Source organism: Nocardia sp. NPDC004654 (assembly GCF_040609595.1).
Taxonomy (GTDB): domain Bacteria; phylum Actinomycetota; class Actinomycetes; order Mycobacteriales; family Mycobacteriaceae; genus Nocardia.
In genome coordinates this window covers 381,676-607,804 of sequence record NZ_JBEXKI010000002.1, presented here as the reverse complement: position 1 = coordinate 607,804, position 226,129 = coordinate 381,676, and the positions used below count along the sequence as shown (strand labels likewise).

Sequence of the window (226,129 nt, the reverse complement as noted above, 5' to 3'; positions counted from 1 at the left end):
CAGCAGCGCCTGCACGTACATCATCGAGCCGCCGACGATGACCGGCGTGCGGCCGCGAGCCAGGATGTCCTCGACGTCGGCGGAGGCCGCGCGCTGATAGGTGGCCACGCTCGCGGTCTCGGTCACCTCGAGCACGTCGAGCTGGTGGTGCGGGATGCCGCGGCGTTCGGCGACGGGCAGCTTGGCGGTGCCGATGTCCATGCCGCGGTAGAGCTGCATGGCGTCGATGTTCACGATCTCGCCGTCGAGGCGGGCCGCGAGATCCAAGCCCAGATCGGACTTGCCGGTGGCGGTGGGGCCGACCACCGCGATCGGCACTCTCATCACACCTCCCGTTCCGGTCGCCAGACGCTCACGTGATAGCCAACTCCGAAAGGCGCGGCCCGGTAATGGGTTTCGACGGAAGGATCGGACGGATCCACGGCGAACAGACCGCCCAGAACTTGATAGGCGGCGCGCCCCGACACGGCCAGCTCCGCGCACAGCGCCGGATCGAGCGCGCGCAGCGCCGCCCGGTCCCCCGCGCTCAACGCCCGGTCGAGCTCGGCTTGCAGCGGGACCGCGCGCTCATCGAGATATCCGGGCGACTTGACGGTCAAGGTGGCGGCGCCGTCGGCGACGACCAGGACGCCGCGCGGCTCGTCGTCCGCGTCGAGCTCGGCACGTAGCTCGGCGCCCAGTTCCAGGCACCGCGCCGCCGAAGTGTCGGCCGCGGTCAGGCGCGCGGTGGCGCGGGCGTCCGGCGCGACCCGTCCCCGCAACCATCCGGCGATCAAGACGGGCAGCGGCAGCCGCGGATCGGCGGCAAACCCGGGCGCGGTGGCCGAATCGGCCAGCGCGACACGGAGATCCACGCCGAAACCTTCGAAGGTTCCGGCGGATTCGGGTCCGAACACATCGTCGGCGGATCCGACGCCGAGCACCGTCCACCGCCGCGTCACCGCCGCGAGCGCCCGGGCCGCGTCGAGCGCGGCGGTGCGCAGTACCGCGGGTGGGTCGTCCGGATCCGCCCCGCTGCCCATCGCCGCGGCGCCGCCTAGTTCGGGCACCAGGATCGGCGGCGACGGGACCAGGGCCGCAATACTGAACACGCGGTAAACCGTATCTGTTCGGGCAGCGGGGCCGGCGCACGGCGGTACCGAGACGCACGCCGGTCGGCTTCGAGTGTCTGTAGCGTCAATTCGCCACGAGATTGATAGTGTCGACATGCGACAACCCAGGTCACCACGGGTTGCCGGTCCCGGGTCCCAGCCCGGGAAGAGCGTAGATCAGATGGTCTCGAGGGCTCGGACCGGGTTCAATGGGATGAGCTAGGGCGTAACCAGGCAGCCGTGACGCGCGGCAGGGACGGAGAACAATGACCGACAGCAACGGAACCGCGAAGGCCAATCCCGGCACGACACCGCGCCCCTCCGGTGCCCCGAAGCCCGGTGGCCCGTCAGCCCATCCCAAGCCGCACGCGGTCAAGCCCGCCCCGGGCCCGGCCGCCCAGCAGCACCCGCATCCGGTGGTCGTACCGACCGTCACCGACCCCAGCCGCTGGGGCCGGGTCGACGAGGACGGCACCGCCTGGGTGAAGACGGCCGAGGGCGAGCGGATCGTCGGCTCCTGGCAGGCGGGCGACGCCGCCGAGGGCCTCGCGCACTTCGGCCGCCGCTTCGACGACCTCGCCACCGAGGTCGCGCTGCTGGAAGCGCGGCTCGCCGCGGGCGCCGACGCGCGCAAGACCAAGGCCGCCGCGCTCGCGCTGGCCGAATCGCTGCCCACGGCCGCCGTCATCGGCGACATCGACGAGCTGGCCAAGCGACTGCAGGCGATCACCGAGCACTCCGAGGAAGCGGCCGCGCACGCCAAGGAGGAGAAGGAGCGCGCCCGCCACGAGCACACCGAGCGCAAGGAAGCGCTGTGCGCCGAGGCCGAGCAGATCGCCGCCGAATCCACCCAGTGGAAGGCCGCGGGCGATCGGCTGCGCGAGATCCTCGACGAGTGGAAGTCGATCCGCGGCGTGGACCGCAAGGTCGACGACGCGCTGTGGAAGCGCTACTCCAAGGCCCGCGAATCCTTCAACCGCCGCCGCGGCGCGCACTTCGCCGAACTCGACCGCGAGCGGGCCGCCGCCAAGGCGCGCAAGGAAGAACTCTGCGTGCGGGCCGAGGAGCTGTCCGGCTCCACCGACTGGGTCGGCACCGCGGCCGTCTTCCGCGATTTGCTGACCGAGTGGAAGGCCGCGGGTCGCGCCCCGCGCGAGGCCGACGAGGCGCTGTGGCGGCGCTTCAAGAGCGCGCAGGACGTGTTCTTCGCGGCGCGCAACGCCGCGGTTTCCGAGCGCGACGCCGAGTTCGAGTCGAACGCCGCCGCCAAGGAAGACCTGCTGCACCACTACGAGCACATCGACCCCGCGGGCGGTCTGGACACCGCGCGGGCGCAGCTGCGCGAGTTGCAGGACAAGTGGGACGCCATCGGCAAGGTCCCGCGCGAACGCATCCAGGAGCTCGAGGGCAAGCTGCGGACCATCGAGAAGCGGGTCCGCGACGCGGTGGACGCCCAGTGGCGCCGCACCGACCCGGAGGCCGTGGCGCGCGCCGCCCAGTTCCGCGAGAAGGTCGCCCAGTTCGAGGAGCAGGCGGCCAAGGCGCAGGCGGCGGGCAAGCAGCGCGACGCCGAGAAGGCGCTCGAGCAGGCCAAGCAGTGGCGCGAGTGGGCCGAGGCCGCCGAAGGCGCTGTCAGCAACCGCTGATTTCGCTGGCGGCCAAGGTTTTTCGGCCGCTCCGGTAGCGTCGGCCTGGTGCGACAGGTGTGGGATGCGTGGGGCCACGTATTGACCGTGTGGGCCTGCGCGGCGCCCGCGGTGCTCGCGGCGATCTGGTGGACGACGCGCTGGCGGCTGCGGCGCGGGTGGGACCGGAATCTCGCGTTGCGGTACACGGTGGCCGAGGTCGGTCTGGTCGCGGGCACGCTGCCGTGGATCTGGATGATCTTGACTCCGGTCGACGGCGTCGGCTCGATCAGCGCGGTGCCGCTGCGGGATCTCGTCGCGACGCTGACCGACTCGTCGTCGAGCGCGGTCGTTCAGGTCGGGGCGAACACGCTGCTATTCGTACCGCTTGGTTTCTTTCTTCCGCTGCGCCTGCCTCGGTTCGCGGGCGTGGCCCGGATGGTGTTGGTGGGCGCGGCGGTATCCGCGACGTTGGAAATCGCCCAGTACGTGTTCGACCTGGGCCGCGTCTCGTCCGTGGACGACGTGCTCATGAACGCGGCGGGGGCGGGCTTGGGCGCGCTGCTCGCGCGGACGCATGTCACACGCCGCGAGACCGGCCGCTCACAGAGCGAGCGAATGTTGCTTCGCCTCGGCTGGAGCACCTGACAGCGCACATCGTGTAGATCGACGCGCGCACGGGGCGGGATCATCGCGTCGAAGGCGCACGATCGCCGCGACGACAATCGCCTCACGCACGGCGCGGGATCATCGCGTCGAGGGCGGACAATCGCCTCGAGGCAATCGCCTCGCGGGGCGGATTCAGTCGCCGAGCAAACGGCGGCGGTCGCGTTCCTCGGCGGCGGCCGCGGCGTTGCGGCGCTGCTCCTCGGCGGCCAGTTGCATGGCCGTGCGGCTCCACACCACGCGGATCCAGTGGAAGGTGAGCACCATGACGGCCAGCGTGCCGAGGATCAGGCCGATACCGGGACCCGCGCCGATGTAGTTGCCGAGGCCCGGGGTCTGGCGGTGCCAGATGGCGAAGACGCCGAACACGCTGGCGATGGCCGAACCAGCGACCGCGATCCAGGCCAGCACCCACCGCCTGGTCATCAGCGCCAGCAGCGAGAAGCCGATGCCGAACACCACGACGAACCAGACGAAGATGCGCGAGGGCAACCCGATGTGCTCGATGCGGGTGGTGTCGGTGCTGAGCAGCACGTCGAAACCGCGCGCGCTGCCCGCGTGCGAGAGCACCAGCGAGAACAGCAGCAGGAACACCGCACCGGCCACCACCATCGCGCGCACGCCGGGATCGATCTCCCCGGCGATGCGTCGCTCGACGGCGTCGAGGTCGTCGCGGAACTGCTCGAAGTCCCCGCTGCTCTCGACCGAGCTCACAGCACTGTTGTCTCCTTCGCGCACGGCGCTGTCGTCTCCTTCGACTGGATGATCGTGCTTGTCCGGGTCCACTGTGCCAGCACCGTCGGTCGCCGCGTCGGCCGACCCACTACGCGCGGTAGTACCGGATTCCGATTCGGGCGTCGCGCCTTGCGCGGAGTCCGCGCCCCGCGCGGAATCGTCGGAGCCCTTGCGCGGGTTCTCGTCGTCTCCCGCGCCGGGGCGCGTGCTCATGCGTCGCAGCCTGTCGCGCAGCCGGAGGCGACCGGCGCGAGGACCGGCGCGCCGATCCTCGGCAGTCCGAGGCCGACGCCGATCGGTTCGGTCTTCGGCGTGACGCCGCGCTCGTGTGCGTCGCCCGCGCGGGTGCGGCGGTGGGTCTTGATCGGCGCGTCCGCGATCAGGTGGTGCGGCGCGGCCTCGGTGATGTCGACGGTGATCACGTCTCCGGGGCGGACCGTCTCGGCGGTGCCGCCGGGCCGGAAGTGCACCAGCCTGCCGTCGCGGGCGCGCCCGCTCATCCGCGCGGTCGCGGCGTTCTTCTTGCCCGCGCCCTCCGCGACGAGCAACTCCACTTCGGTGCCGATCAGCGCGCGGTTGGCCTCGAGCGAGACCTCCTCCTGCAGCGCGATGAGCCGGTCGTAGCGCTCCTGAACCACCTGCTTGGGCAGCTGGTCGGGCATGTCGGCGGCGGGAGTGCCGGGCCGCTTCGAGTACTGGAAGGTGAACGCGCTGGTGAACCGGGCCTGCCGCACCACGTCCAGGGTCTCCTGGAAGTCCTCCTCGGTCTCGCCGGGGAAGCCGACGATGATGTCGGTGGTGATGGCGGCGTGCGGCATGGCCGCGCGGACCTTCTCGATGATGCCCAGGTAGCGGGCCTTGCGGTAGGAGCGCCGCATGGCCTTGAGCACCCGGTCCGAGCCGGACTGCAGCGGCATGTGCAGCTGCGGGCAGATGTTCGGCGTCTCGGCCATCGCCTCGATCACGTCGTCGGTGAACTCGGCCGGATGCGGCGAGGTGAAGCGGACGCGCTCGAGACCGTCGATGTCGCCGCAGGCGCGCAGCAGTCTCGCGAACGCGCTGCGGTCGCGCGGCTCGGTCGGGTCGACGAAGTTGACGCCGTAGGAATTGACGTTCTGACCCAGCAGAGTCACCTCGAGCACGCCCTGGTCGACCAGCGCCTGCACCTCGGCGAGCACGTCGCCGGGACGGCGGTCGACCTCCTTGCCGCGCAGCGACGGCACGATGCAGAAGGTGCAGGTGTTGTTGCAGCCCACCGAGATCGAGACCCAACCGGCGTAGGCGGATTCGCGCTTGGCGGGCAGGGTGGAGGGGAACGCCTCCAGCGATTCCAGGATCTCGACCTGGGCCTCTTCGTTGTGCCGCGCGCGCTCGAGCAACACCGGCAGCGAGCCGATGTTGTGCGTGCCGAACACCACGTCCACCCACGGCGCCTTGCGCACGACGGTGTCACGGTCCTTCTGCGCCAGGCAGCCGCCGACCGCGATCTGCATGCCCGGTCTGCCCGCCTTGATCGGGGCGAGGTGGCCGAGCGTGCCGTAGAGCTTGTTGTCGGCGTTCTCGCGGACAGCGCAAGTGTTGAAGACCACGAGGTCCGCCGTATCCCCCGGCGCGGCCTTCACGTAGCCCGCGTCCTCCAGCAGGCCGGACAAGCGTTCGGAGTCGTGCACGTTCATCTGGCAACCGAAGGTGCGGACCTCGTAACTGCGTACTCCCGCCACAACCTGTTCGATCGAATCCACCCATTAAGGGTACGGGGGCCCGTCGAGCGGGTTTCCAGCGCATCGCCGCAGGCTCCGGGCCTCGCCGCGGTCGGAGCGCGGAAGCCGCCGCTAGGTTACAGAGCTGTGACGACGCGGTGTGGCGTCACGGTGTGTCGCGGAAACCGGGGCAAATTCGGTTTTTCCCCTTAAGGTCGAGAACCATGACCGACGCCGCCGCCGCGCCCGACACGACCGGGGACGCCACGAGCTTGGACAAGGGCCCCGCCACCAGCGCGCCGCCGATGATCTCGATGCGCAACGTTGACAAGCATTTCGGTGACCTGCACGTGTTGCGCGATATCAACCTCGAGGTCCCCAAGGGACAGGTCGTCATCGTCCTCGGCCCTTCGGGTTCCGGGAAATCGACCCTGTGCCGCACCATCAACCGGCTCGAGCCGATCGACTCCGGCGACATCGCCATCGACGGCGTGCCGCTGCCCGCGGAGGGCAAGGCGCTCGCCGCGCTGCGCGCCGATGTCGGCATGGTGTTCCAGTCGTTCAATCTGTTCGCGCACAAGACCATCGTCGAGAACGTGATCCTCGCGCCGCTCAAGGTGCGCAAAGTCAAGAAGGACCAGGCACGAAGCCGCGCCATGGAGTTGCTCGAGCGCGTCGGCATCGCCAACCAGGCCGAGAAGTACCCGGCCCAGCTCTCCGGCGGGCAGCAGCAGCGCGTGGCCATCGCCCGCGCGCTGGCGATGAACCCGAAGGTGATGCTGTTCGACGAGCCGACCTCGGCGCTGGACCCGGAGATGGTCAACGAGGTGCTCGAGGTGATGGTCTCGCTGGCCAAGGAGGGCATGACCATGCTGGTGGTCACCCACGAGATGGGCTTCGCGCGCCGCGCGGGCAACCGGGTGCTGTTCATGGCCGACGGTCAGGTGGTCGAGGACACCGAGCCCGAAACGTTCTTCACCGCGCCGAAGTCCGAGCGCGCCAAGGACTTCCTGGGCAAGATTCTCAGCCACTGACGCGCCCGGCACAGACGACGGCATCGAAACACAAGGAGTTAGGAACTCGATGAGGATCAACCGTGCACTTCGACTCGGTGTCGGGGCGATCGCCCTGGCTTTGGCCGCTACCGCCTGCGGCGGCGGTGACGAGGGCAGCGCCCTCGATCACGCCAAGGAAGGCAAACTGACCGTCGGCATCAAGTTCGACCAGCCGGGTCTCGGTCTGCGCAACAAGGACGGCTCCTACAGCGGCTTCGACGTCGAGGTCGCCAAGTACGTCGCCGGGAAGCTCGGCGTGCAGCCGGATGCCATCACCTTCAAGGAAGCGCCGACGCCGCAGCGCGAGACGCTGATCGAGAACGGCCAGGTCGATTTCATCGTCGCCACCTACTCGATCAGCGACAAGCGCAAGGAGAAGGTCGATTTCGCGGGCCCGTACTACGTGGCGGGCCAGTCGCTGCTGGTGAAGGCCGACAACACCGACATCACCGGCGTCGAATCCCTCACCGGCAACAAGAAGCTCTGCTCGGTGAAGGGCTCGACGCCCGCGCAGAACGTCAAGGAGAAGTACGCCAAGGACGTTCAGCTGCAGGAGTTCGACACCTACTCACTGTGCGTGGAGGCGCTGCGCAACGGCTCGGTCGACGCGGTGACCACCGACGACATCATCCTCGCGGGTTTCGCCGCGCAGTCGCCGGGCCAGCTGAAGGTGGTCGGTAAGCCTTTCACCACCGAGAACTACGGCATCGGCCTGAAGAAGGGCGACCAGGAGACTCGCGACAAGATCAACGATGCCATCGAGGCGATGATCGCCGACGGCTCCTGGGCCAAGGCGATCCAGCAGACGGTCGGCGGCGCGAGCTTCACGCCCTCGCCCGCTCCGCAGGTCAACCGCTACTAGAGATTCCACACACGGGTGGTCCGGGGCGATCCTCCGGACCACCCGCTCGGCTCACCACCGATGAACCACACCGCACCGATGGGAGGGACGCGCCCGCCGTGTTCGATCTGATCTCGGAATACGACACCAAGATCCTGGAAGCCTTCTGGGTCACGATCAAATTGACCGCGTTCTCCGCGGTCGGGGCGCTGATACTCGGCACGATCGTCGCCGCGATGCGCGTGTCCCCCGTACCGGTCGCCCGCTGGGTGGGCACCGCCTACGTCACGATCTTCCGCAACACCCCGCTGACGTTGATCATCGTCTTCTGCTCGCTCGGCCTGTACTCCGCGCTCGGCTGGAAGCTGGCGGGAGATTCCATCGAGGACAACAACTATCGCTGGGCGATCGTCGGCCTCAGCGTCTACACCGCCGCGTTCGTCTGCGAGTCGCTGCGCTCGGGCATCAACACGGTGCCGCTCGGCCAGTCCGAGGCGGGCCGGTCGCTGGGCTTCAGCTTCACGCAGAACCTGCGGCTGGTGGTACTCCCCCAGGCCTTCCGTTCCGTGATCGCGCCGCTGGGCAGTGTGCTGATCGCGTTGACCAAGAACTCCACCATCGCCGCCGCGATCGGTGTCGCCGAAGCCGCCAAGCTCATGGCGGAGATGATCGAGGTGGAGGCCGCGCTGCTGGCCATCGGCGCGATCTTCGCCCTCGGCTTCGTCATCATCACCCTGCCGACGGGCCTGCTGTTCGGCTGGCTCGCCAAGCGATACGAGGTCGCCCGATGACCAGCGCTTCCGTTCTCTTCGACGCGCCGGGCCCGAAGGCACGGCTGCGCAACAACCTCTACACGGCGGTGGTCATCGTCGCCGTGCTGGCGGCCGGGTACTTCCTGTTCCGCGCCTTCGAGCAGAAAGGCCAGTTCGAGGCCGAGAAGTGGAAGCCGTTCCTGGAGGGCGACGTCTGGTCGACCTACCTGTGGCCGGGCCTGAAGGGCACCGTCGTCGCGGCGCTGATCTCGATCGTCTTCGCGCTGGTGATCGGCATGGTCTTCGGCATACTGCGCCTCTCGGAGCACCGCTCGGTGCGGCTGATCGCGGGCGCCGTCGTCGAGTTCGCCAGGGCCATCCCCGTGCTGATCCTGATGATCTTCCTGTTCGCCCTCTACAGCGAATACGACCTGTTCAAGTCCGACGACCTCGCGCTCGCCGCTGTGGTGACGGCGCTGACGATCTACAACGGCTCGGTCATCGCCGAGATCGTGCGCGCGGGTATCCGCTCGCTGCCCAAGGGCCAGACCGAGGCCGCGGTCGCGCTCGGCATGCGCAAGAACCAGCTGATGCGGCTGATCCTGCTGCCGCAGGCCATTACCGCCATGCTGCCCGCGCTGATCTCGCAAATGGTTGTGGCGCTGAAGGATACGGCGCTGGGTTACCAGATCACCTACATCGAGATCGTCCGCTCGGGCCAGCAGCTCGGCGCGGCGGAGCGGAACACTATTCCGGCGCTGATCGTCGTCGCGATCATCATGATCGCGCTGAACAGCACGCTGACGCTGGTGGCGACCAAGTTGGAGCGACGGCTTCGGGCCCGCAAGCGCGGTAAGGGCGGGACCGTCCTGGCGGCGGATTCGATCATCACCGACGCCGCGCCGGGTGTCGACGTGGTGAAGAAGCCGTAAGGCGTCAGCGACAAGGAAGTTCGGGAGAGAAGTGGTGGCTCGCCGTGGTGGGTTACCACTTCTCTCCCGTCGTTTTTCCGGGATGGGCGCTAGTACCGGTAGAACCCTTCGCCGGTCGCGATACCGAGCTTGCCCTTGTCGATGTAGTTGTCCTTGAGCCAGGACGCCAGGCGCTGCGCGTCCTCGTCGCCGTGCACGAGGATGTTGTAGGGGGTGGTGAGGCCGATGACGTCGAGGATCTGGAACGGGCCCATCGGCGCGCCCGTGGCGATCCGCCAGGTCTTGTCGACCGCCTCCGGGTCGGCGTAGCCGCCCGCGCCGAGCGCCATGGCCGAGTTCAGGAACGGCACGAGCAGCGAGTTGAGTACGTAACCCGCCTTCTCTTTGTGCACTTCGATCGGGACCATGCCGATCGCCTCGGCGAAGTCGACGAGGGCGCGGAACACCGCGGGATCGGTCTCGGGCGTGCCCATGATCTCGGCGGTGTTGAACTTCCACACCATGTTCGCGAAGTGCAGCGCCAGAAACTTGTCGGGACGACCGGTGGAGTCCTTGATGTCGCTGGGCAGCAGGGTCGAGGAGTTCGTCGCGAAGATGGTCCGTTCGGGGGCGACCTCGCCGAGGTGGCGATAGAGCTCCTGCTTGAGGGTCAGCACCTCCGGCACCGCCTCGATCACCAGATCGGCGTCCTTCACCGCGCCCGCGAGATCGGTGGTGAGCGCGAGGCTCGATGCCGTCTGCTCCGCCTTGCCGCCCTCGGCGCCCGCCACCTCGGCCACGTAGATCGCCGCGAGCTTGGCGAAACGCTCCCGCGCGGCCTCCAGCGCGGGTTCGTCGATGTCGTAGGCCGTGACGTCGAAGCCGCGGAACGCGGTCTGAAACGCGATCTGTGAACCCAGCACCCCGGTCCCCAGGACCGTCACCTTACGAATATCGATGGCCATACTCGTTCTCCTCCCTTGTCGCGGGGCACGAACCACCCCGACATGTGCACGGCAGCGAGACGGACCCCACGATCACCGGAGCCACGGCGCGGACTTCGCGCGACACGACCCCACTTTCCGTGGACTCCATAACCTCATCATCGTCGCGCGCACCCCGTCCCGCCGCCGAACGACCGCCCGGTATCGGACATAAGCGACAGGCTCGAGTAACAATGCGGCAAACCGCCCGCCGCCCACCGGGCGAGGGAGATCAGTCCGGTGGGTCGTCCGGCTCGTCGAGCGGTTCGGAGGCCCAGTCGGCTTGGGCGAGTTCGGCTTTCACCACGGTGAAGGCGGTGGATTGGCCGTAGCCGCGGCGGGCGAGCATGCCGACGAGGCGGCGGATGGCCTTGTCACGATCGAGGTCGCGGGGCAGGGTCCGGAGTTTGCGGCGGACCAGTTCGATGGCGCGGGCTTGTTCGTCGTCGGAGCTGATCGCTTCCAGTGCGGGCGCGGCGTCAGCGGGGGCGACGCCCTTGCGGCGCAACTCCTGGGCGAGGGCCTGTTTGCCCTTGCCGGAGAAGGCATGCCGGGAGTGCACCCACTGTTCGGCGAAGGCGGCGTCATCGATGAGACCGACCTCGACGAGGCGGTCGAGCGCGTGCTCGGCGACCTCGGCGGTGTATCCCTTGGCGGCCAAGCGCTGCGCCAGTTCGGCGCGGCTGCGGGCGCGGACGGCGAGCAGACGAAGACACGCCTCCTTCGCCTGCTCGACCGTCCCGCCTTCGGGGGTGCGTTCCGACGTCGACCGGCTGGCGCCCGCCTCCGTCTCCCGCGCATCCCCTTCGGATCCGGCCGCCACCGGATCCACCCGTCGGCCGGTGTTTCGACCAGTATCGACCGATCGGGAGTCGTTGCGGCGGTAGGTGTTCCGCCGTTCGCGCCGGGACTGGTGCGGGGCCCCGGTCGAGCCCGCCCGCTGCGGATCGGGCGAGCTCGACCGGGCTCCCAGGATGTCCGAATCGGCCGAACCACCATCGGCCGACCGGACCGGTCCCGGCTCCCGTCCGACGGGGCGGGGTCCGCGGCTTTCCACGGATCGCCCCTCGGCGGACAGGAGTTCGTGCAGTCGGCGCCGCATGTCGTGCACCGGATCGGGCCGCTCGGTGGCGGCTCGATCGGTACGGCGTGGCGGCCGACCGGAGGCGGACTCAGAAATCGGCGGGCACCTCGCCCGCGGCGTCCGCGGTCACGTCGGCGCCGATACCGAGCTTCTCCTTGATCTTCTTCTCGATCTCGTCGCGCACGTCGGTGTTCTCCAGCAGGAACTTGCGGGCGTTCTCCTTGCCCTGGCCCAGCTGGTCGCCCTCGTAGGTGTACCAGGAGCCCGACTTGCGGATGAAGCCGTGCTCGACGCCCATGTCGATGAGCGAGCCCTCCTTGGAGATGCCGTGTCCGTACAGGATGTCGAACTCGGCCTGCTTGAACGGCGGCGAGACCTTGTTCTTGACGACCTTGACGCGGGTGCGGTTGCCGACCGCGTCGCTGCCGTCCTTGAGGGTCTCGATGCGGCGCACGTCCAGACGCACCGAGGCGTAGAACTTCAGCGCCTTACCACCGGTGGTGGTCTCGGGCGAGCCGAACATGACGCCGATCTTCTCGCGCAGCTGGTTGATGAAGATGGCCGTGGTGCCGGAGTTGTTCAGCGCGCTGGTCATCTTGCGCAGCGCCTGGCTCATCAGGCGGGCCTGCAGACCCACGTGGCTGTCGCCCATCTCGCCCTCGATCTCGGCGCGCGGCACCAGCGCGGCGACCGAGTCGATGACGATGATGTCGATGGCGCCGGAGCGGACCAGCATGTCGGCGATCTCCAGCGCCTGCTCACCGGTGTCGGGCTGGGAGACGAGCAGCGCGTCGGTGTCGACGCCGAGCTTGCGCGCGTAGTCCGGGTCGAGAGCGTGCTCGGCGTCGATGAACGCCGCGACGCCGCCAGCCGCCTGCGCGTTGGCCACCGCGTGCAGCGCGACGGTGGTCTTACCCGAGGACTCCGGGCCGTAGATCTCGACGACGCGGCCCCGCGGCAGACCGCCGATGCCGAGGGCGACGTCCAGCGCGATGGATCCGGTCGGAATCACCGAGATGGGCTGACGGGCCTCCTCGCCCAGCCGCATCACCGCGCCCTTGCCGAAGCTCTTCTCCACCTGGGCGAGCGCGAGCTCGAGCGCCTTGTCGCGGTCGTACGCCTGTGGTGCCATGTCCTTGGTCCCCTTTTCGACGGGTAAGTCTCTCGATCTGTGGTTGGCGCCCACATTAGAGGGCGGCACCGACAAGTTCTGGGGACAAGACTAGACGAACAGGTGTTCGAGTCAAGCGACGCGCCCGGCGACACGCGCCGCGCGTTCCGCGAGCAGCAATTTCCGCGCAATCCGGCGGCGGGCACCCGGCGAATCCACCCGCCGCCCAGGCTTTCGCCTACCGCTGCGGCAGTACGGCGTCCGCCTCCTCCGGCGCGCGCGGACCGAAGATGCGGCGCTCCGATTGCTCGATGCGCACGTCGTCGATGCTGGCCTCGCGCCGCGCCATCCGTCCGTCGGGCGCGAATTCCCACTGCTCGTTGCCGTAGCTGCGCCACCACCGGCCGGATTCGTCGTGCCATTCGTACTGGAAGCGCACGGCGATGCGGTTCCCGTCGAACGCCCACAGGTCCTTGCGCAGCGCGTACCCGTTCTCCTTCGCCCACTTCCGGGTGAGGAACTCGACGATGGCGGCGCGCCCGGTGAAGAACTCGTCGCGATTGCGCCACACCGAATCCTCGGTATAGGCGGCGGCGACGCGTTCGGGATCGCGGGTGTTCCAGGCGTCTTCGGCGGCGCGCACCTTCACCTCGGCGGATGCGCGGTCGAACGGCGGCAATGGGGGTCTCATGAGTCGACCTTTCGGGGATCAGGGGTTGAGAGGGGACAGTTCCGGCGGGCTCCAGCGCAGGGGGCCCGCGGCCCGCCACACCACTTCGGTGATGGCGAAGTCGATCGAGCACTGCGCACCGGCGGCGAACGTGCTCGAGTCCCAGTTCAGTTCGGCCGTGCCGGTGAGCTGGAGCGCTCCGCCGGTCCGCCAATGCGGGATCAGCAGTCCGCAGTGCGGGCGCACCGCCAGATTGCCGAGCGTCATGAACATCGAGTTGCCGCGATAGTCCGGCCAGCGCAGCCGCGTCGGCGAGAGGACGCGCAGCACGCCGGGATTCCCGCCGCGATGCGAGGCGTCGGCGTGCCCTTCGGCGTCGGCACTGGCCACGAAGAAGGTGTCGGCCGCCGCGACGATCCGCCGTTGCCGGGCGTCGAGCGCGGGCCCGCGCCGTGCGTCGCTCGGCGCGGCCCCGGGGTCGTAGGCCGTCACCCACCGGCGTGCGATGTACTTGGGGCAGTTCGAATACACCTGGTCGGTGGCTATCCGCAGCCCGTCGTCGTGCGGGCGCGCGACCCCGTTGACCCGCATGCGCCTGCGCCGTCCCGGCTCCAGCGCGATCATGCCGACCCGCCCCGGCCGGGTCAGCGCCTCGGCCAGCGGGTCGCCCGCGTCGGGCCGCGCGTCGACGGCGATCTCGGCGTCCACGGCGCGGACGAACCCGGGCCTGCCGACGAGCGAGCTCGCCCACAGCCGCCCGGCGAGGTCGGCGGCGGCGAGCACCACCATCGGCTGTGCGGCGAGGAAATCCGCGGCGACCGAGGGGATGTCGCGCCGGATCATGCGACCGACCTTCGCCGCGACATCCGCCTGCCCCATGCGCCGCTGCACGGCCAGTTCGCCCGGGTGGTAGAGCGCCATCTCGAAACCGCTCGTCTCAGAAGAATCCGCACGTGGGTGCGGCGCCGCTCGGCGCGGGCGCGGATTCCGCCCCGGCGGGTGCGTACACCTCGAGCCGGATGCCGTCCGGATCGGTGAAGAAGATGCCGCCGGAGGCCACTCCTTCGCCGTGCGCGACCACACCGTCGTGCACGAAGCGCACAGACAACTCGCGCAGCGCGGATTCCACCGCGCGCACCTGCTCGATGTCTTCGACCTGGAACGAAAGATGGTGCAGCCCTGGCGTTTCCGTGGAGAAGACGCCGTCGGACTGCTCCCACAGGGTGATCACCAGCTTCCCGTCCGCACCGAGAAACGCCCACCTACGCCCGGCCGCGTCGCCCGCGGCGAGTTGTTCGAAACCGAGCGCGCGCCGGTAGAAGTCCACCGAGCGGTCGAGATCCGAGACGTTCAGTCCGATGTGCCCGGTCGCGAGAACAGGTGCGGTCACCGCGGTCATGATGTGTCCTCCTGGAATTGTCAACCACTGTTCATTGTTTCAACGGTTAGAAGATAATCCGGCGTGACCCGTTCGGTCAACCCTTCATTTATGTTTTATCGGTTAGAACGGTGGTGGTCGACCTGACTCCCCGAGACGGCTCGTTACCCTCAGTCATGCTCGATCCACGCCCCCACCTCGGTGAACCGCTGGCGCTCGACCTGCTGAACACGCGGTGGATGGAGGACGGCCCGCAGGATCTGCTCACCGATGTCGACGGCCTGCGCGTCTGGCTGAGCTCGGCGGGCTTGGCGGACAAGGCGCCCGCCGACGAACGGACTCTTGCCGCGCTACTCGCCGCGCGCAGCGCGATCTACGAAGTCGTGCGGCACGGTACGCACGCGGCGCTCAACGACGTGCTCGAACACGGCAGGATCAAGCGCCGCCTCACCGACGACGGACCGGACGACCTACCCGAAGTGACCGACCCGGCCTGGCTGCCCGGCTGGCTCGCCGCCGAGAATCTGCTGCACCTGATCGCCAAGGCCCCGGACCGAATCCGCCAGTGCGCGCACCCGGAATGCGTGCTGTTCTTCTACGACACGTCCAAGAACGGCACCCGCCGCTGGCACTCGATGGCGACCTGCGGCAACCGCACCAAGGCCGCCAGGCACTACGCCAAGAAGACCTGAGGCTCAGAACAGCTCGTCGAGCAGACGGTAGTAGTCCAACCGCGCCCGATCCGGCGCGTCGAGGCCGTAGGCGGCGAAGAAGGCGCGGACCTCGTCGTCGCCGAAATCCTCGCGCAGGTCGCGTTCGGCAAGGGCCAGATCGCGGTAGCGGTCCGCGACGCCGAGACCGCCGACATCCAGCAGGATCCCGTTCTCGAGCACGTTGGGCGGCGTGAAATCGCCGTGCGCCACCACGAGGTCCTCGGTCCGCGGACGCTCGGCGAGCAACCGATCGAGGACCTGTTCGGGGGCGAGGTCGCTGTTGTCGTCGTCGAAATCGTCCGGATCCACCAGGCCTTCGAGCACGTGCCTGCGGGCCTGCGCCAGCACGGTGTCGAGCCTGCCGTCGAACGGGCATTCCGCGATGGGCAGCGCGTGCAACCGCCGCAGCAGCTCACCCATGATCGTGCCGATCGAGGGCGACGCGGTCCGGCCGTCCGACTCACGTGCGGCGAGGCTCGGCGCGCCCGCGTCGGCGAGCACGAGCACGTCCTCGGCGAACGCGGCCACCTCCGGCACCCGGATTCCCCTGGCGCGCAACCAGTCCAACCGATCGTGCTCGGCGGTCGCGCGCGGTCCGCGCTTCACCCAGTAGGCGCCGTTCACCAAGGCGACGCCGCCGCTGAGACCCTCGTGCTCGCTCGAGAACTCCGGGTCCGCACCGACCACCGCCAGCACGGCGGGCGGCAGCGGAATACGCAACTCCGCGAGTCCCTCCAGCGCGGTGCGACTGGATTCGATCAACTCGGCGTCACCCTCCGCGACCCGCAACTTCAGCGCCTCGGTCAGTAGTTCGCGAGCCTCGGCGAGGCAGCCCTGTTCGGCCAGCGCCTTGCCGAGGTGCTGGGCGGCGAAGGAGAGCGCCTCGGCGTCGGTGCCGCGGGCGGCCTCGACGGCGCGCCGGTAGAGGATCTCGGCGGTCGGCGCGTCGCCGCGATACCGGTACACGTCGGCCAGGTTGATCCAGACCGAGATGCGCTGGCGCGGCGTGCCCGCCAGTTCGAGCGCCCGGTCCAGGTGATCGAGCGCCTCGTCGTGGCGGCCGAGCAGCATCAATTCGAGGCCGGTCTGCCGGAAACTCGGGAAATCGTCCGGGTGCGCCTGCGCCACGCGTGCGGCCAGCCCCTCCGGGTCGACGGGGACCATCCGCAGTCGCTCGTCGAATCGGTACGGCCTGCGCTCGGCCACCGGGTCGGGGGCGGTCACCAGCGCACCTTCGGTACGTCGAAGTCGGCGCACAGCGCGCGCCACACATCCCGCGGATCCACCCCGGCCTCGATGGCGGCGGCGCCGGTCCGGCCGCCGAGGGAGGGAATCACGTGGTCGGTCAGCAGCGCGTCACCGCGCGCCACTCCGAATTCGGTATGCAACAGTTCCTGGAACTCAGTCAACCGCACCGTATTCAAGATACTCCGGTCCCCGCGATTGACATCAAACGGTTGTCCGACGGCGCTCTCGCGGCGGTAGACCCGCGTGCTGTCGGTACTGCGACCGGCCGCCGAAGCCGTTCCGGAGTAGACGGGCGCATCGTTACCGTATACGATACGGCACGTGTCGTATCCAAAAAGCGCTTCCGCGACAGAACCGCGACAGACCCGACGCGGAGGACGTCCACGAAACGACGAACGCGAGAGTGAGATCCTCCGGGTAGTAACCGCGTTGCTGACCGAACGCGGCTACGACGGTGTCACCTTCGAGGAGGTGGCGCGCCGGGCTGGTGCGTCGAAACCCACCCTCTACCGACGCTGGAAGTCCAAGCGAGACATGGTCATCGCCGCGTTGAAGGCAGGCCCTGCCGGTCGAGAAGGACCGGACGACATCGACACGGGCAGCCTGCGCGGTGACCTGATCGCCTTGTGCCGACGACTCGTCACGACGATGCGATCGACAGACGGACAGACCGCGCTGCTGCTGCTTCAGGCGGGTCTGGAAGACCCCGAGCTCTGCGAGGAGATCGAACGCGCGGTCGGCCCGACCGGCGCACGGCTACCCACCTCGGTCGTGGACGCCGCCATCCGTCGCGGAGAGCTACCCGCGACCACGGATCCGTTCGCCTTCGAGGAAGTGGCCGGGGCCGTGCTGCTGCTGCGGCGGCTCAACGGCCTCGATACCGGCGACGCCTATCTCGAAGCACTCGTCGATTCGATCCTCATCCCCGCGTTGCGGGCCGAAACGACCCGCCCGACACAGCTACCCGCCGGGATCTTCTCCGGACGCCCGTCCGCGCATTCGACCACAACCAGTGAAGGACGCCCATGACCACACCGACCATCGACGGATTCCGCTACCAGACCCTGCCCGGCGCGGGAGGCGTCGAACTCAACGTCGCGGTCGCTGGCGCCGGACCGGCTGTTGTTCTGCTGCACGGCTTTCCGCAAACCCACTACATGTGGCGCGACGTCGCGGCAGACCTCGCCGAGGATCACACGGTCATCGTCCCGGACCTTCGGGGCTACGGCGCGAGCGGCAAACCGCCGGAGAACGGTCCCCACACCTACTCCAAGCGCACCATGGCCGAAGACATCGTTCAGGTCGCCGACCGGCTCGGGCACGAGCGCTTCGGACTGATCGGCCACGATCGCGGCGCCCTGGTCGGCGTCCGGGCGGGCCTCGACCACCCCGACAGGATTCGGTACCTCGGGGTGCTCGACGTCCTGCCCACTCTCGACACCTGGGAAGTGCTGCACGGGGTCGACGCGAAAGTCGCCTGGCACCTGTATCTCATGGCGCAACCAGCCGGGCTGCCGGAAAAGATGATCGCGGCCGTGGCAGACGAGTTCTTCGCTTCCTTCCTCGACGCCTGGGACACCGACGGTTCCACCTTCGCACCGGAAGTACGGCAGCACTACATCGACAGCTCGGTCGGAGCCGTCGACTCGATCGTCGCCGACTACCGCGCCAGCGCGAGCATCGACCTGACCATGGACCGGGAGGACCGCCAAGCTGGCCTGACGCTCACCATGCCGGTCGGTGTGATCTCTCAGGACTGGGGCGCCCGGCTGGGCTTCGACGCGGCCGCGCTGTGGCGGGCGTGGGCGCCGGACCTGACCTACGAACCGATCAGCGCCGGGCACTTCATGGCCGAGGAGCAACCGGGCGAGATCGCGCGCTTCGTTCGCGAACTCGCGACCAGGTGCACAATCTGATCTTTGCCAACCGACCGTGCGCGCGCAGCACTACGACGCGCGCACGCCCTCGCGCACCCGGTGGCACAGTTCGACCGGGTCGGCGACGTCCGCGATGCTCATGGCCGCTTCCTCGGCCGCGGCGGTATAGCGAGGATGGTCCAGCACCGCGAGCACGGCGGCACGCACGGACTCCACGGTGAGCGGTCGCACCACGATCGAACTGCCCTGGCGGGCGGCGCGATTGGCCAGTTCCCACTGGTCGCCGCCGCCCGGAACGGTGACGATCGGCACCCCTGCGAGCAGCGATTTGGCGAGCAGCCCGTGCCCGCCGCCGCCGACCACGACGGCCGCGTGCCCGAGCAGTTCGTCCTGGCGGCCCAGGCCCGCGGTGGCCCAGGACGGGAGCCCGGTCGGCGGAGTGTCGATCATGGAGACGGCGACGCGGACGCCCGCACCGTCGAGAGCCTCGAGCACCGTCTCGACCATGCCCGTGACGCCGGTGTGAGCGGTGGACGGCGCGACCACGACCAGCGGATCGTCGCCGGGCGGCGGCGTGAGGATGTCGTCTGTGGGCTCCCACAGCAGCGGGCCGACGACGTGGGCGTTGTCGGGCCAGTCGGGGCGCGGCACCTCGAGAGCGGGCAGCGTGGCCAGCAGACGGGCGGCCGGACCCGGATCGACGGCGGGCAGCCCGACGCTCTCGCGAGCCCTCGCGCGCTGCTTCGAGCCGTTGTGGATCGCGCGCGAGGACATGGTGCGCAGCACGTGGTCGCGCAGCCTGCCGAGCAGATCCTCCCCTGGCGCGAGCCCGCTGCCGATCGGCGGCAAACCCTTCGACGGCAGGTAGAGCGGATGCGGCGAGAGCTCCACCCACGGCACACCGAGTCGCTCGGCGGCCATTCCCCCGCCTGCGGTGAGCACGTCGGAGACGACGAGTTCCGGCAGCATCGCGCTCAGGTCCGGCAGGATCTCGGTCGAGATGTGCGCGGCGCGCTGGTGGATACGCTGGCCCGCGTCACCGTCGTCGTCGACCGCGCGCGGCGCGAGGCCCTTGAGCCTGCGCACCGCGATACCCGCGTTCTTGGCGGCGTCGAACCAGCGGGGTCCGGTGAACAGCACCGGCTCGTCCCCCGCGGCCAGGAAGCGCTCGCACAGCGCCAACGCCGGAAAGGCATGCCCCGGATCGGGACCGGCTACGACGGCAACACGCATCCGCCCAGCCTGCCACACCGCCCCGACGAACCGACGGCACCCGCCTTGAGATGCCCATCCGCTCCCGCGTGCACCGCGCCGCCATCCCGGCGCAACGCCGTAGATCGACGCCGAAGACATTCTGGCGCAGATCATTCCGGCAGGGACAGTCCTGGTGCGCCGTGCTCGAGCGTGGCAGCCGAAACCGTTCAGCCGAAGTAGTACAGCTCGAAACCCACGGCGCGCTCGGCGGGGAACCCCTCCTTCGGCCCGGTGGCCATGTCGACGATGGCCTCGACCTGAGCGGCGACCGGCTCGGAGCTGAGCACCTCCAGGTACCGGCGGTGTTCGGTCAGGGAAGCGGCGGCCCGCTCGACGGTGGCGGTGACGTCGACGGCGTGCGTCGCGACCGGGCCGACGACCGCGGCCCAGCGCGGCGACCAGGGCGGCAGATCGGACAGCTCCGGGAAGATCCACTCGTTGCCCGCGTCGGAGACGGCGTCGAGTCCGGCCCGGCCGACGGCGCGGTGGTCGGCGCTGTTGGCGTAGCCGGGCGCCCAGGTGTCGCCGAAGTTGAACAGCACCAACATCTCCGGGCGGTGCCTGCGGATCGCGGCCGCCAGATCGCGGCGCAGCTCCAGGCTCTCCTGCACCCGGCCGTCCGGATAGCCCAGGAACTCCACCTGCTCGACACCGACCACCTTCGCCGACGCGATCTCCTCGGCCTGGCGCAGCGGACCGGCCTCCGCCGGCGGCATTCCGGCGATCCCCGCCTCGCCGCTGGTGACGAGCACGTAGCGAATGTCCTTGCCCTGCCCTGTCCAGCGCGCGACGGCCGCGGCCGCGCCGTATTCGATGTCGTCGGGATGCGCGACGATCACCAGGCCGCGCTGCCAGTCCTCGGGAACCTGCTCCATGGCCCTATTGAAACACCCAAAACAGCCACGCGGCGGGTCCGGTTGCCCGCCCGAATCGGTGCTGCTGTAGACAGTGTGGCCATGACGAAGATCACACGCGCCGCCGCTGTCCTCGGTCTCGCGCTCATCGCACTGTTCAGCCCCGGTCCGCTGACCGCGGCGCCCGCCAAGGCCGACCCGCTGCCCCGGGTGTTCTTCGATGTGTCGGTGGCGGGCATCCCCACCGGCCGCATCGTGATCGAGCTGCGCTCGGACGTGGTGCCCGAGACCGCGGAGAACTTCCGCGCGCTGGCCACCGGCGAGCAGGGCTTCGGCTACAAGGGTTCGGTGTTCCACCGCGTGATCCCCGGCTTCATGGCTCAGGGCGGCGATTTCACCAACGCCGACGGCACCGGCGGCAAGAGCATCTACGGCCCGACCTTCGCCGATGAGAACTTCGAGCTGACCCACGCCGTTCCCGGCACGGTCAGCATGGCCAACCGCGGGCCCGGCACCAACGGCTCGCAGTTCTTCATCACCATGAAGGACACCCCGTGGCTGGACGGCAAGCACGTGGTGTTCGGCACCGTGGTCGAGGGGATGCACGTGGTGCACGCCATCGAGCAGGTGGGCTCGCCCTCCGGAGCGCCGGGACGCCCGATCGTCATCGACAACAGCGGTCAGCTCTGACCCGAGAACACCACGGGCCGTGCGTCATCCCTTCCGGATGACGCACGGCCCGTTCGCTTTTCGACGCTGCCGCCCCTAGCCGCGCACGGCCGCAACGGAGGTACGCACTTCGCGCTACAGCTTGCTGACGGTGGAGTTGTCCGAGCCCGACACCGCCTTGTACAGCAGGTACAGGCCGAACACCACGGCGCTGATCACCAGGATCGGGAACAGCCCCTTGATCAGCGCGCCGATGATGGCGAGCGCGATCCATACGACCGCGACGACACCGATGATCTTCCACAGCATTTCCAGCCTCCTGGACGTTTCTCCCGAACCGCCCGTCCGGCGATCCGATATCTCCATGCTGGCAGCCGCGAGACCGGAAATCACCAGGTCAGCAGCGATATCCGGGTGTAAATCAGGGTTCACCCCGACACCGCGCGAACGCGGGACGCTCAGTTCGGCAGTCCGTGAGGCGGCGGGGAGACGGTGAGAGTGGGGCGATCGGCGATCTCGGTGAGCGCCTGCGCCCAGCCGTCCAAGCGGTCCGCGGCGTGCCGCAGCTCCGCGACGATGCCGTCGAATTGGTGTGCGACGACAGTGGTTTCGGGCACCGCGAGCACACCGCTGGCCGCGGCGACGACCTGCTCGTATTCGGCGATACCGGATTCCAGCCTGGTCATCGCGAACCGCACGTTGCCGGTGAGCGCGGCGGTGGCCTCCGGATTGGTCCGGCCGACCACGGCGGCGGCGCGCTCCATCTGGACGATGTCGGCCGCGAGCGCGTGCAACGCGGCGGCGCCGGAGGCGGCCGTCTCGATCATCTCGGCGAGTTCTTCGTGGGGCAGCCTGCGCGAGGCGGCGATCTGCGCGGTGAGCCCGTGCAGCGCCCGTTCGGCCTGCATCAGGCGCGCGATCGGGGCGCGGGCGGCCGAGCGCAACGGCGGCTGCTTGCGCGGCAGGAAAGCGGCCTGCGGCAACGGAGTTCGGCGCAGCCGCAGGTAGCGCCGCGCGCTGAGCGCGGCCCCGGTGACGAACGCGACCGCGCCGCCGCCGAGGACGACCACCGCCCAAGCAGGCGCCGAGACGACGACCAGACCGACGGCGCCCGCGGTGGTCAGCCCGGAGACGGTGCCGAGCTGATAGCTGCGCCGCCGGGCGCGGCGGCGTTTACGGAGTTCCCGCTCGCGGGGGTCGGCCCAGCGGCGCACCGCGACGAGCGCGTGTTCGCCCATGTCGCGCAACGTGTCCGGGAGCGGGCCCTGCGGCATCCCGAACGTCGGCTGCGCCGGTACCGCCGGAACACCGGTCCTCGGGGGGATTCGCTTGCGAATCATGCGCTTTCCTCACACCGTTCGAGCCGGATCGCAGTCCGGACCGGCCGACGACGCGGCGCACGCGTCGCGGCCGCGGGGCGTGACGAGGGCGCCCCTCGGCGATGCGCCGATATCGCGCTGCCCGCGTCCTGCACCCCACTTGTCCTTGCCTGTATCGAGCTGTTACTGCTGGGCGGCCTGGCCCTTGTTCATCTGCGGCTGCGCTGGATTCGCCTGCGTCTGAGCGGGATTGATGGCGGACTGGCCGCCGCCCGCGGGCAATGCCTCGCCGCGCATCGAGGCGCGGATCTGCTCCAGCTTGCTGTGACCGGCCATCTGGATGCTGGCCTGCTGCACCTCGAGCATGCGGCCCTGCACCGAGTTCTGCGCGAGCTCGGCGGCGCCGAGCGCGTTGGCGTAGCGGCGCTCGATCTTCTCACGCACCGCGTCCAGGCTCGGGGTGGTGCCGGGCGCCGACAGTGTCGAGTCCATCTGCTGCAGCGACGCGGAGACCTGCTCCTGCATCTTGGCCTGCTCCAGCTGGCTGAGCAGCTTGGTGCGCTCGGCGACCTTCTGCTGCAACAGCATCGCGTTCTGCTCGACGGCCTTCTTGGCCTGGGCGGCGGCCTGCAGCGACTGGTCGTGCAGCACCTTCAGGTCCTCGACGGACTGCTCGGCGGTGACCAGCTGGGCGGCGAACGCCTCGGCGGCGTTGGTGTACTGGATCGCCTTCTCGGTGTCGCCCGCCGCGGTGGCCTGGTCGGCGAGCATGACGGCCTGGCGCGCGTTGGCGTTGAGCTTTTCGACCTCGTCGAGCTGGCGGTTCAGCTTCATCTCCAGCTGACGCTGGTTGCCGATGACCGACGCGGCCTGCTGGGAGAGGGCCTGGTGCTGGCGCTGAGCTTCCTCGATAGCCTGCTGAATCTGCACCTTCGGATCCGCGTGCTCTTCGATCTTGGCATCGAAGAGGGCCATCATGTATTTCCAGGCCTTGACGAACGGATTAGCCATCGATTGATCCCGCCTCCATCTGATGTACCGCTTGACGCGGCCCGGGTACACGACCCTCGCGCACCCGCTTGTGCCTATCCTCCACCATGCGGCACGTGGACCGGGGCGACCCGGCCCAACCGACGCCTACTTACAGAATCTATCCGTTTTCGGCGTCGGCCCGCAGCGTTGCCGGCGGCTGGGCGTCCGGCGTTCTGTTGTCAGTTGTTCCTCACCAGGACCAGCATGTCGGCCTTCGGCGCCGGGATGACGATCCGGGTGTCCTCGGCGATCTGCGGCGGGGCGGCCGACATGGAGGCGGACGCCGGAGCCAGCGCGGGCGCGGCCTCGGCGGATTCCGCCGCGGCGGTCGTCTGCTCGGCTTCCGCGGCGGGTGTCGCGGCGGCCTCCGCGGGCTCGCCGACCGGTAGCCCGTCGACGCCCGCCATGATCGTGCTCACATCCCATAAGACCCGAGACAACGGCACGTCCAGTGCGGCGCAGATCGCGGCGAGCAGTTCGCTCGACGCCTCCTTGCGACCCCGCTCGACCTCCGACAGATATCCGAGGCTCACGCGCGCCGAAGTGGACACCTCGCGCAGGGTCCGGTGCTGGGCGAGACGAGCACGCCGCAGACTGTCCCCGATCGCCTCTCGCAGCAGCGTCATCTCGATCTCCTTCGCTCCGAACACCGGGCGCCGCGTGGCGCAGTCGCCTGGCGAGCACCGTTCTTTCTGGCACAACGTCCGGGGGCGCCCGGTTGGTTCCCGGCGGGCGAACTCGTCACGCGAATCCACGCGCCACGCGCTCAGCCGCCCTGAACGCACCGAAGCAGTTCCCGCACCGCGCTCTCGGTCGCGGTGAGTCTGATGGTCCACCGGTCGCCGGACAGTTGCAACCGCATCACCTCGGTATGCCACGGACTGGACAGCCCGAGGAAGACGGTGCCGACGGCGTGACCATCCTGGTCGTCGGGTCCGGCGACGCCCGTCAGGCCGATTCCCCAGTCGGCGGCGCAGCGGGTACGCGCGCCGACGGCCAGCTGTTCGGCGGTGCTCGCCGCCACCGGGCCCTCGGCGGCGAGCAGATCCGCGCTGACACCGGCCAGGCTGCTCTTGAGATCGGTCGCGTACACCACGAGTCCGCCGCGTAGCACCTTGCTCGCGCCGGGCACTCCGGCGATGGTCGCGGCCACCAGCCCGGCGGTGAGGGATTCGGCGGTGGCCACGGTTCGGCCCACCGAGCCGAGGGCGCGCACCAGTTCCGCGGCGGGAACGGACGCGGTCAGCGGATCCGTCATGCCCCGCGCGCCCGGCCTCCCGCGAACCACACTCGCGCGGCCTGCCCGACGTAGTCCAGACCGGTGACGACCGTCAGCAGCACCGCCAGGTACATCAGCGCCATGCCCGCGGTCTCGAAGCCGCCGGACAACGGCAGCAGCAACACCGCGATGGCCAGCGACTGCACCAGCGTCTTCAGCTTGCCGCCTCGTCCCGCGGGAATCACCCCCCGCCGCACCACGAGCAGCCGCAGCAGCGTGACGCCGACCTCGCGCCCGCAGATCACCAGGGTGATCCACCAGGCCAGATCGCCGAGCACGGACAGTCCGATCAGCGCCGCGCCGATCAGTGCCTTGTCGGCGATCGGGTCCGCCAGCTTGCCGAAATCGGTGACCAAGCCGTATTTGCGCGCCAGCTGTCCGTCGAAGCGATCGGTGATGGCGGCGAGCCCGAACAGCGCCGCCGCGGCGATCCGCCACGCGGTCTCGTGTCCACCGCCCGCGAAGAGCGCGGCGACGAACAGCGGAACGATCGCGATGCGCGCCATGGTCAGCACGTTCGCGATGTTCATCAGCGGCACGGCGGTGTCGGCCGGAGTGGCCGCCAAGCCACCGGAACGCTCGGCTCCCTGACGCAGGACACCCGCGTCGGGCCAGCGACGATCGATCTCTTCCGGTTGCACGCTCATGCCCTCGCCTCGAGGGCGCGCGATCCGAGGACGGCCACGTCTCCATCCGGTTGCGCTACCCCGGCGCGATGCGGTGAGCGGAACGACAGGATGTGCGGCACATGTTCAGACTATCGGTAAGGGTGCCGACTACTGTGCACCCCATGACCTCTCGGGGACCACTAGGTGGTTCGACCAGCGACGCGAATACCAGCGCGGCCTCCGCCGTGCCCGGCTCCGGCCCGGTTGTGCGACGCGCCCGAACCTCGGACGTCCCCGAGATCAAACGCCTCGTCGACGTCTACGCGGGCCGCATCCTGCTGGAGAAGAACCTGGTCACCCTCTACGAGTCGGTCCAGGAGTTCTGGGTGGCCGAGGTGGACGGGCGCGTCGTCGGCTGCGGCGCCCTGCATGTGCTGTGGGCCGATCTCGGCGAGGTGCGCACCGTCGCGGTGCATCCCGACGCCAAAGGCACCGGGGTGGGCAAGCTCATCGTGCAGCGGCTCGTCGCGGTCGCCAGGGAACTGGAACTGCGCAGGCTGTTCGTGCTGACCTTCGAGGTGGAGTTCTTCGGCAGGCACGGCTTCGTCGAGATCGACGGAACGCCGGTGACCGCCGAGGTGTACGCCGAGATGTGCCGGTCCTACGACACCGGTGTCGCCGAGTTCCTCGACCTGAGTTATGTGAAGCCGAACACGCTCGGCAACACCCGCATGCTGCTGACCCTCTGAAGCGCCGACCGAGAAAGCGACACGCCGTGCCGATCTTCGCCGTCCACTACACCTACTCCGAGGCCACCGTTCCTGGCCGCGACACCCACCGTCCCGAGCACCGCGCCTGGTTGTCCGGGCTGGTCGAGGCGGGCACGCTGCTGTCGAGCGGGCCGTACCCGGACGGGTCGGGCGCGTTGCTGATCTTCCGAGCCGCGGACGAGGCGGCGCTGAAGGACCTGCTCGCGCAGGACCCCTTCGCGCGGGAGGCGCTCGTCGACTCGGTGCGCGCCGTGGAGTGGTCGCCCGTCATGGGCGCTTTCGCCGACTGATCGCACGACGCCGACCGATCGCACGACAGAGCCCCGCACCCGTGTCGAGGGTGCGGGGCTCTTCGCGGTCTACTCGGCGTCTTGGCGCGCCGCGCCCCGCGTCTTGACGAGGCTGGCGACGGTGGCCACGACCAGCACGCCGATGATCACGCCCAGCGAGACCGGGGTGGAGATCTCCGGCACGCTGACGTGTTCACCGCCGTTGACGAACGGCAGCGTGTTCTCGTGCAGCGCGTGCAGCACGAGCTTGATGCCGATGAACGCGAGGATCGCGGCAAGGCCGTAAGACAGGTACACCAACCGGTCCAGCAGGCCGCCGATCAGGAAGTACAGCTGGCGCAGGCCCATCAGCGCGAACGCGTTCGCGGTGAAGACCAGGTACGGCTCCTCGGTGAGGCCGTAGATCGCGGGGATGGAATCCAGCGCGAACAGCAGGTCGGCGAAGCCGATCGCGAGCAGCGCGAGCAGCAGCGGGGTGACCGCCCTGCGGCCGTCGACCCGGGTGACGAGCTTGTCGCCGTCGTACTCGTCGGTGGTCGGCAGCACCCGCTTCGCCAGCGCGACGATGCGGCTGTCGCGCTTCTCCTCGGCCTCCACCTCGTGCCCGCTCTCGCGCAGCAGCTTGACGGCTGTGTAGATCAGGAACGCGCCGAACAGGTAGAACACCCAGCTGAACGCGCTGATCGCGGCCGCGCCGACGGCGATGAACGCACCGCGCATGACCAGCGCGAGCACGATGCCGATGAGCAGCACCTTCTGCTGGTAGATCCGCGGCACGGCGAAGGTGGTCATGATGATCAGGAAGACGAACAGGTTGTCCACCGAGAGCGCCTTCTCGGTGACGAAACCGGCGAAGTACTCCCCGCCGAAGGTCGAGCCCCATCGCCAGGCGACGAAGCCGCCGAAGGCCAGGGCGAGACTGATGTAGACCGTCGACCAGAAGGCCGACTCGCGGAAGGTCGGTTCGTGCGGCGTGCGCACGTGAGCGAAGAAGTCGAAGACGAACAAGCCGAGGATCACCGCGATGGTGATCCCCCATTCCAGTGCGGTCACCTGCATGCTGCGGCCCGATCGGAGGCGGTAGTCATGACGGCCATCATGCCCGATTTGTCCGTTCTTGTCGGCTAGCGGGTCGGTTGCTGACCATCCTGTCACACTCCCGCGGCAGCCTCGGGCGCGCATAAGACGTGCGTCCAGCGCACCGGACACCGCGTCACAACGATTGCGAGCGCGTTGCGGCACCCTCCGAAATAATTCGCCCGACCAGTCTCGAAAAATCGGTTTCCCCAGGCGGATCGGGGTGTTAGCGTCGAAGACGACGAAGAACCGCTCCCGAAAACCCGAGAGGCACAGGCGATGACAGCGCGAACCCGGCAACAGCGACAGTGGTCGCTCGGCGCCGCGCGCCCGAACGCCGCCCTGCGCCTACTCGACGCCCACTGGATGCGCGTCCGGAGCGGTCCCTGAGTTCTCGACACCCGAGAACCTTTTCGAGGGGCCATTCCGCGGCGATCCGCCGGGAACGGCCCCTTTTCGTATGCGGGGGTAGCTCAACTGGTAGAGCACCGGTCTCCAAAACCGAAGGTCGGGGGTTCGACTCCCTCCCTCCGCGCCGTCCAACTTCATAGTGAACGGCAGCACACGCGAGCCGACTAACGATCTGCTCGCGCACTCGAAACTCCTGCTGCCACATGAGTTTCGGCCTCCGGGCCGCACTCCCTCGTAGCCCAACTGGTAGAGGCACCGGCATTAGGAGCCGGGAGTTGCGAGTTCGAATCTCGCCGGGGGAACTGGTTCGCATACCAGCGAACAAGCGTTTGTAGCTCAGCTGGAAAGAGCGCCTGCCTACGAAGCAGGAGGTCGGAGGTTCGAGTCCTCCCAAGCGCGCTGATGGGGCGTGGTGTAACCCGGCAGCACGGCGGACTCTGATTCCGTTGGTTCAGGTTCGAATCCTGGCGCCCCAGCATCGATGGAGTGTGGTGTAAGGGCAAGCATGGCGGATTTTGGTTCCACCGGTTCAGGTTCGAATCCTGGCACTCCAGTCCCGGCTCACGCAGGCTGGCCGCTGGGCTCTCATAAGGCCCGGTCGCGTTGGTTCGATTCCACGGTGAGCTACAGACGCGCTCGCGCGATCAGCGAAGAGGAAACCGGTTCGACGCCGACATAAGGGTCGGACAGTGCGGAAATCGTTGACCGGACTGATCGTCCGGCCCGGCGGGATCGCGCGGCACCGCATACCGCCGTGAAGCTGCTCGAGCAGCAGGATCCGGCCGAGGCGAACAACTTCCGCGACACCGTTCTCGTCGCCGTCGAAGCGGCCGCCCATAGCCAGCCCAGCCCGGCCGTGGCCGCGATGACCCGCAAGATCACCGCGGCCCTCGACGCCGCGTAACGGGTAAGCCCGACCATGCAGCTCGCGACGGGGTCCCGCCGGGACCCCGCCCGGGGTACGGCGTTCACCGAGACGAAGTCGAGGCCGTCGATGCCCCACCGAAGCATCGCGGGCTTTGGTTGCACCGATTCGGGGGTCGAAATATTCGGGTGCGGCGGGGCCGGTGGCCGTGCGACAGTCGGTGACTATGGCCGACGACTATCGCACCCTGAACAGGGCGAACTGGGATGAGCGGGCGCCGATGCATGCCGCGTCGCCGGACTATCGGGTGGCGCGGTTCGTGGCGGAGCCGGAGTTTCTCAGTGCGGTGGTGCGTTTCGATATGCCACTGCTCGGTGACGTGCGCGGGTTGCGCGGCGTGCACCTGCAATGTCACATCGGCACGGACACGATCTCGTTGGCTCGACTCGGCGCTCGGATGACCGGTCTCGACTTCAGCCCGGCGTCGCTGGCGCAGGCTCGCGAACTCGCGGAGCGAACAGGGGCCGACGTCGATTTCGTCGAAGCCGATGTCTACGAAGCGGTCTCGGCGCTCGGCAAGGAGCGATTCGATCTGGTGTTCACCGGTATCGGCGCGCTGTGCTGGCTGCCGAGCATCGAAAGGTGGGCGCGGACCGTGGCCGGGTTGCTGCGACCGGGCGGTCGCCTGTTCCTGCGTGAAGGCCATCCGATGCTGTGGACCGTCGACGAGTCCGTCACCGACCGATTGACCCTCGGCTACCCGTATTTCGAGACGCCCGAGCCGATGGTGTTCGCCGACGACAACCTACGTGGAGACCGACGGTCGCCTCGAGCAGACCACTACCCACGAGTGGAACCACGGCATCGGCGAGATCGTCTCGGCGCTGCTGGCCAACGGCCTCACACTCACCGGACTCACCGAACATCGCAGCGTCCCGTGGAATGCCCTGCCCGGCCGGATGACCTGCGACGAGCACGACGAGTGGCGGCTGATCGAGCATCCCGAGCGCGTCCCGCTCAGCTACACCTTGCGGGCGCGCAAGAGCTGAGACCCACAATCTGAGGGCGGACCCACGCCGCGAGGCCGATCGGGGCCACCAGATCCTCGCGTATGTTCGGTGTGGTCATGGTGACTCTGCTCTTGGCGCTGACCGGCTTCGCCTTCCTCGATTCGCTCGATCTGCTGCTCGTCGGCGTCACGGTGGCGATCGTGTACGACAGCAAGCTCGCGCGCCGGTCCCCGCTGCCGGGCGGACTGAGTTTCGTCGCGGGCGTGTTCGCGATGACCACCACGTTCGGGATCTGCGCCGTCCTCGGCATCACCTGGCTCACCTCGCTGCTCGGCTTCGAACTGACGCCGACCATCCGCTACTGGGGCGAACTGGTGGTGGGCGTGGTGCTGCTCGTGCTCGCCGTGCTGCCGTCCGGCGCCCGCCGCGACCCGCCCGCGTGGGCGACGAAAGCCCGGCGACGGCCCTGGGTGCTCGCACTGGTGGGCATCGCCATCGGATTCGCTCAGGCGCCGACGGCGGTGCCGTATCTCGCGGGCCTGGCCATGCTGTCCGCGCACGACCCGCTGCCGCCGCTGTGGCCCGCGATCATCGTCGCCTACTGCGCGGTCGCGCTACTGCCGCCCCTGCTGATCCTCGCCCTGTCCATGCGCGGCACCCCGCGGGCCCGCCGGGTGTATCGCGCGATCGTCCGCGTTCTGACCGAGTACGGACCGCTCTCGGTGCGAATCATCTTCGGCCTGTTGGGCGCCGCGCTGATCACCGACGCGCTCGTCCACCACGCCCATCTGTGGTGAGGGATCCCTACTCCTCGTCCTCGCCCGACTCCGCACCCCCGCCGCGAATCGACCACAGCAACCCCTCCAGCTCGTCCGGCTTGACGAGCACATCCCGCGCCTTGGACCCTTCGCTGGGACCGACCACCCCGCGGGTCTCCATGAGATCCATCAGGCGGCCCGCCTTGGCGAAGCCGACGCGCAGCTTGCGTTGCAGCATGGAGGTGGAACCGAATTGTGAGGTGACGACCAGTTCGATGGCCTGGAGCAGCACGTCGAGGTCGTCGCCGATGTCGGGGTCGACGTCCTTCTTCTCCCCGGCCTTCGCGGCGGTGACGCCCTCTTGGTACTCGGGCTCGGCCTGGTTCTTGGTGTAGTCGACGACGGCGTGGATTTCCTCGTCGCTGATGAACGCGCCTTGCAGGCGGGTGGGTTTGTTCGCGCCCATGGGCAGGAACAGTCCGTCGCCCATGCCGATCAGCTTCTCGGCGCCCGGCTGGTCCAGGATGACCCGGGAATCGGTGAGCGAGGACGTCGCGAACGCCAGGCGGGATGGCACGTTGGTCTTGATCAGACCGGTGACCACGTCCACCGACGGCCGCTGGGTCGCCAGCACCAGGTGGATGCCCGCGGCGCGCGCCTTCTGGGTGATGCGGACGATCGCGTCCTCTACGTCGCGCGGCGCGGTCATCATGAGGTCGGCGAGTTCGTCGACGATGGCGAGGATGTAGGGGTAGGGCCGATAGACCCGCTCGCTGCCCAGCGGCGCGGTGATCGCTCCCGACTTCACCTTCTTGTTGAAGTCGTCGATGTGGCGCACCTTGTTGGCCTGCATGTCCTGGTAGCGCTGCTCCATCTCCTCCACCAGCCAGGCCAGCGCGGCGGCGGCCTTCTTCGGCTGGGTGATGATGGGCGTGATCAGGTGCGGAATGCCCTCGTACGGGGTGAGTTCGACCATCTTGGGGTCGATCAGGATCATCCGCACCTCGTCGGGGGTGGCGCGCTGCAGCAGCGAGACCAGCATCGAGTTGACGAAGCTGGACTTACCCGATCCGGTGGAACCCGCGACAAGCAGATGCGGCATCTTCGCCAAATTGGCAGAGACGAATTCGCCCTCGATGTTCTTGCCCAGACCGATCACCAACGGGTGGTGGTCGTTTCGGGTGAACGGCGCTTTCAGCACGTCGGCCAGCCGCACCAGTTCGCGGTCGGAGTTGGGCACCTCGATGCCGACGGCGGACTTGCCGGGGATCGGCGCGAGCAGCCGAACATTCTCGGTGGCGACGGCGTAGGCGATGTTGCGGGCCAGCGCGGTGATCTTCTCGACCTTCACGCCCGGGCCGAGCTCCACCTCGTAGCGGGTGACCGTCGGGCCGCGCACGAATCCGGTAACCGCCGCGTCGATCTTGAACTGCACCAGCACCTCGGTGATCGCCTCGATCATCGATTCGTTGGCGGCGCTGCGCTTCTTGGGCGGGTCGCCGTCGGTGAGCAGGGTCAGCGGCGGCAGCGTGTAGTCGCCCTCGATCACTCGGTCCGCGACGAACTCGGGTTCCTTGGGCGGCGGCGGGGTCTGGTCCTGCACCTTCGGCGCCGCGCGCTTCTTCGGCTTGGGCGGTTCCGGCGGCGGTTCGGTGGCGATCGGCTTGGCATCGCGCAGCGGCGGCTCGCCCAGCGATTCGGTGACCGCGTCGGATCCGGCGAATTCGTCGGGTGGATAGTTCTCGACCGGGGTGCGGCCGCGGCGCCGAGACGCGGTGCGGTGCGCGGGGAAACCGTCGGCGTCGTACTCGGCGGGGTCGTAGTCGCGTCGCGGCTCGAAGTCGCCGTACTCGTCGCCGCCAGCGGCGGTGCCGAAGTATTCGCGCAGCCGCTGTGGCACCTCGCGGACCGTGGTCCCGGTGAGCAGCAGCACGCCGAAGACGATGGCGAGCAACAGGATCGGCACGGCCAGCCACGCGGTGAGCCCGCCGGCCAGCGGGCCGCCGATCACGTAGCCGACGAAGCCCGCGGCGCGGGAACGACCGTGCGCGTCGGTGGGCGCGCCCGCGGCGAGATGCCAGATACCGAGCAGCGGCAGGCCGACCAGCAGACCGCCGAGCACCAGCCGCGGCCGGATCTCGGGATGCGGTTCCGTGCGCATGAGGACGATCGCGATGCCGGTCGCGACGAACGGCAATGCGGCCGAGGCGGAACCGGACACGGCCCGGATCGCTTCTTCGACCCAGTGCCCGATCGGACCGCCCGCCGAGAGCCATACCGCGGCCGCGATGACGCCGCTCAGCGCGATCAGCGCGAGCGCGATGCCGTCGCGCCGGTGTCCGTGTTCGATCTCGCCCGCCCTGCTGAGCGTGCGGGTGGTGGCGCCGAGACCGCGGGCGAGCATGTTCCAGCCACTGGTGATGCCGCGGCCGAAGACGGCCAACGGCGCGGTGTCGGACTTGCGGCGAACGGGTCTGCGGGCCGGTGTGGCGCGCCCGCGCGGTGCGGAACCACCCCGGGGTGTGGTGGAACGAGACCGCGCCGTGGTGGTCCTCCCCCGGGCCGATCCCGCCCGCGCACGAGGTGTCGTGGTGCTGCGGGACTTACCTGCCATGGACCCAGGCTAGCCGCAAACGCCCCATCCAGACCATCCGCAACACCCGCATCGCGTGCCTCGAGCGCCCCGAAGCACTATCGGATGCCCCGCTCGAGCACCGGTTCAGACCGACCGGTCGAGTTTCAGCACGGCTTGCACGGCGTCCGGTTCGCCCGCGGTCTCGAGGCGCACCTTGTCGCGGCCGAACGCGTGCAGCACCAGCTCGGAGGGTTTGCCGGTGAGCGTCACCGCGGCGCCGTCGGCCGACTTCACTTCCGCCCTGCGCCCGTCGGGCGTCGCGAGCACCACCGGCACCGGGGATTTGCGATAGGCCATCTTGCCGACCCGGCGCGCCAGGTCCCACAGCTTGGACTCGTCGGCGTCGGCGAGTTCGCGTGGCTCCCAGTCCGATCCGGCGCGGCGCACGTCCTCGTGGTGGACGAACATCTCGCTCAGATTGATCGTCGCGTCCACCGGTTTCAGCGGCGACCACCAGGGCGGTCCGGTCCGCACGAGCTCGAGCAGCTCAGGAAACGGTTTGCGCGCCACGCGCTCCTGCACGGACTCGAGGTAGCCCGCGAACGGCTTCAACAGGATGCCGGGTGCGGCGTCGGGGCGGCGTTCCCGAACGATCAAGTGCGCCGCCAGATCTCGCACCGTCCACGTGCCGCAGAGGGTCGGCGCGTCCGGACCGGCGGCCGACATCGCGACGACCAGCGCCTGACGTTCCCGTTGTGCCATGCTCACGTGCCGACCTTATCCGACACCAGGACTGGCTTCCCGGATGGTTGCTAGGTAGCTTGTCACTGGTCCATAAGGGTCGTGGACTCTCAGTTCGAAGGGATTCACCTTGAAGAAGTTCTTCACCGCTGCCGCGGTCATCGTGGCAACGGTCGGTTCGATGCTGGCCACTACAGCACCGGCGCAGGCCGCGTACGGGTACTACGGCGCGATCGCCGTGTCGAGCGACGGCGCCTACGGCATCGCCAACAACTACGGAAGTTACAGCGCCGCAGAGGATGCCGCGGTCGAGGTCTGCGGGTACGGCTGCTCCACCCTGGTCTCCTGGACCAACGGCTGCGGCGTGCTCGCCAGCTCCAACACGCGCTGGAGCGCGTCGGCGCGGCCCAGCTACTCCGAGGCCCGCGCGGCGGCGATGTCGCGCCTGTCCGGCGGCTGGGTCGTCGACTGGCGTTGCACCGCGGGCTACTCGCTGTAAATCCGACACGTCGCGTCGTCCGCTTCGAGACCGCGACACCACTTCACCAGGGGAATATCGTGAAACACCGCTCCATTCGGGCCGCGGTCGCCGTCCTGCTGACCGCTTCGGCGTTCGCACTCGGCGCGTGCAGCTCCAGCAGTGACTCCTCCAGCACGGGCACGAGCACCTCGCCCGCGGGCAAGTTCGAGGAGGGCAAGAACGAGGACAAAGCGGTCGAGGGCAAGGCGCCCGCGACCACCACGGCGCCGAACCTGCCCAAGCCGGCCGCCTCGCTGCTCAACGAGCGCATCAACCGCGCGTTCGATCCGTCGGTGAGCTCCGAGGAGAAGATCAGCTGGATTCAGGACGCCGAGCGCGATCCGCAGCTGGTCGACAAGCTGGTCGACGCGGCCAAGCGCAACAAGGTGACCGTCGAGATCACCAATGTGCAGGACCCCAAGGACGGCAAGCTCAAGGCCGACGCGAAGGTCACCATCGACGGGCAGCCGGTGGAGAACGCGTTCGTCGAGTTCGTCGCCGAGGGTAGCGACTGGAAGGTCTCCCACCAGTTCACCTGCAACATCGTGCGCTCGGCGAAGCTGGACTCGGCGGCCTGCCAGGCTCAGTAGACCGGAAACGAAAAGCGCCGGAAGACAATGTCTTCCGGCGCTTTCGCGTTTCGGGATCAGACGGCGATGACGGTGGGCACGATCATCGGACGACGGCGGTAGGCCTCGGCGACCCAGCGCCCGACCACCCGGCGCACGCCCTGGGCGATGCGGTGGGTGTCGGTGACGCCCTCGCCCGCCAGCCGCAGCAGCTCGGCCTCGACGAGTTCCGCGGCGGCGGCCAGCGCGGTCGGGTCGTCGGAGAAGCCGCGACCGCTCAGCTCCGGCGTGCTCACGGCCTTGCCGGTGGTCTCGTCGATGGCGACGGTGATGCTGATGAAACCGCCCTCGCCGAGCACCAGACGATCCGACAGCGTGGACTCGCCGACGTCGCCGACCGACAGGCCGTCGACGTAGACGTGGCCGACCGGCACCCGGCCGACGATGGACGCGATGCCGTCCACCAGATCGACCACCACACCGTCCTCGGCGAGCACCACCCGGTCCTCGGGGACGCCGGTGGCCACCGCGAGCGCGGCGTTGGCTCGCAGGTGCCGCCATTCGCCGTGCACCGGCATGGCGTTGGTGGGCCGGACGGCGTTGTACAGGTACAGCAGCTCGCCCGCGGAGGCGTGTCCGGAGACGTGCACCTTGGCGTTCTGCTGGGTGATGACCGTCGCGCCCAGCCTCGACAGCCCGTTGACCACGGCGAACACCGAGTTCTCGTTGCCGGGGATCAGCGAGGAGGCCAGCACCACCAGATCGTCGGCGCGGATGTGGATCTGCCGGTGATCGCCGCGCGCCATCCGGGACAGCGCCGAGAGCGGTTCGCCCTGCGAGCCGGTGGAGATGAGCACCAGCCGGTCGCCGGGCAGGGTCGCGGCCACGTCGAGGTCGACGACCACGCCGTCGGGCACCGTGAGGTAGCCGAGGTCCTGGGCGATCTGCATGTTGCGGACCATCGAGCGACCGACGAAACAGATTCGGCGACCGTACTTCTGGGCCACGTCGACGACCTGCTGGATGCGGTGCACGTGACTGGCGAAGGACGCCACGATCACGCGGTTGCGCGCCTTGCCGATCACGTTGTCCAGCACGCCGCCGATCTCGCGTTCGGGCGTGACGAAACCGGGCACCTCGGCGTTGGTGGAGTCGACCAGGAACAGGTCCACTCCCTCGTCGCCGAGCCGGGAGAAACCGGCCAGGTCGGTGAGCCGTCCGTCCAGCGGCAGCTGGTCCAGCTTGATGTCGCCGGTGTGCAGCGCGACGCCCGCCGGGGTGCGGATGGCGACCGCGATCGCGTCCGGAATCGAGTGGTTGACCGCGAAGTACTCGCACTCGAACGGACCGTGGATGGTGGTCTCGCCCTCGACGACCTCCATGAGCTTGGGGTGCAGCCGGTGCTCGCGGCACTTCGCGGCCACCAGCGCGAGGGTGAACTTGGCGCCGATGACCGGGATGTCGCCGCGCATGCGCAGCAGGAACGGCACCGCGCCGATGTGGTCCTCGTGACCGTGGGTGAGCACGATCGCGACGACGTCGTCCATCCGGTCCTCGATGGGACGGAAGTCGGGCAGGATCAAGTCGACGCCGGGCTGTTGATCCTCGGGGAAGAGCACGCCGCAGTCGACGATGAGCAGCTTGCCGCCGTACTCGAAAACGGTCATGTTGCGGCCGATCTCGCCGATACCGCCGAGCGCGAAGACGCGCAGACCGTTCTTGGGCAGCTTCGGCGGAGTGCCGAGCCGGTCCTGCGCCGCCACCACGGGCGTCGGGGCGGGCGGCTGTTCGCCGCGGCGGCCCTGGCGACCGCGGCCGGATCTGCGGCTCTGGCCGTTCTGCCGTGCTTGCTCCGGCTGCCGTTCCTGCGGGGCCTGCGATCTCTTGGCCTTGTCGGACCTTCTGCCCGACTCCGCACGCGGGGATTCGGCGGGCTCGGGCCGCTGTGGGGTTTCGGCCCGGCGCTGGGCGGCGGTCTCCGGCTGCGCGGCGACTTCAGGTTGCGTGGAGACCTCGGGCTGCGCCGGGGTCTGCGGCTGCGCTGCGGTCTCGGGCTGCGCGGCGGTCTCGGGCTGCGCTGCGGTCTCGGGCTGCGCGGCCACCGGTTCGGCGGCGGGTCTTTCGGTGCGTTCCCGTTCGACGGGAGCGGGTTCGGGCGCGCCCGCGGGGCGGGACGCGGTGCGACGGGGGCGGCGCGGAGTCGTCATGCCGACACCTCCTGTGCTGCGGCGGATTGGTCCCGTAGGTCGTTCATGCCAGCACTCCCGCGGTCTGCAGGTCCGCGGCGAGGCGGTCCAGGGCGTCGGTATTCGGCATCAGCTGCGGCAGTCGCGGCTCGCCCACGTCGACGCCGAGCAGGCGCAGCCCGCCCTTGGTCATCGCGACGCCGCCGAGGCGCGCCATCGCGTGGTTCAGCGGGACGAGTCGCGCGTTGATGTCGCGGGCCCGCGCCACATCGCCCGCCTGGTAGGCGTCGACGAGTTCACGCAGCCGTTCGGGCACCAGATGGCCGATGACGCTGATGAATCCAACGGCGCCGATGGACAGCCACGGCAGGTTCAGGCAGTCGTCGCCGGAGTACCAGGCCAGACCGGTGCTCGCGATCAGCTCGGCGCCCGCGTTCAAGTCGCCCTTGGCGTCCTTGACCGCGACGATGCGGGGATGCTCGGCGAGCGTGCGGATCGTGTCCGGACCTATGGGGATGATGGAGCGCGGCGGAATGTCGTAGAGGGTGACCGGCAGGTCGGTGGCGTCGGCGACCGCGGTGAAGTGCGCGATCAGGCCCTCCTGCGAAGGGCGCGAGTAGTACGGCGTCACCACGAGCAGACCGTGTGCGCCCGCCCGCTGCGCGTTGCGGGCGAGTTCGATGGAGTGGGCGGTGTCGTAGGTGCCCGCTCCCGCGATCACGGTGGCGCGATCGCCAACGGCGTCGACGACGGCGCGCAGGAGGTCGTACTTCTCCGACTCGGTCGTGGTCGGCGATTCACCGGTGGTTCCGGAGATCGCGAGCAGATCGACACCGCGGTCGACGAGACGGGCCGCCAGCGCGACCCCGGCATCGACATCCAGCTTGCCGTCGGCACTGAAGGGGGTCACCATCGCGACACCTACTGTGCCGGACGCGCGCAGCTCCGCTGGCGTCGATTCACCGTTCGTCATGGTCAGAAAGGCTACCCGGTCCACAGGGCACCCTCGACACCCTGACCGGCGATCCGGCTGCCCGCGCGGGTGATTCACCTCCCACCGACGCCGCCGAGACATCAATCTTTCCTTGAATGATGTCATTTTTGACGCCACACTGATGTCATGGATCTGAACAAGTACACCGCGCAGCTGCGCGAGAACCTGGTGGCGGCCGCGGCGCTCGGCGACGAGAAGACCCAGGCCACCGCCGCCGCGCTGGCCTCGGCGACCGAGGCGTCGGCCCGGCTCGTGCTGCTCGCGGCGCTGTCCGAGCTGGCGGGCGAGGTCAGCTCGGCGCTGGAGGACCGCACCGTGCACGTCTCGGTGGATGGCACCGACGCCACGGTCGACGTCCGCAAGAACGCCACCGCCGAGGAGCATCCGACCTTCGAGGAGATGACCGGTGACATCAGCCGCGTCACGTTGCGCTTGGTCGAGCAGATGAAGGCGAAGGCGGAGGAGGCGGCCGCGGCGAGCGGGGTCTCGCTGAACTCGTGGCTGTCCAACGCGGTGCACGGCGCGTTGCGCGACCAGATGCGAGGCTACGGACCCAAGCGCGACTTCTGATCTACAGCAGCGCGGCCAGCTCTCCGCGCTCGCCGATCACCACCTCGTCCAGCTCGAGCCAGTCCGCCATCTCGCGCAGGGCCGTGCGCAGCGCCGCCGCGGTCTCCGCGTTGGCGCGGCCGGGCTCGGCGAACGCGCCCGGCACGAGCAATCGTCCGCTCGCACGTTCGGCGCGCAGGTCGACGCGGCCGACCAGCTCCCCGTCCAGCAAGAAGGGGAAGACGTAGTAGCCGTGCACCCGCTTGTGCTCGGGGGTGTAGATCTCGATGCGGTAGTGGAAGTCGAAGATCCGCTCGGTGCGCGGCCGGAAGAAGATCAGCGGGTCGAACGGGCACAGCAGCGCGGCCCCCTCGACGCGGCGCGGCGTGGCGGCACCGGACCGCAGGTAGGCGGTCTTGCCCCAGCCCGCGACCTCGACCTCTTCCAGTTCGCCCGCGTCGACCAGCGCCGCGATCGCCGGTTCGGTCTGCGAGCGGTGCAGGCGGTAGTAGTCGCGCAGGTCGGTCTCGGTGCCGATGCCCAGCGCGGTGGCGGCTCTGCGGACGAGTTCCACGACGGCGTCGGCCTCCGAAACGTCGCGTGCCAACACCTCCGGGGGTAGCACCCGCTCGGCGAGATCGTAGTGCCGGGTGAAGCCGACGCGCTTGTCGACGGAGAGCTCACCCGCGGCGAAGAGTTGTTCGCAGATCATCTTGGTGTCGCTGAGATTCCACCAGGATCCCTTGGGCCGCGGCTTGTCCAGCTCCAGATGCCGCTCCACCTCACCGGCGGTGGCGGCGCCGACATCCCGGATCACGTCCAGGATGTCCTTGCCCAGCGTCGGATTGCGGTCCAGCACCTTGCGCATCCCCGACCAACGGCCGTGCTGGTACTGCACCATCCGCCAGCGCATCAGCGGCCAGTCCTCGACCGGAATGAGGGCGGCCTCGTGCGCCCAGTACTCGACCAGCCGCCGCGGCCGCTTGGCGCTGTGGCTCCAGGCCGCCTCGTCGAGCAGCGCGCGGTCGTAGCCGCCGATCCGGCTGAACACCGGGGCGTAGTGCGCGCGGACCACCGCCGACACCGAATCGATTTGCAACAGCTGGGTTCTGGCGAGCACGTCGGCCATCGTCCGGCGCGTGACGGCGGCCGGGCGCCGCCTGCCGAACCCCTGCGCGGCCAAGGCCGTTCGCCGCGCGGCCGCCACACTCATCTTCCGCATATCCGAAGGATGCCATGGGGGTCCGACATTGTTCGGTCGGCGCATTTCTACCCCGAATCCTTCGATGAGGCGCGATGTGTCGAGCGTCACATGTCGCGCGGTCACAGTCTGCACGGTCGCTGTGTCGAAACGGGTGCAAGCAGCTGAAAGGAGCTTTCCCGTGGCCACCATCGACGTTCTCGATTCCTTCATTTCCTACACCGACACCGGCTCGGGGTCCGTGCCCGTGGTGTTCCTGCACGGCAACCCGACCTCGTCCTATCTGTGGCGCAAGGTGATTCCGCACGTCACCGACCAGACCAGGGCGCTCGCTCCCGATCTGATCGGCATGGGCGACTCGGGCAAGCCCGACATCGGCTACCGGTTCGTCGATCACGCGCGCTACCTGGACGCCTGGTTCGACGGCCTCGGGTTGGACGAGGTGGTCATCGTCGGCCACGACTGGGGCGGCGCACTCGGCATGGACTGGGCCGCGCGCCATCCCGGCCGGGTGCGCGGCATCGCGCTGATCGAGACCTTCCTGCGGCCGATGGAGTGGTCCGAGATGCCGCCGCTCGGCGCCGAGCTGTTCCGCAAGTTCCGGACCGCCGAGGGCGAGCGAATGGTGTTGGAGGAGAACATGTTCATCGAATTCAATCTGCCGAGGGGTGTGACGAATCTGTCGCAGGAGGTCCACGACGTCTACCGCGCCCCCTACCCGACCCCGGCCACACGCAAGCCGCTGCTGATGTGGCCCAGGGAGATTCCGCTCGGCGGCGAGCCCGCCGACGTGGTGGACATCGTGCGGAACTACGGCCGGTACCTCGCCGAGACACCCGAGATCGCGACGCTGATCATGGTGTTGGAGAACGGCGTCGGTCTCGGCTCGGCGGAGTCGGCGCGGTGGGCGGCAACCACTTTCGCCAGCGCGGAGGTGGTCTCCATTCCGCCCGCCGGGCACCACGCACCGGAGGATCGGCCGCACGAGATCGGCTCGGCGGTCGCCGAGTGGTTGCGCGAGCACGCGCTGGTCTCGGCGGTCGCGCGATCTTGAATCCGCCCGCGCGGTCCACGACGCCCCGGACACTCGTGGGGCGCACCACGGTCATCGCAGGTGCGCCCAGGTCCACGCGGAAACGATCTGATGGAGCTGCACGGCTCCGCGCACGGAAGGGGGTTCACGTACCCGACATTCACGCCGAAAGCCAGAGTCACAGCGGGCTTGCGGGACCGCGGCAGGCTACCGAAGATGACCCGATGAGCAGTGCAGACGTCGCGGCGGGCGACGATCCGGTCGACGACACCGCGACAACCGAGGAAGTCCGGCGCGCGGAAGCGGAATTGGTCGCCCGCGCGGTGGACGGCGATCGGGACGCGGTCTCCGCGATCATCCGGATGCTCCAGGACCCGATCTACCGGCTGGCCCTGCGGATGGTGTGGCGTCCCGCCGAGGCGGAGGACGCCACCCAGGAGATCCTGATCCGCGCGGTCACCCGCCTCGCCACCTTCCGCGGCGAGGCGAAACTGCTCACCTGGGCGTACCGCATCGGCGTCAACTACCTGATCAATCTGCGCACGCGGACGCCGCAGGAGGAGCGCCAGCTCAGCTTGGAGGAGTTCGGCGCCGGTCTCACCGACGGCTTGGCAGCGGAGGACTATCAAGGGCCACAGGCGGCGTTGCTGTCGAGCGAGGTCCGGCTCACCTGTAGCCAGGGCATGCTGCAATGCCTCGCTCGTGCGGAACGCGTCGCGTTCGTGCTCGGCCAAGTCTTCGAACTGAGCTCGCCGGACGCGGCGTGGATCCTCGACATCACTCCCGCCGCGTACCGAAAACGACTGGAGCGAGCCAAGAAACGTCTCGGCGCGTTTCTCGGCTCCTCGTGCGGCCTGGCCGACCCGCGGGCGGCGTGCCGCTGTTCGAGACGGGTCGAGAAAGCGGTGCGGCTCGGCCGCATCGATACGGCGGCGCCGCAATTCGCCACCCACCCGGTCAGCCCCGGCGGGCGGACGGTGCTCGAAGCCGAGGAACAAATGATCCGCTTGCACGATGTCGCCGCGGTGCTGCGCGGGCACCCGGATTACGCCGCGCCACGGGAACGGATGGACGCCATCGCCGGGCTGTTGCGGTCGGGGCACTTCCCGCTGCTGACCTGAGCGGGCCAGCCGGACGCTGGGACGAACTGCCGCAGGGCTCGGCCGACATCTTCCGCACCTTCCGCTCGACGGCGAACCCGCCGACGTCGCGCAGCGGGTCCGTGACTATGGACGATGGATGGCGGAGAGCGCGGAGGTGCCCAAGCTACTGATGCGCGTCGAGCCCGGAGTCGGCCTCGGGTCGCCCGAGGTGATCGCCTGGGCGGCAAAGACTTTCGCCGCCGTCGAGGTCGAATCGGTGGGGCCGGGCGCGCACCACAGCCCGGAAGACCAGCCCGACGCCATCGGACAGGCGGTCGCGAGCTGGCTGCGCAGGCACGCATTGGTCGCGCGGCCCGTCACGGTGTGACAGACGCGGCCCGCCGCGGTGTGAGCAGAGAGGAAGAAGAACGATGCACGAGGCGCGCGAGCCGATCGACCGGCCCGGCGAGAGCACGATCGGGGGCGCGCCATCGGGCACCACGACGGATGCGGCTCGGCGCGCCCTGCGGCGCCCAGCGCGCGGCGTCCATGGCTGTGCCGCCTCGCCGGACACGATCGGCTTGCCCGATGAACTCGCCGACGTCGCGACCGACGACAGTGCGACCGGCCCGGACCAGGAAGAACTGCGGCTCGTCGCGCTGGCCGTCGACGGTGACACGGCCGCGCTGCGCGAGGTGATCGGCCGCTTGCAGGATCCGCTGTACCGGCTGGCGCTGCGCATGGTCGGGCGGCCCGCCGATGCCGAGGACGCCGTGCAGGAGATTCTGCTGCGCATAGTCACTCGGCTGTCCACTTGGCGCGGCGAGGCGAAACTGCTGACGTGGGCCTACCGGGTCGGCGTCAACTACTTGCTGAACCTGCGCAGGCGATCACCGCAGGAACACGCCGAGATCGGCCTGGACGACTTCCGCGACGACCTCGCCGACGGTCTCGCCGCCGCCGACTACCGGGGACCGGAGGCCGCCCTGCTGGCCGAGGAGACGCGACTGAGCTGCACGCAGGCGATGCTGCAATGCCTCGGCCGCGAGGAGCGCGTCGTCTTCGTCCTCGGCGAGATCTTCGAGCTGACCGCCGCCGAGTCCGCCTGGATCCTCGACATCACCCCGGCGGCCTGCCAGAAACGGCTGGAACGGGCCAAGCAGCGCCTCGGCGCGTTCCTGCGTTCCACCTGCGGACTGGCCGAGCCGAAGGCGTTCTGCCGCTGCTCGCGCCGCGTCGACAAGGCTCGCGCCCTGGGCCGTGTCGACCCCGGCAAGCTCGCCTTCGCCACCCACCGAATCAGCCCGGGCGGCCGCGATGTCGCCGAAGCCGCCACCCAGCTGCACCGGCTCCGCGACGCCGCGGGCGTGCTCCGCGCCCACCCGGATTACGCCGCGCCGCAAGCGAAGATCGACGCCATCACCGGCTTGCTCACCTCGGGTCGTTTTCCGCTGCTCGAATGAGCGGACTCAAGTGGTGACGGTGACCTCGCCCGCCGCGTCGATCTCGGTGCGGCGGGCGGTGGCGGGGGCGTTGGCGAGGACCGTCGCCAGGATGCGGCGGCCCATCGGAAGCACGCGGACGGTGACCGTGCCCGCGTTCGCCGCGTCCAATTCCTTGATCGCGGCGTCGATCACCCGTTGCCGCACCCAGCGCGGCACACCGGCGAAACCACCGTCGTCCAGCAGCACCACCTCCACGCCGCGGGACCGCGCGCCGCGGGCGGCGCTGCTGAGTTCGTCCGTGACCAGCTGGGGCGCGCGCAGGCCGTCGCGCAGTTCGGCTTCCAGCAGTCGGCACTGTTCGCGCTCGGCGGCGGTGAGCTCGACGCCGTCGGCGATGCGCTCCAGAATCGGCCGCGCCACCTTGTCCAGCCTGGCCAGCTGCCGATCGCGTTCGCCGTTCTCCGCGGCCATGGTGGCCTCGGCCGCCGCGCGCATGGTCGCTTCCTCGCGCAGCAGACGCAGTGAGCGCTGGGTTGGTCGCATGATCGCGGCGCACACCGAGACTCCGGCGACCGTCGCGATCGGCACGACGGTCCCGGCGATGAACCCGCCGCGCAGCCCGGCCGTTGCGCCGACGGCAGCGACCACAACGGCCACGCCCGCGACACCGAGCCACGCGGCGCCGAGCCTGCCGCGCAACACGAGCACCGCGAGCACGTACGAGGAGGCGAACGCCGACCAGACCGGCTTCGACCAGCCCTGCTCGATGTGCGTGGTGGTCAACGCGGTCGCCACCGGCCCGGACGCGGCCACGAAAACCGTTGCGGGCCATGGCAAGGGATCCACGGGGATGACCAGCACCAAAAGGCCCGCCACCGCGAGCAGGATCAGCCCCGTGACGGCGGCGAACGGCGACGCGTCGGAGAAGTTGCGGACCATGTACAGGACGATGGTCACCTCGAGGATGAGCAGGAACAGCCAGGCCGCCGCGTCGCGCAGACCGAGCAGATCACGCACCCCTAGGTTGGAATCGGCGTCAACCATCGCTACCCCACACCAGCGTCACCGACGTGCCCTCTCCCGGCTGCGATTCGACGAACGCCGCGCCGCCGGGCAGCTGCCGCATGCGACCCAGGATGCTCACCGAGATGCCGAGCCGGTCCGCGGGCACCCTGCCCGGGTCGAAACCCGCGCCGTCGTCGCGAAAGACCACCCGGATGCCGCCCGCGCTCACCGTGACCGTGACGGTGCGCTGCACCGTGCGCCCTGGCACCGTGCCGTGCCGCAGACTGTTGCGCATCGCCTCGGCCAGCGCGGCGGCGATCGTTCCCGCCGCGTCCACCGGCAGCCGCAGGTCGTCCACTCCCGACCAGCGCCGCGCGCTGAACCCGATGCCCGGATTGACCTCGTGCACCGCCGCGCGCAGGAAACCGACCGCGCCCTGCGCGTTCAGCCGGTCGGGTTCGGTCTCGCCGCCGCGCAATTGGTCGAGCTGGGCGAGTGTGCGCTCGGCTTGCTTGCGCAGCACCGGCGAATCGGTGCCGGTGCGCGAGGCGTCCAGCAACGTCGAGAGCACCGCGTCGTGGATCAGCGCCGCGAAACGGGCCCGCTCCCGGTCTCGCGCCGCGGCGCCCGCCACGGCGGCGGCCCGGCTGCTCGCGATCGCCGACTCCCGGTCGACTCGGGCGGCCGCCGCCCTGGCATAGACCGCGCACCACAGGAACAGCGCGCACAACCCGACCGATCGCGCGAAATCACCGAGCAGCGCGAAGGTCGATCCGTCCGGCACCACGTACTTGTTGGCGACAGCCGCCACCGCGCCGCCGACGATCAGATAGCCCACCGCGACCAGCGGCCGCCACGCCAGCGCCGCCGCGAGCACGCCGAGCGCGAACACCCGGTACAGCCACACCGAGGTGGCGTCGGTCGCCGGCTGGCGGTAAGCGAACGGGATCAGCGCCATCGCGACGACGTAGCCGATCGCCGCTGCGCCCGCGACGGACTGGATGACGTACCTGCTCATGCCGACCGACACCACGGCGAGCACCGGGAACAGCCCGAAGGCCAGCACGAACGCGAGCACGGTCCAGCCGAACGGTGCGAAGCGACTCTGATCGGCGATCTCCGGCAGCTCGACCACCGCGGCGATCATCCCCGCGATGCCGAAGGTCAGTCCGAGCCTGCGCAGGATCCGGTCCGAGGCGGCCTCGTCGATGTCGCTTCCGCCCACCACACGCAGCAGTCGACGCCACCGGCACGCCGACGTCGAGTCGGGTCCGGGTTCGAGTGCGGTCGATGCGGTGTCCAGCGCGCTGGACGGGATCATCCGCGCGGATGCCGCTCGGGAACCGGTAGCCATCCGTCCTCCACGGCGCGCTTGTAGAGGTCGGTCTTGGTCGGGGCGGGACGACCCGCGTCGGCGTACTTCTGGCGGATGCGGCCGAGGTAGTCGTTGACGGTCTGCTCGGACAGACCGGTCAGGCGCGCCACGCGGGAGGCCTTCTCACCCGAGGCGTACAGGGTGAGCACTTCCTCCTGGCGCGGGCTCAGACCGACATCGGAGAGTTGCGGGTCGCCGTCGATGGCGGCGGCCCAGTCGGTGGTGACGACCTGCTGACCCGAGGCGGCGCGCCGCACGGCCGCCACGACCGTCGGGACGTCCTCGGATTTGCGCACCACCCCGAGTACACCGGCGCGGGCCGCGGAACGGACCAGGAAGGCGTTGTCGGCGCCCGTGAACACCAGCACCTCGATGCCGCGTTCGCGCAGCGCGCGCACGTTGTCCTCCGGCGCGGAGCCGTCGGCGAGGCGCAGATCCAGCACCACCAGGTCCAACGCCGGAGCCGGTCCGGCCGCCGCGAGCAGCTCCGGCACCGTTCCGGCCGTACACACCAGATCGAGGTCAGGCTCCGGCGCAAGCATCGCGGCGAGACCGATCGCGACCGATTCGTGGTCTTCGACCAGCCCGATCCGTCGCACCGCTCTCTCGCCGCCGTCGGCCCACGTCACCCTCGACACTCCCATCCCGAGCAAATCGCCCACAGTCCCCCCGCTACAACGTCACCACGCAGTATGACCGCCGCGGGCGCCCGGTGGTCAGACACCAAAAATCGGGGCCGACAGGTCCGTGGTCACCCACGTCAGCCCATCAGCTGCGCCGCGACGGTCGCCCCCAGCTCCCAGCAGCGCTCGATGTCCTCCTTCGACGGCGGCCCCGAAACCACCACCGGCGCAACCACCTTCACCCAGCCGAGGCCGGTGGTCACCCGGTCGACCCCGCGCTCGGCGCCCTCGGTGCCCTCGTTGCCGTGCAGGTACAGGCCGAACGGGCGGCCCTTCGTGGAATCCAGGCACGGGTAGTAGAACGTGTCGAACGCGTGCTTGAGCGCACCCGACATGTAGCCGAGGTTGGCGGGGCTGCCGAGCAGGTAGCCGTCGGCCTCGAGCACGTCGGGCGCGGTGACGGCCAGTGCGGCGCGGCGCACCACCTCGACGCCCTCGATCTCCGGGTCGGTCGCGCCGGACACCACCGCCTCGAACATCGCTTGCATGTGCGGGGACGGGGTGTGGTGAATGATCAACAGTCGGGCCACGTTTCGCTACCCTTCGCGCTGCTCGCGTTCCAGTTTCTCCAGCGCCACCGCGCGGCGCATGGTCTCGCGGGCCCTGGTGCGGTCGCCCGCGTAGTCGTAGGCGCGGGCCAAGCGGTAGGAGACCCGCCAGTTGTCCGGGTCGGCCTCCCATTCCCGCTTCACCTGCTCGAACAGTTCATCGGCCGCGCCGCGCTCGATGCGACCGGACGGTCGCCGCGCCAGCGTGGAGGTGTCCAGTTCCAGACCCTCCTCGTGGATGCGTCGGGCCAGGTGCTGGTGGGCCAGTGCGGCACGCACGGTGGCGGCCGTGACCCACACGCCGAGAATCGGCAGCAGCAGCACGCCGACGCCCATCGCGATTCCGGCCGCCTCGCCGGAACCGATCAGCGCGAACGCGATTCGGCCGAGCAGCAGGAAATAGAACCCCAGCGCGAACACCAGCGCCGCGATGAGACCCACGACGCGGAAGATCTCACCTCGGCCGGCATTGGCCTGCTGTTCGGCGTTCACGGGCATGCCTTCGGCTGTTCGGCGTTCACAGGTCCAGGAACGGATCGAGCCCCACGGTCAGGCCCGGCCGACCGCCGATCTCCCGGACACCGAGCAGCACGCCCGGGGCGAAGGAGGAGCGGTCGATCGAGTCGTGCCGGATGGTCAGCGTCTCGCCCTGGGTGCCGAAGAGCACCTCTTGGTGCGCGACGAGTCCGGCCAGCCGCACCGAGTGCACCCGCACGCCGTCGACGTCGGCGCCGCGCGCGCCCTCCAGTTCGGTGGTGGTCGCGTCGGGGCTGCGGCCCACGCCCGCGCGCTCCCTGGCCTCGGCGATCAGGCCCGCGGTCCGGTAGGCGGTGCCGGACGGCGCGTCGGCCTTGTTCGGGTGGTGCAACTCGATGACCTCGACGGATTCGAAGAACCGCGCGGCCTGCTCGGCGAAGCGCATGGACAGCACCGCGCCGATGGCGAAGTTGGGGGCGATCAGCACGCCGGTCTCGGGACGCTCGGCCAGCCAGCCGCGCACCTCGGCGAGCCGCGCGTCGTCGAAGCCGGTGGTGCCGACGACAGCGTGAATGCCGTGCTCCACCAGGAACTTCAGGTTGCCCATCACCACGTCGGGGTGGGTGAAGTCGACGACGACCTGGGTGCCGCTCTCGGTGAACGTCTCCAGCGCGTCGCCCTTGTCGACCTCCGCGACCAGTTCCAGATCGTCCGCCGCCTGCACCGCCGCGCAGATCGCCTGACCGACTTTCCCGCGTGCTCCGAGCACTCCGACCCGAATGGTCACCGCACCTCCTCGTTCCGCTGGTGTTGCGGCAAGCCTATCGAGGGGTGTGTGGACCGCACCGCCCCGGGTTTCCACCCGCTCGCGCCAGCCGCGTGGCAAGGTGCGGCGGCGCTGTCGTCCAGCCGCCGATGTGCCATACGGGTCGATCCATCAATTGATGCGCATAGCCCCATATGGCTATGTCCAGGGCCTCCCGCTTCGGATAGCAAGTCCACTCCCTTGCGGATCCCCCCCTAGCTTGCGACGGCCAGATTTCCGATCATCCGTTCCAAGACCCGCAGGGTGGTCGCGAATTGATCGGGTCCGATTCCCCGCGCCATCGCGCGGCGGCGATCGCCGATGCGGAGGAAGGTGGCGTCGTGGATCGCCCGGCCTGCGACAGTCAGGGCAAGCGCATCGGCGTCCGCGGCGACCAGGCCAGCCGACGACAAGGCGCGGATCTCGATGGCCCACTCCCCCTGGGCTTTCCAGAAAGGAGCCAGCGCCTCGCGCAACTCCGCCGCCGAGCGCGGCCCCTCGGACAGCGAATGCAGCAACTGCCAGTGCCGTCGGCTCAGCCCGCCCACCGCGAGGTCGTCGTCGAACCGCGCTTCGATCAGGCGGTCGAGTTCCTTCAGCAGGTATCCGATTCTGCGCTCGGCCATCGGGCCCTCCATATACATGTAGAATTACATCTATATGTAGTCTGACATGGAGATGAGTTCGATGGAAGAGCGCGATGCGTGCACCGAGGCGGTCGCGGCCGCAATGGTCCGAATCCGGCGCAGGCAGACGCGCGGCGCGCTGGCGGGCGAGAGTCGGGTTCCCCCTGCGGTTTTCCGCGTCCTCGACGCCGTGTCGTCCCTCGAAGACGCCACCGTCGGAGCGCTGGCCCCGGCCCTCGGCGTGGACCAGCCACGCGCGAGCCGGCTTGTCGCCCAGGCAGTTTCGGAGGGCTGGCTGGAGCGGGTCGCCGACCAGCACGACGGCCGCCGGGCGGTGCTGCGGCCGACCGCGCTCGGCGACCGGATTCTCAGCGAAGCCCACCGGCGTCGCGCGACGGCGACCGCAGCCGCGATGGCCGACTGGACCGAGCGCGAACGCGCCGAATTCACCAGGCTGCTAAGCCGTTTCGTGGACGCGATGGATACCGCGGAAGCTACGCCGCCGGGGTCTTGAGCACCTCGATCAGCGCTGTCACGCTGTGTTCGCGGTGCCCGCGCGCGATCGCGCGGCGCAGCAGTTCCGCCATCGGCGCGTGCCACGACATGTCGACGCCCGCTTCGACACCGATCCGCACGTCGCTGTCGATGGTGTCGTGGAACAGCCCGACCGAGGAACCGAGCTTCGTGTAGTCGCCGGTGTCGATCTCCTCGGCAAGCAGCGGCAGCAGCGACTCGATCATCCGCAGCCACTTGGTGGAGTACGGCACCATCGCGCGGGCTTCGATACCGCGCGAGGCGAGCACCGCGGCGCCCTCGAAGAACCCGAGCAGGGTCGGCAACAGCGTCGCGCCGACGGCCGCCTCGTACAGCGCGGCGAGATCGGGTTCGGCACCCAGGTGGACGTTCTCGCCGCCGAGAACGCCCAGGACGGAACGGTATTCGTCGTACACGCCGCGGTCGCCGCCGTAGTACAGCAGCGTGTCGGCGGCGCCGACGGCCGCGGGCACGTTCTTGATCGCGCCGCCGAGGAACCGCGCACCGTGCGCGTCGGCCCATGCGGCGACATCCCGCGCGCCCGCCGGTGTGCCGCTGTTCAGCGTGATCAGGGCGCGTCCGGCCAGCGCCGCACCCGCCGGGGCGAGCGCGTCCAGGGTGGCCTCGAATCCGGTGAGCACCGAGACGATCAACGGGCTCGCCGCGACCGCCTCGTCGATCGTCGCCGCGTGCGTCGCGCCCAGTGCCACCAGCGGCGCGGCCTTGCCAGAGGTGCGATTCCACACGGTGGTCGGGTGCCCGGCCGCGACGAACGCCGCGGCCACCGCGCTGCCCATCGAACCGAGACCCAGCACGGTCACGGGCCCGCGTGTCTCGTCGGTCATCTTGCCTCCCAAGCTGTTTCGTCCCTTGCGAAGGCGAGTCTGCGCGGGGCCGCGGGTGGCCGACAAGTTCCTACTTTTCGGTCGAATACGCACGTCCGGGTAAGGAACGAGCTACCGGCGACGAGGTGGTGACGACCGTCACCGGTCAGTCGAAGACGATCACCTGCCGCAGCGCGTGTCCGGCCGCGAGTTCGTCCATGGCCCGGTTGATCTCGTCCAACCCGATGTGCGCCGACACCAGCCGCTCCACCGGAAGCCGACCCTCCCGCCACATCCGCACGTACTCGGGGATGTCCCGCGAGGGCACCGCGGAGCCGAGGTAGCTGCCGACGATCGAGCGCCCCTGCGCCACCAACGCCAACGGGGAGATGCTCGCGCGGGCGTCGGGGGCGGGCAGACCGACGGTGACGGTGGTGCCGCCCGCCGCGGTCGCCGCTACCGCGGTCTCGAACGCGCGCACGTTGCCCGCGGCCTCGATCACCACCTCGGCCTGCACGCCCTGCTCGGCGACCTCCGCGGGGGTGTAGGCGGCAGTGGCGCCGAGATCCTTTGCCAGCGCCAATTTTTCGGGGACGGTGTCGACGGCGATCACGTCCTTCGCCCCCAGCGAGACCGCCACGAGCACCGCGGCCATGCCCACCCCGCCGAGACCGACCACCATGATCCGGTCCGCGGGCCCCGGACGCGCCGAATTCAGCAGTGCGCCACCGCCGGTGAGCACCGCGCAACCGAGCACGGCCGCGACCTCCGGCGGCACGTCGTCGTCGACCGGGACCACCGAGCGACGGTCCACCACGGCGTGCGTCGCGAACGCGGAGACACCGAGGTGGTGATGCACCTCCGCGCCCGCGCGCCGCAGCCGCCGTCCGCCGTTGAGCAGCTCTCCGGCGTTGTTGGCCGCGCTGCCTGGCACGCACGGTGTGCGGCCCTCGCTCGCGCAGCCCGCGCACTCGCCGCAGCGCGGCAGGAAGGTCATCACCACGCGCTGTCCGATCGCGATGTCGCCGTCGCCGGGGCCGACCGCCTCGACGCGGCCCGCGGCCTCGTGGCCGAGCAGCATGGGCACTGGCCGCACCCGGTTGCCGTCCACGACCGAGAGGTCGGAATGACACAGCCCAGCAGCCTCGATCCGCACCAGCAGTTCGCCCGGACCGGGTTCGCCGAGCTCCAGCTCACAGACATTGATCGGCGCCGACTCGGCGAACGGTACCGGCGCCGCGATCCGCTCCAGGACCGCCCCACGAATCTTCATGGCTGCGACGCTACCGGGCACGGCCCCGAGCGGAGCCAGCACCGCCGAAACTCGGTCGGGCGCGAACAGCCCCGGTAACCGGGGGTTGGCGAGACCGGGAATCGACCGCTATCGTCGATCGACGTGACGGTGCTCCTGTAGGCCGCCTTGTACCGAGCCCAGGGTCGGGACCGTCACGATTCGAGGAGAAATCCACTGTCCATTCAGTTCAATCACACCATCGTCGGCTGCCGCGACAATCGAGTTTCGGCGGAATTCTGGGCCGACATCCTGGGCCTGGAAGTAGGCAAGGAGTGGGGTCCGTTCATCGAGCTCCGGATGAGCCACGGCGTCGGTTTCGACTTCGCGGTCGTGCCGGGCGAGGACCCCGAGATCCAACCCCAGCACTACGCCTTCCTGGTCTCCGAGGCCGAGTTCGACGCGGCCTACGCCAAGATCCAGCGCTACGGGCTGGCGCACTGGGCCGATCCGCGCCAGCAGGCGCCCGGCGAGATCAACCACAACGACGGCGGGCGCGGGGTGTACTTCCTCGACCCGAGTGGTCACTTCATGGAGTTGATCACCGTTCCGTACGGCGGTTGGCCGGAGTAGCGGCCTGAAGCCGAGTGCACAGCGTGGGGCGTAACCTGGCGGCGTCCGTCGATCGACGCGGCGTTCGCCGCTGGGTTACGGCCGCAGTACGCTCCAGCGGCGGGTGGAATTCCTCGGAGAGGCCACCCGCACGTCATGCGCTCGGCGTGGGTGCGGATTCCGGGACCGGCGGCCACGGATTCGGCTTGACGGAAGTCGGTTTGCCGGTGGGATTGTCGTCCCAATCGAAACGCACGCCCACCCACGCCTTCGGCCGGTCGAAATCGGTTTCGCCCGCGGTGAAGCGGGTCGCGGCGAAGGAGATCTCGCCGAAGAAATCGCCCTCGCGGAAATCGGCGGCGCGTCCGGCGATGGTGCTGCGGGCGAAGCTCACCGCGCCGTGGAATTCCGCTCCGACGAAATCGATCTCTCGAGTGCCGCGGCCACGCAGGCGCGGGGCGGCGCCCAGCTTGGCTTCCTCGAAGCTGACGGTCGTGGCGTAGAGCTGTGTCGCGGTGAACGCGAGGTGTTGGCCGGAGAAGACCGCCTCCTCGAAGGAGACGTGCTCGCCGTCCAGGGTCGCCTGCGCGAAGGAGGTCCGCTCGGCCTGGAAAGCGGCTGCCCGCCAGGATGATCGGGCACCGAGGAAACGGGTTCCGATGAAGCCGGTGCGCGGGCCCGCGAAGGTCGCTTCGTCGAAACGGGTCTGCGGGCTCTTGAATGTCGCTCCGTCGAAGGTGGTTCGCGCCGTACGGAACTCGGCGCTACCGAAGTGTGCGATCGGAACGGTGAAGAGGGCGTCGCGGAAAGTCACGTGCTGGCCGGTGAAGCGGGCCCGGTTGAAATCGGCCGAGCGGTCGCCGACGAATCGCACACCGGTGAAAGTGGTCCGACGCCCCGCGAATTCGGTCGCCTCGAAGTCGGCGTTCTCCAGAACCGCGCCGGTGAAGTCGAAATCGCAGCGCGACCAGGATGCTTCGCCGTACGGCCGCAGGTGTGCGGCGATCACGCGGACGATGGTGCCGCGCACCTCACGATCGTTGTGCCGCACCCGGTAGACGCGCTCGATCTCGCGACCCGATTCCTGCGCGGTCTCGGCGCGCGAGATCAGATGGTTGGCTCCGTCGTCCGGTTCGTAGGGCAGGCGCAGGTACCCGCACAGCACGTCGACGCACTGCTGCCGTCGCACGGGTGCCGAGAACTCGTCCGCCACACCGGCCATCGCGTAGACACCGGCGAGCCGCACGGCCGGATCCTCGTCGCCCAACTGCCGCGCCGCCGCCCCGAACAGTTCGGCGAACCGGCCGCGCTCCAGATCCCGCTGCCGCCGGTATGCCACGACCAACGCCACCGCGCCGCCGACGCCCGCCGTCACCGACAGCGCGATCTTGGTGAGATCCACCTGATTCGGCGTCTCGGCCTCGGCGCCGAGCCCCAACCACAACAACCACCAGGTCAACCCGGCGACGGCCAATCCACCGAGCACCGCGGCGAGCACCGCGAACAGCAACGCCGCACGGTGCAACCGGCGCCCCAACCTCCCCCACCATCGCATGAGCTGCATGGTAGCCCGATTGCGGTACGCCGCGCAGCCGGTGGGCTGCCGCGCGGCATGTGAAGCGCGGCAGCGGCTTTCGTATGATGCGGAAGTGGACGTCAAGGACTCGATCGACTCACTGCACGCCGACCTCGCCGCTTGGCTGGGGTCGCCCGCACCGTTCGAGGTCTTCGAACGGTTCGCCGCGGCGCAGCATGAGCAGTTCTCCATGGTCAGCGTTTCCGGCGCGCTCCTCGAGCGCGATGCACTGCTGGCTGGGTTGCGGGAAGCGCGAAATGCGCGGCCCGGATTGCGGATCGAGATTTCCGAGGTCACCGAGCTCGCCCGCTTCGGCGAGCACGTGCTGGTGCGATTCTTGGAGCAGCACCTCACCGACGACGACAAGTCCTCACGTCGAGTGACAGCGGTGCTGCGCACGCCGGACGACACCACCGGTGCATACCAATGGCTGACGGTACACGAGACCCCCGTGGAAATACCTGACCGAACCGCCACACCCTGACGCGCCGGGTCCCCACCGCCGCACCTGCTCCCACACACCCGGTGTACGCGTCACATAGCCAGCGCCTGTGTGAGGAGTGCGAACCCTGTGTGGGATGACCCACTTGTGCGGGATTTGGGGAGGGCCGGGTGACTGTAGGGTCTGGTTCGGAGTTACACCGGCTCGATCGCTTTCTCGCGGCTTCCGCGCAGGCCCAGCGCCGCTGCTACCAGGCACGCCATCGCGACCACTCCCACGAACCACGGGAACACCGTCTTCAGGCCCCAGGTTGTCGCGGCCCAGCCTGCCAGGATCGTCGGCAACGCCATCGCCGAATACGCCAGCAGGTAGTACGCCGACATCGTCTCCCCGCGCTTGTGGGGTGGCACGACGTTGGACAGATGCCGTAGCGATCCGCCGAAGCCGAGGCCGAAGGTGGCGCCGAGGGCAACGCCGGCGCCGAGCACCGCGACCCAGCTGTGGGTGGCCAGTGCGGGCACCGTGAGCAGCAGGGCCAGCGCCATGCCGGTGTCGCCGAGGATGGCGGCCCTGCGGGCCGGGATGCCGGTCGCGAACAGCTGGGCGGTCGCGCCGGAGAGGGCGGTCGATGCGACGACCGCGCCGCCGAAGACCAGGTTGTGGATGCCGGTCTGCTGCGCGGCCAGCGACGGGTACAGCGAGAGCAGCACGCCGAGCACCGACCAGGCGGCCATCACGCCGATCGCGGAGAACCAGAAGTCCGCGCGGATCTCGTGGGGCACAGCGGGTTTCGCGATGCGGATGCGTCCGGCCTGCCTGGCGCCGTGCGGTTCGCGCAGGGCGAGCACGCCCGCGGCGATCGCCAAGCAGACGACCGTGATGACGACGTAGGGCGTGCGCAAGGGATGCGGCGCGTATTGAGCGAGCAGCGCCGAACCCAGAATCGCCACGGCCATACCGACATTGAAGGCGACGCCGCTGAGCTGCCCCGACCGCGCGCCACGATGCGGACGCAGGTCGAGCAGCGCGGCGGCGCCCGCCACGACGGTGGAGCCGACGGCCATCCCGTGCAATGCCCTGGCCAGCAACAACATCGGGACCGAGTCGGCGAGCACGAACACCACCAGGCCGGCGATCATGGTGGCGAAAGCGCCGAGCAGCACCGGCTTTCGGCCCACCACATCGGAGATGCGACCGGAGACCAGCACCGCGCCGAGCGCGGCGACGCCGTACACGGCGAAGACGATGGTGGTGGTCAGCGGCGTGAAGTGCCACTGCGTTTCGTAGATCCCGTACAACGGCGCGGGCACGCCCGACACGCCGAGCGCCACGCCGCTGGCGACCAGTACCAGCCCGTAGGCCCAGCGTTGCGTGGTCTGTTCGTCGGCGGCCACTGCCATCGGCGCTGCCATCGATAACCCCGATCAGGTAAGTTTGATATTGATCGAACTCCATCGACCATACAACCCGGTTCGATGATCATCAAACCCCCGAGTGAGGTAGATCATGACCGACGCCACCGAAGCCGCTCCGCCCATCGCACCGCTGCCCACCGTGCTCGGCGCCTTGCAGGATCCGGTTCGCCTGGAGATGGTGCGCCGACTGCGGAACGCCGGTACCGCGGTGCGCTGCGGCGCCCTATACGACGTGATCAACAAATCCACCGCGACCCACCATTTCAAGATCCTGCGTGAGGCGGGCGTCATCGAGCGCCTCCTCATCGATGGCCAGACCTGTCAGCGGCTGCGCACCGAAGACCTCGACGCCGCGCTCCCCGGACTACTCGACGTGGTGGTCGACGCCGCCAATCGCGCCCACGACAGCGCGACAGCCGCGGTGCATCGCTGACGGGCTCGATCGCCCCCGGAGACCAGTACACACGCGGCAGCCCACACGCACCTCTGACGGCTCGGTCGCCCCGCCGAGCAGCAAGGGCGCGACGGCCGAGGCTCCCCGACCACGCCGGACCGTCGGGTCAATCCGATCCGGTGAACGTCTCGGACGCCATCCACAGAAAACTCCACCGGGTCCCCAGCACGGCGAGGGCCAGTAAGGTCAGCAGCACGGTGCAATAGGCCACCGGCCGTCGCCAGTCCCTCGGCCCCGTCAGGAAGACGATCAGCGACTCCGCCAGCAACGTCACCACCACGATGCCGAGTAGCCCCGCGAGGACCGGATAGGCCTCCGGCGCGCGCGCCCACGACCGCAGCACCCCGAGCACGCCGAGCACCACGAAGCCGAAGCCGACCACCGCGATGACGGTGAACAGGGCATAGCTGTCCGCGGCGTCGCGGTCGGTCTCGTCGCGGAAGCGGCGCAGCCACCCCGCGAACAGCATCAGATGCGCCAGACTCGCCCCGAGCACCCCGACGATCAGCAGCGCGTAGCCCACGCCCGCCACCACCCGCAACGCCACCGCGCCGAGATCCGCCAGCAGGCTCGCGAAGAACAACACGCACAGGCCGAGCAGCGCTTCGGGGCGGCGCAGCAACCGTTCTCGCAGATAACGCGGCGGCAGCTGCCTACGCAGGTGGCGGAACACCCGGAACCAGGCGACGAGCACGATGACGAACAGCACCGGGGTCACCACTCGCAGTACGCCGGGACCAGCCCACATCGCGAGCGCGGCGACCGCGCACGCGAAGAACCACACCCAGACCGCCAGCCGCAGCAGCGCCCGCCACATGATCTCGGCGAGGAGCCGCCGCGCGGGTGCGTGGTTCGGGCTGGCGCCGAGCAGGCCGCGTAGCGTCGCCACCGCCTTGTCTCTGGTGGAGAAGTCCGCGAACTCCAGCCGGGCGCGCAGTGCGAGCAAGCCGATGTGCGCCGGGTCCTCGGCGAGGCCCCGCTCCACGTGGCGGCGCGCCTCGGCCGAATCCGGCAGGTTTCGATAGCTTTCGGCGGCGTGGGCGAGGACGTCCGCGTTCTGCGGCGCGTAACCACACGCGCTCTCCAACGCCGTGCGAGCCTCGGCGCGCATCGCGTCCGTCATCGGCCCACCGACGATGACCCGGGCGAGGACGAGCAGCGCGCCGACGTCGTGCGGCGCGCGCCCCACCCCGGCGCGCGCGTATCGCAACGCCTCGTCTCGCTCGTCTTCGTAGTGGTGAACGAGAGCGGCCGTCAGGTAGGGATCGACCCGGTCCGGATTCGCCGCGATCGCCGCTCGCGCATGACGCAGCGCCGCGGCGTGATCGTCCAGCCGATACTCGACATCGGCAAGTTCCGCGAGCACCACCGGATCCTCCGGCGCCGCCGCCAGCGCCTCCCCGAGAATTCGCCGCGCCTCCGGCAACCGATCCAGTTCGCGCGCGGCCCGCGCCCGCGTCACCGCCTCCCATGCCGTGCGCATCGACTCCCCCTCCGCAGCATTCGTCGACCGCACGCTACCCCCTCGACTTCAGTACAAGCACGCCGATATCCGAGAAGGCGCCTGCCGCACCACCGCCGCCTCACGAGTTCCGAGCCGCCAATCGGCGATACACACGAGAACCAGCGCCGAGACCAGCACGAGCCGCGCGACGCCGACACCGCCACGGAGCCGCTGCCGCGGCGGTAGCATCAGCGCCACGCGGGACTCGAGCTCGAAGGCGATCGCCACTCCGCAGCCGAGCACGACGAGGCGCAGCACACCTGGCCCGGCCCATGCCGAGACCACCGTGACGACGGCCGAGTACACCCATACACACGCGGCCAGACGCAGCAACGCCTGCCACACGAGTTGCTCCAGCAGCACCAGGGCCTCACTCGAACCGGGCCGATCGTCGAGGAGGCCGCGCACGACACGGAAGGCGGTCCGGCGCTGGTGGCGCAGAGTACTCATCCGCGCCTGTGCCAGCAGTAGTCGGGTGTCCTGCGGCGCGAGCGCCAGACCGGCCTCGACCCACGGCCGCGCCATCGGGTAATCGCCAAGGCGCAGGGCGGTTTCCGCGGCGTGGCCGTAGACCCACGGATCGTCGGGTGACCACGCCACCGCAGCCTCGAGCAGGTCCCGCGCCTCGGCGCGGGACAGCCGGTCGGCTCCGCTGTCGGCGATCGCCCGCGCGAGCATCAGCGGGCCGCGCTCGTCGTACGGATCCAGCGTGGCCGCCCGCCTGGCGTGAAAACGAGCCTGATCGTGGTCGCCGATCATTCCGTACAACTCGGCGGCGGTCAGATGAGCGTCCACCCACTCCGGCGCGGCGGCCAGCATCGCGCCCGCGTGGTCCTGGCTCTCGGCCGACCGCGCGACAGCTTACGCGGACGCGGCGGTCAGTGATCGACCAGGCGGCGTACCGCGGCGGGGAGGTCACGGGTGCGGCGGTAGGGTCCGGCGACCGAGGCTCCGAACGGCCGGGCTAGCAGGGTACGGGCGATGGCGGTGACCTCTTCGGTGGTGACCGCGTCGATCCGGGCCAGCGTCTCCGAGACGCTGCGGTGATTGCCGTAGCTCAGTTCGCTGCGCCCGATCCGGTTCATCCGCGACGCCGAATCCTCCAGTCCCAGAACCAATCCGCCGCGCAGCGAGCCCTTGGCCCTGGCGCATTCGGCGTCGGTGATGCCGTGCTCGGCGACCTCCTCGAGCACACCGCGCGCCAAACCGGCGACCTTGCCGAGGTTTTCGGGCTGGCAGCCGATGTACACCGAGAACGCGCCGGTGTCGGCGAAGGTGTCCACGCTGGAGTACACCGAGTACGCCAGGCCGCGCTCCTCCCGGATCGCTTGGAACAGACGGGAACTCAGCCCGCCGCCGACGACGGTGTTGAGCACCGACAGCGGCCATCGGCGATCACCCTCGTGGCGGCCGAACGCGCGAACGCCGAATGCGAGGTGTGCCTGTTCGCTGTCGCGGTGGTTCCACTGCAATTCCGGGTCGCCGTGCGGCCGAAACCTGCCCTCCCTGCGCGGCGCCGGTTGCGCCTCCGGATCCAAGCGGCTCTCGAACGCACGGTGCACCAGCTCCACCGTGTGGTCGTGCTCGACATTGCCCGCGACCGCGACGACCATCCGATCCGGCCGGTACCTGCGAACGTGGAAACCCCGCAGCTGACCGGCCTGCATGGCCTCGATGGACTCCACGGAACCGATCACCGGGCGGCCGATCGGATGGTCGCCGAACAGCGCGGTGAGGAAGGCGTCGCCGACCAGGTCCTCGGGATCGTCGTCGCGCATGGCGATCTCCTCGAGCACCACCTGCCGCTCGACGTCCACGTCCACCGAACGGCACAACCCGTTGAGCACGACGTCGGAGACCATATCGACCGCCAGCGGCAGATCCTCGTCGAGCACGTGCGCGTAGTAGCAGGTCTGCTCCTTGGCGGTGAAAGCGTTCAGCTCACCTCCGACCGCGTCCATGGCCTGCGCGATGTCCAACGCGCTGCGGGTCGGAGTCGCCTTGAACAGCAAGTGCTCCAGGAAATGCGCCGCGCCCGCGACCGTGCGCCCTTCGTCGCGCGAACCGACGCCCACCCAGACGCCGATCGAGGCCGACCGAACACCCGGCACGTGCTCGGTGACCACCCGCAGTCCACCCGGTAGCACCGTGCGCCGCACGCCGGTATCCGCCATCCGCGCCTCGTCCACCCGCCGCTGTAGTGACGAACCCCCCTGCCCGGTCGGGAGCAGGGGGGTTGCCGTCTTCTTCTTCGTCACACCGACAAGTACTACTCGTTTTCGGCGTCGACGGCATCCGTGGCGGCGGACTCCTCGGCGCTCTCGTCGACCGGGATCAGCGAGATCTTGCCGCGGTTGTCGATGTCGGCGATCTCCACGCGCAGCTTGTCACCGACGTTCACCACGTCCTCGACCTTGGCGACCCGCTTGCCGTTGCCCAGCTTCGAGATGTGCACCAGACCGTCGCGGCCCGGCAGCAACGAGACGAACGCGCCGAAGGCAGTGGTCTTGACGACCGTGCCGAGGAAGCGCTCGCCGACCTTCGGCAGCTGCGGGTTGGCGATGGCGTTGATCGCGTCGATCGCGGCCTGCGCCGACGGGCCGTCGGTCGCGCCGACGAACACGGTGCCGTCGTCCTCGATGGAGATGTTGGCGCCGGTGTCCTCGGTGATCTGGTTGATGACCTTGCCCTTGGGGCCGATCACCTCGCCGATCTTGTCGACCGGGATCTTGATCGCGGTGACGCGCGGCGCGTACGGGCTCATCTCGTCCGGGGTGGCGATGGCCTCGGCCATCACGTCCAGGATCGTGGTGCGAGCGTCGTGCGCCTGGCTCAGCGCACCGGCGAGCACCTGCGAGGGGATGCCGTCCAGCTTGGTGTCGAGCTGCAGCGCGGTGACGAACTCGCGGGTGCCCGCGACCTTGAAGTCCATGTCGCCGAACGCGTCCTCGGCGCCGAGGATGTCGGTCAGCGCGACGTAGCGGACCTCGTCCTCGCCCTTGTCGTTGGTGACGGTGTCGGAGACCAGACCCATCGCGATACCGGCGACCGGGGCCTTCAGCGGCACACCGGCGTTCAGCAGCGCCAGGGTGGAGGCGCACACCGAGCCCATCGAGGTGGAACCGTTGGAGCCCAACGCCTCCGAGACCTGACGGATCGCGTACGGGAACTCCTCCTGGCTGGGCAGCACGGGGATCAGCGCCCGCTCGGCCAGCGCGCCGTGGCCGATCTCGCGACGCTTCGGCGAACCGACGCGACCGGTCTCACCGGTGGAGAACGGCGGGAAGTTGTAGTGGTGCATGTAGCGCTTGGAGGTCTCCGGGCCGAGCGAGTCGACCTGCTGCGCCATCTTCACCATGTCCAGCGTGGTGACGCCCAGGATCTGGGTCTCACCGCGCTCGAACAGCGCCGAACCGTGCGCGCGCGGCACCACGGCGACCTCCGCGGACAGCGCGCGGATATCGGCGAGGCCACGGCCGTCGATACGGAAACCGTCGGTCAGGATGCGCTGGCGCACCAGCTTCTTGGTGACCGAGCGAAAGGCGGCGCCCAGCTCCTTCTCGCGACCCGCGAAGTCGTCGCCGAGGCGCGAGAGCACGTCGAGCTTGATCTCGTCGATCTTCGCCTCGCGCTCCTGCTTGTCGGCGATGCTCAGCGCCTCGTTCAGCTCGCGCTTGGCGGTGCCCTCCACGGCCTCGAACACGTCGGCCTCGTAGGGCGGGAACAGCGGGAACTCGCCGGTGGGCTTGGCGGCCAGCTCGGCGAGGTCGGCCTGCGCGCGGCACAGGCGGGCGATGAACGGCTTGGCGGCCTCCAGGCCCTCGGCGACGACGGCCTCGGTCGGCGCCTGCGCGCCGCCCTCGATCAGCTCGATGACCTTGTCGGTCGCCTCGGCCTCGACCATCATGATCGCGACGTCACCGGACTCGACGACACGACCCGCGACCACCATGTCGAACACGGCGCTCTCGAGCTGCTCCACGGTCGGGAACGCGACCCACTGGCCCTCGATCAGGGCGACGCGCACGCCGCCGACCGGGCCGGAGAACGGCAGGCCCGCGATCTGGGTGGACGCGGACGCGGCGTTGATCGCCACCACGTCGTACAGGTCCTTCGGGTCCAGGCTCATTACGGTGACCACGACCTGGATCTCGTTCCGCAGGCCGTCGACGAACGACGGACGCAGCGGGCGGTCGATCAGGCGGCAGGTCAGGATCGCGTCGGTGGACGGACGGCCCTCGCGACGGAAGAACGAGCCGGGAATGCGGCCCGCGGCGTACATGCGCTCTTCGACGTCGACCGTCAGCGGGAAGAAGTCGAACTGATCCTTCGGCGACTTGCTCGCGGTGGTCGCCGACAGCAGCATGGTCTCGTCGTCCAGGTAGGCGACGACCGAACCGGCGGCCTGGCGGGCCAGCCGACCGGTTTCGAAACGCACGGTGCGGGTGCCGAAGGAACCGTTGTCGATCAGCGCGACGGATTCGAACACACCCGGCTCGACCTCTACGGCCGAGGACTTGCGTTCAGTTGTTTCGGACATTCTCTTCTCTCAACCTCTCGTCTCGCCGGCTCGAGCGCGCGGTGGCGCGAACCGGCTGTCGTCAGCCGTACCCGGGTACGGACGCGCGGCAACCCTCCTGGCTGCGACGCGCACACCCGGCCGAATCCCCTTGGACGCGGCGACGCGGAGGCGGTCATCGATCGAAGCCCGCCGGCGACGCCGGGAGGCCACTACCGAAGACCGACGCCACGCGGGCGGGTGCATACGGCTGTCCATGTTGTCGTACGACGGGATGCTCTCCACCCCTCATACACAAATAGCCAACGGGGAGATTGTACGTCTCGCCGTTGGCGATGTGACCACCGCCTCTGGTAGGCAGCGTGTCGCCGGGACCCACCGCCTCGCTCGAGGCCGTCGAACCCCGGCTCATCCCCGCGGGCGCGGGGAGCACAGCGCGATCCGGGAGATGGAATCCCGCGGCATTCGCGGTCCGCGCCCCGCGGTCGTTGGACCGCGGGGCGCGGAAGCCGGGAATTACGCCGCGCCGTGGGCGCGGCGGGAGATCACCTGCGCAGACCCAGGCGCTCGATCAGCGAGCGGTAGCGCTCGATGTCGTTGTCCTGCAGGTACTTCGAGAGGCGCTTGCGACGACCGATCAGCGCCATCAGGCCGTGGCGGGTGTGGTGGTCGTGCTTGTGCTTCTTCAGGTGCTCGGTGATGTCGGCGATCCGCTTGGACAGCAGCGCGATCTGCGCCTCCGGCGAACCGGTGTCCTTCTCGTGCAGGCCGTACTCGGCGAGAATCGCCGACTTCTGCTCGGTGGTCAGCGCCACGTGGCATCCACTCCTGTTTCTCAGTTCCGCGTTCGAAGGTTCCGGTTACCCGGGGCGGGCGCCACCGCGGACCGCAGCAAACCCGAGGATCCACCCTACCGGAGCGTCTCGCGCGAACCCAATCGCGGTGCGGGCGCCGGATCGACGTGTTGCAATCGAGCCATGGACCCCGCCGTGCGCGACGTGTTGGACACCCTTGCCCGCGAGGACTACGCGGCGTTACGCCCGCTGCTGCACCCGTATCTGCGGTGGACCGACGGCCCGGACACGATCCGCGGGCGCACCAGGGTCCTCGCGCACATCGCGGCGAATCCGACCAGCGCGCCGCCGGTCTCCTACGAACTGCGCGACGGTCAGATCTACCGCTGGACGGTGCCCACCGAGGAACCCTCCGCCACGTCCGACGGCGCTCAGGACACAGCGCTCGACTGAACTCGGGCGACCGACCTAGGACTCGGTGCCTGACGGGGCTTCCGCGTCGACGGCGGTGAGCACCTTGCGCGCGTTCTCGACGTCGCGGCCCATCGCCTCGATCAGGTCGTGCATCGTGTCGAACTTGCGCATGCCGCGCAGGTGCTCGACGAAGTCGACCGCGACGTGCTGGCCGTAGAGGTCGGCCTCGCCGTCGATGACGTACGCCTCGACGGTGCGGGCGCGGCCGGAGAAGGTGGGATTGGTGCCGACCGAGATGGCGGCCATCGCCCGCTCACCGGGAGTGACCGTGCCGATCGTCGGCCCGGGGCCGAGCACCGTGAACCAGCCCGCGTAGACGCCGTCGGCCGGAATCGCGGCGTGCATGGGCGGGGCGACGTTGGCGGTGGGGAAGCCGAGCTCGCGGCCGCGCCCGTCGCCGTGCACCACCACGCCCTCGACGCGGTGCGGTCGGCCGAGCGCCTCGGCGGCCGCGGCCATGTCGCCCGCGTCGACACAGGCCCTGATGTAGGTGGAGGAGAACGTCACCGCGTGCTCGGCGAGCAGCTTGACGCCGTCGACCTCGAAACCGAAGCGCTCGCCGAGTTCGCGCATGGTCTCGACGGTGCCCGCCGCCTTCTTGCCGAAGGTGAAGTTGTCACCGACCACGACCTCGGTGACGTGCAGCCGCTCGACCAGCAGGTCGTGCACATAGCGGCCGGGGGTGAGCTTCATGAATTCCTGGGTGAACGGCATCACGCAGAACACGTCGACGCCCAGTTCCTCGACCAGTTCCGCGCGCCGGGTCAAGGTGGTCAGCTGCGCGGGGTGCGAACCAGGCCGCACCACCTCCATGGGGTGCGGGTCGAAGGTCATCAACACCGAGGGGACACCGCGCGCGGCCGCGGACTTCACCGCTCGGCTGATCAACTGCGCGTGACCGCGATGCACTCCGTCGAACACGCCGATCGTGAGCACGCACCGTCCCCAGTCCGCGGGCACCTCGTCGAGACTTCGCCATCTCTGCACGTTCGCAGCCTACGCAAGTCGAGGTCCGAACAGTATTCGGGCGTACCAGATGTCACAGAACGCTTGCCCGCCGTCCACCGGGGCCATGTCCGATTCCCTCGATACTTTCGCGCGCGGCCTGCGATCGAATGGTTCTCGACGCGCCTCCGCCGCGCGCCGTCCATGCGTCTTCGCGCTCGAGCACGGGTCGCCGCGCGGCGCGAGTCGCGCGGCGGCTTGCGCACGACGCGCTCGTCGACGTAGCCGCCGAGGACGGCTCGAATCGGCCGAGGGCGCATGAACTTCCACTGAATTCTGTCGCGCTCCGCACCGTCGGATGGCATCGACGACCGCGTCCGCGACCTGCGATTCCACGCTCGAAATGGCAGCGAGATGGCCGGTCCGCGACGGGCGGAACACGAGTGGCGAACGAGTTCGCCGCATCCCGGCGTCCGACTGTGTGAATCGCGACGGAAATGCATAAGCTCGGGTATGTGCCCGGTAAACGAGATATCGCCACCCGCCGCGAGCTGACCGACAGCTCCGCGCCGGGCGAGCCGCACGGCAGCACCGCCACGCTGGCGCCGGAGCTGACCTCGGTCGCCCAGGACTACCTGAAGGTCATCTGGACCGCACAGGAGTGGTCGCAGGAGAAGGTCTCGACGAAGCTGCTCGCCGAGCGCATCGGCGTCTCGGCCTCCACCGTCTCCGAAGCCGTGCGCAAACTCGCCGACCAGGGCTTGGTCGAACACGCACGCTACGGATCGATCACCCTCACCGAGCACGGTCGCCGCGCCGCGGTCGCCATGGTGCGCAGGCACCGGCTGATCGAGACGTTCCTGGTCAACGAGCTCGGCTACGGCTGGGACGAGGTACACGACGAGGCCGAGGTGCTCGAGCACGCGGTCTCCGAACTGCTCATGGCCCGCATCGACGCCAAGCTCGGCTATCCGGACCGCGACCCGCACGGCGACCCCATCCCGTCGGTGGACGGCGCGGTGCCGACACCGCCCGCGCGCCAGCTCAGCGATTTCGAAGCGGGCCAGGCCGGGCGCGTCGCCCGCATCTCCGACTCCGACCCGGACATGCTGCGCTACTTCGACTCCGTCGGCATCGCCTTGGACACCGCCATCGCCGTCGTCGAACGCCGCGATTTCGCGGGCACCATCGCCATCCGCATCGGCGACGGCGACGCCACGACCGACCTCGGTCGCCCCGCCGCGGAAGCCATCTGGCTCACGACCTGAAATCTTGTACGCCTCGCAAGAGGCCAGGCCCTGTAGGCGGCCGTGCCCAGCCGTGGCGCGGGTAACTGGTTCGGAGAAGGTTCAGCAGGGCTGGAAGTAGGACTCGAGCCGGGCGGGGACGCCGTCGGCGGCGGCCGTGGACCAGCAGACGTCGTGCGGGAAGGCGACGTAGGTGCGCCAGCCGTCGGCTGTGCGGTGGACGATGCGCTGGCTGTCGCCGGGGACGTCCCAGACGATCACCGCCCAGGTGCCGTCACATTCGCTGACCGTCGCCCCGTCGGCGGTCAGGTCGCCCACGTCGTCCAGCTCGTCGACGATGGTCTCGGCGGCACACGCGGCGGGGGCCGGATCGTTGAAGCGCAGCTGACCGGTCACGACCTGACCGGCCGCCGTGACGAACAACGAGTGCATGCCCTCGGGCACCGGATCGGTGCCGAGCGGTGGATCCATCCGGAACCGGAAGCAGCCGACCGGAACCACGAACATCGCGCGCCCTTCGGCATCGGTGACCGCGTCCCAGCCCGCGATCTCGGTGGCGCCCAACGGAATATCGAGCTGGGCCATATCGCACGGCCGCATCTGACGCACGCTGACCGGAACGTCGGGCACCGCGACGCCGCCGAGCGTTACCGTCTCGATGATCGCGGTGCCGAGCACCGGTGAGGTGGGCGGTCGCGGTGCGGGAGCGGGCGCCGGCGGCGCGGGTCGGGGTTGCGGTGCTTTGGTAGCGGCGGGCGCCTCGGCGATCTCGGGTGTGCGATCGACGGTCGTCTCGCCCATGGTGACGCTCGCCCGCGGACGCTCCGCTTCGTCGGCCTCCCCACCGCACCCCACAACGAGCGCGCAGACCGCGCACACCACCCCGACGATTCCCACCGCACGCATCGCCAAGCCTCCGAGTCGAGCCACTTTACCCGGGTATCGACCGGGATGAAAGCGCGTTAACGCAGGTCAACAGGGCTGTACGGGGTGTTGTGCCTACGTGTTCCACCCGTAACCAGACCGTGCTCGTGCGGGGCACGTCCGCCGACGCGGAATCAACTCCGCGTCGAGCAGACAGACGATGATGCGGCAGCCGGATGCATCCGTGGCTCAGATCGCCGCGCAAGGCGGAGGAGGAGCCGATACCGGAGTGGTATCGGTGGCGACGACAACGCGGCCAGGCGGCGATCTGAGCCGCGGCGCCGGATGGGACTTCGAGACAGTGCCTAGCTCGCCGCGTCGAGGACGCGCACGGTGGTGGGGGCGGCGAGGGGTTCACGGTGTTCGGTGAAGAGTTTGGCGACCAGTTCGCCGCGGCTGGTGACGCCGGCTTTGTCGAAGATCGACTTGAGGTGGTCGCGCACGGTGTGCGGGGAGAGGAAGAGGCGGGCGGCGATGTCGGCGGTCGGCAGGCCGCGGGCGACGAGTTCGGTCACCTCCAGTTCCCTCGGCGTGAGCTCGTAGGCGGCGGCGATCAATTCGGCCACCTCGGCGGGTTTCGCGGGTTCGATGACGAGAGCCGTTGTGCCGGTGCGGCCTTCGGCGTCGCGCAGGCAGGTCGCGTGGCATACCAGCCAGCGCCCTGCGGTCGTGCGGACCCGGATCCGCGAGGCCGCGCCGGTGAGCCGGGCGCGGCCCGCCGTGTTCAGAATCCAGACCGGCAGCGGTAGATCGATGCCCAGCGGCGTCGGCGCGGCGGGACCGGGCGGCATCTCGGCTAGCAGGTCGCGGGCCTCGTCGTTGAGCGACAGCAGTTCGCCGCCCGCGCCGAACAGCAGCAGGCCGGGGGCAGTGGCGGCGGACGGTGGCGTCACCGCTGGAAGCCCGAAGGCTCGCAGCCGCTGCGCCATCGGCGTGCAGAGCGCCTGGACCACGGCGATGTCCGCGGCGCGGAACGGCGGCCGTCCGCGCTCACGGAACAGGCTCAGCTGTCCCCACGGCTGGCCGTCCACCCGGAACACGGCGCGAAGTTCGTCGTCGAACCCGCGCGGACGCATGAAACCGCGGTACAGCGGGCTCAGTGTGGGCCGGTCGCCCGTCACCTCCCGCAGCCCGGCGACCGGGACCTTCGCCACCGCCAGATCCCGGAACAGATTCACGTGTTCGGCGAAAAGCTCCGATTCCCAATAGGTTCCGCAACCGCCCTCGTGCAGGTTCTCCACCCGGACGGGAGCCGTGGTGAGGCCGTTGACCGGATCGGTCGCCACCCACACCGCGGCGTCGAACGGCGTGATCCGCCGCAGGCGAGCCGAGGTGTCGGCGAACAGCGCGTGCGCGTCGGGCGCGGCGGTGATGCTCGCGAGCAGTGCGTCGAGGGCGGGCGTACCGGTCATGGGTGCCATCGTCCGCTGTCCGTCGCGTGTCCGCCATCCCGCAGATGAGGGGGTGCGCGTCCAGCGAAATTCCGGCACCGCGAACCCCTCGATCGCGGGATGTTCCGCACCGCCGATTCCCGCGACGCTGGGCTTTCCCGATCACGAAATCGAAGGAGCCCCATGCACATCGGAATCATCGGAGCGGGCGCGGCCGCCGTCGCGCTGCTCGACGCGCTCGCCGCGGCCGACGACGAACCCAGTGGCGTCACCGTGTTCGACGGCGCGCCCGTGCCGTGGCGGGGTCGTCCGTATCAGCCGGATCTCGACGCGGTTCGAGTGAACGCGCCTCCGCCGATCATGTCGGTGCGGGCGGGCGATCCGGGGCACTACCAGCGCTGGCTGGAGGGACGCGATGTAGCGGGCTACCTCGACGAAGGGCTGGGTCAGCCGCTCGTTCCCCGGGCGGTCTACGGCGAGTACCTCGAGGACACCGCGCGCGAGGCGATCGCACGACTGAGCCGGGCGGGCTGCCCGGTTCGAGTCGTGCGCTCGGCCGTCACCGGATTCTCCCGTGACGGACGCCCGGTGCTGCACACCGCGAGCGGCGAGCGAGTCTCGGTGGACCGTGCTGTCCTGGCGGTCGGCGGCGGAGGTCCGCGCGACCACTACGGGCTCACCGGCGCACCCGGTTACGTGAACGAGCCCTATCCGCTCGCCCGCACCCTTGCCGAACTCCCCGCGGACCGGCACGTCGCCGTGATCGGCAGCGGACTGACCGCGGTGGATATCGCCGTCGCCCTGACCGCCAACGGTCACACCGGTCCGATCTGCTTGCTCTCGCGCGGCGGTCGGCTCCCGTTCGTCCAACAGCGCCCGGTCCGGATGGATGCGGTGCACCTGACACCCGCGGTGGTGCGCGAGCATGCTGCGCACGGCGAACTCCGCTTCGCCCAGCTGGTTTCGCTCATGCAGTCCGAACTCGCCGCGCTGGGACAGGATTTCGACACGCTAGCCGCCGAGATCACCGACGACGAGGATTCGGTCCTTCGGCTGCGCCGCCAGCTGGAGGGCGTCGACGCAGCGCACCTCGGGCGACGCCTGCTCGCCATGGTCATCCGCACAGTTGGCCCGACCGCCTGGCCGCTGCTCGCGGAGCGTGATCGAGAGATGCTGCGCTCCAGACATTTCCGCACGATCAACAGCCTGAGCTCGCCGATGGTCCCGCACAACGCGCGTATCGTGCTGCGGCTGCTGGATTCCGGTCAACTGCGGTTGTGCGCGGGTGTCACCAAGATCGAGGCGCGCTCCGGCGGCGGTTTCACCGTGCACGACGGGCGGAGCTGGACCGCGGACACCGTGTTCAACGCGGTCAACCCGCCCGCCTACACGACGCCCACGGAAACCCAGTCGCTGATCAGCGCGTTGCTCGCGGCGGGCGCGGCCGAAACGCATCCGGCGGGCGGTCTGCGCGCCGAACCCGGTTCCCGTCGGCTACTGGTCGGCGGCACACCGGATCCGAGCTGGCACGTACTCGGCAATCTCGCGGCCGACTCGATGTTCATCGCCACGAACCCACCGGGGCTGGCGGCCGAGGCGTCGGGACTGGCCCGGGCGCTGCTCGGTGGTCGATCGATCCCGGCTCAGCGGGCGAGTTCGTCCAGCAGGGCGCGAAATTCGGCCGGGGAGAGATAGCCGTCCGCGTCTCGGTCGGCGGCGGCGAGCAGGTCGGCCGCGGGGATGTCGACGAGGCCCGCGCCGACGTGGCGGATGAGGGATTCGAGTTCCTCGACCGAGATCCGCCCGTCGCCGTTGGTGTCGAACACGCGGAAGGCGGCGTCCGCGTCGGTCACCTCGAGGCGTCCGGTCACCAGTGCCGCGTCGAATTCGGCCTTGGAGACCAGGAAGTCGCCGTTGGTATCGGCCGCGGCGACCAGGCGCTCGATCGCGTCGGCGTCGACTTCCAGCCCGAGCGCGCGGATTCCGTCGGTGATGTCCTCGACGGAGACGAGTCCGTCACCGTCGCGGTCCCACAGCTCGAACGTGTCGACCGATTGTTCACTCATGCCACTGCCTTCCCACGGCCGCCGGCGATTTCGGACGGCGAACCCACGACCACTGTACGGTTCCGTTGTCGGCGTGGGCGTACCTCCGCATCCGCTCCGGCCGTCCGTGGTCTGTCGACGGACTCCGTCCGGCAGCGCCTGCCGTGTTCGGTATTCGCCGCTAGGGAACGGCGACCCGCTCGGCCGCCACCCGCTTCTCATCGGCATCGGCCAGCCAGAAATACACCGGAGGGAAGGCGAATTCGATGACGGTGAGCACGATCTGGAACCAGTGCGGCCACCCGTACACGGCGACGGACAACACCCGCCCGACCGCACCGAGCAGGAAGATACCCGCCAGCCACCGCACCGCCAGCGCCGGAATCGGCGTGCGGCGCGCGGTCCAGATCCACGCCACTCCGTACCCGACGAAAATGGCGCCGAAGAAGCGACTCTGGCTGTCGGCGGTGACACCGGAGGAACCCATGTCGGGCACCGAGTCGATGCCGAGCGCCAGGTGGAGGAAGCCGATCGCGACGCACGCTACGCCCATCGTCATCGCCAGGATCTTCAGCAGCTTCGCCATGGCTTCCCTCCAGAAAACATAACCCCTTGCCGCACAACGGTCTTGACCTGGAAAATCGCGCCGATGTGCGACTACTACAAGCGATAGTAGGGCCAGGGCAGACCTGCGTCAACATCCGGAAACCGGACGAGCCGCGCGGCCTGTCCGATGACCGTCGGCGGCCGGAGTGCCGTCAGTCCACGAGTCCGCGCGGGCGGATGACGAAGACCGGCGAGGAGCGCTTGCCCTTCTCCTCGAGCAGCGCGATGGCGGTGCCGTCGGCGGTCAGCGCGGCATGCACGCCCGCGATGCCGATCGGATCCAACCACCGTCCGTCGCGCAGGGATTCGGCTTCGCGGTCATCGATCGTGCGGTGCGGGAACGCGATGCGGACCGCCTCGTCGATGCCGAGGTTCAGCGTGGGATCCTCGGCGAGCCGATCCAGCGTTCGCGCGTGTTCCAGGGTGAAGGGGCCGACCCTGGTGCGGCGCAAAGCGGTCAGGTGACCGCCGACGCCCAGCGCGGCGCCGAGGTCGCGGGCCAGCGCACGCACGTAGGTGCCGGAGGAGCACTCCACCACGACGTCCAGATCGACGAAGCCGTCCGAAACATCGTGCCGGGCAAGCACATCGAAGCGTGACACGGTCACCGGACGGGCGGTGAGGCGCACTTCCTCACCCGCGCGGTGGCGGGCGTAGGCGCGTTCGCCGTTCACCTTGATGGCGCTGACGGTGGCTGGCACCTGCTCGATGTCACCGGTCAGTTCCGCGATTCGCGTGGCGATGTCCGCGTCGGTGAGGTGCAGCGCGGAGACGGTCGCCAGGGTCTCGCCCTCGGCATCGTCGGTGGTGGTGGACTGGCCGAGCCGGATGGTGGCGGTGTAGGCCTTCGTGGTGAGCGTCAGCAGGCCGAGCAGCTTGGTGGCCCGTTCGACGCCGAGCACCAGCACCCCGGTCGCCATCGGGTCGAGCGTGCCCGCGTGCCCGACCTTCTTGGTACGCAACAACTTCCGGCACTTGGCCACCACGTCGTGGCTGGTCCAGCCCCCGTCCTTGTCCACGATCAACAGGCCGCCGAGCACGTCGGGGCGCTGCGCCTGGGTGGTCGGCTCGGTCATCAGCCGTGCGCGATCGCGGTCAGGATCAGCCCGTCGGCGATCAGCCAGCGTCCGTCGAACGAGGTGAGCGGCAGCCCGCCGTCGTTGGTCTGGCCCGGCACCAGCAGCTGGCTGCGGAAAGTGCCCGAACCGGTGCCGTCGGCGTTCTCCTCGACGGTGAAGGTGATGTGCGCCTCCTCGAAACCGAGCCAGCGGGTGGTCAACGGGAACCACGCCTTGTAGGTGGCCTCCTTGGCGCAGAACAACAGCCGATCCAGGTGCAGGCGAGAATCGATGTCGCGCAACCACTCCCGCTCGGCGGGCAGACTCACCGAGTCGAGCACGCCGTCCGGCAGCGCGCCGTGCGGTTCGGCGTCGATGCCGATCGAGCGGAAGCGCATCTTGTGCGCCAGCGCCGCGGCGCGGTAGCCGTCGCAGTGCGTGAGGCTGCCCGTGATGCCGCGCGGGAACATCGGCATGCCCCGCTCGCCCTTGCCGATCGCGACCGGCGGCTCACCGAGTTCCTCCAAGCACAGCCGCGCGCAGTGGCGCGCGCCGATGAAATCGCGACGCCGCTTCTCCACCGACTGCGCGATGAGATGCTCTTCGGCCGGATGCGGCTTCAGATCCTCCGGGTACGCCAACAGTTCGGCCGAGGCGACGCCATTGGGCAGAATGTTCTCGATCATCGGCTCCGAGCCTAGTCGAGGCGAACCTCCGCATGCGCTGCGGTCGTTCGCGGGCCGACGAAGGACTTCATCCGGCTGTCCGGTCGGGCGCACCTCCGCATGCGCGACGAACTCGGTCCGACAGCGCCTGTCAGGGCCGGATCAAACGCCGCGCCTGCGCTGGGCGCGGCTGCGCATCTCGGCCGCGGCCGCCTCCATCTCGGGGGTGACCTTGAAATGACCGCCCCACTTGTTCAGCGTGCCCGGCGGATACTCCGGGGCAGGCAGGATCTGGCGCAGCAGCTTGTCGGGCAGGCCGCGGCGCTGCCATTCGCGCGGGTAGCCGAGCGAGACCTCTTCGAAGCGGACGCCGTCGTAGTAGGAGGTGCGCGGAATGTGCAGGTGCCCGTACACCGAACACACCACGTTGTAGCTGGTGTGCCAGTCGGCGGTCAGGTCGGTGCCGCACCACAGCGCGAACTCGGGATAGAACAGGACGTCGGTGGGCTGGCGGACCAGCGGGAAGTGGTTGATCAGCACCAGCGGCGTCTCCGGCGGGAGCGCGTCCAGCTTGCGCTTGGTGACCTGCACCCGGGCATGACACCAGGCGTCCCTGGTCAGATACGGCTCCGAGGAGAGCAGGAACTCGTCGGTGGCGACCACGTTGCGCTCGCGGGCGATGGCCAGGCCCTCGGCCTTGGTCTTCGCGCCCTCGGGGAGGAACGAGTAGTCGTAGAGCAGGAACATCGGGGCCAGCGTCACCGCGCCGCCATGTGCCTCGGCGCCGGCCCCGCGCCACACCGGGAACGGATCCTCGGGTGTGACGACGTCCAGGTCGCGGCATATCGACACCAGGTACTCGTAGCGGGCGACGCCGTGCATCTGCACGGGATCCTTCGCCGTGGTCCACAGCTCGTGGTTGCCGGGCACCCAGATCACCTTGGCGAAGCGCTGGCGCAGCAGTTCCAGCGCCCAGCGGATGTCCTCGGTCTTCTCCCCCACGTCACCGGCGACGATCAGCCAGTCCTCCGGCGAGTCCGGCTGGATCTGCTCCACGATCGGCCGATTCCCCTGATGCCCGACGTGTACGTCGCTCACCGCCATCAACTTGGGTATCACCACACCCACCTTGTCACATCCGAGACGACCAGCCGCCGCCCGCCTCCGCCAACACGATTCATCCCCGATCGGAACGCGGTGAACGCGGGCGGCATTCCGCAGTGCCCCGAGGCTCGGCGCGGTGATCAGTGGATCCGAGCGCCCGGCGCGAAGCCCGCCGCCACGGTCGATTTGCCGTTGGGCTCGCGGCGGCACGACGCCACGGCGAGTGACACGGACGCGGTAGACCCGGGCGGAACCCGGACGCCGCCGTCGACTACGCGTGCGTCCAGTGGATCCGGGCGCCCGGCGCGAAACCCGCCGCCACGGTCAATTTGCCGCTGGGCTCGCGGCGGCACGACGCCACGGCGATGTGGCAGGGGCGCGGCAGGTCCGGCGGAACCCGGACGCCTCCGTCGAGCTCGTATCGCATGTTGGTGACCTTCCACGCGCGTGCTTCCGGCTCGTCCGGTGCGAGGGGCGGACGGTCGGGACGCGCCACCACCATCACTTCGGTGATCCCCGTCGGCCACACGAAGGTCAACAGACCCGCACGCTCGGCAAGATCGGTGACCACCGGGATGCCGCTCGGCATGGGATCGTCCGGCACCACTGGCGCGGTGGGCTCGATGCCGGAGCCGGTCGCGGTCTCCGCCTCGAACTCGGCAGACTCACCGGACCCCGCCGACCGCGCGACCGGGCTGGACTGAGCCGAATCCGGCGACCACCCCTGCTCGGTCGAACCGGACCAAGGAACTCCGCTGGAATCGGCTGTCTCGCCCGACTCGATCGCCGAGCCGGGCAGACCGTCGGCATCCTGCCGAACCGTGGGTTCGTGTGTCGGAGAGCCGGACCGATCGACAACCTCGTGCGGCATCGCCTGCGAATGCCCGCCGGTCGAGTCGGGCCGCCTCATCGGGGCGGGATCACCGGCAGCATCGGCGTCGGCTGCTCCATCGTGCCCGTCCACCGGCGCGGACTGGCTCGTGGTGGCCGGTTGGAGCACCGAGCTCGGCGGCACCGGCGTGGAAGCGGCTGGGGCGGCCGAACCAGACCGGTCCGGCGAATCGGGCTGGCCCGCGTGTTCGCCGTCGGCACGCGCGCCCGGCACCATCGTCGCGCTGGGCTCAGCCGTCGAACCCACGTCGGCAGCCCGACCGTGCCCATCCACCGGCGCGTGCTGACTCGGGGCCGAGCCGGTTCGCTCCAGCAACTCCGCTTGGGCCGAGTTTTCGCCGTCGGCACGCCCGCCCGGCACCATAGTCGTGCCAGGAGGAACCGCGGGAGTGGCCTGGTCGTGGCTGCCCACCGGAGCGGACTGGCTGGCCGAGGCCGGTTGGACGACCGAACTCGGTGGCATGCCGGAACCGCCTGAGTCGGCCGACCCGGAGCGGTCTACCGAGGCGTGCCCCGACACCGGAAGTGGTTGCGCGGCTCGGCCGTGCGTGTCCGTCGAGGCGGTCGGCAACGACCGCGGATCGGGACCGGCGTCCGAACGTGTGGCTTCGGAGTAACTCCCCGATATAGCGGCGGCGACGGCGTACACCGGCACTTCGCCGGGCGGAGCGCCTCCGTCTTCGAGTTCGGTGCCTCCGGTGCGGCCGACCACGCGCCAGGAGCCGTCCGGCTGGAGGCGGGTGACGCGGTAGGCCACGTCGTCGGCCGGAGCGGGCGTCCAGACCACCTGCACGGAGCCGTTCGTCATGCGGGTGGCCGTCACGCGGCCGGGGGCGGGCACGGGGGTGGCGGCCAGCGCCTCGCTCGCGCCCGGGTGGTCGACGCAGGCGGCTTGGGCAGCGCGCAGGGTGCGGGAGCGTTCGGCGGACGGCCCCGCGGCCGCGGCCGCGACCAAGCGGTCGGCCTCGGCGACGGCCCGTTCCGCCTCGGCGAGCAGTTCGTCCAGGCCAGCGGCCGATCCGGTGGGCGGCGGCACGTCGGCGGCGACGCGTCGCAGCTGCCGAAGGTGTTCGAGCGCCTCCACGTAGCGTGTCGCCGCGCGGGCCGCGAGGGCGACCCGCCAGAGCCGGGCCGCGTCGGCGAGCACCCGTTCGACGTCGTCGGACACCGAGCGGATCGGTGTGGTGCCCTCGTTGTGCGGATCGAGGCCCCTGGCCTCGGCGATGTGGCGCGCGGCCTCCTGCGGACGACCGCTTCGCAACGCCGCCCGCGCGGCCTTGAGCGGCTCCTCCCACTGCCGCCGCGGCGGAGCGGGCGCGACGGGTGCCGCCGATCGGCCCGTGCTCGACGCGGAAGGCGCGGGCGTCGGCCGCGCGGATCCGACTGCGCGCGAACCCAATTCGACGGCCAGGTCTTCGAGCAGTCGTCCCGCGGCGTGCGGGTCCATGCCGAGCGCGATCGCCTCGTCGAGCAGGAACTCGTAGTCCTCCCCCACCAACTCGTCCTCGACCAGCACGGCGGCCCGCACCTTGGGCCGCAGCTCCGCGGTGACGTCCTCGACGATCGAGGCGACGTACTCGGCCACCTCGGGGCCACCGGGCTCCAGCAGGTCCTGCACGTGCACGAGCAGTTCGTCGAGCACCACGCGCATCCGTCCGGGCGGCAGCTCGCGGGACCGGGCGCGCAACGCGTCGGCGCGCAGCCGGATCTCGCCGGTGTGCGTGGCGCGGCTCGGATCCAGCCCGAGCAGCCCGAGCAACGTCGGCGCGGGCGGACCGTCCACCAGGCGCCCCCATTCGGCGAGCAGCCCGCGAATCTGTTGACGCCGTTGGTCGGTGAGTGTGCTGGCGGACGCGGTGGGCCGCGGCGCGTCCTGGATGATCCGGTGGCGGCGCAAACGGGTGGCGACCTCGGCGGCGGACAGCCCGCCCATCGCCCCGATCTCCTCCAGCCCCGGCACCTTCGCGGCGGGCACCCCGCCGTGGCGCTGCACCAGCCGGGAGATCGCGGTGTCCAGCATCTCGTAGCGTTCGGCGTCGCGCTGTTCGCGCTCCTGCCGGATCCGGATCGCTTCGGCCCGCCGCGTCGACGCGTCGAGCAGCAGATAGGACAGGTGGTCGTGGCTTTCCACCAGCAATCCGACGAGCACGCGGTACTTCGGATGGTCGCGCTGGCGCTGCCAGAAGCCCCACACCTCGCTCACCCGAGCGGAAACCTCCGCGTCGCTGAGGGTCTCGGCCTCGTCGAGCGGAATGTCGTAGAGCTCGAACGGGTCCGACTGGTCGATGCCGCCGCGGCGCTCGACCGCGGCGAGCACCCGCTTGCGGTAGTCGTTGGGGTCGAAAGCGTGCATGGCGGCTCAGCTGTCGCGACGCCGGGAACGCTGCACCTGGTCGAGCTCGCGCGCGACATCGGCCTGGGACAGGGTTGCTCCGGTCTGCGCCGACAACGTCAGCGGCATGTCGGCGTCGACGTGGTGCGCTGTCACGTGCAGCACGCCGTCGAAGCCCATCTCGAAGGTGACGCGCACCTCGCTGCCCGCGGGGTAGCCCGGGGGAATGCCGCGAATCCGGCCCTCCACAAGCACTTTGGTGTCCTCGGGACGCATCGAGGCGGCCTGTCCCTGCTGTTCCACGATGGTCAGCTCGATCTGATCCTGGTCCTCGCGCACCGTGCCGAACGACCGACGCACCCGAACCGGCAGCGTCTGGTTGCGGTGCACCAGCCAGGCGGCCGCCAACCCGTAGTGCGAATCCAGTGCGAGCACACCGAATCCGCGCGAGACCACCGTGTCGACCTGGATCTCCAGCATCCGCCGCACCAGGCTCACCGGCTGGCCGAACGACTCCGCGACCCGCGCGACCGACTGCTCGAGATCCGCGGGCGCCGCCTCGTTCAGACCGGAGCCGTCGCGCAGCCGACCGCGGGTGACGAGATCGGCAACGATCAACCGCTCCATCTCGAGCTTCTCGCCGTAGAGCGCCGCGCCGCGCGCCACCGACAGATCCGGGTCGCGCAACTCGCCGATCAGGCCGAGTTCCTTCTCCAGCTCACGGGCGACCATCGGCATCCGGGAGGAGCCGCCGACCAGCAGCAGCCGGTCGACCGACGCCACGCCGCGCTTGCCCGCCGCGGCCAGACAATCCCTGGTGAGATCGAGCGTGCGGCGCATCAGCGAGGCCGTCATCGACTCGAGTTCGTCCCTGGTCAGCGTGATGACGGCGCGGGCGCCGTCGTGCGCGACGACGACCTCCGTGCTCTCCTGGACACTGAGCTCGCGCTTGGCACGCTCGGCGGCCAACACCAGCGTCTGCGAACCCGCCGAATCGTCCAGTGGGTCTTCGGCATCGGGATTGGCCGCGCAGAACCGCTGGGACAGATACAGGGCGATCCGCTCGTCCCAGTCGGCGCCGCCGAGCTGGTGATCGCCTTCCACGGCGAGCACTGAGATGCGGCGATCGGCCAGCTCGATGACGGTGGCGTCGAAGGTGCCGCCGCCGAGGTCGTAGACGAGCACGGTCTCGCGCGCACCGGTTTTGCCGATGTCGACGCCGCCGTCGAGCCTGCCGAAACCGTAGGAGAACGCCGCGGCGATCGGCTCGGACAGCACGCCAGCGACATCGAAGCCCGCGTAGGTCCCCGCCTGAATGGTGGCGCGCCGCTCCTCGTCGCCGAAGTACGCGGGCACCGTGATCACGGCCCGGCGCACCGGCTCACCGCCGCCGAATTCCGCGTCGGCGGCGAGACTCTTCAGGATCAGCGCGGAAACGGCGGGCGCGGACCAGGTCTCGCCGTGCGCGGCGAAACGCCACTCCGCGTCGCCCATTCGACGCTTCACCAGCGAGCACACGTGCTCGGGATCCAGCCGGGCCTGCCGTCGGGCGCCCTCGCCCACCAGATGATCGAACGCGGACGCGAACAGCACGACGGAGGGAACCGTCGGTTCCCCGTTCATGCCGATCATTACTTCGGGCCGACCGTCGGCGTCGATCCGCGCGATCGCCGAGTTCGTTGTGCCCAGGTCGATGCCGTAGACCCCCATGGCAGGCGATGGTATCAGCCACCGCCGACAGTGGCGCAGCGACCGATGGGCGAATCCGGCTGACGCTCAAAACAATCGACTCGCGTCCGGGCTATGGTGCGAGCATGACGGAACCAGTCGCGGAATCGCTCGCCCAACTCGTCGAACGCGTCGAGGACCTGTCCCGGATCGTCGCCCGCCAGGCCGCCACCATCGAGCGCCTCGCCGACGAAGCGAAGGCCCGCGCCCGCCAGGACCGCGCTGGCGCCGATCTTCCGCTGGTCGTCGAGCTGTTCGCCCTGCACAACGACACCGCCGCCTGCGCGGCCACCGCCGAATCGCTTAGAGAGCGGGCGGCGTTCGAGGTCATCGGCGCACGCGTCGAACGGCTGCTCACCGGTCGCGGGGCGGCGATCGTCATGCCGCGTCCCGACGACCCCTTCGACTCGCTCACGATGGAGGCCGCCGACGTCACCGCCACCACCGACCCGGACGCCGACCGCACCGTCGACGGGCTCGTGCACCCCGGGCTCACCGTGGCGGGCCGGTCGGTCCGTCCCGCGGGTGTCGTCGTCCGCCGCTATCGCGCGGTCGAAGAATCCGCGTGAGTCAGCGGCCCCGCTCGTAGGAGTGGTCGGGCCGTTCGACGCGGTGGTACTCGCGGACGACGAGCGTCGGGATCGAGTCGCGGTCGCGGCGCGCGCTGCCCGGTTCCACTACGCCGCGCACCTCGAGCCAGGTGTCCTCGTCGAGCGGCTCCTCGATGCCGGACAGGTGCAGCCGAATGTAACGGGCATCGGCCACACAGCAAGTGATCACCACGCGACCGAGGTCGATGCCGTAGCCGCGCATGCGGCGCAGCACGAAACCGCTGACGGTGATCTCCCGGCCGTCCAGCGACCGGGTGGAGTCGAGCGTCGCACGGTTCACCACCTCGGAGATCGAGAGGAAAGGAGCGGGCTCGTCGGGCAACGGCGGGTAGGCGATCAACTCCGGTTGCGCGACAACGGTATCCGGCGGACGAATCGCCGAGCTGGTCACCGCCGCCCCCGCGCCGAGTGCGGGCGGCGCGACCAGCAGCAGGGTGGCGACCGGCGCGAGCAGCAGCCACTGCACGCGCCCATGCCCGTGCTCGTGTCCGTGCTCGTGCTGATGGCGATGGTTGCTGCCGCGCGACGACCCGCGATACAGGTCGCCGATGACCGCCGCGGTGCCGAGCGCGATGATGCCGATCCCGCTGACCAGCAGGAACGGAAAGAGACCCGGCTTCACGTAGCGCAGGTAGGTGCCGTCGAAGGTGATGCGCAGCACCGCGATTCCGATCAGCAGCAACAGCAGGTTCTGCGTTTCCCGCCTCATCGCGCACCCCCGAGGAAAACGTAACCCGCCACCGTCGCGCAGACGATCGCGACCGCGAAGGTCGACGGCGCGAACCACAGCGCGAACCGCCGCCCGAACGCGCCCGCCTGCATCGCGAACAGCTTGACGTCCACGGCGGGCCCAACGACCAGGAACACCAACCGCGGCAACAACGGCAGCGTCGACATGCTCGCCGCGACGAACGCGTCGGCCTCCGAACACAACGCGAGCACCACCGCCAGCACCGCGAGCACCACGATGGCCAGCAGCATCCGGGTGGCCAGGTGCTCGAACCAGCGCGGCGGAACCAGGACGTGCAGCGCCGCAGCGGTCGCCGCGCCCAGCACCAGGAACGCCCCTGCTTGGAGCAGATCGTGGCGGGCCGCCTCGGCGAAGACCTCGGCCCGGGTGCGGCCGGTCACGCAGTGGTCCGGTCCGCCGCGCGGCAGCATCCAGGCGGGGCTGCCGAACCGCGACCACAGCAACCCCATGACGAGGGCGGTGGCCAGCGAGCCGGCGAACCGCGCCGCCACCATTCCCGGTTCGCCGGGAAACGCGACCGCGGTGGCGATCAACACCACCGGGTTGATCGCGGGCGCCGACAGCAGAAAGGCCAGCGCCACCGAACTCGGCGCGCCCTGATCGATCAGCCTGCGCGCGACCGGAACGACGCCGCATTCGCAGCCGGGCAGCGCGAGCCCCGCCAGCCCGCCGACACCGATCGCGGCGGTCTCATTGCGCGGCAACACCTTCCGCAGCAGCGCGGGCGAGACGAACGCGGCGATGGCGCCGCTGACCACCACACCGAGCACGAGAAAGGGAATGGCCTGCACGAAGACTCCGACGAACATCGTCAGCGCGGTCTGGAGCCGCAGCCGCGCGTCGATCGCCGAGGCGAGCTGGGCCTGCCAGACGATTCCCGCCACCAGCAACCCGGCGAGAACGTAGGTCGACGACACCCGGATTCGCGTGCGGCGCGCTGGCAGCTGCTCGAGCATTCCCCCATCTTGCCAGGAATGAATATCGTTTTCGAAATAGCGAACCGGACGGTCAGCCGCTGCCGCGCGGGATCTCCGCGCCCACCTGCGCCCAGCGACCCGTCAGCGTCCGCCAGACCACCGCCGCGAGCCGCAGCACCATGAAAGCGACCAGACCGGACCAGATGCCCGCGATTCCCCAGTCCAAGACGAGCGAGAGCCAGATGGCGGGCAGGAAGCCGATCAACGCGGCACCGAGCGTCGCGGTCCGCAGAAACGCGGCGTCACCGGCGCCGAGCAGCACGCCGTCGAGCGCGAACACCACACCGGCGACCGGAATGATGCCCACGAAGAACCACCACACCACGTGAGTGCGATCCAGCACCGCAGGGTCGTCGGTGAACAGCGGCGGGACGACCGCGTACCCCGCGGCGAACGCACCGGCCAACGCGAGCGCGAAGACCTCCGACCACCGCGTGACGCGCCACGCGAGCCGCCGCGCACCCACGGCGTTTCCACCGCCGAGCGCCGCACCCACCAGAGTCTGGGCGGCGATAGCCAGCGAATCCAGCGTCAGCGCAAGGAAGTTCCACAGTTGGAGGACCAGCTGGTGCGCCGCGACGGACGCCGCACCGAACCGCGACGCCACGGCCGCCGCCGACACGAAACATGCCTGAAAGGCCAAGCTGCGCATGATCAGGTCGCGGCCGAGCACCAGTTGGGCGCGCATCACCGCCCACTGCGGAACCAGCGAAACGCGTTCGCGCACCAAGGCTCCCAGGAACAGCGCGGCCGTCACGGTCTGCCCGGCGACATTCGCCACCGCCGAGCCGGGCAACCCGAGTGTGGGCGCGCCGAGCAAGCCATGCACCAGCACCGGGCACAGCACGGCCGAAAGCACAAGACCGGCAACCACATACAGCAGCGGACGGCGGGTCTCTTGAACACCGCGGAACCACCCGTTGCCCGCCATCGCGATCAGAATGAGCGGCACGCCGAACAGCGCGATCCGCACCCAGGGCAGCGCCTCGGCGGCGATGTCCCCGCCGCCCGCGATGGCGCTGGTCAGCGGAACGGCGAACGCCTGCACCGTGATCAGGATCAGCAGGCCGACCAGCACCGCGAGCCAAGTGGCCTGCACGCCCTCGGCCACCGCGCCGCGCTCGTCGCCCGCGCCGTGCCTGCGCGCGGCCCGCGCGGTCGTTCCGTAGGACAGGAAGGTCAGTTGGGTGCTCACCTGCGCGAGGATCAAGCCGCCGACGGCCAGTCCGGCCAGCGCCAGCGCGCCGAGCCTGCCGACCACCGCGAGATCGAACAGCAGGTAGATCGGTTCGGCGACCAAGACGCCCAGCGTGGGTAGCGCGAGGCCGAGAATGCGCCTCGGCCCGGCCTCGGCGGGATCGGCATCGCTCTCGGCACTGACGCCCGCGATATCCCGCGTGCTCATCCGAGCGCCGCGAGCAGGGCCCGCACCACGTCCTCCGGGCGTCCGTCGGTGGTGTACCCGGCCGCGTAACGGTGCCCGCCGCCGCCGAGCGCGGTCGCCACCTCCGCAACGTCGACACCGTCCTGCGCGCCGGGCCCGGAATCGCGGGACCGCAGCGACACGGTCCAGCGGCCGTCGACCGTGCGCGACTCCTTGAACACCGCGGCCACCCCGGCTTCGGCCGTGGTGCGAACGATATCGATGACGCTCTCGACCTCCTCCGACCGCACGCCGGTGACGTCGTCGCGGCGCACGAACGCGTACGCCAACCCGGTGCCGCTCCGCGCGCCGGGCTCCAGCCGGGCCGTGCCGAGCACCCGTGACAGCATCGGCAGCCAGTCGAACGGATGGGTGTCCAGCAGCGTGCGCGCGATCTCGGCGCCGTCGATCCCGGTGGCGAGCAGCCGTTCGGCCAGCTGGTGGGTTCCGGGCCGCACCCAGCGGAACGAGCCGGTGTCGGTGACCAGGCCCGCGTACAGGCAGTGCGCGACCTCGGCATCGATCGGCACGCCCCAGGCGTCGAGCAACCGGGCGATCAGGCTGGTCGTCGATTCCGCGCCCGAGTCCACCACGTTGATCGCACCGAAGCGGGTGTTCGAGCGGTGATGGTCGAGCACCAGCGTCGTCACCGCGCCGGACAGCCGGTCAGCCAGCGCGCCGAGCCGCCCCGCGCTGCCGCAGTCCACCGCGACGAGCAGGTCCACTGCGCGCGGCACCTCCGCGGGCCGGACCAGATGCTCGATCCCGGGCAGCGAGCGCATGGAAGCGGGCAGTTCGGCGGGCTCGGCGAACGACACCCACACCGGGATCCCGCGCCGATGCAGCACGAGCGCCAGCGCCAGACCGCTGCCGATGGTGTCGGCGTCGGGTTGCACATGGCACAGGATGGTGACCGATCCGGCGGCGTTCAGCGCCGCGACGGCCGCGTCGAGTTCGGCCTTGTTACCGCTCGTCGTCATCCGTGTCGCGCGTCACTCGGCGCTGTCGCGCTCGACCTTGTACGGATCGGCCTCGCCCGCGGGCCGCGCGTTGGCGGCCGTCCTGGCCACCGCGTCGTCGGCGGCCCTGGCGCGGGCCAGCAGCTCCTCCATCTCGCGCGCGGCGTCGGGCACCTTGTCCAGCACGAACGCCAGCGTCGGCGTGAACTTCACCCCGGTTCCCGCCCCTACCTTGGAACGCAGCACACCCTTGGCCTTCTCCAGACCGGCGGCCGCGGCCGCGTAATCCGGTTCGGCTTCGAGGGTTTCACCCATCACCGTGTAGTACACCGTGGCCTCGCGCAGATCACCGGTGACCTTCGCGTCGGTGACCGTCACGAAACGCAGCCGCGGATCCTTCACCTCGTATTCGATCGCGGTGGCGACGATCGAGGAAATCCGCTTCGCGAGTCGGCGTGCCCTGGCTTGATCCACCATGGCCGTCTCCTCCTCACTGTTGTCTGTATTCGGTTGGCGTCGCGGGGCTCAGTCTTCGGGCCCGAAGATCCGGCGGCGTACTGCCAGCAACTGTAACTCCGGGCGCGCCGCGACGTGCCTCTCACATTTGTCGAGCACCTCGGTCAGGTGATCCATGCCGGCACTGACCATGGCCACTCCCAGCAACGAGCGCCGGTACCGATCGTGTTCCCCGCCCTCGGCCGCGCTCACGCCGAAGCGTTGCAACTCGGCCAGTATCGGCCGGATGACCGACCGCTTCTCCTTCAGCGAATGGACGTCGCCGAGCAGGATGTCGAACTCCAGTGCACCTAGGTACACCCACACACCTTTCAGTGTTCTAGGCCGAACCGAACACCGCACCTCGCGCCCGGCGCCCCGCCGTAGGAGCGGGGCCTCGGACGCTGGTGCGGTGTTCGAATACTCGGACCGGTCAGTCGCGCGGCTTCTCGCGGAGCTCGTACGCCTCGATGACGTCGCCCTCCTTGATATCGGAGTAGGTCAGCGTCATACCGCACTCGTAGCCCTCGCGGACCTCGGTCGCGTCGTCCTTCTCCCGCTTCAGCGAGGAGATGGTGACGGTCTCGGCGATCACCACGTTGTCGCGCAGCAGACGCGCCTTGGCGTTGCGCTTGACCGACCCGGAGGTGACCATGCAGCCCGCGATGTTGCCGACCTTCGACGAGCGGAAGATGGCCCTGATCTCGGCGCGACCCAGCTCGACCTCTTCGTAGATCGGCTTGAGCATGCCCTTGAGGGCCTTCTCGATCTCGTCGATGGCCTGGTAGATCACCGAGTAGTACCGGATGTCGACGCCCTCGCGGTTGGCCAGCTCGGTCGCCTTGCCCTCGGCGCGCACGTTGAACCCGATGATGATCGCGTTCGACGCCGAGGCCAGGTTGACGTTGGTCTCGGTGACGCCACCGACACCGCGGTCGATGACCCGCAGGCGCACTTCCTCGCCGACCTCGATACCCATGAGGGCCTCTTCGAGGGCCTCGACGGTACCGGAGTTGTCGCCCTTGAGGATCAGGTTCAGCTCCGAAGTCTCCTTCAGCGCGGCATCCAGATCTTCCAGGCTGATCCGCTTGCGGCTGCGCGCGGCCAGCGCGTTGCGCTTGCGCGCGTTGCGGCGGTCGGCGATCTGGCGAGCGATACGGTCCTCGTCGACGACGAGCAGGTTGTCACCGGCGCCGGGCACCGAGGTGAAACCGACGACCTGGACGGGCCGCGACGGCAGCGCCGCCTCGACGTCGTCGCCGTGCTCGTCGACCATGCGGCGCACGCGACCGTAGGCGTCGCCCGCCACGATCGAGTCGCCGACGCGCAGCGTGCCGCGCTGGATGAGCACGGTCGCCACCGGACCACGGCCGCGGTCGAGGTGCGCCTCGATGGCGACACCCTGGGCGTCCATGTCCGGGTTGGCGCGCAGGTCGAGGGCCGCGTCCGCGGTGAGCAGGACGGCCTCGAGCAGTGCGTCGATGTTGGTGCCCTGCTTGGCGGAGATGTCGACGAACATCGTGTCGCCGCCGTACTCCTCGGCCACCAGGTTGTACTCGGTCAGCTGCTGCCGGATCTTCTCCGGGTTCGCGCCTTCCTTGTCGATCTTGTTGACCGCCACGACGATCGGCACGTCGGCCGCCTGGGCGTGGTTGATCGCCTCCACCGTCTGCGGCATGACGCCGTCGTCGGCGGCGACCACCAGGATCGCGATGTCGGTGGCCTTCGCACCGCGGGCACGCATGGCGGTGAACGCCTCGTGACCCGGGGTGTCGATGAAGGTGATCAGTCGGTCGTCGTCGCCGAGGTGGGTCATCACCTGGTAGGCGCCGATGTGCTGGGTGATGCCACCGGCCTCGCCCTCGCGGACGTTGGCCTTGCGGATGGTGTCCAGCAGTCGGGTCTTACCGTGGTCGACGTGACCCATGACGGTCACGACCGGCGGACGGACCTGCAGGTCCTCCTCGTCGCCCTCGTCCTCGCCGTAGGTGAGGTCGAAGCTCTCCAGCAGCTCGCGGTCCTCGTCCTCGGGGCTGACCACGTGCACGACGTAGTTCATCTCGCTGCCGAGCAGCTCGAGGGTCTCGTCGTTCACCGACTGGGTCGCGGTGACCATCTCGCCGAGGTTGAACAGCGCCTGGACCAAAGCGGCCGGGTTGGCGTCGATCTTCTCCGCGAAGTCCGACAGCGACGCGCCACGGGCGAGCCGGATGATCTCGCCGTTGCCGCGCGGCAGCCGCACGCCGCCGACGGCGGGCGCCTGCATGCTCTCGTACTCGGCGCGCTTCGCCCGCTTCGACTTGCGACCACGACGCGGGGCGCCACCGGGACGACCGAACGCACCGGCCGCACCGCCACGGCCACCGGGACCACCCGGGCGACCGCCGCCGCCACCGGGACGACCACGGAAACCACCGGCCGCGGGAGCACCCGCACCGGCACCGGGTGCACCGGTGCCGCCGCCACCACCGCGGTAGCCGCCGCCACCGCCGGGACGACCGGCGCCACCGGCGCCGCCACCCGGACGACCGGGACGACCCGCACCGGCGCCGCCGGGACCCGGACGGGCCGAACGCTGCGGCATCGCACCGGGATTCGGACGCGGAGGCATCGAGCCGGGGCTCGGACGGGGACCACCGGGACGGGGGCCGCCACCCTGGGCAGCGGCCGGACGCGGACCGGCCTGGCCGGGACCCGGACGGGGACCGCCCTGAGCCGGACCGGGACGCGGTCCACCCTGCGCGGGACCCGGACGCGGGCCGCCCTGGGCCGGACCCGGGCGGGGACCGCCCTGAGCCGGACCCGGACGCGGACCGCCCTGGGGCGCCGGACGCGGGGCGCGCTCGGGCGCGGGCGTCGACGAGTAGGGGTTGTTACCGACGCGCGGGGTCTTGGGGCCGGGCTTCGGCCCACCGGGACGCGGACCACCCTGTGCGGGCGCACCGGGACGCTGCTGCTGGCCCGGACGCGGCGCACCCGGGGTCGGGCGCGGACCGGACGGAGCGGGCGCGGCCTTGGCGGCGGGCGCCGAGTCCTGCGCGGGCGCGGCGGGGCCCGGCTTCACGGCCGGACCGGGGCGCACACCGTCACCGGGACGGGTGGTGGCCGGGCCGGGAGTCGCGGCGGCCTGGGCCGCGGGCGCGGCCGGGGACGACGCGGCGGCTTGCGCCGGAGCCGGGGTACGTGGGCCGGGGCGCGGACCGCCCGCGGCGGGCTTCGCGGCCGGACGGGCCGACGAAGCGGGCCCGGGGCGCGCCCCGGACTTGGCGTCTGCCGCCGGCGCGGACTTCGCCGCCAGCGACTCGCGCAGCCGACGGGCGACGGGCGCTTCCACCGTCGAGGACGCCGACTTCACGAACTCGCCCTGCTCCTTGAGCGTTGCGAGTAGTTCTTTGCTCGTGACACCGAGTTCTTTGGCCAACTCGTGCACGCGGGCCTTGCCTGCCACTGCTCTCCTCACTGAGAGGTCGAGCAGTGCCACCGTTTCAGGGGACGGCGGCCCGCACGACCTCGGGTTATCTCCGATGGACGTTCATCGTTGGTACTTCACGGTGTGCTCATGAGTGCTCGTGCCTGTTCTCGAGGTAATGCTCCAGGGCTGAGATATCCAGATGTCCGGACACTCGTAGTGCTCTGCCGAATGCTCGGCGCCGTTCTGCGGTGCTCAGACAAGACGAAAGGGGGTGCAACCAGGCACCCCTCCCGGGAAGTCTGTGCCGCGGATCGGGAACGATCACGACGATACGGGATCCGTCGCCGGTTTCCCGATCTTGTGCCACGATCCGCAACAGATCGACGGCCAACTCGCGCTTCCGGCATCCGATACACGTGCGCACCGGGGCCGACCGCCGCTCGGAAGCGGGGAGTCGATCGGTGGTGCGTTCGAGCGAAGAAGCCGAAGGCTCGTGCTGAACCTGGGACCACTGTACCGCTGCCCGGCCCCGAACGCCGAACCCCTCCCCCGCGGAAGTTACCAACATGTCATCCCCGGGGCGGGATTCCCTGTTCGCGGTGTGAGCTTCGCTCAACTGCGATGCGCCTCCGTCCGCACGCCGCCGCCCACGTCCGGGGCCGCGTCGCTGCGAATATCGATCCGCCAGCCGGTCAAACGCGCGGCCAAGCGGGCATTCTGGCCCTCCTTGCCGATCGCGAGCGAGAGCTGGAAGTCGGGCACCACCACGCGGGCCGCGCGGGCGTCGGGGTCGACGATAGTGACGGAAACCACTTTCGACGGCGAGAGCGCGTTGCCGACGAAGGCGGCCGGATCCTCGGCGTAATCGATGATGTCGATCTTCTCGCCCGCCAGCTCGCTCATCACGTTGCGCACGCGCTGGCCCATCGGGCCGATACAGGCGCCCTTGGCGTTGACGCCAGGCACGGTGGAGCGCACCGCGATCTTGGAGCGATGCCCGGCCTCGCGGGCCACCGCGACGATCTCGACCGAGCCGTCGGCGATCTCCGGCACTTCCAGCGCGAAGAGCCTGCGCACCAGGTTCGGGTGGGTGCGCGAGAGGGTGATCTGCGGGCCGCGCGGGCCGCGGGAGACGCCGACCACGTAGCACTTGATGCGGTCACCGTGTTCGTATGTCTCGCCGGGCACCTGCTCGGCGGGCGGGATCAGCCCCTCGGTGCCGTGCAGCTCGCTGCCGATGCGCACCACCACGGTGCCGCGGGCGTTGGCGCGCGCGTCGCGCTGCACCACACCGCCGACGATGTCGCCCTCGTGGGTGGAGAACTCGCCGAAGGACTTCTCGTTCTCCGCGTCGCGCAGCCGCTGCAACACGACCTGGCGCGCGGTGGTCGCCGCGATCCGGCCGAAACCCTCTGGGGTGTCGTCCCATTCGGAGATCACGTTGCCATCGGCGTCGAGTTCGCGCGCCATCACCCGGACCACGCCGGTCTTCTGGTTGATGTCGATGCGCGCGTTGGGCTGGTGACCCTCGGTGTGTCGATAGGCGGTCAGCAGCGCCGACTCGATCGCGGAGATCACCGTCTCGATCGAGATCCCCTTGTCGGCGACGATCGCGCGCAGGGCTTCGATTTCGATGTTCATTCCACGATCCCTTCGGTCGAATCGGACGCTGTTACGGGTAGTGCATCGGTGTTTCCTCGGGCATCCGCGGCGTCGTCGACCGCGAGAGCATCGTCGTCGTGCCCCGGTTTGGGACGACCTGGCGTCACCCCGCCCGCCAGCTCCAGCTCTCGCTCGCCGGGCGCGGAGAACTCGACCTGGACGACGGCCTCTGCGATATCGGCCAGCGGCACGTGCACCCGGTGCGGGTTGCGTTTGCCGCCGAGCACCAGCGCCACCGAATCCTGCGCCAGCGCACCGACTCGCGCCTCGAACCGCGCCGAACCCCCCGGTTCCGGTGGTTCGGCCCCCGGTCTGAGCGTGACGCGGACCTTGCGGCCCTGCGCGCGGCGCCAGTGCCGGTCGGCGGTGAGCGGGCGGTCGATGCCGGGGGTCGTGACTTCCAGCAGGTAGGGCGTCTCGCCGAAATCGCCCGCGTCGTCGAGCAGCAGCGAGAGTTCCGAGCTGAGGGTGGCGATGGTGTCGAGATCGGCGGTACCGTCGCTGTCGACGGTGACCTTCACCTTGGCCTGCGCGTCCGCGTGCTTGCCTGCCCTCGAGATCTCGACGCCCTCGAGGTCGAATCCCCGGCGTTCGACGAGCTCAGCAACGAGCTGGCTCACCCTTTCCTCGGTCGGCATCGGCATGTGGGGCGGCTCCTGGTTCAGTTGTGACGCGGTCGGAATTTTCTGTACCGAAGGTCTAGCGTAACGCGCCACGAGAGTGTAAAGGACCAGCGGCCCGAGACATGCGTCCCGGGTGCGCGGCGCGCAGGGCGGGTCGCTCGGCGTGACCGGAGTGGTCGGACCGGTCTGGCACGATGGTGCCGTGCCTCTCCGCCTCCTCGCCCCGCCATCGGCCGGGCGCACCTTCGGCAGCCGGGTCGACCGGCACGCGTCCCAGGACCCCCTAGCGCATCGCGTCCCCCTCGTCGACCGCCGCACCGCGTTGCGGCTCGCGGGCGGCGGAGCGTTCGGCGCCCTCGCGCTCGGCGCCGCGACGGGCTGCGCGGACGAATCCGTATACGAACCCGATCCGCTTGCCGCACAAGAGATCTCGGCCCGAACCGACGCCGCGGCGGCGACCGCGGCGATCGCGCTCGCTCCCCAGCGGCAGGCCGCGCTGAGCACGATCGCGAACGAACGCACCGCGCACGCGGACGCGTTGCGAACCGAGATCGCCCGCGCCGTCGGCGTCTACGGCGACGGGACCACCCCGGCGCGCAAGACCCGGGACAACGCCCTGCCGTTCGCCGCGGTCACGACCGGCCCCGAGACGACAGGTACGGACGTGCCACCGATCTCCCCGCCGAGCCTCGACCAGTTACGCGAGCAGCTCGCCCGCTCCCGCAAATCCGCGGCCGATCTCGCGGTGACCCAATCCGGTTACCGCGCGGGCCTGCTCGCCTCGATCAGCGCGGCCTGCGCCGCACACGCCGGGGTGTTGCTGGCATGACCGACGCCGAACGCCAAGCCCTGCTCGACGCGCTCACCGCCGAGAACGCCGCGGTCTACGCCTACGGCGTGATCGCCGCGTTCGCCTCCGCCGAGCGGGATCGCCTCATCGCCGAGAACACCGCGGCGCACCGGGCCCGCCGCGACACCACCGTCGACGCGCTGCGTGCGGCGGGAGCGAGCGCACCGCCGCCGGAACCCGCCTACACGATGCCGTTCCCGGTGGACGGTCCGATCGACGCGGCGAGACTGGCCGTCACCGTCGAGAAGGACACCGCGATCGCCTGGCGCGCGGTCGTCGAGCACGGCGAATCCGAACCGACCCGCCGCATCGGTGTCGACGCGCTCACCGAATGCGCACTGCGCATGGCCGCGTGGCAAGCGATTCTCGGCGCGAACCCGCCGACCGTCGCCTTCCCCGGCCAGCCCTGAGACCGGCCCGGTAGCCCGACGTTCGCCGCTCGCTCGGCGAGCCGCCCACGCGGCTGAGGTCTTCCAGCTGCGCGACGGTCTTTCAGCTGCGCGCGACCTGGCAGCTTCGACCATCGGTCGCTGGGCGAAGTCCCGACTCGCGCGCCTCGGCCACGGTCCGATCGAGGTCCGAAAGCGGGTGTGGCCGAAAAGTATTCGGCCGCACCCGGCTCGCTCAGGGGCGCATCTCGTAGGCGCCGTCGTAGGACGCCACCTGCGCCCACACCCGGTCGAAACGCTCCCGGTCGACCTCGGGGGTGCGCAGCGCCGCAACCGCCCACTCCCGCTGCGCGGCGGTGGCGGACGCCTTGCCGTACAGGGTGGTGGCGTGCGCGTTGAAGTCGCGGATCTGGAAGTCGAAGATCTGGTCGAGCACGTCGCGGTCCAGGCCGGTGATCGCGGCCTGTTCCAGGATCAGCTGGCCGTAGACCACCAGGGAGAACAGGTGGCCGATGGTGAGCATGAAGTCCAGGTCCTGCTGCTGCGCCTCGTCGGGGGCCGCGGTGGCCATCAGGTCGCGCAGCGCCTTGGCCTGCTCGTAGAAGCGCGCCACGTTCGCGGCGTCGGAGTGCTTCTGGTACACCGGGTTCCAGTCCGCGAACTGCACTCGGCCCGCGCCGCGAGCCGGGCCCTGCCGCCAGAAGAACTCGTCGTCGGCCGCGTCCTGGCGGGTGCCGACCTCGGGGTAGTCCTTCGCGTTGAACAGGTAGTTGGGCAGGAACTTCAGGATCTGCCCGACGTTCACGTGCACCGTGCCCTCGAGCCGGGGCAGGGTGTTGATCAGGCGCTGCACCTCGTTGAAGTAGGTGTTCTTCTCGAAGCCCTTGGCCGCCAGGACATCCAGCAGCAGGGTCATGACCACCTCGCCCTCGGAGGTCACCTTGGACTTGGTCATCGGGTTGAACAGCAGGTAGCGCCGGTCGTCCAGGCTCGCGGTGCGGAAGTAGTCCACGGCGCGGTCGCTGAACAGCTTCATCGCGATGATGCGGCTGTAGGCGTCGACGAAATTGCCACGCACATGCGGGAAGTCGGTGACGAGCTTGCCGTAGAGCACGCGGTTGTTGGCGTGCGTGATGGCCTCGTAGAAGGAGTGCTCCACCATGCCGATACCGCCGTGGCACAGGTTGAACTTGCCGACGTTGACGGTGTTCAGCGCCGCGGAGAACGCCTCGGGACCGGTGTGCAGGATGTCCTCGGCGCGCACCGGGTAGTTCTCCAGCCGGAACGTGCTCACGTACATCTGCTCGTTCACGACGTTGTCGATGAGGTGGTAGTTCTCGTGGCGGCTGTCCGCGGCGAACCAGATGTAGCCGTCGGCGCCCTCGATGTCACCGCGCCGGGAGAACACCGAGACCATGCTGGCCACATTGCCGTTGCCGATGTAGTACTTGGCGCCGTTGGCGCGGAACAGGATTCCGGCCTCGGCGTCGGCACTGCCCGGCTCGGTGGGGGTGAGCACCATGTCGGTGTTGTAGATGTCCGCGCCGTGCGACTGCTCGGACAGCGCGAAGGCCATCACCTGTCCGTCGGCCAGGTCGGCGGCAGCGCGCCGCTTGGCCGCCTCGTTGTCGCTCTGCCAGATCGGGCCGAGGCCGAGGATGGTCACCTGCTCGGCGTACCAGTACGCCAGGCCGTAGAAGCCGAAGATCTCCGAGAGCGCGGCGTTGCGCGCGGCGTCCCAGCGGCGGTTCTCGTCGCCGTCGGCGTACGCCGCGGGGGTCAGGAAGGTCGCGAAGAGCTTCTCCTTGGCGACGAACTCGAGGAAGTCCGCGGTGAACACGGCGTTGTGATCGTCGGCTAGCAGCTGCCGCTTGCCGCGGCTCTCGAACCACTCGATGGTGGCCTTCAGCAGGCGGCGGGTCTCCGCGTCGAAATGCTGCGGATCGTAGGTGGCCGGGTTGAACAACAACGCCTCGGTGTTCGTCATGCCGGTTAACTTACCAGCGGGTAACAGCAGCGTGTGGTGGGTATGTCAGTTAGCAGACCGGCAAATCTAGCCTACGGAAGCGTAAGGAGAGGGCGACTGTCCAACCTTCTCACGCCGGGCGGACCCGGATGCGAGACTCAGTCGAGGCCCGGAGTTTCCGAGACAGTCCGAAAACGAACGCCGCCCCGGTCCCACCGTGGGGACCGGGGCGGCGAACAGAATGCTCGGGCGAATCAGCCGCGGATCTTCGCGACCACCGTCTCGACGGCGGAGCCCGCCGGAATCTCCTCGGCCTCGCCGGTGAAGCGGTTGCGCAGCTCCACCTTGCCCTCGGCCCAGCCGCGGCCGATGACGAGAACCCAAGGCATGCCGAGGAGTTCGGCGTCCTTGAACTTCACGCCGGGCGAGGCGGTGCGGTCGTCGAAGAGCACGTCGAGACCCTGCGCGTGCAGGCCGGACACCACGTCCTCGGCGCCCGCGCGGGCCGCCTCGTCCTTGTTCGCGATGACGACGTGCACGTCGAACGGCGCGATCTCGGCGGGCCAGCGCAGACCCTTCTCGTCGTGCTGCTGCTCGGCGATCACCGCGACCATGCGCGAGATGCCGACGCCGTAGGAGCCCATGATCAACCGCACCGGCTTGCCGTTCTCGCCGAGCACGTCGACCTCGAAGGCGTCGGTGTACTTGTAGCCGAGCTGGAAGATGTGCCCGATCTCGATGCCGCGCGCGGACACCAGCGTGCCGCGCCCGTCCGGTGAGGGGTCGCCGTCGCGGACCTCGGCGGCCTCGATGGTGCCGTCCGGGGTGAAGTCGCGACCCGCGAGCAGGCCGACCACGTGCTTGCCCTCGCTGTCCGCGCCGGTGATCCAGGACGTGCCGGTCACCACCCTGGGGTCGACCAGGTAGCGGATGCCGTTCTCCTGCAACGCCTTCGGACCGATGTAGCCCTTCACCAGGAACGGGTTGGCGGCGAAGTCGGCCTCGGTGAGCAGCTCGACCTCGGCGGGCTCGATCGACGCGCCGAGGCGCTTGTCGTCCACCTCACGGTCGCCGGGGATGCCGATGCCGACGATCTCGGTCTTGCCGTCCGGGTGGCGCAGCTTGACCATCACGTTCTTCAGGGTGTCGGCCGCGGTGACCGGCCTGCCGTACTGCTCGGCGATGCCCGCGGCGTTGGCCCACTCGACCAGCGTGGCGATGGTCGGGGTGTGCGGGGTGTCGTGCACGACGGCCTCGGGCCTGCCCTCGATCGGCTGCGCTTCGGGAGCGGGCGTGATCACCGCCTCCACATTGGCCGCGTAGCCGGACTCGCGGCAGATCACGTAGGTGTCCTCACCCACGGGGCTGTCGGCGAGGAACTCCTCCGAGGCGCTGCCGCCCATCGCGCCCGAGGTGGCGGCCACGATGACGTACTCGACGCCGAGCCGGTCGAAGATGCGCTGGTAGGCCTCGCGGTGCGCGTTGTAGCTGGCCTTCAGGCCGTCCTCGTCGAGGTCGAAGGAGTAGGAGTCCTTCATGACGAATTCGCGCCCGCGCAGGATGCCCGCGCGGGGACGCTCCTCGTCGCGGTACTTGGTCTGGATCTGGTACAGCGCGACGGGCAGATCCTTGTACGAGTTGTACTCGCCCTTCACGGTGAGCGCGAACAGCTCTTCGTGAGTGGGGCCGAGCAGGTAGTCCGCGCCCTTGCGATCCTGCAGCCGGAACAGCGCGTCGCCGTATTCGGTCCACCGGTTGGTGGTCTCGTACGGGTCGCGCGGAAGCAGCGCGGGCAGCGAGATCTCCTGCGCGCCGATGCCGTTCATCTCCTCCCGGACAACGTCCTCGATCTTGCGCAGCACCTTCAGACCCAGCGGCAGCCACGAGTAGACGCCCGGGGCGATGCGGCGGACGTATCCGGCGCGCACGAGAAGTTTGTGACTGGGCACCTCGGCGTCGGCGGGGTCGTCGCGCAGGGTACGCAGGAAGAGGTGGGAGAGGCGGGTGATCACGGGTCCACAGCGTAGTCTCCGGCCACCGCGTCTCCGCAACGCGTTATCCATTTCGGGGCGCGGGGGCCGTGTTCATGATCGCGTCGCGCTACCGCGTCCGGTTCGCCACTACTCGCGCCGGTACCGTATCGCCTCGTGCTGGTGCTGCTACCTCCCTCCGAAACCAAGTCCGACGGCGGCGCGGGCGGGCCCCTGGACCTGGACTTGCTCGCCATGCCGCAGCTCACGCCGGTGCGCGACAAGCTGGTGACCGAACTGGTGCAGCTGGCCGCCGATCCGGCTGCCTCCCGCGCGGCGCTCGGGCTCGGCAAGGGGGCCGACGCCGAGATCGCCAGGAACGCGGCGCTGCGCACGGCCGCGACCCGGCCAGCGCTGGAGCGCTACACCGGCGTCCTCTACGACGCGCTGGACGCGAAGTCCTTCACCAAGGCGCAACGCGCCAAGGCGTACGCGCGGCTCGGCATCGGCTCGGCGCTGTTCGGCGCGGTGCGGGCGGGCGATCCGATCCCCGCCTACCGTCTCTCCGGCGGCTCCAAACTGCCGGGTCTGCCGACCCTCTCCGCGGTCTGGCGCGACGTCCTGCCGGACGCCCTGGTGGCCGAAGCGGCGGGCGATCTCGTCGTCGACCTGCGCTCGGGCACCTACCAGCAACTGGGCCGCGTCCCCGGCGCCGTCACCGCGAACGTCCTCACCGAGCACCCCGACGGCAGCCGCACCGTGGTGAGCCATTTCAACAAGCACCACAAGGGTCTGCTGGCCCGCGCGCTGGTCCTCACCCGCGCCGAACCGACCGACGTTCGCGGTGTGGCCCGAGTCGCGGAGAAGGCCGGGCTGCGCACCGAGATCGCCTCTCCCACCGAACTTCTCATCATCACCTGAGGCGCTCGGGCAGCTTGTCGTCGACTCACCCACGTCGAGAGGTCACAGCGTCTGCGCGGCGTGGCCTGCGAACCGCGGAGCTCAGCGGGGCGGCTCGGCCAATGCGGCGATCTCGCGGCGGAGGTTGCCGCGGGCGGCGGATTCGTAGCGCCGCCTGGCGGATTCGGTGTGGAACAAGTGGGGTTGGCGGGCAAGGCTTTCGAGGACGGCGGCGCGGCCCGCGCGGAAGAGGTCGTCCGGAACGTGGGCGTATTCGGCGCGGACCGCTGCCGCGTACGCGGCATAGCCGGGCTCGTCGGCGGCAAGCACGGCGAGGTCGGCGTCGCACAGGACGCCGCCGTTGTGGTCCTCCGGTTCTGGGTCGTGGGATTTCGTGAGACGCACCAGACGGCCCACTTCGCGCACGAGTTCGGTTGGCGCGCCTATCTTCTCGAGCATCACCTCGGCGAGTTCGGCGCTGAGCTCCTCGTTGTCGGCGCGGTCGACGGCGTACACCGCATCGTGGAAGAACGCCGCGTAGCGCACGGCGGCCGCGTCGTCGGCCTGGTCGGCCAGCTCGTCGATGACGCGGAGCATGGCCGCCAAGTGCTCGACGGTGTGATAGCGCCGGTGCGGTTCGCTGTAGCGGCGCACCAGGTCTTCCCCGACCGGCTCGGCAGCGGGACCGGCCAGCGCCGTCCACCGCTCCAACAGCGCCCGCTCCACCTCAGGTGACATCCGCCCAGTCTTCTCCACGGGAACGCTGGCGACAACGCCTCCGGCAATGGAATTCGTCACCGCACGAACCCATTCACTGTCGCCGCAAGAGCACGGGCCAACCGCGCTGATCGCACCACCGCGACAGCCGACGGCCCACCGACTACCTGCTCGGAAAATGAGATGCGCCGTCCACCACCCCGCCGGTACCGTCACCACAGCGACGACGGGGGGATTCCGAAATCTGGCGTCGCCCGAATTCAATCGAAGCGTCCGGGCACCTCGCCGTGGCGCGATCGGGGAGGACGAATGACCAAGCTGAATCAGATCATCGCGGTGGAGAAGGGCGTCAAGAGCGCCGCGTTGCGCGAGCTCGCCGAGACCCAGAACCTGCTGCAGAAGCCGTCGCTACTGGCCGGCATCACCCGCACCTACCAGCCGAAGGACGAAGAGGGCGAACAGCTTCCGCCGGAGGCGACCCGGGTGCAGGTGAAGTCCGAGGAGGTGCTGCGGCAGACCGCCGCCACGCTGACCCGCCTGTTCGACGTGACCGCGACCAAGGACTGGGCCAACCGCACCGCCGCGGCCGACGTGGTGGTGGACGGCGAGACCATCCTCGACGACGTCCCGGTGCCGTACCTGCTGTTCCTGGAGAAGCAGCTCGCCGAGCTGCTGACCTTCGTCAAGCGGCTCCCGGTGCTCGACGCCGCCGAGGCCTGGGGCTTCGACGATTCCTCCGACACCTGGCGCACCGAGCCGGTCCGCACCATCCGCACCAAGAAGGTGCCGCGCAACCACGTGAAGGCCGAGGCCACCGACAAGCACCCGGCCCAGGTCGAGGTGTACTACGAGGACATCGCCGTCGGCTACTGGACCACGGTGAAGTTTCGTTAGAGGGTGCAGCACTCTGACCTGGAAGAACATTCGAGAAAGTAGCTACTACCAGGGAATTTGACAGGTCTATGATGTGCATCACAACAGCCTCTGCCCAGGTGATTGGTCGACCCGCAAAGTTTCGATACCCTCGGATCATTCGCGCCAACGGATGATCGTAGCCGCACCGCATCGCGCGACGTTTGATTTGGTCGCTCGACCTGCAACGTACCGCGACGAACCGCCAGATAGCTAGTGGCACAATGGCGGTCGTGAAACACATTCATGCCGACGATGGCTCGTGGTGGTCTTACGACGAGATGTCTGAGCCGCTAGGGAAAGGCGCTTTCGGAACTGTCTTCTCTGGCGAGTCGAAGACCGGGCGGGCTGTGGCAATCAAAGTAATCCGACCACAAGCTTATGACGGCCATCTTCTTCCCGCGCGTGAAGCTGAGATTTTCTCGATTGTAAGTAAAACTAGTCCTGCACCGAAGTACGTATTAGTACCTTTTGCTGTGGTAAACGATAGTGAAGATCTGGTTATCGTTATGCCACATGCCGAAATGTCGTTGGCGAAGGCGATCACCGAATCCCCTTTCGACCAGGTTTCTGCGATCACGGCTTTGCTGGACATCGCGAAAGGTATCGATGAACTCGCAGGCATGGGCATACTTCATCGCGACCTGAAGCCGGAAAATATCTTAAAGTTCGGCAATCACTGGGAAGTGACCGATTTCGGGATATCGCGCGATACAAACACGTCAACGGCACCGATGACTTTTACAATCTGGGGCACGAAAGAGTACATGGCCCCAGAAAGATGGATGCAGACACCACAGACAGTCAAGAGCGATCTTTACGCCTTCGGTATCATTGCGTACCAAATTCTTGCTGGCCGATTGCCTTTCGTTGGCACACGAGATGAGGTGCGACGACAGCACCTGACTGTTGCGCCTGCGCCGCTTCCTACTGATATACACCCGAGGCTGTCTCGTCTAGTATTGCGGCTACTTAGCAAGGTGGCGGAAGAACGTCCACCGGATGCGCGGTATGTTGTTGAGACGCTTGAAGAATGCCTGAAACAAGCGCAGTTGAAATTGTCTCCATCCCTGCACAGGCTGGGCGCATCATCGGTGGCCGCCGAATCGAGGAGATTGCAGGCGGAAAGTGCAGTAGCAGAAGCCCGAGAGAAGCAATCAGAAGACGCGCGAATTCGACTTGGTGCATTAATCGAGCTCGATGAGCTCTTCCAAAGATCAGTCGAGGATATTCAACACATCCTGCCGGAGGCTCAACTCAAGACACTGCGGCCACGCATAACGCCTCGTGGTGTCACCTATCCGCCACATGGGTGGGAATTAACAGTGAGCGATGGCGGGCTCCGAGTCGAAGTATGGGAAGTGGTGATAGCGGCGGAGTGGGAGGATTACCCTGACCTTTGTGTCGCTTGCGCAGTTTATCCATACAGCGGATCAGAACGACGGGAGCCTCTCGCGAATATCGTTTGCGAAGTCCGGGGCACCGCTTGCAGCTGGCATTTGGTGACAATGAGACGACGTGGAAAACTGGAGGGAGTGTCTAAAGAGAGTTTTCCGCATGTGTGGAGGAACCTGAATTCCCCCGGTCGCACAATACATACGCAAATCGGCGGTGCCGCCAGCGGCGCTACTAAGGAGCCATTTACCGTCGATTCAATAGCAGATCTACTTGGGCAGGCAATCGATCAGATCGAATACAACAACTAAACGTATTCTATTGCGGCTGCAACCGCACTAATTGAGGTGTGCCAAATCGTAAACTAGCTACGATGGCCAGTATGGCAAGCCCCGAAGGGGTGCGGCAGCACGTTCGCGGACCGGTCTCGACGGCGGTCAGCGATTCGCCATGTGCTGCATGGATTGGGTGTGGTGGTTCGGTCCCTGCTCCTGGTGCTGGGCCAGGGTGCTCCGTCCGGAGCGGAGCGGAGGGCGGGGCAACCCTGGGCGGCGCGCGCATGCGCGCCGCTCTTGAACTCTGTAGAGAGAAATTCGGCAAGTTCTGATCTGTTGGGTTACCGGTTATCTCTTCCTTCTTTCCTGCTGATTCCCGGGGGTTCCCAACTTCTCTCGCTCTCTCCCTAACAGAGCCTTCAAGCTTGCGGCACAACACATTCCGCGAATCAGACCATTGGTTGCCTTGCTTCACGCGACGCGACGGAACGGCCCAGCCCTGGGGCCCGGGGTACCAGTGAGACGGTGACCGGATCCGGCACGGTTAGCCGTCGCGCAGCCGCCAGGCCTTGAGGTCAGGTGGCGCCGGGGTTGCGGCCGTGTATTCGTTCCTGGCGTGCGCGTTCGTCGCGTTCGCGGGCTTCGTGTGCGCCACGTTCGCGGCGTGCCAGATCGGCGGGTGTGATGGTGGTGCGATCGGGGCCCGGCATTGGTTGGGGGCCGCTGAGGTTGAGGACGTGGGTGACTTCCGGTGTCAGTCCGAGGGCGTGGTTTCGTTCGCGGGTCTGTTCGCGGTTGGCGGCTTCTTTGGCGCGTTCCTCGGCGACACGTTCGGCCTCGCGGGCGGTGGCTCCGATGGCGTCGATGCCCCGTACGGTTTCGGCGCGTGTCGCTTCGCGATTCGCGCGCAAGATCGAATCCATCTGTTGGATGTGGTCGCGGGTCAAGCCCGCGGATTCGAGCGCTTGGCGGGCGTGCGTGTTCTCCGTCTCGCGGATGATGTGCAGCTGCTGGGACAGGTTGTTGTGGGTCTGGCGTAGCTGCTTGGTCGGTATCGGGTTGCCGCGTTCCTGGGCTTCTGCCAAGCGTCGGGTCTGCTCGGCTACTTCCTTGGCAAGAGCTTGCTTCTGGTCGGCGAGCACCTGTTGCGGGGTGCGGGCGGGTGGCTGCTTGTCGCGGGCCTGCACCTGTTTGGCGGGGCCGCGTGACTCGCGCTCCTTGGCTTGAGCATTCCGCTCTCGCTGCTCTCGGGCCTTCTCGCCGACACCGGGCAACTCGAGCTGCTGACCGCGTTCCAGTTGCAGCCCTATCGCCCAAATCCTCTGGGCATCACTTCGCGAGATGACCTGATGCGTGAACCGATCCGGGAAGTCGCGCTTCAGCCCGTCGATGAGCTTTTGCACGTCTTTCGCTATGAATTCGCCTTCGACGGAGCGAAGTGTGTGGTGTTCGATTTCCTCCCTGGCGAGAAGGTCTCGTACGACCTCCAGTTGCTTCCTGTCTTTGCGTCCTTCCATCCGGCCAGATTTTTCTTCGATGGTAGAAGTGCGCTCTCGTTCGTCTTTTTCTTTGTCGAACTCGATTTTCTGGCCGCCGGACTCGTACCCCCGCGATTGTTTGACATAACCATTCTCACGGTCGCGGAAGAACCGATCACACCCGTTCTCGAAAACCCGTCCACGTATGTTGTTTTCGACCTTTTCGCGGTCTCTGTCGTAGCCATCTGGCATGGCTTCGCCCACCCCCAAAGCGTGGAACGGTGTGATTATGTGCGAGAGGCGTACTGGTTACGCGCCGGATGCGGCTTCCTCGCGACGCTTCTCTTCGTGATATTCGGTGTATTCACGCAACGTCGCAGCCATGCAGGAGAACATGCCGTCATAGACTTCGGGGTGATAGTTGATCATGTCTTTGATCAGTGCCCACGCGGTGTCCTCGTCTTCGTCCAAGGTGTCGTATCTCAACGCTGGATTCACGTGGTCATAGAAAGTGTGTTCGCGACCGAGCCACGTGAATTCGATCCACTCCGCGCCCGCGAACTTGATGAACAACTCGCCGACGAAGCAGATGAAGGCGTCGACCGTGTCCGCGTTCTCGGGAGTCATCGCCGTTTCCATGTCCGGGAACAGCTCCGCAACGATCGGGTCGAGCCGCTTCACCTCCGGTGAGCCTTCTGGCCACGGCTCGGACGGAATCTGTCGTATTCCTGCGTAGTCCATGAACTTCCGCGCCTGGGCCTTCCGCCGATCGGGGTCGGCCCACTTCCCCCAGGCGGTCTGCTCGACTTCGAACCCGAGGTCCAACTGCTCCTCGCCCATGCCGTTCCTCCTTCGCTGTGTATTCGGTTGCCGCCCATGCTCGTGCCGCCAAACACCAGGCTCCACGAAGCGCCGTATAGAGGGTAGGGGCGGCGGCGCTGCGGCGGCGCGCAACACAGGCCGACCTCCCCGGCGTTTGGCACTCTTGCGGGCGAGCCTCATAGCGTGTGGGCTTCCAACGGGGCAATGGTGCCTGCGGGTGTCACCAGGGCACAGGCCAGAGCGACCGCGTTTTGGATGCTGGTGCTGGGAAAGTGCGCCACACTCGGGGCGACGACGACGGTTGCGGTGTGCTGGTGTGCGGTCCACACGATCAACGTGGTTGGCATGTAGGTGTCGGCGTCGATGGTCACCGTGTGTGCCAGCCGGTACCCGCGCGCGTGGCTCAGGTCGATGATCACTCGCTCGTCTCGTAACCAGGAGTCGCTGACGCTGCGGTTGAGCAGGCCGATTGCATTGATAGTCAAGCGATGTCACTTCCTCGTTTCCGGGGCCGCCAGCGGCCGGGCTGCCGGTGCGTGGGTGGTGAGGCGCTGATAGGCGGCTCGACCGTCGTCGGTCAGCTCATAGACCCGTTCGGGGCGGCCCTCGCCTGTTGGACGGTGGACCTCGGTGCGGACGTGGCCCTTAGTGACCAGCCATTGCAGAGTCAGGGTGATCGGGCCGATGCGGGGCCCGCCCGCCAGCTCCCGCGCCGAACACGCCCGCCCCGCTTGGGCCAGGGCGGTCAGTGCGGTGGCTTGCGCGCGGCTGAAGTCATCCCGACTTCGTTGCAGATATGTTGTGCCACTCCGCATTTCGTGTTCGTTGCATGCCTGTTGGCTGGCACGGTTGGTCACAGGCGCTACCTCTCCAGGTACAAGCGTTCATTCGGAAGGCGCGGGAACTCTCGCTTGTCCAGGTCGACGGTCACCGCATCGACGTAGTGGCGGGCCTGGTGCTCCTGGACGAAGATCAACGCGGCGGTCAGGCACGCAACGAAGTCCATCCGCTGCCCGTACAGGAACACACTCAGGTGCACATCGGGTTCGGTGGGCGATGGCGACCCGTCCGGGGTCGGCGCGGTGGTGCTCACAGCGCGGGCTGTCGGGTCGGGGCCAGGCAGGCGTGCACCGCATACAACACCGCGCGCCCAGAGGGCCGGAACACCGAATGCGCGGCTGTGATCCACACCCGATGCTCCGAACCCTGATCAGCCGGGGACGGTAGCGCCACGTGATCGCCGTTGCCCAAGACGGTGATTCGGCGCGCATGGAACAACGCCGCCTCGGCAGCGATCATCGTGGCCGGAATATCCGAGCGCACGAGGAAAGTCCACGTGTGGGAGCGAGGGTGGGTCACGATCGGCCCACCACCTTGTTTGTTGCGCTCGAGGTGGACCTTGACCATCTGCCCCAACTCCGCAGGCATCGCTACCGCCCACACCATGCCCGCGGTGAAACCGATACGGCCCGTGTCCGGTTGGAGCACAGCGGGCAGATGGCACACGCTGCGGTAGTAGCCAACCCGCGAACGCGGCGTATCGGCCACCGGGGCAGGCGAGTCGGTACGCGGCGCAGTCGGCGGGGCAACCGACTCATCCCAACCCAACCCCTCGGACAAACCCATTGATGCAACCCCTCCCTGCTAGGCCAATGCGTGCTGAGTAGCACCCGCCGCCGGGGATGAAGAGGCACCCCATCCACCCGACGGCGGGGCTGAAAAAGACGCTAGATGTGCACGTTTTGGGTTTGGAGCCGTTCGGCGTCTACAAACGTCTACAGCGGATCAACGCCCGTTAGGCTGGTCTTGTGGACGAGAGCGGGGAATCGGACGGCATCACCGGTATCCGGCTTCGCGCTGCCCGAGAGGCGGCGGGGCTCAGCCTGTCCGCACTGGCGGCGCGCACGCACTACAGCAAGGCGTTGCTCGGGATGCTGGAGACCGGGCAGCGTCAGGTCAGGCCGGAGCACGTGACCGCCTACGCCGATGCCCTGGGTATCGGCTCGGCGCTGTTCGTTGAACCGGCTGACGGTGAGCGGGCAGCAACGGAATGGATTCAGCGGGTCGCGGCGTCGGACCTGGGCGGGGACACCTTGGACCGCCTGGAGCTGGCGGTGGACGACCTGGCTGCGGGGTACCCGACAACTCCGCCGGACGAACTACTCATGCGCATCCGTCAGCATCTCGGCTACGCCGGACGACTGATGGACAGCCGGAAAACGCTGGCGCAGCAACGCCGGTTGCTGGTATCGGTCGGCTGGCTGTCGCTACTGGCCAGCACGTGCCATATCGACCTAGGCGAAACCTCCGCCGCAGCAGCGCGGGGACACCTGGCGTGGAAGCTGGCGGACGAAGCGGGACACCGCGAGATCGCGGCATGGTGCCTGGAAACGCGGGCGTGGCATCAATTGACCGACGGCAAATTCGCAGCGGCGGCAGAACTGTCGCGTGCCGCGTATTCCCTTGCCCCGGAGGACAGTTCGGCATTCATCCAAGCCACCGCCCAGGAGGGTCGCGCGCTGGCACGGCTCGGGGACAGCAAGGGCACGTACGGGGCGCTGCGTCGTGTGGCCAGGCTGGTGGCCGGACTGAGCACGCCCGACCGGCCGGAGCACCATTTCCGATACGACCCAGCGAAATCGGACGCCTATGTGGCCACCACGCTGGCCTGGCTCGGCGATCCGGCGGCCGAGTCCTACGCCCGGCACGTTCTCGCTGATCTGGCAGGCGCTGAGTCGGTGCGCCCGCGCCGGATCGCTACGGCGAACCTGGACCTGGGCCTGGCTCTGGTCGCAGCCGACAAGCCGGACGAAGCGGCACATGTCGCGCTGGCGGCCGTGGAGTCCGGGCGCCTGGTGCCGTCGAACTACTGGCGCGTGTCCGAAGTGGTCTCGGAGATAGAGGGCCGAGGCGCACCGGACGCGGCCATCGTGCGCGAAGCTTTCCGCGACACCTACCCCGTGCAGCCCTAGAAGAAAGCCCTCGTTTTAGTGAATTGAGAGCTTTCCTTTCTCGCATGTCAAGCGTGAGACCCATTTTAGGCGAGCTATTGCAATCCGCTATCAAAAAATGTGTCGTAGGTCCAGCGGATATTTCGTGGTTTTTCTTGACCGTGTGGCACCTGGCGGGATGATGGAGACAGCGAGAAGTACTCGACGGGCCGGGTAGGAGAGAAAGGATGTGCGCGCCTGTGTCTGTCTCTCGGGTGTGGGTTGGTCGATGCGGCCGTATGGCGCTCCCGGCCCGCACTGGTGTAGGTGGTTCCGTATCGCTGAGTGAGTCGCGGTACGTGGTCGCGGGTAAGGCCGCAAACTCCCTGGTCGAGCGTGGCCCAGGTCTGCCGCCATGGATGGTTCCACAGCTGGTGGGTGGAACGGTCTGGCTGACCCCCACAAATTGTGTGGGTTGGGTGGCGGCACGCTGGACGGTTTCCGTGTCAAGATGGAGAAAATTGGAAGGAGATTGATTCATCGAATGATAACTACGGCTGCTAGCCGTCACTGATTCGCGGCTGTCCCCCCGCGCTAACGAGGGGACAGCCTGAACGAAACCAACTCCGATAGGCATACGGGCTGCAACCCTGCCGTTCGGAGTCCCTCTTTCATTCGTGTGCAGAAACGAGGTCTCTGCCATGTCCAGAGTAGTCCATGCACCCAATTGGGGTGACTTCTCGGAGCGTGAAATTCACCGGGTCCCGTTGCGCGTGGCTGGTGTCGGAGTTGGCGTGGTGCGGGCGTGGCGGGGTGTGGTCGGGGGGCGTGATCCGCCTGTTCGCGCTGGTGGTGTCCGTGGGTCCGGTGCGTGGTGCCGTGCCCGAACTCCCCCGCCTGGTGCGGGATTCATCTAACAACAACCAGATACGTCACAGATTGGATGGTGGCCGCCATGGCCGAGGACAACCTAATCGACACTCGCAAGAACCTTCGATTCGCTGTGGAGTTCGCGGACTTCTTCCGGGACGGGCTGTACCAGATGGGGCCTGTGAGCCCTGATCTGGTGTACACGGGTGACCCGAACAGGCCCGGTCCGCAGAAGCGCGACGAGCTGACCGGGGCTCTGGTGTGGAAAGCCACCGTGAGCGATCCGGCCGTGCGCAAGGCGCGGCGTGCGAGCTATGAGGTTCTGCTGCTGTCGGAGACCGAACCGGTACCCACAACTGCGGAGATCGGCCCGAATCTACGGCTGATCGAACTGGTGGGCGTCACCGTCCAACCGCGCATCGCTGGCCAGGGCGAATACAAATACCTGGACTACACGGTGCGCGCGACGGGCTACGCGAGTGCGCCGGGTGGCGGTAACCGGTCGGCGAGTGGAGCGGGCACGGGTAAGACCCCGGCCTGATTCTGACTCGCGGTCCTGAATTCGGCGGGTCGGCTCGGGCACAACCGGGTCGGCCCGCCCCCGCGCGTCCGTCCTATCGGACTGTGCGGCAACAACATTCGCAACAAGACTAGTTGGAGTTGATAGACGTGGTTCGTTCCGCGGAGTACGAAAAGCCACCAACCCGCCCGCCCACGATCCTCGATGATCTCGGGCAAGGGCTGATGCTGCTGCTGGAAGCGGTGGTGATGGGGTTGGTCCACCTGTTGTGGTGGGCGCTGCTGTTCCCGATGATCTCGCTACCGATCGCAGCCGCAGGCGCGGCCTGGTGGTTCCTGGGCTGGCCGATCGGTGCCGCTGTCACCGGGTGCTCGGTCGCGGCCTGGGCGATGTGGTGGGCCTGGTGGCCCGGTTCGTGGCGGCGCTGGGTGTCCGGGCGGATGCGCACGCGGTATCTGTCGTGGAAGCGCTACAAACGGCGCTGGAAGACACTGACCGCGATCCACGGGCTGACCAAGATCCTCGACAACGGCGTACAGACTCCAGTGTTGGTCAAGGTCGAAATCGGTGACACGGCTGATGAGCTGCTGGTCAAGCTGGTGGGTGGTCAGACGGTGCAGATGTGGGCTAAGCAGTCCGATGCGTTGCGCCATGCGTTCGGCGCGGTCGGTGTGCGGGTCCGTCACGCGGAATCGGGATTCGTGCGGCTACAGATGATCCATACCGATCGGCTTACCGAACCGATTCCACTACCTCGGGTGGAGGCGAAAACCGTTGACCTGGAAGCACTGACCATCGGCATGACCGAACTCGGGGAACCCTGGAAGATTCGGCTGCTCGGCAATCAACTGCTCGTCGCGGGAAAGATGGGCTCGGGCAAGGGGTCGGTGATCTGGTCACTGATCGCGGCCCTGGGACCAGCAATCCGGGACGGGCGGGTAGTGCTGTGGATGATCGACCCGAAAGGTGGCATGGAGTTCGGGGCGGCGCGAGAGTGGTTCGCGCGCTTCGCCTACGACAACGGCCCGCAGGCGCTCGAGCTGATGCGTGATGCGGCGGCACTGGTGCGGCAGCGCGGTCAGATCTACATGACCAAGGCCGAACGCAAGATCACACCCACCGTGGCCGAACCGCTGGTTGTGGTGATCATCGATGAGGCCGCGAGCCTGACCGCCTACTACTCCGATCGCAAGATCAGAGACGAGATTCTGCGGCATATGGGGACCGTGCTCACCCAATCGCGGGCGGTGGCGGTGCCGATGGTCGGCAGTCTCCAGGACCCGTCGAAGGACGTTCTCGAGTTGCGTCAGCTCTACCCGTATCGGGTGGGTTTGCGGATGAGTGAGCCGACGCAGCCGAACATGCTGTTCGGGCCGAGTGGGCGCGATCGGGGTGCCCTGTGCGATGAGATCCCCGAATCGACGCCGGGTGTGGCCTACGTCGAGCACGAAACTTCGGTGGAGATCACCAGGGTTCGCGCCTACTGGGTCACCGATGAGGACATCGACTGGATCATGCGCACCTACCCGCCCTTACCGCGTCACCCTGACGGCACACCTCGGCTCGATGACCGGCCTGACACAGAAAACCGTCCCGATTCGGCCTGACACAAACAGGTAGCCTGGTTGATGCCGCGCCAGGCGAACCCCGCAACACTCTTTGCGAGCGGCAGATACACAGCGCGGGTAGCGCATTCACAGTCTTCCTGATTTCAGCGCGGGTAGCGCATTCATCACCATCGACACAGCGCGGGTAGCGCTCGTGACCGTCGTACCGGCGGCGGCACACCAATCTTGAAACCTGCTCCGGTAGTTCGTATTTCACGTTTCACGCGGCACCGGTCCGACCGCACTCGTTCGGCGTTGTCGACCTGGTGCCGCGTGTGGGACTACGAGACAGGTGATCTCATGACAACCACTGTCTTCGACGGCGCGCCACGAGTGACCGATGAGGATGGCCAACCAGCCGGGCGCGGTCCGTCGTTCCTCGACATCGCCATAGCAGCAGCCGACCGGCACGGGGTGTGCGTGCGGCCGATCGTGCTCGAACAAACCGACACCGCGACCGGGCGCGCGGCGTACGTTCCGGTGCCCTGCGGAGCTACGCGGGAATCCCAGTGCGGGCCATGCGCGCGCAAGGCCAAAGCACTTCGGCAAGCTCAATGCCGGGAAGGCTGGCACCTCAGCGAAGAACCGACCAAGCCGCGCCCGCGCCCGACCTTCGACCAAGAGGGACTGATCGGCTACCGCGCCGATCTGCTCGCCTTGCTGGGCGAAGCACGCGAACAGCGGCACGCCGCCGACATCGCCGAGTTGGAAGCCGAAATCGTCTGGGCCGACAAGCAACTGACCGCACTCGGGATGCGGGGAACCCCGCCGGCATCGGCCGATGAAGAATCCGCCGGCCGAGATAGCGAGGAGAGTTCGGCAACCGAGAAACGGCATCGCTCGACACGTCGGCGGCAAGACGCGCCGAACCTGCCCCGCAATCAGGTCTCCGATCGCACCATCGGCCGCGAATTCGGCGGCCACTACTCCTCGATGTTCGTCACCCTCACCATGCCCAGCTACGGCAAAGTCCACGGCGACGGCAGCGCCCGCAACCCAGAGCGCTACGACTACCAGAGTGCGGCATGGGATGCGATCACCTGCGCCCGGTTGTTCTCCCGCTGGATACAGAACCTACGCCGGGTGGTCGGCTGGAACGTCCAGTACTTCGCCGTGGTCGAACCCCAGAAACGCGGCGCACCCCACATCCACATGGCCCTACGCGGGGCCATCCCGCGCGAAGTGATCCGCAAAGTCAACGAAGCCACCTACCACCAAGTGTGGTGGCCGCAACTGGGCGAGATGCGTTATCCCGGTGCCGTGGTACCGGTGTGGGACCCGCGCCGCGAAGCCTTCATCGATCCCAACACCAAAGCGGCACTGACCGCCTGGGAAGACGCTCTAGACACCATCGGACCCACCGACGAACCCGCGCACAGAGCGGCGTTCGGGCCACGCATCGACATCCAAGGCATCGCCGCAGGCACCAAAGCCGCGAGCGAGGCAATCGGGTATCTGTGCAAGTACCTCACCAAATCGGTCACCGAGGTCCTCCAAGCACGCACCGCACGCCAGCACGACCACTACGACCGACTACACGCCGCACTGTGCCGCACCCCCTGTAGTCCGCGGTGCGGTATCTGGCTGCTCTACGGCATCACCCCCAAGGGCGCCACCACCAAAACCGTGCCAGGAGTCTGCAAGGCGCGCGCACATCGGCGGGAAACCTTAGCCCTGCCAGGTAACCGGGTGCTGACCTCGGAGCAGTGGACGGGCAAGACGCTTGGCGACCACAAGGCCGATCGGATGGAATTCGTGCGGCGGACTCTCGCGGCGGTCGGCATCGACAAACCCGCGCGCGATCCGCGCCGCTACACCTGGGCCACCATCGCCCCCGGCACCCGTACACCCTCGCGGGCAAAGCTGCTCATGACCGCCATAGCCGAACGCATCACCTGGCGAGCCGAATACGACCGGGCCATGCTCGCTAGCCATGTCCCGCCCGACACTGCGCCCGGTACCGGTGAAGAAGGGCAGAAGAGTTCGGCAACTGAGGTCGGCGGGTGCGATGGGCAACAAGAAACGTAGTCCTCAGCGGCAGTGGACTGATGAACAGCTTGCCTATCTCGACCGGGTGCAAGAGCGCATCGCGGGACCGCTCACCGATTCTCAGTTAGCGGTCCTGCGGCGGTGGTGGAATGGCGGTTATCGAACACGCCCCACTGGGGCCGATGACTGATCAGGCAACAAGGCGTTGGATCTCGATGGAATCCAGATCAGCAGGCCCGCCGAAGGTTCGGCGCTTGCCTGCCGGATGGATCGTGATGGAGAGAAGCGAGCGGATGATGTCGCGTTTTGCGGCCAGTGGGGTTTGCTCGTCGTCGTGCCACTTGGCCCGCGCGTCGGGTCCAGCGGCAGCCACGACATGAGGCATCGGCAATGCCGCCTGCGCACGGGCCTCGGCCGCCTTGATGGCAGGCATCTTGCGTGTCTTGTACTGCTTGATTTCCGCGGGCGACAAGTCTTCCTCGATCGCCTGGGAAATCCACTGATCGTATGCAGCACGCAGTCGTTCGGCCTCCTTGGCGGCTGCGGCAGCATCTTCGTCGGTTCGTGTCAGGGCTGCCAACAGGTCGGGATCTTCCAGGCGGCGCAACACGGTCTCCTCAACCAGGTCGTCTACCAGTTGCGCCGTGCGGTACACGCAGAAGCGTTCGCATTCATAGCCTCGCGCCCGTGCCTGACCGCCGGACTTCGAATTGATCCGGCCACTGCACTTGCCGCATTGCGGGATGCCGGGGAGCAGCCAGCGGGGAGCCGTACCGCGAGTGTGGGTCGACCGTGCAGGATCAGTCAGCAACGCGACCAGGCGGCGGTGATCCTCGATGGAGATGATGGCTTCCCACGTCGCCGGTACCACCTCGGTTATGCCTGTCGTGCGGTCCTTATGGGCACGAAGCCCGGCAATCGTCGGACTCGTCAGCACGTTGCGAACCGTTCCGTGTTCCCACCGCGTCATCCAGCTCTTGTCACACGGGCACGTACGGCGGTCTACGGCCTCGAGGACACGTCGGCCCTTCGTGACCGAGCATTTCCTGCAAGGCAACCCGATATCCGCACTTGGAGTCGGCACCTCCTGTTCGGTCAGCCACCGAGCAATACTCGATGCCTTCTCCAACTCCAGTGCGCGCCTAGTCATTTCACGAACGATGGGCGCCTTTGTCGGGCTGGGGATTCGGTCCACAGCTCTGCCTCGCTTGTAGACCATCTCGTATCCGAAAGCCTCTTTCCCGTGGGGCTTGCCGTCGAGAAAATTTTGCCTGAGCTGCTGCATGGAATCGAACCGGTTCTGTTCCGGCCCGTATTCGTTGTCTACGGCTTCCTGAGCGAGGATGCGCCGATCCTGCGGGTTGTCCATGTCGTACAGCTGGCCACCGGAGTACCAGTACACCCCCAGTCGAGCGCACATCTCACGCAAGGTCGCAAAGTCGAGCAACTGACGATTCGCCCGCGACGACGACCGCGTGACGAGCACACGTCGCCTGCCTTCCGGAGCCCGCTCCCCCAGCCCAGCAGTCAACTCCTGATAGCCGGGTCGCTGCTTGACGGTGTGGCGGGTCGCCCCGATATCGGTGTCGGTGATCACCTTCCCTACCGTCCAACCGAACCGCTCGCACTCCCCTCGGCCCCAACGCACCTGCTGCGGCACGGACAGGCCCTTGTTCTTGTCCTGCGAGTTCCGGCCGTAGATCCATGCTTCCAGATCGGGAAAATCCTTGGGATTCAATGGCATACAGCAAGCGTACGACGATGCACCCCCTAACTGAAGTTCTCGACGGTGAAGTTCTCCGGCGCGCTGCCCGCGCGGCGCGTGAACGAGGTGGTCGGCCGGATCGAGAAGCTGGCGCAGGCGGTCAAGTTCGCCCGCGAGGAGGCCAACGCCGCGGAGGTCACCGACCGCAAGACCGGCAAGGTGATCTTCGACTACCTGTTCCGCTGACAACCCGAGAACTCCCCCGCTCCGCGGGGGATGCGCGAAGAGCGCAAGCTCAAACTGAAGATCAGCCTGAAGCCACGGGCCGGCCGCCGAGCGGGCGGGCCGCGGCGCAAATTCAGACTATCGCTCCAGATTGAGTATTCGCCGCCGACGACCGGTTCTCGAGGAGAGGACGCGAAGCGACGAGGTGCGGGTTCAAAACCCGCTCTCCGCGCCCATGCGGAGGTGGTCCAAACGTAGGACGCGTCGCGGTGAGAGTGATCCGATCCCACCGACACCGGTAGGCGACATGGGCGGCACACCGAGGCCCGGGGGCGGGCAAAGCCCCCGGGTCTTCCATGTTCGACCCGCCGAAACCGTTCCGCGACAAGGGGTTGAAGCCCGAGCGCGGGTCCACGACATACGGGAATGCGCGGCCGCGTCCGGGTGTTCCCCCGAGACATGACCGGTACAGCTGCGCTCTCCGACGACCTGAAGAAGTACCTCGACGAGTCGAAGGTGTTCGCCACGGTGGCCACCGTCGGCGCGAACGGGCAACCGCATCTCACTGTGATCTGGCTCGAGCGCGACGGCGACGACCTGCTGTTCTCCACCACGGTGGCGCGTCAGCAGGCGAAGAATCTGGCCAGGGACCCGCGAGTGACCCTGCTGATCAACCCGCCCGAGAACCCCTACGTCTATGCCGAGATCCGCGGCACCGCCACCCTGACGCCGGATCCGGACAAGGTCCTGCCCAACAAGCTCTCGCTGAAGTACACCGGCAAGAACTACGCCGACTTCAACCCGGCCTCGGTCGAGGACGCCGAACGGCTCATCGTCCGCGTCACCCCGCGCAAGGTGGCCGGACGGCTCTGACTCACGTCACCCGCACCAGGTGGCCGGACCGTGCGGAGACAGGAATCGAGTTCAGGCCCGTTGCGCTTCTTCCTGGGCGTGGTGGGCCTGCGCGACCTGCTGCGGCGTGTACCGCAGCGTCAACGCGATCAGGCCGATCACCACGGCGACGCCCGCGCAGACCGCGAGCACGAGCGTGTACCCGCTGCCGAGCGCGACGATCTCCGCCGAGTTCATATCCGAGGCCTTACCGGTCTTGCCGCCGAGCGACAGCGTGCGCGAGACCGCGATCGGCGTGAGGACGCCGATCGCCAGCGGCGTGCCCAGATTCATGAACATCTGTCCCACCGCGGCGAGCGGACCGATGTCGTTGGGCGGCACGCCGACCAGCACGCACAGCGGCGAGACCACCATCGCGACGCCGACGCCGAAACCGATGACGACGAGCAGGATCAACAACGTCGGCCAATAGGTCACGTCGCGTTCCAGCGTCGAACCGAACAGCAGGCCGAGGGCGAGCACCACGGCCGAGCTCGCGAGCAGCCAGCGCGGCGCGACCATCATCGCCAGCTTCGACGCCATCGCCCCGCCGAGGCCGATGCCGACGGTGAACGGGATCGAGGCCACGCCCGCTTCCAGCGGTCCGTAGCCGACGACGTTCTGCAGGAACTGCGCGACGAAGTAGGTCATCGCGCCGAGCACACCGCCCGAGAGCAGGATCAGCAGGAAGGTGGTGACGCGGTCGCGGCTGTCGAACAGCGACCACGGCAGCAGTGGATTGTCGACATTGCGCTCGGCGAGCACGAACACCACGAGCAGCACCGCGCCGCCGATCAACGAGCCGATGATGACCGGGTTGCTCCAGCCCATCGCGGGCCCCTCGGTGGCGCCGAAGACGATGGCGGCGCAGGCCAGGGTGCCGAGCACGGCGCCGCGCACGTCCAGGGTCACGCGGTGATGGGCGGTGTCGGACAGGCAGTACACCGCGCCGAGCACGATGAGCAGGCCGATCGGCACGTTGATCAGGAAGATCCAGCGCCAGGACAGCTGCGTCAGCGCGCCGCCGACCACGAGACCGCCGACCGACCCGATGCCGACCATCGAGCCGACGATCGCGATCGCCTGATTCCTCGGCTTACCGGGCGCGAAAGTCGTTGCGACCAGCGCCAATGCGGCGGGCGCCGCGACCGCCGCGCCTGCGCCCTGCACCGCGCGCGACGCGATCAGCATCGCGGGCCCTTGGGCGAGCCCGCACGCCAGCGAGGCCAGGGTGAACAGGCCGACGCCGTAGATCAGCATGCGTTTGCGGCCGAAGGCGTCGCCGAGTCTGCCGCCGAGCAGCATGAGTCCGGCGAAGGTGAGTCCGTAGGAGGTGACCGTCCACGCGCTGCCCGCGCTGGTCAGTCCCATCTGATCCTGCAGACGCGGCAGCGCGAAGATCACCACCGTGCCGTCCAGCACGACCATGAGCTGCAGCCCGCTCAAGACTAGGATCGCGAGCCCGAAGGCCCGCTGCGTCACCGGGTACTGCATCGTCGCAGCGGGATTATCGAGCACAGGGAGTCACTGTAATTGATAGCCGAGGCGCGTCGACCCCGGCCGCGGTGAAGGCCGACCCTCGCCGCACACGAATCTCCCGCGCCGCACGGTGCTGTGCGGCGTCGACTTTGCCCGTCGATCCTGCCGGTGCCGCGCTCATCGCTGTTCGACTGGATGGCGGAGGCGAGCGCCTGCGCCAGCCGGGCCGATGGGGTTATTTCGCGGAGAACCCGGCGGTCGGGCCGATCACCACGATCGCGGGCGGCCGGATGCCCTCCTCACGAACTCGCGCGGCCACGGTGCCGAGCTCCGCGCGCAGCACCCGCTGGGTGCGCAGCGTGCCCTCCTGGATGACGGTCGCGGGGGTGTCGGCGGGACGGCCGCCGTCCAGCAACGCGGCGGCGAACTGCTCGATCCGCTCCACCGCCATCATCAGCACGAGGGTGCCGCGCAGCCGGGCCAATGCGGGCCAGTCCACCAGCGAATCCGGGTGATCCGGCGCGACGTGCCCGCTGACCACCACGAACTCGTGCGTGACGCCGCGGTGAGTCACCGGGATGCCCGCGGCGGCAGGCACCGAAATGGGGCTGGTGACACCGGGAACGACGGTCACCGGGATGCCCGCCTCCACGCAGGCCTCCAGCTCCTCGTAACCGCGACCGAACACGTACGGGTCGCCGCCCTTGAGCCGCACCACGAACTTGCCCGCCTTCGCGCCCTCGATGAGCGTGGCGTTGATCGCCTCCTGCGCCATCGCGCGGCCGTACGGGATCTTCGCCGCGTCGACGACCTCGACATCGGGGCCGAGTTCGGCGAGCAGTTCCGGGGGCGCGAGGCGGTCGGCGACGACCAGGTTCGCCCGCGCCAGCAGCCTGCGGCCGCGCACGGTGATCAGGTCCGGGTCGCCGGGGCCACCGCCGACCAGAGCGACGCCGGGCGTGACGGGCGACGAATCATCGGTCACCACACCGGATTGCAGCGCCTCGAGCAGCGCGGTGCGCACCGCGGCCGAGCGGCGGTGCTGTCCGCTGGCGAGGACGCCGAGGGTCAGACCGTCGTAGCGGGCGGTGGCGGGGGTGACCGCGGTGCCGAGCCGGGCGACGTCGGCGCGCACGCAGAACACGCGACGCCGGTTGGCTTCCTCGACGACGGCGGCGTTGGTCTCCGGTTCGTCGGTGCAGGCGATCGCGTACCAAGCGCCGTCCAGGTCGCCGTCGGCGTAGGCGCGCAGTGTGACGGTGAGCTGCCCGGAGGTGGCCATGCCCTCGACCGCCGGGGTGACGTCGCGACTGATGACGTGCACGTCCGCGCCCGAGGCGATGAGCAGGCCGAGCCTGCGCTGGGCCACCGTGCCGCCGCCGACCACGACGACGCGGCGGCCGTTCAGATCGAGCCCCACCAGGTAGTTCGGGTCGCCCGTTGGCTGGGCGGCGGACTGGGATACCGCCTGTTCCTCGGCGTTGTCTGACGTGTTCGGCACAGTGTTCGAGCCTACGGCCTGCCCGCGACGCACCGGCAATCAGAGGCGGGAATCGTGCCGAACTGGTGCGTTGTCGCACTGCGGCGGGTCTGCGGCGGTGAGAAGCGAGACGGCCCAGAGGCTCTCGGCCCGGCCCGGCAAACGGTGGGCTGTTCATGCTGTAGCTCAGCTGGGGCAGCCGGTCGAGTTCGGTCGGCGGCAGGCCGATCGAGGACGAAGTGACGAGCGTCACCACGACGGTTGTCGATGGACGAAAAAGGCTGGTGAAGGGGTACTTTCGACGGTGCTCCACGGAGCTGGTCGTGGGAAAATCGGCTGAATCTTGTCAGAGGCGACTGGAACACTGGCGCGGCCCGATGAGTTGACCGGACCATCCCCGTCTTCTCCTGTAGGCCGAGACACACGGTGGTGACTCGTCCAGGGCCCACCCCTCGTCTTTCGCTCACGACCACCCCGGAGGTAACCGATGTCAGCCGTCCAATCCGCCAGTCCGACCGGGCGGCGGACGCCGACCGTCATCCTCTTGTTGGTGCTCGCGACCTTCGTGGTGATCCTCAACGAGACCATCATGATCAACGCGATTCCGCGTCTGATGGCCGACCTCGAGGTCACCGAGCGGTCGGCGCAGTGGGTCTCCACCGCGTTCATGCTCACGATGGCGGCCGTCATCCCGGCCACGGGCTGGTTCCTGCAGCGGGTCACCACCCGCCGCGCCTACGCGATCGCGATGGGCGTCTTCCTCGCGGGCACCGCCTTGTCCGCCGTCGCCCCGACGTTCGAAGTGCTGCTGCTCGGGCGGATCGTCCAAGCGGGCGGCACCGCGGTCATGATGCCGCTGCTGATGACCACCCTGATGACGGTGGTGCCCGAACACGATCGCGGGCGGGTCATGGGCAACGTCACCCTCGCCATCTCGGTGGCGCCCGCCATGGGACCGGTCCTGTCCGGACTGGTGTTGCAGGTCGGCTCGTGGCGCTGGCTGTTCGTGCTGGTGCTGCCGATCGCGGGCGCGGTCACCTGGCTGGGGCTGCGGCGACTCGAGAACATCGGCGAACCGCAGACCGGCGCGATCGATGTGTCCAGCGTGGCGTTGGCCGCCATCGGCTTCGGCAGCCTGGTGTACGGCCTCAGCCGGTTCGAGGCGGACCGCATCGCCGCGCCCGCGGTGATCGTCGCGGTCGGACTCGCCCTCATCGGCGTGTTCGCCGCCCGCCAGCTGCGCCTGCAGCGCACCGGAACGCCGCTGCTGGATCTGCGCATCCTGCTGATCGGCACCTACGCCAAGGCGCTGCTGCTCATGTCGATCGCGTTCCTCGCGATGCTCGGCTCGATGATCCTGCTGCCGCTGTACCTGCAGAACCTGCGCGGCCTGAGCCCCCTCGCGACGGGTCTGCTGGTCATGCCCGGCGGCCTCGCCATGGGTCTGCTCGGCCCGACCATCGGCCGCCTGTTCGACCGCTTCGGTGGCCGTGTCCTGGTGATCCCCGGTTCGGTCGGCATCGCCGCGTCCCTGGCCGGTTTCACCCAGATCTCGATGACCATGCCGTACTGGCAGCTGCTCGGCCTGCACATCCTGCTCATGGTGTCGCTGGCCGCGGCGTTCACGCCCGTCTTCACCCTGGGCCTCGGCGCCCTCCCGCAGCACCTCTACTCGCACGGCAGCTCGATGCTCGGCACGCTCCAGCAGGTCGCCGCGGCCTTCGGCACCGCCTTGGTCGTGACCGTCATGTCCGCCCGCAGCACCACGCTGATCGAGGGCGGCGCCGAACCGGTCGCCGCCCACCTCGACGGCATGCGCCTCGCCTTCGGGATCTCCGCCGCGCTGGCGCTGGTCGTGATCGTGATGGCGGTTCTGCTGCCGAGCCGCTCGCACGCGCCGGAGGAGTCGCCCGAGACCGAGCAGGACGCCGTCGAGCTGATCAAGGGCTGATCCGCTCGCCTTCCGTCCGCCAATCCGGCCGGGTCAGCTCACGGGCTGACCCGGCAGGTTCAGTTCTGACTCCACCCCCTGGTCGACCGCTGACCCACCGGATCAATTCAGGTTCGGAATCTCCTGAATCCAGTGGAAACGCGGTCCGCGCAAAGGGAATTCGTCCAGATCGAACTCTTCCAGCGTCACCGTGACCGCCCTCCCGCCGAGATCGCCACGCAAGGCGAGCCGGTCGGGCGCGGGCTGCTCGAAGGTGAACGTCGCCACCGGCGTCGGCTGAGCCTCCGGCGAGGTCGGCGGCGCGGTCATCGTGATGGTGCGCGCGGTGGTGTCGACGTCGGCGATGGTCGGCACGAAAGTATCGTCCATCCGCTGATAGCTGGTGACGAACTGGTCGAACACCAATCGCTGCCAGCGGGTGGGTTCGGTCGTCAACGGCGGAAGGGGGTGACCGTCGACGGTGAACTCGGTGACGTTCCAGATCCCATAGAGCGCGGGTTTCGGTGCGCCGTAACCGTATTCGTGCCAGGATTCCCACGCGACATACGTCGCGCCGGAACAGGTCCACACTCCGAGCGCTACCTGCAACACCGCCGCGATCCGGTTCGCCCGCGCCGAACGGAACAACAACGGCTGTGCGGCCGGTTCCGAAGGTCGTTCCAGCACAAGCACATTCGCCAACCGCCGAGTCTGCGGCGCGAGCACCACCAGCGAGAGCAGCATCAGGTGGAAGGACAGGATCTTGACCGGCACGTCATAGGTCATGTTCAGCACGAAGACCTGCGCCATGCTCACCAGACTCAGCATCGCGCCGACGGTCGCGGTGCGCGGCCAGAACAGCAGCAGACCGCCGAGCACCTCCGCGATGCCGAGCAGCATCTGGTAGGACGGCGACGCGCCGACCTGATTCCACAGGACCTCGGTCATGCTGAGGTTGCCGTAGGGCTGGAGCAGTGTGGTGAGCGAGGGATAGGGCATCTGGTTCGGCACCGCCTTGGCGAAGCCGTACCACAGCATCTGCCCGCCCAGGCAGAGCCGGAGGAACACGACGAACCAGCGGCCGAGGACCGCGTAGTCGGCACGGCGGCGGTCGAGCACCGACCACACCGCCGTAGCGACGGCCGCGACGACCAGCATGCAGGAGATCAGCACCCAGACGATGGTCTGATCACCGCTGCCGCTTTCGTGAATCACCGCGTCGACGCCGAAGACGCGCTCGCCCACCCACCTGACCACCGGCTCGACCGCGTTCATCTGCCACTGGATCGCCGAGTCCGGCAGCCAGCGCATAGCGATGCCCGCGAAGACGAACAGGATCTGCGCGAACGTCAGACAGAACAGCAGCAGATAGACGAAGCCGAACCGGAAACCGATCCGCGCCGGTAGCGACCATCGGGGCGACGGATCCACCGCACCCTCGCTGTCTCGCTCGAGCACCTGCGTGCCGATGGCGCTCACAGCGACACCCCGCCGAGCCTCGACCCCGCGAAACACGCGGACACCGAGTTCATGGTTCGCTCCCGCACGGATCCCTCCTCACTTCCCTGGACGACATTCCGTGAGGACGGTATCCACGCGAACCGCCCGGCCGCTTCCGGCAGGATCCCGATTTCCGGCTCCGTCGCGCGGGGTAGCCGCCATACTCCGAAAGGATGAGGCGAACCCGTGTCAACCCTGGAGTTCGGTCAGCGAACCAATCCCGCGATTCCCCGTGACCCCCGATTAGAACGCGTTACAGTTCGGTTGTTCCGGGAGGAAATGCCGGGTGGTGGGCGGTCCGCCGCCCGACTACAGGAGGACGATGATGGCCGACGAGCCCGATCCCACCGAGCGGCGCCAGCTCACGATCAGCGAACGCGATCTCCAGGGCCTCGCCGAGGAGCTGTCGCGCTGGCTGACGTGCAAGGTCGCGGCCGACGAGCCGCCGCGCGTGCACGAGCTGACGCTGCCGCAGGGTTCCGGGATGTCGAGCGCCTCGGTGCTCTTCGACGCGGAATGGAGTGTGGGCGGTCGCAGCGAAGGCGGCTCGTTCGTCGCGCGGCTGGCCCCGAGCGCCGCCGACTTCCCGGTCTTCGAAACCTACGACCTGGCCAAGCAATACCGCGTGATGGAGGGCGTCGCGGCCGCCACGGACGTGCCGGTGCCGCCGCTGTGCTGGCTGGAGACCGACGAGAGTGTCCTCGGCACACCGTTTTTCGTGATGCGCCGGATCGACGGACGGGTTCCGGCCGACAATCCGCCATATGTCTTCTACGGCTGGCTGTTCGACGCCGAGCCCACCGAACGCGCGCTGCTGACCGACAACACCCTCGCCGTGCTGGCCAAGATCCACGCCATCCCCGACCCTGCCGCCAGGTTCCCCATGCTGGACGGGCCGGGCCAAGCCTTGCGCAGGCACGTGGACTGGCATCGCGCCTGGTACCGCTGGGCGCTGGCCGACGACGGATATCCGATCCCGTTGATCGAGCGCGCCTTCGACTGGCTGGACGCACACTGGCCCGCGGACCCCGGCCCGGACGTGTTGTCCTGGGGCGACTCCCGCCCCGGCAACATCATCTACGACGGGTTCGAGCCGGTCGGCGTATTGGACTGGGAGATGGCGGGTTTGGGGCCGCGCGAGCTGGACATCGCCTGGATCATCTTCATCCACCGGTTCTTCCAGGATCTAGCGACCCGCTTCGAGCAGCCAGGCCTGCCGGACTTCCTGCGTCGCTCTGACGTGGTGGCGAAATACGAAGAGCTGACCGGTTATACGGTGCGCGACCTGGATTTCTACCTCGTCTACGCCGCGCTGCGGCACGGGATCGTGATGGCCAGGGTCAAGCGCAGGATGATCCACTTCGGCGAGGACACCGACACTCCCGACCGGGACGACTACGTGATGCACCGGGCAAGCCTGGAGGCGCTGCTCGACGGAACCTACGACTGGACATGAGGAACACCATGGCCGCACCCGCGCCCCTCGACGAATACCCCATCCATCAGACGCCGCTCTCGCTGGCCAGGGTCGGCACCAGCGACCGAAACTTCTACGACCGCAGCTACTTCAACGCCCACGACCGCGACGGCGGCACGCTGCTGATCACCGGCCTCGGCGTCTACCCGAACCTGGGCGTGACCGACGCCTACCTCGCGGTCCGCCGCGGCGACGAAGTGCGCTCGGTGCGGTTCTCCGATGCCCTCGGCGACCGCAGCTTGGACATGCGGGTCGGCGGCTACCGCATCGAGGTGCTCGAACCGCTGCAGCGGCTGCGCGTCGTCTGCGAGCACGACGAACTGAGTTGCGACCTCACCTGGAACGGGGCCTTCCCCACCGTCCAGGAACAGCCACACCTGATCCTCACCGGCAACCGGCCCATCATCGAGGCGTCCCGCTTCGCGCAGGTCGGCTCCTGGGCCGGAACGCTGAGCGTGGACGGCACCGACATCGCGGTCGACCCCGCGGTGTGGACCGGCACCCGCGACCGCTCCTGGGGCATCCGGCCGGTCGGCGAGACCGAGCCCGCGGGGCGCGCCGCCGCCGAGCCTTCGGGCGGATTCTGGTGGTTGTACGTGCCGCTGCGCTTCGGCGATTTCGCGATCGTGGTGATCGTGCAGGAGGAGCCGGACGGCAGGCGCACCCTCAACGACGCGGTGCGCATCTGGCCGGACGGCCGCACCGAACAGCTCGGCTGGCCCCGCGTCAGCATCCGATACCGTTCAGGCACAAGGATTCCCGTCGCCGCCCGGCTCGACCTCACGACCCCGGACGGCAAATCGCTGGAGGTCGAGATCACCCCCGGCACCGGCGTCCCGCTGCACATCGGCTGCGGCTACGGCGGCGACCCGGACTGGCTGCACGGCCAGTGGAAGGGCCGCGACTGGTCCGAATCCCGCCGCTACGACCTCACCGACCCGACCATCGCCCCCCGCATCCCGTACGGCGTCATCGACCACGTCGCCCACGCCCGCTGCGGATCGGCCGAAGGTTGGGGCCTCTTCGAACACGCCTCCCTCGGCCGCCACGATCCCACCGGGTTCGCCGACTGGGCGGCGGTCGCGCCGTAATTGGTGGCCGGGTACGGATCGCCGTGGGCACGGTGACCGCGTCTAAGCGAGTCCCATCGCGCGTTCCAACGCGCCGAGTCCGGCATCCACCGCGCTGGGCTGCGATCTGCAGGCCAGCACACCGACGAGATCACGTGCCATCGGGTGGTTGTAAACGTAGTGCGGCGCCAGAGCCGCGGCCTGCTTCAGCTGGTCGACGGCTGCGGCGTCGTGTTTGAGCTGTCCATACGCCCGCCCGACATCGATGCGGTGGCGGGTGTGGCGCTCTATCGAGGTCACGGCGGAAAGGTCGATGCCGACGTGGCGGTCCAGGGCGACGTCAGGTCGGCCGAGCTCGACGGCGATCTCCGCCGCATGGATGCTGCAGTTGGTCGGGCCGAAGACGGTTTGGAAGTCGTTGCGGTCACAGCCGAGCCGAGTCGCAGTCGCCTCGGCCTCGGCGAGGTACCCCCACGCTGCGATCGCGTCACATCGCCGGGCCGACGCGACCGCACACCGTAGGTGCAACGCTCCCCAAAGCGAAAGAACCTGGACCGTAGGCTCTTTCATGTAGCCGCAGAGTTCGGTCAGCGCGGCTTCAGCGATGGTGATCACCTCGCCGAGCGAGCCGGTGTGCAGCAGCACCCCGCAACGATCCCAGGCCGCGCAAGCACTCATCAGCGGATCTCCGAGTTCGGCTGCGGCAGTGGCGGCGTTGTCGACGGCGGTCCAGGCCAGATCGTGGTAACCGAGCTGGTTGAGGACCATGCGGGCCACATTCGAGGTCTCGATGATCAGCCTGTGCACCGTATCCCGTTCTGCACCTCGTGCTTCCAAAGCACTGGTATTCAGTGCCTCGGTGAGGTCGGGCAGCTGCCGCATCACGTCGAGCAGGTTCGCCGCCTGACGCCGACGCGTGACCCGGTCGACGTCGGCACGTAGATCTGTCAGCAGCATCTTCGGCGTTGCCTGGTGCAATCCGGGATGTCCGGAAAGCACCAGCCCGGTGCGTCGCAGCGCGGTACGGAGCGCGGGGACCGCGCTGTGCCCGGTTTCCTCGCCGAATTCGAACGGACGCCCGAGCATCCAACCGACGTCGACCTCGAGCACCTTGGCCAATCGTTCGATCACCGAGTGTTTGTCCAGCGTAATCCGGCCGGCCTCGATACCCCGCATCCACGTTTCGGATCGATCTACGAGCGATCCCAGAGTCGCCTGGCTCATTTTCTTGGTCCGCCGCGCACGTCGTATCCGGTGACCGACGGTTGCTGCGGCGCTACTGCTCGCTACCACACTACAAGTCTATTTTTTCAGCCCGTCCGAACCGTCACTTAATTGACGCTCTTCGGGTTGGAAAGTTGTCAATATCAAGGCTGTACATCGGCGCTTACGGCGGTGGCGTCCGCGGCCTCCAGGATACGGAGAAGGCGGGTCGCAACGTCCGCGACGATTCCGGCGGACATCACGATGGTTCGCCTCGCACGCAAAGGACGAGCCGTTGACCCATCCGAACGAACTGCGCAGGCTGCCCGCCCCGGACCCGACCGTCGCGTCGATCTCGTCATCGCCGGTTCCCGGCGCTACCTGCTCTGCATCGACGGCGAAGTGGAGTCAGGATTTGGCCTGGGCCACAGTCACTGTCGCAGTCATGTGGTTGATCAACCAGCACGCCGACTCGAGTACCACCATGCTCGAGACAGCGACGGTGTTGGTGGGAACCGCAACCGCCCTGCGCGTCAGCATCGTTCCCCCGCAGCGACTGCGTGAACTACCGCGACGCCTTGGCCAGGCGGCACAAGCCTTCCGAAACGGCGGGACACCGCCGCTGGAGCCACCGTGAACGTATCCACGAGCCGCCGCCTCGACAACGCCAGTGGCTTGTCGCTGCGGCGAACACCCAAGCGGCAGACCGCCGCCGGCTCAGCCGACTACGCTGCCGCGTGCCTGCCCGACGTCGGGACGCGCCACCGCCACGGTGACGCCACGGTGCATCTTCTTGGTTTGCAGCAAAACTCCTCCGCCTGCGGCAAGGACGGCCGCGGCCTCGGCCACACTGGCCGCCCCGACCGCTGCCTTGGTACGGACCGCCGGGGTGGGCACCGTGACGGAGTCCAACTCAGTGGCGGCGAATGTGCGGACAGGCACGCCTAATTCACCGGCGGCCACCTGCAAGCCCGGCTCGTCAGCGCGCCGGTCGATGGTCGCGAGGCAGGCGAGCGGCTCGTCGCCGAGCACGTGTCGCACGGCGGCCAGGATCGCGGCGGCCGCGGCGCCCGGCCGCATACCGATGCCGACCGCGACCGGTGGACGCAATTCAGTGGGCCGCATCGACGCGAGCGTAAGCCTCGGCGGCCGCGACGAAACGTGCTGTCGCCGCGGAATTTCCGGCGGGGTGCGTGTGCAGGTAGGACGCGTGCACGCGGCCGACAAGCGCACCCTCCCGAACGCGAGCGCCGGAACCGTCGTGCCAACCCCAAGCTGGGGCGTCCTGCGCGGCGGTGACCAGTCGGGTGCGGTGGAATTCGTGCCCGCGCACCCGCTCCCCCGCTAACCAGAGCGCGGAATCGGACAGCGCGACCGCGTCTCGGTACCCCAGGGTCAGGCGCGGGCCGAACTCCGCGTCGGCGTCGATGACGCCGGCCATGGCGTGGCCGTCGAGCGATCGGGTGAGGTAGAGCAGGCCCGCGCATTCGGCGTGGATCGGCAGCCCGGCACGAGCGTGTTCGCGGACCGCTGCGAGCAGGGGTGTGTTCGCGGCGAGGTCGGCGGCGTGCTCCTCGGGAAATCCACCGGGGAGCACGAGACCCGATGTGTCCGACGGCAGCTCGTCACGCAGCGGATCGAAGACAAACACTCGTGCCCCCGCCGCAACCAACAGTTCGCGATGCTCGGCGTAGCCGAAGGTGAAGGCGGGCCCGCCTGCCATGGCGATGATGGGCCCGACTGGCCCGCCCGGTCCCTCAACAGCCAGGGACCCGACAGCTCGCCGTGGCGCGCCAGTCGCGTCCACTCCGACGCGGGTAGCCGCATCACCCGCGAGCGCCTCGCGGATAGCAGAGTCCGGATCCCACGCGGACCCGCCCGACGTCGGCCGCGCCAGCGCCGCTACCGCCGCCAAATCCACATGGGCGGCAACGAGATCGGTCATCGCCTCGACCGCCGCCGACGCCGCTGCACCGTGCTCGACGGCGGGAATCAGACCGAGGTGGCGGGACGGCACTTCGAGCGCGTTCATCCGCGGCAGCGACCCGAGCACCGGCAACCCGACCCGCGCGCAGGCGGCGCGCAGCACCTGGTCGTGGCGTTCACTGCCCACGCGGTTCAGAATCACTCCCCCGAGCCGCACACCGCTGTCGAAGGTGGCGAATCCGTGCAGCAGGGCGGCCAGGCTCTGGCTGTGACCGCGAGCGTCCACCACCAGCACGACCGGCGCGCCGAGCAGTCCGGCCACCTGGGCGGTGGAACCTTCGGCGACAGGGCCGGTTTCGCGCTCGTCGATGCGGCCGTCGAACAGGCCCATCACGCCCTCGACCACCGCTAGATCACAACCCGCCGCCCCGTGGTGGTACAGCGGCACCACCCGGTCCGCGCCGACCAGCACCGGGTCGAGATTGCGTCCGGGACGTCCCGCCGCGAGCCCGTGATATCCGGGGTCGATGTAGTCCGGTCCGACCTTGAAGGGCGCGACCCGGTGCCCGGCTCGCCGGAGCGCACCGATCAAACCCGTTGCGAGCGTGGTTTTCCCGCTCCCGGATGCGGGAGCGGCGATGACAACAGCGGGCACCGTTCCCATCACGCCACCGACGGGCGCGCAATCGCACTGCGCCGGTTCACCATTCGATACCCCGCTGCCCCTTGCGCCCCGCGTCCATCGGGTGCTTGATCTTGGTCATCTCGGTCACCAGGTCGGCAGCGTCCATCAACGCCTGCGGCGCGTCGCGGCCTGTGATGACGACGTGCTGGTTACCCGGCCTGTCGACCAGCGTATGAACCACCTCGTCCACGTCGACCCAGCCCCACTTGAGGGGATACGTGAACTCGTCGAGCACGTAGAAGCGGTGCTGTTCGGCGGCGAGCCTGCGAGCGATCTCCCGCCAGCCCGCCAGCGCGGCGGACGCGTGGTCCTCCTCGGTGCCGTGCTTGCGGGTCCACGACCAGCCCTCACCCATCTTGTGCCACTCGACGGCGCCGCCCGCGCCGGTCTCCTCGTGCAGCCGCCCGAGGGTGCGGAACGCCGCCTCCTCGCCGACCTTCCACTTCGCGCTCTTCACGAATTGGAAGACGGCGACGTCGAATCCCTGATTCCAGGCCCGCAGCGCCATCCCGAACGCCGCGGTCGACTTCCCCTTGCCGGGACCCGTGTGCACCGCGAGCACCGGCTGGTTGCGCCGCTGCCGCGTGGTCAGTCCATCGTCCGGAACCGTCTCCGGCACACCCTTGGGCATCGAATCTCCTTGTGCCTCGTGCAACTGATCGGAGCGGCGAGATCAGGCGGCGCGCGCCGAGCCGCCGCCGGATCCGGTGCGAACGATGTCCGCGACCGCCGAGCCGGTCAACTCGGCGAGCCGCACGTAGCCGCCGCCCAACGCGCCAGCCAACTCGGTCGCCAGGCCGAGCCGCACCATGCCACGCTCACAGTCCACCACCATCGCGGTGACCGCGTCCTTGGCGAGCATTGCGGCGGCGGCACGGGCCCGCGGCACCGGATCGACTCCGCCCGTGGCGCGTCCGTCGGTGAGCAGCACCAGCATCGGGCGACGACGCGGGTCACGCACGCGCTCGCGCTGAATCACCTCGCGCGCCTTCAGCAGTCCCGCCGCGAGCGGGGTCTTGCCGCCGGTGCGCAGGCCCGCGAGGCGGCGGACCGCGATGTCGACCGAGGACGTCGGCGGCAGCACGAGTTCGGCGTCCTGGCCGCGCACGGTGATGACGGCGACCTTGTCGCGGCGCTGGTAGGCGTCGCGCAGCAGACTGACCACCGCGCCGGTGACGGCGGAGAGCCGGTCCCTTGCCGCCATGGAGCCGGACGCGTCGACCACGAAGACGACCAGATTGCTCTCGCGCCCTTCGCGATACGCCCCGCGTAGGTCCTCGGCGGCGAGTGCGAGCGGGCCGTCCACCCGGCCACGGTCGTGCTGGTGCGGCGCGGCGGCGAAGACGGTGCCGAGCAGATGCAGACCCGCGGTGGTCTCGGTGGTGGAGCGGACGACCCGGCCGTGCCTGGTCTGGGCGCGAGACCGGCGGCCCGGCGCGCCCTCGCCGACTCCGGGGACTTCCCAGCGCGGCGGCTTGGCGGCACCGAGATTCGGTGTGCCGGTGCGCCCTTCGCGCGGCGCGGGTCCGCCGCCGGGGCCTTCGGGTGGTGCGTCGGGTCCGTCGTCCGGATCCTCGGGGCCGCGATCACCCTCGGAATCGGCCGAATCGCCGTCGAATTCCGTTGGCGGTGCGGGCTCCTCGGCACGGTCGGCCTCGGCGGCCGCTTCCTTCATGGCTTCGTCGAGTTGTTCTTCGCTGATGCCCGGCTCGTCGAACGGGTCGCGCCGACGGCGGTGCGGCAGTGCGAGTTCCGCGGCGATCCGCACGTCCTCCTCGGTGACGGCATCGCCGCCGCGCCAGGCCGCGTGCGCGGTCGCGGTGCGTGCCACCACGAGGTCGGCGCGCATGCCGTCGACGTCGAAGGACGCGCACAGGGCCGCGATCCGCCGCAGCTCCACGTCGTCGAGGGCGACCTCGGGGAGCCGGTCGCGCGCGGTGCGGATGCGGTCGGCGATCTCCCGGTCGGCGGCGGCGTAGCGGGTCGCGAATCCCGCCGGATCGGCCTCGTAGTCGAGCCTGCGGCGCACCACCGCCATCCGCACGTCGACATCGCGCGAGGCGGCCACATCGACGGTCAGCCCGAACCGGTCCAGCAGCTGCGGGCGCAGCTCGCCCTCTTCCGGGTTCATGGTGCCGACCAGCACGAAACGCGCGGGATGCGAATGCGAGACGCCATCGCGTTCGATGTGCACGCGACCCATGGCCGCGGCGTCGAGCAGCACGTCCACCAGGTGGTCGTGCAGCAGGTTCACCTCGTCGACGTAGAGCACGCCGTGGTGCGCGGCCGCAAGCAGACCTGGCCGGAACGCCTGCTCGCCGTCGCGCAGCACGCGCTCCAGGTCGAGCGAGCCGACGACACGGTCCTCGGTGGCGCCGACCGGCAGCTCGACCAGCCGCGCGGGCCGCGCGCCCGTCTCGTCCACCACCGGCGGCAACAGATGCGCCAGCGCGCGCACGACGGTCGACTTCGCGGTCCCCTTCTCACCGCGCACCAGCACGCCGCCGATACCGGGATGCACCGCGCACAAGATCAACGCCAGCTGCAGGCGCTCCTGCCCGACCACCGCGGAGAACGGAAACCCTGCCTCGGCGTCTACACGGGGCGAGCGGGACGACGGAGCGGTCTCTACACGGGACAAGGACACGCCACTAGCCTAGGCACGCCGGTCCGTCCCAAGGAGACCCACCCCGCCAGCGACTCCGATACACGGCCATCCGCCAGTCGGCCACCGCCGGTACCCGATGGAGGTACACGTTGTCGCCCGACGGCTGCCTGGACCGAGACACACACGGCCTGCGTCGAACCCCCGCACCATCCACGCACTCCCGACCACCTCCGAGGCGAGTCTTACGAGCCCGTTCGCGCGCGCCAGCGCGCCAAAGACACAGCTACCCGCGCCGCATCGGCATGTGCATGATCCCGTCGTCCTCGAACTCCTCGCCGTCCGGCTGGAAGCCGTGCTTGGCGTACATGTCGACGAGGTAGGTCTGCGCGTTCAGCCGCACGGTGGCCGAGCCGACCTCGGCGAGCGCTGCCTGCAGCAGGCGGGTGGTGTAGCCGTGGCCACGGGCCGGGACGGCGGTACAGAGGCGGCCGATGCGGAACGACTTGACGCCGTTCTCGTGCTCCTCCAGCAGGCGCAGGGTGCAGATGACCTCACCTTCGTCGTCGAGCCAGAAGTGCCGCGTTTCCGGAAGCAGATCGAGTCCGTCCAACTCCGGGTAGGCGCACTTCTGTTCGACCACAAAGACTTCGACGCGAAGTTTCAACAGCTGATACAGGGTCGCCGTATCGAGATCCTGCGCCCATGACCGTTTGAGAGCAACCGTTGACATCATCGCGCCTTGCTATCACACCTACGGCGTCAGCGCGACCCCTGCGTGCTTGGGCGTGTTCGCGTTGGTGAGGTTGAGCGCCTTGTTGGTCCAGTCCCACACCTCGTGGAACAGGGCCTTGTCCTCGGAGAGCTTCACGCCGAGCGACGGGATCATCTCCCGTAGGCGCGGGGTCCAGTCGGCGTACTCGCGCGGGAAGCAGCGCTGCAGGACGTCGAGCATGGCGGTGACGCAGGTGGACGCGCCCGGCGAGGCGCCGAGCAGACCCGCGATGGAGCCGTCCTTGGCGGCGATGACGGCGGTGCCGAGCTCCAGCACGCCGCCGACGCCCTTGCGGCGGATGATCTGCACGCGCTGACCCGCGGTGATGAGTTCCCAGTCGCGGCCCTCGGCCCGCGGGATGAACTCCTCCATGGTGTAGACCTTGCCGGACTGCGACTTGAGCAGCTCGGAGACCAGGTACTTGACCAGCGACATCTCGGTGAGACCGACGCCGAGCATGGGCGCGAGGTTACCGGCGCGGATGGACTTGAACAGGTCGGTGTTGCTGCCGTCCTTGAGGAACTTCGGGGTCCAGCCCGCGTACGGGCCGAACAGCAGCCCCGGCTTGCCGTTGATGACGCGAGTGTCCAGGTGCGGCACGGACATCGGCGGGGCGCCGACGGCGGCCTTGCCGTACACCTTGGCCTCGTGCTTGTCGATCAGGGCCGGGTTGGTGCAGCGCAGGAACTGGCCGCTGACCGGGAAGCCCGCGAAGCCCTTGATCTCCTTGATCCCGGACTTCTGCAGCAGCGGCAGCGCGCCGCCGCCCGCGCCGACGAAGACGAATTTGGCCTCGATGGTGCGGGTCCGGCGGGTGCGCACGTTGCGGACCCGGACCTTCCAGCTGCCGTCGGACTGCTTGTCGAGGCCGAGCACCTCGTGGCCGAAGGCCAGGTTCGCGCCGGTGGCGCCGAGGTGGGCGAGCAGCTCCTTGGTGAGCGAACCGAAGTCGATGTCGGTGCCGCCGTCGGTCCAGTTCAGCGCGACCGGATCGGAGAAGTCGCGGCCCTTGGCCATCAGCGGCAGCCTGCGGGCGAACTCGTCGGGGCTGTCGATGTACTCCATGCCCTCGAACAGCGGGTGCGGAGCCAGCGCCTCGTAGCGCTTGCGCAGGTACTGCACGTCGTCGGCGCCGTGCACGAAGCTGACGTGCGGGATCGGGTTGATGAAGCGGGACGGGTCGCCGAGCACCCCGTTCTCCACCGCGTAGGCCCAGAACTGGCGCGAGACCTGGAAGCGCTCGTTGATGTCGATGGCCTTGGTCACGTCGACCGAGCCGTCGGCGTTCTGCGGGCTGTAGTTCAGCTCGCACAGGGCCGAGTGTCCGGTGCCCGCGTTGTTCCACGGATCGCTGCTCTCCGCCGCCGCGGCGTCCAACCGCTCGAACAACGAAATCGACCACTCCGGCTGCAGCTGACGAAGCAGCGCGCCGAGAGTGGCACTCATGATCCCGGCACCGATGAGTACTACATCGGTCTTTTCAGTCATGGCAGCGTTCGGCACGGGTAGATCGACTTCCTTGTCACTTCTGGCGCGGCCACCGGCACGGTGGTTTGCCTGGGCACGGGCGCTATGTGGTTGTTGCGACGGGGCGCATTGCAATTGTTGCGAGCCTGGCGTGACTCGGCGGTCGATAAGGTTACCCGCCGTTCACCTATCGCCAATTGTGCACCTCGAGGGATCGCATTCCGGCAACGAACCCGGCGAATGTGACGTAGATTCCTCCCTCCTTCCAGGTCGTGCGCGATCTTCATTCCGGGCCGGACCTCGCCTACATTGGGTCTCGTGACGAACGAAACCTCGCTAGACGTGTCCGAGATCACGGAGCAGACGGGGAGCAAGTGGCGGCCGGATGTCTTGGGAGCGGGGTACGAGCAGCGGTCCATCCCGCTGGGCCCGGATCCGGACGGTGAAGGCGACATCTCGGCGACCCTCGTGCGCTATCTCCCCGACTCCGGCGCGGCGGCCACCGAGTGCGCCGTGATCTACGTGCACGGCTTCACCGACTACTTCTTCCAGCAGCACCTCGCCGAGCATTTCGCCGCGCGCGGTCACCGCTTCTACGCACTCGACCTGCGCAAGTGCGGCCGCTCGCTGCGCGACGGGCAGAGCCCGCACTACGTCACCGATCTCGCCTTCTACGACGAGGAGCTGAACGAGGCGCTGCGCATCGTCAAGGAGGAGGCAGGCGAGCAGGTGCTGCTGGTCGCGCATTCCACCGGCGGTCTGATCATGCCGCTGTGGCTGGACCGGCTCAACCGGACCGCGGGCGTCGCCGCCTCGGGCATCGTCGGGCTGGTGCTGAACAGCCCCTGGTTCGACCTGCAGGGCCCGTCGTACTACCGGACCATCGGCACGCCGATCATCGGCGCGCTCGGCCGGTTCCGTTCGATGCTGGAGATGCCGGGCTCCGCGATCAGCACCTACGGCGACAGCCTGCACAAGAGCGCCTCGGGCGAGTGGGACTACAACCTGGACTGGAAGCCGCTGGCCGGTGCGCCGGTGCGCTTCGGCTGGCTACGCGCGATCCGCCGCGGCCACTTCCGGCTGCACCAGGGCCTCGACATCGGGGTGCCCGCGCTGATCCTGCGGTCCAGGTTGACCAAGTTCATGCGCAAGTACGGCCCGGCCGCCGACGTGGCCGACACCGTGCTGGACGTGAAGCAGATTCAGCGCTGGTCCGGCTGCCTCGGCGATCGCACCAACATCGTGCCGATCGAGAACGCCCGCCACGACGTGTTCCTCTCCGCGGCCGAGCCGCGCGCCAAGGCGTTCGAGGAGATGGACAACTGGCTGGACTGGCTGGCGGTGTACCGGCGCAAGGCCGAGTCACCAGAGGCTGGTGCGTAGCACGATCTCGGTGGCCAGTTCGTGGTCGGCCTCGGTGGCCACGTTGTCGACGTCGACCTGCACCACGCGGAACTCGCCGTAGACGAAGCGTCCCGAGGCGTCGGCGACCGTGCGCGGCAACCGCTTGGTGACCAGCACGGTGACCGGAAGCTCGAGCGGACGGCAGCCGGGGTCGACGACCACACCGTCGGCTCCGGCGGCCGCCGGGTGGCCGCGGTCGGCCACCACCAGGCTGATGAAACGTCCGAACGGGCCGGAACAGGTCTGCCAGGCCACCGTCGCACCCTCGCCGCGCCCGGCGACGTGCGCGTAGGGAACGTTCAGCTGGTCGAGGATGGCGTGCACCGCCGCGGGATCGAGGCCCTCGACGGACTCGACCACCAGGGTGCGCAGATCGGAAGTGTGCAGCCGCGCGGCGACCTGGTCGTACACGTCCACCGGATCGCCCGCATCGGGCAAGAGCAATACCGTGTGCCGTGATTCCGGGCCGTCGACCCGCACGGTCCAGGACCGGTCACCGACCGTGATCCGCCGAGACTCCATGTCCGAGTACGCTACACCGCCGCTACCCGCTCCGACGGCGTGTCCGGACGACCGGCTCACACCAGCAATCGCATCCCGGTGGTGGTCGCTGCCGTCGGGTTCAGCGTCACGGTGAGATCGCACCCCGCCTCGCGGCCCAGCTGCTCGACGAGCGCGTCTTCGAAGTCGGCTCCGTCGGCGCAGCGCCGCAGGGCCTGCCGCACGGTGTCGGCCCGCTCGACCACGATCTCGGCGGAAGCGAGCAGGCCGAGCATGATCTCGGTGACGGTCTCGGCGTCCAGCCCGTACCGGCGACGCAGCGCCCGATGGATCTCGGTCAGCGCGACCATCGTGACGTAGCCGGGGCGGTTCTTGCTCAGCCCTGGCCAGGACGGTTCAGGGTTCGTGGCGCGGGATCGCCGCCGAGATCTGGGCGACCAGTTGCCAGGGGCGGTTGGTGTCGCCCGTCGCCTTGCCACTCGTGAGGATGGCGCCGGAGAGCCCGCGGGCGGGGTCGGCCCAGCCGTACTGGGTGGTGAGTCCACTACGGCCGAAATGGGTTTCGGTGTGGCGGCCGAACTTCGAACGGCTGCCGCCGAGTTCGTAACCCGCCGCGCTGACCCGGCCCGCCGCCCCGGGTATCCGGCTCGCCGGGCGCACCGCCGCGTGCAGCGTCTCCGGTCGCATGATCCGGACGCCGTCCAGTTCCCCTCCGCGCGCGAGGATTTCGTAGAAGCGGGACAGTTCGTAGGCGGTGGTGACCAGGTTGCCGGACGGCAGTTCCGCGGTGAGGAACGCGCGGGTTCCCTCGTCGTTCATCCCGCCACCCATGCCGCCGCCGAGTGCCTTGCGCGCCAAGAACTTCCACACCCGCGACGGACCGGGACCGACCGGCACGCTCGGCACCACCTGGTCGACTTCCTCGGGCCGCACCCCGAAGTTGGTCCAGCGGAAGCCGAGCGGCGCGAGCACCTGCTCGTGCAGGTGATCCCGCATCCTCCTCCCCGTGGCCCGCTGCACCAGAAGCCGCTGGATCAAACCGCTGGTCAGCGCGTGGTACACGCGAAAACGACCGGGCGGCCAGCTGGGCCGGAGATCGGCGAGCGCCCGCACCGCCAGCTCCTCGTCGACCACCAGCTGGTAGCCCCGATACGGCGCGGTCACGAACGGCACGCCCGCCGAATGCGACAGCACGTCGCCGATCGTGATGCGCTCTTTGCCGTTGGCGGCGAACTCCGGAATGTATTCGCACACCGGGTCGTTCAGCGCGAACGCGCCCTGCTCGACCAGCATCGCCATCAGCGCCGCCGAGACGCCCTTGGCGGTGGAGAATCCGCAGAACGGCAGATCCGGCGTCGCGAGCACCCGCGCCACCTCCGGACCGTCCCCCGGCCCGTTGCCCCACCCGTGCCCGATCGCCCGGTTCAGCAGGATCTTCCCGTCGCGCCGCAGGCACACCTGAATCGCGGGTGTGGTTCCCAGCCGGTACCAGGCGCGCACCGACTCCCACACGGCGTCGATCGCGGCGCGGCTCACCCCGGCATCGGCCGGATCGTCTTCCGGGCCGGTCGTCGTCACCGAATCCAGATCCGCGGCGACCGTCACCAACAAACCAGCGGGCGTATTCACCCTGCCAGCCTAACGATGCCCCGATTTCCTCTGTCTAACGTGCCGATAGCGCCCCGCGATGGAACAAGAGAGCGTGCGATGGCACGGTCGCGACAGAATCGAGGGGACGATGAACCACATGGTTCGCATAGCCGCGCTGATAGCCACCGCGGCCGCACTGGCAGCAGGCTGTAGCAGCGACGACTCGGGGCAATCCACGCCGAGTACACAGCGGACGACGGTGGGGGCCGCGTCCACGCCCGGCGGAACGACCGCGCCCGCGGCGCCCAGTCCGCAGGCGCCCGGCGGAGCAGCCACACCCGAGCCAGGGACGAGCCCACCGCCCGCCGCGACACAAGCGCCGCAGCAGCCCGACCCGTCCACCCCTGTCGTCACCACGCCCGCGCCGACCGACGACATCAGCGGCCCCGGGCGCTGCGTCGACCCCGCCTCGGCGGGTGTGCGCACCGCGCTGGCCGGACTGGGCGAAGGCTGGCATGCCACGCAGGCCTCGACCGACCAGCCGGGTAGCTGCGGGCAGTTGCTGTGGGTGCGAGCCGTGGGCGGAAATTCGGCGGGCGCGCCGATCCACGTGATGTTCTTCCACGACGGAAAGTACCTGGGCACAGCGACTTCCGAAGCCTACGCGTTCACGCACGTGGCGGGCTCGAACGGCAACTCGGTCAGCGTCCAGTACAAGTGGCTGGTGGCCGACGAGCCGTTCGCCGCGCCGCAGGGCGGTCCGGTCACGATCACCTACACGTGGACCGGTTCGGGTGTCGCCATGAGCGACCCCCTGCCGAACGAGGTCACCCAGCCGCACCGCTAGCGGTCGGGGACGTTGGCGGCAACGCCGCGCCCAGTCGTCGCGCCCACCACTCGGCCGGGACCGTGGGCCGGGTGGCAGGCCTCGTCCTAGCGCCGATCCGCTACGTCGGGCGCGTCGAGACTCGAGGTGAGCGTGGGCATCGCGCCGGGCGCGCCCTCGGCGATCAGCCTCTCGAGCAGGTTCGTGTCGAGGTGGTTCTCCATCAGATCCGCGAGCAGATCCAGTTGGGCGGTCCGCACGGCGGCGACCGAAGTCGCTTCGGCGGCAACGAAACCCGCGCGGCCCGCCCGGCGGGCGACTTCGCGCAACCACGCGCGGCGGAAGTCGTCGGATTCCATCAGTCCGTGCAGGTGCGTTCCCCAGATCGCGCCGCGAACACTGCCCTCCGGCTCCCCCGCCGCCACGAGCCACGCGGGATCGCCGCTGCGCGTCACCCGACCGTGGTGAATCTCGTAGCCGTGCAACGGAATACCTTCGGTCCCGAGAGACCTGAGGGGGTCCGCCGCACCGTGACCTTCGCTGCGACGCAACACCTTCGGTTCGGCGAACTCGACGTCCAGGTCGAGCAGGCCCAGTCCGTCGACCGTGCCCGCCGCCGATTCCACGTCGTCGACGATGCGGCGGCCGAGCATCTGATAACCGCCGCAGATGCCGAGGATGGGCCGTCCGGCCGCGGCGCGCTCAGCGAGGGCGGCACCGATTCCGCTGCGGCGCAACCAGTCCAGATCCGACACCGTCGACTTGCTGCCGGGCAGCACCACCAGGTCGGCGTCGGCCAGCCGGGAGGGATCGCGCACCCAGCGCACCGCGACGCCGGGTTCGCAGGCCAGCGCCTCGACGTCGGTGGAGTTCGAGATGCGGGGCAGCCGGATGGCGGCGACCGTCAGCCATTCCGTGCCCGCGGGTGTGGCCGGACGACCGACCGGTGCGTCGGCGATGGTGCCGAGCGAGTCCTCGGCGTCGATCCACAGTTCTTCGGCGAACGGGACGACACCGAGAGTGGGTCGCCCGGTCAGCTCGGTGAGCCGGTCGAGGCCCGGCCGTAGCAACTCGACGTCACCGCGAAACTTGTTGATCACAAAGCCCGCGATGAGCCGCTGGTCGTCGGGTTCCAGCACCGCCAGCGTGCCGAACAGATGCGCGAGCACTCCGCCTCGATCGATGTCGCCGACGACGAGCACCGGCAGCCCCGCGGCCTCGGCCAGCCCCATGTTCGCCAGATCGGTAGCGCGCAAGTTGATCTCGGCGGGCGATCCGGCGCCCTCGCAGATCACCACGTCGAATTCGGCTCGCAGCGCGTCGAGTTCGGCCGCGACGACCGCGCGCAACTCCTGCCGGTGCCGGAAATAGTCGGCCGCGCCCACGGTGCCGACTGCCTTGCCGCGCACCACGAGCTGCGAGCGACGGTCGCTGCCCGGTTTCAACAGCACCGGGTTGAACCGCACGCTGGGCTCCAGACCGCAGGCCTGCGCCTGCAACGCCTGCGCGCGTCCGATCTCGCCGCCGTCCAGCGTGACGACCGAGTTGTTGGACATGTTCTGCGCCTTGAACGGCGCCACCCGCACGCCCTTCCTGGCCAGCATGCGGCAGATCCCCGCCACCACAACGCTTTTCCCGGCGTCGGAGGTGGTGCCCGCGACGAGCAGCGCGCCCTTCATCGGGCCCGCTCCCGCCCGTGGAGAGCGGGGCCGCGGCGGGCGCTCACGGCAGGGTGAGGATTTCCGCGCCGGTGTCGGTGACGACCAGGGTGTGCTCGAACTGCGCGGTCCACTTGCGGTCCTTGGTGACCACGGTCCAGCCGTCGTCCCAGATCTCGTAGTCGATGCCGCCGAGGTTGATCATCGGCTCGATGGTGAAGGTCATGCCGGGCTCGATGACCGACTCCACGGCGGGCTGGTCGTAGTGCAGGATCACCAGGCCGCTGTGGAAGGTGGGGCCGACGCCGTGGCCGGTGAAGTCGCGCACCACGCCGTAGCCGAAACGGTTGGCGTAGGACTCGATGACGCGCCCGATCACGTTGAGCGCCCGGCCGGGACGGACCGCCTTGATGGCCCGCATGGTGGCCTCCTCGGTCCGTTCCACCAGCAGCCGGACCTCCTCGTCGACGTCACCGGCGAGGAAGGTCTTGTTGGTGTCGCCGTGCACGCCGTCGATGTAGGCGGTGACGTCGATGTTGACGATGTCACCGTCCTCGATCACGGTGGAGTCCGGAATGCCGTGGCAGATCACCTCGTTCAGCGAGGTGCAGCAGGACTTCGGAAAGCCCTTGTAGCCCAGCGTCGACGGGTACGCGCCGTGGTCGCAGAGGAATTCGTGGGCGACGCGGTCCAGTTCGTCGGTGGTGACGCCGGGCGCCACCGCCTTGCCCGCCTCCTCGAGCGCCTGCGCCGCGATCTTGCCCGCGACGCGCATCTTCTCGATGGTCTCCGGCGTCTGCACCCAGGGCTCGCGCCCCTCGTTGACGGTCTTCTTCCACGCGTACTCCGGTCGCTCGATGGAGCGCGGCACCTCCCGGGTGGGCGAGAGCGTGCCGGGAACGAGGGGCTTACGGGTACGCACGGACATGGGACAAGAGTATCCGCACCCGGCCGACGGTACCCGTCCGCCCGCGTCGAGCCGGAATAGGACCGGACCGCAGTCCGTTTATTCTGGACAACTACTCAGGAAGAGGACTAGAGCTGTGGAACTGGGACTGACGACGTTCGCCGAGCTGTACCCGGCGGGCGACCGGCCCGCGCCGAGCGCGGCGCAGCGGCTGCGCGAGGTGGTCGAAGAGGCGGTGACGACCGAGCACGCCGGGCTGGATGTATACGGCGTCGGCGAGCATCACCGCAAGGACTTCGCCGCGTCGTCGCCCGCTGTCGTGTTGGCGGCGATCGCGGCGCGCACCGAGCGCATCCAGCTGACCAGCGCGGTCACCGTGCTCAGCTCCGACGACCCGGTCCGGGTCTACCAGGACTTCGCGACGCTGGACGGCCTGTCGGGAGGACGCGCCGAGCTGATGGCGGGGCGCGGCTCGTTCACCGAGTCGTTCCCGCTGTTCGGCTACGACCTGGCCGACTACGACGAACTGTTCGAGGAGAAACTGGCGCTGTTGCTGCGCCTGCGCGAGGACGCGCCCGTCACCTGGTCCGGGAAGTTCCGCGCCCCGCTGCGCGACGCGGTCGTCTATCCGCGCACCGAGGACCGGCCGCTTCCGGTGTGGATCGCGGTCGGCGGCAGCCCGGAATCGGTGATCCGCGCCGGGCTGCTCGGCCTGCCGCTGGCCATCGCGATCATCGGCGGCCAGCCCGCGCGCTTCCAGCCGCTGGTCGATCTGTATCACCGGGCCCTGACCGAGGGTGGTCACGAGCGGCAGCCGGTGGCGGTGCACGCGCACGGCTACATCGCCGACACCGACGAAGCGGCCGTCGCCGACTTCTATCAGCCGTACGCGCTGGCCATGAGCACCATCGGCCGCGAGCGCGGCTGGGGTCCGATGACGCGCGCGCAGTTCGACGCGCTGCGTTCGCAGAGCGGCTCGCTGTTCGTCGGAACGCCGGACTACGTCGCCGAGAAGATCGCCGATGTGCGCGACACCCTCGGCCTGGACCGGTTCATGCTGCACACCAGCGTCGGCACGCTGCCGCACGAGAAGGTCCTCCGCAACATCGAACTGCTCGGCGAGAAGGTCGCACCGCAGGTCCGGTGACCGGCTACTTCGACAGTCGCGCTTCGAACGCGATCCGATCGCCGCGATACAGGGCGCGCACCCGCTCGATGGGCGCGCCCTCGTTGTCGACGCTGCGCCGGTGCAGTAGCAGCAGCGGCAGCGCCGTCGTGCATTCGAGCAGGGCGGCCTCGCGCGGGGACGCGAGCACCGTCTCGATGCGCTCGGTGGCGGCGCCGAATTCCACCCCCGAGGCGCGCACGGCCGCATAGAGGGAGGCGGTGGGGTCGTAGCTGTCGCGGAGTCCGGCGAAACGCGACAGCGGCAGGAAGGTGCTCTCCAGTCCGATGCGCTCACCGTCGGCGAGCAGCACTCGCTCCAGATGCATGACCGACGTGCCCGGAGTCACGCCGAGATCGCGCGCGGTGTCGGCGTCGGCGGGGACGTCCTCCCACGTGACCAGGATGCGCCCCGGCACCCGGCCCAGACTCAGCGCGCCCTCGGTGTAGGAGCGCAGCGACAACGGCTGCACCATCTTCGGCCGGGAGACCACCGTTCCGCGCCCCTGCCGCCGAATCCGCCCTTCCACCAACAGATCTCGCAGCGCCTGCCGAACGGTCTCTCGCGCCACCTCGAATCGCACGGCGAGTTCGCGCTCCGAGGGGACTGGATCGCCCTCGGCCAGCTCGTCGATCATCCCCTCCAGCTCGGTGCGCACTCGATACGACTTCGGCAAGCGCTCCGGCAGGACCAATTCGGTGCTCCCGCCGGATGTCTCGCCGCGCCGACCGCGCGTCACCTCCGTTGCTTCCATGGCCGACAGCCTACCCGCAATTGGTCTATACCAATTGTTAACCCGGCGTTCGTTCGGGCAATACCCATCGGTCTAGACCATTGCTCACCATGGGTCCATGCGAGTGGTCATCATCGGAGGTGGAATCCTCGGCACCGCCCACGCCCTTGCCGCGGTCCGCCGCGGACACGAGGTCGTGCAGCTGGAGCGCGAGCCCGAGGCGCGCGGCGCGACGGTGCGCAACTTCGGGCTGGTGTGGGTGTCCGGGCGGTCGGCGACGGAGCTCGACCTGACCTTGCGTTCGCGCGAGCTCTGGGAGGAGATCGGCGGCAGGGTTCCCGGCGTCGGTTTCCGACCGACCGGGTCCATCACGCTGGTGCGCACCCCCGAAGAACTGGCGGTGGCGAGCGCGGCGGCCGCTGGCGACAGCGCCGAGGCACGCGGATTCGAACTGCTCGAGCCGGAGCGGGTGCGTGCGATCAACCCCGCGCTGCGCGGCAAGTATCTGGCCGGACTGCACTGCTCGACCGACGCCGCCGTCGAGTCGCGGCAGGCACTGCCCGCGCTGCGCGCCTATCTCGCGGCCTCCGAACGCTATTCGTTCCACGCCGGTGCCGAAGCGCGATCCGTCACCGACACCGGTTCCGGCGCAACGGTTCTCGACGATCAGGGCCGGGCCTTCCCGGCCGACCTGGTGCTGGTCTGCCCCGGCGCCGCGCACTCCGGGCTGACTCGGGAACTCGTCGGCACGATCCCGGTGCGCCGGGTCCGGCTCCAGATGATGCAGACCGCGCCGCTCGGCGAGCCGCTGACCACCGCCATCGCCGACGGCGACAGCTTCCGCTACTACCCCGGCTTCGCGGGGCCGGAGGTGGACGCGCTCGAACGCGAGCAGTCCCAGACCGCCACCGCGGCCGAGCACCGGATGCAGTTGCTGTGCGTGCAGCGCCTGCACGGCGGACTCACCATCGGCGACACCCACGAATACACCGAGCCGTTCGCCTTCGACGTGGACGAGGCGCCCTACGAGCACCTCACCTCCGTCACCGAAGAACTGCTCGGCCGCAAGCTTCCGCCGATCGTGCGCCGGTGGGCCGGGGTGTACAGCCAGAGCGTCGATGCCGCCGCGATCGTCACCCGGGCCAAGGCCGACGAGCACGTCTGGGTGATCACCGGCTCCGGCGGCCGCGGCATGACCCTCGGCCCCGCCCTCGGCGAGGAAACCGCCGACCTGCTCGGCCTCTGAAGGAGACACGATGCCGGACAACACGATTCAGCTCGCCGTGCTGGACATGGCGGGAACCACCGTCGCCGACGGCGGCTTGGTGCTGCGCGCCTTCGAAGCGGCGGCGACGGCCGCGGGCATGGAAACCGACGGGCTGCGGCGAGAACAGGCGCGCCAGTATGTGCTGGACACCATGGGGCAGTCCAAGATCGCCGTGTTCCGAGCGCTGCTCGGCGACGAGGAACGCGCGCAGGCCGCCAACCGCGTCTTCGAGGACGCCTACGACGCCCTGATCGACGAGGCCGACATCGCGCCCATTCCCGGTGCGGCCGAGGCGATCTCGGCGCTGCGTGACGCCGGTGCGCGGGTCGCGCTGACCACCGGTTTCAGCCGGAGCACCCAGGATCGGCTGCTCGACGCGCTCCGCTGGCGGGACATCGCCGATCTCACGTTGGCGCCCTCCGACGCCGGTCGCGGCCGCCCCTACCCCGACATGGTGCTCACCGCGCTGCTGCGCCTGCGCGTCGACGCTGTCGACCGTGTCGCGGTGCTCGGCGACACCACCAGCGACATCGCCACCGGCCGGGCGGCGGGCGCGCGCATCGTCGCGGGCGCGCTGACCGGCGCGCACGACGAGCGACGGCTGCGTGCCGCGGGCGCCACCCACGTGCTGCCCTCCGTCGTCGAATTCGCCGAACTGATCCGCGCCGAGCGCGCCTGAGCCCTCGTCCCTTCGACCATCGACACCACCAAGCGAAAGTTGCTCCCACCGTGCGTATTTCCCCCACGCGCCTGTCTCGCATCCGGTCCAGGACCGCCCTGCTGGTCGTCACCGCCACCGCCGTCGCCCTGACCGCGGCTTGCGGCGGCACGGGCTCCGGCGGCTCCGACGGGCAGACGGTCACCGTCTACTCCGCCGACGGCCTCGACGCTTGGTACCGGACCCATTTCGAGAAGTTCCGGTCCGAGACCGGTATCGCGGTGAACGTCGTCGCGGCGGGCTCCGGCGAGGTGGTCAACCGCCTCGACAAGGAGCAGTCCAACCCGCAGGCCGACGTGGTGGTCACCCTGCCGCCGTTCATTCAGAAAGCGGACGCCGCAGGCCTTTTGCAGCCACTCGGCGTCGACACCTCGGCATACCCCGCGACCGAGAAGGACCCGAACGGCAGGTTCGTCAGCCTGGCGGGCAACTACCTCGACTTCATCGCCAACCACTCCGTCGACACCTCGAAGCTCACTTGGGACGACCTGCTGAAGCCGGAATACCAAAGCAAACTCCAGTATTCGACGCCGGGCCAGGCCGGTGACGGCACCGCCGTCCTGATCCTGCTGCAACAGCTGCGTGGCAAGGACGGCGCGCTGGAGTACTTGAAGCGGTTGCAGGTCAACAATGTCGGGCCGTCGGCGTCCACCGGCAAGCTGCAACCGAAGGTCGACAAAGGCGAGTTGCTGATCGCCAACGGCGACATCCAGATGAACATGGAGTCGATCGCCTCGAAGGGCTCGAAGTTCGGCATCTTCTTCCCGGCCTCGGCCGACGGCGCCAAGCACACCGTCGCGCTGCCCTACTTCATGGGACTGGCCAAGGGCGCCCCGCACGCGGAGGCCGCCAAGAAGCTGATGGACTACCTGCTCAGCAAGGAGGTGCAGCGGACGCTCGGCCCGGACGCGTTCGCCGTCTCGGCCCGCACCGATCTGGCCGACGCCGCCGCCACCGGCCCCGGCCCGAGCCCGGCCGCGCTGTTGCAGGGCGTCCAGATCGTGCACCCCGACTGGACGAAGGTCCTCGCCGATCTGAACGACGACGTAGCCGCCTACGAGAAAGCCATCGGAGGCTGACATGACCCGCGGCGACACGCTCACCGGAACGTCCACCGCCACAACGGCTGCACTCCACTACGCCGACAGCGAACCCGCCATTGTGTTCGACCGGGTCGGCGTCCGGTACGGAACCAGACGCAAGTCCACCGTCGCCCTGGCCGATTTCACGTTGCGCGTCGCCGCTGGCGAGACCGTCGCCTTGCTCGGGCCAAGCGGCTCCGGCAAGTCGACCGCGCTGAAGGCGCTGGCGGGGTTCGTCCGGCCGACCTCTGGGGCGGTCCGGCTGGCCGGGCGCGACGTCACGAATCTGTCACCGGCCAAGCGCGGTATCGGCGTGGTGGTGCAGTCCTACGCGCTGTTCCCGCACATGACCGTGCACGGCAACGTGGCCTTCGGGCTGAAAGCGCATCGCGTGCCGAGCAATACGATCGCGGATCGGGTGACCGAGGCGCTGACCATGGTCGGCATGGCCGAGTACGGCAAGCGGCTGCCGCGCGAGCTGTCCGGCGGGCAGCAGCAGCGCGTGGCCATCGCCAGGGCGCTCGCCATCCGGCCCAAAGTGCTGCTGCTCGACGAGCCGCTCGCGGCGCTCGACGCCCAGCTGCGCCAGACCATGCTGGGTGAGTTGCGACAGTTGCGGAAAGCGTTGCCGGACACCGCGATGCTGTACGTGACGCACGATCAGGCCGAGGCGCTGGCACTGGCCGACCGGATCGCGGTCATGCGCGACGCCCGCCTCGTCGACGTGGACACCGCCGAGAATCTCTGGCAACGGCCGCCCAGCGATTTCACCGCCGCGTTCCTCGGTGGTGCGAATCTGGTGCCGTGCGTGGTGAATCGGGTTTCCGGCGGCACCGCGCTGGTGACCGCCGGGTCGCACACGCTACGCGCCCATGCGCCCGAGCCCGGCGTCGCCAGGCTGGCGTTGGAACCGGATTCGGCTGCGCTGCTGTGCATTCGGCCGCACACCGTGACTATCGGCGGGTTGTCCGACCGGAACGCGTTGCGCGGTGTCGTGGTATCGAGCGTGTGGCGCGGGCCGGCTACGCGGCTGGAGGTCGGTGTGGACGGAATGCCGGATCCGATCGCGGTCGACGTACCGGGCCGCTCTGCGACGGCTCCCGGCTCCGCGGTCGGCATCCGGTTCCCTGATCCGGCGGGTGTGCTCATCCCGCGACCGGTCGGTGCCGGGCTTACCACTGCGCCAAGTACTTCGGATGAGTCAGGAGCGCGGTCATGAGCGGGCTGGCGGGCGAAGGCACGAGGAGGCCCGCCGCTACCTGCGCAGGTGTTGCGATCGGCTGGCCGCGAGTCCTCCACCGCGGCGCGGCGTCCTCGCGAGGCGGCAGCGGGAGCCCGCTCGGGCTCGCGGTGCCGTCCAGTTGGCCGAACGGCCGTGCGCAGGAGGGTCCGGCATGAGCGCGGTACTGCTCGAACATCCGGTGGACAGGGTCGAGCCTGCACCGGACGCCACGCGGCGGACGTGGCGCGCGCTGCTGTGGACGCTACCGCCGGTGGTCCTGGTTCTCTTGGTCGCCGGATATCCGATCCTGCGGGTGCTCACCGAGTCGACGGTCACCTCGGACGGGCGCGGGACCGAGGTGTGGTCCTCGGTGCTGGGTTCGGAATCGTTCCGAAACGCGCTGTGGCGCACCGTTTCCATCGCGTTCGCCTCGACTGCGGGGTGCGTGGTGCTCGGCGCGTTCCTCGCCATCGTGCTGGCGTTCGTGCCGTTCCCGGGTTCGGCGGTGGTCGGCAGGCTGATCGACACGGTGCTCACCCTGCCCTCGTTCCTGGTGACGCTGGCGTTCACCTTCCTCTACGGCACCGCGGGCGCGCTCAACACGCTCATCGCCGAAATCACCGGACGCGACGCTCCCCTGCTGAATTTCCTCAACACCCCGCTCGGCGTGATCGCCGCCGAGATCACCTTCTTCACGCCGTTCGTGGTGCGTCCGCTGCTCGCCGCGTTCGCCCGGCTGCCGCGCGAACAGCTCGACGTGGCGGCCAGTCTCGGCGCTTCACCGTGGCGGGTGCTGCGCCAGGTCGTCCTCCCGGAGGCCTGGCCCGCCATGGCCGCGGGCGGCAGCCTCGTTCTCCTGTTGACGCTCAACGAGTTCGGCATCGTGCTGTTCACCGGCGCCAAGGGCGTGCTGACGCTGCCCGCGCTGATCTACACCCGCGGCATCGTGACCTTCGACCTGCCGGGCGCGGCGGTGCTCGCTTCGGTGCAGGTGGCGCTTTCGCTGACGCTGTACGCCGCCTATCGATTCGTCTTCGCGCGCCTCACGGCGTGGAAAGGACAGTGATCATGCTGGTGTGGACCCGAACCGGCCGGGCGGTGCTGCTGACGGTGTTCGGTCTGGTCGTCGCGATCGTGTTCGTCGCCCCCATCGCGACCGTCGTCGCGGCGTCGCTGGCCGGGAGCTGGACCGGCCCGCTTCCTTCGGATCTCGGGCTCGCCAATTTCCGGCAGGCACTGTCGGGCGAGGAGGCGGCGAGCCTGTCGGTGAGTTTGCAGACCGCGCTGCTGGCGGGCGCCTTCGCCCTGGTCGTCGGCACTTGGGCCGCACTCGCCGCGCGGGAGGCGCCGACGTGGTGCCGCAGGCTGACCGACGCCGTGTTCCACCTGCCGGTCGCGGTGCCTTCGGTCGCCATCGGCCTCGGCATGCTGATCGCGTTCAACGAGCGGCCGCTGCTGCTGGGCGGTTCCAAGTGGATCGTCATCGTGGCGCACGCGGTGCTGGTGCTGGCCTACGCGTTCAGCGCGGTGTCGGCCGCGCTCGACCGGCTCGACCCGGACTATCAGCAGGCCGCCGAATCCCTTGGGGCCGGGCCGGTTCGGGTGCTCTGCCAGGTGACTCTTCCGTTACTGCTGCCCGCCCTCGGCGCGGCGGCGGGCCTGGCGATCGCGCTGTCGATGGGCGAATTGGGCGCGACCATCATGGTCTATCCCGCTACTTGGCGCACCCTGCCGGTCACCATCTTCGGGCAGACCGATCGGGGGGATGTGTTCGACGCGGCGGCGGGGACGACGGTGTTGGTGGTGGTCACGCTGGTGGCGCTGATACTGCTCGGCAGGGTGAGAGGACGCGCGGCCCTGCGGTGAGTGCGGGGCACCGCGAAGGCGGGCGGCGCCGGGCGGGGTGAAGGGGGCCTTCGGCCGGTTTGCCGCGCCGAGCGTTCCGGGCGCGGCACTAGGATCGAGGTGTGTCCCTGCTCCCCTTGATCTTCACCGCGGGTTGGGCCAGCGGTATCAACGCCTACGCCGTGGTGCTGTTGTTCGGGTTGTTCGGCGTCACCGGGCTTTCCGACGAGGTGCCGGAGGGCCTGCAACGCACCGACGTGCTGATCGCGGCCGGGGTGCTGTTCCTCATCGAGGCGGTGGCCGACAAGGTCCCGTACCTCGACACGTTCTGGGACACGTTGCACACCGTGGTGCGCCCGGCCGCTGGAGCCGTGGTCGCTGCGCTCATCGCGGGCTCCGACGATTCGCTGTCGCAACTGGCCGCGGCGGCGGTGGGTGGCACCACCGCGCTGGTCAGCCACCTCGTCAAGGCCGGGCTGCGGATGGCGATCAACACCTCGCCGGAACCGGCCAGCAATATCGTGACCAGCGCCGTGGAGGATCTCGCCGTCGCGGGCGTCATCACGCTCGCGATCTTCCACCCGGTCGCCGCGGCGCTCGTGGCGGGATTGCTCCTGCTGACCGGCCTCGTTTTGATCATGTTGCTGGCGAGCCGGATTCGCCGCTACCGCCGTCGGCGTCGCGAACGCCGAGCCGGACGGGTGCCCGCGGTAGGCGCGGACGGCAATCGACCGTAGTCGAAGTGTGGCTTGCTTTCGATTGCCACCAGTCGGCTACCGTCGATGTGCGGCAACCACATCCAGCGGGCGTGCCGCGCCAGTCGACCACGCGGCACGCCGGGCGGGGCGCCCCGTTGCGCCCGCCGTCACTACGGGCGGCGACGCTTCCGGGCGGACGCACTGGTCGGATGACATTCCACCCGGGACGTCGCCGTCGTGGCGGTGGCGCGGTAGCCCGTCGGCCGTCGTGAGCAGCTACTGCTCGGGCAGTCGACGCCGGCCTCCGGCCACGTCGGTTACCAAATCAGTGTAGCCGTCGACGAGTTCGGCCAAGTGGTACCAGTGTTTATGGGTGTTGTCACTGCGCGGCCCGTCGACGTCGATGGCCTGGTTCGCGTTCACCCAGCTGCGCGCCATACGGTCGACCACGGCGCCGAGACTCTCGGTGTGCAGTGAGGCGCCGTTGCGATGCTGCGGCATCTCCTGGGCGACCCAGTCGTTGATATCGTCGACGAGTTCCCCACGCCGACAATCTATTTCGGCGACCAGATGGGCGTCGCGCACCTCGGCGCGCCGAGCGTGCAGCTCGGCGAGCGCGTGCGCGGACCGCAACAGCTCGCGGTCTTGGAAGCGCCGTCCCTGAAACGCACACAAAATCTGCGGAGCCGTCGGCAGCACCCCCACCGTCGGCGCGCTCATGCCTTCGCCTCGCTGACGCTCGGCTCCGGCCTGCGCGATGCGCGCTGGCACATGATTCGCTCACTGCGTTCGCTCATCGCCACACCCCTGACTCACCCGACACCAAAGCTCTATATACCAACATCATTGGCTCTCGATTCGGTAATTCCCGCTCATCGGATCGGTTGTTCGTACCCAGGCTAGCTGGATCATGCTCTTACAGATGCAAGAACACAACAGAAAACGCAATATTGCGTTCCCGCTGCGGCGATCAGCTTTCGCGTGCCGTCGGCACATCCCCGGCCATGCAGGTCGGACGGGTTCCAAGCGGGCCCGATGAGCCCAATATCGATGCGTAAGGGGGCTTTCCACCCCGCGATAGGACGAACTCGAGAACCATTGCCAAATCGTGTATCTCGGTCCACTCCCGAGTGCGCAACACTTGAGAGCGACGTCAAGTTCATGTCACGATTCTGGGAGCGACCGGAGCGCGCGGAGTAGCTGCCCCCACAGGACCGGCGGGTGGAGCGTCGGCGGCACGCACAGGAGGAATGCGATGAGTGAACGACAAACGGAAAATCCGGAGTTCGCGCAGATAGTGCAGGCCGTGGTGCTCAGCATGCCCGCGGCGCGGCATCTGGGTTTCTCGTTCGGTCGAGTGGCCCGGGGCGAGGTGGAGATCGTTCAGCCGTATCGCGTCGAGTTGACCGAGCACAACGGCAACTTCCAGGGTGGCGTGATCGGTTCGCTCGCGGACTTCGCCGGTGGATCGGCGGCGGGCACGTTGCTGCCTGCCGGGTGGGTGAATATGACGGTCGACTACACGGTCAAACTTCTCGCGCCCGCGCGAGGTGAAAAGCTGGTGGCGCGCGGGCGGGTCGTGAAGCCCGGTAAGGCGATCACCGTCGCAGCCGCTGATGTCTTCGGCGTCGACCAGGGCGAGGAAACGTGGTGTGCGACATCGTTGGTCACGATGCGCAATATCGAACTCCCCCTCGCCGGAAACCCATCACCGGTGTCCCCCGCGAGTCGTGAAGGTTCGTGACCGCGTTGCTCATCCCTCGCCGAGGGCGTAGGCCACCGCGTCGTCGAGGGTCAGCGAACGGCCCTTCTCGCAGGCGGCATCGTAGGCTTGCGCACCGATCGCGTTACGGACGCGCTGGTCGCACTCCTGATGGAAGACAGGCAGATTCGGAAAGAGGAATGCGTAATTGCCGACGGTGCCACCCATTGCCTCTGCGGCGGACATCATAACCGCGGCAGGCACCGGCTCACTGTCCTCGGCGGCTTTCCAGGCAAGCACCTCCAGATACGACGCGGCGGATCTCGCGTCCCGCAGCCGATGAGTCAGCCGTAGCCCGCGCTCGAGCAGTTCGGCCGCCCGTTCGCGGTCGCCTTTGCGCCAGCTGTCGATGCCGACACTCCACAACGCCCAGGAGCGGATCACCGATTCGCCGTGGGCTTCCGACAATTCGAGGACCCTGAGATTGCAGGCGAGCGCCGCCTGCGCATCGCCGCGTGAGTCGTGTGCTCGTCCGAGCAGTACCAGCGCGGTCGCCTGCGATACGAGATCAGGGCACTTTTCGACGGCACCGCCGAGGAGTCCGGACGCGCGATCGGGATCGCCTCGCAGGAGAGCCGCGAATCCCTCGGCGACGTCGACGAGTGCACGCGCCGAGGGAACTGTCAGCCGCTCGGTCAACGCCCGCGCCTGCTGCGCCCGAGCGGCCGCGGCCTGCACATCACCTTGATTGCCTGCCAGCACACTGGCGTTGAACAGCATTGCGACGCGTTCGAGTGTCGGCTCGTGCGGCGTCGCGGCCAGCGCCCGGTCGAGCCAGCGGCGCCCCTCGCCGAGCAGGCCGCGGGTCGCACAGAACAGGGCCAGGTCGCTGGCCATACGGGATGCGATCTCGGGGGAGTCGGTCACGGCGAACTCGATCGCCTCGCGCAGATTCGGAAGTTCCCGGTCGAGGCGCTCGATCCAACGGATCTGCTGGACGCCGAACCACTCGGCCGCCGCCGCACGGGTCAACCGCCGGTACCACTCGAGGTGCCTGCGACGCAGTTCGAGATGCGCGCCCGCGTCCCGAATTCTCTCGCGGCCGTAGTCCCGCAGGGTCTCGAGAAGCCGAAAGCGGACTACACCGTCCGATTCGGTTCGGATCAGAATCGACTTGTCCACCAACGACATCAACAGATCGATCAGATCCTCCGGATGCTCCGCACCGCAAAGAGCTTCTGCCGCTTCGAGTTCGAAGCTGCTCGCGAATACCGACAGCGACGCCCAGAGCCGCTGCTCGGCCGGAGTGCACAAGTCATAGCTCCAGCCGACGCTCCATGCGAGCGTCTGCTGCCGCTGCGGGGCGCCCCGGCTGCCACGGGTCAGCAGCGCGTACCGGTTGTCCAGCCGCTGGAGAATCTGTTCGAGCGACATGGCGCGCAGCTTCGCAGCCGCCAGCTCGATCGCCAAGGGCAGCCGATCCAGCCGGGAACAAATCCGGGCGACGGTGGCCTCGTTCTTCTCGGTCAGCGCAAACCCCGGCACGGTGGCGGCCGCGCGCTCGGCGAACAGGGTCACCGCGTCGTCCGTCAGCGGGGACAGCGGCAGTACCGCCTCCCCGCCGATGCCGAGCCCTTCCCTGCTGGTGGCCAGGATTCGCAGATCGGGGCAGGCGCGCAGCAGCGTCTCGGCGACTTCCGCCGCGGCCTCGACCACCTGCTCACAGTTGTCGAGCACCAGCAACACCTTGCGGGGACGCAAGTATTCGATCAGCACTGCTTGCAACGGGGTGGCCGCGTCGTCGCGCAGACCCAAGCCGGCGGCGACCACGTCGACCACTGCGGACCCGTCGCGGAGTTCACCCAATTCGACCAATTGCACCCCGTCGGGAAAGGCTCCTTCCGCCTCGACAGCGGCGCGCAGCGCGAGCCGTGTCTTGCCAACCCCGCCCACCCCCGTCACCGTGACCAGCGGGAACGTCGCGAGCAGCTTCTTCAGCTCGGCCAGTTCCGCGCCACGGCCGACGAAACTGGTCAGCTCCAGCGGAATACTCGGCCTGGACCGGAAGCCTGGCCGCGCGATCGGGCGCCGCGCCGGTTGGTCGGGCTCGGCCACGCCCTGGACTGCCGCCTCGTCGAGCGGGAAGCCGAACTTTTCCTGGAGCTGCCGGAGTTGCTCGCCCAACGCGAGGGTCGAGGGGCGGTCGCGCGGATCCCGCGCCATGGCCTTTTCGACGACGGCGGCGACATCGCCGGGGATGCCGTTGTCACGCAGATCGGGGGCCGACTCGGTGGCGATCCGCAGGAACTGGGTCACCACCTGTTCGCCGGTGCGACGCTCGTACGCCGCATGCCCGGTGAGCGCGCAGAACAGCGTCGACCCCAGTCCATAGACATCGGACGCCTCGCTCGGTGGATCACCGCCGAGGATCTCCGGGGCGGTGAACGCGGGCGAACCGGCGAATGTGCCTGCCGCGGTCTCGAACGCCCCGGTGACATACGCGATCCCGAAGTCGGTCAAAGCGGGCTCGCCATAGTCGGAATACAGGATGTTGCCCGGCTTGATGTCGCGGTGCAGGATCCCGGCGCGGTGCGCGGTCTCCAACGCGCCGGCCATCTTCACCCCGAGCCGCAACACATCGGCCAGCGGCAGCGGACCGTGCCTGCGAATGCGCGCCTCCAGTGAACCGCGCCGGTAGTACGGCATCACCAGATAGGGATGACCGCTGGCGGTTTCGCCGATCTGCAGCACGCCGACGATGTTGGGGTGACCCGTCAACCGGCCCATCGCCCGCTGTTCGCGCACGAACCGCTCCCGGTCCTCGTCGAGATGCGCGGTGAGCACCTTCACCGCGACCGTCCGGTCCAGCTCGGCTTGGACGCACCGGTAGACAACGCCGAATCCACCGCGGCCGATCTCGTCGGCCTCGTCGAACCCGGCCGCATGCATCTCCGAGCCGACGGCGGGGCCCACGTCGCGCTGCGTTGTGAAAGGATCGGCCTCCGGCATCGGCTACCTACGATTCACTCCGGGTGCAGGTCCAGCGTACCCACGGCAGCGCGCGATCCGACCTGGCCGGTTTCGAGGCTCGCCGTCGCGGGACAGAGACTCGCCCGGTGCCGACGCCATCCGGGCAATACGACGTGCCCGCAACGCCGAACTCTCCCCGGCGCAGGTCGACGCCGTGAAACAGAACTACGAGGCGATCTGTGAGGTGTGCAGGCACTCACCCGGCGGCACCCCCGGTCGTCCCGTCACCGACAAGGCCCTCGACATCTCCGCCGAGGAGCGCCGACGGCGCTACGAGGATGCCTACTAGCGCAGCGGCTACCAGGGCGCTGGCGCCGAGTTCGCCGACCTGTTCCTCGACGCCGAGGCGAACCGGACCGTGTCGGAATTCCTCCACGACAAGATCCGGGCGATTGTCGAAGATCCGGCCACCGCCGAGCTGCTGGCGCCCAAGTACCACCCACTGGGCGCCAAGCACAGCGTCTTCGGCACCGACTACTACGAGACTTACAACCGGCCCAACATCGAGACGATGACCGAAAGCGCGATCGTGACCTCGAAGGGCGCCTACGAGATGGACGCCGTGGTGCTGGCCATCGGGTTCGATGCCTTCACCGGCCCGCTGTACGGGCTCGGTCTCACCGGCGCGTCCGGCAAGAAGCTGCAGGAGACCTGGCGCGACGGCATCCGCTCCTACCTCGGGACATGGCCGCGGACTTCCCCAACTTTTCATGGTCGGCGGCCCGCTGAGCCCCGCGTGGCGAGCAACGTGGTGGTAAGCATCGAGCAGGCCGTCGACTGGATCGCCGATCTCATCGAGCACGCCCACGACACCGGCGCCACGCTGATCGAGGCCACCGCTGAGGCCGAGAACGAGTGGGTCGCGTTCGCCCTCGCGGGCGTGGTGGGCTTCCTCCTCAGCCAGTTCGCCGAGGAGATCGGCACCCTCGGCAAGATCTTCTACATCGTGGTCAACGTGCTCCCCACGCTCTTCCTGATGTATTTCGTCAAGCGCCTGTCGGACATCGACGAGCGCGGGCACGCCGTGTGGGCCGCCGTCGCCACCGCTTGCGGCTTCGTGATCGCCGCGACCTCCGACTTCGTCGTCCGCATCTCGGGCGACGACGCGGAGCACCCGATCTTCTACATCTTCACGCTGTCCACGTCGGGCGGCACAGGCACATTGACCGACGCCCTCGACCGGCACGGCATCGAGATGGGCTCGCTGGCGGGCGAGGGCGTCGCGCTGTACTTGAACGGCGGGTTGGTCGACACCGCGAATCCTCCAGCCGCTTCGGGCGAGCGCGCGGTGAAGGCCGCACTGGCGAGCCTCAGCGCTGCGCGATATCGGAGCAACACTGTTACAGGTTGTCGAGCCGCAGAGCTGCCACCCTGTCCAGGAGGGCTCGGCGGACAGTGTCGGGACTCAGCACGCGCAGTGTGGTGCCCAGGCCCATCAGATAGGTGACGAGACAGTCGATGTCGTTGGCGCCGATGTCGACGAGGGTGGCGTCGGGGCCGTCGGGGCGGTGGGTTCCGATGGTGGCCGGCACGATCTGCAAGGCTTGCTGGACAGGCACGGAGAGCCTGATCGTGGCGTAGAGCGGGTAGGTGACCGCGGCGATCGCTTCGGTGACCAGCGTGGCGGGGTCGGGCGGATTGTCGTGTTCGATGCGGTGTCCGGTGAGTTCGGTGCGCAGAACCCGGTCCACCCGGAAGGTCCGCCATTGCTGTTTGTCGACGTCTTCGGCGAGGAAGTACCAGCGGCGGTTGGCGCGCACCAGACGATAGGGGTCGACATAGCGGCGGGTGATGCGCTGGTGATGATCGCGGTAGGTCAGCGCGAGGCGTTCGCTCTGTCGGCATGCCGTGGCCAGAGCCCACAGTACGGACGCGTCGGCTTGCGGGGATACCTCCGCTCCGTCGGCGGTGTGGGCGAGGGTGCGGTTCACCGCGTCGAGGTGGCGCGCGAACCGGTCGGGTAGCAGGGTTTGCAGTTTGAACAGCGCCGACAATGCCGAGACGCTGCTGCCGAGCACGCCGCCTGCCGCGGTTTCCCGCAACGCCACCGCCACTGCGAAACCCTCCTCTTCATCGAGGGCGAGCGCTGGAACCCGTGGTCGACGAGCCAGGCGATAGCCTCCCCACGGGCCGGGATCGGAATCGATGCCGTACCCCAGTTCCCGCAGACGTGCGATATCGCGGCGCACCGTACGGTCGGTCACTCCCAGTCGCCTGCTCAATTCCTGACAGGTCCATGCTGGGCGGGAGTCCAGCAGAGCCACTACACGCAGCAACCGCGAAGTAGGTCCGATCACAGTCGGTATTCTCGTCCGAATCCAGGACCGGACCTGTCCTGGTCGGCACCTAGGGTCTGGACCATGACTGCTGAACCGACAACCCAGAGCCGTGCCGCCGTCGAGGGACGGCCGATAATCCGTTGGCTTTCAATAGATTTCGATTGCCCCGACCCTGTCGAGCTGGCGCAGTTCTACAGCCGCGGACTCGGCCTGCCGGTGCTCTACACCAGCGATGACTTCGTCCTGCTCGGGACCGAACTTGCCGGGCCGGGGCTGGGTTTCATCCGCATCCCGGACTATCAACGCCCGAGCTGGCCGGAATCGGCGGTGGCCAAGCAGGCCCATCTGGAGTTCGGGGTCGACGATCTGGATTCCGCGCAAGCGTGGATGAGCGAGCTGGGCGCGATCCTGTCCACCTTCCAACCCGACCCGAACCACCGCCGGGTGATGCTCGACCCCGCAGGCCACCCGTTCTGCCTGACCACCCACGATGTCTGAAGCGGGGCAGGGCAACCCTGCTCCCGAGTCCGGGCGGACACGTCCTACCGCCTCTGTTCGGAGCGCTGGTGCTCGCGCCACGCCTTCTGGGTCGCGGTCAGTTTCAGGCGAGGGGTTCGGTTCCGGAAGAAGTCCACCACCAGTAGTACCGGCACGATGAACGCCTGGAAGAAGATCAGGTAGGAGCCGCCCTCGAAGAGGAAAGCCAGGTAGAGGGCGTAGCCCAGGTAGAGGGGTCCGAGAATCCCGTTGATCAGGCGCGAAACGTTGCCCTGCCGGTTCTCCGCCAGGGCCATGGCGATCATGACGACGCCGCTTACCGCGAGCAGCCCTACATACCAATTGAACATGTGACCCCCCAGAGAGATTCGGCCGTACCGGTCGGTCTGGCCGAGGCGTCACGATAGCACCGTTCACTGCAAGACAGCCATCGACTTTCGGCACCGCGGAAGCTGGGCGTCCAGGCAGGGCGCCGAGAGCGTCTTGCGATCTCGTTACAGGTTGACGTTTGGTGTCGATGTGTAATACTCCCCTGGACCGGCGACCAGGAAGTGAGTTGCGCCGTTGACCGAGAACGCCCGAGAGGCGCTCGAGATCCTTCGGGATGCGAGCCAATTCCAGTGGTATGTGATCCCGCTGCTGCTGATCGTCATCTACATCTATGCCGTCGAAGTCGAGCGGCGGAACTGGAATGTCCTGTTCGCCGGGCTGGCGCTGTGGGGCATGGACTGGTTCAACGAGATCTGGAACTCCCTGGTCTTTCACGCCACCGGCCGTGCGCCGGTCTGGGGCGCCACCGGACCCACCGCCTACCAGATCCTCATCGGCCTCAATATCGAGATCTGCTTCATGTTCGCCGTCATGGGTGTCGCAGCGGCGAAGATGTTGCCGCCCAAAGAGACTCGCATCCTCGGCCTGCGCAACAGGCCGGTGCTCATCGCCGCCGACTCGGCCGCGGCGGTCGGCGTCGAAGTGCTGCTCAACAAGGCCGGTGTACTCACCTGGGAATGGTCCTGGTGGCAGCCGAGCTTTCCCTTCCTCATCTGGCTCATCGGCTACGTGCCGTTCTTCGCCGCCTGCTTCTTCGTGCACGACCTGCCGACCGTGCGGGCCAAAGCACTCACTGTCGGAGCGATTCTCGGTGTCGACGCCGTAGCGATCGTCGGTTTCGGCGCCGCGGGGTGGTTGTGATGCGAAGCGTCCGCCGTACGGCTTTCGCTGTGGCCGGGCTGGTATTCGCCAGCATGACAACGCATTCGGTAGCCGTCGCGGATACCGGCTGCATGGTGGTGGGCACGGTCGGCACTCCGGAAGTCACTGTCGACGAAACCACCGCTGGGCTGGAGGCATTGGCCCCTGCCGATATCGCACTGCCCGAGCGGGTCCACTTCCGTACCACCACAGAGTCGTTCAACCGGCGCTGGACGTTCGCGAATCGCGACGGCCGGGTCTACGTGAAAGAGACCGCCGCCAACGGTGGTTGGCGCACTGTGGCACTACCGGGCTGTCTGGAGGGCCGCATCGTAGGCGTGTCCGCCGATGACGACGAGGTCATGATGATCGACCGCGACGGCCGGTTCTTCACCATGGATCACGCGCTCAGCGCACCCCGAGACTGGAATTGGAGCAGCCGCTACGGCACCCCGCTGTGGACCGGACCCGGAAACTCGCTGCCGCCCGGCACGAGCACTTGGTCCTGGTCGGTTCTCTCACCCAACGAAGACCACGTCTGGCGGGATACGGCGGGCAACGATCATCCGGTCGGCGGAGCGAAGGTGTCGCACGTCTTCGCGCTCACCGACGACGGTCGGCGGATCCGATACATCGATCCCTGGCTGCCGGTGGATCACAGCTACGAGATGGCCACGCCGCACGGCGGCCGGTTCCAGGCGGTCGCGCTGTCGACGAGTGCGTCGACCTCGCTGATCGTCAACCGCTTCGGCGACTTCTACACGCGCCTCTACGATTTCGACATCTCCGGCGCCGACAAGGTGTTCTTCCGCTACTCCTATTCCGACCAGAGCGGACTGCCCGAGGCTCCCGACATGCTCGCGGAACGAGTGGACAGCCGGTATGCCGCGATCCAGCTGCCCGCACCGGACTGGGTGCGGCAGCCGAAGGTGCCGGGCGACATCACCGACCGCATCTCCATCCACCGAACCGCACCAGGTTCGGCGGCGCGGGAACTGCGCGTCGAAGGTCGCGACGGCGGTCGAAACGGTTACTGGACAAAGCAACTCACCGACGACTCGTGGACCTTCGTCCCCACCGACCAGGCCCCCGTCGGGACCGCGCTGGAGAATTCGCCGACGGATCGTTCGCTCGATACGCTGGCGGCCCCATCGCCGTACGACTACCACGGCGTCGCGAGGCAGGGGTGGAGCGCGCGAGTGCGCACCTTCGACGCGGCCGTCACCCCGACTCCGCTTCTGATCGACTTCGGCGACGGCAAGCAGCTGGATCTGATACTGCACACCGTCGATGGCCTGCGCCAGACGCCGCAGTTGCCGGGGATCTCCAGTCAGCCCAGGCATTTCGACGGAACGATCGAGGTACCTCCGGAGCTGTTGGCGAATCTCGACGCGCAGCCCGCAGAGGTGCGTGACTTCGTTCGAAACGTACTGGAAGGGAACCGTTTCACGGACACCCCCGTCGAGGTCACCGATGCTCGGTTCCGCATCGACCGGTTGGATCTGACCCTGAACCGATCCTGATTCGGCCCCCGCCTCGAATGCTTCGACCGGAGGCCGGGGCGATGGTGCGCCGCCGTCCCGTGGTCATTCCGCGAGCCGAGCCTGCCGCACGAGTCGAATCCGGCCCGGAGCGGCCGTCATCGCGGCGCGCACGGTTCCCGCGTAGACGGCCAGTGCGGCGCGGTCGGCCTTTCCCGACCGCACGTCCAGCAGCTCTCGCGCCCGTTCGTGCTGGAGCGCGCGGACGGCGAAGTCCGGCAATCGGCGCGGGGTCCACGCGTCCGGGCGCAGCACCTGCGCAGCCAAGCGATCGCTGTGCGCACTGCGGCGCAGCACCGAATCGCAGGCGTCGGCGAAGTACTCGGTGAACTGCGGCCAGGTCTCCGGCACGTGCCGCGTCGAGATGCCGTAACGGTCGTACCACGCGCGGCATTCGGCGTAGAGGCGCTCGCGTTCGAGCATGGTGAGGGGCCGCGCGAAGGTCTCGATCGCCGTCATCAGAGTGTCGACGTAGGTCGCGTGCTGAAAGAAGAAGACCTCGGGATGCAGGGCGTGGTACCGACGTCCGGCGTCGTCCACACCCTTCACGTGCTCGTGGCCATACCTGATGAGGGACCGCAGATCTCGCGAGGAGTAGGCGATGGTGATCATGCTCGAGACCGTGCGTTTCTTGTGCTCCCACAACCGCACATGCGTGTGCTCGACGAGACCGGCGGCGATGGTGGGATGCAGGATCTGTAGCGCGACAGCGCGTGGCAGCGCCAGCGCGAAGCGGCGGTCGCCCAGATAGCGATGAAGCAGCGAGGCGGTTGTCCGCTCGGGCGCGGCGACGTGCGACAGGCTGGTCATCGCGCCGACGGGTTGCCGAATTCGACCGCCCGCCCCTCCCCCTTGCCCCGCATCGCGGCCGTCGGATTCGGCAGGATGATCCGTCGCGCATGCCGTTCGAACCGGCCATTCGGCGTGATTCTCATATCTACCTCCACGAGTCCATGAGAGAATTTCGTTACCACTCTCTCACCGGTTGCCGGTCGCGGCAATGGCGGCACGTCCCGGAAAACGCGGCGGTCGACCGTGCACTCGATTCGGTTCCCGCAGTCCCCGCACTAGCCAAATTTGTATAGCGCGCGTACCTTCGTCCCAACTAGCCAACTTTGGCTATCGAGAGGAAGAGCTCGATGAAGTCGGTACGACTGTTGGTACTCGGCGCGCAATCCACCACGGAACGGAGAGATCCATGGCCAACGAAGTCACCGTGCCGCTGCTGCCCTGCCGATCCATCGATGAGATCGTCGACTTCTACACCATGCTCGGCTTCACCCGGACCTACTACCAAGTCCGCCCGAACCCATACGTCTCACTCAGACGCGAAGACCTCCAACTGGACTTCTTCGGCATGCCGGACTTCGAGCCCGAGGATTCCTACGGGACCTGTGTGGTCCTCGTGCCCGACACCGGAGAACTCTTCGACGCGTTCGCCGCGGGCATGCGAAAGGCACACGGCAAATTGCTGGTCTCCGGAATCCCCCGCATGACCCGCCCACGCAAACGCAAGAACGCCGAGAACCGCTCCGGATTCACCGTCATCGACCCCGGCGGGAACTGGATCAGGATCATGTCGGCCGCGCCCCTTCCCAGCGAAAATGCCCCAACCACAGGCAAACTCATTACCACGCTGAACAGGGCCGTCGTCATGGGCGACTCGCACGGCAAGCACCAACGAGCGGCCCAGATCCTGGACGCGGCCCTCGATCGGGACAAGGACACCGCGACGGCGACCGAACTCCTCCAAGCCCTGGCCTACCGCGCCGAACTCGCGGTCCGCGCCGAAGACCCCGCCGCCGCCCGCGACGCCCTCACCCAAGCGCGTGCGCTGCTCCTCTCCGAAGCCGAGCGCGCCGAGCTCGCGGAAACACTGGGCGCGCTCGATGACATCGAAGCCATTTTGCCGCCCGCGGCACACCCCTGACCGGCAGCCGCCACGCCTCACGAACGGCTGGACAACTGCCAGCACATCACGCCGACGCGCCCTGAACACCGTCTGCCGAAACGCGATTCAGCGGACGAACAAGGTCGACTCGAAAAGATCGTATCCCGTCCGGCTGTTTATCCCCACCCGGACCGGGGAGGTCGCCTATTCCTCGATCAGACGGGATCCCCAGTAGGACATCTGCCAGAGCAGCCTTATCGACTGCCCCACCGCAATCAGAATTGGGAACGAAAAGCATTTCACATCGCGGGTGCTGTCGGTGTCCGTCGCACAGTAGTCGGGAAACTTGTACGACTCGCTCATTATCCAGAAGCCCAGCGCTTCCTTCGGATTCGAAACAAGCGCGATGTCGGAGATTGTGACCGGCCGGTTTCCGACGTTGGTGATCTCGACCTGCAGCCAGGAACCAGCAGCAAGGAACACCTTCGCCGGGAACTCGTCGGGCAGTCCGAGAGCCGGACAGCCACATCCCCGAGCAATCGCCCGATCTCGAACTGGGCACAAGCGAGGACTCGGCGGGCCCAGCGGACTGGCATCATGCCGCCGCCGCGACGAACACCACGGGCCGCAAACTGGCAGCGCTCCAATCGTTTTCGTCCTCGATATTACGATACGGATCACTCTTGTTTCGTAACACGTGGCGGGCTAGCCTGGCAATGTGGCGACACGACAGAACGAAGAGCCGAGCCCGAAAAGCGTTGGCCGCCCGCGTGATCCAGAGCGAGGCCGCGCGCTGCTCGCCGCGGTGCACGAGCTCCTGCCCGAGGTGGGGTACGACCGGTTGACGATGGATGCCGTCGCGGCGCGAGCGGGCGCCGGTCGCGCTACCGTCTACCGCCGCTGGAAAGACAAGTCGGAACTGGTCCGCGACGCGATCCGCACCCTGGGGTGGAACGAGCCGCCGCCGGATACCGGAAGTCTTCGTTCCGATCTGATCGTGGTGGGCGCGATGTATCTGGACCGCGACAGCCGGCGCGACGCGATCCTATCCGCCATCGCCACCGCGGTGCGGCGTGATCCGCAACTGCGCGAGATCGCCGAACGCGAGATCGCCGCTCCACGCCGCGCGGCCTTCGCCGCCATCCTGGAGCACGCCCGCGATCGCGGTGAACTCGTGGACGGTGCCGACACCGAGCTGATCGCGGACATCGTTCCCGCGATGATCTTCTATCAGCTTCTCGAACAAGGCGATTCGATCGACGGCGCGTATTTCGAGCGAATTGTCGACTCGTTGATGATCCCACTACTGACCGGGCGCCCTCGATCGGCGCACTGAAGCGAGGAGGAAAAGATGAAATTGGCGGTCTTCGGCGCCAGCGGCCCGACCGGACTTCAGGTAGTACGGCAGGCACTCGGTAAAGACTTCGAAGTTTCTGCCGCAGTTAGGCGTCCGGAAGCCTTCCCGCTCTCCTCGCCGCGAATGCGCGTAGTGCGGACGGACGCGCTGGACTACGAATCGGTCGAACGAGCGGTAGCCGGAAACGAGGCGGTGATCTCGGTTCTCGGGGGAACCTACACCAGGAAACCGGTGTCGATATTCTCCGCGGGGGTGGGAAACATCATGCGGGCTATGACGACGCACGGCCTGAAGCGCTTGGTGTGCGTCAGCTCGGTCTGTGTCGCGGGTAAAGCTGCGCCGGGCGAAACTCTCGCCTTCCGTACGGTTTTGCTGCCGATCATGCAGACCCTGGGACGGACCGCGTACGCCGATATGGGCCGAATGGAAGACGCCCTCCGAGCCAGCGATCTCGACTGGACGATTGTGCGCGCATCGGGACTCTTCGACGGCGACCGCATCACCGACTACACCGTCGCGCCCTCGAGCATCCCGGGCCGCTACACCTCCCGCGCCGACCTGGCCGACGCGTTGATCCGCGAGGCAACGGAGAACCGCAACGTCAGAGCCTGCGTCGACGTGATCACCGACCGAAACCGCGGCTCCGATGGCGCGAGTACCCCGAGGAGTCGGCGATGACCGCCACGAAGGCACTGCGACAGCGGATCCAGCTGCTCGTCCGAATGACCTCATAGTCACACGCGCCCACCCGCACCGCCATCGGCGCGGGCACGCTCGCCGACCCCACCACTGCCGACGGCTGGATGTCAGTCGCCGTTCCGACTACTCGTCTCACCGGAACCATTGGTGGACAACGCCATTTCGCGATCCGGCTCGCGCTGGTTGGTGATGGCGGTGGGGATCTTCGGGAGGGCGTGGGGGTGATGGCGGCCGAGCCAGTTCAGTAGTTCCTCGCGGACGGCGCAGCGCAGGGTCCAGGCGTCGTCGGCGTCCGCGGCCGACATCGTCGCGCGCACAACGATGTTCGTCGGTGTGCTGTCGGTGACGAGAAGGTTCCAGTTGCGGCCGTCCCAGTCCGGGCGGTCGCGAAGGTAGTCGTGCAGGTGCTCGCGCAGCAATGGCACCGGCGTGCTGTGGTCGAGGTGCAGGAACACGGTGCCGGTGATCTGGGGGCCGCCGCGCGACCAGTTCTCATAGGGCTTGCTGTTGAAATAGGAGACCGGCATGGTCAGGCGCCGGTCGTCCCAGATCCGCACGGTGAGGAAGGCGAGGGTGATTTCCTCGACGGTCCCCCACTCCCCCTCCACCACAACGGTGTCGCCGATCTTCACCGAATCACCGAAGGCGATCTGCAACCCGGCTATCAGGTTGCTCAGCGTCGACTGCGCGGCGACGCCCGCGATGATGCCGATGACGCCCGCCGACGCCAGCAGCGAGGTGCCCAGCGTGCGCAGGCTCGGGAACAGCAGCAGGATCGCCACGGCCGCGGTCGTCACCACCAGCACCGAGGTGATGATGCGGCGCACCAGTCCGAGCTGGGTGCGCAGCTGGCGAACGCGCGAGATCTCGCTCGTGTGCTCGGCATAACGGCGCAGCAGGTTCTCGGCGACCGCGTCGGCGGCCCGGATGACCAACCACGCCGCGGCCATGATGGCCGCCGCGGCCAGGATGTTCCTGACCATCGCGTCTTGGCGTAAATCCAACTCCGCCAACGGATATGTCGCGTACAGCGCCACCGCGCCGAGCAACGCTTGCAGCGGCATCTGCACGCGGCGCAGCAACAGCGGCAGGTGCGTGCCGGGTCGACGGCGCGCGCTGTAGCGCAGCAGCCAGTCGACGAGCAGTCCCGCCGACACGGTGATCGCGACCGTGCCGAGCAGCACGATCAGCGGCCGTAGTACGTCTTCCACGAGATCGAACTCCTCTCGTCGTCACCTCGGCCACGGTGCGCCGCCGCGTGTTTCGACGGCCACACCGTGGCCCAGGCGCCTTCGATCACTGCTCCGGTACGCCACGTGGGCGCTTCCTCACAGCAGGACCAGGGTGAAACTCAGCACGGAGAGCAAGAGAATCCATGCCGCGATGGTCAGATGAATGGAACCCGCTGCATCGGTCGAGCCGGAACGGTGTCGGCGGTCGGCGCGATACTGCGGGTGCGAAGCCGAAACGGCCACGTCGTCCTCCTTCAGTCGGCTTTCCTCAGTCAGTCGCATACCCGCTTTCGCGGAAGATCGACATGACGACCCTGTGGCGAATCGCACCGCGCGAATTCGGCGGTGAAACATGCTTTTTCGCTATCCCCCCAGCTCACCGCGCCGACACGGCCCCAGACCCTTGGTCGGCGCGCTTACGGTCCGCCGAGCCGAGCCGCGGCGTCGACCCGGATCGTCTCGCCGTTGAGCATCGGATTGTGAATCACGTGCGCCACCAGCTCGGCGAACTCCGCGGGTGCGCCGAGGCGAGCCGGGTGCGGCACACGCGCCAGCGACGCCCGCCGCGCGAAATCGGGCAGCCGGGCGAACATCGGCGTATCGAACATCCCGGGCGCGACGGTGACGACGCGAATCCGCGCGCCCGCGAGGTCGCGCGCCGCCGCTAAGGTCATTCCGGCCAGGCCCGCCTTGGACGCCACATAGGACACCATTCCGGCCGGTGCGTCGAAACCTGCGATCGACCCCGTGTTGACGATGACACCGCGCTCACCCGCCACGACCTCGAGCCGGGCCATCCGTTCGGCGGCAAGGCGAATCACGTTGAACGCGCCTACCAGATTGACCTGTACCACCTGCGCGAACTGCTCCAGCGGAAGCGGACCGGAAACGTCCAGCGTCAGCCCGGTGCGATCGATTCCGGCGCAATTGACCACGGCGCGTAGCGGGCCGAGCTCGGCGGCACGATCCAGGGCAGCGGCTACGTCACGTTCCTCGCACACATCGCCGATCACCTCGTGCACCGAATCACCCTGGAGCACTCCGGGTTGGACAGGTCGGGTATCGAGTACGACCGCAGTCGCGCCCACCTCTGTCAGCCGCCGCACCACGACGAGCCCGAGCCCCGACGCACCACCCGCGACGAAAACCACCGAATCTGCGATATCCACGGACCCACCTCACCTGTCGATCGAATCGGCGTGCCGCACCTGGCGGATCGGCGCGATAGGTCGTCCATCGCATGGCCGTCACGCTTCTGTGTCAGCCAACATAGAATGTGCTGAGCAGCCAGTCAATGGTCGATGACCGAGACAGGGCCTAGGCTCGACCCACCGGAATCGGAAGACAGGAAGGACCGCAGTGGCCGATCGACGCGCCGAGACCACCCGTGCGAGCAGGCGGATGCTGATCGACGCCGCCTCCGCGCTGTTCGTCGAAAAGGGCTACCAGCAAACGACTTTCGCTGACGTGGCGCAGCGTTCGGGGATCAGCCGCGGCTCGATTCCGTGGCACTTCGGGAACAAGGAGGGCTTACTCACCGCGGTACTCGACCACGCCGCGGAAGCGCTGCTCGAGGCGTCCGACGCCGCCGACTCCGCGGAGTTACCGCAGGCCTACGACCTTGTAGCGCAGGCCAAGCGATCCTCGATGGCGCGCACGTCACTGCTGTTCGTCACCCTGTATGTGGAAGCGGTGAATCCGGCGTCCCCGATCCACGACAAGTACGTGGCGCTGCACGAACGGCTACGGCAGTCGACGAAGCGGTGGATCGAGCGCTTCGTCCGCCTCCCCGAGACCATGACCGCCGACGGCCTCGCGACGATCCTCGTCGGCGCGGCCATCGGCATCCATGTGCAGAGCGCGATGGCGCCCGACCGGATCGACATCGATCGAGCCATCGACGAACTCGGCGAATTGCTGAAACCGTATGCGGTCGAGGCGAATACGCGGGACTGACGGCCCTACTGCATGGCGAAGCGAAGCAGGGCCTGCTTGTCGCCCTGCTTGATCTTGCCCTTACGGTTCAGAACCTCGAGCTGCCAGGCGTTGCCGTTGCGGAAGGCGCGGGCCACAGCGTTGGCGTTGTCGGTGCCGAGCAGGGAGGGCCAGATGTCGGCGACCTGCTGGCTGCTACCGCCGGAGGCGTCGTACACCTTGAACGAGATGTTGTTCGCCTTTTCGAAGGAGCTGCCCTTCTTGAAGGCAGCCGCCACGAAAACGATAGCGTCGATGCCGCCGGGCACATCGGCGAAGGTGACATGCACCGTCTCGTCGTCACCGCTGGCCGCGCCGGTCTGCGCGTCGCCGGTGTGCAGGACCGCACCGTTGCCGAGCGGATCCAGCGAGTCGAGGCCCGCGAAACGGACCGGCTCGCTGCCCTGCATGAGGATCGCGACCAAGTCCAGGTCGACGCCGCGCTTGCGGCGCGCCCAGCCGAGGGCGCCGCCGCTGGTGCCCGCCGAGGGATCCCAGCTCACGCCGACACTCAGCTTGGTGACGCCGGCGAGATCCGCGGCGCCGTCCTCTTTCCGAAGCGTGATCATGGCCCAGTTCCCCTCCTGCCCCGTCCGAGTCTCGGCGGCGGCTTTCGCTCGGGCGCAACGTCCCTGGTGTCGACCACGACCCTACCCATGACTTTCGGCCCCGACAACACGAAACAGACGGGGGTCACGAGGACGTAGGCGGCCGACGGTTCGGGCTGCTGAGCGCGGTGAGTCGAATCATCTGTCGCTCACCGCGATTCGGGCGAACCAGCCTGGCCGACCGTATTCAGGACAGTTTCCGCAGCAATTCCTGGGCGACACCCGCCGAGGAGGCGGGGTTCTGGCCGGTGATCAGGTTGCGGTCGGCGACCACGTTCGGCGTCCACGGGTCGGCCTCGCGGAAGTCGGCGCCGATCTGTACGAGGCGATCCTGGAGCAGCCACTTCGCCTTCTCGGCGAAACCCGCCTGTGTCTCTTCGGCATTGGTGAAACCGGTCAGGGCGTAACCGGCGAACGCGTTGGTTCCGTCGGGCTTCGTGGCGGCGAGCAGCGCGGCGGGCGCGTGGCACACCACGGCCAACGGCTTGCCGGAATCCAGTGCGGCGGTGAGCAATGCGCCGGAGGTGGCGTCGACGGCGAGGTCTTCCATCGGCCCGTGCCCGCCGGGATAGAACACGGCGTCGTAGTCGGCGAGATCGACATCCGCCAGCGCGACCGGGTCGGCGAGCTCGGGACTCGTGGATACCACCCGTGCCCGGTGCTCCGCGGTCTCCTGGCCGCCGTTGACCTCGGGCGCGAGACTGCCCTGGTCCACGGTGGGGACCACGCCGCCGGGAGTGGCCACCACGATCTGGTGGCCCGCGTCCTTCAGCGCCTCGAAGGGCACGACGAATTCCTCGGCCCAGTATCCGGTCGGATGCTTGGTGTCGTCGGCCAACGTCCAGTGGTCGACACCGGTCATTACGAAAAGAATCTTCGCCATACCGCGACGCTAGGCCCGATCCACCGGGCCCCACCAATAGGAATCGGCATGTCAGATATCGAGATTTCGATACCGACACAGTGTTGACATCACGTGATGTCAACAATACCGTCGAGGGGTGCCTGTTTCAACGATGAGACGCGAGGACGGCGGCATGACCACAGCGGCGTACGAGGACCAAGCGCATGCGATTCACGCGCGCGACGTGCGGTTCGATTTCGATTCGGTCCCCATGCACTACATCCCCGGCGAGGTGATGGCGACCCACATCATCAACGTCATGCACCTGGTGCTGCCAGAGGGCGAGCGAGCCATGGCGCAGGCGCTGGCCGAAGCCTTGCCGCTCATCGACGACGAACGCTTGCGCGAGGAGGTGCAGGGGTTCATCGGCCAGGAGAACATGCACGCCAGCTCGCACGAGAAGGCGCGCGAACACCTGGAGTCGATCGGGCTGGACGTCGCCCCGATGGTCGACACCGTGTCCTGGCTGGTGGATCGGGTGCTCGGCGATCACGGGCTCACCGGGCGCGCCAAGCACCAGTGGCTGTGCGAGCGGCTCGCCCTCTTCGCGGGGATGGAGCACTACACCGCCGTCATCGGGGAATGGCTGCTGACCAACGACAAGCTCGAGGCCAAGAACATGCATCCGGCGATGCTCGATTTGATCCGCTGGCACGGCGCGGAGGAGGTGGAGCACCGCAGCGTCGTCTACGACGCGTACATGCACGTCGACGGCGGCTACTTCCGCAAGGCTCGAACCAGTCTGCTGGCGAGCTTCGGCTTGCTCGCGCTGTTCGTGATCTCCGGTGGGTATCTGTTCCACAAGGATCCCGAGCCGGACAAGGGACGGCTCTGGCCGCTGCAACTGCTGAGCGCCTCGGCCCGCGGTGTGATTCCACGGTTCACCACATTCGTCACCGAGATCCCGCGCTATCTGCGGCCGGGTTTCCACCCGTCCCAGCTCGGTCCTATGGACAACGCGATTCGCTACCTGGCGCAGTCGCCCGCGGCCCGCGCGGGTAAGGCGTGAGCGCCGTCGTGACCGGGAACTATCGCCCGCCGCTCCCGGCTCGCGCGATGGCCGGTCTGCTCGACGCCTACAAGCGCGCGTTCACCGCCGAAGCGACGGCCGGGCTGCTGTCACGCCCGAATCCGGTGCGGCGCACAGGTTTCGACATGGCGCTGCGGATCGACGCCCGCGTCGTCGAGGCCGAGGACGTGGTGAGCCTGTCGCTGCGCTCGCCCACCGGCGCCGAGCTGCCGACCTGGATTCCCGGCGCGCACATCGATGTGTTCCTGCCGTCCGGACGTCAGCGCCAGTACTCGCTGACCGGCGACTCGGCGAGCCGGGTGCAGTACCGAATCGCGGTGCGCCGCATCGCCGATGGCGACGGCGGTTCCCGCGAGCTGCACGAACTCCGGGAAGGCGACCTGCTGCGGATACGCGGGCCGCGCAACGCGTTCACCTTCGTCAACGCGCCCGCGTACCTGTTCGTCGCGGGCGGGATCGGCATCACCCCGATCCTGCCGATGGTCACCGAGTGCGCGCACCGCGGTCTGCCGTGGCGGTTGATCTACCTCGGCCGATCGCGGGCGAGCATGCCGTTTCTCGGCGAGCTCGAGCGCTGCCGAGGCGGCCGCCTCGAGGTGCGGCCGGACGACGAGTTCGGCGTCCCCGTTCTCGACGCCCTGATGACCGAGGCGCCGCGCGGCGCCGCCGTGTACGTCTGCGGGCCACCGCCGCTGATGGAATCCGCGCGACGCGTGCTCTCCGCCACCGACCCGACCGCCTCGGTGCACACCGAACGGTTCTCGCCGCTACCCGTCCACAACGGGCAACCGTTCCGCATCGCGTTGCGGCGCAGTGGGACGACGGTCGATGTCGGCGCCGACGAATCCGCGCTGTCCGCCATCCGGCGCGTCTTGCCCGGCACGGCGTTCTCGTGCAGGCAGGGCTTCTGCGGCACCTGCAAGACGCGGGTGCTCGGTGGCGAGATCGACCACCGTGACCGGCTTCTCACGGATTCCGAGCGGGATTCCGCCATGCTCACCTGCGTTTCGCGCGCGCTCGGGGACGAACTCGTCCTCGATCTCTGACCACGGGCAACGGCGCCCGTTTCGGAAAGGAAGACCCTTCATGGCCGCACCCAGCGGAACAGACCCCGAGCACCGCGCGATCGTCGTGATCGGCGCGGGCATCGCGGGCATCGGCCTCGCCGTCAAGCTGCGCGAAGCGGGCTTCGACGACTTCGTCCTGCTCGAGCGCGCGAGCGAGCTGGGTGGCACCTGGCAGGCCAACACCTACCCGGGCTGCGCCTGCGATGTGCCCTCGCACCTGTACTCGTATTCGTTCGCGCCGAATCCGAACTGGTCGCGCACCTACGGAACCCAGCCGGAGATTCTCGACTACTTGCGCTCGGTGGCCGAGCGCCACGATGTGGTGCGGCACATGCGGTTCGACACTCCGCTGGTTCGCGCGGAGTGGGACGAGGCCGCGCTGCGCTGGCATATCGAGACGGAACGGGGCGAGCTCACGGCCGAAGTGCTGATCTCGGCCGTCGGCCCGTTCAGCGAGGCCAAGATTCCGGACTTTCCCGGTATCGGTGATTTCGAAGGCGCGCAGTTCCATTCGCTGCACTGGGATCACGAACACGATCTCACCGGCGAGCGCGTCGCCGTGATCGGGACGGGCGCGTCCGCCGTGCAGTTCGTTCCGGAGATTCAGCCGATCGTGCGGCGGCTCACGGTGTTCCAGCGCTCCGCGCCGTGGATCGTCTCCCGGATGGACCGGCGGACGCATGCCGTCGAGCGGGCGCTGCTGCGACGAATGCCGGTGCTCGGAAAGGCGATCCGCGGCGCGTACTTCGCGGGCATCGAGAGCTTCGGGCTCGTCGGCTTCGTGGACCGGCGGTTCCGGCACCCGTTCCAGGCGCTGTCGCGGTGGCAGCTGCATCGGCAGGTCAGCGATCCCGCATTGCGCGAGAAGCTGACTCCCGACTACATGATCGGCTGCAAGCGCGCCATCTTCTCCGACGCGTACTATCCGGCGCTCACCCGGGACAACGTGGAGGTGGTGACCGAGCGCATCAAGGAGATCCGGCCGCACTCGATCGTCACCGACACGGGCGCGGAATACCCGGTCGACACCATCGTGTGGGGCACCGGTTTCGGTTCGCTGCCGCAGTTGTACGAGCGGATCGTCGGCAAGGACGGCCGGTCGATCGCCGAGGCGTACCGGGATCGTCCCGGCAGCTATCTCGGGGCGGCCGCCGCCGGGTTCCCGAACATGTTCTGCACGCTGGGGCCGTTCGGCGCGGCAGGGAATCAGTCGGCCATCTACATGATCGAGGGGCAGATCGGTTACATCATCGACGCGCTGAAGACGATGCGCGACAAGGGTATCCGGCGCGTCGAGGTGCGTCCGGGCGTGCAGCGGTCCTTCCTGAACGAGATGGAGGAACGCAGCAGGGAGACCGTCTGGTTGAAGGGCGGCTGCGACAGCTACTACACCACTGCCGACGGTCGCAACGCCGGTCTGTATCCGGACTGGAGCTTCCAGTATCGGCGTCGCGTCGCCGAATTCGACGCCGAGTCCTACGAATCGAGTCTGCGATGAGCGCGAACACCTTCCATACCGTGCGACAGCTGTTGCGCGCGGTTCCCGCCGCGTTGGCGGGTAATCAAGGGCAGTACGACGTCGCGGGCAAAGTCGTGGTGATCACGGGCGGCGCGACCGGCATCGGGTTCGCCCTCGCCCGGCTGCTGCGCGAGCGGGGCGCGCGGCTCGCGCTGGTCGACATCGACGGCGCGGCGGCCACCGCCGCCGCGGCACGGCTCGGCGGGCGCGCGATCGGCGTGCGGGCCGACGTGGCGGATCGCGCGGACATGCGGGACGCGATCGGCCGGGTGCGCGAGCATTTCGGCGGCATCGACGTCGTCGTGGCCAACGCGGGCATCGTGCCGAAACCGTCGAGCATCCGGCTGATGGATCCGGCGGACTTCGACCGCGTCCTGGCCGTGAACCTGACCGGCGTCTTCAACACCGTCCACCCCGCTCTCGACGACATCGTCGCCGCGCGCGGGCACGTGGTCGTCGTGTCGTCCTGCGCGGCGTTCGCGCCGGGGATGGGCGGTTCGCCGTACATGGTGAGCAAGGCGGGCGTCGAGCAGTTCGGCAGGGCGCTGCGCGTCGAGCTCGCCGCCTCGGGCGCGACCGCGGGCGTCGCGTATTTCGGCGTCGTCGATACCGCGATGACCCACGGCACGCTCGATGACGACGACATGGGCGCGGAATTCGGCGACCTGCTGCCGTGGCCGCTGAACAAGCGGATCAGCGCCGCCGAGGCCGCCGCGTCCCTCGCCGACGGCATCGCCCGGCGCGCGCCGCGCACGATAGCGCCCGCGGGCTGGGAGCCGTACGCCATGCTGCGCGGCGCGTTGAACGTGGTTCTCGATCAGCAGCTCAGCGCCGACGAGCGGGTGCGCTCGCTGACGAACCGCCTGGAACAGCGCATTCGGTCGGAACGGAATCCCAACCCGACCTGACTGCCTCGACCACACGGTTGTGAATTGACTCATAGTTAATTTACTATCGGGTCAATTCGAATCGTGGAGAGGACGCGGATGGCGACGCGATCGTGGTGGGGCTGGGGAACCGTGGCGGGCGCCGTGATCGGCGAGGAGCGGGCGGCGTTGACGCGCCGGGTGGCGGCGCTGCTGCCCGGCGCGGACCTCACCGTGCACGAAGCACCCGATCCGTCCTCGCTGGAACTGCCCGCACCGCGGGTGCGGGTGCCGGACGCGTTGGCGCCGTTGGTCTCCGAGGATCCGGTCGACCGCGTGACGCACTCGCACGGACAGGCCTTCCGCGACGTGGTGCGCAACCTCCTCGGCCGCGTCGACCACGTGGTCGATCAGGTCGTGCGCCCGCGCACCGAGCGGGACGTGATCGACGTCCTCGACTGGTGCACCGACGCCGGGGTGGCGGCGATTCCGTTCGGCGGCGGCACGTCGGTGGTCGGCGGTGTCGAGCCTCGTTGCGCCGCTGAATATCCCGCGACAGTGGCGGTGGATCTGAGCGGTCTGAACCAAGTGCTGGAGATCGACCGCACGAGCCGAGCCGCGCGCGTCCAGGCGGGTATCCTCGGGCCCGCTTTGGAAGACGCTCTGCGCCAGCACGATCTGACGCTGCGCCACTTCCCGCAGTCGTTCGAGTTCTCCAGCCTCGGCGGCTGGCTGGCCACCCGCGCGGGCGGGCACTACGCGACCGTCTACACCCACATCGACGACCTGGTCGAGTCCATGCGGGTCGTCACACCGATCGGCGTCAGCGAATCGCGCAGACTGCCGGGGTCCGGCGCGGGGCCGTCGCCGGACCGGATGTTCCTGGGCTCCGAGGGCACGCTCGGCGTGATCACCGAGGCGTGGATGCGGTTGCAGGACCGGCCGCGCTGGCGGGCGGGCGCGTCGGTGGTCTTCGACGACTACGCCCAGGCGGTCGCCGCGACGAGGACCATCGCCCAATCCGGCTTGTTCCCGACGAACTGCCGGTTGCTCGATCCGGTGGAGGCGTTCCTCAACGCCGGAACCAGTTCCGCGGGCGGCGTTCTGGTGCTCGGCTTCGAGTCGGCGGATCACCCCGTCGACGAGCCGATGCGATGGGCGGTGCGGATCTGCCGCGATCACGGCGGCCGGTTCCCCGACGGGGTGCGCAGCACAGACGCGACCGAGCGGAAGGCGAGCGGCGGTGCGTCGGACACCTGGCGTTCCTCGTTTTTGCGCATGCCCTACCAGCGCGACGCCCTCGCGGCGCAGTCCATGATCGTGGAGACCTTCGAAACCGCTTGCACCTGGGACCGTTTCGACGATCTGCGGGCAGTGGTGCTGCGAGCGGCGACCTCCGCCTTCGAGACGCTCAGCGTGCCGGGAGTGGTCAGCTGCCGGTTCACCCACGTCTATCCGGACGGCCCCGCACCGTATTTCGGCATCTACGCCGCGGGTCGCTGGGGGCGGACCGTGGAGCAGTGGGACGAGATCAAAGCGGCGGTCTCGGAGGCGCTGGCGACAGCGGGCGGCACCATCACCCACCATCACGCGGTCGGCCGCGACCATCGGCCGTGGTACGACCGGCAGCGCCCGGAGCCGTTCGCCGCCGCACTGCGCGCGGCGAAGTCGACGCTCGACCCGGCCGGGATCCTCAACCCCGGCGTGCTGATCGATCCGATCGCGCGTGGTGGCGCATGACGCTGAGCAAGGCGGGCACCAAAGGCGTGCCACGGGAACGGCGCGAGCAGCAGATCCTCGATATCGCCACCGTGGAATTCGGCGACCGCGGCTACGCGAAGGCCTCGGTCGCCGATATCGCGGCCGCGGCCGGTGTGTCGAAACCGTTGATCTACAACTACTTCGAGTCCCGCGACGGTCTGCACGCCGCCTGCGTACGCCGCGCGGGCGACGGGTTGGTCGCGGCGGTGTCCGCGGCACAGGCCGTTTCGGGAGCGGAGGGCAAGGCTCTGGCCACACTGGCCGCGATCTTCACCGCCATCGACGGGCGGGTGCAGAACTGGAAGATCATCTACGACAGCACGTTGCCCGCCGGTGGTCCGGCGGCCGAGCTGGCGCGCGGCTATCAGAAAGCCCTGAACGCCATGGGCGCCGAGGGGTCGGCTCAGGTGCTCGCCGATGCCGCGGTGACCGACCCGGAGGATCACTCGCTGCTGCTGGCGATCTGGTTCAGCATCGTGTCCACCGTCGTCTCGTGGTGGGGCGAGCACCCACACCACTCCCCCGACGAGATGACGGCGCGCTGTGTGCGCCTGTTCGAAGCCCTTCGCGCACCGGCGAATCCGCGCGGCTGACTCGCGCGAATTCGCCGGGTTCGCTACTTGTCCGGCCAGGTGCCCGTCAGGCGCTGGTATCCCGTCGCGCCCGCGCGATCCACGGCGGCCTTGACCAAACCGAAGATGGCGCCCTGCAACGCGGCGGCGACGAGCACTTCGCGCCAGCCGTATTCGCGCGCCGTGGCGCTCGGCGCTTGCTCCTCGCCGCTGACCCGGCGCCACACCTGGGTGAACACCGTGTTGGCCGCGACGCCGCCGAGCACGCCGACGATCATGCCGAGGGGTTTGTAGAGCGTCGTCATGCCCGCCTCCGCCGCATCCACCAGAACAACACCACACCGGCGACCGCGGCCGCCGCGATCGGCGCGGGCCGCATGCGGGCCGCGCCCACCAGCTGCTTGCCCTTGTGGATCACCGGTTCCGGCGCTTTGGCGGCGCGGTCGACCAGGTGCCCGGCGTGGGCGCGCGCCTGTTCCGCGGTCTCGCGCGCGGCCTGCTTGGCGTCCGCGACCCGGTGACGCGCCGCGTCCGCGGTCTCGTGCGCGTGCTGCTTGGCGTCCGCGACCCGGTGGCGCGCCGCGTCCGCGGTCTCGTGCGCCTTGTCCTCCACGCGGCCGGGAATGTCGAACTTGCCGGTCAGCTCCGCGACCGTTTCGCCGAGTTGCTGCCGCGCCTGGTCTCGATCCCGGCGCAGGGCCTCGGATCCGTTCGGAATGTTCGGTCGCCCGACATCGCTCATCGTCGGCTCCTCTTCTGCACGGCCTCGATATCGTCGCGGACGCCTTCGATGGCCTCGCTCGGCACCGGCGGCGCGGCCTCGGTGACCGTCCTCTTGCCGACCAACGCCAGCACGCCGCCGAGGGCGAGCAGTGCCACGCCGACGATCAGCGCCGCCGCCCAATCCGGCAGCGGGATCGCCAACGCCAGCACCGCGGCCGCGATCAAGGCCGCGCCGCCGTAGAACGCCAGCAGGCTGCCCGCCCCCGCGAGGCCGGCGCCCTTGGCGATGCCCTTCGTCTTGTCCTGCATCTCCAGCCGGGCCAATTGCATTTCGTCGCGAACCAGCCGCGTGAGTTGCGTGGTCGCATCGTCGACGAGTTCGGCGACCGAACGCGTATCCGGTGCGGGTCGCGCTTGCGACGCCACGGGCCGCGCGTCTGTCGTATGGGTCATGTGCCTCTCACCTCCCGTTCGGTGGCCGGTTACCCGGCGAAACGCAGGTGAAACGGTGCGCGCGCAAGCTATGACGCGCGCACCGGCTCCCGCGAGACGAGCGCGCGGATCCGGCTGCGCCCCCAGGCGATTACATCGGGCCCGCCGCGCAGGCACCACAGGGCGATGACGGGATCGCAGAGGGCGCAGCCGAGGGACGAGTCGTGCAGGAAGGGGACGATCGGATTGCCCTGGAGGTGGTGCAGGAAGTCCCACGCGGTGTGCAGCAACCAGGCGATGCCGATGAACGTCCACGACCGCAGACCGCGGTAGGCGCAGTAGGTCACGACCGCCGTGAACGCGAACTCCCACGCGGCGAACCCGCCGCCGCTGAGATACGCCGCGCCCGCGCCCGCGACCATGATGGCGTTGAAGTGGCGGCGATGGGGTTCGCGGATCAGGGACATCAGCGTGATGTAGACGACGCCGACGAGCAGCGGCGCGAGGTAGGTCATGGTGGGACGACTCCTGGGCGAGCGAACGAGGTCGCCACCGAAGTTAGGCAACCGGTCCCGCGCCGCCCAGTGGCATTCAGGCCAGACACCAACGGAAAATCGCCACCAGCCGATGAGCTCGTTCGCCCCGGCATTCAGCCATGTCGGAACCGGTGGCGGGAACCCGTTGCTCAGCTAAGTTGTAGCCATGCATGTGGTCGCCGTCCTCGCCTTGGACCGGGTGATCCCCTTCGACCTGTCCACCCCGATCGAGGTCTTCACCAGGACGAGGCTGCCGGACGGGCGCCCCGGGTATCAGGTCCGGGTCTGCGCCGAGCGGCCCGAGGTCGACGCGGGCGCGTTCACCCTGCGGGCGCCGTGGGGGCTGGAGGGGTTGTCCGGCGCCGACACCGTGATCGTTCCCGGCGTCGCCGACCCCACCGCGCCGCTCTCGCCCGCGATCGCCGACGCCGTGCGGACGGCCGCCGCCGCGGGCACCCGGATCGCTTCCCTCTGCACGGGCACCTTCCCGCTCGCCGCCACCGGAGTGCTGAGCGGGCTGCGGGCGACCACGCATTGGCTCGCTGCCGACGCGCTCGCGGCGAGCCACCCCGACATCGCCGTCGATCCCGATGTCCTCTATGTCGACAACGGCCAGTTCCTCACCTCCGCGGGCGCGGCCGCCGGGCTCGACCTGTGCCTGCACCTGATCCGGCGCGACTACGGTTCGGCCGTCGCCGCCGACGCGGCACGGCTGTCGGTCATGCCGCTGGAGCGCGAAGGCGGGCAGGCCCAATTCATCATCCAGTCGTTCCCCCCGACCCCGCGCGGCTCGGCGTTGGAACCGCTGCTGACGTGGTTGCAGGACAACCTCTCTCGCAACCTCACCCTCGCCGACATCGCCGCCGAGGCCGGAACGAGCACCCGCACGCTGCTGCGGCAGTTCCGCGAGCAGACCGGGACCACACCGTTGCAATGGCTGCACCGCGCCCGCGTACACCGGGCCCAGCACCTGTTGGAGACCACCGACCACACCGTCGAACGGATCGGCGCCCAAGTCGGTTTCGGCTCGCCCACCGCCTTCCGCGAACGCTTCAAGCGCACCGCCGGCGTCAGTCCGGACACCTACCGGCGCGCCTTTCGCTGAGGAAAGCCGAACGGCCGCACCGAAAGTGGTGCGGCCGATCAGGTTGGCCCGGGTCAGCTCTTCGGGCTGCCCAGGCAGAAGGTGGTCTTGGGCTCGGACAAGGTGAGGAACTTGTCGGCGTCCTCGCCGCACAGGTTCTCGTCGGCCTGGCCGTCGATGCGCTGCACGACCTTGAAGCTGGCCTCCGCGGCAGTGCAGGCCACGTACTTGTAGCCGGTCATCATGCTCTCGTTGTAGCAGAGACCCTGCTTGAAGTTCGGGGCCAGGCACAGGAACGCGGTGGTGCCGCCGTTGAGGGTCTCTTCGTAGGAGGTGTAGTCCTCGTGGCATTCGGTCTTGTCGTCGAAGACCTGCACTACCTTGTACACGGCCTGGTCCGAGGAGCAGTCCACCGGCTCCGTCTTGGAGTCGATCATCGACCCCTCGATGACGTTGATGCAGTCGCCCACGTTCGCGCGGGCGGTGTCGGACTTCCCGGCATCCTGGACCATGTCGGCGCCCTTCTCGACCGCCGAACAGCCGAGCGCGCCCAACGCGGCCACGGTGGCGAGCACCAGCGGCAGCCGCGTGCGGATGCCAGAACCAACGAATCTCATTCGTGTCACTTTCTCGTCGATGCGAAGGCGGCCGACCGGAGTACCCCTCGTGGCGCCGAACTCCGGCCGTCGCCGTGCCCTTCGGCGCATCCCCCGGAGGGTCGCGATCGGCCTCGAACACCCAATCGCACAATCGCGCGGTCAGCATCCGGGAAAACACGGGATTCCCCCGTGCCGGCACGGCACCGGTTAAGCTCGCCCGGGGTTGTTTCGCGGCAGGTTTGCCGGAAGTCGGCGGAGGATCATGGTCGAGCGCGCATTCGTGGGACGCCGCGCCGAGCTCGCCGCGCTCGCCGCCGCCCTGGAATCGCCCGATGGGCCATGGGTGCTGCTGGTCGACGGTCAGGCGGGTATCGGCAAATCCCGGTTGCTCGCGGCGCTGGCCCCGTTTGCCACCCGCCGCGGCTGGCGGGTGCTCGCGGTGACCGCCACCGAGGACGAGCAGCCGCAACCGCTGCACGTCGTTCACGATGTGCTGGAACGGCTCGCCGACGCGGGTGCGGACCTGACCGACGTGCCGCCCGACGGCGACGCCAACCGGCTCGGCCGGGCGTTACGCGGGCACCTCGCGACGACCGGCACACTGCTCGTCATCGATGACGCGCACTGGCTCGACGCCGAATCCGTCCGCGTGTTGACCTACCTCGTCCGCAACCGCCCCGCGCCGACTTTCCGCCTCCTGCTCGCCTATCGCTCCGGCCAGTGTCCGGTGGCGCTCACCCGGGTGCTGACCGCGACCGGCGCCGCGACCCGCTCGGTGCGGGTGCCGCCCTTCACCGGCACCGAGGTCGCCGCCCTGCTGCCGGACGTGACCGCCGCGCGTCGCGTTCGGCTACTCGCGGCCTCCCACGGCAATCCGCTCTACCTGCTGTTGCTCGCCGACCTCCCGGATCACGAAGTGGAGCGGGCGATCAGCGGCGAGGACCCGGCCGAGTGCGACTACCCCGGTCTGGATCGCACGCTGCGCGCCGAACTCGCGCAGCTGCCGGATCGGGAACGACTCGTCGCGCAGGCGATCGCCTTGTGCGGCGCGCACGCCGATCTCGAGATGCTGTGCGCCACAGCCGAATTGCCGATCGACGCGGTCACCGCCGCGCTCGACGAACTGAGCAGGCGGGCACTGGTCGAGGTCACCGGATCGTCGGTGACGTTCGGCCATCCACTGATCCGCACGGCCGCGCATCGGCTGGCGGGCGCGGGCTGGCGGGCCGCCGCGCACCGCAGGGCGGCGGTGCTGCTCCGGCAACGGGGCGCAGCCCTGCCCGCCCTCGCCCGCCACCTCGAGCTCGGCCTGCTCGGCATCGATCCGGTCGCGGCGGCGGAGCTGAAAGGCGCAGCGGCGCAGGTGTTGCCGAGTTCGCCCGCCACCAGCGCGCGGTGGATCGCCGCCGCCCTGCGCGCGGCCCCGGGCGCGCAGCCCGAACCGCCCGAGGACAGGCTGCTGCTCGGACGCGCGCTCCTACTGTCGGGCGCGGGTGCGCGGGCCAGGGAGGCGCTGGAACCGCTGACCGCTCGCCCGGGCGCGTATCAGCTGGAGGCGCTGCTGCTTTCGGCGCGCTGCGAACGCATGCTCGGCCGGGTCGACTTGGCGCGGGCCCTGCTCGCAGCGGCCGCCGAGTTGCCGCTGCTGCCCGGCGACGGGCCCGTCCAGCTGGAGCTGGCCATCCTGGAGTTGCAGGACCATCAGGACGTCGAGGGACGGGCGCGGCTGGACGCGCTGTTCGCCTCCGACGCGATCACCGACCCCGCGGTGGGCGCGGCCGCGACCGCGTTGCGCTGCCTCGGCGCGGTGGCCGAACTGCGTATCGGAGCGGCGCGCGCGGGTTTCGAGCAGGCCGACCTGGCATTCGAGCGTCTCGACGACGACCGGCTGCGCGAAGTGGTGCACGCGACGCCCGCGCTGGGCTGGGCGGCGTACTTCCTCGACACGCACGCGAGAGGTTTGGCGCATCTGGACCGCGCGGTGCAGGTCAGCCGCCGCTTCGGGCGCAGCTACGCGCTGGCCGAACTGCACACGGTGCGCGCCTATTGCCTGATGAAGCACGGCCGCGTCGGCGAGGCGCTGGCCGCCACCGAGGACGCCGACGACATGGCGCGGCAGTTCGGCTACGGCGATCTGATCCCGTTCGCCGGTGCGCTGAAACTCCGTGCGCTGCAATTGACCGCGGCGCGCGAGGACGTGCTGCGGCAGTGGACGATTCTCGCCGACCAGCCGCGACCGGTGATGCGCTGGTGGCGGCAGGTGGTGGAGATGACGGTGCACGAGGTGGGTGTCCGGCTCGGCGTGATCGAACCTGGCGTCCCGCCTGTGACCGACAACCGGCCGGGGCCCATGCAGCCGACCCAGCTGGCGCGGTACGCGAATCTGGCGCTGGGCGGCGGAGATCACGCCGCGGCGGACGAGCTGGTCAGCCGGGCCGAGGCGGCGGCCGCCCACCTGGGGCTGCCGAGTCAGCTGGCGGCCGCTTCGTCGGCTCGCGCCGAATACTGCTGCGCGACGGATGATCTCGACTCGGCGGAAGCCGCGGTCACGGCCTGCCTCGGGTGGTTCGATCGGGCCGATATGCCGGTCGACCGCGCGCAAGCGGTGCTGCTCGCCGCGCAGATCGCTGGGCGCCGCGGCGATTTCGCCGTCGCCACCCGGCGCTTGGTCGCCGCGCGCGAGACGTTCGCGGCCGCGGGGGCGACCCAGCTGGTAGTCGCGACGACCTCGCTGCAGCGCCGCCTCGCCGGTGGCCGCACCCCCGGCGGCGCGACGGCGCTGACGGCGCGCGAGCGCGAGGTCGCCGAACTGGCCGCGCGCGGCCACCCGAACAAAGAGATCGCCCAGCGGCTCTACCTCAGCCCGCGCACCGTCGAGGACCACCTCAGCCGCATCCTGCGCAAGCTCGACCTGAGCGGCCGCGCGGGCATCGCCCACAAACTCGGCGAGCTGGATCGCGAATTGAGCTAGGCGAGCGGGACCCTCAACCGGCTTACGGTTCGGCTACGTAACTCTCGTGAAAGCCGCCCTCGTCGAGGTCGAACACGAGCGAGCGGTCGCGGCGGTCGGCGGTGACGGCGATGTCGAGCAGGGCGCAGTAGCCGCCGGGCCAGGTCAGGCTGTCGTCGCCGAGCAGGACGCGGGCCGCGTGCACGTCGGTGGCCACGGTCACCGGTCCGTCGGTCGGCAATTCGTCCACCCGCGAACCGGTTTCGACGGCGACGCCGAGCTCTGTCGCACGCGCCGCCATCCGGTCGACCACGCGCTGCCAGCCGCCGCGCACCCAGCGCACGGCCGGGATGGGCGCGCTGAACACCCTTTGGAACAACTCCCAGACGAACGCGGCCGAGAGGCGGCCGGTGTCGGCGTCGTAGGTGACCGCGCTGATCGCGCTCGCCATCCGCTCCGCCGTCGCCTCGCCCCAGCGGCCCGCGGCCCAGGTACGGAAGTCGATGTCCACGGGTGCGGTGAGCCCGAGCCGCGCCTGGGCGCGCAGCATCCGGACCGGCGGCAGTCGCCGGAGGCGGCCGTCGACACGGAAACCCAGCTTCCCAAGCCGCCGCCGATGACGGTGATGTGTGTGTTCACGGTGCTTCCTCTCCTCGGTGGCCCGCCCGGTCCAGCCGGGCGGCGACCAGCTCCGCAGTGGCACGCAGGTAGCGGTCCGCATCGACAGACGCCGGGTGCTCGCCGTCGAAGATGTCGGTGATCAGCCAGTAGTGCGCGAGGGCGCCGACCAGCACCGCGGCCGTGGCCGTCCAGTCCTGCTCGCCGCCGCCCGAGCCGGCAAGTTGCGCCAGCGCCCGCGTCACCACCGACATCACCACGCCGTACTCCTCGCGCTGGAACACCTCCAGAACGCCGGGGTCGATCGAGTTGTCGCGCAACAGGATCCGGGTCACGTCACGATCGTGGTCCAGCCGCTGCATACCGACGTGACACAGCGCGACGAGCCGATCGACGAGCGTCCCCTCCGGCGTCGCCGCGTCGAACAGCGCGACGAACGGGCGCCGCGCAACCCCCGAACGCGCCGAAAACGGCCGAAAACACGAAGAACACGACGGTAGGCTGATGCGCTGTCACCACGAAAGGATTGCGGTATGGCGGGCAAGCGCACGGTTCTCACCGCCGGCCTGCGCCGACTCGCGGCGCTGCTGACCGAGATGCGCGACAAAGTCGGACTTAGCAAAGAGGAAGTCAGCAGCCGCACCGGGATCAACGTGACGACGCTGTACCGGATCGAACAGGCCCAGGCCCGTCCGCAGCGCCGCACGCTGAACACCCTGCTCGACATCTACGAGGTCGATCCCGACCGGCGCAAGTACGCGCTCGAGCTCCTGTCGGACGCGCAGAAGCCCGGCATGTCCCGACCGTGGGAGGCCAATCTCACCGAGGTGTACGCGGCCTACATCAACTTCGAATCCGAGGCACTGTCGGCCCGCCACTACCAAACCTCCTACATTCCAGGCCTTTTGCAGACGGAGCAGTACGCGGCCGCGGTGATCGACACGTCCATGCCGAAGGTCGAGACCGCGATCATGGAAAGCCGCGTCCACGCCCGGTTGAACCGTGCGACGGTGCTGGACAAGGAGAAACCGCTCGAACTGTGGGTGGTGCTTGACGAGGCGGCGATCCGCCGAGAGGTCGGCGGCCAGCAGACCATGCGCGGGCAGCTGGAGAAGCTGTTGCTGGAGAGCAAGCGGAAGAACGTGATCCTGCAAATCCTTCCGTTCAACGCGGGCGCCCATCCCGGCATGGCGGGCTCCTTCACGCTGCTCGACTTCGAGAATCCCGATGACAACGAACTCGTGTACGTGGAGGGCATCGCGGGCGACACACTCGTGGAGGGCCACAACGAGGTCCGCCGCTTCGGGGTGATCTTCGACCAGCTCCGGGCGATGGCGCTGAGTCCGCGCGATTCGGTCGCGTTGATCGAGGAGATCGTCGCCCGGATGAGCTAGCGTTCTGCGGTGTTCCGGCGACTGTCGCGCCGGAAGAATGGGTACTCCAAGGTCCCCTCCGTCACCGCGCACAGGAGTCTCCGATGGCCGACGTGTCCGCCGAACCAGCCACGCCCGAACCCAGTCTGCATCGGGTGATGGGGCCGGGACTGCTGCTGTTGTTCATCGTCGGCGACATTCTCGGCACCGGCATCTACGCGCTCACCGGGCGAGTCGCCGCCGAGGTGGGCGGCGCGGTGTGGGCGCCGTTCGTCGTCGCGTTCCTCGTCGCGCTGGTCACCGGGTTCAGCTACCTCGAGCTGGTCACCAAGTACCCGCACGCCGCGGGGGCGGCGCTGTACACGCACAAGGCTTTCGGCATCCACTTCTTCACCTTCATGGTCGCCTTCGCGGTGCTGAGCTCCGGCATCACCTCGGCCGCCACGGCCTCGCGCGCGTTCGCGGCGAACTTCGCCGAGGCCTTCGACTTCGAAGTCGGCACCGGTATCGCGATCACCGCCGTCGCGCTGGCGTTCATGGCCGTGATCGCGGCCATCAACCTGCGCGGCGTCAGCGAGGGCGTCAAGGTGAACGTGCTGCTCACCTGCGTGGAGCTGACCGGCCTGCTGATCGTCATCGCGATCGGGCTGTGGGCGCTCGGCTTCGGCAACGGCGATTTCGGGCGCATCACCGAGTTCGAGACCGGCGACCGCAGCGCGCTGGGCGGCGTGATCGTGGCGACCACGCTGGCCTTCTACGCGATGGTGGGTTTCGAGGACTCGGTGAACATGGCCGAGGAGTGCAAGGAACCGAACCGGATCTTCCCCAAGGTGCTGCTGACCGGACTGCTCGTCACCGGAACGATCTACGTGCTCGTCTCGATCACCTCGGTCGCGCTGGTGCCCACCGAGCAACTCGGTGAGGGCGACACCCCGCTGCTGAAGGTGGTCGAGGTCGGCGCGCCCGGATTCCCGACGCACGTCTTCGCGTTCATCACCATGTTCGCCGTGGCCAACTCGGCGCTGATCAACATGCTGATGGCGAGCAGGCTGCTCTACGGCATGGCGCGGCAAGCCGTCGTGCCGCGCGCATTCGGCCGGGTGCACGCCCGGCGGCGGACGCCGCAGGTCGCGATCGTCTTCACCACGCTGCTGGCGCTCGGCCTGATCGCGTTCGTCGGCGAGGTGCCCGAACTCGGCGGCACCACCGCGTTGCTGCTGCTCGCGGTGTTCACGGTGGTGAACGTCGCGGTGCTGGTACTGCGGCGGGATCCGGTCGAGCACAAACATTTCCGCACGCCGACCTTCCTCCCCGTTGTCGGGGCGCTGTCCTGCGGGTTCCTCGTCACGCCGTTCACCGACCGCAACCCCGATCAGTACCTGATCGCGGGCGTGCTGCTCGCCATCGGCATCGCGCTGTGGCTGCTGAACCAGCTGGCGATCCGCTCCCAGCGGGGCACGCCGCCGAAGACCGCGGCGCCGACTCCGGAAGCCTGATCCGCGACCGAGAACACCGCTGTTCGCGCAGGTAGCCGCGCCAGCGAGGTGTGCGGAACCCGGTCGGCCGCAATCGATCACGGCACCCATGTGACCGATCACCGGGATGACGCGGCGCTGCGGTGTCGGTAGAGTGAGCGCCGATGACCAGCATGGAAGCCCGTTTCGGCGACGCTCACCGGACGGTGCCGCTGCCCAGTCCGTGGAACCTCAACGCCTACCTGGCCGAGGTGGCTGCGCACCGCGGGCGCTCCATCTCGCTGCGACCGGTGCCGGCCGAGATGCTCGCCGAAAACGGTTGTCGCGGCAAAGGTCTGTGGGTCGCCCGCAAACACGACGACATCATCGTGTACGACGCCGAGGCCACCGAGCGCAATGCCGATCACATCATCCTGCACGAGATCGGGCACATGCTGCTCGGCCACGGCAGGGACGACTCCGAGGACGCCCCGCCGCTGTCGCCGAAGCTCGCCGCGCTGCTGCCCTCGATGGCGGCGCAGCATGTGCTGGGGCGCAACGAATTCGGCGCGGAGCGCGAGCAGGAGGCGGAGGTGTTCGCCGATATGACGATGGTGTACGCGACGCTGCCGCAGCGGCGCGGGCGCGGATTCCGGCTCTTCGGTCGCGGGCGCTAGACAGGGCCTAGACACCGTCCGGCACCCGGCGCGTTCCCGCTTGCAGCGCGTCCACCAGATCCTGGTAGACGTCGGCGAGTTCGACGACCTGCACCCACGCCTCGTAGAAGACCGGGTCCGGCGCCGCCGCCAGCGGGACGCAGGCCTGGGTGGTGAGCTGCGCGAGCCGGTCCACCATCCGCCCGACGGTCTCGCTGTGCGCGTGTGCGGCGCCGCCCGGCACCGGCGTCGCCAGCGTCATCCACCGGTCGATGGCCCGGACCAGCTGGTCGCGCCGCCGGTCCAGCTTCGCCACCTCGCGGGCCGGCGTGCGCTCCCGCAGCGCGTGCAGTTGCGCCAGCTCGCCCGCCGCCTCCAGCATCGGGTGATCGTCGTGCGGAAACCCGCGGCAGGCCGCGACCAGCTGCTCCTTGCCCGGCACCATCCAGTTGTCGGTCGTCACATCGCACCGCCTCCCCGCGCCACCATGATTCCGGAGCCGCGCCGCGGCGGGAAGCGGACAAGCGGTTCGCCCATCCTCCCCGCGCGTGCCAGGCATATCAGAGGTGTACCACCCCGCAGCCGAATCCCGCGGCGCTTCAACGGATATCGATGATCCGCGCATCCTTTGCGAAGGCGGCGATCTCGTCCAGCCCCGGTCGGTATCCGCCTGTCGTGTCCACTTCGAGGGCGGGCGCGTCCAGCCGCACCCGCTGGAACGCGTCGTGCCGGGCACCGAGCGCCGCCGGATCCGGTTCGCCGGGCGCGGAATGCACGCGCCGCAGCGGCTCGTCGCGCCTGCGGCGGGCGATGCGATCCACCGCGACGTCCCGGTCCACGACGCAGTGCAGGAACCTGAGATCGGCCAGCTCGACCAGCGGCTCGAGCCCGGGCCGCCACAGGCGATCTTGGAAAGCCGCCTCGGCCACTGTGTCGACGCCCGCGCGCGCCAACACGGCGAGCACCTCGAAGAAGGTGTCGAGGGTACGCAGCGCGAGCTCGTCCTCCGGTGCGGGCTCGAACGTGGGATCGGCGTCCGCCATCCCCTGCTTGATCTCGTCCCGACTGATCACCGGCCAGCCGACGGTTCGGCCGAGCGCGTGCGCCAAGGTCGTCTTCCCCGAGCCGGGCGGGCCGCTGACGACGACCAGCCGCGGGCGTCGTACCGCGTGGCCGAGCGAGTCTGTCTCCATCACACGGTCCGACGTTACGCACCCGGGACGGGGCGGGGGTGGCAAGCGCGCGCGGCCGCGGTGCGCCCCTCGGCCCGGCGTCCCGGAGCCCAGGTCGGTGCAATTTCGGGACTCGGGGAGCGAGACGGCGAACACGGGTCTAGGCTGTCCGCCGTGGTCGAACCCCTACCGTCCGTCGCTCCTCATCCCGATATCGCACCGCTCGCCTCGTTGCTCGGCACCTGGCGCGGCGGCGGGCACGGTGAATACCCGACCATCGAACCGTTCGACTACCTGGAGGAGATACGGTTCGGCCATCTGGGCCGCCCGTTCCTCACCTACCGTCAGCGCACCCGCGCGGCCGACGGCAGCAGGTCGATGCACGCCGAGACCGGCTATCTGCGCTGCCCGCGGCCCGACCACGTCGAGCTGATCCTCGCCCACCCGACCGGCGTCACCGAGATCTGTGAGGGCGAACTCACCATCACCGACGGTGAGGTGCGCATGGAGTTCGACTCCACCAGCATCGGCCGCAGCAGCACGGCGAAGTTGGTGACGGCGCTGGGCCGGTCGTTCCGTGTCGCGGGCGACACGATCGACTACACGCTGCGGATGGCCGCGGTCGGCGAGCCCCTGACCCACCACCTGGCCGCGACCCTGCACCGCGCCTGACCCGTCACGGCGGCCCGACCGCCACGCAGGACTCGAACTCGCCGCCCGCGTCGCGATAGCGCGGCCAGCGCATCGCGCCCGAGGTCTGCGGCCCGAACACGCCGTCCTTGTCGATGCCGTGCAGATCCTGCGCGTACAGCACGGCCAGGCCCGTCGCGGTGCCGTAGAAGCCGTCGGCGTCCGACAGATCCCGCTGGTAACACCGGCGCAGCGCGTCTTGGAGGGCGCGTACGCCCTCGATCGGCGCGGCGCGCGGCGCCTCGGGACCGCCGGGATGGGAGTCGACGTAGGACAGGATGCAGCGGCGTCCGCCGTCGTTCGTGGTCGGCAGCACGACGTGGTATCCGTCGCCGCTGGGCGCCTCGGTGGTGAAGTAGCAGCGCGGAGACAAGCCCGTCGTGCCCGTCGGCTCGGGCAGCGCCCTGGAGCCGGAATCCGCACGCACCGACAAGAACACGGCAGCGCCGACGAGTGCCGCGGCCACGCCCCCAAACGCCGCCACCCTCCTGCGAGTTCCGAAGCCACGCTTCGGTTCGGCACGCGTCGCCCCGGCCAGCGCCGCGGCCAGCTCGCCGCACGACTCGTACCGTTCGTCCGGAACGTCCCTCGTGGCTTTGGCCAGCACCGCGCCGACGCCTTCCGGCAGCGGATCGGCGATCATCGCGGCGGGCAATCGGCCGGTCAGCAGTTCGTAGCATGTGATGCCCAGCGCGTAGACATCCGCGCGCCGGTCGACGCGTCCGCCGGTGCGCTGTTCCGGCGGGGCGTAGGACTCGGTGAACGCTCGGACACCGGTGTCGGTCTGGGTGGCGGCGGGGTCCGTCCGGCGCGCGATGCCGAAATCCCCGACCAGCACCCGGTCCGCGCCCGCGTCGCCGGGGGTGACGAAGATGTTCGCGGGCTTCACGTCCCGGTGCACGACATGGTGTTCGTGCGCGTAGTCGAGGGCCTTGGCCGCCTCGGCCACGATGTGCACCGCCCGGCCGAACTCGACGCCCGAGCGGTGGGCGCGGATCAGCGCCGCGAGGTCGCCGCCGGGCACGTAGCGCATGGACATCCACAGCCTGCCGTCTTCCTCGCCGAAGTCCTTGACGTCCACGATGTTCGGATGGTCGAGACCGGCCGCCAGCCGCGCCTCACGACGGAACAGCGCGGCGTACTCGGTGTCGGCGCGATCCGCGCCGACCACCTTGAGCGCCACCCGCATGGGCAGCGTCGGGTGCTTGGCGAGATACACCGTGCCCATTCCGCCGGAACCGAGCCGTCGTTCGATCAGATGACCCGCGAACACCGAGCCCGGCACCAATTCCGAAGCGACCACCCTCCGCGCACCTCCCTGTGCCACCGCGTCCGTGGGATCGGCGGTCCACCCGTGCTGCCCGCACCCGTGCCGATCTGCCCAGCAATCGCGCGGAAAGCCCGTTGCCCGCGAAGCGGTTTCGCTCCGCGAGGGTCCGCCGCCGACCGCGGGCGATGCGTATGCTGAATCCACTCACCGTCGCCTTCGCATCGCGAGACGACTTGGCGCGCAGTGTAGTTGGGAGGGATGTGCCGTGGCCAGCGCCGGTTCCGATCCGCCCTCGGTCGACGTGCGAATACTCGGGCCGGTCCGGCTGCTGGTCGACGGCCACCACATCGCGCTGTCCGGCGCGAAGCCGCGCGCGCTGCTGGCCGTGCTCGTCGTCAACCGACGCAGGGCGGTCCCGAAAACCGCTTTGCTCGAGGCGGTCTGGGGCGACGATCCGCCACCGCGCGCCATGGACGGTCTCTACGCGTACGTCTCGAATCTGCGTACCGTCTTGCGCGGAGCCGGAATTCAGGATCGCGACGTCCTGCGCACCGTCGACGCGGGATATCTTCTCGACATCACCGACGACCAGTGCGACGTCGGCCGCTTCGAAGTGGCGCGCGCCCGTGGCGCGGCGGCCGCCCGAGATGGCGACTCCCGCATGGCCGCGGCGTGTTTCGCGGCAGCCCTGGACGAGTGGAGCGGCGCTCCGCTGACCGGTCTCGACGAACTCGGCTTCGCCGCCAACTTCGCGACCGATATGACCGAGCGCAGACACGACGTGCTCGTCGACCGAATCGCCGCCGATATCGCCGACGGGCGCGCGAGCGCGGTGATCGGCGAGCTGACCGCGACAACCGCCGAGCGCGCCGTGGACGAACGGGTATGGCGGCTGCTGATCAAGGCGCTGTATGTGTCCGGACGGCAGGCCGACGCGCTGGCCGCCTGTCTCCGATTGCGCCGCAACCTGGTTCACGAGCTCGGCGCCGATCCGCAGCCGGAGACGGTGGAGCTGGAGGACGCGGTGCGCAACCATCGGGTGCTGTCGGAGGCGCCGTCCACCCGGACCGCCACCACCCGCGACCTGCCGAACATCCGTCGCCTGGCCTGGCTGCGCGTCGGCGACGGGGAGCGGATTCCGGTGCCGCCCTCGGGCCTGCGGATCGGCCGCGAGTCCGACAACGACATCGTGCTCGATGACGCGCGGGTCAGCCGCAAGCACGCGCGGATTCTGCACCGCGACGACGGGATCTTCATCAGAGACCGGGATTCGGCCAACGGTGTCTACGTCAACGAGGTGCCGATCCGCGCCGACACCGCGCTCACGGACGGCGACGTCATCCGGGTCGGCTCGACGCGGCTGCGATACGGGGCCAACGAGGAACCCGCGCCACCGGCCTGACCAGGCGATTGCAGAAAGTCTCGAGATTCGCCGAAGTCGAGGGCCATAGCTTGCTGATCGGGAGCACCGCTCCCGTCCAGTAGCACCCGACAATGGATGGTTCCCATGACTTTTCGTACCCTGATCGCCGCCATCGCCCTCGCCGCCGGTCTGCTGACCGCGACCGCGCCCGCGTGGGCCGCCCCGGCCCCGAAGGACAGCGATCCCGCCGAGCGCGCCAAGGGCTGCGGGTACAGCGACTCGCACCCGACCATCAGTTACGGAAGCAGCGGCGACGCCGTCCGGCAGGCACAGTGTCTGCTGCACCTGCACGGTTACCCGGTGAAGATCGACGGCGCCTTCGGGCCGGACACCCGGCAGGCCGTCGAGAAGTTCCAGTCCGCGCACGGCCTGAAGATCGATGGCGTGGTCGGGCCGGACACGTGGACGGCGTTGTACTTCTACTGATCTCACGGGCGTCGCACCGGCGCGTGCTGCCCAGCGGCCCGGCGTCGTCGGGCACGCCGGACAACCGCCGTCAGTACCCAGTCGGCAGGGCGGCGAACATATCTCGGGTCACCGCCACCGCGTTGTCCGAGCTGCCGCCCTTGACCAGCAACGTCGCGAAGGCCATATCACCGCGGTACCCCACGAACCACGAGTGCGAGCCGCCGTCGACCTCGGCCTCGCCCGTCTTCCCGTACACCTCGCCCTGATCGGCGATGCGTTCGGCGGTGCCGCCGGTGACCACCTTGCGCATCATCGCGCGCAATCCTTCGATCACCTCCGCCGCGATCGCGGGCCGCTCTCCCTCGACTACGGTGGGCCGCCCGGCGATCAGGTACGGCACGGGCGCCGAGCCGTGCGCGATGGTCGCCGCCATCACCGCCATGCCGAACGGGCTGACCACGACTTTGCCCTGACCGATCCCGTCCTCGGTGCGCTGCACCAGATCGTCGGCGGGTGGCACCGATCCGGACGCGGTGGGCAGCCCGACCACCGAATAGTCCTGGCCCACTCCAAGTTTCGCGGCGGTCGACGCCAGCGCGTCGGCGGGCAGCTGGCTGGCGAGCTTGGCGAAGGAAGTGTTGCAGGACCGTTCGTAGGCGGTGGCCATCGGGACGTTGCCGACGGTGAAATGGTTGTAGTTGGGGATGGTGCGCTCGCCGATGACGATGCTGCTCGGACAGGGCAGCACGGTGTCGGGCGTGGCGAGGCCCTCGGCCATGGCCGCGGCGGCGGTCACCGTCTTGAACACCGAGCCGGGCGGATACTGGCCGATGGTGGCCATCGGCCCGTCCCGGTCCGCCTCCTCGTTCTGCGCGACCGCGAGGATCGCGCCGGTCGACGGGCGCAGCACGACCATCATGGTCTGCTCGGTGCGCAGGTCGACGGCGCGTTGGGCGGCGTTCTGCACGTAGCGGTCGATGCTCAGCGCGAACGACGGCGCCGGTTGCGCGGGCACCTCGGTGAGCACGGCGGTGTCGGCGCCGTGGGTGTTCATGGTGACCACGCTCCAGCCCGACTTGCCGTCCACCTCGGCGATCACCGTCTGGCGCACCTGCGTCATCAGATCGGGGGCGAAGGCGCGGTCGGTGGGCACCATGTCCCACTCCTGGGTCAGCGTCACACCGGGCAGCCCGATGAGTTCGGAGCCGACTTGGTTGTATTCGACCTCGGTCAGCAGCAGGACGGTGTAGGCGCCGTTGGTGTTCCGCGCCGCCTTCAGGATGGTCTCGGGGGTGAGGCGCTCGTCGAAACGCAGCAGTGCTCGCGACAGCGCGGTCGCCACCGCGGCGGGATCGGCGGCGTCGGCCGCGGTGAAGGCGACGCGGGAGACCTTGCCCGGCACCAGGACATCACTGCCGGACTGCTCGTTCACCCTGGCGCGCGGGGCCGGGTTCGCGCGCAGCTCCATGGTCTGGGTGTCGCCGAGTTCGGGGTGGATGTTCGAGGACGTCCACCGCACCATCCAGCGACCGCCGGTGCGGCCCATCTGCAGCTGGCCGGTATAGGTCCAGGTGCGGTTCTTCGGCAGCCGCCACTCGTAGGTGTAATCGACGGTCGCTGTGTCACCGGTGACGCGGGCCGCGCCCGTGCGTGCGGTCAGTTCCTCCGCCTGTAGGTTCTGCCACGCGGAAGTCAGTGCGGCGGTGGCCTTCTCGGGCTGGCTGGTGAGTTCGGCGGCCGCGGTGAGATCGTTCTCGGCGAAGGCGGCGACAAAGGCGTCGGCGGCGGGCGCCGGGCCCTGCGGACCGGCCGAGCAGCCCGCAGCCGCGGCGGCGAGCACCGCGACGGCCAGCGGAATCAACATGCGTGTCGGCATCGCTGCCGATGGTACTGGCCAATTACCGGCAATTGCCTGCGGCGCACCGTTTCTCGGCCGATCGAGGCGGGGTGGTTTCCGGCCTCGCTCACCGGGACCGTGAGCCGTTCAGTCCAACAGGACGGTGGCGAATGTCGCGATCTGACGGAATCCGACGCGGCCATAGGCGCGGCGGGCCACCGTGTTGAAGTCGTTCACGTACAAGCTCGCGGTGCGCCCGGAGGCCACCACCGCGTTGGCCACCGCCGCTGTCCCGCTGGTGCCGACGCCTTTGCCGCGCCGGTCCGGATGCACCCACACGCCCTGGATCTGTCCGGTGCGCCGGGACATCGACCCGACCTCGGCCTTGAAGACCACCTCGCCGTCCTCGAAACGCGCCCAGGCACGGCCGGATTCGATGAGGTTCTGGATGCGGCGCCGATAGCCGCGACCGCCGTCGCCCGCCCTCGGATCGACGCCGACCTCCTCGATGAACATGGCGATCGCCGCGTTGAGGTAGCGGTCCAGCTCGTCCGGGCGTGCCCTGCGCACTTGCGGGTCGGCCGTCGCCAATGCGGGCTGGCCGAGCGCGAGCAGCGGTTGGGTGCCGCGCAGTTCCCGCTCCGGGCCCCAGCTGTCGCTCAGCATCTCCCACAGCGGCAGCGCGAGTTCCTGGCGGCCGACCACCGAGGAGCAGATCCGCGGCCAGCGCGTCGCGCGGTCGGCGAAAGCACGCAAGGCGTCGTTGTCGCCGCGCAGCGGCACCAGGTTCGCTCCGGAGAAGCAGAGGGATTCGGCGGGGCCGCCGCGGCTCCACAGCTCACCGTGCCCGCCCCTGGCGTCCAGCCCGTATTCCTGCAATCGGGCCGCGATCATGCACGAGGCGACCGGATCGCTGTCGAGCACTCGCAGGACCTGCGCCAGATCCCGGTTGGCGAGCTGACGCGCGGGGGCGAACTTCGCTCTTCGCGTCGGCTCCAGCAGACTCCGCACAATCGACAGCCTGCCACGAACGCGGCCGATGCGGTACGGGTATCCGAAACCCGCAGGTCGCGACGGGTCTCAGCCGACGGTGACGACCGGCTCCCCCGCGCCCGCGCTCTCGCCCATCTCCTCGGCGATGCGCATGGCCTCCTCGATCAGGGTCTCCACGATCTGCGCCTCCGGCACGGTCTTGACGACCTCGCCCTTGACGAAGATCTGCCCCTTGCCGTTGCCCGAGGCGACACCGAGATCCGCTTCGCGCGCCTCACCGGGGCCGTTCACGACGCAGCCCATCACCGCGACCCGCAGCGGCACCTCCATGCCCTCCAGACCGGCGGTCACCTCGTTGGCCAGCGTGTAGACGTCCACCTGGGCGCGACCGCAGGACGGGCAGGAGACGATCTCGAGCTTGCGCGGACGCAGGTTCAGCGACTGCAGGATCTGCCCGCCGACCTTGACCTCCTCGGCGGGCGGCGCGGACAGCGAGACCCGGATGGTGTCGCCGATGCCCTCGCTCAACAGCGCGCCGAACGCGACGGCGGACTTGATCGTGCCCTGGAACGCCGGACCTGCCTCGGTCACACCGAGGTGCAGCGGGTAGTCGCACTGCGCGGCCAGCTGCCGGTAGGCCTCGACCATGATCACCGGGTCGTTGTGCTTGACCGAGATCTTGATGTCGCCGAAGCCGTGCTCCTCGAACAGGCTCGCCTCCCACAGCGCCGACTCCACCAGCGCCTCGGGGGTGGCCTTGCCGTACTTCTCCATCATCCGCTTGTCCAGCGAACCGGCGTTCACGCCGATGCGGATCGGAATGCCAGCGGCGCCCGCGGCCTTCGCGACCTCCTTGACCCGGCCGTCGAACTCCTTGATGTTGCCCGGGTTCACGCGCACCGCGGCGCAGCCCGCATCGATGGCGGCGAAGATGTAGCGGGGCTGGAAGTGGATGTCGGCGATGACCGGGATCTGCGACTTGCGGGCAATGGTCGCCAGCGCGTCGGCGTCCTCCTGGCGGGGACAGGCGACCCGGACGATGTCGCAGCCCGAGGCGGTGAGCTCGGCGATCTGCTGCAGGGTCGCGTTGACGTCGTGGGTCTTGGTGGTGGTCATCGACTGCACCGAAATCGGGTGGTCGCTGCCCACGCCGACACCGCCGACCATGAGCTGACGGGTCTTGCGCCGGGGCGCGAGAACGGCCGCGGGTGCGGCGGGCATTCCCAGTCCGATTGTGCTGGTCACTTTCGGCTGCCTACTTTCCGTACGTGTGCTGCGGGCCGTTCGCCTACCGAGCTTAGCGGCGCGCGGTGGACCACCACCCTGTGACGCCCGTGACACGGCATGACATCGAGTTGTCCCGCTATTGCCCGCGACAGGTTACCCCGGACGGGAGAACTCGAGGGAACTCAGGGAAACAGCCGGATCGGGTTGACGATGTCGGCGGCCAGCGTCAGCACCATGTACGCGCCGCCGAGCGCCACGGCGACGTACGTCGCCGGCAACAACTTGAGGTAGTCGACCGGACCGCCGGGCGCCAGACCGCGCCAGCCGCGAATGGTGTTGCGGATCTTCTCGTAGATCACCACTGCGATGTGACCGCCGTCCAGCGGCAGCAGCGGCAGGATGTTGAACGCGCCCAGGAAGAAGTTCAGGCTGGCCAGCATCAGCACGAACACCTGCCACAGGCCCGCCTGGGCGCTCTCGCCGCCGATGCGGCTCGCGCCGTAGATGCTGACCGGGGTCTCCGGATCGCGTGCGCCGCCGGTGACCGCGTCCCACAGCGCCGCGACCTTGGCGGGCATCTGCATCAGCGACTGGAAGGTGCGCACGAACAGGTCGCCGGTGAAGGTGGTCGCGGCGGGAATGGCCGTGACGATGTTGTACTTCTCGATCGGCGGCACGTCCAGGGTGACGCCGACCGCGCTGACCTCGGTCTTCGCGCCGTCCTTGGTATAGCGCGTCACCGGCTGCGGGGCGACCGTCACCTGCACCCGCTCTCCGGCGCGGTCCACGGTGTAGGTGATCGGGCCCTGCTGCTTGCGGGTCTGCTCGGTGAACTCCGCCCAGGTGCCGACCGCGACGCCGTTCACTGCGGTGATGGTGTCGCCGGGCTGGAGTCCGCCCTGCTGGGCGGGGCCCGGGCCGGTGCACTGTTGCAGCGTCCCGTCCGGATTGGCGTCCGCGACACAGCTCAGGGTTCCCACCGTCGGGGCCGGCTCGTCCAGCCGCGGCAGACCCCATCCGACGGCGAGCACCACGATCAGCAGGAAGCCGAGCACGAAGTTCATGGCGATACCGCCCACCATGACCACGAGCCGCTTCCAAGTCGCCTGGCGGTACATGGCGCGGTCGAGGTCCTCGGGCCGCACCTCGTCCAGTGCCGTCATGCCCGCGATATCGCAGAAGCCGCCGAGCGGGATGGCCTTGACGCCGTATTCGGTCTCGCCACGATGGAAGGACCACAGGGTCGGGCCGAAGCCGACGAAGTAGCGGCGCACCTTCATGCCGGTGGCCTGGGCCGCCCACATGTGTCCGCATTCGTGCAGGGCGACCGAGATGAGGATGCCGAGCGCGAACAGCACGAACCCCATGGCGAACACCATTTGCTCTCCAGCCCTCCTGCGTTGCGCAGCTCGTAGACATCCCGCGCACGCGCCGGCGCGGCCGCGAGCACCCCGACCACAGTAATGGACGCGGCCGGACCGAGGCCGTACCAAGCCCGCGCGGGCCAGCACGCGGGTATGCCGCATGGATGCCGCCGGACGTAGTCCATCCCCGATCCGTACGCCTCAGTCTGCCAGCGCGCGGCCGGACGCGCCGGATACCGGTTGTTCAGGCTCCGACGACACGCCGGGCGTAGTCGCGCGCCCAACTGTCGGCGGCGAGCACCTCGGCCAGGCTCTGCGGCTCGGTCCGCCACTGGTCGGCCGCCTCCACCGCGCTGGCCACCGTCCGCACGATCGCCGGAAAGCCGATGAGACCGTCGAGGAAAGCCTGCACCGCGATCTCGTTGGCCGCGTTGTAGACCGCGGTCACGCTGCCGCCCGCGGTGCCCGCCTGCCTGGCCAGTTCGACCGCGGGGAACACCTCGCTGTCGACCGGCTCGAAGGTCCAGGTGGCCGCGGTCCCGAAATCACACGGGGTCGCGGCGCCGGGCACCCGATCCGGCCAGCCGAGGGCCAGCGCGATGGGCAGCTTCATGTCCGGCGGACTGGCCTGCGCCAGCGTGGAGCCGTCGGTGAAAGTCACCATCGAGTGCACGATCGACTGCGGGTGCACGGTGACGTCGATGCGGTCGTAGGGGATGCCGAACAGCAGGTGCGTCTCGATCAGCTCGAGGCCCTTGTTGACCAGCGAAGCCGAATTCAGCGTGTTCATCAGGCCCATGGACCAGGTCGGGTGGGCCTTCGCCTCGGCGGGGCTGACGGATTCGAGCATCTCGGCGGTCCAGCCGCGGAACGGCCCGCCCGACGCGGTCAGCACGAGCCGGTCCACCTCCTCGGCGCGGCCGCCGCGCAGGCACTGCGCCAGCGCCGAATGCTCCGAGTCCACCGGCACGATCTGGCCGGGCGCGGCGGCGCGGGTCACCAGCGAACCGCCCGCGACGAGCGACTCCTTGTTGGCCAGCGCGAGGCGGGTGCCCGACTCCAGGGTGGCCAGGGTCGGTTCCAGGCCGAGCGAGCCGACCAGCGCGTTGAGCACCACGTCGGCCTCGGTGCGGCGCACCAGTTCGGTCACTGCCGCCGGACCGGCCAGCGGAATGTCCAGAGCCGCGGCGGCGGCCGGGTCGGCGACGGCGACATTGCGGGTCCCGGTGGCCGCCATCTGCGCGGCGAACAGCTCGGTATTGCCGCCGCGCGCGGCCAATCCGACCACCTCGAACTTGTCGGTGTTGGCGGCGATCACTTCGAGCGCCTGGGTACCAATGGATCCGGTGCTGCCGAGCAGCAGGACTCTCACGATGTCGGACACCCAGTCATTGTGTCCTACCGCGCACGGGGTCTCGTCGTGCGCGTCGAACGCGGGCCGACTACCAACGACGCGGCGTCGTATGTCACGATATCGACCAGTAGCCCAAGAGTGCGTACCGGAAGTTCGGTACCCGAACCACCTGAGGAGCGATCGTGGCCGCCACGGACATCGAACCCGCCAACAACGAGCGCGCCGTCGTCACTCACGTGGACACCGCCGAGGTCCCCTCCGCGGAGTGGGGCTGGAGCGGCGAGTCGCGCCGCACCTTCCGCATCGCCGGTTGGATCGTCGCGTTCATCCTGCTCGCCATGATCATCGGCAACCACAAGGGCCTGGTCGAGGACATCTACCTGGTCGGCTTCGCCGCGCTCATCGTGGTCATCCTGGTGCGCGACTCGATCCTGCGGCGTAAGCCCCGCTAAGCCTCGGCCCCGGGTGGCCGACCCGGCTGGAGGCTCGATACTTCGCGGCCGCGCATCTCGATTCACACCGGGAGCGCGGCCGTTGTCCTGCCGGGCGTCGATGTGGAGGAGCGCCGCAGATGACAGTTGGAGAGCCAGCGCAGTCCGCACCAGGGTGGCCCGGCGCGGTCGAGCCCAATCCCATCCTCGCCACGGTCACGCCGTTCGCCCGTGACGGCGCCATCGATACCGGAGCGCTGGGCGAGTATCTCGGCTTCCTGCACAACTCCGGCGTTCCCGCGATCCTCGTCAACGGCACGACCGGCGAGTTCGCCAGTCTCACTGTCGCCGAACGCAAGTCGGTCCTCGAACATGCCCGCGAGCACTGGCCGGGGCATCTGATCGCGCACATCGGCGCCACCGCCTACGGCGACGCGCTCGAACTGCTCGACCACGCGAAGCACCACGCCGACGCCGTCGCCGCGATCGCACCCTATTTCTTCGCCGATCCGCCGGAGGCCGGTGTCCGCGAGTTCTTCGGTGCGCTGCTGACCCGCACCGAACTGCCGATGCTGCTGTACAACTTCCCGCGCCACACCCAGACCCCGATCTCCCCTGCGCTGTTCGCCGCGCTCGCCGCCGAGTATCCGATGCTCGCCGGAATCAAGGACTCCGGTGGCGACCTCGAGGTCACCAGGGCCTACGCCGCGACCGGTTCGACGGTCCTGGTGGGCAGCGACGGCGCGGCCGCCCGGATCCGCGAACTCGGCGTGCACGGCATCGTCTCCGGCGGCGGGAATCCGGTGCCCGAACTACCCGTTCGCATCGCCGCCGCCGTGCATGATGGTGACGTCGACTCCGCCGCGCGATGGCAGGCGGTGTTCGACGAATGCCGGGCACTGCGCCACGATTCCGGACTCAGCGATATCGCTTTCGTGAAAGCCGCTCTCGCCGAACGTATTCCCGGGTTCCCGTCTGCTGTCCGCAGCCCCCTGCTGACCGCGGGCGACGCCGCGATCGCCGAGATCCGCGCGTCCCTGCGGGACCAGATCCTGCCGCGCGTCCACGAGGGCACGCCGTGACGCGGATCAGCGACCGCGCCGCTTGCCGGGCTTCTTGGCACCCGCGGACCGGGCGCCACGCGCCACGGACGCGCTCTTCCCGGTCGATTGTCGCTGTGGCGCGGGCTTTTTCGCGACCGCCTGCTTCGGACGCTGCTCGGCGCGGGTCGACGGGGAACGCGAGCTGCGTTCGGAGCGGCCGCGCACCACGCCGACGAATTCCTCCACCAGCTCGGTGGTTTCGGCCGTTGGCCAGACCAGAGCGATCTCGGTGTCGGGGTGCTCGATGACGGTGCGGTAGACCAGGTCGCGGCGGGCGTGCAGGCGCGCGATGGAGTGCGGGACGATGGCGAGTCCGACTCCGGCGGCGACCATTTCGAGGATGACCGCCGCCGCGTCGATGTCCGAGGCGTCCTGCATGCGCTCGTCGGCCAGGTCCGCCGCCGTGACCTCGGTGAACAGCGAGATCGGGTGTTCCTTGGGCACCACGACGACCGGCGCCTCCCGGTACAGCGGAATCGCGCTGAGCCCTGCGCGGTCGATGGGCAGGCGCACGAAGCACATGTCGACCCGGCCCTCCCGCAGGGCGGTCAGCTGGTCGGCGGCCGCGAGCGGAATCGTTCGCAGCGGGATCTCGGGAAACCGCTCACCCCAGATCCGCTCCCACTTCGACACCGTGACGCCGGGCACGAAACCCACCCGCAGCTCGGCTGAGACCTCCGGCTCCGGCTCGGCCACTTCCCGACGCGCGATGACCTCGCGGGCGGCGGCGAGCAGCTCGCGTCCCTCGTCGGTGAGCTGCGTCGGCTGGGCGCCGGGGACGAACAGCTTCGTGCCGAGTTCGGTCTCCAGGTCGATGACCGTCCGGCTGAGCCGCTGACGCGCGATGCCGAGGCTCTTGGCCGCCCGCGCGAAATGCAGCTCCTCGGCCACCGTGACGAACCAGCGCAACCGCTCGACGTCGATCGACTCCACCTGACTCATTCGACCAAGGGTATTGCACGGCGTGCGCGGGTCGGACGGTCGCCGTGACGACGAGGGCGCTCCGGCGGTCGACTAGGCTGTCCCGGTGAGCCCGGACAAGAAACCGCAGATGATGAAGCCGCTGACCGCGGCCGACAAGCTCGGCATCTACCTCCCCGCCGCGCCGGAGGAGTTCCGGAACTCGCCGATCTCCCGCGCCGACCTCGACCGGCTGCGCACCGATCCCCCGGAGTGGCTCACCGAACTGCGCCGCACCGGCCCCTTCCCGCGCGACATCACCGCACGCAAACTCGGCATCTCCAACAGCGGCCTGGCCCGCGGCGGCGTCTCCGACGCCCTCACCGCGGACGAGATCACCGCCCTCCTCGCCGACCCTCCGGAATGGCTGACCCGCGAACGCGAGAACTACCAAGCCGTCCTCCGCGAGAACGAGCGCGTCAAGGCGAAGGAAGCCGAACGCCGCGCCACCACCAACCGCCCGGCCAAGAACCGCTTCGGCACCGGAGCCTGAGAGCCCTGCCGCTCGGGCCCCTCGCTGCCATCGCCATCGAATGGGCCTGGCGGACACTCAGCCCAGGCCGAGACCGAGCCGATTCCAGCTGATGGTGACGTCGAGCGGGTCGGCGCCATCCACGGCTAGCGAGTCGCCACGGGCCCGCAGCGACATGTTCTCCCGGACGTAGGTGCCGTCGGACGCTCGACCGCGCAGGACCGCGGCGGAGGCGAGGTGCGTGTCAGAGTGGCGCGTCGCGGACCTTCGCCGAGAGAGTGTCGTCGAACCGCGTGGGTCCGTGGAAGGTGAGAACCCAGCGGTCGCGGGACGGGTCGGAGAAGGTCGACAGGACCAGTGCCGTCTCGCCGTAGCCGTCGTTGTAGCGGAAACGTTCGTCGGTCCTGGTGCCTTCGGCGCTGCGGCCTTCGGGCTTCGCCCGCGACTTGAAAGTGGTCACCGCCCGACGCGCCGCCTCTGCGCTCGGGAAGGCGTAGAACCTGTACGCGAGCTTCGCGCCGCCCTCCAGCAGACACTCCCAGCGCGCCTGCCAATTGTCGAAGGCCGATTCGTCGCCCTTCTCGGCGCGCCAGTCCTTCCATTCGGATGCCGGACGGCACGAGGCCCCGTTGTAGCCCTTACCGGTGTCGCGGTTGCCGCTCGGCAGCATTCCGGGAAACGCCGCCGACATCTCGGAGAGGTCCTTGTGTCCCTTCGAGCGTCCGGTTATCTGCGAGACCCAGGTCGAGTCGTCGGTCAACACGAAGGCGCCACACCCGGTGACCAACGTGAACACCAAGCCCAGAATCACCGTGAGCACCTTCGCCCCCGATCCGCGACGCCGGGGCGGAACAGGCGGTCGGTACCCGGCAGGGACACCGCCGTAACCCGGCGGATAGCCCTGCGGCACACCGCTGTTCGCATAGTGCGGACCGGGCGGCGCGGGCTGGGCGTAGCGCGGCGGATGAGCCACCGGCACCGGGTTCGGCGCCGAACTCTGTGGATGCGCCACCGGCATCGGATTCGGCGCCGAGCGCTGCGGATGCGGCCTGGGCCGCGCGACGGCGTGCGGCGCGCTCACCGGTCCACGCAACGCCTGCTGCACGGCCGCGGCGAACTCCGCGCAGGAGTCGAACCGATCCGCGGGTCGTTTGGCGAGCGCGCGATCGAGCACCGCGTCCAACGCGGGCGGCAGACCCGGACGCACCGAACTCAGCGGCGGGGGCGGCTGCTTCAGATGTCCCTGGATCACCGCGACGGCCTGCGGCGAATCGAACGGCACGGCGCCGGACAACAACCAGTACAGCGTGCAGGCCAGCGAGTACTGGTCGGTCCGGTGATCGAGTGGCGCGCCCGTCAGCTGTTCCGGCGCGGCGTACGCGAGAGTCGCGGTGAACGTGCCGGTCTGGGTGAGCTGCCTGGTGTCCTCGCGAGGGCGGGCGATGCCGAAATCGGTGAGCAGCACCCGCTCCTGCCCCGCCGAGCGGGAGAGCAGGATGTTCGCGGGTTTGACGTCGCGGTGCAGCACGCCCATGCGGTGCGCGTAGTCCAGCGCAAGCGCGGTCTCGCCGACGATCTGGGCGGCGCGCTGCGGCGGCAGGGTGCCGGGATCCACCGAGGACGCGTCGGCGCCGTCGATGAACTGCATGGAGATCCACAGCTGCTCGTCCTCGATGCCGCGGTCGAAGACGGTCACGATGTTGGGATGGTCCAGCTGCGCGACCAGGTCGGCCTCCCGCTCGAACCGCGCGCGAATCTCCGCGTCGGAGAACAACTCCCGATTCAGCAGCTTGAGCGCGGTACGGCGGGGCAGCCGCGGGTGCGCGGCCAGATACACCGCGCCCATACCACCCTGCCCCAGCAGTCGTTCGATGGCATATCCGGCGAATACGTCACCTGGCTGCAGCAACGGCCCCCCTCGAAATTCAGTTCTCGGCGGCCAGCTGCCCGCAGGCGGCGGCGATCTCCTGGCCGCGGGTGTCACGGACGGTGCAGGGCACGCCCTGGGCGTTGACCCGGCGGACGAACTCTTGCTCGACCGGTTTCGGGCTGGCGTCCCACTTGCTGCCCGGGGTCGGGTTGAGCGGGATGACGTTGACGTGCACGCGCGAGCCCAGCGCTTTGTGCAGTTTGGCGCCGAGCATGTCGGCGCGCCACGGCTGATCATTGATGTCGCGGATGAGCGCGTACTCGACCGAGACGCGACGGCCGGTCGTGTCGGCGTAATAGCGCGCCGCGTCCAGCACCTCGGCCACCGGCCAGCGGTTGTTCACCGGCACCAAGGTGTCACGCAGTTCGTCGTCGGGCGTGTGCAGCGAGACGGCCAGCGTCACCGAGAGACCTTCGTCGGCCAGCTTGCGGATGGCGGGCGCCAAACCGACGGTCGAGACCACGACGTTGCGCTGCGAGATGCCGAGGCCGTCCGGCGCGGGGGAGGTGATGCGGCGCACCGCGGCGACCACCCGCTTGTAGTTGGCCAGCGGCTCGCCCATGCCCATGAAGACGATGTTCGACAGCCTGCCCTCGCCGCCCGCCACCTCGCCGTCGCGCAGCGCGGCCGCGGCGGCGCGCACCTGGTCGACGATCTCGGCGGTGGACAGGTTGCGGTTCAGTCCGCCCTGACCGGTCGCGCAGAACGGACAGGCCATGCCGCAACCCGCCTGGCTGGAGATGCACAGGGTGTTGCGGTCGGCGTAGCGCATGAGCACGCTCTCCAGCAGGGTGCCGTCACCGGCCCGCCACAGTGTCTTGCGGGTCTGCCCGTCGTCGCAGGCGACGTGCTTGACCACCGAGAGCAGCGGCGGGAACAACGCCGAGCCGACCTTCTCCCGCACCGCGGCGGGCAGATCGGTCATCAGCTCGGGATCGGCCTGCAACCGCCCGAAGTACTGCCGCGCGATCTGATCGGCGCGGAACTTGGGCAGGCCCAGCTCCTCGACCGCGGCACGCCGCCCCTCGGCATCGAGATCGGCGAGATGCCGCGGCGGCATGCCACGGCGCGGAGCGTCGAAAACCAGGGGCAGGGAGGCGGTCATAGTTCTTCCAGTCTCTCATCCGCCCCTGGCGCTCGAATGCTCAGGCCGAAACAGTGCGCGAGGACACAACCGCCCCACGCCGTTCCGGACACTCGGCTCAGGACAACCCGAGGTCGCGCACTGACGGCCATGACCAGAGCCTCGTCGTCGGAGAGGTCCTGGGCGAAGCTCTCCTGGAACTTGTCCTGCCTGATCCACAGGTAACCGTCGGAGTCCGGCGCGATGCTGTCGAAGGCCGCGGGCGGCAGTTCCTGACTGATCTGCCCTGGGGTCTCCCCCGCGTCGCGAGCCTTTCAACGCAAGTTCGGGTCTCCCCCACTGCGCTGGCGCCGATCCGGCGCTCGCCAGAACGGCGACGGATCCGCATCGGTCTGAGGACTCAGCGCTTGGCGGCGCGCCGCAGCTGCATGATGCGCATGCCGCCGACCAGCGCCATCACCAGGGCCCCGAGGATCACCGAGAGCAGGACGGCGACGCCGAGAGGGAGGTGGAAGTTCCAGAAGAACATGCTGACTTCGACGGTCTGCAGATTCTGCAGGATGAAGATGAGCAGCAAAATCATGATCAGCGTGCCGGTCACGAGCCCCACCCAGGCGTAGCCGGTCCGCGAGGAGATCGAGGGTTTGGCGCCCGTCATGGGGGGTCTGGTCGCGGGCGGCGGGGGCGTGGTCGGCGGGACGGCCGGCTTGTCGCGCCGGCTCGCCTCGGGCTCGTGCTCGGCATTCGTGGACATGCCTCGATCATGGACGATCGCTATCGCGGTCGCCGGGATTTGGCGGCATGTCGCGCGGGACCGGGCAGTCAGAGCAGCGTGCTCAGCACCAGCCAGGAGACGAACGCGGACGGCAGCATCGAGTCGAGCCGGTCCATGATGCCGCCGTGCCCGGGCAGCAGGGTGCCCATGTCCTTGATGCCGAGCTCCCGCTTGATCTGCGATTCGATCAGATCACCGACGGTCGCGACCAGAACCAGCCCGACACCGAGCACCACGCCGATCATCGAATTGGCGTCCAGCAGCAGGGTGACCGTCAGCAGACCGCCGATGACGCTGAACACCAGCGAACCGCCGAAACCCTCCCAGGACTTCTTCGGGCTGATCGACGGCACCATCGGGTGCTTGCCGAACAGCACGCCCGCCACGTAGCCGCCCACGTCGGAGCAGACCACCAGGATCATGAAGGTGAGCACCCGCAGGTTGCCGTCGGGCTCCAACAGCAGCAGCGTCGCGAAGGACGCGAGCAGCGGGACCCAGGCGAGGGTGAAGACCGCGATCGCCGTGTCACGCAGGAAGTTCCGCGGCGCGGTCCGTAGACCGTGGTCGAACAGCCGCCACACCATGCAGGTCAGCGCGGTGGCCGCGAACGCGCCGGCGACACCGCTCGCGCCCCACGGCCAGCCGAGCCAGAACACCGCCTGCCCGCCGACGATCAGCGGGATCCGCGGGACGAGCACGTCGGCCTCGCGTAGCCGCTTGGCGACCTCCCAGGTGGCCACGCCGACACCGGCCGCGGCGACCGGGATGAACACCAGCGGCGCGAACAGCAGGATCGCGATGAGCGAGAGGCCGAGACCGAGACCGACCGCGAGTGCGGCGGGTAGGTTGCGGCCCGCTCGCGACGTCGCGGCGGCGGGCGCCGGGGCAACGGACTCGGCGGGAACGGAATGCTCGGGGAACTGTCCGGCCGTGAAGTCACCCGAATGGCTCTGGGTGTCTGCGGGGGTGCCGCTCCCCGGCGTCGGCTCCTCGGCCGCACCCGTTGCGGCGGCATTGTCGGCCACGATTGTCCCGTCGCTCACTCGTTGTTCCTCGTCCCCCGCCCGTGCGGGCCCTCGGATCTGCCGTCAGACCTCGAGCAGTTCGGCTTCCTTGTGCTTGACCAGCTCGTCGATGCTGTTCACATATTTGGCGGTGGTCTTGTCGAGCTCCTTCTCGGCGCGCCCGACCTCGTCCTCACCCGCCTCGCCATCCTTCTGGATGCGCGAGAGTTCGTCCATGGCCTTGCGGCGCACGTTGCGAATCGCGACCTTGGCGTCCTCGCCCTTGCTCTTGGCCTGCTTGACCAGCTCGCGGCGGCGTTCCTCGGTGAGCTGCGGGATGGAGATGCGCAGGATGTCACCGTTGTTGGTGGGGTTGACACCGAGATCCGAGTTGCGGATCGCGGTCTCGATCGCACCTAGCTGCCCGGCCTCGTAGGGCTTGATCACCACCATCCGCGGCTCGGGCACCGTGATGCTGGACATCTGGGTGACCGGGGTGGGCGATCCGTAGTAGTCCACGACGACCCGGGAGAACATGCCCGGATTCGCGCGTCCGGTCCGAATGGTCCCGAGATCGTCCTTCGCCACCGAGACAGCCTTTTCCATCTTCTCCTCGGCGTCGAAGAGCGCTTCTTCAATCACGACCGTTTCCTCCACAGCGTCGTCATCGTCATGATCCGCGGGTCGCGGGGTCAGGACCGAACCAATGTTCCGATCTTCTCACCGGCGACCGCTCGGGCGATATTGCCCTTCGTCAACAGATTGAACACCAGGATGGGCATCTGGTTGTCCATACACAGGCTGAAGGCCGTGGCGTCGGCAACTCGCAGGTCGCGCTCGATGGCCTCTTTGTGCGTGATCTCGGTGTACATCGTCGCGGTCTCGTCGACCCGCGGATCCGCGGTGAAGACGCCGTCGACCGCCTTGGCCATCAGCACCACATCGGCGCCGATCTCCAGGGCCCGCTGGGCCGCGGTGGTGTCGGTGGAGAAGTACGGCATGCCCATGCCCGCGCCGAAGATGACGACTCGGCCCTTCTCCAGGTGGCGCTTGGCGCGCAGCGGCAGGTACGGCTCCGCGACCTGGCCCATCGTGATCGCGGTCTGCACCCGGGTGTCGATCCCCTGCTTCTGCAGAAAGTCTTGCAGCGCAAGGCTGTTCATCACGGTGCCGAGCATGCCCATGTAGTCCGAGCGGGCCCGCTCCATGCCACGCTCTTCCAGCTCGGCGCCGCGGAAGAAGTTGCCGCCGCCGATGACCACAGCCACCTGCACGCCGGTCGCGACGACCTCGGCGATCTGCTCGGCGACGGTCTGCACGACGTCAGGGTCGAGGCCGACCTTGCCGCCGCCGAACATCTCGCCACCCAACTTGAGAAGTACCCGGCGATATCCTGGGCGTTCGGTCCCCGGGTCCGTCATCGGTGCTCTTCTCCTTCGGCGATGGTGGTGTTCTCAGCATGCTGAGACATCAGGGGTAAAGCGGATAGGTTTGCGATCCCGCAACACAAGGCGGTCACTATCCTGCCCTACTCGGTTTCGGCGACCGCAGAAGACCCCCTCCGACGACGCGCTCGCGCCGAGAATCGGGCCGGGACTGCCCGCGTCGCGGTCGGACGCGGACAGCAGAAGGCCCCTCCCCTGTCGGTGGGACGGAGGAGGGGCCTTCGCAGGCTGTCAGGCCTGGCCGACCTCGAACCGCGCGAAGCGGCTCACGGTGACACCGGCCTCGTCCAGCAGGGCCTTGACGGTCTTCTTCGAGTCGGTGACCGACGCCTGCTCGAGCAGGACGACGTCCTTGAAGAAGCCGTTGACGCGGCCCTCGGTGATCTTCGGCAGCGCGGCCTCGGGCTTGCCCTCTTCGCGAGCGGTCTGCTCGGCGATGCGGCGCTCGTTCTCCACGAGATCGGCCGGAACCTCGTCGCGGGTCACGTACTTGGCCTTCAGCGCGGCGATCTGCATGGCGGCGGCGCGAGCGGCCTCGGCCGCGGCGTCACCCTCGCCCTGGTACTCGACCAGCACGCCGACGGCGGGCGGCAGGTCCGAGGAACGCTTGTGCAGGTAGGTCGCGACCGGGCCCTCGAAGGACACGGCGCGGCGCAGCTCCAGCTTCTCGCCGATCTTCGCGGCGAGCTCCTGCACGGCCTGGTCGGCGGTCTTGCCACCCAGGTCGACGGCCTTCAGCGCGTCCAGGTCGGCGGGGCGAGCCTTGGCGGCGGCCGCGACGATCTGGCTGGCCAGACCCTGGAACTCGTCGTTCTTGGCGACGAAGTCGGTCTCGGAGTTGATCTCGATCAGCACGCCGTCCTGCGCGGCGACCAGGCCCTCGGCGGTGGCGCGCTCGGCGCGCTTGCCGACGTCCTTGGCGCCCTTGATGCGCAGGACCTCGACGGCCTTGTCGAAGTCACCGTCGGTCTCTTCGAGGGCCTTCTTGCAGTCCATCATCCCGGAGCCGGTCAGCTCCCGGAGCCGCTTCACATCGGCAGCGGTGTAGTTCGCCATCGGTGGCGAGCCTCCTTTGGAGAAGTTCAGTTACTGGGCAGCGGTGATCACCATGGCAGTCCTCGGTGATCACCGCTGGAACAGCGGGTTACGAGCCTCAGGCCTCGGCCGGGGTCTCGGCGGACGCGTCGGCGCCCGGAGCGGCCTGCGCGAGCAGCTCCTGCTCCCACTCGGCGAGCGGCTCGCCCGCGCCCGCTTCCGGCTTGTCGTCGCCGGAGGCCAGACCGGCCCGCGCCTGCACGCCCTCGGCCACCGCGGAGGCGACGACCTTGGTCAGCAGCGCGGCGGAGCGGATCGCGTCGTCGTTGCCCGGGATCGGGTAATCGACCAGGTCGGGGTCGCAGTTGGTGTCCAGGATCGCGATGACCGGGATGTTCAGCTTGCGCGCCTCGCCGACGGCGATGTGCTCCTTGTTGGTGTCGACGACCCAGATGGCCGAGGGCACCTTCTGCATGTCGCGGATACCGCCGAGGGTCCGCTCCAGCTTGTTCATCTCACGCGTGAGCATGAGGATTTCCTTCTTGGTGCGACCCTCGAAGCCACCGGTCTGCTCCATGGCCTCGAGCTCCTTGAGGCGCTGCAGGCGCTTGTGCACGGTGGAGAAGTTGGTGAGCATGCCGCCCAGCCAACGCTGGTTCACGTAGGGCATCCCGACGCGAGTCGCCTCGGCCGCGATCGACTCCTGGGCCTGCTTCTTGGTGCCGACGAAGAGGACGGTGCCACCGTGGGCGACGGTCTCCTTGACGAACTCGTAGGCCTTGTCGATGTAGGTCAGCGTCTGCTGCAGGTCGATGATGTAGATGCCGTTGCGGTCGGTGAAGATGAACCGCTTCATCTTCGGGTTCCAGCGCCGGGTCTGGTGTCCGAAGTGTGCGCCGCTGTCGAGCAGCTGCTTCATGGTTACGACAGCCATGGCTCCCGTATCTCTCTTTCGTTGCCGGTTGACGCAGTGGGTCGGCGACCCGCTGCCCTGGCGCCTCCGAATCGTCGGACCCGATCGTTCATCGATCGGGACCAGCCGGCGATTCCTTGTTCCCAACTGGCACTGCCGCGAACGAGCACTCTCGGAATTCGGGAGCTGAGGTTCGAACGGCGCCGTTACGAACAAGCACGGGTGGCGCGCGAAGTCGGTCCGTGCCGGGCACAGACCGCTCGATCAGTCTACGACCAGGTACGTCCCTGACCTAAATCGCCTGGTCGCGCGGTTGCTACCAGGAGAAACGGGTGGTTTCCACAGGTCAGAAGTTGTCCACACTCGCCGAATTGGGGATGTTCTGCCGACTCGGGCCGGGCGAAGGTCGAGGGCATGCACCGACTTTCCCTCTCGATCACCGTAATCCTGCCGTTGATGTTCGTGCTGGCGCTGGCCGCTGGGCGGCCCGCGACGGCGAATGCTCGGCCGCCGTCGGGTGCCGTGGCCGAGTGCTGGGGATCGGTGTGCTTGGCGAATCCCAGGCGCGACATGCCGGACGTGGGACCGTGCGGCGGTGGCGGTCCTGTCGCGGACCGCTCGATGTCCGAATGCCCACCGGACGTGGCGCGCGATGTGCCGAATGGCGAGCAGCCCGAGGGTTCCGCTCTTGCCTTCGCGGCCTTCGTGCGCGTACCGAATCCGGCGCGCGAGGTGCCGAAGCGCGCGCCGGACGCGGTGCCCAGCCCCGGCTGCTCGAGCTCGGTCTGCCTGCCGCCGCGGGCGCGGGATCTGCCGTTTCTACGGCTCGCACCACTTCCGCTGCATGTGCCAGGTGCGCGACCTCAGCTCACGCCCGACGCCGCGTGTGGCGGATCGGCATGTCTCTCGATTCCAGCGCGAGACTTACCGAGACCCCGGCCCGCAGCAGCTGTGCTGGAATTCCTTCGGCCAGCGCCAAGCTCGGCGGCAATTCCCAGTGGTTCGGCGGCTCCGCGGCGATGAAAGTGGCCCTGCGGAGGTTGGCTTCGCATCACGACTACAGCTGCCGCGGCCGCGGGGCGATCGGGAGCGCTGTCGATTACCCGATCCCGAGCCACGACGACGCGGCCCGCTCCGCCGCGCTGCTGACCGAGGTCGTCGCCTCCGCGGTGGCTGAGGGCGTGCAGGCGCGGTCCGACGCGCGGTTCGGATGGCAGCGGCCGGAACGGATGCGGGGATACCGCTGGCCTGGACGGTCGGTCCGTTCTCCGCTTCCATGCTCGCAACTTCCCCACGGCCGGTCGCCGCAGTGCTTGGCGGTCGTTTCGGATGGATGCTCACCGGCGGCGAGCGGCATTGCTCGGGCACGACTGCGGGCGAACCGAACGCCGCGTCGCTCGGTTCTGGTTCCGGTGGCCGCAGCAACGGACTTGCGCAGCGGGGTCTCGGGCTGGCCAGTCCCCTGCTGCCGAATTGGGTACAACAGGCATGCCCGGCGGCAGCGGGCGGCGCGGTGGTCGGCTCCGTTGGCGGTGGTCGCAGTACTGCTCGCGGTCTGCGAATGGGGGACAGCCGCGGCAGCGCCCAGCGGGGAGTTCGGGTGGCCGCTGCGGCCGCGGCCCGCAGTGGAGCGGCGGTTCGACCGTCCCGCCCAAGACTGGCTGCCCGGCCATCGCGGTGTCGACTTGGCGGGGACGCCCGGACAGACGGTGGTCGCCGCAGGTGCGGGGATCGTGGTGTTCGCCGGGGAGGTGGCGGGCAAGCCGGTCGTGTCGATCGACCACTCCGGCGGGCTGCGCACGACCTACGAGCCCGTTCGAGCGCGAGTCTCGGTGGGAGCCCGGGTGGCACGCGGCACTCCGATCGGCGCGCTCGAGGAAGGCCACGCGGAATGCGCGGCTCCCGCCTGCCTGCACTGGGGTCTGCGCCGGGAAGCGGGACGACGCGGACGTCCGGAGTACCTCGATCCACTCGGCCTGTTGCACTTCGTGCCGCTACGCCTCGAGCCGGTTGAACCGAGATGAGATGGCAGGAAGAGCAGCGAGGTCCGGCAGTAGGACCAGCACGGTCGCCGAGCAATGGCGCGGGGCTCGGGTGAGCGCTGACGTGGGCTGGCTTCCAAGCGGCGGTGAGGTAGCGCACCGCGCGCGTCGCTTCCTTACCGTCCGAATGCGGACCATGATCGAGACATGGAGAACGAGCTCGGGGGCCCGTGGTTCACCTATCGGGAGATCGGCGCGACCAGGGGTGAACTTCCGGAGGGTTATCACCGCTTCCGTTTGCGGCGGCGTCTCGGCACCGGCCGGGACTTGTTCGAGCGGGCGGGGTCGGAGATCCTCGCCTATCGAATGCAGAAGGGCGTCGGCATCTTCGGACACGCGAGCACACCGACGGCCGAACCCGGCACGGCGCTCACCGTGCGGCTCGGGATCGGTCCGGTCGCCCTCGTGGCGCCCTGCCGCGTGGTGTACGTGCTCGACGACGAGAACCGGCGCGGTTTCGCCTACGGCACGCTGCCCGGTCACCCCGAGATCGGCGAGGAACTGTTCGCGGTGGAGTACGACCCCACCGACGACTCGGTCCACGGCTTGGTCACGGCCTTCTCCCGCCCGGCGTCCTGGTACACCAAACTCGGCGGCCCGGTGTCGCGCCTCATGCAGCGCGTCATGGCTGGTCGCTATCTGGCCACCCTCCCGAGGAGCACCTGAGGCCGGTCTCTCGACCGCACCACTCGCCGGGTCGTTTGCAGCGCATCGGTCATAGCCGAGGCGTCACCTGTTGGAGTCGTGTTCCAGTCCCTGACACGGACCTCTACCGGCATCTCAGCGACATGCGCGGCACGAACCCGACACCCGTTCGGCAAGGACCTGTCCTCAGACAGCGGCCGAGAGGACGAGCGCCAGTTGCGCGAGTCCCGAGCGGATGCGGGATTTGACGGCGGGCAGGCCGACGCCGAGCCGTTCGGCGACCTGGGGGTAGGTGAGGTCGTGGTAGTAGGCGAGCAGGACCGATTCGCGTTGCAGTGGTGTCAGGGCGGCCAGTCCTGTTCGCACACAGCGGTATTCGTGGCGGCGCAGCACCTCCTCGGCGACGTGATCGGCCGGCGGTCCGTAATCGCCTGCGGCCCAAGCTTGATCGCGATCGGACGCGGCGCGTTCGCGACGGACACGGTCCACCGCCTGCCGGTGCGCGAGCGTCCACAACCAGGTGGTCACCGAGCCGCGGCGCTCGTCGAAACCGGCTGCGCTGCGCCACACCTGGAGGTAGACGTCGTGACAGGTCTCCTCGGCGTAGTCGTGGTCGCGCACGATCGCGAGCACGCGACGGAAGACGAGCGGATGGGTGCGGCGATAGAGCAGTGCGTAGGCGTCGCGATCGCCGGCGCCGATCCGGCGCACCAACTCGGCGTCGGTACTGGATTCCGGAATCCGATGGTGGGTGGGCGTGCGAGAAGACAGTACGAGCGAAACCATGATGCCCCCGATGGCAGCGGACGCTGACGAATGAACCACCCGTCGAAGACAGGGACGGTGGTGTCGACCGCGGATTCCGATCCGGGGGCATGGGTTTCGGAAGTACCGCCAACGGCCAGACTACCGGCCGGTCCGGACCCCCGCCGCCGCTTCGGCCTCAGTTCGAGAGCTCGACCCGCGACTCAGATCCGAAGGCCCAGCTCGACGATTCCACCCGCCACGGCGTGCACACTCACCCGATGCCGCCGGGCATGCGCCCGAATCAGCTCGTAGGCCGCCTGCGGTGTCGTGTTGCGCGCGTTGGCGATCACGCCTTTCGCTTGTTCCACGAGAACACGCGAGTCCAGCGCGTGCTGGAGCTGCTCGGTCAGCCGCTGCTGGGCGCGCAACCGCTCGGCGGTCAAAATGTGCCCGGCGGCCATGCCCGCCAGCAGCGCCCCCACCGACAGTTCGGGTTCGGTCCACTCGCGCGGGTCGTAGGCGTACATGCCCAGCGCGCCCACCGTCGTCGCGCCGGATCGCATCGGGATCTCCGCGACGGCCCGAACACCGTGGCGGGCGGCGACGCTCGTGTACTCCGGCCATGAGGAGTGGCGCGCGTGGACGTCGGCGACGGCGACCGGTTCGCCGTGGCGCAGCGCGTCCATCGCGGGTCCGCGGTTGCTGCCGCGCTGGCTGAGCGCGACGTCGGCCAGCGCGGCGGGCGTCGCGGTGACGACGCCGGAATACCCGTCGGCCACGAGCAGCACCGCGCAGCCCGCCAGATCGAGCGCGTCGGTGGCGCTGTCGATCAGACGGTGCAGTGGTTCGGTGAGATCGCCCGGTTCGGGCAGCAGCCCGACGAGCCCGGACAAAGCTGAGACCAGCAGCTCGCTGTCAGACATACCGAACCACCCCTGTACCGGCGAACCCCGCGCGTCCGCCTCGGAGATACCGCACCGCATCTGCCAACTCTCCATGGTATGGACCGTCGGCGACACGCCGAAACACTCGGCCGCCATGGCGATTCGACGCCCGACTCGGCAAGTGCGGTCGACACGAACGCTATTCGGGTGCAAACATGAAAGGTGAGGCTCCACTTCCGCTCCACTCATCGCGATCACTCAGGGAGATCCCCATGGGAGCGCACGCGCCGCTGCTGGACGTGCTTGTGCGGTCGGTCGGCACGCTGACGAGCGATTTCGACGTCGTGGAGCTATCGCAGCAACTGGTCGACGCGTGTACCGAACTGACGGGCGGCGCCGAGGCCGGTTTGTTCCTCGGCGATCATCGGGGCGAGTTGCGGGTGCTCGCCGCCACCCACGAGCGAGCGCGGTGGCTCGTGGAAGCGGTCGACGGACCGACCAGGCAGGCCTACCGCACCAGCAGCCCGGCGATCGTGGACGACCTCGCCGCCGCCACCCTGGTCTGGCCCGAATTCGCCAGGCACGCACTGGAACACGACTACCGCTCGACCTACGCCCTGCCGCTGCGGCTGCGCACCGACAACCTCGGCGCACTGACCATTTTCGGCGCGGCGCCGGGAGCGCTGGACCGGGCCGCCGTGCGGTCGGGACAGATCCTCGCCGACCTCGCGGCCATCGCCATCGCGCAGCACGTGCTGCGACCGAGAATCGAGCCGATGCAGGCCAGACTGCCGGTGGCATTGCAGGACCGAGTGGTCATCGAGCAGGCCAAGGGGGTGCTCGCCGAGCGCGGTGATCTCGATATGACCGAGGCGTTCGGCCGCCTGCGCGCGCACGCGCGACGGTGCGGGCTGCGGCTGGCCGAACTGGCGGGCGCCATCGTGGTGGGCAGCGTCGATGCGGCGGTCGTGCTGGGCACGCCCACCGAGCGCTAGGACTGCGCGGTTCAGCGCGCTTCCTCGTCGAAGCGGATGCGCCGCCGCAGCACTCGCTCGGCCGCCTCCGCCAGCGAAATGCCCTGGCGCACCGCGTAGGTCCGCAGCGTGGCGTACGCGTCCGCAGGGTCGGCTCCGCGCTGGGCCATCACCATGCCCGCGGCTTGGTGGATCGACGCACTCGTCAGCGGCTGGCGCAGCCACTCCCCCGCTTGCTCGGCGGAGCCGGACCTGGCCGAGACCAGGTGGGCGGTGATGATGTCGGCGACGTGCAGTCCGGCGGACATCATCGACCCGTTCGGGCGACCGGGGCTGGCCCGATACAGATCGAGGGCGCCGAACCGCACCGCGCCCAAGCGCAGGGGCATGGCGGTCATCGCGCCGGATACCGGTTCCCTGGCCAGCGCGGCGGCGAAGCCGGGCCAGCGCCCGCAGTTCGCGGTGAGATCGGCGACCGAGACCGGCACGCCGGTGGCCACCGCGTCCACCGCGGGCCCCTCTCCGACGGTCGCCTGCACCGTCTCGATCCGTGCCGCGATCTCGTCGCTGCTGCACCAGGGCTGCACACCCACATCGCGTTCATCGATCATGATGGCGGCCCGCTGCACCGGAAGCACCTGCACGGCGGCCTGGCACGCGGCCGAGATGTCGCCCCCGCCGCGGCGCAGCGCCGAGAGGAATCTCTCGGTGAGTAACTCGAACTCCGCCACGCCCATCCTCTGAACAACCTGGAATCGACCGGCAGCAGCCAAAATAGCGAATTCCCTGCGGCGCGGCGGCTACAGCAGGGCGATCAGCGCGTCGGCCTCGGCGCGCAGCACCTCGCCGCGGTCGGCGCGACCGAGTTCGTCGTAGGACGCGGCCGAGGTCAGGCGCTCGGCGATCTCGGCGCGGACGATCCCCTGGATGTCGGCCTCGCTCAGCTGCCGTCGTTCGACCTCCGCGCCGCCGAGCCCGGCCACGCTGTCCTCGATCGCGCCCGCTCGCGCGTCGCCGATCTCGATGGCCTCGGCGTTGTCGATAGCGCCGAGAGCCGAGCGCACCGCCGCGTCCACGTGGCGGTCGCGCGTCTTCATGGCGGCGGGCAGCGCGGCCCGCAGCCGCGCTCGTAGCGGCGGAGACCTGTCGACAGTTTCGGTGGACATGGGCACCGACCGTACGCGGGACGGTCGGTGCCGGTCTAGGGACTTCTGTCCCCACGGCAGCTCAGGGCGTCACGATGGCGAAGTCCGGGTCCGGCTCGTCGAACACGCCGACCAGGGCGGCGAGCTTGGTCGGATCGCCCTCGATGCCGATATCGCCCGCGGCCGCCGCCACCCCGAAGTCCTCGCCTTGCAACAGGACTCGGATCATGGTCGCCCTGGTGAGGGTGAACTCGGCGTCGGCGTCCGGCAGCGCGACGCCCTCCGGCCGGTCGTAGTGGGTCAACCTGCCGTTGCGCAGTTCCAGCCGGTGCACCCGGCCCTCGTCGGTGAGGTGCCAGTCGGTGATCACGTGCATGTCCCATGCCTTCGGACCGTCCACGCGCAGCGCCATGGCGTCGAAGATCTGCTCGATGGTGAGCGCGCCGAGCATGGACAGCGAATCGGTCTTGGTCGGCGTCCCGAACGAGCCGTAGCGCAATTCGTACGCGCCGCTGAGGTAGAAGTTGCGCCACGTCGCGTTCTCGGCGCCGTAGCCGAGCTGCTCGTAGGCCGCGGCGAGCAGGTCCTTCGCCGCCTCGTTGCCGGGTTCGGCGAAGACCACGTAGTCGACCACCTGCGCGACCCAGCGGTAGTCACCCGCGTCGTAGGAGTCGCGCGCCTTGCGCAGCACCTCCTCGGCGCCGCCCATGAATTCCACGTGGCGGCGGGCGGATTCGACCGGCGGGTGCTCCCACAGGTGCGCCGGATTGCCGTCGAACCAGCCGAGGTAGCGCTGGTAGATCGCCTTGACGTTGTGGCTGACCGAGCCGTAGTACCCGCGCGCGTGCCAGGCGTTCTCGATCGCGGGCGGCAGCGTCAGCTGCTCGGCGATCTCGGCCCCGACGTAGCCCTGGTTCAGCATGCGCAGCGTCTGATCGTGCAGATAGCCGTACAGATCACGTTGCAGCGCAAGGTATTCCACCAGCCGTTCGGTGCCCCAGGTCGGCCAGTGGTGCGAGGCGAACACGACGTCGGATTCGCGCGCGAACAGATTGATCGCCTCGGTGAGGTACTTGGCCCACACGTGCGGATCGCGCACCAGCGCGCCGCGCAGGGTCACGATGTTGTGCAGGGTGTGGGTGGCGTTCTCGGCCATGCACAGGGCGCGGCGATCGGGGAAATAGAAGTTCATCTCGGCGGGCGCCTCGGTGCCCGGCGTGATCTGGAAGACGACCCGCACGCCGTCGACGGTCAGTTCCTGGCCGGTCTCGGTGATGTCCACCGTCGGTGCGATCAGGGTGACCGTGCCGATCGAGGTGGTCTGACCGAGACCCGCGCCTACCTGGCCGAGCGGGCCCCTCGGCAGCACGGCGCCGTACATGTAGGCCGCGCGGCGCGCCATCGCGGTGCCCGCGTAGATGTTCTCCGCCACCGCGTGCTCCAGGAATCCGGCGGGCGCGATGACCGGAATCCGGCCCGCCGCAGCGTCTTCCGGAGTGGCCACCCCGTAGGCGCCGCCGAAATGGTCGACGTGCGAATGGGTGTAGACGAGGCCGGTGACCGGACGGTCGCCGCGGTGCTCGCGATACAGCCGCAGACCCGCGGCCGCGGTCTCGGCGGAGATCAGCGGATCGATCACGATGACACCCTGATCCCCCTCGACCAGCGTCATGTTCGACAAATCCATGCCGCGGATCTGGTAGATCCCGTCGGTCACCTCGAACAGTCCTTGTGCGGCGACCAGCCCGGACTGGCGCCACAGACTCGGGTGGACGGAAGCGGGGCACGGCTCGCGCAGGAAACCGTAGGAATCGTTGTCCCACACCACGGATCCGTCGTCCTGGGTGACCACGCCGGGCTCGAGCGCGGCGAGGAAACCGCGGCGGGCGTCGGCCAGGTCGGCATCGTCGGCGAACGGCAGCATCGTCTCGGCGCGCTGCCGCGCGGCGACGACCACCTCGGTCGGCTCGGTCACATCGGGCATCGTCCTCCTCCTTCTTCTCTGCCGAACTCGTCTGTCCTGGAATGGATCACCTCGGTGGGTCCGTGAAACCCAATGCGACCGCGACGCCACCGGCGAACAAGATCGCCAGCGCCGTCGCGGCGATCACGCCGTCGGGTCGCCCGCGGCGGCCGTGGCGCAACCACCGGCTGCGCAGGTAACCCGTGACCGCCACCGCGCACATCGTCAGCGCCGCGACGGCCGGGGCGATCGCGGCGTCGCGCCAGCCGGAACCCACCACGTGGTCGATGCACAGCGCGGCCACGACCATCGCGCTGATGGCCGTGCGTCGCCAGGCGAGCGCGGTGCGCTCGGCGGCCAGACCCACGTCCCTGGCCGTCATCGCAGCAGCACCGCGATACAGGCCATCAGCGACACGATGCCGATGCCCACCGACAGGACCGGCACCAGCACCGTCTCCGGCAGCGGTTCCGCACGGCGCATCGCACGGCCGACCCGGCGCCAGTGCAGGTACCCGCCGAGCGCGACGACGACCGCGAGCACGATGCAGCTGACCGCGAGCACGCGCCGGAGACCGGCCATGTGGAACGGCTGAACCAGGGTGTGCACCGCGACACCGCCGGCGAGCAGGCCGAGGGAGGTGCGCATCCAGGCCAGGAAGGTCCGTTCGTTGGCGAGGGTGAAGCGGTAGTCGACGCCTTCCTCGCCGTCCTCCGATTCCGGGCCGACTTCCGGAAGTGTCACGCCGCCCCCTCGCGGGCGGCCCTGCCGACGGACACGGCCACGTTCGAATCAGCCGGGCGCTCAGGGACGTCCGGGGTCACGCTTCCGCCGCCAGGGTGCACAGGCACCACTCCGTCTCTGGTCAGTTTCGTGCCGCAAGCAAACATTCCGCAACGTCAGCGTAGTGGCAGACCGGGCGGTCGTCCACGAGCCTCGCGACAGCGCGCCGCACACCGCGACGCGCGCCGGAATCACACCGAAACGGCGTCCGTGGAACGCCATCGCGAGCCGGTCCACAGTCGAGGTCAGCGGAGCGCGGGTAACTTTCCGGTTGCTCACGCGCGGGGGTGCGCCTGGTCGTGCACCTTCTTCAGCCGTTCGATGGAGACATGGGTGTACAGCTGAGTCGTGGCCATGCTGGCGTGGCCGAGCACCTCCTGCACCACGCGCAGATCCGCGCCGCCCTCCAGCAGGTGGGTGGCCGCGCTGTGGCGCAGTCCGTGCGGGCCGACGTCGGGGGCGCCGGGTATCGCCGAAACGACCTCGTGCACCACGGTCCTGGCCTGGCGTTGGTCGAGCCGCTTGCCGCGCCTGCCGAGCAGGAGCGCGCGCCCCGATTCGGCGGTCGCGAACGCGGGACGGCCGTAGCGCAGCCACTCCGCGACGGCGCGGTCGGCCGGTGCGCCGAACGGCACGGAACGCTCCCGGTTCCCTTTGCCGAGCACGCGGACCAGGCGCCGCTCCCGGTCCACGTCGTCGACGTCCAGGCCGCAGAGTTCGCTCACCCGGATCCCGGTCGAGTACAGCAGCTCGACGATCAGCCGGTCCCGCAACGCCATCGGATCGTGCTGCGCCGCACCGGATTCCGCCGCGTCCATGGCCTCGACCGCCTGTTGCCTGCCGAGTACCGCGGGCAGCGTCCGGTGCGCCTTGGGCGAGCCGAGCCGCAAGCCGGGATCCACTTCCAGCCTGCCGGTCTTGGTGAGCCAGCCGGTGAACGTGCGCGCCGAGGACGCGCGCCGCGCCATCGTCGTGCGGGCCGCGCCGTTCGCCGACTGCGCCGCGAGCCAGGACCGCAGCAGCGTCAGGTCCAGCTCTCGGACCGCCGAATCCGGGGAGCGGGCGTACAGGTGGGCCAGCAGCGACCGTGCATCGCCGAGGTAGGCGCGCACGGTGTGCGCCGAGCGGTTGCGGCCGAGCCGCAGGTGTCGCCCGTACTCCGTCAACAGCGCGTCCAGGTCCTCCGGCAACTCTTCCACCCCACCACCGTCGCCCCCAGCGCAGCCGTTGGCAAGAAACCGCGCCGGGCCGCGAAGCTCGGCGTGATCGCGACCATCGCCACAGGCGCACCTGGGTCACGCGGCATGCAGGGGCACACGGGCAGATCGTCACGAGCGTCCTCCCGACTTCCTGGGCGCCCTGCGGTGCCAACCGGTTTCGTCGAGGCCGACCAATCCCGCGATCTCGAGTGCGACCAAGGCGGCGCGGATCGCGGGTAGGGAGAGTGGGCAGTGGCCGGTCAGTTCGTGGGGTAGGCGGGAGCCGATGGCGGGGAGGGCGGCGAAGACCGTGGCTTCGTCGCCGGTGAGGCGCTCGGGGGTTTCCGGAACAGTGCCCGCGCTGCCGGGCAGCGACAGGCGTAGCGGTCCGGCCTCGTCGATCACTTCCTCGGTGCGGGTGACGAGCAGGGCCTCACCGTCGCGGATCATCCGATGACAGCCCGTCGAGGCCGCCGAGGTGATCGGGCCGGGAATCGCCAGGGCCGGGCGGCCGAGTCGCCGCGCCCACTTCACGGTGTTACGCGCGCCGCTGCGCAGGCCCGCCTCGGTTACCAGCACACCGTCGGCAAACGCCGCGATCAAGCGGTTGCGGGCCAGAAAGTGGTGCTTCCTGGCGAGCGTGCCGGGCGGGTACTCGCTGACCACCAGTCCGACGTCCGCGATCTCGGCGATCAGCCGCTCGTGCTGGGCCGGATACGGACGGTCCACACCGCACGCGAGCACCGCGATGGTCGGCCCGTCGACAGCCAGCGCCGCGCGGTGCGCCATCGCGTCGACGCCGAAAGCCGCGCCGGACACGATGGTCCAGCCCTGGGCGGCCAGATCCCCCGCGATCTCGGCGGTGACCCGATTGCCGTATCCCGTGCTGCACCGCGATCCAACCACCGCCAAAGCCCGTTCGCTCGACTCCAGTAGCGAGCGGGGTCCGCGCACCCAGAGGACCAGCGGCACCGCGCCGTCCGGATCGCGGCCCACGTCGAGTTGGCTCAGTCCGAGAAGCCGCCACGCGGGCCACTCCGGATCGTCCGGCGTCACCACCCGGCCACCGATCCGCTCGATGAGCTCCAGATCGGCTGCCGCCGTGTCGACCTCGCGCCGCCGCCTGGTCGGTCCGCGCAGCGACTCCGGCAACTCGCACTCGCGCACCGCCCGTGCGGCCTCCACGACCCCCACCGATTCGATCAACGCGGACAACGCCGCACAAGGCCCTTCGACGACCCGCGAAAGGTACACCCAAGCCAACCTCCGCTCGTCCGTCTCCCCCGCACCGCTCGCCATCGCGACAAGCGCTTGCCGCCTACTTCCTCTTTCGCTCCTACCCGCAACCCCGAACTCGGCAGCACACTCGTCCAGCTCGTCGATCCACACTGCTCGGCGCGAACCAGAACCATCCGCGCCGGAACCACCGCGCTCCGCGGCGGCTTCGTCCAGCTGGCCGATCCGACTTCCGCGACCCGCAACAGCCCCGTCCCGATCGTGGCCACCCCGATCGAATTCAGCAGCGCAGTCCCGCCGACCGCCATCCTGTGCCGACGACTGTGAAAGGCCCGACTCCCCAACGAAACCGTGGTGCTCTTCGAAGTCAGGAGCGACCTCATGCCCTTCGTCTTTCCACACCGCTCGGCGCGCGCCGGTCATCGTGCACCCCCGCTCCGGCCGCTGTCCCACGACGTCGCCGCCGCTCTGCCGCGGCCTGACGCCCGCCATCGAGCCGCCGCGGCGCTCATCACTTCGCCACCGCGCAACACCGTCGTCAGCCGCCACGACACCTCTGCACCGAAACCCTTGCCCCACCGCGCGTTCACTGCGCACCCCGCTGGCGGAAGTTCAGCGCCAGCATGACGTCCTGCGCGCTGGGCACATCGGCCCCGCGCAGATCGCAGACCGTCCAGGCGACACGGATGGCGCGGTCGGCGCCCCTGGCCGACATGCGACCCATGCGCAGGGCCGCCTCGACCGGGGCGACGGACTCGCGGGGCAGTCGAAAGCGTTGGCGCAGTGCGTGTCCCGGGACCTCCGCGTTGGTGAGCCAGCCGTGCTCGCGCCAGCGGTGCAGCGCGGCCTTCCTGGCCGCCGCGACGCGCTCGCGCACCACCGCACTGCTTTCGGCGGCGTCCGAGCTGAACGTCGCGCCCGATTGGCCGTGCATCTGCACCCAGATATCGATGCGATCCATCAGCGGTCCGGACAGTTTGCCGAGATAGCGGCGGCGCGCGAGGGGAGCGCAGATGCAGTCGACGTCGCGAGCGGGCGCGCAGGGGCAGGGGTTCGCGGCCAGCACCAGTTGGAAGCGGGCCGGGTAGCGCGCCACCCCGTCGCGGCGAGCGATGCGAACCTCGCCTTCCTCCAATGGAGTTCGCATCGCTTCGAGGACCTTGACACCGATCTCGGCGCATTCGTCGAGGAAGAGCACGCCGCGGTGGGCCCGACTCACCGCACCGGGACGGGCCGAGCCCGAGCCGCCGCCGATCATCGCCGTGACCGAGGTGGAGTGGTGTGGTGCGACGAACGGCGGCACGGTGATGAGCGGATGATCGCCGGACAGCGCGCCCGCCACCGAGTGGATCGCCGTCACCTCCAGCGCCTCCGCTTCCGACAGCGGCGGCAGCAGACCGGGTAAACGTTGCGCCAGCATGGTTTTGCCTATGCCGGGTGGCCCGGTCAGCAACAGGTGGTGGCCGCCCGCCGCGGCCACCTCGAGCGCCCAGCGGGCCTCGTCCTGACCGACCACCTCGCTGAGGTCTCCGTAGGAGCGCGCCGTATCGGGCAGTTCGCCGCTCGGCTCCGGCAGCGCCGCCTCACCGCGCAACCAGGCGACCACGGCACGCAGACTCACCGCGCCGAACACCTCGACGCCCTCGACCAGACCCGCTTCCGCCATGGCGCATTCGGGCACCACCACCGTCGACCAGCCCGCGTTGCGCGCGGTGATCACCGCGGGCAGGATGCCGCGCACCCGGCGCACCCGCCCGTCCAGTGCGAGCTCGCCCAACAGCACCGTCTTCACCAGCCGTTCCGAGGGCACCGCGCCCGCCGCGTCCAGTACCGATACCGCCAGTGCGAGGTCGTAGACGCTGCCGATCTTGGGCAGAGTCGCGGGCGACAGGGCGAGGATCACGCGGCCGTCCGGCCACTTCTCCCCCGAATTGGCCACGGCCGAGCGGACCCGGTCGCGCGATTCGGAGAGCGCGGTGTCGGGCAGGCCGACCAGGTGCACCGACGGCAGCCCCTGACCGATGTCGGCCTCGATCTCGACCAACTGCCCGTCCACGCCGGCCACCGCGACGGAATGGGCGCGCCCCAGCGCCATCAGAAGACCGCCTCGAGGTGGTCGATCACCGGGTTGTGCCCGGGCTGGATCAGCACCGAGATCACGTCGAAGCGTATTCGCCGCCAGGGGCCGTCCTGTTCGGCCAGCCAGAGCAGGGCGAGCCGCCGGATGCGCTGCTGCTTGGCGAAGGTGACGGCCTCGGCGGGCGTGCCGAAGCCGAGGCCGCTGCGGGTTTTCACCTCGACGAACGCGGTGGTCTGGGAGTCACGCGCGATCAGATCGAGTTCGCCGTACCGGCAACGCCAGTTGCGCACGACGATCTCCATGCCCGCGTCCCGCAGGAACCGTGCCGCCAGCTCTTCCCCGTACGCGCCGAGCGCCCGTTTGTCTGCGTATGCGCCGAGTGCCTGTTTGTCTGCCACCCGACGATCGTGACCGCACCGCGCCGCAGTCCGGTCGCGATGACCTGGGCCGATACCTGCCCTGTGGACTACGACGCCACTGTGGACAACACGCCGCCGCGGATTCCGAAGCGATACAAGCTGTCAGGCCGCCGTGGTAGCGGCGCTACCGGACACAGCGCATCGCCGCACGCGCGGCGGCCGAAAGGCGTCTCGCCTTCCGTCAGCGGAACTCGCGCGGTGCGGATTACTCGGGAAGCCGCAGGTCCGGCTTCTCCAGCTCCTCGATGTTGACGTCCTTGAAGGTGATCACCCGGACGTGCTTGACGAAGCGGGCGGGCCGGTACATGTCCCACACCCACGCGTCGCTCATGCGTACCTCGAAGTACACCTCACCGTCGGCGTTCTGTGGGCGAAGCTCCACGGAGTTGGCCAGGTAGAAGCGGCGCTCGGTCTCCACCACGTACGAGAACTGACCGACGATGTCCTTGTACTCGCGATACAGCGAGAGCTCCATCTCGGTTTCGTACTTCTCGAGGTCCTCGGCACTCATCGGGTGGGACGTCCTCCTTCTCGCGGCACTGCATCGTATCGGCGGCGTTCGCTCGGCCTGCGTGGTTACCTCGCGCTACCGCCTGCTGGCCTGACGCTCACACCGTCCGGTCGTCTCTCCACATCATCTCGCATGGGCGGCATCGGTAGCCACTCGGCTGTCCTCGAGCCCGTCGGCGAGCACCGCGTCGGCGTACTCGACGGCCGGGTCGAGCGGCCGCAACCCCGCCGTCTCGCGCACATTGCGCCACGATCGCCGGTGTTCGCTGCACGGACCAAGCTCGTTCAGCGCGGCGGTGTGCTCGGGCGTGTTGTAGCCCTTGTGCGCCGCGAAACCGTAGCCAGGAAATCGCTGGTCCATCTCCACCATGATCCGGTCACGGGTCACCTTGGCCAGGATGCTGGCCGCCGCGATGCACGCCGCCGCCGCATCTCCACCGATCACAGGTAGTGACGGGACCGGAATGCCAGGGACACGGAACCCATCGGTCAGCACGTAGCCAGGAGTGTGCCCGAGGCCGGCCACCGCGCGGCGCATCCCCTCGATATTGGCCACGTGGATACCGATCGAGTCGATCTCCCACGCCGGGACCACGACGACCTTCCAGGCCAGCGCCAGCCGCGTGATGACCGGATACAGCTCCTCGCGGGTGGCTTCGGTGAGCTTCTTGGAGTCGTCGAGGCCCGCGAGTTTGTCGTAGGCCTTCGGTGCGAGCAGGCAGGCCGCGACGACCAGTGGTCCGGCGCACGGGCCGCGACCGGCCTCGTCCACGCCCGCCACCGGGCCGAGCCCGCTGCGGATCAGCGCCGCCTCCAGCGTGCGCAAGCCGCCCGCTTTGCGCATCACCACGCGCGGCGGCCACCCGTTGCTTGCCGTCATTCGGTTACCCACTGCTCCGGCCTGCCCCACCGTCCAATTATCCTGCGGCCGCGCCGATCAGTTCGTCTGCGGGTCCTGGGAACGAATGAGCCCCATCCGATTCGGCGGCCAGATCTTGACGACGGCCTTGCCGCGCACGTTGTCGATGGGGACGGTGCCCTGCCATTCGTCGCCGACGTGGGCGCGCGAGTCCGCGGACTGGTTGCGGTTGTCGCCCATCACCCACAGGTGCCCCTCCGGAACCTTCACCGGACCGAACACGCGGCCCGCGGGATAGGTGGGGTTCTGCTGGCCGGCCAGCCAGCGGTAGTCGTTCTCGACGTACGGCTCGTCGAGGGGCTTGCCGTCCACCATGACCCTGCCCTGCGCGTCGCAGCACTGCACGGTCTGACCGCCGACCGCGATGACCCGCTTGACCAGGTCGTTCTCGTCGGGCGGCACGAGGCCGAAGAAGGAGAAGAAGTTCTGCACGCCGCGCACGATCGCGTTGTCCGAGCGGATCGACTGGTAGCGGGTGTTCCAGGAGGGCGGTCCGACGAAGACCACCACGTCACCGGGTTGCGGGTCGCTGCCGTAGTAGCTGACCTTCTGCACGTAGATGCGGTCGCCGATCTGGAGGGTCTCCTCCATCGACTGGGAGGGGATCACGTACGGCCGCCCGACGAAGCTGACCATCAGCGCGGCGATGACGGCCGCGATCACGATGAGGACCGGCAGCTCCTGCCAGAACGGGCGCTGCTTCTTCGGCTTCTTCGCCTGCCGCCTGCCGCGGCGTCCCCCCTCGTCGTCCGATCCGGACACCGACACCGACCCACTTTCGTCTGCCACGCGGAACAGACTAGCCCGGCACCATGACTCGCGTCCGGTGCCGGGCCAGTGAAGATCACTCGTGCCGGGTCAGGGCGAAGCGCTCAGCGCTTTTCCTTGATCTTGGCCGCCTTACCGCGCAGGTCGCGCAGGTAGTACAGCTTCGCCCGGCGGACGTCACCGCGGGTCACGACGTCGATGTGGTCGATGTTGGGGCTGTGCACCGGGAAGGTGCGCTCCACGCCGACACCGAACGACACCTTGCGCACGGTGAAGGTCTCGCGGATGCCACCGCCCTGGCGACGGATCACGACGCCCTTGAAGACCTGGATGCGCTCCTTCGAGCCTTCGATGACCTTCACGTGCACATTGAGGGTGTCGCCCGGACGGAAGTCGGGGACATCGCTGCGCAGCGACTTTTCGTCGACGAAGTCAAGGGTGTTCATTTCCATCCTTCTGGAGTTCGCGCGAACAGAGGACCCTGGCGGCACGGTGCGTGCTCGACCGGTTCATGCTCCGAATTAAGGGATGCTCCCGGGGTCGACATGCACCCAGGGCAACCTGTGCATTGTGCCAGACCCGAGGGCCGTGCCGAAAATCGGGCCCAAGGGATCGCCGCCGCATCGACCGACGCCGGGACGACACCGGCCACGGTACATCGCCCTCCGCAGCGGGCGCCGCCACCGGCCAGACCATCCGCGACAGATATCCGATCGGGACCCACTCCCGCCGAAGAGCCGAATGCCGCTGGCCCAACTCCGCCACGCCCCGAAAACAGACCGCGCTCTCGTCAGCGATCGAATTCCACCGCGGCCCGGTGCAGCGCCGCCGCCAACCGGTGATTCTCCGCCGCGTCGAAAGCGAACGCGGCCCGCCGGCGGGTGTACCCGTACGCGACACCCGACCGCGGATCGGCGAAGCCGTCCGATCCCGCCGAACCGGTGTGGCCGAAGGCCCGCGCACCGAGGAATGGGTACGACAGCCCTTTGGCTTCGAAACCCAGGGCGAACACGGCGTCACCGCGCACCAGATCGGGTCCCGGCGCGTGGATCGTCGTGAACTCGGCGAGGGTGTCCGGGCGCAGCAGCGGAGGGCGGCCGTTCAGTTCCGAGATGGCGGCGGCGTACATGCTCGCCACACCTCGCGCGCTTCCGACGCCACCGGCCGAAGCCTGCCCAAGCGACCGCACCTCGCGGCTGTTGGGCAACCGCATCACATCCATCGGCGTGAACGCCGGTGTGGCGTTCAGGTTGTAGGAGATGCCCGCGATGCCGTGCGGGTTCGGCGAATTCGCGTCGAAGGCCACCTCCATCTCCGGGGTGGCCCGCCACGGGAGGATCTCGCGGAAGCGCCCGTCCTGCGCCTCGGGCAGACCGAGATAGAGATCCAGCCCGTGGGGCGCCCTGATCCGTTCCTCGAACAGCTCCTGGATGGAGCGGCCGACCAGGCGTCGCACAACCTCCCCGAGGATGGCGAAGGTGACGAAGCCGCCGTATCCCTGGGCCGACCCCGGCCGGAAGTGCGGATGCTGCCGGACTATCAGTTCCGCGATGACCCGGTCGTCGGCCAGCTGTGCCACGGTGAAGCCGCCCTCGATCCCGATCAGCCCGGCGCGGTGGGTCAGCACCTGCCGTAGCGTGATCGCCGACTTGCCCGCCGCCGCGAACTCCGGCCAGTAGTGGGCGACGGTCCGGTCCAGCTCGAGCACGCCGTCCTGCACGAGCAGCGCGACGACCAGCGTCGCGGCGCCCTTGGTGGTGGAATGCAGGCCGGTCAGCGTCTCGCCGGTGACCTCGGGCCCGGCCCAGAGATCGACCACCTGCCTGCCGTGCACGAATCCGGCCAGCTGTGCACCGGATTCGCCGTTCTCCTCGGCCACCACCGCGCCGAACTCCGCCAGGACCTCCTCGAATCCCGCCGCGACGGTGCCGTGCACGACCGCCGTGGCGACGTCCGCGCTCATCCGAGCACCGGGTAGTTCGCGCGGAAGACGCCCCGTGGATCGCGGGCCTTCTTGATGTCGGCCAACCTGTCCACGGTCGACGCGTCGAAGGCCGCCGACGCGCGTTCGCCGGGAGTCAGGAACGTGTACGGCTTGCCCGCGCCCAGATGGCCCTCCAGCGCGCCGACGATCCGCCGCTGTTCGGCGGCGACCGCTTCGGCGAGGTGTGGCAGACCCAGGCCGAGCAGGTACAGCAGGTATGGCTCCCGCACCGCCGCGCGTGCGCCCGGTTCCGGCGCGGCAGCGGCGAGCGCGCCGCCGAGGTGGCGGATCTGGAGGTTCACCAGCGGCGCGAGCGGGTCGTCGAGCAGGATCTTCGCCACCGCGTCGTCGAGATCGGTCAGCAGCTCGGCGCGGGACAGCGCCGGGCTCGGATCGGTGGGTTCGGCGGTGATATCGCCGAGGTTCGCCACCGACAACTCGCCGCGCTTGTCGACGACCGCGCCGCCGATGGCGTCGACTCCGGCGAGCAGTTCCTTGGCCGCCTCCGCGCCGCCGAGGTAGGCGACGTCGAGCGCGACCATCGGTGGGGCGTCGGGGAATTGGAAGCGGTGGAACCACAGCGACAACTCGTCGGGAGCCCGCTCGGTGAGTTCGCTGAACGCCTCGAAGACGGCGCGGGTGGCGGTGCCGGGCCACATCACGCGACCGCCGTAGAGCGCGGGCGCGGGGTGCAGGTCGAATTCGAGCGCGGTCACCAGTGCGTAATCCCCACCGCCGCCGCGCAGCGCCCAGAACAGCTCCGGGTCGGACGCGGCGGTGACGCGCGCGGGACGGCCCTCGGCGTCGACGATCTCGAACGCGCGCACGTCGTCGCTCGCCCAGCCGAACTTCCTGCCGAACCAGCTCAGCCCGCCGCCGAGGGTGTAGCCGGTGACGCCGACGACCGGGTTGCTGCCCGCCAGACCGGTCAGTCCGTGCGCGCCGACGGCGGCTTGCACCTGTCCCCAGGTCGCGCCCGCGCCGACGCGCGCCCACCGCTCGTCGGCGTGCACCTCGATGTGGTCGAGGCGCGCGGTGCGGACGAGGATCACGCCGTCGCCGTTGCCGGACGCGCCGTGGCCGGTCGGCTGGGTGGCGATCGTCAGTCCCGCGCCGCTCGCATGGCGAACCAGCGCCGCGGCGTCCGCGGCATCGGCGATCTCGACCACCGCGGCCACGGACTGGCGCACGGTGAGATTCCACGCCCGCGCGGCGCTGTCGAATTCCTCGTCACCGGGCAAGAAGACCCGGCCGCGAACAACGCCGCGGAGATTGTCCAGTGTCATTTCCCTTTTCCTGTCTGCTGTTTCGTTCGAAGAATCGCTAGGCGCGGCCGAAGCGGCGCAGCGCGGCCCATGCTTCGGGCAGCGGTCTCGGGTCGCGCCGGGCGGGCGAACGCAGCGCCCAGGACGCGACGGTGAGCCCGAGAAAGACCAGCGGGGAAGTCGCTGCGGCCGCCGGGTCGCCGACAGCCAGGTGCGAAAGGGCTGCGCCGCCGTAGACGAAAGCCAGTCCGGCATAAGCCCATTCCTTCACACGCGGCGTGCCGGGCGCCAGCACCGCGCCCACGGCGGCGACCTTGGCGGCGCCGATGATGGTCGCGAAGTAGAGCGGGTATTCGAGACGTGCGAAAGTGTCCTGCACGTAGGGAATTCGCGCGAGATCCCAATACGCGCCCACTACCGATTCGGTCATCAAAATGGCCGTAGCTCCCCCGAAGGCGATCATCCTCGCGCGGGATCCGCGGTGCGACGCACCGTCTTCGATCGGGATCGTGGTGAATTCCGCGGGAATCGGCATCGCTGTCTTCATCTTTCGGCCTTCCTTGTTGCTCCGGTTGGCGTCGCGCTCATCGCGCATCGCCTCATCGCTGTTCGACTGGATGACGGAGGGCAGCGCGGAAAGGTAACGAGTGTGATGTAGACCACATGAAAAGGCGACGCTGTCACGTCCGGCGACTCCGGTTCGTCGGTAAGTCGACGGAGAGGACACGACGTGAACGATCACGATTTTCTGGCGGGGCGCTTCGAAGGCCACCGGCCGCATCTGACCGCGGTGGCCTACCGCATGCTCGGCTCGGTCGCCGAAGCCGACGACGCGGTTCAGGAGGCGTGGCTGCGGCTGGCCAGGACCGATGCCGCCGACATCGACAATCTCGCGGGCTGGCTGACCACCGTCGTCGGCCGGGTCTGCCTCGACATGCTGCGGGCGCGCACCTCCCGCCGGGAGGAGCCGATGGCCGAGCGCCTGCCGGATCCGGTGATCGGCCCGGAGGACGGCACCGATCCGGAAGGCCAAGCGGTGCTGGCCGATTCGGTCGGCATGGCGCTACTGGTGGTGCTGGAGTCGCTGAACCCGGCGGAGCGGCTCGCTTTCGTGCTGCACGACATGTTCGCGATGCCTTTCGATCAGATCGCGCCGATCGTCGGCAAATCGCCGGCCGCGGCCAAGATGCTGGCCAGCCGCGCGCGCAACCGGGTGCGCGGCCGGGCGCCGGTGCCGGACCCCGATCTGCCCCGCCAGCGCCGGGTCGTCGACGCCTTCCTCAGCGCCGCGCGCGGCGGCGATTTCGACGCGCTGCTGGCGATCCTCGATCCGGACGTGGTGCTGCACGCCGACGGCGGCGCGACGGTGTCCGGTGGCCTGCGCGTGGTGCGCGGCGCGGAACGAGTGGCGGCGATGCTCGACACGTTCCACCGGATGGCCAACCTCTACGACACCCACCCGGCCCTGGTCAACGGCGTTGCCGGACTGCTCAATACCGCCGAGGGCAAGCCGATGTCGGTGATGAGCTTTACCGTGACGAACGGCCGGATCGCCGAGATCGACATCCTGTCCGATCCCGAACGTCTCGCGCGACTCGACCTGGTCCGAGCCGACGACCGTCGATAACCGCGAGGTCAGTGCCCCTCGTCGTGATCGGCCGCCCACGGCAGGTGGTGGTGCCGGTGCGGCGCGGGCGGCGCGGGCACGACCGTCCTGGTCAGCTCGGCCTCCGCCGCCGTGCGCACGTGCTCGACATCGGGCTTGCCCGCGACCAGGTCCTGCACGAAGATCTTGGCCCGGATGACCGGCCTGCGATACCGGCGTTCCCGCACGATCGCCCGGTACATCAACCGCCGCCGGTCGCCGTAGCGCCACCGTGCCCATGGCGCGCCGGGCCTGCTCAGCCGCAGCGCGCCGACCACCAGCAGCGGCGGGAAGAACATGCCGAACAGGCCGGTCCAGATCTTGCCTTTGGCGATGACGATCGCGGCGAGCATCAGGTTGACGAGCGCGAACACGGTCGCCACGATCCGCGCGCCGGTGCCGATGGAAGCGCGAAAGTCGTTGATCTCCAGCAGTGACAGCGGATGAAAACCGAGCAGCAGCAGCCCGGTCACCGCGAGCGCGACGAACACGGCGTCCACCGAGGTGCGACCCTGTTCCTCCCAGTACACGTCGCGCAGGTAGTAGATCAGCGCGAACTCGTCCAGGACCAGCGCGGCGCCGACACCGAAGGCCGCCGACAGCGCGCCCGCGGTGGCACTGCTGCCCTCCTCGAAGACGGCGACCAGGCCGAGTCCGGAGCCGAGCACCAGAATCACGCCGAACACCATGTGATGGATGTGCACGGTGCCCGCTCGGAGGTTGCCCGGCCACCAGCGCACCTTGGCCCTGATCATCCGGACGCTGAGCCGGATGAACAGGAACCCGACGATGAAGCCGAAGAGGAAGCACAGCAGCGGTAGGCGGCCTTGCGCGATCACATCGTCTTCGAGCCACCGTCGCATGGCCGCCTACATCCCTCCGCCCCCGCGCTGGCTCCTACTGTCCGAAACCGGCCCGGCGCAGCGCGTCGGCCATGGAACCGCTCGGCGCGGGGGCGTTGCGCCGCTGGTTGCCCTGACCGC

The 226,129-nt window shown here is 69.0% G+C and carries 229 protein-coding genes, 5 tRNA genes and 3 pseudogenes (2 of these 237 running past the window's edge); 92 read left to right on the top strand and 145 right to left on the bottom strand.

The genetic code is table 11. From position 1 onward, the window contains the following. A protein-coding gene (gene miaA / locus ABZV58_RS08640; RefSeq protein ID WP_354999527.1) for a tRNA (adenosine(37)-N6)-dimethylallyltransferase MiaA crosses the window boundary here: on the bottom strand, positions 1–324 show its beginning. The gene continues 597 nt to the left of window position 1, outside the view; 324 of the gene's 921 nt are visible here — the first part of the coding sequence; the start codon lies at positions 322–324; its stop codon lies beyond the left edge, outside the window. Beyond that, a complete protein-coding gene (locus ABZV58_RS08635; RefSeq protein WP_354999526.1) occupies positions 324–1,091 on the bottom strand; it encodes a hypothetical protein in 768 nt (255 codons plus the stop codon). The genes miaA and ABZV58_RS08635 overlap by 1 nt, the downstream gene beginning before the upstream one ends. Positions 1,092–1,357: 266 nt before the next feature. Between ABZV58_RS08635 and ABZV58_RS08630 the strand changes: the two genes are divergently transcribed. Continuing rightward, complete coding sequence (locus tag ABZV58_RS08630; RefSeq protein ID WP_354999525.1) at positions 1,358–2,737, top strand: DUF349 domain-containing protein; 1,380 nt, start codon at positions 1,358–1,360, stop codon at positions 2,735–2,737. Between the two features lie 48 nt (positions 2,738–2,785). After that, positions 2,786–3,364 carry a VanZ family protein gene (locus tag ABZV58_RS08625; RefSeq protein ID WP_354999524.1) on the top strand — a complete coding sequence of 193 codons (579 nt, stop codon included), beginning with the start codon at positions 2,786–2,788 and terminating at the stop codon, positions 3,362–3,364. A gap of 153 nt (positions 3,365–3,517) precedes the next feature. On the opposite strand, the gene ABZV58_RS08620 is transcribed toward ABZV58_RS08625, so the two are convergent. Then, positions 3,518–4,096: a hypothetical protein gene (locus ABZV58_RS08620; RefSeq protein ID WP_354999856.1), complete on the bottom strand. Its 579-nt coding sequence runs from the start codon at positions 4,094–4,096 to the stop codon at positions 3,518–3,520. A gap of 230 nt (positions 4,097–4,326) precedes the next feature. After that, complete coding sequence (gene miaB / locus ABZV58_RS08615; RefSeq protein WP_354999523.1) at positions 4,327–5,859, bottom strand: tRNA (N6-isopentenyl adenosine(37)-C2)-methylthiotransferase MiaB; 1,533 nt, start codon at positions 5,857–5,859, stop codon at positions 4,327–4,329. Positions 5,860–6,122: 263 nt separating this feature from the next. On the opposite strand from miaB, the gene ABZV58_RS08610 reads away from it, so the two are divergent. From ABZV58_RS08610 to ABZV58_RS08595, 4 genes are all read left to right on the top strand, one after another. After that, positions 6,123–6,851 carry an amino acid ABC transporter ATP-binding protein gene (locus ABZV58_RS08610; protein WP_354999855.1) on the top strand — a complete coding sequence of 243 codons (729 nt, stop codon included), beginning with the start codon at positions 6,123–6,125 and terminating at the stop codon, positions 6,849–6,851. A 49-nt stretch (positions 6,852–6,900) separates the two neighbouring features. Next, positions 6,901–7,734 carry a glutamate ABC transporter substrate-binding protein gene (locus ABZV58_RS08605; RefSeq protein ID WP_354999522.1) on the top strand — a complete coding sequence of 278 codons (834 nt, stop codon included), beginning with the start codon at positions 6,901–6,903 and terminating at the stop codon, positions 7,732–7,734. A gap of 98 nt (positions 7,735–7,832) precedes the next feature. After that, positions 7,833–8,504 carry an amino acid ABC transporter permease gene (locus ABZV58_RS08600; protein WP_141809667.1) on the top strand — a complete coding sequence of 224 codons (672 nt, stop codon included), beginning with the start codon at positions 7,833–7,835 and terminating at the stop codon, positions 8,502–8,504. Continuing rightward, positions 8,501–9,397: an amino acid ABC transporter permease gene (locus ABZV58_RS08595; RefSeq protein ID WP_354999521.1), complete on the top strand. Its 897-nt coding sequence runs from the start codon at positions 8,501–8,503 to the stop codon at positions 9,395–9,397. The genes ABZV58_RS08600 and ABZV58_RS08595 overlap by 4 nt, the downstream gene beginning before the upstream one ends. An 89-nt stretch (positions 9,398–9,486) precedes the next feature. Here the strand turns inward: ABZV58_RS08595 and ABZV58_RS08590 are convergent, their stop codons facing one another. The 6 genes from ABZV58_RS08590 to ABZV58_RS08565 all read right to left on the bottom strand — a co-directional run bounded on the left by ABZV58_RS08590 (position 9,487) and on the right by ABZV58_RS08565 (position 14,623). Further along, positions 9,487–10,341 carry a 3-hydroxyacyl-CoA dehydrogenase gene (locus ABZV58_RS08590; protein ID WP_354999520.1) on the bottom strand — a complete coding sequence of 285 codons (855 nt, stop codon included), beginning with the start codon at positions 10,339–10,341 and terminating at the stop codon, positions 9,487–9,489. A 250-nt stretch (positions 10,342–10,591) separates the two neighbouring features. Then, positions 10,592–11,182, bottom strand: coding sequence for a recombination regulator RecX (gene recX, locus ABZV58_RS08585; protein WP_354999519.1), 591 nt, complete (start codon positions 11,180–11,182; stop codon positions 10,592–10,594). A 349-nt stretch (positions 11,183–11,531) separates the two neighbouring features. Next, positions 11,532–12,575 carry a recombinase RecA gene (gene recA / locus ABZV58_RS08580; RefSeq protein WP_067841747.1) on the bottom strand — a complete coding sequence of 348 codons (1,044 nt, stop codon included), beginning with the start codon at positions 12,573–12,575 and terminating at the stop codon, positions 11,532–11,534. Positions 12,576–12,792: 217 nt separating this feature from the next. After that, positions 12,793–13,245 (bottom strand): nuclear transport factor 2 family protein, encoded by a 453-nt coding sequence (locus ABZV58_RS08575; protein WP_354999518.1) that lies wholly within the window; start codon positions 13,243–13,245, stop codon positions 12,793–12,795. An 18-nt stretch (positions 13,246–13,263) separates the two neighbouring features. Beyond that, on the bottom strand, positions 13,264–14,145 hold the full coding sequence (locus ABZV58_RS08570; RefSeq protein ID WP_354999517.1) for a pyridoxamine 5'-phosphate oxidase family protein: 882 nt from the start codon (positions 14,143–14,145) through the stop codon (positions 13,264–13,266). Between the two features lie 16 nt (positions 14,146–14,161). Then, on the bottom strand, positions 14,162–14,623 hold the full coding sequence (locus ABZV58_RS08565; protein WP_354999516.1) for a VOC family protein: 462 nt from the start codon (positions 14,621–14,623) through the stop codon (positions 14,162–14,164). A 155-nt stretch (positions 14,624–14,778) separates the two neighbouring features. On the opposite strand from ABZV58_RS08565, the gene ABZV58_RS08560 reads away from it, so the two are divergent. Further along, a complete protein-coding gene (locus tag ABZV58_RS08560; protein ID WP_354999515.1) occupies positions 14,779–15,294 on the top strand; it encodes a CGNR zinc finger domain-containing protein in 516 nt (171 codons plus the stop codon). Between the two features lie 3 nt (positions 15,295–15,297). Here the strand turns inward: ABZV58_RS08560 and ABZV58_RS08555 are convergent, their stop codons facing one another. Together ABZV58_RS08555 and ABZV58_RS08550 are read right to left on the bottom strand one after the other, a co-directional pair. Beyond that, positions 15,298–16,539, bottom strand: coding sequence for a phosphotransferase (locus tag ABZV58_RS08555; RefSeq protein ID WP_354999514.1), 1,242 nt, complete (start codon positions 16,537–16,539; stop codon positions 15,298–15,300). Continuing rightward, positions 16,536–16,730, bottom strand: coding sequence for a DUF3046 domain-containing protein (locus ABZV58_RS08550; RefSeq protein ID WP_067782853.1), 195 nt, complete (start codon positions 16,728–16,730; stop codon positions 16,536–16,538). The genes ABZV58_RS08555 and ABZV58_RS08550 overlap by 4 nt, the downstream gene beginning before the upstream one ends. A gap of 154 nt (positions 16,731–16,884) precedes the next feature. Here ABZV58_RS08550 and ABZV58_RS08545 point away from each other — a divergent pair, with 154 nt between their 5' ends. Both ABZV58_RS08545 and ABZV58_RS08540 read left to right on the top strand, forming a co-directional pair. Then, complete coding sequence (locus ABZV58_RS08545; protein WP_354999513.1) at positions 16,885–17,592, top strand: TetR/AcrR family transcriptional regulator; 708 nt, start codon at positions 16,885–16,887, stop codon at positions 17,590–17,592. Continuing rightward, positions 17,589–18,479: an alpha/beta hydrolase gene (locus ABZV58_RS08540; protein WP_354999512.1), complete on the top strand. Its 891-nt coding sequence runs from the start codon at positions 17,589–17,591 to the stop codon at positions 18,477–18,479. Before ABZV58_RS08545 ends, ABZV58_RS08540 begins: the two co-directional genes overlap by 4 nt. Before the next feature lie 30 nt (positions 18,480–18,509). On the opposite strand, the gene ABZV58_RS08535 is transcribed toward ABZV58_RS08540, so the two are convergent. Together ABZV58_RS08535 and ABZV58_RS08530 are read right to left on the bottom strand one after the other, a co-directional pair. Continuing rightward, the gene (locus tag ABZV58_RS08535; RefSeq protein ID WP_354999511.1) at positions 18,510–19,673 is read right to left on the bottom strand and encodes a nucleotide disphospho-sugar-binding domain-containing protein; all 1,164 of its coding nucleotides are present in this window, start codon (positions 19,671–19,673) and stop codon (positions 18,510–18,512) included. Between the two features lie 188 nt (positions 19,674–19,861). Then, positions 19,862–20,569, bottom strand: a complete 708-nt coding sequence (locus ABZV58_RS08530) for a PIG-L deacetylase family protein (protein ID WP_354999510.1) — start codon at positions 20,567–20,569, stop codon at positions 19,862–19,864. An 81-nt stretch (positions 20,570–20,650) separates the two neighbouring features. Between ABZV58_RS08530 and ABZV58_RS08525 the strand changes: the two genes are divergently transcribed. Beyond that, positions 20,651–21,238, top strand: a complete 588-nt coding sequence (locus tag ABZV58_RS08525; protein ID WP_354999509.1) for a peptidylprolyl isomerase — start codon at positions 20,651–20,653, stop codon at positions 21,236–21,238. Between the two features lie 114 nt (positions 21,239–21,352). On the opposite strand, the gene ABZV58_RS08520 is transcribed toward ABZV58_RS08525, so the two are convergent. The 6 genes from ABZV58_RS08520 to pgsA form a co-directional block, all read right to left on the bottom strand. After that, the gene (locus ABZV58_RS08520) at positions 21,353–21,526 is read right to left on the bottom strand and encodes a hypothetical protein (protein ID WP_169810825.1); all 174 of its coding nucleotides are present in this window, start codon (positions 21,524–21,526) and stop codon (positions 21,353–21,355) included. Between the two features lie 149 nt (positions 21,527–21,675). Next, on the bottom strand, positions 21,676–22,557 hold the full coding sequence (locus ABZV58_RS08515) for a hypothetical protein (RefSeq protein WP_354999508.1): 882 nt from the start codon (positions 22,555–22,557) through the stop codon (positions 21,676–21,678). 162 nt (positions 22,558–22,719) lie between these two features. Continuing rightward, positions 22,720–23,547 (bottom strand): PspA/IM30 family protein, encoded by an 828-nt coding sequence (locus ABZV58_RS08510; RefSeq protein ID WP_067782544.1) that lies wholly within the window; start codon positions 23,545–23,547, stop codon positions 22,720–22,722. A 200-nt stretch (positions 23,548–23,747) separates the two neighbouring features. Beyond that, complete coding sequence (locus tag ABZV58_RS08505) at positions 23,748–24,194, bottom strand: helix-turn-helix transcriptional regulator (protein WP_354999507.1); 447 nt, start codon at positions 24,192–24,194, stop codon at positions 23,748–23,750. 140 nt (positions 24,195–24,334) lie between these two features. Next, the gene (locus tag ABZV58_RS08500) at positions 24,335–24,826 is read right to left on the bottom strand and encodes a CinA family protein (RefSeq protein ID WP_354999506.1); all 492 of its coding nucleotides are present in this window, start codon (positions 24,824–24,826) and stop codon (positions 24,335–24,337) included. Further along, positions 24,823–25,494, bottom strand: coding sequence for a CDP-diacylglycerol--glycerol-3-phosphate 3-phosphatidyltransferase (gene pgsA, locus ABZV58_RS08495; protein ID WP_354999505.1), 672 nt, complete (start codon positions 25,492–25,494; stop codon positions 24,823–24,825). Before pgsA ends, ABZV58_RS08500 begins: the two co-directional genes overlap by 4 nt. A 143-nt stretch (positions 25,495–25,637) precedes the next feature. Between pgsA and ABZV58_RS08490 the strand changes: the two genes are divergently transcribed. Beyond that, complete coding sequence (locus ABZV58_RS08490; RefSeq protein ID WP_354999504.1) at positions 25,638–26,204, top strand: amino-acid N-acetyltransferase; 567 nt, start codon at positions 25,638–25,640, stop codon at positions 26,202–26,204. Between the two features lie 26 nt (positions 26,205–26,230). Next, positions 26,231–26,515 carry a YciI family protein gene (locus ABZV58_RS08485; RefSeq protein WP_354999503.1) on the top strand — a complete coding sequence of 95 codons (285 nt, stop codon included), beginning with the start codon at positions 26,231–26,233 and terminating at the stop codon, positions 26,513–26,515. A gap of 69 nt (positions 26,516–26,584) precedes the next feature. Here ABZV58_RS08485 and ABZV58_RS08480 read toward each other — a convergent pair whose 3' ends face one another. Beyond that, a complete protein-coding gene (locus ABZV58_RS08480) occupies positions 26,585–27,574 on the bottom strand; it encodes a TerC family protein (protein ID WP_354999502.1) in 990 nt (329 codons plus the stop codon). Between the two features lie 480 nt (positions 27,575–28,054). On the opposite strand from ABZV58_RS08480, the gene ABZV58_RS08475 reads away from it, so the two are divergent. The 9 genes and pseudogenes from ABZV58_RS08475 to ABZV58_RS08435 all read left to right on the top strand — a co-directional run bounded on the left by ABZV58_RS08475 (position 28,055) and on the right by ABZV58_RS08435 (position 30,675). After that, positions 28,055–28,127: transfer RNA gene (locus ABZV58_RS08475), tRNA-Trp, on the top strand. A 104-nt stretch (positions 28,128–28,231) separates the two neighbouring features. Further along, a tRNA-Leu gene (locus ABZV58_RS08470) sits at positions 28,232–28,305 on the top strand. A gap of 23 nt (positions 28,306–28,328) precedes the next feature. Next, a tRNA-Arg gene (locus ABZV58_RS08465) sits at positions 28,329–28,402 on the top strand. Between the two features lie 4 nt (positions 28,403–28,406). Beyond that, positions 28,407–28,479: transfer RNA gene (locus ABZV58_RS08460), tRNA-Gln, on the top strand. Positions 28,480–28,485: 6 nt separating this feature from the next. Beyond that, a tRNA-Gln gene (locus tag ABZV58_RS08455) sits at positions 28,486–28,557 on the top strand. 200 nt (positions 28,558–28,757) lie between these two features. Continuing rightward, positions 28,758–28,907, top strand: a complete 150-nt coding sequence (locus ABZV58_RS08450; protein WP_354999501.1) for a hypothetical protein — start codon at positions 28,758–28,760, stop codon at positions 28,905–28,907. Positions 28,908–29,094: 187 nt separating this feature from the next. Next, positions 29,095–29,514: pseudogene (locus tag ABZV58_RS08445) on the top strand (class I SAM-dependent methyltransferase); the annotation flags it as partial. Positions 29,515–29,677: 163 nt separating this feature from the next. Next, positions 29,678–29,917 carry a hypothetical protein gene (locus ABZV58_RS08440; protein ID WP_354999877.1) on the top strand — a complete coding sequence of 80 codons (240 nt, stop codon included), beginning with the start codon at positions 29,678–29,680 and terminating at the stop codon, positions 29,915–29,917. A gap of 77 nt (positions 29,918–29,994) precedes the next feature. Beyond that, positions 29,995–30,675, top strand: a complete 681-nt coding sequence (locus tag ABZV58_RS08435; protein ID WP_354999500.1) for a GAP family protein — start codon at positions 29,995–29,997, stop codon at positions 30,673–30,675. A 7-nt stretch (positions 30,676–30,682) separates the two neighbouring features. Here ABZV58_RS08435 and ABZV58_RS08430 read toward each other — a convergent pair whose 3' ends face one another. Together ABZV58_RS08430 and ABZV58_RS08425 are read right to left on the bottom strand one after the other, a co-directional pair. Further along, positions 30,683–33,040 (bottom strand): DNA translocase FtsK, encoded by a 2,358-nt coding sequence (locus ABZV58_RS08430; RefSeq protein WP_354999854.1) that lies wholly within the window; start codon positions 33,038–33,040, stop codon positions 30,683–30,685. A gap of 315 nt (positions 33,041–33,355) precedes the next feature. Further along, positions 33,356–33,979, bottom strand: a complete 624-nt coding sequence (locus tag ABZV58_RS08425; protein WP_354999499.1) for a TIGR03085 family metal-binding protein — start codon at positions 33,977–33,979, stop codon at positions 33,356–33,358. Between the two features lie 103 nt (positions 33,980–34,082). Here ABZV58_RS08425 and ABZV58_RS08420 point away from each other — a divergent pair, with 103 nt between their 5' ends. Both ABZV58_RS08420 and ABZV58_RS08415 read left to right on the top strand, forming a co-directional pair. Continuing rightward, complete coding sequence (locus tag ABZV58_RS08420; RefSeq protein WP_354999498.1) at positions 34,083–34,451, top strand: DUF4189 domain-containing protein; 369 nt, start codon at positions 34,083–34,085, stop codon at positions 34,449–34,451. Positions 34,452–34,510: 59 nt separating this feature from the next. Continuing rightward, positions 34,511–35,062: a hypothetical protein gene (locus ABZV58_RS08415; protein ID WP_354999497.1), complete on the top strand. Its 552-nt coding sequence runs from the start codon at positions 34,511–34,513 to the stop codon at positions 35,060–35,062. A gap of 56 nt (positions 35,063–35,118) precedes the next feature. Here ABZV58_RS08415 and ABZV58_RS08410 read toward each other — a convergent pair whose 3' ends face one another. Next, positions 35,119–37,248 carry an RNase J family beta-CASP ribonuclease gene (locus ABZV58_RS08410; protein ID WP_354999496.1) on the bottom strand — a complete coding sequence of 710 codons (2,130 nt, stop codon included), beginning with the start codon at positions 37,246–37,248 and terminating at the stop codon, positions 35,119–35,121. A gap of 43 nt (positions 37,249–37,291) precedes the next feature. After that, complete coding sequence (gene dapA / locus ABZV58_RS08405; protein ID WP_354999495.1) at positions 37,292–38,200, bottom strand: 4-hydroxy-tetrahydrodipicolinate synthase; 909 nt, start codon at positions 38,198–38,200, stop codon at positions 37,292–37,294. A 147-nt stretch (positions 38,201–38,347) separates the two neighbouring features. On the opposite strand from dapA, the gene ABZV58_RS08400 reads away from it, so the two are divergent. Next, positions 38,348–38,791, top strand: a complete 444-nt coding sequence (locus ABZV58_RS08400) for a toxin-antitoxin system HicB family antitoxin (RefSeq protein WP_354999494.1) — start codon at positions 38,348–38,350, stop codon at positions 38,789–38,791. A 1-nt stretch (position 38,792) separates the two neighbouring features. On the opposite strand, the gene ABZV58_RS08395 is transcribed toward ABZV58_RS08400, so the two are convergent. Continuing rightward, positions 38,793–39,992, bottom strand: a complete 1,200-nt coding sequence (locus ABZV58_RS08395; protein ID WP_354999493.1) for a crosslink repair DNA glycosylase YcaQ family protein — start codon at positions 39,990–39,992, stop codon at positions 38,793–38,795. A 64-nt stretch (positions 39,993–40,056) separates the two neighbouring features. Between ABZV58_RS08395 and ABZV58_RS08390 the strand changes: the two genes are divergently transcribed. From ABZV58_RS08390 to ABZV58_RS08375, 4 genes are all read left to right on the top strand, one after another. Next, positions 40,057–41,025: a haloalkane dehalogenase gene (locus ABZV58_RS08390; RefSeq protein WP_354999492.1), complete on the top strand. Its 969-nt coding sequence runs from the start codon at positions 40,057–40,059 to the stop codon at positions 41,023–41,025. Between the two features lie 203 nt (positions 41,026–41,228). Next, the gene (locus tag ABZV58_RS08385) at positions 41,229–42,125 is read left to right on the top strand and encodes a sigma-70 family RNA polymerase sigma factor (protein WP_354999491.1); all 897 of its coding nucleotides are present in this window, start codon (positions 41,229–41,231) and stop codon (positions 42,123–42,125) included. A 118-nt stretch (positions 42,126–42,243) separates the two neighbouring features. Next, positions 42,244–42,474 carry a hypothetical protein gene (locus ABZV58_RS08380; RefSeq protein WP_354999490.1) on the top strand — a complete coding sequence of 77 codons (231 nt, stop codon included), beginning with the start codon at positions 42,244–42,246 and terminating at the stop codon, positions 42,472–42,474. A 43-nt stretch (positions 42,475–42,517) separates the two neighbouring features. After that, entirely contained in the window at positions 42,518–43,549 is a 1,032-nt protein-coding gene (locus ABZV58_RS08375; protein ID WP_354999489.1) for an RNA polymerase sigma factor, read from the top strand. 6 nt (positions 43,550–43,555) lie between these two features. On the opposite strand, the gene ABZV58_RS08370 is transcribed toward ABZV58_RS08375, so the two are convergent. From ABZV58_RS08370 to ABZV58_RS08340, 7 genes are all read right to left on the bottom strand, one after another. After that, positions 43,556–44,575, bottom strand: a complete 1,020-nt coding sequence (locus ABZV58_RS08370) for a hypothetical protein (RefSeq protein WP_354999488.1) — start codon at positions 44,573–44,575, stop codon at positions 43,556–43,558. Then, positions 44,568–45,890 (bottom strand): ATP-binding protein, encoded by a 1,323-nt coding sequence (locus ABZV58_RS08365; protein ID WP_354999487.1) that lies wholly within the window; start codon positions 45,888–45,890, stop codon positions 44,568–44,570. The genes ABZV58_RS08370 and ABZV58_RS08365 overlap by 8 nt, the downstream gene beginning before the upstream one ends. Continuing rightward, positions 45,854–46,540, bottom strand: a complete 687-nt coding sequence (locus ABZV58_RS08360) for a response regulator transcription factor (RefSeq protein WP_253798495.1) — start codon at positions 46,538–46,540, stop codon at positions 45,854–45,856. The genes ABZV58_RS08365 and ABZV58_RS08360 overlap by 37 nt, the downstream gene beginning before the upstream one ends. A 131-nt stretch (positions 46,541–46,671) precedes the next feature. Next, a complete protein-coding gene (locus tag ABZV58_RS08355) occupies positions 46,672–47,124 on the bottom strand; it encodes a flavodoxin family protein (RefSeq protein WP_354999486.1) in 453 nt (150 codons plus the stop codon). Between the two features lie 6 nt (positions 47,125–47,130). After that, complete coding sequence (locus ABZV58_RS08350) at positions 47,131–47,634, bottom strand: hypothetical protein (RefSeq protein ID WP_354999485.1); 504 nt, start codon at positions 47,632–47,634, stop codon at positions 47,131–47,133. A 25-nt stretch (positions 47,635–47,659) separates the two neighbouring features. Next, entirely contained in the window at positions 47,660–48,406 is a 747-nt protein-coding gene (gene dapB, locus ABZV58_RS08345; RefSeq protein WP_354999484.1) for a 4-hydroxy-tetrahydrodipicolinate reductase, read from the bottom strand. Positions 48,407–48,639: 233 nt separating this feature from the next. Beyond that, positions 48,640–49,050, bottom strand: a complete 411-nt coding sequence (locus tag ABZV58_RS08340; RefSeq protein WP_354999483.1) for a MarR family transcriptional regulator — start codon at positions 49,048–49,050, stop codon at positions 48,640–48,642. A gap of 52 nt (positions 49,051–49,102) precedes the next feature. Here ABZV58_RS08340 and ABZV58_RS08335 point away from each other — a divergent pair, with 52 nt between their 5' ends. Next, positions 49,103–49,564 carry a MarR family winged helix-turn-helix transcriptional regulator gene (locus ABZV58_RS08335; RefSeq protein ID WP_354999482.1) on the top strand — a complete coding sequence of 154 codons (462 nt, stop codon included), beginning with the start codon at positions 49,103–49,105 and terminating at the stop codon, positions 49,562–49,564. Here ABZV58_RS08335 and ABZV58_RS08330 read toward each other — a convergent pair. Next, positions 49,545–50,429, bottom strand: a complete 885-nt coding sequence (locus ABZV58_RS08330) for an NAD(P)-binding domain-containing protein (RefSeq protein WP_354999481.1) — start codon at positions 50,427–50,429, stop codon at positions 49,545–49,547. The two genes, ABZV58_RS08335 and ABZV58_RS08330, sit on opposite strands and share 20 nt — an antisense overlap. Positions 50,430–50,574: 145 nt before the next feature. Beyond that, complete coding sequence (locus ABZV58_RS08325; protein ID WP_354999480.1) at positions 50,575–51,681, bottom strand: zinc-binding dehydrogenase; 1,107 nt, start codon at positions 51,679–51,681, stop codon at positions 50,575–50,577. A gap of 195 nt (positions 51,682–51,876) precedes the next feature. Here ABZV58_RS08325 and ABZV58_RS08320 point away from each other — a divergent pair, with 195 nt between their 5' ends. Beyond that, entirely contained in the window at positions 51,877–52,272 is a 396-nt protein-coding gene (locus ABZV58_RS08320) for a VOC family protein (RefSeq protein WP_354999853.1), read from the top strand. Between the two features lie 133 nt (positions 52,273–52,405). Here ABZV58_RS08320 and ABZV58_RS08315 read toward each other — a convergent pair whose 3' ends face one another. Then, positions 52,406–53,911: a pentapeptide repeat-containing protein gene (locus ABZV58_RS08315; RefSeq protein WP_354999479.1), complete on the bottom strand. Its 1,506-nt coding sequence runs from the start codon at positions 53,909–53,911 to the stop codon at positions 52,406–52,408. On the opposite strand from ABZV58_RS08315, the gene ABZV58_RS08310 reads away from it, so the two are divergent. Next, positions 53,901–54,311 carry a hypothetical protein gene (locus ABZV58_RS08310; RefSeq protein WP_354999478.1) on the top strand — a complete coding sequence of 137 codons (411 nt, stop codon included), beginning with the start codon at positions 53,901–53,903 and terminating at the stop codon, positions 54,309–54,311. The genes ABZV58_RS08315 and ABZV58_RS08310 overlap by 11 nt on opposite strands. Positions 54,312–54,463: 152 nt before the next feature. Here the strand turns inward: ABZV58_RS08310 and ABZV58_RS08305 are convergent, their stop codons facing one another. Then, complete coding sequence (locus ABZV58_RS08305) at positions 54,464–55,681, bottom strand: MFS transporter (RefSeq protein WP_354999477.1); 1,218 nt, start codon at positions 55,679–55,681, stop codon at positions 54,464–54,466. A 94-nt stretch (positions 55,682–55,775) separates the two neighbouring features. Here ABZV58_RS08305 and ABZV58_RS08300 point away from each other — a divergent pair, with 94 nt between their 5' ends. After that, a complete protein-coding gene (locus ABZV58_RS08300) occupies positions 55,776–56,117 on the top strand; it encodes a helix-turn-helix transcriptional regulator (protein ID WP_354999476.1) in 342 nt (113 codons plus the stop codon). A gap of 127 nt (positions 56,118–56,244) precedes the next feature. On the opposite strand, the gene ABZV58_RS08295 is transcribed toward ABZV58_RS08300, so the two are convergent. The 5 genes from ABZV58_RS08295 to rpsO form a co-directional block, all read right to left on the bottom strand. Further along, positions 56,245–57,621, bottom strand: coding sequence for a hypothetical protein (locus ABZV58_RS08295; protein ID WP_354999475.1), 1,377 nt, complete (start codon positions 57,619–57,621; stop codon positions 56,245–56,247). Between the two features lie 48 nt (positions 57,622–57,669). Then, positions 57,670–58,461 carry a tetratricopeptide repeat protein gene (locus ABZV58_RS08290; protein WP_354999474.1) on the bottom strand — a complete coding sequence of 264 codons (792 nt, stop codon included), beginning with the start codon at positions 58,459–58,461 and terminating at the stop codon, positions 57,670–57,672. 59 nt (positions 58,462–58,520) lie between these two features. Continuing rightward, complete coding sequence (locus ABZV58_RS08285; protein ID WP_354999852.1) at positions 58,521–59,816, bottom strand: pitrilysin family protein; 1,296 nt, start codon at positions 59,814–59,816, stop codon at positions 58,521–58,523. Between the two features lie 95 nt (positions 59,817–59,911). Beyond that, positions 59,912–62,182 carry a polyribonucleotide nucleotidyltransferase gene (locus ABZV58_RS08280; protein WP_354999473.1) on the bottom strand — a complete coding sequence of 757 codons (2,271 nt, stop codon included), beginning with the start codon at positions 62,180–62,182 and terminating at the stop codon, positions 59,912–59,914. 524 nt (positions 62,183–62,706) lie between these two features. Next, the gene (rpsO, locus tag ABZV58_RS08275; protein ID WP_067782467.1) at positions 62,707–62,976 is read right to left on the bottom strand and encodes a 30S ribosomal protein S15; all 270 of its coding nucleotides are present in this window, start codon (positions 62,974–62,976) and stop codon (positions 62,707–62,709) included. 162 nt (positions 62,977–63,138) lie between these two features. Between rpsO and ABZV58_RS08270 the strand changes: the two genes are divergently transcribed. Further along, positions 63,139–63,408 (top strand): nuclear transport factor 2 family protein, encoded by a 270-nt coding sequence (locus tag ABZV58_RS08270; RefSeq protein WP_354999472.1) that lies wholly within the window; start codon positions 63,139–63,141, stop codon positions 63,406–63,408. 15 nt (positions 63,409–63,423) lie between these two features. On the opposite strand, the gene ABZV58_RS08265 is transcribed toward ABZV58_RS08270, so the two are convergent. Further along, a complete protein-coding gene (locus ABZV58_RS08265; protein ID WP_354999471.1) occupies positions 63,424–64,416 on the bottom strand; it encodes a bifunctional riboflavin kinase/FAD synthetase in 993 nt (330 codons plus the stop codon). 455 nt (positions 64,417–64,871) lie between these two features. Here ABZV58_RS08265 and ABZV58_RS08260 point away from each other — a divergent pair, with 455 nt between their 5' ends. Beyond that, complete coding sequence (locus ABZV58_RS08260) at positions 64,872–65,642, top strand: metal-dependent transcriptional regulator (protein ID WP_354999470.1); 771 nt, start codon at positions 64,872–64,874, stop codon at positions 65,640–65,642. A gap of 81 nt (positions 65,643–65,723) precedes the next feature. Here ABZV58_RS08260 and ABZV58_RS08255 read toward each other — a convergent pair whose 3' ends face one another. Both ABZV58_RS08255 and ABZV58_RS08250 read right to left on the bottom strand, forming a co-directional pair. After that, positions 65,724–66,527, bottom strand: a complete 804-nt coding sequence (locus ABZV58_RS08255) for a hypothetical protein (RefSeq protein ID WP_354999469.1) — start codon at positions 66,525–66,527, stop codon at positions 65,724–65,726. Positions 66,528–66,850: 323 nt separating this feature from the next. Continuing rightward, positions 66,851–67,957, bottom strand: coding sequence for a LuxR C-terminal-related transcriptional regulator (locus ABZV58_RS08250; RefSeq protein ID WP_354999468.1), 1,107 nt, complete (start codon positions 67,955–67,957; stop codon positions 66,851–66,853). 162 nt (positions 67,958–68,119) lie between these two features. Here ABZV58_RS08250 and ABZV58_RS08245 point away from each other — a divergent pair, with 162 nt between their 5' ends. Further along, positions 68,120–69,631: an FAD/NAD(P)-binding protein gene (locus tag ABZV58_RS08245; RefSeq protein ID WP_354999467.1), complete on the top strand. Its 1,512-nt coding sequence runs from the start codon at positions 68,120–68,122 to the stop codon at positions 69,629–69,631. Here the strand turns inward: ABZV58_RS08245 and ABZV58_RS08240 are convergent. The 7 genes from ABZV58_RS08240 to ABZV58_RS08210 all read right to left on the bottom strand — a co-directional run bounded on the left by ABZV58_RS08240 (position 69,580) and on the right by ABZV58_RS08210 (position 78,347). Beyond that, entirely contained in the window at positions 69,580–70,002 is a 423-nt protein-coding gene (locus tag ABZV58_RS08240; RefSeq protein ID WP_354999466.1) for an EF-hand domain-containing protein, read from the bottom strand. The two genes, ABZV58_RS08245 and ABZV58_RS08240, sit on opposite strands and share 52 nt — an antisense overlap. A gap of 160 nt (positions 70,003–70,162) precedes the next feature. After that, positions 70,163–70,567 (bottom strand): DUF4345 domain-containing protein, encoded by a 405-nt coding sequence (locus tag ABZV58_RS08235; protein WP_354999465.1) that lies wholly within the window; start codon positions 70,565–70,567, stop codon positions 70,163–70,165. Between the two features lie 172 nt (positions 70,568–70,739). Continuing rightward, positions 70,740–71,663, bottom strand: coding sequence for a tRNA pseudouridine(55) synthase TruB (truB, locus tag ABZV58_RS08230; RefSeq protein WP_354999464.1), 924 nt, complete (start codon positions 71,661–71,663; stop codon positions 70,740–70,742). Then, positions 71,663–72,331, bottom strand: a complete 669-nt coding sequence (gene npt / locus ABZV58_RS08225; protein WP_354999463.1) for a 4'-phosphopantetheinyl transferase Npt — start codon at positions 72,329–72,331, stop codon at positions 71,663–71,665. Before npt ends, truB begins: the two co-directional genes overlap by 1 nt. Positions 72,332–72,472: 141 nt before the next feature. Then, the gene (locus ABZV58_RS08220) at positions 72,473–73,429 is read right to left on the bottom strand and encodes a metallophosphoesterase (protein WP_354999462.1); all 957 of its coding nucleotides are present in this window, start codon (positions 73,427–73,429) and stop codon (positions 72,473–72,475) included. A 256-nt stretch (positions 73,430–73,685) separates the two neighbouring features. Next, on the bottom strand, positions 73,686–76,658 hold the full coding sequence (locus ABZV58_RS08215; RefSeq protein WP_354999461.1) for a hypothetical protein: 2,973 nt from the start codon (positions 76,656–76,658) through the stop codon (positions 73,686–73,688). Positions 76,659–76,664: 6 nt separating this feature from the next. Continuing rightward, positions 76,665–78,347 (bottom strand): Hsp70 family protein, encoded by a 1,683-nt coding sequence (locus ABZV58_RS08210; RefSeq protein WP_354999460.1) that lies wholly within the window; start codon positions 78,345–78,347, stop codon positions 76,665–76,667. A 104-nt stretch (positions 78,348–78,451) separates the two neighbouring features. Between ABZV58_RS08210 and ABZV58_RS08205 the strand changes: the two genes are divergently transcribed. Continuing rightward, positions 78,452–78,934 carry a nucleotide exchange factor GrpE gene (locus ABZV58_RS08205; RefSeq protein ID WP_354999459.1) on the top strand — a complete coding sequence of 161 codons (483 nt, stop codon included), beginning with the start codon at positions 78,452–78,454 and terminating at the stop codon, positions 78,932–78,934. A gap of 1 nt (position 78,935) precedes the next feature. Here the strand turns inward: ABZV58_RS08205 and ABZV58_RS08200 are convergent, their stop codons facing one another. The 10 genes from ABZV58_RS08200 to rimP form a co-directional block, all read right to left on the bottom strand. Continuing rightward, a complete protein-coding gene (locus ABZV58_RS08200; protein ID WP_354999458.1) occupies positions 78,936–79,685 on the bottom strand; it encodes a TIGR03943 family protein in 750 nt (249 codons plus the stop codon). After that, on the bottom strand, positions 79,682–80,683 hold the full coding sequence (locus ABZV58_RS08195) for a permease (protein ID WP_354999457.1): 1,002 nt from the start codon (positions 80,681–80,683) through the stop codon (positions 79,682–79,684). The genes ABZV58_RS08200 and ABZV58_RS08195 overlap by 4 nt, the downstream gene beginning before the upstream one ends. 52 nt (positions 80,684–80,735) lie before the next feature. Continuing rightward, entirely contained in the window at positions 80,736–82,109 is a 1,374-nt protein-coding gene (locus ABZV58_RS08190) for an MATE family efflux transporter (protein ID WP_354999456.1), read from the bottom strand. Further along, entirely contained in the window at positions 82,106–83,107 is a 1,002-nt protein-coding gene (locus ABZV58_RS08185; RefSeq protein WP_354999455.1) for a bifunctional oligoribonuclease/PAP phosphatase NrnA, read from the bottom strand. Before ABZV58_RS08185 ends, ABZV58_RS08190 begins: the two co-directional genes overlap by 4 nt. 12 nt (positions 83,108–83,119) lie before the next feature. Beyond that, complete coding sequence (gene rbfA, locus ABZV58_RS08180; RefSeq protein WP_354999454.1) at positions 83,120–83,563, bottom strand: 30S ribosome-binding factor RbfA; 444 nt, start codon at positions 83,561–83,563, stop codon at positions 83,120–83,122. Positions 83,564–83,611: 48 nt separating this feature from the next. Further along, on the bottom strand, positions 83,612–83,902 hold the full coding sequence (locus ABZV58_RS08175) for a DUF503 domain-containing protein (RefSeq protein WP_067782782.1): 291 nt from the start codon (positions 83,900–83,902) through the stop codon (positions 83,612–83,614). Between the two features lie 112 nt (positions 83,903–84,014). Then, positions 84,015–87,029, bottom strand: coding sequence for a translation initiation factor IF-2 (gene infB, locus ABZV58_RS08170; RefSeq protein WP_354999453.1), 3,015 nt, complete (start codon positions 87,027–87,029; stop codon positions 84,015–84,017). Positions 87,030–87,138: 109 nt separating this feature from the next. Next, positions 87,139–87,417, bottom strand: a complete 279-nt coding sequence (locus ABZV58_RS08165; RefSeq protein WP_354999452.1) for a YlxR family protein — start codon at positions 87,415–87,417, stop codon at positions 87,139–87,141. 188 nt (positions 87,418–87,605) lie between these two features. Then, positions 87,606–88,634 (bottom strand): transcription termination factor NusA, encoded by a 1,029-nt coding sequence (gene nusA / locus ABZV58_RS08160; RefSeq protein WP_067782429.1) that lies wholly within the window; start codon positions 88,632–88,634, stop codon positions 87,606–87,608. After that, a complete protein-coding gene (gene rimP, locus ABZV58_RS08155; protein WP_354999451.1) occupies positions 88,631–89,299 on the bottom strand; it encodes a ribosome maturation factor RimP in 669 nt (222 codons plus the stop codon). The genes nusA and rimP overlap by 4 nt, the downstream gene beginning before the upstream one ends. A gap of 181 nt (positions 89,300–89,480) precedes the next feature. Here rimP and ABZV58_RS08150 point away from each other — a divergent pair, with 181 nt between their 5' ends. Together ABZV58_RS08150 and ABZV58_RS08145 are read left to right on the top strand one after the other, a co-directional pair. After that, a complete protein-coding gene (locus ABZV58_RS08150) occupies positions 89,481–90,107 on the top strand; it encodes a hypothetical protein (RefSeq protein WP_354999450.1) in 627 nt (208 codons plus the stop codon). Further along, a complete protein-coding gene (locus ABZV58_RS08145) occupies positions 90,104–90,538 on the top strand; it encodes a ferritin-like domain-containing protein (RefSeq protein WP_354999449.1) in 435 nt (144 codons plus the stop codon). Before ABZV58_RS08150 ends, ABZV58_RS08145 begins: the two co-directional genes overlap by 4 nt. Before the next feature lie 214 nt (positions 90,539–90,752). On the opposite strand, the gene ABZV58_RS08140 is transcribed toward ABZV58_RS08145, so the two are convergent. After that, the gene (locus ABZV58_RS08140) at positions 90,753–92,504 is read right to left on the bottom strand and encodes an acyl-CoA dehydrogenase family protein (RefSeq protein WP_354999448.1); all 1,752 of its coding nucleotides are present in this window, start codon (positions 92,502–92,504) and stop codon (positions 90,753–90,755) included. A 233-nt stretch (positions 92,505–92,737) separates the two neighbouring features. Next, positions 92,738–94,495 carry a proline--tRNA ligase gene (locus ABZV58_RS08135; RefSeq protein WP_354999447.1) on the bottom strand — a complete coding sequence of 586 codons (1,758 nt, stop codon included), beginning with the start codon at positions 94,493–94,495 and terminating at the stop codon, positions 92,738–92,740. Positions 94,496–94,630: 135 nt separating this feature from the next. Here ABZV58_RS08135 and yaaA point away from each other — a divergent pair, with 135 nt between their 5' ends. Next, a complete protein-coding gene (yaaA, locus tag ABZV58_RS08130; RefSeq protein WP_354999446.1) occupies positions 94,631–95,374 on the top strand; it encodes a peroxide stress protein YaaA in 744 nt (247 codons plus the stop codon). An 81-nt stretch (positions 95,375–95,455) separates the two neighbouring features. Here the strand turns inward: yaaA and ABZV58_RS08125 are convergent, their stop codons facing one another. Beyond that, positions 95,456–96,091: a metal-dependent phosphohydrolase gene (locus ABZV58_RS08125; protein WP_354999445.1), complete on the bottom strand. Its 636-nt coding sequence runs from the start codon at positions 96,089–96,091 to the stop codon at positions 95,456–95,458. Between the two features lie 288 nt (positions 96,092–96,379). Here ABZV58_RS08125 and ABZV58_RS08120 point away from each other — a divergent pair, with 288 nt between their 5' ends. Further along, positions 96,380–96,964, top strand: a complete 585-nt coding sequence (locus ABZV58_RS08120) for a hypothetical protein (protein WP_354999444.1) — start codon at positions 96,380–96,382, stop codon at positions 96,962–96,964. A 251-nt stretch (positions 96,965–97,215) separates the two neighbouring features. Beyond that, complete coding sequence (locus tag ABZV58_RS08115; RefSeq protein ID WP_354999443.1) at positions 97,216–98,688, top strand: serine/threonine-protein kinase; 1,473 nt, start codon at positions 97,216–97,218, stop codon at positions 98,686–98,688. Between the two features lie 539 nt (positions 98,689–99,227). Here ABZV58_RS08115 and ABZV58_RS08110 read toward each other — a convergent pair. From ABZV58_RS08110 to ABZV58_RS08085, 6 genes are all read right to left on the bottom strand, one after another. Continuing rightward, positions 99,228–100,394 carry a hypothetical protein gene (locus ABZV58_RS08110; RefSeq protein WP_354999442.1) on the bottom strand — a complete coding sequence of 389 codons (1,167 nt, stop codon included), beginning with the start codon at positions 100,392–100,394 and terminating at the stop codon, positions 99,228–99,230. Positions 100,395–100,439: 45 nt separating this feature from the next. Further along, positions 100,440–100,970: a hypothetical protein gene (locus ABZV58_RS08105; RefSeq protein WP_354999441.1), complete on the bottom strand. Its 531-nt coding sequence runs from the start codon at positions 100,968–100,970 to the stop codon at positions 100,440–100,442. A gap of 158 nt (positions 100,971–101,128) precedes the next feature. Beyond that, the gene (locus tag ABZV58_RS08100; protein WP_354999440.1) at positions 101,129–101,437 is read right to left on the bottom strand and encodes a hypothetical protein; all 309 of its coding nucleotides are present in this window, start codon (positions 101,435–101,437) and stop codon (positions 101,129–101,131) included. A 6-nt stretch (positions 101,438–101,443) separates the two neighbouring features. Then, positions 101,444–101,809, bottom strand: coding sequence for a hypothetical protein (locus ABZV58_RS08095; protein ID WP_354999439.1), 366 nt, complete (start codon positions 101,807–101,809; stop codon positions 101,444–101,446). Between the two features lie 5 nt (positions 101,810–101,814). Then, positions 101,815–102,045, bottom strand: a complete 231-nt coding sequence (locus ABZV58_RS08090) for a hypothetical protein (RefSeq protein ID WP_354999438.1) — start codon at positions 102,043–102,045, stop codon at positions 101,815–101,817. Continuing rightward, on the bottom strand, positions 102,042–102,500 hold the full coding sequence (locus ABZV58_RS08085) for a DNA-directed RNA polymerase subunit beta (RefSeq protein WP_354999437.1): 459 nt from the start codon (positions 102,498–102,500) through the stop codon (positions 102,042–102,044). Before ABZV58_RS08085 ends, ABZV58_RS08090 begins: the two co-directional genes overlap by 4 nt. A gap of 260 nt (positions 102,501–102,760) precedes the next feature. Between ABZV58_RS08085 and ABZV58_RS08080 the strand changes: the two genes are divergently transcribed. From ABZV58_RS08080 to ABZV58_RS08065, 4 genes are all read left to right on the top strand, one after another. Next, positions 102,761–103,924: a helix-turn-helix domain-containing protein gene (locus ABZV58_RS08080; RefSeq protein WP_354999436.1), complete on the top strand. Its 1,164-nt coding sequence runs from the start codon at positions 102,761–102,763 to the stop codon at positions 103,922–103,924. A gap of 913 nt (positions 103,925–104,837) precedes the next feature. After that, positions 104,838–105,293 carry a hypothetical protein gene (locus ABZV58_RS08075; RefSeq protein ID WP_354999435.1) on the top strand — a complete coding sequence of 152 codons (456 nt, stop codon included), beginning with the start codon at positions 104,838–104,840 and terminating at the stop codon, positions 105,291–105,293. 128 nt (positions 105,294–105,421) lie between these two features. Then, on the top strand, positions 105,422–106,879 hold the full coding sequence (locus ABZV58_RS08070; RefSeq protein ID WP_354999434.1) for an FtsK/SpoIIIE domain-containing protein: 1,458 nt from the start codon (positions 105,422–105,424) through the stop codon (positions 106,877–106,879). Positions 106,880–107,179: 300 nt separating this feature from the next. Next, positions 107,180–108,907, top strand: a complete 1,728-nt coding sequence (locus tag ABZV58_RS08065; RefSeq protein WP_354999433.1) for a replication initiator — start codon at positions 107,180–107,182, stop codon at positions 108,905–108,907. 151 nt (positions 108,908–109,058) lie between these two features. Here ABZV58_RS08065 and ABZV58_RS08060 read toward each other — a convergent pair whose 3' ends face one another. Beyond that, a complete protein-coding gene (locus ABZV58_RS08060; RefSeq protein ID WP_354999432.1) occupies positions 109,059–110,612 on the bottom strand; it encodes a recombinase family protein in 1,554 nt (517 codons plus the stop codon). A 45-nt stretch (positions 110,613–110,657) separates the two neighbouring features. Between ABZV58_RS08060 and ABZV58_RS08055 the strand changes: the two genes are divergently transcribed. Further along, positions 110,658–110,819, top strand: a complete 162-nt coding sequence (locus ABZV58_RS08055; RefSeq protein ID WP_354999431.1) for a hypothetical protein — start codon at positions 110,658–110,660, stop codon at positions 110,817–110,819. A gap of 438 nt (positions 110,820–111,257) precedes the next feature. Then, positions 111,258–111,671: a PPOX class F420-dependent oxidoreductase gene (locus tag ABZV58_RS08050; RefSeq protein ID WP_354999430.1), complete on the top strand. Its 414-nt coding sequence runs from the start codon at positions 111,258–111,260 to the stop codon at positions 111,669–111,671. A gap of 51 nt (positions 111,672–111,722) precedes the next feature. On the opposite strand, the gene ABZV58_RS08045 is transcribed toward ABZV58_RS08050, so the two are convergent. Next, positions 111,723–113,183 (bottom strand): MFS transporter, encoded by a 1,461-nt coding sequence (locus tag ABZV58_RS08045; protein WP_354999851.1) that lies wholly within the window; start codon positions 113,181–113,183, stop codon positions 111,723–111,725. 220 nt (positions 113,184–113,403) lie between these two features. Then, positions 113,404–114,591 carry a uroporphyrinogen-III C-methyltransferase gene (cobA, locus tag ABZV58_RS08040; protein ID WP_354999850.1) on the bottom strand — a complete coding sequence of 396 codons (1,188 nt, stop codon included), beginning with the start codon at positions 114,589–114,591 and terminating at the stop codon, positions 113,404–113,406. 544 nt (positions 114,592–115,135) lie between these two features. Here cobA and ABZV58_RS08035 point away from each other — a divergent pair. Then, positions 115,136–116,599, top strand: a complete 1,464-nt coding sequence (locus ABZV58_RS08035; protein ID WP_354999429.1) for an MDR family MFS transporter — start codon at positions 115,136–115,138, stop codon at positions 116,597–116,599. Positions 116,600–116,701: 102 nt separating this feature from the next. On the opposite strand, the gene ABZV58_RS08030 is transcribed toward ABZV58_RS08035, so the two are convergent. Further along, positions 116,702–118,057, bottom strand: a complete 1,356-nt coding sequence (locus tag ABZV58_RS08030; RefSeq protein ID WP_354999428.1) for a DoxX family protein — start codon at positions 118,055–118,057, stop codon at positions 116,702–116,704. Positions 118,058–118,403: 346 nt separating this feature from the next. Here ABZV58_RS08030 and ABZV58_RS08025 point away from each other — a divergent pair, with 346 nt between their 5' ends. Together ABZV58_RS08025 and ABZV58_RS08020 are read left to right on the top strand one after the other, a co-directional pair. Continuing rightward, on the top strand, positions 118,404–119,534 hold the full coding sequence (locus ABZV58_RS08025) for a phosphotransferase family protein (protein ID WP_354999427.1): 1,131 nt from the start codon (positions 118,404–118,406) through the stop codon (positions 119,532–119,534). Then, complete coding sequence (locus tag ABZV58_RS08020) at positions 119,531–120,646, top strand: hypothetical protein (protein WP_354999426.1); 1,116 nt, start codon at positions 119,531–119,533, stop codon at positions 120,644–120,646. The genes ABZV58_RS08025 and ABZV58_RS08020 overlap by 4 nt, the downstream gene beginning before the upstream one ends. Before the next feature lie 42 nt (positions 120,647–120,688). Here the strand turns inward: ABZV58_RS08020 and ABZV58_RS08015 are convergent, their stop codons facing one another. The 7 genes from ABZV58_RS08015 to mqo form a co-directional block, all read right to left on the bottom strand. Then, the gene (locus ABZV58_RS08015; RefSeq protein WP_354999425.1) at positions 120,689–121,918 is read right to left on the bottom strand and encodes a helix-turn-helix transcriptional regulator; all 1,230 of its coding nucleotides are present in this window, start codon (positions 121,916–121,918) and stop codon (positions 120,689–120,691) included. A 627-nt stretch (positions 121,919–122,545) separates the two neighbouring features. Beyond that, positions 122,546–122,953 carry a cobalamin biosynthesis protein gene (locus ABZV58_RS08010; protein ID WP_354999424.1) on the bottom strand — a complete coding sequence of 136 codons (408 nt, stop codon included), beginning with the start codon at positions 122,951–122,953 and terminating at the stop codon, positions 122,546–122,548. Beyond that, positions 122,940–124,418 (bottom strand): cobyrinate a,c-diamide synthase, encoded by a 1,479-nt coding sequence (locus tag ABZV58_RS08005; protein ID WP_354999423.1) that lies wholly within the window; start codon positions 124,416–124,418, stop codon positions 122,940–122,942. The genes ABZV58_RS08010 and ABZV58_RS08005 overlap by 14 nt, the downstream gene beginning before the upstream one ends. Positions 124,419–124,455: 37 nt before the next feature. Beyond that, complete coding sequence (cobO, locus tag ABZV58_RS08000; protein ID WP_354999422.1) at positions 124,456–125,070, bottom strand: cob(I)yrinic acid a,c-diamide adenosyltransferase; 615 nt, start codon at positions 125,068–125,070, stop codon at positions 124,456–124,458. A gap of 42 nt (positions 125,071–125,112) precedes the next feature. Further along, positions 125,113–127,080 carry a magnesium chelatase subunit D family protein gene (locus ABZV58_RS07995; RefSeq protein WP_354999849.1) on the bottom strand — a complete coding sequence of 656 codons (1,968 nt, stop codon included), beginning with the start codon at positions 127,078–127,080 and terminating at the stop codon, positions 125,113–125,115. 250 nt (positions 127,081–127,330) lie between these two features. Continuing rightward, a complete protein-coding gene (locus ABZV58_RS07990) occupies positions 127,331–127,780 on the bottom strand; it encodes a GNAT family N-acetyltransferase (protein WP_141809591.1) in 450 nt (149 codons plus the stop codon). A gap of 18 nt (positions 127,781–127,798) precedes the next feature. Further along, positions 127,799–129,307: a malate dehydrogenase (quinone) gene (gene mqo, locus ABZV58_RS07985; protein ID WP_354999421.1), complete on the bottom strand. Its 1,509-nt coding sequence runs from the start codon at positions 129,305–129,307 to the stop codon at positions 127,799–127,801. Positions 129,308–129,604: 297 nt separating this feature from the next. Here mqo and ABZV58_RS07980 point away from each other — a divergent pair, with 297 nt between their 5' ends. After that, positions 129,605–130,669, top strand: a complete 1,065-nt coding sequence (locus ABZV58_RS07980) for an alpha/beta hydrolase (RefSeq protein WP_354999420.1) — start codon at positions 129,605–129,607, stop codon at positions 130,667–130,669. Here ABZV58_RS07980 and ABZV58_RS07975 read toward each other — a convergent pair. The 3 genes from ABZV58_RS07975 to ABZV58_RS07965 are packed head-to-tail and all read right to left on the bottom strand — an operon-like array spanning position 130,649 to position 132,820. After that, a complete protein-coding gene (locus ABZV58_RS07975) occupies positions 130,649–131,212 on the bottom strand; it encodes an alpha/beta hydrolase (RefSeq protein WP_354999419.1) in 564 nt (187 codons plus the stop codon). The genes ABZV58_RS07980 and ABZV58_RS07975 overlap by 21 nt on opposite strands. Before the next feature lie 56 nt (positions 131,213–131,268). Next, entirely contained in the window at positions 131,269–131,541 is a 273-nt protein-coding gene (locus ABZV58_RS07970) for a hypothetical protein (protein WP_354999418.1), read from the bottom strand. 46 nt (positions 131,542–131,587) lie between these two features. Further along, on the bottom strand, positions 131,588–132,820 hold the full coding sequence (locus ABZV58_RS07965) for a serine hydrolase (protein ID WP_354999417.1): 1,233 nt from the start codon (positions 132,818–132,820) through the stop codon (positions 131,588–131,590). Between the two features lie 118 nt (positions 132,821–132,938). Between ABZV58_RS07965 and ABZV58_RS07960 the strand changes: the two genes are divergently transcribed. Beyond that, the gene (locus ABZV58_RS07960; protein WP_354999416.1) at positions 132,939–133,628 is read left to right on the top strand and encodes an LppP/LprE family lipoprotein; all 690 of its coding nucleotides are present in this window, start codon (positions 132,939–132,941) and stop codon (positions 133,626–133,628) included. Positions 133,629–133,714: 86 nt separating this feature from the next. On the opposite strand, the gene ABZV58_RS07955 is transcribed toward ABZV58_RS07960, so the two are convergent. Together ABZV58_RS07955 and map are read right to left on the bottom strand one after the other, a co-directional pair. Then, positions 133,715–135,286, bottom strand: coding sequence for a cobyric acid synthase (locus ABZV58_RS07955; RefSeq protein ID WP_354999415.1), 1,572 nt, complete (start codon positions 135,284–135,286; stop codon positions 133,715–133,717). Positions 135,287–135,329: 43 nt separating this feature from the next. Continuing rightward, positions 135,330–136,193, bottom strand: a complete 864-nt coding sequence (gene map / locus ABZV58_RS07950; RefSeq protein ID WP_354999414.1) for a type I methionyl aminopeptidase — start codon at positions 136,191–136,193, stop codon at positions 135,330–135,332. A gap of 115 nt (positions 136,194–136,308) precedes the next feature. Between map and ABZV58_RS07945 the strand changes: the two genes are divergently transcribed. Further along, positions 136,309–137,319, top strand: coding sequence for an LLM class flavin-dependent oxidoreductase (locus ABZV58_RS07945; protein ID WP_354999413.1), 1,011 nt, complete (start codon positions 136,309–136,311; stop codon positions 137,317–137,319). Between the two features lie 4 nt (positions 137,320–137,323). On the opposite strand, the gene ABZV58_RS07940 is transcribed toward ABZV58_RS07945, so the two are convergent. Beyond that, positions 137,324–138,091, bottom strand: coding sequence for a GntR family transcriptional regulator (locus tag ABZV58_RS07940; RefSeq protein ID WP_354999412.1), 768 nt, complete (start codon positions 138,089–138,091; stop codon positions 137,324–137,326). Between the two features lie 97 nt (positions 138,092–138,188). Here ABZV58_RS07940 and ABZV58_RS07935 point away from each other — a divergent pair, with 97 nt between their 5' ends. The 7 genes from ABZV58_RS07935 (at position 138,189) to ABZV58_RS07905 (ending at position 144,941) form a co-directional block, all read left to right on the top strand. Then, complete coding sequence (locus ABZV58_RS07935) at positions 138,189–139,316, top strand: TIGR03364 family FAD-dependent oxidoreductase (protein ID WP_354999411.1); 1,128 nt, start codon at positions 138,189–138,191, stop codon at positions 139,314–139,316. A 10-nt stretch (positions 139,317–139,326) separates the two neighbouring features. Further along, complete coding sequence (locus ABZV58_RS07930) at positions 139,327–140,016, top strand: phosphonatase-like hydrolase (protein WP_354999410.1); 690 nt, start codon at positions 139,327–139,329, stop codon at positions 140,014–140,016. A 56-nt stretch (positions 140,017–140,072) separates the two neighbouring features. Next, positions 140,073–141,134, top strand: a complete 1,062-nt coding sequence (locus tag ABZV58_RS07925) for a 2-aminoethylphosphonate ABC transporter substrate-binding protein (protein ID WP_354999848.1) — start codon at positions 140,073–140,075, stop codon at positions 141,132–141,134. Between the two features lies 1 nt (position 141,135). Beyond that, on the top strand, positions 141,136–142,356 hold the full coding sequence (locus tag ABZV58_RS07920) for an ABC transporter ATP-binding protein (RefSeq protein ID WP_354999409.1): 1,221 nt from the start codon (positions 141,136–141,138) through the stop codon (positions 142,354–142,356). A 175-nt stretch (positions 142,357–142,531) separates the two neighbouring features. Then, a complete protein-coding gene (locus ABZV58_RS07915) occupies positions 142,532–143,425 on the top strand; it encodes a 2-aminoethylphosphonate ABC transporter permease subunit (RefSeq protein WP_354999408.1) in 894 nt (297 codons plus the stop codon). Between the two features lie 2 nt (positions 143,426–143,427). After that, positions 143,428–144,225: an ABC transporter permease subunit gene (locus ABZV58_RS07910; RefSeq protein WP_354999407.1), complete on the top strand. Its 798-nt coding sequence runs from the start codon at positions 143,428–143,430 to the stop codon at positions 144,223–144,225. A gap of 101 nt (positions 144,226–144,326) precedes the next feature. Next, positions 144,327–144,941: a DUF4126 domain-containing protein gene (locus ABZV58_RS07905; RefSeq protein WP_354999406.1), complete on the top strand. Its 615-nt coding sequence runs from the start codon at positions 144,327–144,329 to the stop codon at positions 144,939–144,941. Positions 144,942–145,178: 237 nt separating this feature from the next. Here the strand turns inward: ABZV58_RS07905 and ABZV58_RS07900 are convergent, their stop codons facing one another. Further along, on the bottom strand, positions 145,179–145,538 hold the full coding sequence (locus ABZV58_RS07900) for a DUF4254 domain-containing protein (protein WP_354999847.1): 360 nt from the start codon (positions 145,536–145,538) through the stop codon (positions 145,179–145,181). A gap of 619 nt (positions 145,539–146,157) precedes the next feature. Between ABZV58_RS07900 and ABZV58_RS07895 the strand changes: the two genes are divergently transcribed. Further along, the gene (locus ABZV58_RS07895; protein WP_354999405.1) at positions 146,158–146,646 is read left to right on the top strand and encodes a PaaI family thioesterase; all 489 of its coding nucleotides are present in this window, start codon (positions 146,158–146,160) and stop codon (positions 146,644–146,646) included. Positions 146,647–146,655: 9 nt separating this feature from the next. On the opposite strand, the gene ABZV58_RS07890 is transcribed toward ABZV58_RS07895, so the two are convergent. Then, positions 146,656–149,613 carry a protein kinase gene (locus ABZV58_RS07890; RefSeq protein ID WP_354999404.1) on the bottom strand — a complete coding sequence of 986 codons (2,958 nt, stop codon included), beginning with the start codon at positions 149,611–149,613 and terminating at the stop codon, positions 146,656–146,658. A 175-nt stretch (positions 149,614–149,788) separates the two neighbouring features. On the opposite strand from ABZV58_RS07890, the gene ABZV58_RS07885 reads away from it, so the two are divergent. Together ABZV58_RS07885 and ABZV58_RS07880 are read left to right on the top strand one after the other, a co-directional pair. Next, positions 149,789–149,923, top strand: a complete 135-nt coding sequence (locus tag ABZV58_RS07885; protein WP_354999403.1) for a hypothetical protein — start codon at positions 149,789–149,791, stop codon at positions 149,921–149,923. A 69-nt stretch (positions 149,924–149,992) separates the two neighbouring features. Beyond that, complete coding sequence (locus tag ABZV58_RS07880; RefSeq protein WP_354999402.1) at positions 149,993–151,081, top strand: hypothetical protein; 1,089 nt, start codon at positions 149,993–149,995, stop codon at positions 151,079–151,081. On the opposite strand, the gene ABZV58_RS07875 is transcribed toward ABZV58_RS07880, so the two are convergent. Next, positions 150,975–151,931 (bottom strand): WYL domain-containing protein, encoded by a 957-nt coding sequence (locus ABZV58_RS07875; protein ID WP_354999401.1) that lies wholly within the window; start codon positions 151,929–151,931, stop codon positions 150,975–150,977. The genes ABZV58_RS07880 and ABZV58_RS07875 overlap by 107 nt on opposite strands. Before the next feature lie 63 nt (positions 151,932–151,994). On the opposite strand from ABZV58_RS07875, the gene ABZV58_RS07870 reads away from it, so the two are divergent. Further along, positions 151,995–152,411 (top strand): VOC family protein, encoded by a 417-nt coding sequence (locus ABZV58_RS07870; RefSeq protein ID WP_354999400.1) that lies wholly within the window; start codon positions 151,995–151,997, stop codon positions 152,409–152,411. 44 nt (positions 152,412–152,455) lie between these two features. Here ABZV58_RS07870 and ABZV58_RS07865 read toward each other — a convergent pair whose 3' ends face one another. Then, positions 152,456–152,761 carry a hypothetical protein gene (locus tag ABZV58_RS07865; RefSeq protein WP_354999399.1) on the bottom strand — a complete coding sequence of 102 codons (306 nt, stop codon included), beginning with the start codon at positions 152,759–152,761 and terminating at the stop codon, positions 152,456–152,458. Positions 152,762–152,975: 214 nt separating this feature from the next. Between ABZV58_RS07865 and ABZV58_RS07860 the strand changes: the two genes are divergently transcribed. Together ABZV58_RS07860 and ABZV58_RS07855 are read left to right on the top strand one after the other, a co-directional pair. Then, positions 152,976–153,602 (top strand): hypothetical protein, encoded by a 627-nt coding sequence (locus tag ABZV58_RS07860; protein ID WP_354999398.1) that lies wholly within the window; start codon positions 152,976–152,978, stop codon positions 153,600–153,602. A 53-nt stretch (positions 153,603–153,655) separates the two neighbouring features. Continuing rightward, the gene (locus ABZV58_RS07855; protein WP_354999397.1) at positions 153,656–155,125 is read left to right on the top strand and encodes a hypothetical protein; all 1,470 of its coding nucleotides are present in this window, start codon (positions 153,656–153,658) and stop codon (positions 155,123–155,125) included. 63 nt (positions 155,126–155,188) lie between these two features. Here ABZV58_RS07855 and ABZV58_RS07850 read toward each other — a convergent pair whose 3' ends face one another. Together ABZV58_RS07850 and ABZV58_RS07845 are read right to left on the bottom strand one after the other, a co-directional pair. After that, positions 155,189–155,953: an oxygenase MpaB family protein gene (locus ABZV58_RS07850; protein WP_354999396.1), complete on the bottom strand. Its 765-nt coding sequence runs from the start codon at positions 155,951–155,953 to the stop codon at positions 155,189–155,191. Beyond that, positions 155,950–156,078 (bottom strand): hypothetical protein, encoded by a 129-nt coding sequence (locus ABZV58_RS07845; RefSeq protein WP_354999395.1) that lies wholly within the window; start codon positions 156,076–156,078, stop codon positions 155,950–155,952. The genes ABZV58_RS07850 and ABZV58_RS07845 overlap by 4 nt, the downstream gene beginning before the upstream one ends. Positions 156,079–156,341: 263 nt before the next feature. Between ABZV58_RS07845 and ABZV58_RS07840 the strand changes: the two genes are divergently transcribed. Beyond that, the gene (locus tag ABZV58_RS07840) at positions 156,342–157,073 is read left to right on the top strand and encodes a VOC family protein (protein ID WP_354999394.1); all 732 of its coding nucleotides are present in this window, start codon (positions 156,342–156,344) and stop codon (positions 157,071–157,073) included. Between the two features lie 165 nt (positions 157,074–157,238). On the opposite strand, the gene ABZV58_RS07835 is transcribed toward ABZV58_RS07840, so the two are convergent. After that, on the bottom strand, positions 157,239–157,517 hold the full coding sequence (locus tag ABZV58_RS07835; RefSeq protein ID WP_354999393.1) for a hypothetical protein: 279 nt from the start codon (positions 157,515–157,517) through the stop codon (positions 157,239–157,241). A gap of 235 nt (positions 157,518–157,752) precedes the next feature. Here ABZV58_RS07835 and ABZV58_RS07830 point away from each other — a divergent pair, with 235 nt between their 5' ends. Then, positions 157,753–158,370: a TetR-like C-terminal domain-containing protein gene (locus ABZV58_RS07830; protein ID WP_354999392.1), complete on the top strand. Its 618-nt coding sequence runs from the start codon at positions 157,753–157,755 to the stop codon at positions 158,368–158,370. Between the two features lie 15 nt (positions 158,371–158,385). Then, a complete protein-coding gene (locus ABZV58_RS07825; protein ID WP_354999391.1) occupies positions 158,386–159,069 on the top strand; it encodes an NAD(P)H-binding protein in 684 nt (227 codons plus the stop codon). Positions 159,070–159,197: 128 nt separating this feature from the next. Here ABZV58_RS07825 and ABZV58_RS07820 read toward each other — a convergent pair whose 3' ends face one another. The 3 genes from ABZV58_RS07820 to ABZV58_RS07810 form a co-directional block, all read right to left on the bottom strand. Continuing rightward, positions 159,198–160,301 (bottom strand): mechanosensitive ion channel domain-containing protein, encoded by a 1,104-nt coding sequence (locus tag ABZV58_RS07820; RefSeq protein ID WP_354999390.1) that lies wholly within the window; start codon positions 160,299–160,301, stop codon positions 159,198–159,200. Between the two features lie 117 nt (positions 160,302–160,418). Then, positions 160,419–160,565 (bottom strand): hypothetical protein, encoded by a 147-nt coding sequence (locus ABZV58_RS07815; protein ID WP_354999389.1) that lies wholly within the window; start codon positions 160,563–160,565, stop codon positions 160,419–160,421. A gap of 173 nt (positions 160,566–160,738) precedes the next feature. After that, positions 160,739–161,491, bottom strand: coding sequence for an SDR family NAD(P)-dependent oxidoreductase (locus ABZV58_RS07810; RefSeq protein ID WP_354999388.1), 753 nt, complete (start codon positions 161,489–161,491; stop codon positions 160,739–160,741). Between the two features lie 190 nt (positions 161,492–161,681). Between ABZV58_RS07810 and ABZV58_RS07805 the strand changes: the two genes are divergently transcribed. Then, complete coding sequence (locus ABZV58_RS07805; protein WP_354999387.1) at positions 161,682–162,278, top strand: TetR/AcrR family transcriptional regulator; 597 nt, start codon at positions 161,682–161,684, stop codon at positions 162,276–162,278. 5 nt (positions 162,279–162,283) lie between these two features. On the opposite strand, the gene ABZV58_RS07800 is transcribed toward ABZV58_RS07805, so the two are convergent. Beyond that, entirely contained in the window at positions 162,284–162,865 is a 582-nt protein-coding gene (locus ABZV58_RS07800) for a TerD family protein (protein WP_354999386.1), read from the bottom strand. A gap of 226 nt (positions 162,866–163,091) precedes the next feature. Further along, positions 163,092–163,787: a type 1 glutamine amidotransferase domain-containing protein gene (locus tag ABZV58_RS07795; RefSeq protein WP_354999385.1), complete on the bottom strand. Its 696-nt coding sequence runs from the start codon at positions 163,785–163,787 to the stop codon at positions 163,092–163,094. Between the two features lie 154 nt (positions 163,788–163,941). Between ABZV58_RS07795 and ABZV58_RS07790 the strand changes: the two genes are divergently transcribed. From ABZV58_RS07790 to ABZV58_RS07765, 6 genes are all read left to right on the top strand, one after another. Continuing rightward, on the top strand, positions 163,942–164,817 hold the full coding sequence (locus tag ABZV58_RS07790) for a metal-dependent hydrolase (RefSeq protein ID WP_354999384.1): 876 nt from the start codon (positions 163,942–163,944) through the stop codon (positions 164,815–164,817). A 47-nt stretch (positions 164,818–164,864) separates the two neighbouring features. Continuing rightward, the gene (locus ABZV58_RS07785) at positions 164,865–165,884 is read left to right on the top strand and encodes a PDR/VanB family oxidoreductase (RefSeq protein ID WP_354999846.1); all 1,020 of its coding nucleotides are present in this window, start codon (positions 164,865–164,867) and stop codon (positions 165,882–165,884) included. Positions 165,885–165,924: 40 nt separating this feature from the next. Beyond that, positions 165,925–167,403, top strand: coding sequence for an NAD(P)/FAD-dependent oxidoreductase (locus tag ABZV58_RS07780; protein ID WP_354999383.1), 1,479 nt, complete (start codon positions 165,925–165,927; stop codon positions 167,401–167,403). Beyond that, the gene (locus ABZV58_RS07775) at positions 167,400–168,332 is read left to right on the top strand and encodes a short-chain dehydrogenase/reductase (RefSeq protein ID WP_354999382.1); all 933 of its coding nucleotides are present in this window, start codon (positions 167,400–167,402) and stop codon (positions 168,330–168,332) included. The genes ABZV58_RS07780 and ABZV58_RS07775 overlap by 4 nt, the downstream gene beginning before the upstream one ends. 78 nt (positions 168,333–168,410) lie before the next feature. Then, positions 168,411–170,030, top strand: a complete 1,620-nt coding sequence (locus ABZV58_RS07770; RefSeq protein WP_354999381.1) for an FAD-binding oxidoreductase — start codon at positions 168,411–168,413, stop codon at positions 170,028–170,030. Then, positions 170,027–170,644: a TetR/AcrR family transcriptional regulator gene (locus ABZV58_RS07765; protein ID WP_354999380.1), complete on the top strand. Its 618-nt coding sequence runs from the start codon at positions 170,027–170,029 to the stop codon at positions 170,642–170,644. The genes ABZV58_RS07770 and ABZV58_RS07765 overlap by 4 nt, the downstream gene beginning before the upstream one ends. A gap of 23 nt (positions 170,645–170,667) precedes the next feature. On the opposite strand, the gene ABZV58_RS07760 is transcribed toward ABZV58_RS07765, so the two are convergent. The 4 genes from ABZV58_RS07760 to ABZV58_RS07745 form a co-directional block, all read right to left on the bottom strand. Further along, positions 170,668–170,928, bottom strand: a complete 261-nt coding sequence (locus ABZV58_RS07760; RefSeq protein ID WP_354999379.1) for a DUF4235 domain-containing protein — start codon at positions 170,926–170,928, stop codon at positions 170,668–170,670. Then, the gene (locus ABZV58_RS07755; protein WP_354999378.1) at positions 170,925–171,365 is read right to left on the bottom strand and encodes a DUF3618 domain-containing protein; all 441 of its coding nucleotides are present in this window, start codon (positions 171,363–171,365) and stop codon (positions 170,925–170,927) included. Before ABZV58_RS07755 ends, ABZV58_RS07760 begins: the two co-directional genes overlap by 4 nt. Then, positions 171,362–171,799 carry a phage holin family protein gene (locus tag ABZV58_RS07750; RefSeq protein ID WP_354999377.1) on the bottom strand — a complete coding sequence of 146 codons (438 nt, stop codon included), beginning with the start codon at positions 171,797–171,799 and terminating at the stop codon, positions 171,362–171,364. Before ABZV58_RS07750 ends, ABZV58_RS07755 begins: the two co-directional genes overlap by 4 nt. Positions 171,800–171,867: 68 nt before the next feature. After that, on the bottom strand, positions 171,868–172,293 hold the full coding sequence (locus ABZV58_RS07745; protein ID WP_354999376.1) for a DUF6010 family protein: 426 nt from the start codon (positions 172,291–172,293) through the stop codon (positions 171,868–171,870). A 187-nt stretch (positions 172,294–172,480) separates the two neighbouring features. Here ABZV58_RS07745 and ABZV58_RS07740 point away from each other — a divergent pair, with 187 nt between their 5' ends. Continuing rightward, positions 172,481–173,419: a helix-turn-helix domain-containing protein gene (locus ABZV58_RS07740; protein ID WP_354999375.1), complete on the top strand. Its 939-nt coding sequence runs from the start codon at positions 172,481–172,483 to the stop codon at positions 173,417–173,419. Positions 173,420–173,472: 53 nt separating this feature from the next. Here the strand turns inward: ABZV58_RS07740 and ABZV58_RS07735 are convergent, their stop codons facing one another. After that, on the bottom strand, positions 173,473–174,015 hold the full coding sequence (locus ABZV58_RS07735; protein ID WP_354999374.1) for a hypothetical protein: 543 nt from the start codon (positions 174,013–174,015) through the stop codon (positions 173,473–173,475). A 244-nt stretch (positions 174,016–174,259) separates the two neighbouring features. On the opposite strand from ABZV58_RS07735, the gene ABZV58_RS07730 reads away from it, so the two are divergent. Continuing rightward, positions 174,260–176,968, top strand: a complete 2,709-nt coding sequence (locus tag ABZV58_RS07730) for an AAA family ATPase (RefSeq protein ID WP_354999373.1) — start codon at positions 174,260–174,262, stop codon at positions 176,966–176,968. A gap of 22 nt (positions 176,969–176,990) precedes the next feature. Here the strand turns inward: ABZV58_RS07730 and ABZV58_RS07725 are convergent, their stop codons facing one another. Further along, positions 176,991–177,497, bottom strand: a complete 507-nt coding sequence (locus ABZV58_RS07725; RefSeq protein WP_354999372.1) for a hypothetical protein — start codon at positions 177,495–177,497, stop codon at positions 176,991–176,993. Positions 177,498–177,582: 85 nt separating this feature from the next. Then, complete coding sequence (locus tag ABZV58_RS07720) at positions 177,583–177,900, bottom strand: hypothetical protein (protein ID WP_354999371.1); 318 nt, start codon at positions 177,898–177,900, stop codon at positions 177,583–177,585. A 198-nt stretch (positions 177,901–178,098) separates the two neighbouring features. Between ABZV58_RS07720 and ABZV58_RS07715 the strand changes: the two genes are divergently transcribed. The 3 genes from ABZV58_RS07715 (at position 178,099) to ABZV58_RS07705 (ending at position 181,069) form a co-directional block, all read left to right on the top strand. Next, positions 178,099–178,959, top strand: coding sequence for a helix-turn-helix transcriptional regulator (locus tag ABZV58_RS07715; protein WP_354999370.1), 861 nt, complete (start codon positions 178,099–178,101; stop codon positions 178,957–178,959). 83 nt (positions 178,960–179,042) lie between these two features. Then, entirely contained in the window at positions 179,043–180,434 is a 1,392-nt protein-coding gene (locus ABZV58_RS07710) for an APC family permease (RefSeq protein ID WP_354999369.1), read from the top strand. A 143-nt stretch (positions 180,435–180,577) separates the two neighbouring features. After that, on the top strand, positions 180,578–181,069 hold the full coding sequence (locus tag ABZV58_RS07705; protein ID WP_354999368.1) for a hypothetical protein: 492 nt from the start codon (positions 180,578–180,580) through the stop codon (positions 181,067–181,069). Positions 181,070–181,076: 7 nt separating this feature from the next. On the opposite strand, the gene ABZV58_RS07700 is transcribed toward ABZV58_RS07705, so the two are convergent. Beyond that, a complete protein-coding gene (locus ABZV58_RS07700; protein WP_354999367.1) occupies positions 181,077–181,511 on the bottom strand; it encodes a DUF4254 domain-containing protein in 435 nt (144 codons plus the stop codon). A 136-nt stretch (positions 181,512–181,647) separates the two neighbouring features. Beyond that, the gene (locus tag ABZV58_RS07695) at positions 181,648–182,241 is read right to left on the bottom strand and encodes an AAA family ATPase (RefSeq protein ID WP_354999845.1); all 594 of its coding nucleotides are present in this window, start codon (positions 182,239–182,241) and stop codon (positions 181,648–181,650) included. Positions 182,242–182,394: 153 nt separating this feature from the next. Here ABZV58_RS07695 and ABZV58_RS07690 point away from each other — a divergent pair, with 153 nt between their 5' ends. Further along, positions 182,395–182,892, top strand: coding sequence for a peroxynitrite isomerase (locus tag ABZV58_RS07690; RefSeq protein WP_354999366.1), 498 nt, complete (start codon positions 182,395–182,397; stop codon positions 182,890–182,892). A 4-nt stretch (positions 182,893–182,896) separates the two neighbouring features. Here the strand turns inward: ABZV58_RS07690 and ABZV58_RS07685 are convergent, their stop codons facing one another. Continuing rightward, positions 182,897–184,213: a serine/threonine-protein kinase gene (locus ABZV58_RS07685; RefSeq protein WP_354999365.1), complete on the bottom strand. Its 1,317-nt coding sequence runs from the start codon at positions 184,211–184,213 to the stop codon at positions 182,897–182,899. A gap of 232 nt (positions 184,214–184,445) precedes the next feature. Between ABZV58_RS07685 and ABZV58_RS07680 the strand changes: the two genes are divergently transcribed. Both ABZV58_RS07680 and ABZV58_RS07675 read left to right on the top strand, forming a co-directional pair. After that, entirely contained in the window at positions 184,446–185,582 is a 1,137-nt protein-coding gene (locus ABZV58_RS07680; RefSeq protein WP_354999364.1) for a BTAD domain-containing putative transcriptional regulator, read from the top strand. A 105-nt stretch (positions 185,583–185,687) separates the two neighbouring features. Continuing rightward, positions 185,688–186,029, top strand: a complete 342-nt coding sequence (locus ABZV58_RS07675) for a peptidoglycan-binding domain-containing protein (protein ID WP_354999363.1) — start codon at positions 185,688–185,690, stop codon at positions 186,027–186,029. Positions 186,030–186,099: 70 nt separating this feature from the next. On the opposite strand, the gene ABZV58_RS07670 is transcribed toward ABZV58_RS07675, so the two are convergent. From ABZV58_RS07670 to dxr, 5 genes are all read right to left on the bottom strand, one after another. Then, positions 186,100–187,887 (bottom strand): penicillin-binding transpeptidase domain-containing protein, encoded by a 1,788-nt coding sequence (locus ABZV58_RS07670; protein ID WP_354999362.1) that lies wholly within the window; start codon positions 187,885–187,887, stop codon positions 186,100–186,102. A gap of 108 nt (positions 187,888–187,995) precedes the next feature. After that, positions 187,996–188,859 carry a GNAT family N-acetyltransferase gene (locus ABZV58_RS07665; protein WP_354999361.1) on the bottom strand — a complete coding sequence of 288 codons (864 nt, stop codon included), beginning with the start codon at positions 188,857–188,859 and terminating at the stop codon, positions 187,996–187,998. A 69-nt stretch (positions 188,860–188,928) separates the two neighbouring features. Beyond that, positions 188,929–190,086 carry a flavodoxin-dependent (E)-4-hydroxy-3-methylbut-2-enyl-diphosphate synthase gene (ispG, locus tag ABZV58_RS07660; protein ID WP_141809548.1) on the bottom strand — a complete coding sequence of 386 codons (1,158 nt, stop codon included), beginning with the start codon at positions 190,084–190,086 and terminating at the stop codon, positions 188,929–188,931. Positions 190,087–190,250: 164 nt separating this feature from the next. Beyond that, on the bottom strand, positions 190,251–191,447 hold the full coding sequence (locus ABZV58_RS07655; RefSeq protein ID WP_354999360.1) for a M50 family metallopeptidase: 1,197 nt from the start codon (positions 191,445–191,447) through the stop codon (positions 190,251–190,253). A gap of 229 nt (positions 191,448–191,676) precedes the next feature. Further along, positions 191,677–192,816, bottom strand: a complete 1,140-nt coding sequence (gene dxr, locus ABZV58_RS07650) for a 1-deoxy-D-xylulose-5-phosphate reductoisomerase (RefSeq protein ID WP_354999359.1) — start codon at positions 192,814–192,816, stop codon at positions 191,677–191,679. Between the two features lie 152 nt (positions 192,817–192,968). Here dxr and ABZV58_RS07645 point away from each other — a divergent pair, with 152 nt between their 5' ends. Further along, positions 192,969–193,238 (top strand): DUF2631 domain-containing protein, encoded by a 270-nt coding sequence (locus ABZV58_RS07645; protein ID WP_354999358.1) that lies wholly within the window; start codon positions 192,969–192,971, stop codon positions 193,236–193,238. 119 nt (positions 193,239–193,357) lie between these two features. Then, positions 193,358–194,299 carry a dihydrodipicolinate synthase family protein gene (locus ABZV58_RS07640; RefSeq protein WP_354999357.1) on the top strand — a complete coding sequence of 314 codons (942 nt, stop codon included), beginning with the start codon at positions 193,358–193,360 and terminating at the stop codon, positions 194,297–194,299. Between the two features lie 6 nt (positions 194,300–194,305). Here the strand turns inward: ABZV58_RS07640 and ABZV58_RS07635 are convergent, their stop codons facing one another. Beyond that, a complete protein-coding gene (locus ABZV58_RS07635) occupies positions 194,306–195,262 on the bottom strand; it encodes a LysR substrate-binding domain-containing protein (protein ID WP_354999356.1) in 957 nt (318 codons plus the stop codon). An 85-nt stretch (positions 195,263–195,347) separates the two neighbouring features. On the opposite strand from ABZV58_RS07635, the gene ABZV58_RS07630 reads away from it, so the two are divergent. Next, entirely contained in the window at positions 195,348–195,773 is a 426-nt protein-coding gene (locus tag ABZV58_RS07630) for a DUF5997 family protein (protein ID WP_354999355.1), read from the top strand. 223 nt (positions 195,774–195,996) lie between these two features. On the opposite strand, the gene ABZV58_RS07625 is transcribed toward ABZV58_RS07630, so the two are convergent. The 9 genes and pseudogenes from ABZV58_RS07625 to rpsB all read right to left on the bottom strand — a co-directional run bounded on the left by ABZV58_RS07625 (position 195,997) and on the right by rpsB (position 203,959). Continuing rightward, a complete protein-coding gene (locus tag ABZV58_RS07625; protein ID WP_354999354.1) occupies positions 195,997–197,661 on the bottom strand; it encodes a protein kinase in 1,665 nt (554 codons plus the stop codon). A gap of 16 nt (positions 197,662–197,677) precedes the next feature. Further along, positions 197,678–198,787, bottom strand: coding sequence for a 23S rRNA (adenine(2503)-C(2))-methyltransferase RlmN (rlmN, locus tag ABZV58_RS07620; protein WP_253808489.1), 1,110 nt, complete (start codon positions 198,785–198,787; stop codon positions 197,678–197,680). Between the two features lie 119 nt (positions 198,788–198,906). Then, a pseudogene (locus ABZV58_RS07615) lies at positions 198,907–199,071 on the bottom strand (alpha/beta hydrolase); the annotation flags it as partial. A 95-nt stretch (positions 199,072–199,166) separates the two neighbouring features. Next, on the bottom strand, positions 199,167–199,520 hold the full coding sequence (locus ABZV58_RS07610; protein WP_354999353.1) for a lipopolysaccharide assembly protein LapA domain-containing protein: 354 nt from the start codon (positions 199,518–199,520) through the stop codon (positions 199,167–199,169). Between the two features lie 68 nt (positions 199,521–199,588). Continuing rightward, complete coding sequence (locus ABZV58_RS07605) at positions 199,589–200,584, bottom strand: phosphatidate cytidylyltransferase (RefSeq protein ID WP_354999352.1); 996 nt, start codon at positions 200,582–200,584, stop codon at positions 199,589–199,591. A 45-nt stretch (positions 200,585–200,629) separates the two neighbouring features. Next, on the bottom strand, positions 200,630–201,187 hold the full coding sequence (gene frr / locus ABZV58_RS07600; RefSeq protein ID WP_141809536.1) for a ribosome recycling factor: 558 nt from the start codon (positions 201,185–201,187) through the stop codon (positions 200,630–200,632). Positions 201,188–201,237: 50 nt separating this feature from the next. Then, positions 201,238–201,966 carry a UMP kinase gene (gene pyrH / locus ABZV58_RS07595; protein ID WP_354999351.1) on the bottom strand — a complete coding sequence of 243 codons (729 nt, stop codon included), beginning with the start codon at positions 201,964–201,966 and terminating at the stop codon, positions 201,238–201,240. Positions 201,967–202,221: 255 nt separating this feature from the next. Next, on the bottom strand, positions 202,222–203,046 hold the full coding sequence (tsf, locus tag ABZV58_RS07590; RefSeq protein ID WP_354999350.1) for a translation elongation factor Ts: 825 nt from the start codon (positions 203,044–203,046) through the stop codon (positions 202,222–202,224). Between the two features lie 97 nt (positions 203,047–203,143). Continuing rightward, positions 203,144–203,959: a 30S ribosomal protein S2 gene (rpsB, locus tag ABZV58_RS07585; protein ID WP_067782205.1), complete on the bottom strand. Its 816-nt coding sequence runs from the start codon at positions 203,957–203,959 to the stop codon at positions 203,144–203,146. A gap of 1,505 nt (positions 203,960–205,464) precedes the next feature. On the opposite strand from rpsB, the gene ABZV58_RS07580 reads away from it, so the two are divergent. Further along, positions 205,465–205,962 (top strand): M23 family metallopeptidase, encoded by a 498-nt coding sequence (locus ABZV58_RS07580; RefSeq protein ID WP_354999349.1) that lies wholly within the window; start codon positions 205,465–205,467, stop codon positions 205,960–205,962. Positions 205,963–206,127: 165 nt separating this feature from the next. Continuing rightward, positions 206,128–206,646, top strand: a complete 519-nt coding sequence (locus ABZV58_RS07575) for a DUF1990 domain-containing protein (RefSeq protein WP_354999348.1) — start codon at positions 206,128–206,130, stop codon at positions 206,644–206,646. Between the two features lie 165 nt (positions 206,647–206,811). Here the strand turns inward: ABZV58_RS07575 and ABZV58_RS07570 are convergent, their stop codons facing one another. Beyond that, positions 206,812–207,411 (bottom strand): sigma-70 family RNA polymerase sigma factor, encoded by a 600-nt coding sequence (locus tag ABZV58_RS07570; RefSeq protein ID WP_354999347.1) that lies wholly within the window; start codon positions 207,409–207,411, stop codon positions 206,812–206,814. Positions 207,412–207,593: 182 nt separating this feature from the next. Then, a complete protein-coding gene (locus ABZV58_RS07565) occupies positions 207,594–208,295 on the bottom strand; it encodes a GAF and ANTAR domain-containing protein (protein WP_354999346.1) in 702 nt (233 codons plus the stop codon). Positions 208,296–208,528: 233 nt separating this feature from the next. On the opposite strand from ABZV58_RS07565, the gene ABZV58_RS07560 reads away from it, so the two are divergent. After that, positions 208,529–209,251 carry a GAF and ANTAR domain-containing protein gene (locus tag ABZV58_RS07560; RefSeq protein ID WP_354999345.1) on the top strand — a complete coding sequence of 241 codons (723 nt, stop codon included), beginning with the start codon at positions 208,529–208,531 and terminating at the stop codon, positions 209,249–209,251. Between the two features lie 11 nt (positions 209,252–209,262). Here the strand turns inward: ABZV58_RS07560 and ABZV58_RS07555 are convergent, their stop codons facing one another. From ABZV58_RS07555 to dprA, 7 genes are all read right to left on the bottom strand, one after another. After that, positions 209,263–209,961, bottom strand: a complete 699-nt coding sequence (locus ABZV58_RS07555; protein ID WP_354999344.1) for a GAF and ANTAR domain-containing protein — start codon at positions 209,959–209,961, stop codon at positions 209,263–209,265. A gap of 69 nt (positions 209,962–210,030) precedes the next feature. Continuing rightward, complete coding sequence (locus ABZV58_RS07550; RefSeq protein ID WP_354999343.1) at positions 210,031–210,396, bottom strand: hypothetical protein; 366 nt, start codon at positions 210,394–210,396, stop codon at positions 210,031–210,033. Between the two features lie 61 nt (positions 210,397–210,457). Continuing rightward, positions 210,458–212,359 (bottom strand): alkyl sulfatase dimerization domain-containing protein, encoded by a 1,902-nt coding sequence (locus ABZV58_RS07545; RefSeq protein WP_354999342.1) that lies wholly within the window; start codon positions 212,357–212,359, stop codon positions 210,458–210,460. A gap of 46 nt (positions 212,360–212,405) precedes the next feature. Continuing rightward, complete coding sequence (locus ABZV58_RS07540; RefSeq protein WP_354999341.1) at positions 212,406–212,720, bottom strand: DUF202 domain-containing protein; 315 nt, start codon at positions 212,718–212,720, stop codon at positions 212,406–212,408. After that, entirely contained in the window at positions 212,717–213,082 is a 366-nt protein-coding gene (locus tag ABZV58_RS07535) for a DUF202 domain-containing protein (RefSeq protein ID WP_354999340.1), read from the bottom strand. The genes ABZV58_RS07540 and ABZV58_RS07535 overlap by 4 nt, the downstream gene beginning before the upstream one ends. Positions 213,083–213,396: 314 nt before the next feature. Beyond that, positions 213,397–214,320, bottom strand: coding sequence for a tyrosine recombinase XerC (locus ABZV58_RS07530; RefSeq protein ID WP_354999339.1), 924 nt, complete (start codon positions 214,318–214,320; stop codon positions 213,397–213,399). A 129-nt stretch (positions 214,321–214,449) separates the two neighbouring features. Beyond that, entirely contained in the window at positions 214,450–215,619 is a 1,170-nt protein-coding gene (gene dprA / locus ABZV58_RS07525) for a DNA-processing protein DprA (RefSeq protein ID WP_354999338.1), read from the bottom strand. A gap of 12 nt (positions 215,620–215,631) precedes the next feature. Here dprA and ABZV58_RS07520 point away from each other — a divergent pair, with 12 nt between their 5' ends. Continuing rightward, a complete protein-coding gene (locus ABZV58_RS07520) occupies positions 215,632–215,883 on the top strand; it encodes a hypothetical protein (RefSeq protein WP_354999337.1) in 252 nt (83 codons plus the stop codon). A 259-nt stretch (positions 215,884–216,142) separates the two neighbouring features. Here the strand turns inward: ABZV58_RS07520 and ABZV58_RS07515 are convergent, their stop codons facing one another. The 9 genes and pseudogenes from ABZV58_RS07515 to ABZV58_RS07475 all read right to left on the bottom strand — a co-directional run bounded on the left by ABZV58_RS07515 (position 216,143) and on the right by ABZV58_RS07475 (position 224,273). Continuing rightward, the gene (locus tag ABZV58_RS07515; RefSeq protein WP_354999336.1) at positions 216,143–217,651 is read right to left on the bottom strand and encodes a YifB family Mg chelatase-like AAA ATPase; all 1,509 of its coding nucleotides are present in this window, start codon (positions 217,649–217,651) and stop codon (positions 216,143–216,145) included. Then, the gene (locus ABZV58_RS07510) at positions 217,651–218,034 is read right to left on the bottom strand and encodes a YraN family protein (protein WP_354999335.1); all 384 of its coding nucleotides are present in this window, start codon (positions 218,032–218,034) and stop codon (positions 217,651–217,653) included. Before ABZV58_RS07510 ends, ABZV58_RS07515 begins: the two co-directional genes overlap by 1 nt. A 226-nt stretch (positions 218,035–218,260) precedes the next feature. Beyond that, positions 218,261–218,566, bottom strand: coding sequence for a DUF2469 domain-containing protein (locus tag ABZV58_RS07505; RefSeq protein WP_011210678.1), 306 nt, complete (start codon positions 218,564–218,566; stop codon positions 218,261–218,263). Between the two features lie 234 nt (positions 218,567–218,800). Beyond that, positions 218,801–219,445: pseudogene (locus ABZV58_RS07500) on the bottom strand (ribonuclease HII); the annotation flags it as partial. Positions 219,446–219,502: 57 nt separating this feature from the next. Continuing rightward, complete coding sequence (gene lepB / locus ABZV58_RS07495; RefSeq protein ID WP_354999844.1) at positions 219,503–220,252, bottom strand: signal peptidase I; 750 nt, start codon at positions 220,250–220,252, stop codon at positions 219,503–219,505. Between the two features lie 104 nt (positions 220,253–220,356). Beyond that, the gene (rplS, locus tag ABZV58_RS07490; protein ID WP_011210681.1) at positions 220,357–220,698 is read right to left on the bottom strand and encodes a 50S ribosomal protein L19; all 342 of its coding nucleotides are present in this window, start codon (positions 220,696–220,698) and stop codon (positions 220,357–220,359) included. Positions 220,699–221,042: 344 nt separating this feature from the next. Continuing rightward, positions 221,043–222,215, bottom strand: coding sequence for a serine hydrolase domain-containing protein (locus ABZV58_RS07485; RefSeq protein WP_354999334.1), 1,173 nt, complete (start codon positions 222,213–222,215; stop codon positions 221,043–221,045). Then, the gene (locus ABZV58_RS07480) at positions 222,212–223,522 is read right to left on the bottom strand and encodes an FAD-binding protein (protein WP_354999333.1); all 1,311 of its coding nucleotides are present in this window, start codon (positions 223,520–223,522) and stop codon (positions 222,212–222,214) included. Before ABZV58_RS07480 ends, ABZV58_RS07485 begins: the two co-directional genes overlap by 4 nt. Positions 223,523–223,559: 37 nt before the next feature. Beyond that, positions 223,560–224,273, bottom strand: a complete 714-nt coding sequence (locus tag ABZV58_RS07475; protein WP_354999332.1) for a DoxX family protein — start codon at positions 224,271–224,273, stop codon at positions 223,560–223,562. Between ABZV58_RS07475 and sigJ the strand changes: the two genes are divergently transcribed. Then, on the top strand, positions 224,232–225,128 hold the full coding sequence (gene sigJ, locus ABZV58_RS07470) for an RNA polymerase sigma factor SigJ (RefSeq protein WP_354999331.1): 897 nt from the start codon (positions 224,232–224,234) through the stop codon (positions 225,126–225,128). The genes ABZV58_RS07475 and sigJ overlap by 42 nt on opposite strands. A gap of 8 nt (positions 225,129–225,136) precedes the next feature. Here sigJ and ABZV58_RS07465 read toward each other — a convergent pair whose 3' ends face one another. Together ABZV58_RS07465 and ABZV58_RS07460 are read right to left on the bottom strand one after the other, a co-directional pair. Next, positions 225,137–226,009, bottom strand: coding sequence for a hypothetical protein (locus ABZV58_RS07465; RefSeq protein WP_354999330.1), 873 nt, complete (start codon positions 226,007–226,009; stop codon positions 225,137–225,139). Between the two features lie 34 nt (positions 226,010–226,043). Then, a protein-coding gene (locus ABZV58_RS07460) for a Tex family protein (RefSeq protein ID WP_354999843.1) crosses the window boundary here: on the bottom strand, positions 226,044–226,129 show its final stretch. The gene runs 2,245 nt beyond the window's last position; 86 of the gene's 2,331 nt are visible here — the last part of the coding sequence; its start codon lies beyond the right edge, outside the window — the gene reads right to left on this strand; the stop codon is at positions 226,044–226,046.

Coding starts and splice junctions, on each gene's coding strand:
- ABZV58_RS08630 (WP_354999525.1), top strand. CDS start 1,358: ATGACCGACAGCAACGGAACCGCGAAGGCCAATCCCGGCACGACACCG.
- ABZV58_RS08610 (WP_354999855.1), top strand. CDS start 6,123: ATGATCTCGATGCGCAACGTTGACAAGCATTTCGGTGACCTGCACGTG.
- ABZV58_RS08605 (WP_354999522.1), top strand. CDS start 6,901: ATGAGGATCAACCGTGCACTTCGACTCGGTGTCGGGGCGATCGCCCTG.
- ABZV58_RS08595 (WP_354999521.1), top strand. CDS start 8,501: ATGACCAGCGCTTCCGTTCTCTTCGACGCGCCGGGCCCGAAGGCACGG.
- ABZV58_RS08590 (WP_354999520.1), bottom strand. CDS start 10,341: ATGGCCATCGATATTCGTAAGGTGACGGTCCTGGGGACCGGGGTGCTG.
- recA (WP_067841747.1), bottom strand. CDS start 12,575: ATGGCACCACAGGCGTACGACCGCGACAAGGCGCTCGAGCTCGCGCTC.
- ABZV58_RS08575 (WP_354999518.1), bottom strand. CDS start 13,245: ATGAGACCCCCATTGCCGCCGTTCGACCGCGCATCCGCCGAGGTGAAG.
- ABZV58_RS08570 (WP_354999517.1), bottom strand. CDS start 14,145: ATGGCGCTCTACCACCCGGGCGAACTGGCCGTGCAGCGGCGCATGGGG.
- ABZV58_RS08565 (WP_354999516.1), bottom strand. CDS start 14,623: ATGACCGCGGTGACCGCACCTGTTCTCGCGACCGGGCACATCGGACTG.
- ABZV58_RS08560 (WP_354999515.1), top strand. CDS start 14,779: ATGCTCGATCCACGCCCCCACCTCGGTGAACCGCTGGCGCTCGACCTG.
- ABZV58_RS08540 (WP_354999512.1), top strand. CDS start 17,589: ATGACCACACCGACCATCGACGGATTCCGCTACCAGACCCTGCCCGGC.
- ABZV58_RS08535 (WP_354999511.1), bottom strand. CDS start 19,673: ATGCGTGTTGCCGTCGTAGCCGGTCCCGATCCGGGGCATGCCTTTCCG.
- ABZV58_RS08530 (WP_354999510.1), bottom strand. CDS start 20,569: ATGGAGCAGGTTCCCGAGGACTGGCAGCGCGGCCTGGTGATCGTCGCG.
- ABZV58_RS08525 (WP_354999509.1), top strand. CDS start 20,651: ATGACGAAGATCACACGCGCCGCCGCTGTCCTCGGTCTCGCGCTCATC.
- ABZV58_RS08520 (WP_169810825.1), bottom strand. CDS start 21,526: ATGCTGTGGAAGATCATCGGTGTCGTCGCGGTCGTATGGATCGCGCTC.
- ABZV58_RS08515 (WP_354999508.1), bottom strand. CDS start 22,557: ATGATTCGCAAGCGAATCCCCCCGAGGACCGGTGTTCCGGCGGTACCG.
- ABZV58_RS08510 (WP_067782544.1), bottom strand. CDS start 23,547: ATGGCTAATCCGTTCGTCAAGGCCTGGAAATACATGATGGCCCTCTTC.
- ABZV58_RS08505 (WP_354999507.1), bottom strand. CDS start 24,194: ATGACGCTGCTGCGAGAGGCGATCGGGGACAGTCTGCGGCGTGCTCGT.
- ABZV58_RS08500 (WP_354999506.1), bottom strand. CDS start 24,826: ATGACGGATCCGCTGACCGCGTCCGTTCCCGCCGCGGAACTGGTGCGC.
- pgsA (WP_354999505.1), bottom strand. CDS start 25,494: ATGAGCGTGCAACCGGAAGAGATCGATCGTCGCTGGCCCGACGCGGGT.
- ABZV58_RS08490 (WP_354999504.1), top strand. CDS start 25,638: ATGACCTCTCGGGGACCACTAGGTGGTTCGACCAGCGACGCGAATACC.
- ABZV58_RS08480 (WP_354999502.1), bottom strand. CDS start 27,574: ATGCAGGTGACCGCACTGGAATGGGGGATCACCATCGCGGTGATCCTC.
- ABZV58_RS08435 (WP_354999500.1), top strand. CDS start 29,995: ATGGTGACTCTGCTCTTGGCGCTGACCGGCTTCGCCTTCCTCGATTCG.
- ABZV58_RS08430 (WP_354999854.1), bottom strand. CDS start 33,040: ATGCTCGCCCGCGGTCTCGGCGCCACCACCCGCACGCTCAGCAGGGCG.
- ABZV58_RS08410 (WP_354999496.1), bottom strand. CDS start 37,248: ATGACGACTCCGCGCCGCCCCCGTCGCACCGCGTCCCGCCCCGCGGGC.
- dapA (WP_354999495.1), bottom strand. CDS start 38,200: ATGACGAACGGTGAATCGACGCCAGCGGAGCTGCGCGCGTCCGGCACA.
- ABZV58_RS08400 (WP_354999494.1), top strand. CDS start 38,348: ATGGATCTGAACAAGTACACCGCGCAGCTGCGCGAGAACCTGGTGGCG.
- ABZV58_RS08395 (WP_354999493.1), bottom strand. CDS start 39,992: ATGCGGAAGATGAGTGTGGCGGCCGCGCGGCGAACGGCCTTGGCCGCG.
- ABZV58_RS08390 (WP_354999492.1), top strand. CDS start 40,057: ATGAGGCGCGATGTGTCGAGCGTCACATGTCGCGCGGTCACAGTCTGC.
- ABZV58_RS08385 (WP_354999491.1), top strand. CDS start 41,229: ATGAGCAGTGCAGACGTCGCGGCGGGCGACGATCCGGTCGACGACACC.
- ABZV58_RS08380 (WP_354999490.1), top strand. CDS start 42,244: ATGGCGGAGAGCGCGGAGGTGCCCAAGCTACTGATGCGCGTCGAGCCC.
- ABZV58_RS08375 (WP_354999489.1), top strand. CDS start 42,518: ATGCACGAGGCGCGCGAGCCGATCGACCGGCCCGGCGAGAGCACGATC.
- ABZV58_RS08370 (WP_354999488.1), bottom strand. CDS start 44,575: ATGGTTGACGCCGATTCCAACCTAGGGGTGCGTGATCTGCTCGGTCTG.
- ABZV58_RS08365 (WP_354999487.1), bottom strand. CDS start 45,890: ATGGCTACCGGTTCCCGAGCGGCATCCGCGCGGATGATCCCGTCCAGC.
- ABZV58_RS08340 (WP_354999483.1), bottom strand. CDS start 49,050: ATGGCCGAGCGCAGAATCGGATACCTGCTGAAGGAACTCGACCGCCTG.
- ABZV58_RS08335 (WP_354999482.1), top strand. CDS start 49,103: ATGAGTTCGATGGAAGAGCGCGATGCGTGCACCGAGGCGGTCGCGGCC.
- ABZV58_RS08330 (WP_354999481.1), bottom strand. CDS start 50,429: ATGACCGACGAGACACGCGGGCCCGTGACCGTGCTGGGTCTCGGTTCG.
- ABZV58_RS08325 (WP_354999480.1), bottom strand. CDS start 51,681: ATGAAGATTCGTGGGGCGGTCCTGGAGCGGATCGCGGCGCCGGTACCG.
- ABZV58_RS08305 (WP_354999477.1), bottom strand. CDS start 55,681: ATGGCAGCGCCGATGGCAGTGGCCGCCGACGAACAGACCACGCAACGC.
- ABZV58_RS08300 (WP_354999476.1), top strand. CDS start 55,776: ATGACCGACGCCACCGAAGCCGCTCCGCCCATCGCACCGCTGCCCACC.
- ABZV58_RS08295 (WP_354999475.1), bottom strand. CDS start 57,621: ATGCGCACGGCATGGGAGGCGGTGACGCGGGCGCGGGCCGCGCGCGAA.
- ABZV58_RS08290 (WP_354999474.1), bottom strand. CDS start 58,461: ATGCTGGCCGCCGCGCCGGAGTGGGTGGACGCTCATCTGACCGCCGCC.
- ABZV58_RS08285 (WP_354999852.1), bottom strand. CDS start 59,816: ATGGCGGATACCGGCGTGCGGCGCACGGTGCTACCGGGTGGACTGCGG.
- ABZV58_RS08280 (WP_354999473.1), bottom strand. CDS start 62,182: ATGTCCGAAACAACTGAACGCAAGTCCTCGGCCGTAGAGGTCGAGCCG.
- ABZV58_RS08270 (WP_354999472.1), top strand. CDS start 63,139: ATGGACCCCGCCGTGCGCGACGTGTTGGACACCCTTGCCCGCGAGGAC.
- ABZV58_RS08260 (WP_354999470.1), top strand. CDS start 64,872: ATGCATAAGCTCGGGTATGTGCCCGGTAAACGAGATATCGCCACCCGC.
- ABZV58_RS08255 (WP_354999469.1), bottom strand. CDS start 66,527: ATGCGTGCGGTGGGAATCGTCGGGGTGGTGTGCGCGGTCTGCGCGCTC.
- ABZV58_RS08250 (WP_354999468.1), bottom strand. CDS start 67,957: ATGACCGGTACGCCCGCCCTCGACGCACTGCTCGCGAGCATCACCGCC.
- ABZV58_RS08245 (WP_354999467.1), top strand. CDS start 68,120: ATGCACATCGGAATCATCGGAGCGGGCGCGGCCGCCGTCGCGCTGCTC.
- ABZV58_RS08240 (WP_354999466.1), bottom strand. CDS start 70,002: ATGAGTGAACAATCGGTCGACACGTTCGAGCTGTGGGACCGCGACGGT.
- ABZV58_RS08235 (WP_354999465.1), bottom strand. CDS start 70,567: ATGGCGAAGCTGCTGAAGATCCTGGCGATGACGATGGGCGTAGCGTGC.
- truB (WP_354999464.1), bottom strand. CDS start 71,663: ATGACCGAGCCGACCACCCAGGCGCAGCGCCCCGACGTGCTCGGCGGC.
- npt (WP_354999463.1), bottom strand. CDS start 72,331: ATGATCGAGAACATTCTGCCCAATGGCGTCGCCTCGGCCGAACTGTTG.
- ABZV58_RS08215 (WP_354999461.1), bottom strand. CDS start 76,658: ATGCACGCTTTCGACCCCAACGACTACCGCAAGCGGGTGCTCGCCGCG.
- ABZV58_RS08210 (WP_354999460.1), bottom strand. CDS start 78,347: ATGGGGGTCTACGGCATCGACCTGGGCACAACGAACTCGGCGATCGCG.
- ABZV58_RS08205 (WP_354999459.1), top strand. CDS start 78,452: ATGACGGAACCAGTCGCGGAATCGCTCGCCCAACTCGTCGAACGCGTC.
- ABZV58_RS08200 (WP_354999458.1), bottom strand. CDS start 79,685: ATGAGGCGGGAAACGCAGAACCTGCTGTTGCTGCTGATCGGAATCGCG.
- ABZV58_RS08195 (WP_354999457.1), bottom strand. CDS start 80,683: ATGCTCGAGCAGCTGCCAGCGCGCCGCACGCGAATCCGGGTGTCGTCG.
- ABZV58_RS08190 (WP_354999456.1), bottom strand. CDS start 82,109: ATGAGCACGCGGGATATCGCGGGCGTCAGTGCCGAGAGCGATGCCGAT.
- ABZV58_RS08185 (WP_354999455.1), bottom strand. CDS start 83,107: ATGACGACGAGCGGTAACAAGGCCGAACTCGACGCGGCCGTCGCGGCG.
- rbfA (WP_354999454.1), bottom strand. CDS start 83,563: ATGGTGGATCAAGCCAGGGCACGCCGACTCGCGAAGCGGATTTCCTCG.
- nusA (WP_067782429.1), bottom strand. CDS start 88,634: ATGAACATCGAAATCGAAGCCCTGCGCGCGATCGTCGCCGACAAGGGG.
- rimP (WP_354999451.1), bottom strand. CDS start 89,299: ATGCCGATGCCGACCGAGGAAAGGGTGAGCCAGCTCGTTGCTGAGCTC.
- ABZV58_RS08145 (WP_354999449.1), top strand. CDS start 90,104: ATGACCGACGCCGAACGCCAAGCCCTGCTCGACGCGCTCACCGCCGAG.
- ABZV58_RS08140 (WP_354999448.1), bottom strand. CDS start 92,504: ATGACGAACACCGAGGCGTTGTTGTTCAACCCGGCCACCTACGATCCG.
- ABZV58_RS08125 (WP_354999445.1), bottom strand. CDS start 96,091: ATGTCACCTGAGGTGGAGCGGGCGCTGTTGGAGCGGTGGACGGCGCTG.
- ABZV58_RS08120 (WP_354999444.1), top strand. CDS start 96,380: ATGACCAAGCTGAATCAGATCATCGCGGTGGAGAAGGGCGTCAAGAGC.
- ABZV58_RS08105 (WP_354999441.1), bottom strand. CDS start 100,970: ATGGGCGAGGAGCAGTTGGACCTCGGGTTCGAAGTCGAGCAGACCGCC.
- ABZV58_RS08075 (WP_354999435.1), top strand. CDS start 104,838: ATGGCCGAGGACAACCTAATCGACACTCGCAAGAACCTTCGATTCGCT.
- ABZV58_RS08065 (WP_354999433.1), top strand. CDS start 107,180: ATGACAACCACTGTCTTCGACGGCGCGCCACGAGTGACCGATGAGGAT.
- ABZV58_RS08060 (WP_354999432.1), bottom strand. CDS start 110,612: ATGCCATTGAATCCCAAGGATTTTCCCGATCTGGAAGCATGGATCTAC.
- ABZV58_RS08050 (WP_354999430.1), top strand. CDS start 111,258: ATGACCGGTACAGCTGCGCTCTCCGACGACCTGAAGAAGTACCTCGAC.
- ABZV58_RS08045 (WP_354999851.1), bottom strand. CDS start 113,183: ATGCAGTACCCGGTGACGCAGCGGGCCTTCGGGCTCGCGATCCTAGTC.
- ABZV58_RS08035 (WP_354999429.1), top strand. CDS start 115,136: ATGTCAGCCGTCCAATCCGCCAGTCCGACCGGGCGGCGGACGCCGACC.
- ABZV58_RS08025 (WP_354999427.1), top strand. CDS start 118,404: ATGGCCGACGAGCCCGATCCCACCGAGCGGCGCCAGCTCACGATCAGC.
- ABZV58_RS08020 (WP_354999426.1), top strand. CDS start 119,531: ATGAGGAACACCATGGCCGCACCCGCGCCCCTCGACGAATACCCCATC.
- ABZV58_RS08010 (WP_354999424.1), bottom strand. CDS start 122,953: ATGCGGCCCACTGAATTGCGTCCACCGGTCGCGGTCGGCATCGGTATG.
- ABZV58_RS08005 (WP_354999423.1), bottom strand. CDS start 124,418: ATGGGAACGGTGCCCGCTGTTGTCATCGCCGCTCCCGCATCCGGGAGC.
- cobO (WP_354999422.1), bottom strand. CDS start 125,070: ATGCCCAAGGGTGTGCCGGAGACGGTTCCGGACGATGGACTGACCACG.
- ABZV58_RS07990 (WP_141809591.1), bottom strand. CDS start 127,780: ATGATGTCAACGGTTGCTCTCAAACGGTCATGGGCGCAGGATCTCGAT.
- mqo (WP_354999421.1), bottom strand. CDS start 129,307: ATGACTGAAAAGACCGATGTAGTACTCATCGGTGCCGGGATCATGAGT.
- ABZV58_RS07975 (WP_354999419.1), bottom strand. CDS start 131,212: ATGGAGTCTCGGCGGATCACGGTCGGTGACCGGTCCTGGACCGTGCGG.
- ABZV58_RS07970 (WP_354999418.1), bottom strand. CDS start 131,541: ATGGTCGCGCTGACCGAGATCCATCGGGCGCTGCGTCGCCGGTACGGG.
- ABZV58_RS07960 (WP_354999416.1), top strand. CDS start 132,939: ATGGTTCGCATAGCCGCGCTGATAGCCACCGCGGCCGCACTGGCAGCA.
- ABZV58_RS07955 (WP_354999415.1), bottom strand. CDS start 135,286: ATGAAGGGCGCGCTGCTCGTCGCGGGCACCACCTCCGACGCCGGGAAA.
- map (WP_354999414.1), bottom strand. CDS start 136,193: ATGTCCGTGCGTACCCGTAAGCCCCTCGTTCCCGGCACGCTCTCGCCC.
- ABZV58_RS07940 (WP_354999412.1), bottom strand. CDS start 138,091: ATGGAAGCAACGGAGGTGACGCGCGGTCGGCGCGGCGAGACATCCGGC.
- ABZV58_RS07935 (WP_354999411.1), top strand. CDS start 138,189: ATGCGAGTGGTCATCATCGGAGGTGGAATCCTCGGCACCGCCCACGCC.
- ABZV58_RS07930 (WP_354999410.1), top strand. CDS start 139,327: ATGCCGGACAACACGATTCAGCTCGCCGTGCTGGACATGGCGGGAACC.
- ABZV58_RS07920 (WP_354999409.1), top strand. CDS start 141,136: ATGACCCGCGGCGACACGCTCACCGGAACGTCCACCGCCACAACGGCT.
- ABZV58_RS07915 (WP_354999408.1), top strand. CDS start 142,532: ATGAGCGCGGTACTGCTCGAACATCCGGTGGACAGGGTCGAGCCTGCA.
- ABZV58_RS07910 (WP_354999407.1), top strand. CDS start 143,428: ATGCTGGTGTGGACCCGAACCGGCCGGGCGGTGCTGCTGACGGTGTTC.
- ABZV58_RS07895 (WP_354999405.1), top strand. CDS start 146,158: ATGAGTGAACGACAAACGGAAAATCCGGAGTTCGCGCAGATAGTGCAG.
- ABZV58_RS07890 (WP_354999404.1), bottom strand. CDS start 149,613: ATGCCGGAGGCCGATCCTTTCACAACGCAGCGCGACGTGGGCCCCGCC.
- ABZV58_RS07870 (WP_354999400.1), top strand. CDS start 151,995: ATGACTGCTGAACCGACAACCCAGAGCCGTGCCGCCGTCGAGGGACGG.
- ABZV58_RS07865 (WP_354999399.1), bottom strand. CDS start 152,761: ATGTTCAATTGGTATGTAGGGCTGCTCGCGGTAAGCGGCGTCGTCATG.
- ABZV58_RS07855 (WP_354999397.1), top strand. CDS start 153,656: ATGACAACGCATTCGGTAGCCGTCGCGGATACCGGCTGCATGGTGGTG.
- ABZV58_RS07850 (WP_354999396.1), bottom strand. CDS start 155,953: ATGACCAGCCTGTCGCACGTCGCCGCGCCCGAGCGGACAACCGCCTCG.
- ABZV58_RS07845 (WP_354999395.1), bottom strand. CDS start 156,078: ATGAGAATCACGCCGAATGGCCGGTTCGAACGGCATGCGCGACGGATC.
- ABZV58_RS07840 (WP_354999394.1), top strand. CDS start 156,342: ATGGCCAACGAAGTCACCGTGCCGCTGCTGCCCTGCCGATCCATCGAT.
- ABZV58_RS07825 (WP_354999391.1), top strand. CDS start 158,386: ATGAAATTGGCGGTCTTCGGCGCCAGCGGCCCGACCGGACTTCAGGTA.
- ABZV58_RS07800 (WP_354999386.1), bottom strand. CDS start 162,865: ATGATCACGCTTCGGAAAGAGGACGGCGCCGCGGATCTCGCCGGCGTC.
- ABZV58_RS07795 (WP_354999385.1), bottom strand. CDS start 163,787: ATGGCGAAGATTCTTTTCGTAATGACCGGTGTCGACCACTGGACGTTG.
- ABZV58_RS07790 (WP_354999384.1), top strand. CDS start 163,942: ATGACCACAGCGGCGTACGAGGACCAAGCGCATGCGATTCACGCGCGC.
- ABZV58_RS07785 (WP_354999846.1), top strand. CDS start 164,865: ATGGCCGGTCTGCTCGACGCCTACAAGCGCGCGTTCACCGCCGAAGCG.
- ABZV58_RS07780 (WP_354999383.1), top strand. CDS start 165,925: ATGGCCGCACCCAGCGGAACAGACCCCGAGCACCGCGCGATCGTCGTG.
- ABZV58_RS07775 (WP_354999382.1), top strand. CDS start 167,400: ATGAGCGCGAACACCTTCCATACCGTGCGACAGCTGTTGCGCGCGGTT.
- ABZV58_RS07770 (WP_354999381.1), top strand. CDS start 168,411: ATGGCGACGCGATCGTGGTGGGGCTGGGGAACCGTGGCGGGCGCCGTG.
- ABZV58_RS07765 (WP_354999380.1), top strand. CDS start 170,027: ATGACGCTGAGCAAGGCGGGCACCAAAGGCGTGCCACGGGAACGGCGC.
- ABZV58_RS07760 (WP_354999379.1), bottom strand. CDS start 170,928: ATGACGACGCTCTACAAACCCCTCGGCATGATCGTCGGCGTGCTCGGC.
- ABZV58_RS07755 (WP_354999378.1), bottom strand. CDS start 171,365: ATGAGCGATGTCGGGCGACCGAACATTCCGAACGGATCCGAGGCCCTG.
- ABZV58_RS07750 (WP_354999377.1), bottom strand. CDS start 171,799: ATGACCCATACGACAGACGCGCGGCCCGTGGCGTCGCAAGCGCGACCC.
- ABZV58_RS07745 (WP_354999376.1), bottom strand. CDS start 172,293: ATGACCTACCTCGCGCCGCTGCTCGTCGGCGTCGTCTACATCACGCTG.
- ABZV58_RS07740 (WP_354999375.1), top strand. CDS start 172,481: ATGCATGTGGTCGCCGTCCTCGCCTTGGACCGGGTGATCCCCTTCGAC.
- ABZV58_RS07735 (WP_354999374.1), bottom strand. CDS start 174,015: ATGAGATTCGTTGGTTCTGGCATCCGCACGCGGCTGCCGCTGGTGCTC.
- ABZV58_RS07730 (WP_354999373.1), top strand. CDS start 174,260: ATGGTCGAGCGCGCATTCGTGGGACGCCGCGCCGAGCTCGCCGCGCTC.
- ABZV58_RS07725 (WP_354999372.1), bottom strand. CDS start 177,497: ATGCTGCGCGCCCAGGCGCGGCTCGGGCTCACCGCACCCGTGGACATC.
- ABZV58_RS07715 (WP_354999370.1), top strand. CDS start 178,099: ATGGCGGGCAAGCGCACGGTTCTCACCGCCGGCCTGCGCCGACTCGCG.
- ABZV58_RS07710 (WP_354999369.1), top strand. CDS start 179,043: ATGGCCGACGTGTCCGCCGAACCAGCCACGCCCGAACCCAGTCTGCAT.
- ABZV58_RS07705 (WP_354999368.1), top strand. CDS start 180,578: ATGACCAGCATGGAAGCCCGTTTCGGCGACGCTCACCGGACGGTGCCG.
- ABZV58_RS07695 (WP_354999845.1), bottom strand. CDS start 182,241: ATGGAGACAGACTCGCTCGGCCACGCGGTACGACGCCCGCGGCTGGTC.
- ABZV58_RS07675 (WP_354999363.1), top strand. CDS start 185,688: ATGACTTTTCGTACCCTGATCGCCGCCATCGCCCTCGCCGCCGGTCTG.
- ABZV58_RS07670 (WP_354999362.1), bottom strand. CDS start 187,887: ATGCCGACACGCATGTTGATTCCGCTGGCCGTCGCGGTGCTCGCCGCC.
- ABZV58_RS07655 (WP_354999360.1), bottom strand. CDS start 191,447: ATGGTGTTCGCCATGGGGTTCGTGCTGTTCGCGCTCGGCATCCTCATC.
- ABZV58_RS07640 (WP_354999357.1), top strand. CDS start 193,358: ATGACAGTTGGAGAGCCAGCGCAGTCCGCACCAGGGTGGCCCGGCGCG.
- ABZV58_RS07635 (WP_354999356.1), bottom strand. CDS start 195,262: ATGAGTCAGGTGGAGTCGATCGACGTCGAGCGGTTGCGCTGGTTCGTC.
- rlmN (WP_253808489.1), bottom strand. CDS start 198,787: ATGACCGCCTCCCTGCCCCTGGTTTTCGACGCTCCGCGCCGTGGCATG.
- ABZV58_RS07610 (WP_354999353.1), bottom strand. CDS start 199,520: ATGTCCACGAATGCCGAGCACGAGCCCGAGGCGAGCCGGCGCGACAAG.
- pyrH (WP_354999351.1), bottom strand. CDS start 201,966: ATGACGGACCCGGGGACCGAACGCCCAGGATATCGCCGGGTACTTCTC.
- tsf (WP_354999350.1), bottom strand. CDS start 203,046: ATGGCGAACTACACCGCTGCCGATGTGAAGCGGCTCCGGGAGCTGACC.
- rpsB (WP_067782205.1), bottom strand. CDS start 203,959: ATGGCTGTCGTAACCATGAAGCAGCTGCTCGACAGCGGCGCACACTTC.
- ABZV58_RS07575 (WP_354999348.1), top strand. CDS start 206,128: ATGGAGAACGAGCTCGGGGGCCCGTGGTTCACCTATCGGGAGATCGGC.
- ABZV58_RS07570 (WP_354999347.1), bottom strand. CDS start 207,411: ATGGTTTCGCTCGTACTGTCTTCTCGCACGCCCACCCACCATCGGATT.
- ABZV58_RS07565 (WP_354999346.1), bottom strand. CDS start 208,295: ATGTCTGACAGCGAGCTGCTGGTCTCAGCTTTGTCCGGGCTCGTCGGG.
- ABZV58_RS07560 (WP_354999345.1), top strand. CDS start 208,529: ATGGGAGCGCACGCGCCGCTGCTGGACGTGCTTGTGCGGTCGGTCGGC.
- ABZV58_RS07550 (WP_354999343.1), bottom strand. CDS start 210,396: ATGTCCACCGAAACTGTCGACAGGTCTCCGCCGCTACGAGCGCGGCTG.
- ABZV58_RS07545 (WP_354999342.1), bottom strand. CDS start 212,359: ATGCCCGATGTGACCGAGCCGACCGAGGTGGTCGTCGCCGCGCGGCAG.
- ABZV58_RS07540 (WP_354999341.1), bottom strand. CDS start 212,720: ATGACGGCCAGGGACGTGGGTCTGGCCGCCGAGCGCACCGCGCTCGCC.
- dprA (WP_354999338.1), bottom strand. CDS start 215,619: ATGGCGAGCGGTGCGGGGGAGACGGACGAGCGGAGGTTGGCTTGGGTG.
- ABZV58_RS07515 (WP_354999336.1), bottom strand. CDS start 217,651: ATGGCGCTGGGGCGCGCCCATTCCGTCGCGGTGGCCGGCGTGGACGGG.
- ABZV58_RS07505 (WP_011210678.1), bottom strand. CDS start 218,566: ATGAGTGCCGAGGACCTCGAGAAGTACGAAACCGAGATGGAGCTCTCG.
- rplS (WP_011210681.1), bottom strand. CDS start 220,698: ATGAACACCCTTGACTTCGTCGACGAAAAGTCGCTGCGCAGCGATGTC.
- ABZV58_RS07485 (WP_354999334.1), bottom strand. CDS start 222,215: ATGAGCGCGGACGTCGCCACGGCGGTCGTGCACGGCACCGTCGCGGCG.
- ABZV58_RS07480 (WP_354999333.1), bottom strand. CDS start 223,522: ATGACACTGGACAATCTCCGCGGCGTTGTTCGCGGCCGGGTCTTCTTG.
- ABZV58_RS07465 (WP_354999330.1), bottom strand. CDS start 226,009: ATGCGACGGTGGCTCGAAGACGATGTGATCGCGCAAGGCCGCCTACCG.